General features: G+C 64.3%; 198 protein-coding genes and 1 pseudogene. 90 read left to right on the top strand and 109 right to left on the bottom strand.

Features of this window, described 5'->3' with window-relative positions:
• Positions 1-89 precede the first annotated feature (89 nt).
• From ACIPUD_RS16955 to ACIPUD_RS16885, 15 genes are all read left to right on the top strand, one after another.
• A complete protein-coding gene (locus tag ACIPUD_RS16955; protein WP_018456871.1) occupies positions 90-455 on the top strand; it encodes a hypothetical protein in 366 nt (121 codons plus the stop codon).
• Positions 456-481: 26 nt separating this feature from the next.
• The gene (locus ACIPUD_RS16950; RefSeq protein ID WP_018456872.1) at positions 482-889 is read left to right on the top strand and encodes a DUF4332 domain-containing protein; all 408 of its coding nucleotides are present in this window, start codon (positions 482-484) and stop codon (positions 887-889) included.
• Positions 890-1160: 271 nt separating this feature from the next.
• A complete protein-coding gene (gene folP, locus ACIPUD_RS16945; protein WP_026233258.1) occupies positions 1161-2021 on the top strand; it encodes a dihydropteroate synthase in 861 nt (286 codons plus the stop codon).
• The gene (folB, locus tag ACIPUD_RS16940; protein WP_018456874.1) at positions 2018-2386 is read left to right on the top strand and encodes a dihydroneopterin aldolase; all 369 of its coding nucleotides are present in this window, start codon (positions 2018-2020) and stop codon (positions 2384-2386) included. The genes folP and folB overlap by 4 nt, the downstream gene beginning before the upstream one ends.
• Position 2387: 1 nt before the next feature.
• Positions 2388-2879 (top strand): 2-amino-4-hydroxy-6-hydroxymethyldihydropteridine diphosphokinase, encoded by a 492-nt coding sequence (folK, locus tag ACIPUD_RS16935; protein WP_018456875.1) that lies wholly within the window; start codon positions 2388-2390, stop codon positions 2877-2879.
• A gap of 81 nt (positions 2880-2960) precedes the next feature.
• On the top strand, positions 2961-4832 hold the full coding sequence (locus ACIPUD_RS16930; protein WP_446481189.1) for a methylmalonyl-CoA mutase family protein: 1872 nt from the start codon (positions 2961-2963) through the stop codon (positions 4830-4832).
• Entirely contained in the window at positions 4829-5293 is a 465-nt protein-coding gene (locus tag ACIPUD_RS16925) for a GFA family protein (protein ID WP_446481188.1), read from the top strand. Before ACIPUD_RS16930 ends, ACIPUD_RS16925 begins: the two co-directional genes overlap by 4 nt.
• Before the next feature lie 9 nt (positions 5294-5302).
• Positions 5303-5488: a hypothetical protein gene (locus ACIPUD_RS16920; protein WP_018456878.1), complete on the top strand. Its 186-nt coding sequence runs from the start codon at positions 5303-5305 to the stop codon at positions 5486-5488.
• A complete protein-coding gene (scpA, locus tag ACIPUD_RS16915; RefSeq protein ID WP_446481187.1) occupies positions 5485-7641 on the top strand; it encodes a methylmalonyl-CoA mutase in 2157 nt (718 codons plus the stop codon). Before ACIPUD_RS16920 ends, scpA begins: the two co-directional genes overlap by 4 nt.
• A 366-nt stretch (positions 7642-8007) precedes the next feature.
• Entirely contained in the window at positions 8008-9000 is a 993-nt protein-coding gene (locus ACIPUD_RS16910) for a tripartite tricarboxylate transporter substrate binding protein (protein ID WP_018456881.1), read from the top strand.
• A gap of 174 nt (positions 9001-9174) precedes the next feature.
• Positions 9175-9669 carry a tripartite tricarboxylate transporter TctB family protein gene (locus tag ACIPUD_RS16905; RefSeq protein ID WP_446481186.1) on the top strand — a complete coding sequence of 165 codons (495 nt, stop codon included), beginning with the start codon at positions 9175-9177 and terminating at the stop codon, positions 9667-9669.
• Positions 9670-9673: 4 nt separating this feature from the next.
• The gene (locus ACIPUD_RS16900; protein ID WP_085352261.1) at positions 9674-11188 is read left to right on the top strand and encodes a tripartite tricarboxylate transporter permease; all 1515 of its coding nucleotides are present in this window, start codon (positions 9674-9676) and stop codon (positions 11186-11188) included.
• Between the two features lie 51 nt (positions 11189-11239).
• Positions 11240-12229, top strand: coding sequence for a methylmalonyl Co-A mutase-associated GTPase MeaB (gene meaB / locus ACIPUD_RS16895; RefSeq protein WP_446481185.1), 990 nt, complete (start codon positions 11240-11242; stop codon positions 12227-12229).
• Entirely contained in the window at positions 12226-12879 is a 654-nt protein-coding gene (locus ACIPUD_RS16890) for a pyroglutamyl-peptidase I (RefSeq protein WP_018456884.1), read from the top strand. Before meaB ends, ACIPUD_RS16890 begins: the two co-directional genes overlap by 4 nt.
• A gap of 103 nt (positions 12880-12982) precedes the next feature.
• Positions 12983-14353, top strand: coding sequence for a TIGR03808 family TAT-translocated repetitive protein (locus tag ACIPUD_RS16885; protein WP_446481184.1), 1371 nt, complete (start codon positions 12983-12985; stop codon positions 14351-14353).
• Between the two features lie 27 nt (positions 14354-14380).
• Here ACIPUD_RS16885 and ACIPUD_RS16880 read toward each other — a convergent pair whose 3' ends face one another.
• The 4 genes from ACIPUD_RS16880 to ACIPUD_RS16865 form a co-directional block, all read right to left on the bottom strand.
• Complete coding sequence (locus ACIPUD_RS16880; protein ID WP_018456886.1) at positions 14381-15022, bottom strand: TIGR03809 family protein; 642 nt, start codon at positions 15020-15022, stop codon at positions 14381-14383.
• A 506-nt stretch (positions 15023-15528) separates the two neighbouring features.
• Positions 15529-17235, bottom strand: a complete 1707-nt coding sequence (locus ACIPUD_RS16875) for a S8 family serine peptidase (protein ID WP_446481183.1) — start codon at positions 17233-17235, stop codon at positions 15529-15531.
• A gap of 15 nt (positions 17236-17250) precedes the next feature.
• On the bottom strand, positions 17251-17946 hold the full coding sequence (locus tag ACIPUD_RS16870) for a hypothetical protein (protein WP_026233260.1): 696 nt from the start codon (positions 17944-17946) through the stop codon (positions 17251-17253).
• Positions 17943-18512, bottom strand: coding sequence for a sigma-70 family RNA polymerase sigma factor (locus ACIPUD_RS16865; protein ID WP_007593582.1), 570 nt, complete (start codon positions 18510-18512; stop codon positions 17943-17945). The genes ACIPUD_RS16870 and ACIPUD_RS16865 overlap by 4 nt, the downstream gene beginning before the upstream one ends.
• Positions 18513-18945: 433 nt before the next feature.
• On the opposite strand from ACIPUD_RS16865, the gene ACIPUD_RS16860 reads away from it, so the two are divergent.
• Together ACIPUD_RS16860 and ACIPUD_RS16855 are read left to right on the top strand one after the other, a co-directional pair.
• Complete coding sequence (locus ACIPUD_RS16860; protein ID WP_018456889.1) at positions 18946-20103, top strand: GGDEF domain-containing protein; 1158 nt, start codon at positions 18946-18948, stop codon at positions 20101-20103.
• A 63-nt stretch (positions 20104-20166) separates the two neighbouring features.
• The gene (locus ACIPUD_RS16855) at positions 20167-21270 is read left to right on the top strand and encodes a DUF2336 domain-containing protein (protein ID WP_026233261.1); all 1104 of its coding nucleotides are present in this window, start codon (positions 20167-20169) and stop codon (positions 21268-21270) included.
• Between the two features lie 10 nt (positions 21271-21280).
• Here ACIPUD_RS16855 and ACIPUD_RS16850 read toward each other — a convergent pair whose 3' ends face one another.
• Both ACIPUD_RS16850 and ACIPUD_RS16845 read right to left on the bottom strand, forming a co-directional pair.
• Positions 21281-21919 carry an NrsF family protein gene (locus tag ACIPUD_RS16850; RefSeq protein WP_247371002.1) on the bottom strand — a complete coding sequence of 213 codons (639 nt, stop codon included), beginning with the start codon at positions 21917-21919 and terminating at the stop codon, positions 21281-21283.
• Positions 21920-21921: 2 nt separating this feature from the next.
• A complete protein-coding gene (locus ACIPUD_RS16845; protein ID WP_247523739.1) occupies positions 21922-22467 on the bottom strand; it encodes a sigma-70 family RNA polymerase sigma factor in 546 nt (181 codons plus the stop codon).
• Positions 22468-22760: 293 nt separating this feature from the next.
• On the opposite strand from ACIPUD_RS16845, the gene ACIPUD_RS16840 reads away from it, so the two are divergent.
• From ACIPUD_RS16840 to ACIPUD_RS16815, 6 genes are all read left to right on the top strand, one after another.
• Positions 22761-23426 (top strand): hypothetical protein, encoded by a 666-nt coding sequence (locus tag ACIPUD_RS16840; RefSeq protein WP_085362360.1) that lies wholly within the window; start codon positions 22761-22763, stop codon positions 23424-23426.
• A gap of 162 nt (positions 23427-23588) precedes the next feature.
• Positions 23589-24368, top strand: a complete 780-nt coding sequence (locus ACIPUD_RS16835; protein WP_085362359.1) for an enoyl-CoA hydratase — start codon at positions 23589-23591, stop codon at positions 24366-24368.
• Between the two features lie 222 nt (positions 24369-24590).
• Complete coding sequence (locus ACIPUD_RS16830; RefSeq protein WP_446481182.1) at positions 24591-25988, top strand: TolC family outer membrane protein; 1398 nt, start codon at positions 24591-24593, stop codon at positions 25986-25988.
• A 24-nt stretch (positions 25989-26012) separates the two neighbouring features.
• Positions 26013-26570, top strand: coding sequence for a hypothetical protein (locus ACIPUD_RS16825; RefSeq protein ID WP_018456896.1), 558 nt, complete (start codon positions 26013-26015; stop codon positions 26568-26570).
• 51 nt (positions 26571-26621) lie between these two features.
• Entirely contained in the window at positions 26622-27584 is a 963-nt protein-coding gene (locus ACIPUD_RS16820) for an amidohydrolase family protein (RefSeq protein ID WP_446481181.1), read from the top strand.
• 257 nt (positions 27585-27841) lie between these two features.
• On the top strand, positions 27842-28411 hold the full coding sequence (locus ACIPUD_RS16815) for a LysE family translocator (protein WP_247371022.1): 570 nt from the start codon (positions 27842-27844) through the stop codon (positions 28409-28411).
• Between the two features lie 9 nt (positions 28412-28420).
• Here ACIPUD_RS16815 and ACIPUD_RS16810 read toward each other — a convergent pair whose 3' ends face one another.
• The 3 genes from ACIPUD_RS16810 to ACIPUD_RS16800 all read right to left on the bottom strand — a co-directional run bounded on the left by ACIPUD_RS16810 (position 28421) and on the right by ACIPUD_RS16800 (position 34375).
• Entirely contained in the window at positions 28421-31537 is a 3117-nt protein-coding gene (locus ACIPUD_RS16810) for an efflux RND transporter permease subunit (protein WP_018456899.1), read from the bottom strand.
• Between the two features lie 35 nt (positions 31538-31572).
• Positions 31573-32817, bottom strand: a complete 1245-nt coding sequence (locus tag ACIPUD_RS16805) for an efflux RND transporter periplasmic adaptor subunit (protein ID WP_085352249.1) — start codon at positions 32815-32817, stop codon at positions 31573-31575.
• 145 nt (positions 32818-32962) lie between these two features.
• Positions 32963-34375, bottom strand: a complete 1413-nt coding sequence (locus tag ACIPUD_RS16800) for a CoA transferase (RefSeq protein ID WP_446481180.1) — start codon at positions 34373-34375, stop codon at positions 32963-32965.
• 54 nt (positions 34376-34429) lie between these two features.
• On the opposite strand from ACIPUD_RS16800, the gene ACIPUD_RS16795 reads away from it, so the two are divergent.
• Positions 34430-34717: a hypothetical protein gene (locus ACIPUD_RS16795; RefSeq protein ID WP_007593600.1), complete on the top strand. Its 288-nt coding sequence runs from the start codon at positions 34430-34432 to the stop codon at positions 34715-34717.
• A 176-nt stretch (positions 34718-34893) separates the two neighbouring features.
• A complete protein-coding gene (locus ACIPUD_RS16790) occupies positions 34894-35664 on the top strand; it encodes an SDR family NAD(P)-dependent oxidoreductase (protein WP_446481179.1) in 771 nt (256 codons plus the stop codon).
• Between the two features lie 115 nt (positions 35665-35779).
• Here the strand turns inward: ACIPUD_RS16790 and ACIPUD_RS16785 are convergent, their stop codons facing one another.
• Genes ACIPUD_RS16785 through ACIPUD_RS16775 form a run of 3 tightly spaced genes read right to left on the bottom strand, consistent with a single transcriptional unit; the run spans position 35780 to position 41422 of the window.
• On the bottom strand, positions 35780-39148 hold the full coding sequence (locus ACIPUD_RS16785) for an error-prone DNA polymerase (RefSeq protein ID WP_446481178.1): 3369 nt from the start codon (positions 39146-39148) through the stop codon (positions 35780-35782).
• The gene (locus ACIPUD_RS16780; RefSeq protein ID WP_446481177.1) at positions 39145-40737 is read right to left on the bottom strand and encodes a Y-family DNA polymerase; all 1593 of its coding nucleotides are present in this window, start codon (positions 40735-40737) and stop codon (positions 39145-39147) included. The genes ACIPUD_RS16785 and ACIPUD_RS16780 overlap by 4 nt, the downstream gene beginning before the upstream one ends.
• A complete protein-coding gene (locus tag ACIPUD_RS16775; RefSeq protein WP_446481176.1) occupies positions 40634-41422 on the bottom strand; it encodes an ImuA family protein in 789 nt (262 codons plus the stop codon). The genes ACIPUD_RS16780 and ACIPUD_RS16775 overlap by 104 nt, the downstream gene beginning before the upstream one ends.
• A gap of 162 nt (positions 41423-41584) precedes the next feature.
• Here ACIPUD_RS16775 and ACIPUD_RS16770 point away from each other — a divergent pair, with 162 nt between their 5' ends.
• From ACIPUD_RS16770 to ACIPUD_RS16760, 3 genes are all read left to right on the top strand, one after another.
• Entirely contained in the window at positions 41585-42817 is a 1233-nt protein-coding gene (locus tag ACIPUD_RS16770; RefSeq protein ID WP_247371039.1) for a putative DNA modification/repair radical SAM protein, read from the top strand.
• Positions 42817-44259, top strand: coding sequence for a UdgX family uracil-DNA binding protein (locus ACIPUD_RS16765; protein WP_446481175.1), 1443 nt, complete (start codon positions 42817-42819; stop codon positions 44257-44259). The genes ACIPUD_RS16770 and ACIPUD_RS16765 overlap by 1 nt, the downstream gene beginning before the upstream one ends.
• Before the next feature lie 98 nt (positions 44260-44357).
• Complete coding sequence (locus ACIPUD_RS16760) at positions 44358-45986, top strand: inorganic phosphate transporter (protein WP_446481174.1); 1629 nt, start codon at positions 44358-44360, stop codon at positions 45984-45986.
• A gap of 87 nt (positions 45987-46073) precedes the next feature.
• Here ACIPUD_RS16760 and ACIPUD_RS16755 read toward each other — a convergent pair whose 3' ends face one another.
• Positions 46074-47246, bottom strand: coding sequence for a M20 aminoacylase family protein (locus ACIPUD_RS16755; protein ID WP_446481173.1), 1173 nt, complete (start codon positions 47244-47246; stop codon positions 46074-46076).
• Between the two features lie 200 nt (positions 47247-47446).
• Here ACIPUD_RS16755 and ACIPUD_RS16750 point away from each other — a divergent pair, with 200 nt between their 5' ends.
• The 5 genes from ACIPUD_RS16750 (at position 47447) to ACIPUD_RS16730 (ending at position 52015) form a co-directional block, all read left to right on the top strand.
• A complete protein-coding gene (locus tag ACIPUD_RS16750) occupies positions 47447-49066 on the top strand; it encodes a GMC family oxidoreductase (protein WP_446481172.1) in 1620 nt (539 codons plus the stop codon).
• Positions 49067-49253: 187 nt separating this feature from the next.
• On the top strand, positions 49254-50198 hold the full coding sequence (locus tag ACIPUD_RS16745; protein ID WP_247371055.1) for a metallophosphoesterase family protein: 945 nt from the start codon (positions 49254-49256) through the stop codon (positions 50196-50198).
• 23 nt (positions 50199-50221) lie between these two features.
• Positions 50222-50557 (top strand): cupredoxin domain-containing protein, encoded by a 336-nt coding sequence (locus tag ACIPUD_RS16740; RefSeq protein ID WP_247394006.1) that lies wholly within the window; start codon positions 50222-50224, stop codon positions 50555-50557.
• Positions 50558-50714: 157 nt separating this feature from the next.
• A complete protein-coding gene (locus tag ACIPUD_RS16735) occupies positions 50715-51263 on the top strand; it encodes a sigma-70 family RNA polymerase sigma factor (protein WP_247394035.1) in 549 nt (182 codons plus the stop codon).
• Complete coding sequence (locus ACIPUD_RS16730; protein WP_085362348.1) at positions 51260-52015, top strand: anti-sigma factor family protein; 756 nt, start codon at positions 51260-51262, stop codon at positions 52013-52015. Before ACIPUD_RS16735 ends, ACIPUD_RS16730 begins: the two co-directional genes overlap by 4 nt.
• Before the next feature lie 15 nt (positions 52016-52030).
• Here the strand turns inward: ACIPUD_RS16730 and ACIPUD_RS16725 are convergent, their stop codons facing one another.
• Positions 52031-52435, bottom strand: a complete 405-nt coding sequence (locus ACIPUD_RS16725) for a GFA family protein (RefSeq protein ID WP_085362347.1) — start codon at positions 52433-52435, stop codon at positions 52031-52033.
• A 115-nt stretch (positions 52436-52550) separates the two neighbouring features.
• A complete protein-coding gene (gene hpnO, locus ACIPUD_RS16720; RefSeq protein ID WP_026233264.1) occupies positions 52551-53942 on the bottom strand; it encodes an aminobacteriohopanetriol synthase HpnO in 1392 nt (463 codons plus the stop codon).
• Between the two features lie 141 nt (positions 53943-54083).
• Between hpnO and ACIPUD_RS16715 the strand changes: the two genes are divergently transcribed.
• Positions 54084-54716 carry a DUF2147 domain-containing protein gene (locus ACIPUD_RS16715; protein WP_018456917.1) on the top strand — a complete coding sequence of 211 codons (633 nt, stop codon included), beginning with the start codon at positions 54084-54086 and terminating at the stop codon, positions 54714-54716.
• Here the strand turns inward: ACIPUD_RS16715 and hpnN are convergent.
• Entirely contained in the window at positions 54684-57272 is a 2589-nt protein-coding gene (gene hpnN, locus ACIPUD_RS16710; protein ID WP_018456918.1) for a hopanoid transporter HpnN, read from the bottom strand. The genes ACIPUD_RS16715 and hpnN overlap by 33 nt on opposite strands.
• Before the next feature lie 461 nt (positions 57273-57733).
• Between hpnN and ispH the strand changes: the two genes are divergently transcribed.
• Together ispH and hpnH are read left to right on the top strand one after the other, a co-directional pair.
• The gene (gene ispH, locus ACIPUD_RS16705; protein WP_035993095.1) at positions 57734-58660 is read left to right on the top strand and encodes a 4-hydroxy-3-methylbut-2-enyl diphosphate reductase; all 927 of its coding nucleotides are present in this window, start codon (positions 57734-57736) and stop codon (positions 58658-58660) included.
• Positions 58661-58695: 35 nt separating this feature from the next.
• Positions 58696-59856, top strand: coding sequence for an adenosyl-hopene transferase HpnH (gene hpnH / locus ACIPUD_RS16700; protein WP_007593619.1), 1161 nt, complete (start codon positions 58696-58698; stop codon positions 59854-59856).
• Between the two features lie 81 nt (positions 59857-59937).
• Here hpnH and ACIPUD_RS16695 read toward each other — a convergent pair whose 3' ends face one another.
• The 6 genes from ACIPUD_RS16695 to ACIPUD_RS16670 all read right to left on the bottom strand — a co-directional run bounded on the left by ACIPUD_RS16695 (position 59938) and on the right by ACIPUD_RS16670 (position 66121).
• Complete coding sequence (locus ACIPUD_RS16695) at positions 59938-60687, bottom strand: phosphorylase (protein WP_446481171.1); 750 nt, start codon at positions 60685-60687, stop codon at positions 59938-59940.
• On the bottom strand, positions 60684-62651 hold the full coding sequence (shc, locus tag ACIPUD_RS16690; RefSeq protein WP_085352236.1) for a squalene--hopene cyclase: 1968 nt from the start codon (positions 62649-62651) through the stop codon (positions 60684-60686). The genes ACIPUD_RS16695 and shc overlap by 4 nt, the downstream gene beginning before the upstream one ends.
• A 76-nt stretch (positions 62652-62727) precedes the next feature.
• On the bottom strand, positions 62728-63981 hold the full coding sequence (gene hpnE / locus ACIPUD_RS16685) for a hydroxysqualene dehydroxylase HpnE (RefSeq protein ID WP_085352235.1): 1254 nt from the start codon (positions 63979-63981) through the stop codon (positions 62728-62730).
• Positions 63981-64820 (bottom strand): presqualene diphosphate synthase HpnD, encoded by an 840-nt coding sequence (gene hpnD, locus ACIPUD_RS16680; protein ID WP_018456923.1) that lies wholly within the window; start codon positions 64818-64820, stop codon positions 63981-63983. The genes hpnE and hpnD overlap by 1 nt, the downstream gene beginning before the upstream one ends.
• The gene (gene hpnC, locus ACIPUD_RS16675) at positions 64810-65694 is read right to left on the bottom strand and encodes a squalene synthase HpnC (protein ID WP_018456924.1); all 885 of its coding nucleotides are present in this window, start codon (positions 65692-65694) and stop codon (positions 64810-64812) included. Before hpnC ends, hpnD begins: the two co-directional genes overlap by 11 nt.
• A 193-nt stretch (positions 65695-65887) precedes the next feature.
• A complete protein-coding gene (locus ACIPUD_RS16670; protein WP_007593627.1) occupies positions 65888-66121 on the bottom strand; it encodes a hypothetical protein in 234 nt (77 codons plus the stop codon).
• Between the two features lie 459 nt (positions 66122-66580).
• Between ACIPUD_RS16670 and ACIPUD_RS16665 the strand changes: the two genes are divergently transcribed.
• Positions 66581-67078, top strand: coding sequence for a hypothetical protein (locus ACIPUD_RS16665; protein WP_018456925.1), 498 nt, complete (start codon positions 66581-66583; stop codon positions 67076-67078).
• Positions 67079-67198: 120 nt separating this feature from the next.
• Here ACIPUD_RS16665 and ACIPUD_RS16660 read toward each other — a convergent pair whose 3' ends face one another.
• The 4 genes from ACIPUD_RS16660 to ACIPUD_RS16645 form a co-directional block, all read right to left on the bottom strand.
• A complete protein-coding gene (locus tag ACIPUD_RS16660; protein ID WP_018456926.1) occupies positions 67199-69565 on the bottom strand; it encodes an efflux RND transporter permease subunit in 2367 nt (788 codons plus the stop codon).
• A gap of 205 nt (positions 69566-69770) precedes the next feature.
• Entirely contained in the window at positions 69771-70556 is a 786-nt protein-coding gene (eutC, locus tag ACIPUD_RS16655; protein ID WP_018456927.1) for an ethanolamine ammonia-lyase subunit EutC, read from the bottom strand.
• Positions 70557-70562: 6 nt separating this feature from the next.
• On the bottom strand, positions 70563-72149 hold the full coding sequence (locus ACIPUD_RS16650) for a B12-binding domain-containing radical SAM protein (protein WP_446481170.1): 1587 nt from the start codon (positions 72147-72149) through the stop codon (positions 70563-70565).
• A gap of 151 nt (positions 72150-72300) precedes the next feature.
• Positions 72301-73683 carry an ethanolamine ammonia-lyase subunit EutB gene (locus ACIPUD_RS16645; RefSeq protein ID WP_446481169.1) on the bottom strand — a complete coding sequence of 461 codons (1383 nt, stop codon included), beginning with the start codon at positions 73681-73683 and terminating at the stop codon, positions 72301-72303.
• A 201-nt stretch (positions 73684-73884) separates the two neighbouring features.
• Here ACIPUD_RS16645 and ACIPUD_RS16640 point away from each other — a divergent pair, with 201 nt between their 5' ends.
• From ACIPUD_RS16640 to ACIPUD_RS16630, 3 genes are all read left to right on the top strand, one after another.
• Positions 73885-75624 carry a methyl-accepting chemotaxis protein gene (locus ACIPUD_RS16640; protein WP_231188717.1) on the top strand — a complete coding sequence of 580 codons (1740 nt, stop codon included), beginning with the start codon at positions 73885-73887 and terminating at the stop codon, positions 75622-75624.
• A gap of 418 nt (positions 75625-76042) precedes the next feature.
• Positions 76043-76357, top strand: coding sequence for a hypothetical protein (locus ACIPUD_RS16635; RefSeq protein ID WP_018456931.1), 315 nt, complete (start codon positions 76043-76045; stop codon positions 76355-76357).
• A gap of 103 nt (positions 76358-76460) precedes the next feature.
• Complete coding sequence (locus tag ACIPUD_RS16630) at positions 76461-78431, top strand: AI-2E family transporter (protein WP_446481168.1); 1971 nt, start codon at positions 76461-76463, stop codon at positions 78429-78431.
• 57 nt (positions 78432-78488) lie between these two features.
• Here the strand turns inward: ACIPUD_RS16630 and ACIPUD_RS16625 are convergent, their stop codons facing one another.
• Positions 78489-79247 carry a cupin domain-containing protein gene (locus tag ACIPUD_RS16625; RefSeq protein ID WP_446481167.1) on the bottom strand — a complete coding sequence of 253 codons (759 nt, stop codon included), beginning with the start codon at positions 79245-79247 and terminating at the stop codon, positions 78489-78491.
• Between the two features lie 362 nt (positions 79248-79609).
• Positions 79610-80101, bottom strand: a complete 492-nt coding sequence (locus tag ACIPUD_RS16620) for a septal ring lytic transglycosylase RlpA family protein (protein WP_085352210.1) — start codon at positions 80099-80101, stop codon at positions 79610-79612.
• Positions 80102-80735: 634 nt separating this feature from the next.
• Here ACIPUD_RS16620 and ACIPUD_RS16615 point away from each other — a divergent pair.
• Positions 80736-82073 carry an epoxide hydrolase family protein gene (locus tag ACIPUD_RS16615; protein ID WP_247363440.1) on the top strand — a complete coding sequence of 446 codons (1338 nt, stop codon included), beginning with the start codon at positions 80736-80738 and terminating at the stop codon, positions 82071-82073.
• A gap of 87 nt (positions 82074-82160) precedes the next feature.
• On the opposite strand, the gene ACIPUD_RS16610 is transcribed toward ACIPUD_RS16615, so the two are convergent.
• The 12 genes from ACIPUD_RS16610 to hpaR all read right to left on the bottom strand — a co-directional run bounded on the left by ACIPUD_RS16610 (position 82161) and on the right by hpaR (position 99293).
• Complete coding sequence (locus ACIPUD_RS16610; RefSeq protein WP_018456937.1) at positions 82161-83390, bottom strand: acyl-CoA dehydrogenase family protein; 1230 nt, start codon at positions 83388-83390, stop codon at positions 82161-82163.
• Positions 83391-83584: 194 nt separating this feature from the next.
• Positions 83585-84793, bottom strand: a complete 1209-nt coding sequence (locus ACIPUD_RS16605; RefSeq protein WP_018456938.1) for an ABC transporter substrate-binding protein — start codon at positions 84791-84793, stop codon at positions 83585-83587.
• Between the two features lie 179 nt (positions 84794-84972).
• Positions 84973-86496 (bottom strand): FAD-dependent oxidoreductase, encoded by a 1524-nt coding sequence (locus ACIPUD_RS16600; protein WP_446481166.1) that lies wholly within the window; start codon positions 86494-86496, stop codon positions 84973-84975.
• Positions 86497-86523: 27 nt separating this feature from the next.
• A complete protein-coding gene (folE, locus tag ACIPUD_RS16595) occupies positions 86524-87150 on the bottom strand; it encodes a GTP cyclohydrolase I FolE (RefSeq protein WP_018456940.1) in 627 nt (208 codons plus the stop codon).
• Between the two features lie 136 nt (positions 87151-87286).
• Complete coding sequence (locus ACIPUD_RS16590) at positions 87287-88177, bottom strand: alpha/beta fold hydrolase (protein WP_446481165.1); 891 nt, start codon at positions 88175-88177, stop codon at positions 87287-87289.
• Between the two features lie 12 nt (positions 88178-88189).
• Complete coding sequence (locus tag ACIPUD_RS16585; protein ID WP_026233269.1) at positions 88190-89017, bottom strand: metal-dependent phosphohydrolase; 828 nt, start codon at positions 89015-89017, stop codon at positions 88190-88192.
• Positions 89018-89227: 210 nt separating this feature from the next.
• Positions 89228-90106: a transglutaminase family protein gene (locus ACIPUD_RS16580; protein ID WP_018456943.1), complete on the bottom strand. Its 879-nt coding sequence runs from the start codon at positions 90104-90106 to the stop codon at positions 89228-89230.
• On the bottom strand, positions 90103-92640 hold the full coding sequence (locus ACIPUD_RS16575; protein WP_018456944.1) for a circularly permuted type 2 ATP-grasp protein: 2538 nt from the start codon (positions 92638-92640) through the stop codon (positions 90103-90105). Before ACIPUD_RS16575 ends, ACIPUD_RS16580 begins: the two co-directional genes overlap by 4 nt.
• A gap of 27 nt (positions 92641-92667) precedes the next feature.
• Positions 92668-95937, bottom strand: coding sequence for a transglutaminase family protein (locus ACIPUD_RS16570; RefSeq protein WP_247488103.1), 3270 nt, complete (start codon positions 95935-95937; stop codon positions 92668-92670).
• 204 nt (positions 95938-96141) lie between these two features.
• Positions 96142-97665: a UxaA family hydrolase gene (locus ACIPUD_RS16565; RefSeq protein WP_018456946.1), complete on the bottom strand. Its 1524-nt coding sequence runs from the start codon at positions 97663-97665 to the stop codon at positions 96142-96144.
• A gap of 93 nt (positions 97666-97758) precedes the next feature.
• Entirely contained in the window at positions 97759-98535 is a 777-nt protein-coding gene (locus ACIPUD_RS16560) for an HpcH/HpaI aldolase family protein (RefSeq protein WP_018456947.1), read from the bottom strand.
• A gap of 239 nt (positions 98536-98774) precedes the next feature.
• Positions 98775-99293 (bottom strand): homoprotocatechuate degradation operon regulator HpaR, encoded by a 519-nt coding sequence (gene hpaR / locus ACIPUD_RS16555; protein ID WP_018456948.1) that lies wholly within the window; start codon positions 99291-99293, stop codon positions 98775-98777.
• Between the two features lie 110 nt (positions 99294-99403).
• Here hpaR and hpaH point away from each other — a divergent pair, with 110 nt between their 5' ends.
• From hpaH to ACIPUD_RS16525, 6 genes are all read left to right on the top strand, one after another.
• Positions 99404-100210 carry a 2-oxo-hept-4-ene-1,7-dioate hydratase gene (hpaH, locus tag ACIPUD_RS16550; protein ID WP_018456949.1) on the top strand — a complete coding sequence of 269 codons (807 nt, stop codon included), beginning with the start codon at positions 99404-99406 and terminating at the stop codon, positions 100208-100210.
• A gap of 30 nt (positions 100211-100240) precedes the next feature.
• On the top strand, positions 100241-100639 hold the full coding sequence (locus ACIPUD_RS16545; protein WP_018456950.1) for a 5-carboxymethyl-2-hydroxymuconate Delta-isomerase: 399 nt from the start codon (positions 100241-100243) through the stop codon (positions 100637-100639).
• A complete protein-coding gene (gene hpaE, locus ACIPUD_RS16540; RefSeq protein WP_085352200.1) occupies positions 100632-102170 on the top strand; it encodes a 5-carboxymethyl-2-hydroxymuconate semialdehyde dehydrogenase in 1539 nt (512 codons plus the stop codon). Before ACIPUD_RS16545 ends, hpaE begins: the two co-directional genes overlap by 8 nt.
• Positions 102171-102236: 66 nt before the next feature.
• Positions 102237-103220: a 3,4-dihydroxyphenylacetate 2,3-dioxygenase gene (hpaD, locus tag ACIPUD_RS16535; RefSeq protein WP_018456952.1), complete on the top strand. Its 984-nt coding sequence runs from the start codon at positions 102237-102239 to the stop codon at positions 103218-103220.
• A gap of 3 nt (positions 103221-103223) precedes the next feature.
• Positions 103224-104093 (top strand): fumarylacetoacetate hydrolase family protein, encoded by an 870-nt coding sequence (locus tag ACIPUD_RS16530; RefSeq protein ID WP_377827666.1) that lies wholly within the window; start codon positions 103224-103226, stop codon positions 104091-104093.
• A 25-nt stretch (positions 104094-104118) separates the two neighbouring features.
• Positions 104119-105747 carry a thiamine pyrophosphate-dependent enzyme gene (locus tag ACIPUD_RS16525; protein ID WP_446481164.1) on the top strand — a complete coding sequence of 543 codons (1629 nt, stop codon included), beginning with the start codon at positions 104119-104121 and terminating at the stop codon, positions 105745-105747.
• A 168-nt stretch (positions 105748-105915) separates the two neighbouring features.
• Here ACIPUD_RS16525 and alkB read toward each other — a convergent pair whose 3' ends face one another.
• The 4 genes from alkB to ACIPUD_RS16505 form a co-directional block, all read right to left on the bottom strand.
• On the bottom strand, positions 105916-106569 hold the full coding sequence (alkB, locus tag ACIPUD_RS16520; RefSeq protein WP_377830613.1) for a DNA oxidative demethylase AlkB: 654 nt from the start codon (positions 106567-106569) through the stop codon (positions 105916-105918).
• A 9-nt stretch (positions 106570-106578) separates the two neighbouring features.
• Complete coding sequence (locus ACIPUD_RS16515; protein ID WP_085352195.1) at positions 106579-107325, bottom strand: 2OG-Fe(II) oxygenase; 747 nt, start codon at positions 107323-107325, stop codon at positions 106579-106581.
• A 184-nt stretch (positions 107326-107509) separates the two neighbouring features.
• The gene (locus tag ACIPUD_RS16510; RefSeq protein ID WP_446481163.1) at positions 107510-108196 is read right to left on the bottom strand and encodes a DUF2848 domain-containing protein; all 687 of its coding nucleotides are present in this window, start codon (positions 108194-108196) and stop codon (positions 107510-107512) included.
• Complete coding sequence (locus ACIPUD_RS16505) at positions 108189-109538, bottom strand: amidase (RefSeq protein ID WP_446481162.1); 1350 nt, start codon at positions 109536-109538, stop codon at positions 108189-108191. Before ACIPUD_RS16505 ends, ACIPUD_RS16510 begins: the two co-directional genes overlap by 8 nt.
• Before the next feature lie 173 nt (positions 109539-109711).
• Between ACIPUD_RS16505 and ACIPUD_RS16500 the strand changes: the two genes are divergently transcribed.
• The 4 genes from ACIPUD_RS16500 (at position 109712) to ACIPUD_RS16485 (ending at position 113431) form a co-directional block, all read left to right on the top strand.
• Positions 109712-110125, top strand: a complete 414-nt coding sequence (locus ACIPUD_RS16500; protein ID WP_446481161.1) for a Zn-ribbon domain-containing OB-fold protein — start codon at positions 109712-109714, stop codon at positions 110123-110125.
• A 4-nt stretch (positions 110126-110129) separates the two neighbouring features.
• Positions 110130-111269, top strand: coding sequence for a thiolase C-terminal domain-containing protein (locus ACIPUD_RS16495; protein ID WP_085362325.1), 1140 nt, complete (start codon positions 110130-110132; stop codon positions 111267-111269).
• A 5-nt stretch (positions 111270-111274) separates the two neighbouring features.
• Positions 111275-112189: an SDR family oxidoreductase gene (locus tag ACIPUD_RS16490; RefSeq protein ID WP_007593675.1), complete on the top strand. Its 915-nt coding sequence runs from the start codon at positions 111275-111277 to the stop codon at positions 112187-112189.
• 129 nt (positions 112190-112318) lie between these two features.
• On the top strand, positions 112319-113431 hold the full coding sequence (locus ACIPUD_RS16485) for an SMP-30/gluconolactonase/LRE family protein (protein ID WP_026233273.1): 1113 nt from the start codon (positions 112319-112321) through the stop codon (positions 113429-113431).
• A gap of 52 nt (positions 113432-113483) precedes the next feature.
• Here ACIPUD_RS16485 and ppc read toward each other — a convergent pair whose 3' ends face one another.
• The 4 genes from ppc to ACIPUD_RS16465 form a co-directional block, all read right to left on the bottom strand.
• Complete coding sequence (ppc, locus tag ACIPUD_RS16480; RefSeq protein WP_377827672.1) at positions 113484-116273, bottom strand: phosphoenolpyruvate carboxylase; 2790 nt, start codon at positions 116271-116273, stop codon at positions 113484-113486.
• Positions 116274-117650: 1377 nt separating this feature from the next.
• Positions 117651-118055, bottom strand: coding sequence for a YccF domain-containing protein (locus tag ACIPUD_RS16475; RefSeq protein WP_018456965.1), 405 nt, complete (start codon positions 118053-118055; stop codon positions 117651-117653).
• Between the two features lie 171 nt (positions 118056-118226).
• On the bottom strand, positions 118227-119771 hold the full coding sequence (locus tag ACIPUD_RS16470; RefSeq protein ID WP_018456966.1) for an acyl-CoA synthetase: 1545 nt from the start codon (positions 119769-119771) through the stop codon (positions 118227-118229).
• A gap of 128 nt (positions 119772-119899) precedes the next feature.
• Positions 119900-120709, bottom strand: coding sequence for a crotonase/enoyl-CoA hydratase family protein (locus ACIPUD_RS16465; RefSeq protein ID WP_446481160.1), 810 nt, complete (start codon positions 120707-120709; stop codon positions 119900-119902).
• A 116-nt stretch (positions 120710-120825) separates the two neighbouring features.
• Between ACIPUD_RS16465 and ACIPUD_RS16460 the strand changes: the two genes are divergently transcribed.
• Positions 120826-121698, top strand: a complete 873-nt coding sequence (locus ACIPUD_RS16460) for an SDR family oxidoreductase (RefSeq protein ID WP_018456968.1) — start codon at positions 120826-120828, stop codon at positions 121696-121698.
• Between the two features lie 228 nt (positions 121699-121926).
• Complete coding sequence (locus tag ACIPUD_RS16455) at positions 121927-123507, top strand: fatty acid--CoA ligase (protein WP_026233274.1); 1581 nt, start codon at positions 121927-121929, stop codon at positions 123505-123507.
• Between the two features lie 168 nt (positions 123508-123675).
• On the opposite strand, the gene ACIPUD_RS16450 is transcribed toward ACIPUD_RS16455, so the two are convergent.
• Positions 123676-124950 (bottom strand): acyl-CoA dehydrogenase family protein, encoded by a 1275-nt coding sequence (locus ACIPUD_RS16450; protein WP_018456970.1) that lies wholly within the window; start codon positions 124948-124950, stop codon positions 123676-123678.
• A gap of 210 nt (positions 124951-125160) precedes the next feature.
• Between ACIPUD_RS16450 and ACIPUD_RS16445 the strand changes: the two genes are divergently transcribed.
• Positions 125161-125940 carry an enoyl-CoA hydratase-related protein gene (locus ACIPUD_RS16445; RefSeq protein ID WP_085352188.1) on the top strand — a complete coding sequence of 260 codons (780 nt, stop codon included), beginning with the start codon at positions 125161-125163 and terminating at the stop codon, positions 125938-125940.
• A gap of 146 nt (positions 125941-126086) precedes the next feature.
• On the opposite strand, the gene ACIPUD_RS16440 is transcribed toward ACIPUD_RS16445, so the two are convergent.
• From ACIPUD_RS16440 to ACIPUD_RS16430, 3 genes are read right to left on the bottom strand one after another with little or no spacing between them, the layout of a single operon-like run.
• On the bottom strand, positions 126087-126464 hold the full coding sequence (locus ACIPUD_RS16440) for a DUF6285 domain-containing protein (RefSeq protein WP_446481159.1): 378 nt from the start codon (positions 126462-126464) through the stop codon (positions 126087-126089).
• 2 nt (positions 126465-126466) lie between these two features.
• Entirely contained in the window at positions 126467-127453 is a 987-nt protein-coding gene (locus ACIPUD_RS16435) for a phosphotransferase family protein (RefSeq protein WP_446481158.1), read from the bottom strand.
• Positions 127450-128238 (bottom strand): enoyl-CoA hydratase/isomerase, encoded by a 789-nt coding sequence (locus ACIPUD_RS16430; protein WP_026233276.1) that lies wholly within the window; start codon positions 128236-128238, stop codon positions 127450-127452. The genes ACIPUD_RS16435 and ACIPUD_RS16430 overlap by 4 nt, the downstream gene beginning before the upstream one ends.
• Positions 128239-128403: 165 nt before the next feature.
• Here ACIPUD_RS16430 and ACIPUD_RS16425 point away from each other — a divergent pair, with 165 nt between their 5' ends.
• The 3 genes from ACIPUD_RS16425 to ACIPUD_RS16415 all read left to right on the top strand — a co-directional run bounded on the left by ACIPUD_RS16425 (position 128404) and on the right by ACIPUD_RS16415 (position 131140).
• Positions 128404-129183, top strand: a complete 780-nt coding sequence (locus tag ACIPUD_RS16425) for an SDR family NAD(P)-dependent oxidoreductase (RefSeq protein ID WP_446481157.1) — start codon at positions 128404-128406, stop codon at positions 129181-129183.
• A 25-nt stretch (positions 129184-129208) separates the two neighbouring features.
• Entirely contained in the window at positions 129209-129589 is a 381-nt protein-coding gene (locus ACIPUD_RS16420) for a VOC family protein (RefSeq protein WP_007593712.1), read from the top strand.
• A gap of 273 nt (positions 129590-129862) precedes the next feature.
• On the top strand, positions 129863-131140 hold the full coding sequence (locus ACIPUD_RS16415) for an acyl-CoA dehydrogenase family protein (protein ID WP_018456976.1): 1278 nt from the start codon (positions 129863-129865) through the stop codon (positions 131138-131140).
• A gap of 50 nt (positions 131141-131190) precedes the next feature.
• Here the strand turns inward: ACIPUD_RS16415 and yghU are convergent, their stop codons facing one another.
• The gene (yghU, locus tag ACIPUD_RS16410; protein ID WP_085362319.1) at positions 131191-132072 is read right to left on the bottom strand and encodes a glutathione-dependent disulfide-bond oxidoreductase; all 882 of its coding nucleotides are present in this window, start codon (positions 132070-132072) and stop codon (positions 131191-131193) included.
• 303 nt (positions 132073-132375) lie between these two features.
• Between yghU and ACIPUD_RS16405 the strand changes: the two genes are divergently transcribed.
• Positions 132376-133509, top strand: coding sequence for a nitronate monooxygenase (locus ACIPUD_RS16405; RefSeq protein WP_446481156.1), 1134 nt, complete (start codon positions 132376-132378; stop codon positions 133507-133509).
• 115 nt (positions 133510-133624) lie between these two features.
• Positions 133625-135142, top strand: a complete 1518-nt coding sequence (locus ACIPUD_RS16400) for an acetyl-CoA acetyltransferase (RefSeq protein WP_446481155.1) — start codon at positions 133625-133627, stop codon at positions 135140-135142.
• Between the two features lie 108 nt (positions 135143-135250).
• Here the strand turns inward: ACIPUD_RS16400 and ACIPUD_RS16395 are convergent, their stop codons facing one another.
• The 6 genes from ACIPUD_RS16395 to ltnD form a co-directional block, all read right to left on the bottom strand.
• The gene (locus tag ACIPUD_RS16395; protein WP_446481154.1) at positions 135251-136453 is read right to left on the bottom strand and encodes an efflux RND transporter periplasmic adaptor subunit; all 1203 of its coding nucleotides are present in this window, start codon (positions 136451-136453) and stop codon (positions 135251-135253) included.
• Positions 136440-139619 carry an efflux RND transporter permease subunit gene (locus tag ACIPUD_RS16390; RefSeq protein WP_204510633.1) on the bottom strand — a complete coding sequence of 1060 codons (3180 nt, stop codon included), beginning with the start codon at positions 139617-139619 and terminating at the stop codon, positions 136440-136442. The genes ACIPUD_RS16395 and ACIPUD_RS16390 overlap by 14 nt, the downstream gene beginning before the upstream one ends.
• A 247-nt stretch (positions 139620-139866) precedes the next feature.
• Complete coding sequence (locus ACIPUD_RS16385) at positions 139867-141558, bottom strand: methyl-accepting chemotaxis protein (protein ID WP_085362315.1); 1692 nt, start codon at positions 141556-141558, stop codon at positions 139867-139869.
• 167 nt (positions 141559-141725) lie between these two features.
• On the bottom strand, positions 141726-143015 hold the full coding sequence (otnK, locus tag ACIPUD_RS16380; protein WP_446481153.1) for a 3-oxo-tetronate kinase: 1290 nt from the start codon (positions 143013-143015) through the stop codon (positions 141726-141728).
• On the bottom strand, positions 143012-143794 hold the full coding sequence (gene otnI / locus ACIPUD_RS16375) for a 2-oxo-tetronate isomerase (RefSeq protein WP_018456984.1): 783 nt from the start codon (positions 143792-143794) through the stop codon (positions 143012-143014). Before otnI ends, otnK begins: the two co-directional genes overlap by 4 nt.
• 17 nt (positions 143795-143811) lie before the next feature.
• Positions 143812-144729 (bottom strand): L-threonate dehydrogenase, encoded by a 918-nt coding sequence (ltnD, locus tag ACIPUD_RS16370; protein WP_446481152.1) that lies wholly within the window; start codon positions 144727-144729, stop codon positions 143812-143814.
• A gap of 103 nt (positions 144730-144832) precedes the next feature.
• Between ltnD and otnC the strand changes: the two genes are divergently transcribed.
• Positions 144833-145501 carry a 3-oxo-tetronate 4-phosphate decarboxylase gene (gene otnC, locus ACIPUD_RS16365; RefSeq protein WP_446481151.1) on the top strand — a complete coding sequence of 223 codons (669 nt, stop codon included), beginning with the start codon at positions 144833-144835 and terminating at the stop codon, positions 145499-145501.
• Between the two features lie 182 nt (positions 145502-145683).
• Here otnC and ACIPUD_RS16360 read toward each other — a convergent pair whose 3' ends face one another.
• From ACIPUD_RS16360 to ACIPUD_RS16335, 6 genes are all read right to left on the bottom strand, one after another.
• Positions 145684-146388 (bottom strand): ABC transporter ATP-binding protein, encoded by a 705-nt coding sequence (locus ACIPUD_RS16360; protein WP_446481150.1) that lies wholly within the window; start codon positions 146386-146388, stop codon positions 145684-145686.
• Positions 146372-147103, bottom strand: coding sequence for an ABC transporter ATP-binding protein (locus tag ACIPUD_RS16355; RefSeq protein WP_018456988.1), 732 nt, complete (start codon positions 147101-147103; stop codon positions 146372-146374). The genes ACIPUD_RS16360 and ACIPUD_RS16355 overlap by 17 nt, the downstream gene beginning before the upstream one ends.
• A complete protein-coding gene (locus ACIPUD_RS16350; protein ID WP_446481149.1) occupies positions 147100-148083 on the bottom strand; it encodes a branched-chain amino acid ABC transporter permease in 984 nt (327 codons plus the stop codon). The genes ACIPUD_RS16355 and ACIPUD_RS16350 overlap by 4 nt, the downstream gene beginning before the upstream one ends.
• Entirely contained in the window at positions 148083-148961 is an 879-nt protein-coding gene (locus tag ACIPUD_RS16345; RefSeq protein ID WP_026233279.1) for a branched-chain amino acid ABC transporter permease, read from the bottom strand. The genes ACIPUD_RS16350 and ACIPUD_RS16345 overlap by 1 nt, the downstream gene beginning before the upstream one ends.
• 154 nt (positions 148962-149115) lie before the next feature.
• Entirely contained in the window at positions 149116-150360 is a 1245-nt protein-coding gene (locus ACIPUD_RS16340) for an ABC transporter substrate-binding protein (protein ID WP_018456991.1), read from the bottom strand.
• 89 nt (positions 150361-150449) lie between these two features.
• Complete coding sequence (locus tag ACIPUD_RS16335; protein WP_085352173.1) at positions 150450-151265, bottom strand: putative hydro-lyase; 816 nt, start codon at positions 151263-151265, stop codon at positions 150450-150452.
• Positions 151266-151385: 120 nt separating this feature from the next.
• Between ACIPUD_RS16335 and ACIPUD_RS16330 the strand changes: the two genes are divergently transcribed.
• The 4 genes from ACIPUD_RS16330 to ACIPUD_RS16315 are packed head-to-tail and all read left to right on the top strand — an operon-like array spanning position 151386 to position 155595.
• Positions 151386-152303 (top strand): LysR family transcriptional regulator, encoded by a 918-nt coding sequence (locus tag ACIPUD_RS16330; protein WP_018456993.1) that lies wholly within the window; start codon positions 151386-151388, stop codon positions 152301-152303.
• Positions 152304-152335: 32 nt separating this feature from the next.
• Positions 152336-153586, top strand: coding sequence for a Zn-dependent hydrolase (locus tag ACIPUD_RS16325; RefSeq protein ID WP_018456994.1), 1251 nt, complete (start codon positions 152336-152338; stop codon positions 153584-153586).
• Positions 153587-153598: 12 nt separating this feature from the next.
• Positions 153599-154510 (top strand): NAD(P)-dependent oxidoreductase, encoded by a 912-nt coding sequence (locus tag ACIPUD_RS16320; protein WP_204510629.1) that lies wholly within the window; start codon positions 153599-153601, stop codon positions 154508-154510.
• Between the two features lie 11 nt (positions 154511-154521).
• Complete coding sequence (locus tag ACIPUD_RS16315) at positions 154522-155595, top strand: malate/lactate/ureidoglycolate dehydrogenase (RefSeq protein ID WP_018456996.1); 1074 nt, start codon at positions 154522-154524, stop codon at positions 155593-155595.
• Positions 155596-155788: 193 nt separating this feature from the next.
• On the opposite strand, the gene ACIPUD_RS16310 is transcribed toward ACIPUD_RS16315, so the two are convergent.
• A complete protein-coding gene (locus tag ACIPUD_RS16310; protein WP_085362309.1) occupies positions 155789-156862 on the bottom strand; it encodes a tartrate dehydrogenase in 1074 nt (357 codons plus the stop codon).
• 157 nt (positions 156863-157019) lie between these two features.
• Here ACIPUD_RS16310 and ACIPUD_RS16305 point away from each other — a divergent pair, with 157 nt between their 5' ends.
• Both ACIPUD_RS16305 and ACIPUD_RS16300 read left to right on the top strand, forming a co-directional pair.
• Positions 157020-157796, top strand: coding sequence for an SDR family oxidoreductase (locus tag ACIPUD_RS16305; protein ID WP_018456998.1), 777 nt, complete (start codon positions 157020-157022; stop codon positions 157794-157796).
• 157 nt (positions 157797-157953) lie between these two features.
• Positions 157954-159372, top strand: coding sequence for an amidase (locus ACIPUD_RS16300; RefSeq protein WP_085385873.1), 1419 nt, complete (start codon positions 157954-157956; stop codon positions 159370-159372).
• 155 nt (positions 159373-159527) lie between these two features.
• Here ACIPUD_RS16300 and ACIPUD_RS16295 read toward each other — a convergent pair whose 3' ends face one another.
• Together ACIPUD_RS16295 and ACIPUD_RS16290 are read right to left on the bottom strand one after the other, a co-directional pair.
• Entirely contained in the window at positions 159528-160634 is a 1107-nt protein-coding gene (locus tag ACIPUD_RS16295; protein ID WP_018457000.1) for an amino acid ABC transporter permease, read from the bottom strand.
• 2 nt (positions 160635-160636) lie between these two features.
• Positions 160637-161824, bottom strand: coding sequence for an amino acid ABC transporter permease (locus ACIPUD_RS16290; protein ID WP_018457001.1), 1188 nt, complete (start codon positions 161822-161824; stop codon positions 160637-160639).
• An 86-nt stretch (positions 161825-161910) separates the two neighbouring features.
• Between ACIPUD_RS16290 and ACIPUD_RS16285 the strand changes: the two genes are divergently transcribed.
• The 4 genes from ACIPUD_RS16285 (at position 161911) to ACIPUD_RS16270 (ending at position 165876) form a co-directional block, all read left to right on the top strand.
• Positions 161911-162783: a MurR/RpiR family transcriptional regulator gene (locus tag ACIPUD_RS16285; protein ID WP_204510624.1), complete on the top strand. Its 873-nt coding sequence runs from the start codon at positions 161911-161913 to the stop codon at positions 162781-162783.
• Between the two features lie 3 nt (positions 162784-162786).
• Positions 162787-164136 carry an aspartate aminotransferase family protein gene (locus ACIPUD_RS16280; protein ID WP_446481148.1) on the top strand — a complete coding sequence of 450 codons (1350 nt, stop codon included), beginning with the start codon at positions 162787-162789 and terminating at the stop codon, positions 164134-164136.
• A gap of 12 nt (positions 164137-164148) precedes the next feature.
• Positions 164149-165162, top strand: coding sequence for an amino acid ABC transporter substrate-binding protein (locus ACIPUD_RS16275; RefSeq protein ID WP_085352170.1), 1014 nt, complete (start codon positions 164149-164151; stop codon positions 165160-165162).
• A gap of 63 nt (positions 165163-165225) precedes the next feature.
• Positions 165226-165876 (top strand): aspartate/glutamate racemase family protein, encoded by a 651-nt coding sequence (locus ACIPUD_RS16270; protein WP_018457005.1) that lies wholly within the window; start codon positions 165226-165228, stop codon positions 165874-165876.
• On the opposite strand, the gene ACIPUD_RS16265 is transcribed toward ACIPUD_RS16270, so the two are convergent.
• Complete coding sequence (locus ACIPUD_RS16265) at positions 165873-166520, bottom strand: TetR/AcrR family transcriptional regulator (protein WP_018457006.1); 648 nt, start codon at positions 166518-166520, stop codon at positions 165873-165875. The two genes, ACIPUD_RS16270 and ACIPUD_RS16265, sit on opposite strands and share 4 nt — an antisense overlap.
• A gap of 135 nt (positions 166521-166655) precedes the next feature.
• On the opposite strand from ACIPUD_RS16265, the gene ACIPUD_RS16260 reads away from it, so the two are divergent.
• From ACIPUD_RS16260 to ACIPUD_RS16245, 4 genes are all read left to right on the top strand, one after another.
• The gene (locus tag ACIPUD_RS16260) at positions 166656-166865 is read left to right on the top strand and encodes a ferredoxin (RefSeq protein ID WP_007607931.1); all 210 of its coding nucleotides are present in this window, start codon (positions 166656-166658) and stop codon (positions 166863-166865) included.
• A 67-nt stretch (positions 166866-166932) separates the two neighbouring features.
• Entirely contained in the window at positions 166933-168156 is a 1224-nt protein-coding gene (locus ACIPUD_RS16255) for a cytochrome P450 (protein WP_446481147.1), read from the top strand.
• 54 nt (positions 168157-168210) lie between these two features.
• Complete coding sequence (locus ACIPUD_RS16250) at positions 168211-168873, top strand: sulfite oxidase-like oxidoreductase (protein WP_446481146.1); 663 nt, start codon at positions 168211-168213, stop codon at positions 168871-168873.
• Positions 168874-168898: 25 nt separating this feature from the next.
• Entirely contained in the window at positions 168899-170122 is a 1224-nt protein-coding gene (locus ACIPUD_RS16245; RefSeq protein WP_446481145.1) for a bifunctional alpha/beta hydrolase/OsmC family protein, read from the top strand.
• A 10-nt stretch (positions 170123-170132) separates the two neighbouring features.
• Here ACIPUD_RS16245 and pdxR read toward each other — a convergent pair whose 3' ends face one another.
• Positions 170133-171563, bottom strand: a complete 1431-nt coding sequence (pdxR, locus tag ACIPUD_RS16240; RefSeq protein ID WP_247368271.1) for a MocR-like pyridoxine biosynthesis transcription factor PdxR — start codon at positions 171561-171563, stop codon at positions 170133-170135.
• A 101-nt stretch (positions 171564-171664) separates the two neighbouring features.
• On the opposite strand from pdxR, the gene ACIPUD_RS16235 reads away from it, so the two are divergent.
• Positions 171665-172579, top strand: coding sequence for a DMT family transporter (locus tag ACIPUD_RS16235; protein ID WP_446481144.1), 915 nt, complete (start codon positions 171665-171667; stop codon positions 172577-172579).
• Here ACIPUD_RS16235 and ACIPUD_RS16230 read toward each other — a convergent pair.
• The 16 genes from ACIPUD_RS16230 to ACIPUD_RS16155 form a co-directional block, all read right to left on the bottom strand.
• Entirely contained in the window at positions 172558-173616 is a 1059-nt protein-coding gene (locus ACIPUD_RS16230) for a YeeE/YedE family protein (protein ID WP_446481143.1), read from the bottom strand. The two genes, ACIPUD_RS16235 and ACIPUD_RS16230, sit on opposite strands and share 22 nt — an antisense overlap.
• Positions 173617-173618: 2 nt before the next feature.
• Positions 173619-174623, bottom strand: coding sequence for a quinone oxidoreductase family protein (locus ACIPUD_RS16225; RefSeq protein ID WP_446481142.1), 1005 nt, complete (start codon positions 174621-174623; stop codon positions 173619-173621).
• 79 nt (positions 174624-174702) lie between these two features.
• A complete protein-coding gene (gene paaK, locus ACIPUD_RS16220) occupies positions 174703-176034 on the bottom strand; it encodes a phenylacetate--CoA ligase PaaK (RefSeq protein WP_085352164.1) in 1332 nt (443 codons plus the stop codon).
• 28 nt (positions 176035-176062) lie between these two features.
• On the bottom strand, positions 176063-176512 hold the full coding sequence (gene paaI / locus ACIPUD_RS16215) for a hydroxyphenylacetyl-CoA thioesterase PaaI (RefSeq protein ID WP_204510616.1): 450 nt from the start codon (positions 176510-176512) through the stop codon (positions 176063-176065).
• Positions 176513-176567: 55 nt separating this feature from the next.
• On the bottom strand, positions 176568-177650 hold the full coding sequence (gene paaE, locus ACIPUD_RS16210) for a 1,2-phenylacetyl-CoA epoxidase subunit PaaE (protein WP_085352162.1): 1083 nt from the start codon (positions 177648-177650) through the stop codon (positions 176568-176570).
• Positions 177651-177652: 2 nt separating this feature from the next.
• Positions 177653-178156 carry a 1,2-phenylacetyl-CoA epoxidase subunit PaaD gene (paaD, locus tag ACIPUD_RS16205; protein WP_018457018.1) on the bottom strand — a complete coding sequence of 168 codons (504 nt, stop codon included), beginning with the start codon at positions 178154-178156 and terminating at the stop codon, positions 177653-177655.
• Entirely contained in the window at positions 178150-178920 is a 771-nt protein-coding gene (paaC, locus tag ACIPUD_RS16200; RefSeq protein WP_085352161.1) for a 1,2-phenylacetyl-CoA epoxidase subunit PaaC, read from the bottom strand. The genes paaD and paaC overlap by 7 nt, the downstream gene beginning before the upstream one ends.
• The gene (gene paaB / locus ACIPUD_RS16195; protein WP_008136594.1) at positions 178920-179207 is read right to left on the bottom strand and encodes a 1,2-phenylacetyl-CoA epoxidase subunit PaaB; all 288 of its coding nucleotides are present in this window, start codon (positions 179205-179207) and stop codon (positions 178920-178922) included. The genes paaC and paaB overlap by 1 nt, the downstream gene beginning before the upstream one ends.
• 10 nt (positions 179208-179217) lie before the next feature.
• The gene (gene paaA / locus ACIPUD_RS16190; RefSeq protein ID WP_446481141.1) at positions 179218-180210 is read right to left on the bottom strand and encodes a 1,2-phenylacetyl-CoA epoxidase subunit PaaA; all 993 of its coding nucleotides are present in this window, start codon (positions 180208-180210) and stop codon (positions 179218-179220) included.
• Positions 180211-180286: 76 nt separating this feature from the next.
• Entirely contained in the window at positions 180287-181153 is an 867-nt protein-coding gene (gene paaX / locus ACIPUD_RS16185) for a phenylacetic acid degradation operon negative regulatory protein PaaX (protein ID WP_247363481.1), read from the bottom strand.
• A 92-nt stretch (positions 181154-181245) separates the two neighbouring features.
• The gene (locus tag ACIPUD_RS16180; protein WP_018457022.1) at positions 181246-182016 is read right to left on the bottom strand and encodes an esterase/lipase family protein; all 771 of its coding nucleotides are present in this window, start codon (positions 182014-182016) and stop codon (positions 181246-181248) included.
• A gap of 201 nt (positions 182017-182217) precedes the next feature.
• Positions 182218-183504, bottom strand: a complete 1287-nt coding sequence (locus tag ACIPUD_RS16175) for a DUF445 domain-containing protein (RefSeq protein ID WP_018457023.1) — start codon at positions 183502-183504, stop codon at positions 182218-182220.
• Positions 183505-183669: 165 nt separating this feature from the next.
• Positions 183670-184125 carry a phasin gene (locus ACIPUD_RS16170; RefSeq protein ID WP_204510614.1) on the bottom strand — a complete coding sequence of 152 codons (456 nt, stop codon included), beginning with the start codon at positions 184123-184125 and terminating at the stop codon, positions 183670-183672.
• A gap of 202 nt (positions 184126-184327) precedes the next feature.
• A complete protein-coding gene (locus ACIPUD_RS16165; protein ID WP_166517674.1) occupies positions 184328-184921 on the bottom strand; it encodes a GNAT family N-acetyltransferase in 594 nt (197 codons plus the stop codon).
• Entirely contained in the window at positions 184918-186000 is a 1083-nt protein-coding gene (locus tag ACIPUD_RS16160) for a PHA/PHB synthase family protein (protein ID WP_446481140.1), read from the bottom strand. The genes ACIPUD_RS16165 and ACIPUD_RS16160 overlap by 4 nt, the downstream gene beginning before the upstream one ends.
• Positions 185997-186380, bottom strand: coding sequence for a hypothetical protein (locus ACIPUD_RS16155; protein ID WP_018457027.1), 384 nt, complete (start codon positions 186378-186380; stop codon positions 185997-185999). Before ACIPUD_RS16155 ends, ACIPUD_RS16160 begins: the two co-directional genes overlap by 4 nt.
• Positions 186381-186550: 170 nt before the next feature.
• Here ACIPUD_RS16155 and ACIPUD_RS16150 point away from each other — a divergent pair, with 170 nt between their 5' ends.
• Positions 186551-187465, top strand: coding sequence for an alpha/beta fold hydrolase (locus tag ACIPUD_RS16150; protein WP_446481139.1), 915 nt, complete (start codon positions 186551-186553; stop codon positions 187463-187465).
• 149 nt (positions 187466-187614) lie between these two features.
• On the top strand, positions 187615-188079 hold the full coding sequence (locus ACIPUD_RS16145) for a nuclear transport factor 2 family protein (protein WP_446481138.1): 465 nt from the start codon (positions 187615-187617) through the stop codon (positions 188077-188079).
• Between the two features lie 28 nt (positions 188080-188107).
• Here the strand turns inward: ACIPUD_RS16145 and ACIPUD_RS16140 are convergent, their stop codons facing one another.
• Genes ACIPUD_RS16140 through ACIPUD_RS16115 form a run of 6 tightly spaced genes read right to left on the bottom strand, consistent with a single transcriptional unit; the run spans position 188108 to position 195752 of the window.
• On the bottom strand, positions 188108-188782 hold the full coding sequence (locus ACIPUD_RS16140; protein WP_247488743.1) for a spermine/spermidine synthase domain-containing protein: 675 nt from the start codon (positions 188780-188782) through the stop codon (positions 188108-188110).
• Between the two features lie 30 nt (positions 188783-188812).
• Positions 188813-192046 carry a bifunctional cytochrome P450/NADPH--P450 reductase gene (locus ACIPUD_RS16135; protein WP_446481137.1) on the bottom strand — a complete coding sequence of 1078 codons (3234 nt, stop codon included), beginning with the start codon at positions 192044-192046 and terminating at the stop codon, positions 188813-188815.
• A gap of 45 nt (positions 192047-192091) precedes the next feature.
• Complete coding sequence (locus ACIPUD_RS16130) at positions 192092-193087, bottom strand: alpha/beta fold hydrolase (RefSeq protein ID WP_085385882.1); 996 nt, start codon at positions 193085-193087, stop codon at positions 192092-192094.
• Positions 193088-193097: 10 nt separating this feature from the next.
• Positions 193098-194648 (bottom strand): WS/DGAT/MGAT family O-acyltransferase, encoded by a 1551-nt coding sequence (locus ACIPUD_RS16125; RefSeq protein WP_446481136.1) that lies wholly within the window; start codon positions 194646-194648, stop codon positions 193098-193100.
• Between the two features lie 46 nt (positions 194649-194694).
• Complete coding sequence (locus tag ACIPUD_RS16120; RefSeq protein ID WP_018457034.1) at positions 194695-195495, bottom strand: esterase/lipase family protein; 801 nt, start codon at positions 195493-195495, stop codon at positions 194695-194697.
• Complete coding sequence (locus ACIPUD_RS16115) at positions 195495-195752, bottom strand: DUF6489 family protein (RefSeq protein WP_007593837.1); 258 nt, start codon at positions 195750-195752, stop codon at positions 195495-195497. Before ACIPUD_RS16115 ends, ACIPUD_RS16120 begins: the two co-directional genes overlap by 1 nt.
• A 296-nt stretch (positions 195753-196048) precedes the next feature.
• On the opposite strand from ACIPUD_RS16115, the gene ACIPUD_RS16110 reads away from it, so the two are divergent.
• The 12 genes from ACIPUD_RS16110 to ACIPUD_RS16055 all read left to right on the top strand — a co-directional run bounded on the left by ACIPUD_RS16110 (position 196049) and on the right by ACIPUD_RS16055 (position 209864).
• Positions 196049-197644, top strand: coding sequence for an ABC transporter substrate-binding protein (locus ACIPUD_RS16110; RefSeq protein WP_085352150.1), 1596 nt, complete (start codon positions 196049-196051; stop codon positions 197642-197644).
• A 103-nt stretch (positions 197645-197747) separates the two neighbouring features.
• Positions 197748-198728, top strand: a complete 981-nt coding sequence (locus tag ACIPUD_RS16105; protein WP_007607877.1) for an ABC transporter permease — start codon at positions 197748-197750, stop codon at positions 198726-198728.
• A 10-nt stretch (positions 198729-198738) separates the two neighbouring features.
• Positions 198739-199710 (top strand): ABC transporter permease, encoded by a 972-nt coding sequence (locus ACIPUD_RS16100; RefSeq protein WP_018457036.1) that lies wholly within the window; start codon positions 198739-198741, stop codon positions 199708-199710.
• Between the two features lie 88 nt (positions 199711-199798).
• Positions 199799-200785, top strand: a complete 987-nt coding sequence (locus ACIPUD_RS16095; protein ID WP_085352225.1) for an ABC transporter ATP-binding protein — start codon at positions 199799-199801, stop codon at positions 200783-200785.
• Positions 200782-201771 (top strand): ABC transporter ATP-binding protein, encoded by a 990-nt coding sequence (locus ACIPUD_RS16090; RefSeq protein ID WP_446481135.1) that lies wholly within the window; start codon positions 200782-200784, stop codon positions 201769-201771. The genes ACIPUD_RS16095 and ACIPUD_RS16090 overlap by 4 nt, the downstream gene beginning before the upstream one ends.
• Before the next feature lie 81 nt (positions 201772-201852).
• Complete coding sequence (locus ACIPUD_RS16085) at positions 201853-203658, top strand: gamma-glutamyltransferase family protein (RefSeq protein WP_085352149.1); 1806 nt, start codon at positions 201853-201855, stop codon at positions 203656-203658.
• Positions 203659-203667: 9 nt separating this feature from the next.
• A complete protein-coding gene (locus ACIPUD_RS16080; RefSeq protein WP_085362288.1) occupies positions 203668-204378 on the top strand; it encodes a DUF1028 domain-containing protein in 711 nt (236 codons plus the stop codon).
• Complete coding sequence (locus tag ACIPUD_RS16075; protein ID WP_085362287.1) at positions 204375-205364, top strand: ABC transporter ATP-binding protein; 990 nt, start codon at positions 204375-204377, stop codon at positions 205362-205364. The genes ACIPUD_RS16080 and ACIPUD_RS16075 overlap by 4 nt, the downstream gene beginning before the upstream one ends.
• Positions 205364-206464 carry an ABC transporter ATP-binding protein gene (locus tag ACIPUD_RS16070; protein WP_446481134.1) on the top strand — a complete coding sequence of 367 codons (1101 nt, stop codon included), beginning with the start codon at positions 205364-205366 and terminating at the stop codon, positions 206462-206464. The genes ACIPUD_RS16075 and ACIPUD_RS16070 overlap by 1 nt, the downstream gene beginning before the upstream one ends.
• 23 nt (positions 206465-206487) lie before the next feature.
• Entirely contained in the window at positions 206488-207999 is a 1512-nt protein-coding gene (locus ACIPUD_RS16065; protein ID WP_026233287.1) for an ABC transporter substrate-binding protein, read from the top strand.
• A gap of 31 nt (positions 208000-208030) precedes the next feature.
• On the top strand, positions 208031-208972 hold the full coding sequence (locus tag ACIPUD_RS16060; protein WP_018457044.1) for an ABC transporter permease: 942 nt from the start codon (positions 208031-208033) through the stop codon (positions 208970-208972).
• A gap of 4 nt (positions 208973-208976) precedes the next feature.
• Positions 208977-209864 (top strand): ABC transporter permease, encoded by an 888-nt coding sequence (locus ACIPUD_RS16055; RefSeq protein ID WP_247363486.1) that lies wholly within the window; start codon positions 208977-208979, stop codon positions 209862-209864.
• Here the strand turns inward: ACIPUD_RS16055 and cnbZ are convergent.
• From cnbZ to ACIPUD_RS16010, 9 genes are all read right to left on the bottom strand, one after another.
• Entirely contained in the window at positions 209861-210607 is a 747-nt protein-coding gene (gene cnbZ / locus ACIPUD_RS16050; protein WP_247363487.1) for a 2-amino-5-chloromuconate deaminase CnbZ, read from the bottom strand. The genes ACIPUD_RS16055 and cnbZ overlap by 4 nt on opposite strands.
• Positions 210608-210616: 9 nt before the next feature.
• Positions 210617-211867, bottom strand: coding sequence for an adenylate/guanylate cyclase domain-containing protein (locus ACIPUD_RS16045; protein WP_446481133.1), 1251 nt, complete (start codon positions 211865-211867; stop codon positions 210617-210619).
• Entirely contained in the window at positions 211864-212253 is a 390-nt protein-coding gene (locus ACIPUD_RS16040) for a response regulator (RefSeq protein WP_018457048.1), read from the bottom strand. Before ACIPUD_RS16040 ends, ACIPUD_RS16045 begins: the two co-directional genes overlap by 4 nt.
• A complete protein-coding gene (locus tag ACIPUD_RS16035; RefSeq protein ID WP_317244774.1) occupies positions 212250-214847 on the bottom strand; it encodes an ATP-binding protein in 2598 nt (865 codons plus the stop codon). Before ACIPUD_RS16035 ends, ACIPUD_RS16040 begins: the two co-directional genes overlap by 4 nt.
• A 140-nt stretch (positions 214848-214987) precedes the next feature.
• Positions 214988-218083 (bottom strand): MexW/MexI family multidrug efflux RND transporter permease subunit, encoded by a 3096-nt coding sequence (locus tag ACIPUD_RS16030; RefSeq protein ID WP_026233289.1) that lies wholly within the window; start codon positions 218081-218083, stop codon positions 214988-214990.
• Positions 218084-218159: 76 nt separating this feature from the next.
• A complete protein-coding gene (locus ACIPUD_RS16025) occupies positions 218160-219353 on the bottom strand; it encodes an efflux RND transporter periplasmic adaptor subunit (RefSeq protein ID WP_018457051.1) in 1194 nt (397 codons plus the stop codon).
• 1 nt (position 219354) lies between these two features.
• Positions 219355-220056 (bottom strand): TetR/AcrR family transcriptional regulator, encoded by a 702-nt coding sequence (locus tag ACIPUD_RS16020; protein ID WP_083926457.1) that lies wholly within the window; start codon positions 220054-220056, stop codon positions 219355-219357.
• An 89-nt stretch (positions 220057-220145) separates the two neighbouring features.
• A complete protein-coding gene (locus ACIPUD_RS16015) occupies positions 220146-220736 on the bottom strand; it encodes a thiamine pyrophosphate-dependent enzyme (RefSeq protein WP_446481132.1) in 591 nt (196 codons plus the stop codon).
• A complete protein-coding gene (locus ACIPUD_RS16010) occupies positions 220733-221287 on the bottom strand; it encodes a phosphonopyruvate decarboxylase (RefSeq protein WP_446481131.1) in 555 nt (184 codons plus the stop codon). Before ACIPUD_RS16010 ends, ACIPUD_RS16015 begins: the two co-directional genes overlap by 4 nt.
• A gap of 107 nt (positions 221288-221394) precedes the next feature.
• On the opposite strand from ACIPUD_RS16010, the gene ACIPUD_RS16005 reads away from it, so the two are divergent.
• Positions 221395-222615 carry a cytochrome P450 gene (locus ACIPUD_RS16005; RefSeq protein WP_204510601.1) on the top strand — a complete coding sequence of 407 codons (1221 nt, stop codon included), beginning with the start codon at positions 221395-221397 and terminating at the stop codon, positions 222613-222615.
• 136 nt (positions 222616-222751) lie between these two features.
• Here the strand turns inward: ACIPUD_RS16005 and ACIPUD_RS16000 are convergent, their stop codons facing one another.
• The 8 genes and pseudogenes from ACIPUD_RS16000 to ACIPUD_RS15965 form a co-directional block, all read right to left on the bottom strand.
• Positions 222752-223615: a sugar phosphate isomerase/epimerase family protein gene (locus ACIPUD_RS16000; RefSeq protein WP_446481130.1), complete on the bottom strand. Its 864-nt coding sequence runs from the start codon at positions 223613-223615 to the stop codon at positions 222752-222754.
• On the bottom strand, positions 223615-224805 hold the full coding sequence (locus ACIPUD_RS15995; protein ID WP_446481129.1) for a dihydrodipicolinate synthase family protein: 1191 nt from the start codon (positions 224803-224805) through the stop codon (positions 223615-223617). The genes ACIPUD_RS16000 and ACIPUD_RS15995 overlap by 1 nt, the downstream gene beginning before the upstream one ends.
• Positions 224806-224940: 135 nt before the next feature.
• Positions 224941-226092: a Gfo/Idh/MocA family protein gene (locus ACIPUD_RS15990; RefSeq protein WP_446481128.1), complete on the bottom strand. Its 1152-nt coding sequence runs from the start codon at positions 226090-226092 to the stop codon at positions 224941-224943.
• Positions 226089-227486 (bottom strand): hypothetical protein, encoded by a 1398-nt coding sequence (locus ACIPUD_RS15985; protein WP_446481127.1) that lies wholly within the window; start codon positions 227484-227486, stop codon positions 226089-226091. Before ACIPUD_RS15985 ends, ACIPUD_RS15990 begins: the two co-directional genes overlap by 4 nt.
• Before the next feature lie 5 nt (positions 227487-227491).
• A complete protein-coding gene (locus ACIPUD_RS15980; protein ID WP_247360165.1) occupies positions 227492-228322 on the bottom strand; it encodes an ABC transporter ATP-binding protein in 831 nt (276 codons plus the stop codon).
• 14 nt (positions 228323-228336) lie between these two features.
• The gene (locus tag ACIPUD_RS15975; RefSeq protein WP_446481126.1) at positions 228337-229329 is read right to left on the bottom strand and encodes an ABC transporter substrate-binding protein; all 993 of its coding nucleotides are present in this window, start codon (positions 229327-229329) and stop codon (positions 228337-228339) included.
• Positions 229330-229392: 63 nt separating this feature from the next.
• Entirely contained in the window at positions 229393-230202 is an 810-nt protein-coding gene (locus tag ACIPUD_RS15970; RefSeq protein WP_007593901.1) for an ABC transporter permease, read from the bottom strand.
• Positions 230203-230394: 192 nt separating this feature from the next.
• Positions 230395-230686, bottom strand: a pseudogene (locus tag ACIPUD_RS15965) (IS30 family transposase); the annotation flags it as partial.

Raw genomic sequence — 230686 nt, 5'->3', positions numbered from 1 at the left:
CGTTCATCGCTTGTATTTCACACCACACCGGCTCAAGATCATTTTCGAAAGCAATACTCCGGCATGTGAACCGGCTGAGGGGCGGCCATATGGACGAGCTAATCGGGCGGCTGGCGACAAACGCCAGCATAGATAGTGCTGTCGCCGAAAAGACCGTCGGCATTATCTTGGGCTTCCTCCGCAACGAGGGTCCTTCCGACAGCGTCCAGGTCCTGATCGACCAGATTCCAGGTGCAGAAGCGGCAATCGAGGCATCCGGCACCGGCGGAGGACTGTCGCGGCTGATGGGCGGCGGCCTGATGGCGGTCGGCACGCGCCTGATGGGCCTGGGACTTGGCATGTCCGAGATTCAGAACATCGCCCGTGAACTTTTTCGCTTCGGCCGAGACAAAATCGGAGCGGATCAGATGGGCAAGATCATCGCGGGGACCCCGGGCCTCAGCCAGTTCGCCTGACGCCTGCGCATTTCACATCGAGTATCATGACATATCCGATCTCCGAGATTGAGGGCCTGTCGGCCTTTGCCGCCAACAAGTTGAAGGCGCAGGGTATCCGCACCACCGACGCGCTGCTCGAGGCGGCTTCGACCGTGAAGGGCCGCAAGGCGCTCTCCGTGAAGACCGGCATCAGCGAGCAGTTGCTGCTGGAATGGGCTAACGTCTCCGACTACATGCGCATCCCCGGCATGGGCAGGGCCAAGGTCGGTCTGGTCCGCGCCGCCGGCGTCACCACCGTGCGCGAGCTCGCCTACCGTAACCCGGCAAGGCTCGCCCAGAGCATGCGGGACGCCAACGAGAAGAAAAAGCTGCTCCGCATCCTGCCCTCGGAGAAGTCGGTCGGCGACATCATCGCCAAGGCGAAGAAGCTGCCGCCAAAGATTTCGTATTAGGACTGCTGCTCTCCGCATACGGGGTGGGCGCTACTCTCTCGGCATTGTTTTGCCCGATGAGCAACAATGCATCCCAACTCTGCCGTCATACCCCGCGAAAGCGGGGTATCCAGTACGCCGCGGCTCCTCCGTATCGCGGCACTGTCTCTGGATACTGGATTGCCCGCTTTCGCGGGCAATGACAGCGAGGGTGTGCGACGCCCTGTCCAAACGCTGGCAACCCACGCCTTCCCGTCTTGACTCCCCCTCCCCGACGGCTAAAGCGGGCCGCATGAATGCCTCGCCCTCCCCATCCGTCCCGGCGGCCGGTTCAGTCGGGCTTGACGTGCTGCGGACGTTGCTGGAGCGGCCGATCCCGGCGGTGATGGGCGTGCTCAACGTCACCCCGGATTCATTCTCCGACGGCGGCGAATTCATCGCGCCCGAGCAGGCACTCGCGCGGGCGCGGGCGATGATCGAGGTGGGGGTCGACATCATCGATATCGGTGCCGAGTCCACCCGGCCCTACAAGGGCGCCCGGCCGGTCACCGCGGCAGACGAACTGGCCCGGCTCAAGCCGGTGCTATCAGACATCGTGGCGCTCGGCGTGCCGGTCTCGATCGACAGCATGAAGGCCGAGGTGGTGGCCTTTGCGCTCGATCAGGGCGCTGCGATCGCCAACGACGTCTGGGGCCTGCAACGCGACGCCGGCATGGCGCCGCTGGTGGCCGCGAGGAGCGTCCCTGTCATCGTCATGCATAACCGCGACAGGGTCGATCCCGCCATCGACATCATTGCGGACATGAAGGCGTTCTTCCAGCGCTCGCTGGATATCGCGGCACAAGCCGGCATCGCCCGCGACAAGATCGTGCTCGATCCCGGCATCGGCTTCGGCAAGACGGCAGAACAGAGCATGATTGCACTGGCACGACTTCGCGAGCTCGACATGTTCGGCCTGCCGATCCTCGTTGGTGCCTCGCGAAAACGCTTCATCGCCTCGGTGTCGCCGTCGGAGCCGACCGAGCGGCTCGCCGGCTCGATCGCCGCACATCTGCTCGCCGCACAACGCGGCGCGAAAATCATCCGCACCCACGACGTCGCCGAGACCTTGCAGGCCCTGCGAGTGGCGCACGCAATCGAGAGCAAGCCATGACCGATACGATCTTCGTAACCGGCCTGTCGATCCATGCCCGCCACGGCGTGATGGAGCACGAGACCGAGGTCGGCCAACGCTTTGTCATCGACCTCGAGCTCTATACCGACCTGTCGGAGCCTTCCCGCAGCGACCGGCTCGCCGACACCGTGTCCTACGCCGACGTCGTGGCGACCACCACCGCGGCCTTCAAGAACACCAATTACAAGCTACTGGAGCGCGCGGCCGGCGCGGTGGCCGACGCCATCCTGTCGCACTTTCCGCGCATCCGTGCGGTCAAGATCACCGTGCACAAGCCGCATGCGCCGATCGCCGCGATCTTCGACGACGTCGGCGTCATGCTGACGCGCTCGCGGCACCCCTGACATGGCGAGCGTCCTGATTGCGCTCGGCGGCAATGTCGGCGATGTCCGCGCGACCTTCCAGAAGGCAATCGCCCATATCTGCGGCATGGCGCAGGCCGCTTTGATCGCGCGCTCGTCGGACTATGCGACGCCGCCCTGGGGCGACGAGGACCAGGCTCCCTTCATCAACGCCTGCATCGAGATCGAGACCAGCCTTGATCCGCATGCGCTCCTGTTCGTGATGCAGAAGGTCGAGCAGAAATTCGGCCGCACCCGCGATAAAGAGCGGCGCTGGGGCCCGCGCACGCTCGATCTCGACATGATCGCCTATGACGATGTGTCGATGCAGAAGCCTGACCTGACCCTGCCGCATCCGCGCCTATTCGAGCGCGCCTTTGTGCTGGTGCCGCTGGCCGAGATCGCGCCCGACCGCGTGATCGCAGGCATTCGTGTCCATGACGGTCTCGCCAGCGTCTCGACACAAGGCATTGAGCGGCTTCCGGATACCGGTTAACCAAAAACAACCGTTTGCAGGGACGGCCGGCCGTGGCAATTTCGCCTGCGAACAACAAGATTTTCGGGAGCCCTTCGCCGCATGACCTCCGCGACTGACGACCTGCCGCTGGCGGCGGATTTTCCCAAGGCGACCGTCGAGGACTGGCGCAAGCTGGTCGATGGCGTGCTGAAGGGCGCGCCGTTCGAGAAGCTGGTTGGCAAGACCTATGACGGGATCAAGATCGATCCGCTCTATCCGCGCGCCAAAGGCATTGCGCCCGTGGTGGGACGGCCGGCATCCGCGCCCTGGCAGATCATGCAGCGGATCGACCATCCCGATGCAAGTGCGGCGAATGCACAGGCACTGACCGATCTCGAAAATGGCGCGACGGGGCTGGCGCTGGTGTTCGCCGGCGGCAATGCCGCTCACGGTTTCGGGCTGGAAGCGACCGCGGACGCAGTCGCAAAGATCTTGAAGGACGTCCATCTCGATGCCGGCATCGGCCTCGAGCTCGAGATCGGTCCGCAATCGCGGATGGCGGCGATCCACGTCGCGGAATATGTGAAGAGCAAGGGCATCGATCCCGGGGCCTGCGACATCCGCTTCGGGCTCGATCCGCTCGCGGCCTGCGCGGTGTGGGGCCACAGCCCCTATACCTGGGATGAGATCGTTCCGGCCATCACCGGCGGCGTCAAGGGCCTCGCCGCGCTCGGCTTCAAGGGGCCGTTTGCATCGGCCGACGGACGCGTGATCCACGATGCCGGTGGCTCGGAGGTGCAGGAGCTCGCCTTCGCGCTCGCCTGCGGCGTCGCTTATTTCCGCGCGATCGAGGGCGCGGGCGTTCCGCTGGAGCAGGCGCAGGGCATGGTCTATGCGCGGCTTGCCGCGGATGCAGACCAGTTCCTCACCATGGCAAAATTCCGCGCATTGCGGCTGCTGTGGGCGCGTATCGAGACGGCGTGCGGGCTCACGCCAAAACCGCTGTACATCGCCGCCGATACCGCCTGGCGCATGCTGACGCAGCGCGATCCCTATGTGAACATGCTGCGCGCGACCATGGCGACGTTTGCGGCCGGACTTGCCGGTGCCAACGCGGTCACCGTGCTGCCGCATACGCTGGCGCTCGGCCTGCCCGATCCATTCGCGCGGCGCGTGGCGCGCAATACGCAGCTCGTGCTGCTGGAAGAGAGCAACCTCGCCAAGGTCAGCGATCCCGCGGCAGGCGCAGGCGGCATCGAGACACTGACCGGCCAGCTCTGCGACGCGGCCTGGGCGCTATTCCAGGAGAGCGAGAGAGCCGGCGGCGCCTTCGCTGCGCTTCAGCAGGGCCTGTTCCAGAGCAAGGTCGCGGCCGCGCGAAAAGCCCGCGACGCCAACATCGCAAGACGCCGCGACGTGCTGACCGGCGCCAGCGAGTTTCCGAACCTGCACGAGAACGAGACGACGGTGCTGAAGGCGACGCCGATCGCGCTGGCGCCCTATGGCGAGCAAAAATACAAATTCGACGCACTGCCGCCGATCCGGCTGGCAGAACCGTTCGAGGCGCTGCGGGACAAATCCGATGCGGCCTTGAAGGCACACGGCGCGCGGCCGAAAGTCTTCTTGGCCAATCTCGGCACGCCCGCTGATTTCACGGCGCGCGCGACCTTTGCCAAAAGCCTGTTCGAGACCGGTGGCATCCAGGCCGTCGACAGCCAGGGCTTCGCCGATCCGGCCCAGTTAGCTGCAGCCTTCAAGGCCTCCGGTGCCGGGCTCGCCTGCCTTTGTTCCAGCGACAAGGTCTATGCGGAACACGCCGAAGCCGCGGCGCAGGCCCTGCAAACCGCCGGCGCCCGACTTATCTATCTGGCAGGCCGCCCGACCGATGCCGAGGCGGCGCTGCGTGCAGCCGGCGTCACCGGCTTCGTCTTTGCCGGCGGCGATGCGCTTGCCACGCTGCAAGACACCTATCGACGGATGGAGCAGCCATGACAGACGCAGGCAAACCCGTTCTCACCGGCGGCTGCCAATGCGGGGCAGTGCGCTTTGGAGTCACGACGGCGCCGAACAGGGTTTCGATCTGCCACTGCCGGATGTGCCAGAAGGCCAGCGGCGCGCCGTTCGCCTCTTTTGCCGACATCAACAAGACGGACTTCGCCTGGACCAAGGGGGGTCCGTCGTTCTTCCGCTCCTCCTCCATCGCCGAGCGCGGCTTTTGCGCCGCCTGCGGCACGCCGCTGAGCTTTGGCCGCATCGACGGCGACCGGATCGAGATCATGACCGGCGCCTTCGACCGTCCTGACCACGTGGTGCCGACTCGGCAGTTCGGCACCGAGTCCCGTCTCGGCTGGGTGGTCGGGATCGCCAATCTGCCGAGCCAGACCACGCAGCAGAATTACGGGCCGGAAAAGATGGCGACCATCGTCAGCCATCAGCATCCGGACCATGATTGAGGCGCCGCCATGTTTCAGCTGCTCGGACAAACGTTGCTCGGTCTGGCAGAATGGAAGATTGGGAAGCTGTTCGCGCGGCTGCTCTGGGTTGGGACCGGCCAAATTACTCAGAGCCGCTTGGACGATCCCGTCTACAAGAAAAATGTGCAAAAGCTGATTGAGCGCAATCGCAGGTTTGAGGATCCCAAGGAATGACCCGCATTCCCAATTTCGCCGACGTCGCCTTCGAGCGCGCCGCCACCGACGCCCCGACCGGCAGCGCCGAGCCGTGGCTGACGCCCGAGGGCATTCTGGTGAAGCCCGCATATAGCGAGGCCGATCTGGCCGGGCTCGACTTCCTCGATACCTATCCGGGCATCGCGCCTTATCTGCGCGGCCCCTACCCAACCATGTATGTCAACCAGCCCTGGACCGTCAGGCAATATGCCGGCTTCTCCACGGCCGAGGATTCCAACGCGTTCTACCGCCGCAATCTCGCGGCCGGACAGAAGGGCCTCTCGGTCGCCTTCGATCTCGCCACCCACCGCGGCTATGACAGCGACCATCCGCGCGTCGGCGGCGACGTCGGCATGGCCGGCGTTGCCATCGATTCCATCTACGACATGCGCACGCTGTTTGCGGGCATTCCGCTCGACCAGATGAGCGTGTCCATGACCATGAACGGCGCGGTGCTGCCGATCCTCGCGCTCTACGTTGCGGCCGCCGAGGAACAGGGCGTGCCGCCGGAGAAGCTCTCAGGGACCATTCAGAACGACATTCTGAAAGAGTTCATGGTGCGCAACACCTACATCTATCCGCCCGCGCCTTCGATGCGGATCATCTCGGACATTTTTGCGTATACCTCGCAAAAAATGCCGAAATACAATTCGATCTCGATCTCCGGCTATCACATGCAAGAGGCCGGCGCGACGCAGGACCTCGAGCTCGCCTATACGCTGGCCGACGGCGTCGAATACCTTCGTGCCGGCCTTGCGGCGGGCCTCGATGTCGACCGCTTCGCGCCGCGGCTGTCGTTCTTCTGGGCGACCGGGATGAACTTCTTCATGGAAGTGGCCAAGATGCGCGCCGCGCGGCTGCTCTGGGCGAAGCTGCTGAAGCCTTTCAATCCGAAGGATCCGCGCTCGCTGTCACTGCGCACGCATTGCCAGACATCCGGCTGGTCGCTGACCGCGCAGGACGTCTTCAACAACGTGATGCGCACGACTGTGGAAGCGATGGCGGCGACGCAAGGCCACACCCAGTCGCTGCACACCAATGCGCTCGACGAGGCGCTCGCTTTGCCGACCGACTTTTCGGCGCGCATTGCCCGCAACACGCAGCTCTTCCTGCAGCAGGAGAGCGGCACCACCCGCATCATCGATCCCTGGGGCGGCTCGTATTATGTCGAGCGTCTCACCCGCGACCTCGCCGCCAAGGCCTGGGGCCACATCCAGGAGGTCGAGGAGCTCGGGGGCATGGCCAAGGCGATCGAGGCCGGCGTACCGAAGCTGCGCATCGAGGAAGCCTCGGCCAAGACCCAGGCCCGCATCGACGCCGGCAAGCAGGCGGTGATCGGCGTCAACAAATACAAGCCGACGGACGAAGCTCCGATCGATATCCTCAAGGTCGACAATACCAATGTCCGCCGGCTCCAGATCGACAAGCTGACGCGGCTGAAGTCCGAACGCAACCAAAAGGACGTCGAGGCCGCGCTCGCCGCGCTGACGCGCTCGGCGGGCGAAGGCAACGGCAATCTGTTGGCGCTGGCCATCGACGCTGCGCGCGCGAAGGCAACCGTCGGCGAGATCTCGGACGCGATGGAGAAGGTGTTCGGCCGGCACCGCGCCGAAATCAAATCCATCACCGGCGTCTACAAGCGGGAGGCGTCCAGCATGGGTAACCGGGTCGAGAAGGTTCAGGCGCTGATCGACGCCTTCGAGGAGGCGGAAGGCCGCCGTCCGCGCATCCTGGTCGCAAAAATCGGTCAGGACGGTCACGACCGCGGCCAGAAGGTTATCGCGTCGGCCTTCGCCGATATCGGCTTCGACGTCGACATTGGGCCGCTGTTCGCGACCGCCGACGAAGCCGCGCGCCAAGCGGTCGAGAACGACGTCCACATCCTCGGCGTCTCCTCGCTTGCCGCCGCCCACCTCACCGCAGTGCCGGAGCTCAAGGCCGCGCTGAAGAAGCAGGGCCGCGACGACATCATGATCATCGTCGGCGGCGTGGTGCCGCCACAGGATTACGATGCGCTCTACGCGGCCGGCGCGGAAGCCATCTTCCCGCCGGGCACGGTGATCGCGGACGCGGCCGAGGAGCTGATCCGCAAGCTGAACGCCCGGCTCGGGCATAGCGAGGCGGCAGAGTAATTCGGCCGCCGCTCGGCAATCCGCCCATTCTTCACCGAGACCGCCGACAACGACGCCGCCATGACCGCAATGGTGAAGGGGGTGACTGCATCGCTCATGGTCGCAAAGATGAAGCGCGATGCGAGCGCGACTGCGACGACTGGTTCGCGGAATTGAAGCGGAGCCTGCTCAGATGGGCGCGGTGACGTTTGCGTCCTCAACCGAGGCGGGCAAGACTCCCGGCCTCGCCTTCCACTATTCCACGCATGAGGGCCGCGTTGCCCGCAGAGCGCTGGTAGCGCTACCTTGCAGCCGCGCTGCAAAGCCGACTAGAATGTCGCCATAGACAAGAGCGCCCGACGTCGTGGGCGCCGCTGGGAGGCATTGATGTCCAAGATTACGCGCCGCAGCTTTGCGGCTTCATCTGCCGCAGTCGCGGCATCCGCCGCATTCGGTCTCACACCCGTACGCGCGCAAGCCTATCCAGCGCGGCCCGTCACCGTGATCGTTCCCTGGGGCGCGGGCGGCGGCACTGACGCGACCGCGCGCATTGTCGCAGCGCTTCTGGAGAAGGATCTCGGCCAGCCCTTCAACGTGGTCAATCGCACCGGCGGCTCCGGCGTCGTCGGCCATACCGCGATCGCGACCGCGCAACCTGATGGCTACACCATCGGCATGCTCACCGTCGAAATCTCGATGATGCACTGGCAAGGGCTGACGGAGCTGGCGCCGAAGAGCTACACCCCGCTGGCGCTGATGAACGAAGACCCCCCGGGCATCCAGGTCTCCTCCTCCTCGCCCTACAAGACGGTGAAGGAGCTCGCGGAAGCCATCAAGGCGGCCCCTCCCGGCAAGTTCAAGGCCTCCGGCACCGGCCAGGGCGGCATCTGGCATCTGGCGCTGGTCGGCTGGATGCAGGCGATGGGCCTGCCTGCCAACCAGGTCGCCTGGGTGCCGTCCAACGGCGCCGCACCCGCGATGCAGGACCTCGCCGCCGGCGGCCTCGACCTCACCACCTGCTCGGTGCCGGAAGCCCGCGCCATCATCGAGGCCGGCAAGGCCAGGAGCCTTGCTATCATGGCGCCGGCGCGCAATCCCATCTTCAAGGACGTGCCGACGCTGAAGGAGGCGATGGGCATCGACTACGCGACCGGCGCCTGGCGCGGCATCGCCGGGCCGAAGAACCTGCCGCCGGAGATCGCAACGAAGCTCACCGCGGCGCTGCAGAAGGTCTACGACTCCGCCGAGTTCAAGGACTTCATGAGCAATCGCGGCTTCGGCACCGTGTGGGGCGATGCCGGCCAGTTCGCAAGCTTCATGGACAAGGGCGACGCCCAGATGGGCGAAGCGATGAAGGCGGCGGGTCTGAGCAAGGCGTGATCTTGTCACCTCTCCCCGCTTGCGGGGAGAGGTCGAATTTGAGCGCAGCCCAAATTCGGGTGAGGGGGAGTCTCTCCAAGTCCAGCTTTCACCGCCAACGCGGACGCAGCCCCGGACTCCACCCTCTCTCCGTAAGAACGGGGTGAGGGATAAGAAATCTCATAGGATCCTCCCATGCGCCTTCCCGACTCCGTCACGGGATCGTTTCTCGTCGTGCTCGGCACCGCAGCCGCCTATGGCGGCTGGCTGCTGCCGCCGGTACCCGGGCAGCCGGTCGGCCCCAACGTATTTCCGCTCGTGATCGGCATTGGGCTTGCGCTGTGCGGGCTCGCGATCGTGTTCGGGATCGGCCACACCTTCGAGGAAGCGGAAGAGCTGATCCCGCTCGAGGATGGCCAGGTAGCGGCCGCCGCGCCGCCGCAGGGAAGATTCTATGGCCTGCGCGCGCTGCTGCCCCCGGCGCTGCTGCTGTTCTACGTGGTCGCGGCCGACCGGCTCGGCTTCATCATCACCGCGGCGATCATGGTCTACGTCACCTCGACCGCGTTGGGGGCAAAGTGGAAGCTGGCGCTGCCGCTCGCAGCGCTGGCGCCGTTCGCCATCCACCTCATCTTCGGCAAGCTGCTGCGCGTGCCGCTGCCCGCCGGTCTGTTGCCGACGCCCTGGTGATCCCATGCTGAAAACCCTGATTGAAGCATTCGCACTGATCTCCACCTGGGAGGTCATCATCGCGATGTTCGCAGCCTCCGTGTACGGGCTCGTGATCGGTTCGCTGCCGGGCCTGTCGGCGACGATGGCAACCGCCCTGCTCGTCCCCGTCACCTTCTATCTCTCGCCGATCGCGGCGATTGCGACCATCGTGGCGGCCTCCTCGATGGCGATCTTCTCCGGCGACATCCCCGGTGCGCTGCTGCGCATCCCCGGCACGCCCGCCTCCGCCGCCTATGCCGACGAGGCTTACGCCATGACCCGGAAGGGACAGGCCGAGTTGGCGCTCGGGGCCGGCGTGTGGTTCTCGGCCGTGGGCGGCATCGCCGGCGTGCTGTCGCTTATGATCCTGGCGCCGCCGCTAGCCGAGATCGCGCTGTCGTTCTCGACCTTCGAGTATTTTTGGCTGGCGCTGCTCGGCCTGATGTGCGCGACGCTGGTGGCGCGCTCCTCGCCGGTGAAGGCGATCGCCGGCATGTTCCTCGGTCTGCTGGTCTCCTGCGTCGGCATCGAAAATCCCGGCGGCGTGCCGCGCTTCACCTTCGGCCTCACCGATCTGTTCGGCGGCATCGAGCCGATCCCCGCGCTGGTCGGCGTGTTCGCGGTCGCCCAGGTGATGCGCGCGATGCTGACGCCCGAGCCGCCGCCGCTGCCGCGGCGCAAATTCGGAAGCATCATGGCCGGTCAGTGGAAGCTGACCAAGAAATACCATTGGCAGATGACGCGCGGAAACATCGTCGGCATCATCATCGGCGTACTGCCCGGCGCCGGCGCCGACATGGCCGCCTGGGTGTCCTATGCGATGTCGAAGCGCTTCTCCAAGGAACCGGAAAAGTTCGGCACCGGCCATGTCGAGGGCCTGGTCGAGGCCGGCGCCAGCAACAATGCCAGTATCGCCTCGGGCTGGGTGCCGTCGCTGCTGTTCGGCATCCCCGGCGACACCATCGCCGCGATCGCAATCGGCGTGCTCTACATGAAGGGGCTCAACCCCGGACCGACGCTGTTCACCGAGAAAGCGTCGAGCATGTACGCGATCTATCTGATGTTCATCATCGCGAACATTTTGATGATCCCGCTCGGCATCGCCATGATCCGGGTTGCCGCCTACATCCTGCTGGCACCGCGCTCCGCCATCATGCCCATCATCATGCTGTGCTGCGCAGTCGGCTCGTTCGCTATCGGCAACAACATGTTCGGCGTCGTCACCGTCGCCGCCTTCGGCGTGATCGGCTATGTCATGGAAGCCAACGGTTATCCCGTCGCCGCGATGGTGCTCGGCATCGTCATGGGCACCATGGTCGAGCAGGCCTTTGTCACTTCGCTGATCAAGTCGGACGGCAGCATTTTGCCGTTTTTCGAGCGCCCCGTGGCCGCGATCCTCGCCGCCATGGCGATCGGGGCGCTGCTGTGGCCGGTGATGGTCTGGGTGTGGCGAAAGCTGAAACCGGTGCGGACCGGAGTGGCGGCGACATCCCGGTGATATCGGGCGGGCGGCCCTCGCCTGCCCCACGCGGGCGTTGTAAAGCAGGGCATGGTTGAGAAAAAGCCTTCACTGGACATCAAATCCCTCGCCCATGACCTTCGCGCCGGCAGCCGCGCGGCGCTGGCGCGGGCCATCACGCTGGTCGAGAGCCGGCGCAGCGACCATCAGGCGCTGGCGCGCGAGCTGGTGCAGATGCTCTTGCCTGACACCGGCAGAGCGCTACGCGTCGGCATCACCGGCTCGCCCGGCGTCGGCAAATCCACCACCATCGACGCGCTCGGCATCCATCTGATCGAACAGGGTCACAAGATCGCGGTGCTCGCAGTCGATCCGTCCTCAGCCCGCAGCGGCGGCTCGATCCTCGGCGACAAGACGCGGATGGCCCGGCTGTCGGCTTCCGACGATGCCTTCATCCGACCCTCGCCGTCCTCGGGCACGCTCGGCGGCGTCGCGGCCAAGACACGCGAGGCGATGCTGCTGTGCGAGGCGGCCGGCTTCGACGTCGTGCTGGTCGAGACCGTCGGCATCGGCCAGTCCGAGACCGCAGTCTGCGACATGACCGATTTCTTCCTGGCCTTGATGCTGCCAGGCGGCGGCGACGAATTGCAGGGCATCAAGAAGGGCCTGGTCGAGCTCGCCGACATGATCGCGATCAACAAGGCCGACGGCGACAATCTCAAGCGCGCCAACATCACCGCCGCCGATTATCGCGGCGCGCTGCATATCCTGACGCCACGCTCCGAGCACTGGCATCCGCCGGTCGAGACCTATTCGGCGCTGACTGGCGACGGCATTGCGAAGATCTGGCAGAAACTCCTCGATCACCGCAAGGCGATGAATGCCTCCGGCGACTTCGCCGCACGGCGGCGCGAGCAGCAGGTGAAATGGATGTGGTCGATGCTGGAGCAACGCATGCTGGCGCGGTTGCGCAGCGAGGCGTCGGTGCGAACCAAGGTCCGGAAGATCGAGACCGAGGTGGCCGACGGCCATCTCACGCCGGCGCTCGCCGCCGAAAAGATCCTGGAGTTGCTGCAATGAGCGACAAGCTCCGCGTTCTCCTCACCGCCTTCGGCCCGTTCCCCGGCGCGCCCTACAATCCGACCCAGCCGCTGGTCGCCCGGCTGGTGCAATTGCGCCGTCCCGCACTCGACGATGCCGCGATCTCCAGCCACATCTTCCCAGTCACCTATGCCGCGGTGGACCGGCAATTGCCGGAGGTGCTCGCGAAAGAGAAGCCCGACGCGCTGCTGATGTTCGGCCTCGCCGCACGCACGCCCTATCTGCGCATCGAGAGCCGCGCGCGCAACGCCGTCACCATGCTCTGGCCCGATGCCGCCAACACCCGCTCGAGCAAGCGCGGCATCGCCGGTAATGCGGACGCGCTGATTTTCGGCCCGCACACCGCAAGGCTGCTGCGCGCCGCCCGCCTCACCGGCATCGACGCGCGGCCCTCGCGCGACGCCGGCGCCTATCTCTGCAATTACCTGAGCTGGCGCGCGATCGAAAACGTCAGGGGCGGCGGGCCAAAGCTCGCCGCATTTATCCATATTCCCCTGCTCGCGCGCAGTGGCGCCGTGCGCCGCAAGGGCGCGCCGCGGATCACGCTGGAGGAACTGGTGGACGCCGGGGAAGCGATGCTGATGGAGATGGTACAGTTGGCACGGAAGGCTCGGAACACGACTGTGTAAACATTTAACCCTACCGCGAACAATCCTCACGGCCCCAGCCGCGCGGTCCCGTTTTTGCGCTACCTAACCGCTGCGGACCCCCGCGTCCGCCGGAGGACGCGTCATGGACCTCAATCGCCGCCATGTCATTGGAGCATCGACCGCAGGCCTCGCCGGCGCGCTCGCGATACCAGCCGACGCCGCGCGTGCGGCGCCGCTGACGTCGCTGCTCGGCCGCGATGCCACGCAATATGGCGTGCGGCCCGGCAGCAGCGAGGATCAGACCCGCGCGCTCCAGCGGGCGATCGACGAGGCTGCGCGGGCGCAGATGCCGCTAGCGCTGCCACCCGGCATCTACCGCAGTGGGTTGCTACGCTTGCCAAATGGCGCGCAACTGATCGGCATGCGCGGCGCGACAAAATTCGTCTTCACCGGCGGGGCCTCGGCGATCCAGAGCGACGGCTCCGATGCAATCGGCCTTTCCGGCATCACCTTTGACGGCGGCGGCATTCCGCTGCCGACGCGGCGCGGGCTGATCCAGATCCTCGGCGGACGCGACGTCCGCATCACCGATTGCGCGATCACCGGCTCCGGCGGCAGCGGCATCTGGCTCGAGCAGGTCTCCGGCGACATCTCGGGCAACATCTTTACCAACATCGCGGTGACGGCAGTGGTGTCGTTCGACGCCAGGGGTCTCAGCGTCTCCCACAACACCATCACCGGCACCAACGACAACGGCATCGAGATCCTGCGCACGGCCATCGGCGATGACGGCACGCTGGTCACCGATAACCGCATCGAGGACATCAAGGCCGGCCCCGGCGGCTCCGGCCAGTACGGCAACGCCATCAACACGTTCCGCGCCGGCAACGTCATCGTGCGCGGCAATCGCATTAAGAACTGCGATTACTCCGCCGTGCGCGGCAACTCGGCCTCGAACATCCACATCACCGGCAACAGCGTCAGCGATGTGCGCGAGGTCGCGCTCTATTCGGAATTCGCTTTCGAGGCCGCGGTGATCGCCAACAACATTGTGGACGGCGCCGCGGTCGGCGTCTCCGTCTGCAATTTCAACGAAGGCGGCCGCATCGCCGTGGTCCAGGGCAACATCATCCGCAATCTGATCCCGAAGCGGCCGATCGGCACCGCGCCGGATGACGATGCCGGCATCGGCATCTACATCGAGGCGGATTCATCTGTCACCGGCAACGTGATCGAGAACGCGCCGTCCTACGGCATCGTCGCCGGCTGGGGCAAATATCTCCGCGACGTCGCGATCACGGGCAACGTGATCCGCAAGGCACTGGCCGGCGTCGGGGTGTCCGTCGTGCCCGGCGCCGGCACCGCGCTCGTCAACAACAACATGATCTCGGAAACCCCGCGCGGCGCCGTGGTCGGGCTCGATCATGCGCGCGCCGTGACGTCCGATCTGTCGGTGGACGGCGCCCAGCGGTTTGCGCAATTGGTGGTCGGCGGGAATGCGGTGCGGCGATAGCTGCCGCTGCTCGCCTCCTCCCGAACGCTAGAACGCGTTCCGCAGCAGTGGATACTTCGCTTCGAGCCCGTCGAGGCTGAAGGTGAACTCAACCAGGCGCTCGGGGGCTGCGACAATTTCGGCTGCCGGCGGAGAGAACTGCGGCAGAAGCGCCGCCATCGCAGCCAGCGCCTTGGGCGCTGCCGTCGCGGCCGGCACCTTGGGCCCCGTCATCGCGACGGGCGCGGTGGGCGGCGCCATGGCAGCCGGCACTTGGAGCGGTGCCATCGGGGCAGGCGCGGCGACCCGCGCGGCCGGGGCTTCGGAGATGTCGGCGAGAACGCCCGGCTTGGGATCGAGCCTGACCGGCACTGCGGTCTCCGGGACGATGTGCACGGCCTTCGGTTGCACTGTCTGCGCCTGCTGCTCGCGCGGAAACATGCGGGGCATGGTCGCCGGCGACCAGCCGAATGCGGGCGACACGCTCGCGGCCGCCGTGGCGACGTCAGCGCCGGTGGCAAGGGCGCGCCAGGTCTGGACGGCGAGCTTCGCTTCCTGGATGTTTTCGAGAAATGCGATCTCGGAGTGATAGCGGCGCCAGCGCCCGGTCTCGAACATCTCGGAGAGATGCACCAGCCGCTGCTCGGCGAGAGCGCACCAGCGTGCCGCAATGTCGCGGCCAATAGCCACGTCGCGAATAGCCTCTTGGCGATGTGTCATAAATCAGCCCGTCAGGAGAAAATACGGACGCGACGCAACGCACACGAATCAATTTAGACGCGACGTGAATATTTTGTGGAAAAGTTTTGACTTGTCCAGCAACGACGATGTTTTCGTCGCCAAACTCCGTAGTCGTGCGGAGATTCAAGCGGTTTTGGAGTCAAGCTTCGCACAAGCATAGCGCGCTTGCGGCGTGCCGGCGGAGCAGTGGCGATGAGTGAGCCACGATCTCTCAACCGGAAGCTGATCTCGCGCAGGCTTCGAGGGATTGGACGCCCAAAAAGAAGACCCGTCCGGGGGGACAACCGGACGGGTCGAGCCATATGGGCGCTTGGGGTGGATGGGCGCTCGCGCCTGATATGACTTATGGGGAGGGATAACCGCTCCCACATAATTTGGTCGTGGCAGCGGGCCGAACGTTCAATGCGGCGTTTGATTTTTCAACCTTCGCGCCGCGCGCAAAGTTGTCGGAGCCGCTATCGCGTCGCCGGCCTATCCGCCTGAGAAACCGTGGCTTTATCCTCGGTGCTCGACAACGAGGGTTGCTCTAATGCGCGGATGCCAGGCTCGTCGCGACGCTTCTCGATATCTTCACGTTTTGTTGTACCGGATGCGGCCGCGACCGGCGTCGCGCCGGCGGCGGGAACGGCCATGACCGCGGCAAACGCGTCGGCCTCGCCATCGCCGAACAGATCATCACGCCCGGGTGAACCGAGGTCACGCGCCGTCTTCGCCAGCGTCGTGCGCAGCGCTTCCGGCTTCAAGGCGGAGTTGCGCTCGAGCAGCAGCGCCGCGACGCCGGAGACATAGGCGGCCGAGAACGAGGTGCCCGACGTCATCTGGTATTTGCCGTCAGGCGCCGGCAGGAAGATATCGACGCCGGGGGCCGCGACCGCGATGTAGTTGCCACGGTTGGAGGCGGTGAACAGCCGGTCCTGCTGGTCGGTTGCGCTGACCGCGATCACGTTGGGATTGGCGGCCGGATAGAGCGGCGGCGACTTCGCGCCGGCATTGCCGGCGGCTGCGATCAGCACCAGGCCACGCGCGGCGGTCGCCGCGATGGCCCGCTCGATCACCGCGTCTTTGGGACCGGCAAAGCTCATGTTGACGATCTGCGCGCCGTGCTCGGCGGCATAGTTCAGAGAGCGCAGGATGATGTAGGACGAGCTCTCGGCCCCGCCGGTGGTGCCGCCGAAGGCGCGGATGGCGATGATGCGCGCCTCGGGCGCGCTGCCCATCAGCTTGGCATGCGCCACGATGGCGCCTGCAATGCCGGTGCCATGAATGTGCGGGCCTTCGGCGCTACCGAGCGCATCGAAATTGTCGGCAATGGAATTGGCAAGTTCCGGATGTCGGGCGTCGATGCCGGAGTCGATCACAGCAACCGTCACATTCGCGCCATGCGCGAGAGTATGTGCCTGCGGCAGGCGGAGCTTGGCCAGCGCATATTGCGCGGGATCTCCCTCGGTCGGCACCGACGATTTCTGGTCCTGGAGCAGGTAGCGGAAGTTCGGCTGGACCGAGCGCACGCTGCCGTCGGCCGCGAATTCACGCCGCACCGTCGCGGAGGGCCGGCCGTCGGTGATGCGGAACAGTCCGAACGTTGCCCCGATCAGCGGAAAATTCTCGGAAGTCACGCGAGTCAGGCCATGGCGACGCGCAAGCTCGTCGGCCTCGGTCGACGACAGCCCGCCATCGATCTCGGCGACGAATTCGTCGGCGAAGGTACGCAAATCCGCGGCGACGGGCGCGTTGTTGCCGCGCCGCTTTCCGGCGGTCTTCTTGCCCGATTTGCCCGAGCCATCGCCGCCTGCGTTCTGCTGCGCCAGGCATTCGCCGGCGGCGTCGCGATCGGGCGCGGTACAGGCGGGATAGAGGTTCGGGGAGTAGCGCGCATAAGGCAGCACCGGCGTCGGCCCCATCCGCGCCGAAATCCTCGTCGTCACGATCGGACCGGGACCGCGGCCGACGGCCACCGCTCTGGCTGCAACGCCCGGACTGACGCGTGCGGCGATGCCAGGAGAAATGGTCGGCATTCGGGAGGGGACGCTGATCGTCGGCGTGCGCATGATCGCCTGCGCCTGCGCAACCTCGACGCCGAAACAGGCGGCGAGCAAAAGCGCGGCTGCGACCGACGAAGCGCAGACCCCGGCTCTTACTCCACTTTCGGACTTGCGCGTCATCAGCTTGGAAGCGCCTTACGGCGCCGCGACGGCGAGGTTGACGAACTTCTCGCGCTGCATCTTGCCAAGCAGCGAGTTGAGTTCGTCACGGCTCATCGCCTTGTCGAACTGGAGGCGGAACATGCCGCCCTTGGCATCACCGATGATCGAAGCCTGGTAGCCGTCGAGCAATGCGGTGATGTCGGCGACGCGCGCCTCGGGCGTGAAGCGTACCAGCGCGCGCGCTGGCGGGACGGTCGTGCCGAGGTCGCGTGTGATCGGAGCGCTGGTCGAAAGCGAAGCAGTCTGGAAGGTCGCAGTCTGGGTCTGCGTCAACACCGCGCCGATGATTCCGGCTTGCAGCACGAGGGCCATGGCGCCAAGGCTCGCCGACCAGGCGAGAGTGCGCGGCGACAGGCTCGCAAAGAAGGTGGCGATGCGCGCCGACAGCGGCAGCGAACCGGCCGCCCGCGCGGGCTCGGCGTCGATCGCCGCGAACAGCTTCTGCATCGCGCGCGCCGACGGAGCACCCAGGCTCTCGTTCAGATGAATGGTCTCTTCATACTCGCCGCGGATCGCGGCATATTGCTTCGCGAGCTCGGGATCGCGCGCTAGCGCCTCGTCGACGCGGCGCGCATCGCGCGGGTTCAGCGTGCCGGCGGCGTGCCACGGCAGCAGCAGTTCAATTTCACCGGGCTCTTGCTCCAGCATCTTCTTGCTCAAAGCCATCATGGCCAGCCTCGCTCAATGCCGGCTGCCTTCAGCAGTTCGGCCAATTTCTTGCGCGCATAGAACAAGCGCGTCTTCACAGTGTTCTCCGGGATGCCAACGATTTCGGCCACCTCTTCCACGGATTTCTCGTGGTAGTAGACGAGATCGACGATTTCCCGATGATCCGGCGAGAGGCCCGTCAGACACTCCCGCAACGCTTCACTGGTATCCTTCTTCTGCACCGCCGTTTCCGGATTGTCGGACGTGTCCTCGATCGCGTTCGCGGCGTCGTCGTCCAACTCAAAATCCTTCCTGCGCCGAAGCGCAGACAGGGCCTTGAATCGGGTAATGGCCAGCAGCCAGGTGGAAACGGCGGATCGGCCCTCGAACTTGCCGGCTTGACGCCAGACGTCGAGAAATACCTCACTGATGAGGTCTTCCGCCGCCTGCTCGTCCCGCACGAGCCGAAGGCCGAACCGATACACCCTTACATGGTGCCGCCCGTACAGCACCTGCATGGCGAGCCGGTCGCCTTGAGCGATCCTGGCGATCAGGATCTCGTCCGAAGCCGCTTGTGTCACGCTCAAAGGCCGTCTCGCAAGATTGGTCGGGTCGATGCGGCAGACGGTTCGACGGGAGGGGTAAAATTGTTCAGCCTACCGCAGTCATACGGGAGGCTGTGTGATCTACCCCACATACGCGAAATTTCCTTTTGCCACCCGCGGCTGGGCGCCGCGCTCAAGAACGGTAACATAGTAATGAAGCACTTTCCTGAGCAATGCCGTCCAGCATAGAGAAGCCGACGTGCATGGAACCTTAGCAGCCTAGCACGACATATGTCTTCCGAAGCCCTGCTTTGGCTCGACCGCGTCGCACACGACGCCTCATGGCCGGCAAATTCCTCGGCCGCTCGACGTCCCCGCTCCTGCGCTGCACAGCGTGGATTCGGTTTCGAAGGATACCAAACCTAAAGGCTTGCCACGTAGATTTTTGGGCTGACATCCACCATTGGGCGGGACCATGAGCACGGCTGCGACGTCCTTTCCCGAGAGGAATGCCGCTGAGGCCGCGGATCTCGCCCTGACGACCGCGGCTGCGGCACCCGAGGTCCTGGCGCGCCGGATCCGGCAGCGGCGCCAGATGTATGTCGGCCAGGTGGCGAGCTACTCGCTCGGCGCCTCCGTCCTGCTGCTCTACGCCTATGACGGCGTCATCTCCATGGGCGTTCCGTCACTGTTCTGGCTCGGCGGCCTTCTGACCATCGGAACCTTCACCGTGCTGTCGGAAGCGGGCTTCGGCGACCGGTTCGAGGATCATTACCTCACCGTCTTCCAGATCTCGGCGCATATGTCGCTGCAGCTGCTGTTCCTGCTCGCGGTGCCGACAGTCGGAGTTGCGTTCCTTGCCGTGCTGTTTCTGATCTTCGCCTTCGGCACGCTTCGTATGACATCGAGCCAGGCGATGCTCACCTGGGGCCTCGCCACTTGCGGGCTCGCCTTGGTCTTCCTCGCCTCGGACTTGCCAATCGGACTGCCGGTTACGACCCAGCTGCAACGGGCCGCCTCGATGCTGTGCTTCGTGCTGGTGATTGGCCAGTGCGCCTTCCTCGGCCTGTTCGGCGCCACGCTGCGCAAGATCCTGTACCGGCGCAGCATCGAGCTGAAGGCCGCCTATCAGCGCATCGAGGAGCTGGCGGAGCTCGACGAACTCACCGGCTCCTACAACCGCCGCTGCATCATGCGGCTTCTCGACGCCGAGATCGAAAAATCGCGGCAGACATCGACCCCTTGCGCGATCGCACTCATCGATCTCGACTGGTTCAAGCGCATCAACGACGCCCATGGCCATCCCGTCGGCGACGAGGTGCTGCGCACCTTCGCAATCACCATTTTCGCCAACATCCGCCCGGCCGACTGCTTCGGCCGCTACGGCGGCGAGGAATTCTTGCTGCTGCTGCCGGGGACGGACGGCGATGCGGCATCGCGCACGCTCGATCGGCTGCGCGGCATCGTCGCCGATCTGGACTGGAGCGCATTCTCCCCGGGCATGCGCGTGACCATTTCCGCGGGCGTCGTGACGCTGCGCGACAACGATACCGCCGACACGTTTCTCGTGCGCGCCGATAGCGCGCTCTATTCCGCCAAGGCACAGGGGCGCAACCGCATTGCAACCAGCTGATCAATCCATTTTCTCCCGGCGCGACCGAAGCCGCTGCCGGGCCGAACGCGCCAGGACAGGGCAATGAGATCTAAATCCGCCAAATCATCCGAGAATCTGCTCGAGGAATTGCAAACCGCGCTCTCGCACGGCACCGTCGCGCACCGGGTCGAGACGCTGCGCCGCGTCACAGATCTCTTCGTGGGCAACGCCTCGGACTATTCCGACGACCACGTTCGTGTGTTCGATGACGTGTTCCAATGCCTGATCGAGCAGATCGAGACGTCCGCCAAGGCGCTGCTCGCCGACCGCCTCGCACCGATCGCGGCTGCGCCGCCGAAGATCATCCGCACGCTCGCGCTCGACGAGGTGATTGAGGTTTCCGGCCCGGTGCTGTCGAAATCCGAACGGCTGGACGAGGAGATCCTGATCGAGATCGCGCGCACCAGGGGTCAAGCCCATCTCAAGGCGATCTCGCTACGGCGGGTGCTGTCGGAAGCGCTGACCGACGTGCTGGTGACCCGCGGCGACGAGGACGTGGTGCAATCGACCGTCAGCAATCCGGGTGCGCAACTGTCGGAGGGAAGTCTCGCCGACCTCGTGACCCGCGCCGAGCGTGACGACGACCTCGCCAGTTGCATCGGCCTGCGGCCCGACTTGCCCCGCCATCATTATTTGAAGCTGGTCGCAAAGGCCTCCTTGGCCGTGCGCAGGAAGCTGGAGGCCGCGCACCCCGAGTTCGCGGACGACGTGTCCAGCGTGGTCCAGGAAGCGGCCCAGCGAATCCGCGCCGCCAGCATGACCAGGCAGACCGAGAGGGCGCGCGCGCTGGTGAAGTCGCTGCATGAGGACGGCCGCCTCACCGAGCTCCAGGTCGCCACCTTCGCGGAGCAGGGCAAGTTCGACGAGACCAATGCGGGGCTCGCGGCGCTTGCGGGCGTCGCAGTCGAGACCGCCGAGACCATGATGATCGAAAGCCGGATCGAGGGCGTGATGATCCTCGCCAAGGTCGCGGCCATGCAATGGTCGAGCGTCCGCGCCATCATTGCCCTGCGCGAGAAGCTCTCAGGCGGCTCGCAGACCGACATGCTGACGCTGCGCGACGCTTACGAGGCGCTGCGCAGCTCGACGGCGCAGCAGGTTCTGCGCTTCCACCGCATGCAGCAGGGCGCGACGCCGGCGGCGTGAAGCCGGCAAGCTAGTAGCGTAGGACCTTCGCCCCCGCCAGCGCCCCAATTGCCGCCACCAACGCGGTGGCGAGCGTGTACCAGGTCGCGACGAACAGCGGCGAGTCGTCGGTACAGTGCGAGGCGTACAGCGTCGCGGCAAGGCCCGCCGACACCAGGCCAGCGAGCGCACCGGCGAGTGCGGGATGGGACGGCGCACCGTGGCGAAGGCCGAACAGGGCCCCAGCAAGCAGCGGCAGCGACATCGCAGGGATTGCGAACAGGCATACCCTGGAATTCTTGCCCATCAATCGCATCGTCATCGGCATGGCCGGCGCCATCATCGCCTCGCTACCGATCGCCACCGCGAGCAGCCCGACCGGCAGCAGCAGTAGCCAGCCCCAGCCACGCAGCAAGGCTTCGGGACGCGACAGATGCAGGCTGACGATGATCGCGGGAATCGCGAGCGACAGTGTGACCGCGAATTTCATGTCGAAGAACGGGTTGTGCATCGCCGTCATCACATCGTGACGCACACCGAGAAAGGTGGCGAAGATCAGGATCGACAGCGGCGCAGCGACCAGCAGCGCCATGGTCAGCACCGCGCCGACGCGCGGCGGACGATGGGCGTTGTCGGCCGCGAGCGAGCGAATGAGTTGATCGGTGTCCATGACTACTGGTCCCGCAGTTTGGCAGTCAGCGCGGCAAGTCCGCGATGTAGCGCGACCCGCACCGCGCCCTCGCTCATCGAATATTTCACCGCCGTGTCCTTGATCGAGGTGCTGTCGACCGCGATCGACTGCAACACGTCGCGCTGGCGCTGCGGCAGCGTATTGAGCTGGCTGGCGACCTCGCTGGCCGAAGCGGTCTCCTGCGGCGCCTCGCCCGGCAGGGTCTCGGCGAAATCGTCGATGTTGACGAAGATCCGCCTGCCCCGTCGCCGCAGCATGTCGATCAGCTTGTTGCGGCCGATCGCAAACAGCCACGGGGCGAAGGGGGCTTCGCTGTCCCAAGTGTGCCGCTTCAGATGCACCGCCAACAAAATCTCCTGCACGATATCCTCGGCCTGGTCGGGAGGCTGCCCGGCCCGAGCCAGGCCGCGCCTCGCGGCAGCGCGCAGCACAGGCGTGACCGCCTTCAACAGGCGATGATACGCCGCGTCATCGCCTGCCATGGCCGACCGCATCAGGCCGGTCCACTCGTCCTCACGTCCGCGCACGCGCGCCCCTCACCATGCAATTCGGCCGCTCTTTCAGTTTGTTACGCTGGCATCAGCCAGATCACGAATTCGTGATCTTGCTTGGCCACGCGACCGATGCGGCCGTCAGGATCTGCGACGGCTCATAACACCGATCGGTCCAGTCCGCACCCCGCGGCCGGCTGCGAAGGCAGCGGTTTTGCCGCGCTTTTGCCGGGTGTGGCCCGAAGATTCCCATTTTCTGCCCCGCTGTGGTCACGCCCCAGGGTCTCTGTTCAGTCCCGGGACGGGCGGAATTTGGGGAGATCGTCAACATGATGAAAGCCAGCGGGCGCGCGGCCCTGATTGTCCTGGCCGGGCTTTTCTTGCTGTTCGGGGGCGTTGCACAGGCGGCGCCGAATTCAGCCGCAAGCAGCAAGTCGGACAGCGCGGGCAAACAGGCCGACACGGTCAAGCCGACCAAGCAGCGGCATCACACGTCGCGTCACCGCGACAACACCAAGACGGCAGAAAAATCCGACGACAAGGCCGACAAGAAGGACGCCGCGGCAACGGCCGATGAGACGAAGGCCGACAATCGTGACGCGCCGACCTCGAGCCAGATGCCGCCGGAAGTCGCCAACGCCAATGCGCAACTCGCCGCCGCCGATACGCCGACCGCGGCTGCCGCTTCCGCAATGACGGGCCGGGCCAACGACAACGTCCAGGCCGCGGCCGATAATACCGCCGCCCCGAACGCCGAGGGCCAGGTCGTCGCACCCGATCAGCTCAACGACATCGACCGCGCCTTGCAACAGGACAACACGCCGGCGCAGAGGGCGGTGATCGCCGCAACCGACGCGCAGCCGCGTCCGGCGCCGGTGATGGCAAGCAGCCAGCAGAGCTCGGCCTGGGACCAGAGCTCCCTGATCGGAAAAATCTTCATCGGCGTCGGCACGCTGCTGACGCTGGCCTCAGCCGCGCGCATGTTCATGGCGTGACTTTGGCTTGATTTTGGCCTGATCGCCGGCCCGCGGGACCTGGTCCGGAACGCGCATCTGGCCGCGTGTTCCGGCCGTCCTTGCGCCGATGGCTTTGCGGCCTCTTGAAGCCCACCGCGCCAGCGGGCACATTGCCCGCTCAACCAAAAGCGTGGGTGGAGCATGAGCACGTTCGAACACATCATCGTCGAAAGCAAAGGCGCGGTCGGCATCATCAAGCTGAACCGGCCGAAGCTGCTCAACGCACTCTCCTTCGGCGTCTTCCGCGAGATCGCCGCGGCCGTCGACGATCTCGAAGCCGATAACGCCATCGGCTGCATCGTCGTGACCGGCAGCGAGAAGGCGTTTGCTGCCGGCGCCGACATCAAGGAGATGCAGCCGAAAAGCTTCATCGACATGTTCTCGGAGGATTTTGCCGCGATCGGCGGCGATCGGGTCGCGCGCTGCCGCAAGCCGACGATCGCCGCGGTCGCAGGCTATGCGCTCGGCGGCGGCTGCGAGCTCGCGATGATGTGCGACTTCATCATCGCCGCCGACACCGCCAAATTTGGTCAACCCGAAATCACGCTCGGCACCATCCCCGGCATCGGCGGCACCCAGCGCCTGACCCGTGCGATCGGCAAGTCCAAGGCGATGGACCTTTGCCTCACCGGCCGCATGATGGATGCGGCCGAAGCCGAGCGCAGCGGCCTGGTCAGCCGCATCGTTCCCGCCGACAAGCTGATGGACGAGGTGATGGCCGCGGCCGAGAAGATCGCCGCGATGTCGCGACCCGCGGTCGCGATGGCCAAGGAAGCGGTCAACCGCGCCTTCGAGACCGCGCTCGCCGAGGGCATGAGCGTCGAGCGCAACCTGTTCCACTCGACCTTCGCACTGGAGGACCGCTCCGAGGGCATGGCGGCGTTCATCGAGAAGCGGAAGCCGGTGAACAAGAACAGGTAAAGGCAGGCGAGCGGTCAGGCTGGTGTAAGGCTCTGCCGCTTTCCCGCAGAATCCCTGTGACGTGCCTGCAACAAGCACGGAATACATGGGGGTTTCCCCCGCGGCAGTTTGCCTGCGGGACCTCGGCTGGTTAAACAGCTAAGAGAGCCGCCGTCGGCGGGGGCGGACAGCCGGGATTTGCGGGATTACATGATTGGGCATGCCGCCAGAGCTGGTCGCGTGATGACGCGGCATCGATCGGGCGTGGCTCCTGTGCTCGCGACATGGACCACGCTGGCGCTGTGTTGCGCCCTGCCCTCCGCCGCACGGGCGGAAGCGCTGCCGGAGGCGCTCGCCAAGGCCTACCAGACCAATCCGCAACTCAATGCCGAGCGTGCGCGGCAGCGCGCCACCGACGAGAACGTGCCGCAGGCGCTCGCCGGCTACCGGCCACAGATCGTGGCAAGCCTCAGCGCCGGGTTGCAATCGGTGCGCAACCTGCTGCCCGACAACACCATCCAGACCGCCAATCTGAAGCCATGGATCATCGGTGTCACCGTGTCGCAGACCCTGTTCAACGGTTTCCGCACCGCCAACAACGTGCGCGCCGCCGAACTCCAGGTACAGTCGGGCCGCGAGGCGCTGCGCAACGTCGGCCAGGGCGTGCTGCTCGACGCGGTCACCGCCTACACCAACGTGCTCGCCAACCAGTCACTGGTCGAGGCGCAGCGCTCCAACGTCGCCTTCCTGCGCGAAACGCTCTCGGTCACCCAGCGGCGCCTCAACGCTGGCGACGTCACGCCGACCGACAGCGCCCAGGCCGAGGCGCGGCTCAACCGCGGGCTTTCCGATCTGAACGCTGCGGAAGTCGCGCTGGCGGTGAGCCAGGCGATCTACGCGCAAGTGATCGGCAATGCGCCATCGCAGCTTCGGGCCGCCGAAGTCGTCGACCGCTATCTGCCGAAGAGCCGCGAGGGCGCGCTGACGATGGCGATCCGTCAGCACCCAGCGGTGATGGCCGCCGGCTTCGATGTCGATGTCGCCTCCACCAACATCCGCGTCGCCGAAGGCGCGCTGCTGCCGAGCGCCAGCGTCCAGGGCAGCGCCAGCAAGAGCCGCAACAACGACCCGACGCTCGGCACCTTCGCCGAAGATCAGGCCTCGATCGTCGCCAATGTCACCGTGCCGATCTACGACGGCGGCCAGGCCGCCGCACAGACCCGGCAGGCCAAGGAAATCACGGCGCAGAGCCGGCTCGTGCTCGATCAGGTGCGCAACCAGGCGCGCACGGCGGCGGTCAGCGCCTGGGTTGCCAATGAAGGCGCCAAGATCGCGGTCTCGGCCTCGGAGTCCGAAGTGAAGGCGGCGACCGTCGCGCTCCAGGGCGTGCAGCGCGAGGCCGCCGGCGGACAGCGCACGACGGTGGATGTGCTGAACTCGCAGGCCGATCTGATCCAGGCCAAGGCCCGCCTGATCGGCGCCAATCGCGACCGCGTGATCGCTTCCTACACGCTGCTCAGCGCCGTCGGCCATCTCGACGTCAAGACCTTGAGCCTGAACACGCCGGACTATCTGCCCGAGGTGCACTACCAGCAGGTCCGCGACGCCTGGCACGGCCTGCGCACGCCATCGGGGCAGTAGTTTCAATCGTCTGGCTTGGTGCCGATGAAAAGCCGCCGCATCCATCTGATGGGAGCCTCCGGCTCCGGCGTGACGACGATCGGCCGCGCGCTCGCGAGCCGGCTTGCGCTGCCGCATCACGACAGCGATGATTATTTCTGGCTGCCGACGGCGCCGCCCTACCAGACCACGCGCCCCGCTGCCGAGCGTCTGCGCCTGATGCGCGAGATGTTTCTGCCGCGGCTCGATTGGGTGCTGAGCGGAACGGTCACCGGCTGGGGCGACGAGTTCATCCCATTCTTCGATCTCGTCGTCTTTGTGACGACGCCGCGCGAGCTTCGCTTGCAGCGCCTGCGTGACCGCGAGGCTACGCATTTCGGAGCGGATGCCGTCGCACAGGGCGGCTGGCGTCATGAGGAGGCGGAGTCGTTCGTCGACTGGGCCTCGCACTACGAAGCCGGCGATCGCGAGGGTCGCAGTCTCGCAAGAGATGAGGCGTGGCTCGCGAAGCTGCCCTGCCCGGTCGTGCGCGTCGACGGCTCACGCCTGCTTGCGGACCTCGTCGAGCAGCTATGCAGCGAAGCGCAGCGGCTGCCGGGCTGATGTGATACTGTCACGATGCCACTGCCAAATAATAATACAGGGAGAGAAACCATGCTCAGCCGACGCAGCGTCCTGCTTGCCTCCCTTGCCGCCGGAGTTGCCATGTCGAACAAAGCCCACGCACGTGCCGCGCAGCCCGCCACTCCGGTCAATTTCGACGTCCCGGCCCATGCCTGCGACTGTCACACCCACATCCATGGCGATGTCGAAAAATTTCCGTTCTTCGCGGGCCGCGTCTACACGCCGGAACCGGCTTCGCCGGAGGAGATGGCCGCGCTGCACAAGGCGCTGCATATCGAGCGCGTGGTGATCGTGACGCCGAGCGTCTACGGCACCGACAACTCGTCGACGCTGTTCGGCATGAAAGCGCGTGGCGCGGCCGCGCGCGGGGTGGCCGTGATCGACGACAAAACGACCGAGGCCCAGCTTGACACGATGCAGGCAGACGGCTTTCGCGGTGTCCGCCTCAATCTCGCGACCGGCGGCGTCAACGACCCCAATGTCGGCCGGCCGCGCTTCACCGCCGCAGTCGAGCGCATGAAGGCGCGCGGTTGGCACGTGCAGCTCTACACGACGCTTCCCATGATCTCGGCGATCAAGGACCTCATCGAGACGGCGCCAGTACCCGTTGTATTCGACCATTTCGGCGGCCTTGAGGCCTCGCTTGGGCTGGAGCAGCCGGGATTTTCCGACCTGGTCGCGCTGGTGAAATCCGGCAAGGCCTATGTCAAGATTTCCGGCGCCTATCGCTCCTCGAAGCTCGCGCCCGACTATCAGGACATGGTGCCCTATGCCCGCGCACTGATCGCGGCGAATGCGGACCGCATCGTCTGGGGCACGGACTGGCCGCATCCGGATTCGAGCCGTGTCGAGGGACGCAAAGCCACCGACATCGCGCCGCTCTACCAGATCGACGACGGCCGCCTGCTCAACCAGCTTCCGGTGTGGGCGCCGGATGCAGATGTGCGCAAGAAGATCCTGGTCGACAACCCGGCGCAACTCTACGGGTTCTGAGTCGCGCCAAGCGCAATTCGGTTCAACGACCGCGACACGGTTCCACAATGAGGCGTGGAACTGTTGTCGCGAAGGCACAAACTTGTTGGACTCACACGAACGTGTTTGTGCTCTCGTCCGTTTCTCACCCTTCTGGTTGAGGCGGCGATTCTTTTTCGGGGCTACGCACACGCACAGATTTCATTTGTTCGTGCGGGTGCATGCCTTTATCGCATTATTTTGCCGCGCTTTTTTCCGGCATTGGAATTGGTTTCACCGTGGCCGCCCCCATCGGACCGATGGGCATGCTGTGCATACAGCGCACATTGGCATCCGGCATGGCCACGGGCCTCGCAACCGGCTTCGGCGCCGCGACCGTGCATCTCACCTACAGCGCTCTCGCGGTTTTAGGACTGGGCTCGCTGGCACAGCCCTGGGTCGAGGCCAATGCCGCCGGCTTCGGCACCGTCTCGGCGCTCACGCTGCTGTGGTTCGCGATCCGGACCCATCGCGGCTCGGTCGCGCTCCAGACGACCGACGTCGTCGACAACGTGCATCTGGCGCGGGCCTATCTCAGCGCCATCGCGCTTGGGTTCACCAATCCGCTGACCGTCATCCTGTTTCTGGCTGCGCTGCACGCCTTTTCAATGCAGACCGCGGCAGCCCCGCTGATCGCCGGTGTCTTCGTCGGTTCCGCGATCTGGTGGACCGTGCTCAGCACGATCGTGGCAATGGCGCGGTCACGGCTGACGCCGCGCATGCTGTCGATGAGCAGTCGGTTGGCCAGCTTGATGCTGCTGGGCCTCGGCACCATGATGCTGGTGCGGATCGCGCAGCGGATGCTGTGATTGGCGGCGTCAGCGTGCGCGGCGGGAGAAGAAGGAGATCAACACCGGCAGCGTCACCAGGATCACGATAGGGGCGAGCATCATGCCTGTCACCACGACGACCGCAAGCGGCTTCTGCACCTGCGAGCCGATGCCTTCCGACAGCGCGGCCGGCAACAGGCCGATGCCGGCGACGACGCAGGTCATCAGCACCGGCCGAAGCTGCAATTCGCCGGTGCGTATCACCGCGGTCATGCGGTCCATGCCCTCTTCGATGAGTTGGTTGAACTGCGACAGGATGATGATGCCGTCCATCACGGCGATGCCGAACAGCGCGATGAAGCCGATCGCCGCCGAGACACTGAAGGCGGTACCTGTGATCAAGAGACCGAGCACGCCGCCGAAGATGGCCATCGGAATCACGCTCATGGCGAGCAGCGTGTCGGTCATCGAGCCGAAATTGAACCAGAGCAGGACGCCGATCAGCGCCAGCGAGATCGGCACCACGATCGACAATCGCCGGATCGCGTCCTGGAGATTGCCGAATTCGCCGACCCAGTCCATGTGCGCGCCGGGCGGCAGTTGCACCTGAGCGGCGATCTTCTGCTGCGCCTCGCGGATGGCGCTACCGAGGTCGCGTTCACGTACCGAGAACTTGATCGGCAGATAGCGCTCCTGCTGCTCGCGATAAATGTAGGCCGCACCCGAGACGAGGCTGATGGTGGCGACCTCGCTCAGGGGGATCTGCGTGACGGTGCCGTTCGGTCCGGGCGCACCGATCCGCAAATTCTGGATCGCCTCGGCGCTCCTGCGGAATTCCGGCGCAAGACGAACGATGATCGGGAAGTGGCGGTCGCTTCCTGCCTCGTAGATGTCACCGGCGGTGTCGCCGCCGATCGCGACCTTGATGGTGGCGTTGATGTCGCCCGGCGCGAGGCCATAGCGCGCGGCCTTGGCACGGTTGATATCGATCTGGATGGTCGGCTGCCCCAGTGAGGTGAACACGGCAAGGTCGGTGACGCCCTGCACGGTTGATAGCACCGACTTGATCTTGTTGGCGGTGTCGGTCAGCGCCTGGAGATCGCTGCCGAACAGCTTGATCGAGTTCTCGCCCTTCACGCCGGAAACGGCTTCGGAGACATTGTCCTGGAGATATTGCGAGAAGTTGAACTCGACGCCGGGGAAGCGATCGTCAAGCTGCTTGAGCAGTTGCGCGGTCAGCTCTTCCTTGTCGCGGGTGCCGGGCCATTGGCTGGCGGGCTTGAGGGGCGCGAAGAACTCGGCGTTGAAGAAGCCGGCGGCGTCGGTGCCGTCATCGGGGCGGCCGTGCTGCGACACCACGGATTCCACTTCAGGCCGCGCGCGGATCACCTTGCGCATTTCGTTGACGTAGGAGTTGCCTTCCTGAAGCGAGATGGTCGGCGGCAGCGTGGCGCGGATCCAGAGATTGCCCTCCTCCAGCTTCGGCAGGAATTCGAGGCCAAGCAAGCGGCTGAGCGCAACCGTCATCAGTACGAGGCCGAACGCGCCACCGAGCATGATGCCGCGGTTGGCGACCGCCCAATGCAGCACCGGCATGTAGATCCGATGCAGGATCAGCATCACCCTGGTCTCGGTCTCATGAACATGCGCCGGCAGAATGATCGCCGACAGCGCAGGAGTGACGGTGAACGTCGCAAGCAGACCGCCGGCCAGCGCGTAGGCATAGGTCCGGGCCATCGGTCCGAAGATGTTGCCCTCGACGCCGGAGAGCGTGAACAGCGGCAGGAAGGCCGCGATGATGATGGCCGCGGCGAAGAAGATCGAACGAGAGACATCGGCCGCCGCGCTGAGGATGGCGTGGCTTTTCATGCCGAACAGCGTCTCGGACGACATCTGCTCGGATTCCGACATCGGCGTCGTCTGCGTCAGGCGCCGGAAGATCGCCTCCACCATGATGACGGTGGCATCGACGATCAGGCCGAAATCGATCGCGCCGACCGACAACAGGTTCGCCGATTCCCCCCGTAGCACCAGGATGATCACCGCGAAGAACAGCGCGAACGGAATGGTGGCGCCGACGATCAGCGCACTGCGGAGATCGCCGAGGAATATCCACTGCAGCAACACGATCAGCAGAATGCCGATCACCATGTTGTGGAGCACAGTGTGGGTCGTGAGGTCGATCAGGTCGCCGCGGTCATAGATGCGCTCGATGCGCACGCCGGGCGGCAGGATGCTGGAGTCGTTGATGGTTTGAACGAGTTGGTGGACGCGCTTGATGGTTGGCGAGCTCTGCTCGCCGCGGCGCATCAGGACGATGCCTTGCACGATGTCGTCGGACTCATCGAGGCCGGCGATGCCGAGACGGGGCTTCTGGCCGACGGTGACGGTGGCGACGTCCTTGACCAGCACCGGATTGCCGTTGGTCTGCGAGACCATGGTGTTGGCGAGGTCGTCGATCGAGCGGATCAGGCCGACGCCGCGCACCACGGCCGATTGCTGACCGATATTGACGGTGTTGCCGCCGACATTGACGTTGGAATTGCCGACCGCCTGGAGCAATTGCGGCAGCGTCAGGCCGTTGGCGACCAGCTTGTTGAAGTCGACCTGGAGCTCGTAGGTCTTGCTCTTGCCGCCCCATCCGGTGACGTCGATCACGCCGGGCACGGCACGGAAGCGCCGCTGGAGGATCCAGTCCTGGATGGTCTTGAGGTCGAGCACGCTGTAGTTCGGCGGGCCGACGAGACGGTAGCGGAAGATTTCGCCAATTGGACTGAGCGGCGAGATCTGCGGCTGCACATTGCCGGGCAGCGGCGCGAGCTGCGCCAGGCGGTTCAACACCTGCTGCAATGCCTCGTCATAGGTGTAAGCGAACGAGAACTGCAGTTTGACGTCGGAGAGGCCGTAGAGCGAGATGGTGCGAATGGTCGTCACGTTCTTCAGACCCGCGACCTGGGTCTCGATCGGAATGGTGATGTAGCGCTCGATCTCCTCCGCCGACAGGCCCGGGCTCTGCGTCACGATGTCGACCATCGGCGGAGTCGGATCGGGGTAAGCCTCGATGTTGAGCTGGTTGAACGCGATCAGGCCGCCGATGAGGACGGCGACGAACATCCCGACCATCAGGAAGCGCCGGTTGACGGCAAGGGCGACGAGGCGATCCATTCAGGTCTTCAGCTTGTCTTTTCCCGGCCCGTCGATCAGCTGCCGGACGCGGCGCGGTCGATGAACAGGCTGCCTTTGGTGACCACCTGCTCGCCGGGCTTGAGATTGCTGGTGACCTCGACGAGGTTGCCATTGATGAGACCGATCTTGATCTCGCGCAGCTCCACCGACTTGTCCTCGCGTGCGACCCAGAGGCGGACCTTGTCGGCTTCGTAGATCAAGGCCTGCTTCGGTACCGCCGGCGCGGCGCGGTCGCCGGACGAATAGATCGTGACGTTGGCGAACATCTCCGGCTTCAGCAGGCCATCCTTGTTGTCGATGGTGGCGCGGACCAGCAGGCGGCGGGTGTTCGGATCGATCGCGGCGGCGACGTAGTTGACCTTGGCGGTCAAGGGGCGGCCTGGCAGCGCCATCACGTTGACGCTGATGTCCTGCCCGACGCACACGGCAGCCGCATCGCTCTCGCGCACGAAGGCGGTGAGCCAGACGGTGGAGAGATCGCCGACCACGAAGACCGGATCGCTGGCGCCCGAATTGACGTACTGGCCGGGGCCAATTTTACGCTGCACGACCGTGCCTGCGATTGGCGAATAGATCGTGACTTCCGGATTGATGACGCCTTTGTCCTGGAACGCCTTGATGGTCTCGTCGGTGAAGCCGAGGATCCGCAGCTTGTTGCGCGCGGCTTCCAGCGCTGTCGCCGAGGAGCGCATGTCGTTCTGCGCTTGAACCTGGGTCGCTTCCGCCTGCTGATAGTCCTTCAGTGGGATGGCATGGCCCTCGTAGAGGTCCTTGGCGCGCTTGAACTGGATATCGGCAAGATCGATCGCCGACTTGGCCTTGTTCTGCGAGCTCATCGCTGCAATGAAATCGTTCTGGGCCTGCACGGTGTCGGCGGCCTCGATCGTGAACAGCGGTTGGCCTTGCTTCAGCACCTCGCCTGGCTTGGCGAGCAGCTTGGTCACCCGGCCTGCATAGGGTGAAAACACCGGCGTCGAACGGTCCTCGTCGACTGCGACCTTGCCCTCGGTGACATACTCGGCGCGGAAGGTCTTGGCCTTGACCGGCTCGATCGTCAGCGTCGCCCATTCCGACGGCGTCGGCGTGAAGTTCTGCGCATTTCTGCGCGATTGGCTGGAGATCTCGGAGTGGCTCTTCTCCTTGGCTCCCGCATAGAGGAAGCCGTAGGCCCCGGCACCGGCAAGAGCTAGTAAAACTACGGATGTAATTACCCGTTGTTTTGTAAGCACCTGCAATCGCTTGGTATTTTCAACTACCATGGGGCCCGGTCATGTCTGCGATGATACCGGCGGATGCCTGCGTCATCGGTCGCGCTAATAGTGCCGAATTGTAATTTCAAACAACCTAAAAAACGCCGGGCGCCTTTCGGTTTGCGTTAAAAATTTGCGACACGTCAGCTTCACGTCAGCTTATCGCAGGCCACTCTGCCGGATGACTGCCGAGCGGCATCGCCGGACGGCTCCATTGCGCCGGCGTCTTCGACAGCAGTGCCGAATGGCGCACCGCCTTCAACGTGCCGAAGCCAGATGGCATGCCCTCGATGAATGCAGCATGTACGGCCTCACCCGTAATATCCGGGGTATTCAGGCCCTTTTCGAGCCGTCCGAGATTCCACAGCCAGCGCCCGGTCTGCGCCAGCGACACGCGCACGTGCCAGCTGCCGCCTTCGCGGGCCTGGCGGGCCTTGGCCATCATCGCGCCGAACGCCATCAGATAGCCGGTGGCGTGGTCGAGCATCTGCGCCGGCAATTCCTTCGGTCCATCGATGCCGGCAGCCTGTCCTTCGGCATGGTTGAACCCGGTCGTGGTCTGCACCAGCGAATCGAAGCCGCGCCGTTCAGCCCAGGGACCGGCATGGCCATAGGCTGACAGCGTTACGTAGACGATGCCGGGGTTGATTGTCGCTGCGTCCTCCGGCGTGAAGCCGAGAGCGGCAAGCGCGCGCGGGCGATAGCCTTGCGAGAAGATATCGGCGTCTCTCAAGAGCTCGCGCAACTGCGCACGCCCGGCCTCGCTTTTCAGCTCGATGAAGGTGGTGAGCTTGCCGCGCCCGGTGTCGATGGTCAGCCACGGAATGGCCGGCAGTTCGGGGCCTGACACGAGCAGCACATCCGCGCCGTGCGCGGCGAGCGTGCGGCCGGCGACGGGCCCCGCGATGACGCGAGAGAGATCGAGCACGCGCAGGCCTGCGAGCGGGCGATCGCCTTTTGGCAATCGTTGCGGCCATGGCTTCGGCGGGGCCTCGCCGATCTTCTCGATCGAGACCAGCGGCAATTCGGCGAGCGCGCGGGCCTGCGGCAGCGCCGACCATTCGTCGTAGGAACGCATCAGGGCAACGACGCCGCCCGCGGCGTAGGCCGCAGTCTCGAAATCCTCGCCCTTCCATAGCATCAATGCGGCCTGCACCTTCTCGCGCTCGGGTTCGCAGCCGAGCACCTTGCAGACGGCGTCGCGATGATGCGGGAAATTGGTGTGGCAGCGGACGAAGCGGTTGTCGCCGGTTCTGTAGACGCCGGCGATGGCGTCCCAGGCGGGCGGCGGCGGCTTGTCGTCGACGCGCAAGTAGCGCTCGGAGCGGCATTCGGCGACGGCATGGCGCAGGTCGACGCTGACGTCCTGCGCCTCGCCGCTGCGCAATCTCCAGATTTCGGCGGCGGCAAGGCCGGCGGCGGCGATCGTCGTTTGGCCAGCAATTGCGACGCGAAACGAAGACGGGATCTGCGGCTCCTCGCCCGTCAGCCGTACGCGCGCGAGCGCGGCGGCGTCACCGCCGGCGGAGGTCCAGATGCCACTGAGAATTTCGGTGGGGCTTTGCATGACCCTTCTCTCCCTTTAGCTTGCAATCATCGCATTAGCACACAAGGACAGGCAATGGCCGCCATCGATCCCCTCACCGCAGGCGCCGTGTTCATCGCAACGGCGGCCACCGACGCGGTCTATGTCATGTTCACCTCGGCCGTGATCGCGCGCAAGCGCGTGCCCGCGGCGAACTGGAGCGCGGTCTGGTACATGCTCTCCTCCTACGCAGTGATCAGCTACACCGAAAACGCTTTCTATGTGGCTTTCGCGGCGATCGGCTCCTGGGCCGGCGCCTACGTCTCACTGACATTCCTGCACCGCCCGCCCGGCGGCCCGCCGGTGGGGGCGGCACCAGAGTGAGGGCCGCTGTTTCCACACGGTTATCGCGAGCGAAGCGAAGCAATCCAGAGTCTTTCCGCGGTGGCAGTCTGGATTGCTTCGTCGCAAGAGCTCCTCGCAATGACGATGTGGAGGCTTTTGGGCATCTCTCGAAACAGCTACACTAGCTGCGACCAACAAAAAAGGAAAACCAACCAATGGATCTCGGTCTCAAAGGCAAGAACGCCATCGTGCTTGGCGGGACGCGCGGCATCGGGCGGGCGATTGCGGCGACGTTGGCCGGCGAAGGCAGCAATGTCGCGGTGTGCGCGCGCAACGGTGATCAGGTTGCCGCTACCGTTTCGGAGTTGAAGGCCAGCGGGATCCGCGCGACCGGCGGTCCGGTGGATGTCACGGACGGCGCGGCACTGAAATCCTGGATCGAGAATGCTGCAAAGGAGCTTGGCGGCATCGACATGCTGTTCTCTAACGCGGGCGCAATGGCACAAGGCCATGATGCCGCGTCGTGGGAGCAGAATTTTCGACTCGACCTGCTCGGCGCCGTGCACGCGTTCGACGCCGCGCGGCCGTTCCTCGAGGCTAGTGGCGACAAGGGTGGCGACGCCGCCTTCGTGATCATCTCATCGATCTCCGCGGCGCAAGCGGACACGGCGAGTTCCTACGGCCCGATCAAGGCTGCGTTGATCCACATGGCCAAGGGGCTGGCACGGCAGTACGCGAAGAAGAAGATCCGCGTCAACGTGGTTTCGCCAGGCACGGTCTATTTCAAGGGCGGCGTCTGGAATACGATCGAGCATAACATGCCCGAGCGCTACAATGATGCGATGAAGCGTAACCCCACCGGCCGCATGGCGACGCCGCAGGAGATCGCGAGCGCAGCGGTGTTTCTGGCGAGCCCGGTGTCGGGGTTCACCACGGGCTCCAATCTGGTGGTGGACGGCGCGATCTCGAACCGGGTGAATTTTTAGAACAAACTCGTCATTGCGAGCGTAGCGAAGCAAATCCAGTATTTCTCCGCGGTGACAGTCTGGATTGCTTCGCTGCGCTCGCAATGACGGGGCGAGAGGGGCGCGGCCCCCACCCTCAATGAAAATCCCGCGACGGCGGCAGGATGCGGACATTGCGGGGATGACGGATTTTTTGCGCGGGCGCATCCGTGTGGGCGCGGGGGTCGTCGTTGAGCGGTTCGACCACGGTGGCGCCTGCCGGCACCGGATGCTTGCGGCCGAGGGCGTCGTTGGCAAGGCCGACCAGATCGTGCGAACGGTCGATCATCCGCTGGGCGATCAGATGCGTCACCTTTTCGGGACTGCTCTGGATGTAGCCCTCGACCAGGATGAGGCGTGCGCCCATCACCTCCTTCCGGTACTGCTCCATGATCTTCGGCCACACCACGACATTGGCGATGCCGGTTTCGTCCTCCAGTGTCATGAACACGACGCCGCTGGCGCTGCCCGGCCGCTGCCGTACCAGCACGACGCCGGCACAGCGGACACGGCGCCGCTCGTTGTCGTGATTGATGTCCTTGCAGGCGACGATGCGCTCGCGCGTAAACATCTCCCGCAAAAATTCAATCGGATGGCCTTTGAGCGAAAGGCGAATGGTCTGGTAGTCCGCGACCACCTGTTCGGCGCGCGGCATCACCGGCAACGGCCTGGCGTGCTCGTCCGGCTGCTCGCGTGCGGTGGCCACCTCGAACAGCGGCAGCGGCACATCGTCGGGCAGGCGCCGCACCTGCCACAGCGCCTCGCGGCGGTCGAGCCCGAGCGAGCGGAACGCGTCGGCATCGGCGAGCAGGATCAACGCGCGCTTGGGCAGGCCGGTGTCGCGGGCGAAGTCTTCCAGCGATGTGAAGGGCCGGCGGTTGCGGGCGGCGACGATGCGGTCGGCCCAGTCGGGCGCTCTCTCCACATGGTCATTCCGGGACGCGCCTCTTTTCAGCCTTTCCTCATCCTCGTCCAGCCAGTGGAAACCGTCGATCTGGCGGAAGCCGAGACGTACCGCGCAATATCCGCCGTTTCCCTGCTCCAGCGTGCTCTGCGCAAAACTGTAGGACACATCGATCTCGCGCACCTCGACCCCGTTCTTGCGGGCGTCGCTGACGATCTGCGCCGGGGCGTAAAAGCCCATCGGCTGCGAGTTCAGGAGGCCGCAGCAGAATGCATCAGGGTGATAATGCTTCAGCCATGAGGAGATATAGACAAGCTGCGCGAAGCTTGCGGCATGGCTCTCCGGAAAACCGTAACTGCCAAACCCCTTGATCTGTTCGAAACAGTTTCTGGCAAAATCAGGCGCATAACCGCGCGCGATCATGTTGCCGATCATCTTGTCTTCGAACTTGTCGATGGTACCGACATTGCGGAACGTTGCCATCGCACGGCGCAGGCCGTTGGCCTCCTCGGCCGTGAACTTCGCGGCTTCGATCGCGATCCGCATCGCCTGCTCCTGGAACAAGGGCACGCCGAGCGTCTTGTGCAGCACCCTGTAAAGCTCGTCCTTGTCGCCATGATCCGGCGACGGAGACGGATAGCTCACCTTTTCCAGGCCGTTCCGCCGCCGCAGATAAGGATGCACCATGTCGCCCTGGATCGGACCAGGCCGCACGATCGCGACCTCGATCACGAGATCGTAGAAGGTCCGCGGCCTCAGCCGCGGCAACATGTTCATCTGCGCGCGGCTCTCGACTTGGAACACGCCGAGCGATTCCCCGTCGCACAGCATGTCGTAAACCCTGGAATCATCCTGCGGGACGCTCGCCAGCATCCAGCGTTCGCCCTTGTGCTGCTCGATCAAATCAAAGCATTTGCGGATGCAGGTCAGCATGCCCAGCGCGAGCACGTCGACCTTCATCATGTTGAGCGCGTCGACGTCGTCCTTGTCCCATTCGATGAAGGTGCGATCGTCCATCGCGGCGTTGCCGATCGGCACATAGGTATCGAGCCGGTCCTGCGTGAGCACATAGCCGCCGACATGCTGGGACAGATGACGCGGGAATTCGATCAACTCGGTCGCGAGCTCGACTGCGAGGTTGATCATGGAATTTTGCGGATCGAGGCCGGCCTGCCTGACCTGCATGTCGTTGAGACCCTTGCCCCAGCTGCCCCAGACGGTGTCGGCGAGTGCGGCGGTGACGTCCTCAGTCAGGCCCAGCGCCTTGCCGACGTCGCGGATGGCGCTGCGCGGGCGATAATGGATGACGGTGGCGATGATCGCGGCGCGATGGCGGCCGTAACGCCGATAGACATACTGCATCACCTCCTCGCGCCGCGAATGCTCGAAATCGACGTCGATGTCGGGCGGCTCCAGCCGCTCCTTGGAGATGAAGCGCTCGAACAGCAGATCGACCTTGGTCGGGTCGACCGAGGTGATGCCGAGCACGTAGCAGACCGCCGAATTCGCCGCCGATCCCCGCCCCTGGCACAAAATGTTCTGGCTGCGGGCGTAATGCACGATGTCGTGCACGGTGAGGAAGTAATGCGCGTATTTCAGATCGGCGATCAGTGCGAGTTCTTTCTTCAGGGTGGCGCGCAGCTTGTCGTCGATCTTGCCGCCAAAATATTTGTCGACACCGGCCCAGGTCAGATCCTCCAGATGCCCCTGCGCGGTCTTCCCCGGTGGCACCGGCTCATCCGGATACTGGTATTTGAGCTGGTCGAGCGAGAAGGTGATTTTGTCCGCAAAGCGCATGGTCTCCGCGATAGCCTCAGGGAAATCGCGGAACAGCCGCGCCATCTCCCTGGGCGTCTTCAGAAATCGCTCGGCATTGGCTTCCAGCTTCCGGCCGACCGCCTCGATCGTGGTCTTTTCCCGGATGCAGGTCAGAACGTCCTGGAGGGGACGGCGCGCGGGGTGGTGATAGAGCACCTCGTTGGTCGCAAGCAGCGGCACTTTTGCTTTTGCGGCGAGATCATCGAGCTGCGCGAGGCGACGGCGATCGTCGCCGCGATAGACCAGACTCGCCGCCAGCCACACGCCCTCGGCGCGACTTGCCTTCAGCTTGGCGAGGATGTCCTGCGCTTGCGCCGCATCGAAGCGATGCGGCAGCGTCAGGATCAGGAGCTGGCCTTCGGAAAACGCAAGGAGATCGGCGAAGGTGAGATGGCATTCGCCCTTCGCGATCCGCGTGATGTCGTCGCCGCGCTTGCCCCGGGTGAGAAGCTGGCACAGCCGGCCATAGGCGGCGCGGTCACACGGATAGACCAGGATATCCGGCGTGCCGTCGATGAAGACGATGCGGGTGCCGATCAGAAGCTTCGGCTTGTGCAGCACCTTGTCATTGTCGAGCTCCTTGTAGGCACGCACCACACCGGCGAGCGTGTTGTGATCGGCAATGCCGATCGCGGGAATGCCCAAGATGCTGGCCTGGTGTACATAGTCGCGCGGATCCGAGCCGCCGCGCAGGAAGGAGAAATTCGTGGTGATGCCGATCTCGGCATAAGCGGGCGTGTTCATGCGAAGAGACCGTGCACATACCAACCGGGAGGAGCGGGCTTGCCGTCGTCGTCGAAGCACTCCCCCTCGTAAAGACCGTCGCGAAAGATCCAGAAGCGTAGGCCTTCGGCATCCTCGATACGAAAATAATCCCGTGTCAGTTGCTTGCCGTCCTGCCGCCACCATTCCATGGCGATGCGCTCGGGGCCCTCCACCCGCACCACCGCATGCTGCGCGCGGCGCCAGGTGAATTGATGCGGCGGCCCGTCGGGCACGGTCGCGAACGGCACATTGATCGGCTCAGGCTTGTCGAACAACCGCAACGGACGCAGCGGCGGCTCACCCTCGGTGCGCGCGGGCCATTCGGCCTGCATGGCCACGGCGAGATGATGCTGGGCAGGCGCCGCCAGCACCGCACATTCAGGGATATGGGTATCCTCAGGCAGGTGCACGACGACGCGCTTTCCGCCGATGCGCGCGGCGATGCGGTCGATCAGCGCGGCAAGCTCGTCATTGTCGTGGACATGGGCGTCGAGATCGCGCTGCTCCTGCACCACGATCTCGGTGCGGCTTGCCGACAGCCGCACCATGTCGAAGCCGAAGCCGGGATCGAGGGGATCGGCGAGTGCATCGAGACGCTCGCGGAACAGCCGGTCGACGACCGCGCTCCGCGTCACGGGACGTCCGGTTTCGACCATGATGGCGCGCACCGCGCCGTCGGTACGGAAGAATGTGGCTTCTAACCGTCGCGCGCCCTTGCCCTGCTTCTCCATCGACGCGATCAACGTATCCGCCAGGCGCGACAGCGTCATCGCGATCATGGTGTCGGTCGCGATCGGCTCGGCAAAGCGTTTCTCCACGATGTAATCAGGCGGCGGCTTTCGTGGATTGATCGGCGCATCGCCCTGCCCCAGCGCATGCGCGAGCAGCGTGGAGAACCGCGCACCGAACCGCGCCGTGATTTCGCTCGGCGTGCGCGAGGCGACATCGCCGATGGTCTTCAGGCCGGCGCGTCGCAGACCGGTGGTAATGGCCTCACCCGCGCCAAGTGCGGACACCGGAAACCGACTGATTGCCGCCGCCTCCTCGCCATCGGCAACGATGGTCCCTGAAGATTGCCGCGTCAGCGTGCGCGCGCAGACCGAGGTGCCGGCGATCGCCGCGCTGACGGCAAAGCCCTGGCGGTCGAGGGCGCGGACAAGGGTTTGCAACAGCGCAGCCTCGCCGCCGAACAGATGCGCGCAGCCGGTGATGTCGAGGAACAGCCCGTGCGGCGGATCGAGTGCCACCAGCGGCGTGAAACGATCGCACCAGTCGGCGATGTCGCCGATCGTCTTGGCATCGGCCACGGCATCGGCGTCGAACACCTTTAAATCAGGACACATCGCCCGGGCATTGGCCAAAGGCTGGCCGATATGCAGACCGAGGCGCTCGGCCGCCTCGTCCAGCGCATGGATCACCAGCGCGTTGCTGTCCTTGGCAACGACGATGCTGGGCGCATTATTTTCATGCAGTCCGACGTTGCCGAAGAACCGCTGGATCCGATCGATGGGCAGGCGCGGCAGCCACAGGCTGAGGATACGCCGGCGATTCAGAGAACTGGCACTCATCACATTTCCATTCCATGATCCACCGGCCGCACGGGCCATGACGATTGCGCAGGAGCTCGGCATCGAAGCGCGGCGCCCCCCAGGCACTCCACATCGCGCCCGGCGGCGAATGCGCCGCGCGCAGCATCCATCTGGTCTCGGCGGTTGAGGGTAAAGGTTGCGCGGCCATCCGCAGCAGCAAGCCGGTGACACCAGAAGACTGCGCAGCCAGCGTCAGCTTGCGGCTCGCAACCAGATCGAACTGCCTCGTCTCGCCCCAGAGCTCGAGCACGATCGCACCCAGCGCGTCGCAGGCGAGCGCATCGGCCGCCGTGCGCAACGCACTCTCCACGTCGGCGGCGCGCACCATCACCATGCGGCGCGGATCGAGACCGATCTCGGTGAGCCCGCTCATCGACAGCGCACCGGTTTCAATTTCTGAAAAATCCTGCCGCACCCACAGCAGCGGTTTGCGTGCCGTCACGCGCCCCGCAAGTCCGGTGACAAAGCCCGTCGCGGCCGCGCCCTGACGTCCTTCGCAAAATACCTCGTGGATTGCCGCGCGTGCGAGCCCGCCCTTCAGCGCGCTGTCGGCCTCGCGATGGCCGAGCGCGACACGGTCGCGATGATGCACGACCTCCGCCGTCTCGATGCGCTCGATCTGGCCGCGCAAGGCTGCAAGCGCGCTTGTTCGTGCGCCGCTCATATACGCCGCTCCTTAAGGGTGATTGCCGATGGCTCTCAAAAAGAGAACCAGCGGCTAGCTCATTTGTTCATGATATGTTCTAATATAAAGCTAACGACGCCCCGGGAGTCAATCGAATTGGCGGGCCTTGGGATTCATGAGCTGAATCAAAGGGATTCCAATATGGACGTGCAACGCAAGCTGGAAATCCTGGCGGACGCCGCCAAGTACGACGCGTCCTGCGCCTCCAGCGGCACCGAGAGGCGGGATTCCAGCGACGGCAAGGGCATGGGATCGACCGCGCCCGGCATGGGCATTTGCCATTCTTACGCGCCGGACGGCCGCTGCATCTCGCTGCTCAAGGTGCTGCTGACCAACGCCTGCAACTACGACTGCCTCTATTGCGTCAACCGGGCCTCCTCCAACGTGCCGCGTGCCCGCTTCACCATCGACGAAGTCGTCAAGCTGACGCTCGACTTCTACCGGCGCAATTACATCGAAGGACTGTTTCTCTCCTCCGGCATCATCCGCAACCCCGACTACACCATGGAGCAGGTGGTGAGCGTCGCGCGCAAACTGCGCGAGGAGCATCACTTCCGCGGTTACATCCATCTCAAGACGATCCCCGAGGCCGACGACGCATTGATCTCCGAGGCCGGCAAATATGCCGACCGTCTCTCCATCAACATCGAGATGCCGCAGGAGACGAGCCTGCAGCAATTCGCGCCCGAGAAAGACGTGCGCGCGATCCGCCGCACCATGGGCCGGCTGCGGCTGAAGCTGGACGAGGCCGAGGAAAGCCGCAGCGCGAACACAAAAGCCAAGCCGCAGCGCTTCGCACCGGCCGGCCAAAGCACGCAGATGATCGTCGGCGCCGACGCGGCCTCCGACCACACCATCCTCCACACCAGCGCCAATCTCTACGGTTCATACAGGCTGAGGCGCGTCTATTATTCCGCGTTCAGCCCGATCCCCGATGCCAGCCGCGCGCTGCCTCTGCGCGCGCCGCCCTTGCTGCGCGAGCACCGTCTCTATCAGGCCGATTGGCTGATGCGGTTCTACGGCTTCGACGTCGGCGAGATCGTCGACGATAGCGCGATGCTGCCGCTCGACATCGATCCAAAACTCGCCTGGGCGCTGCGTCACCGCGACCGCTTCCCGCTCGACGTCAACCGCGCCAGCCGCGAGGAGTTGTTGCGCGTGCCGGGCTTCGGCACCAAGGCGGTCGAGCGCATCATCGCGGCGCGCCGCACGACCACGATCCGCGTCGCCGACCTCGCGCGGCTGCATGTGCCCCGCAACAAGGCGCTGCCGTTCATCGTCCTCAGCGATCACAAGCCCCCGCCGCATCGCCTCGACGAGGCACTGTTGATCGAACGGTTCAAGCCGGCAACGCAACTGGGATTTGGATTCTGATGCAGTACATCACCCTCGAGAACGAAACCGATTTCGACGGCTGGCGTAAAGCCGCACGTAGCCTCGTGCTTCACCAAACGAAACCGGCCGATGTCACCTGGGCCGTGCAGGGCGGCGAAGCGGAGCTGTTCGCGACGCCCTCGCCGTCTGCGCTGCCGGCGGCTGGCGACGGTACCTTCAACGTGCCGGCAAAATTCGTCGAGCTCGCCAAGGCCGCGATCCTGCATCGCGATCCCGAGCGTTTCGCGATCCTCTATCGCCTGCTGTTTCGGCTGAAGGACAATCACGACCTCATCGAGGTCGCGACCGATCACGATGTCGCGCAAGTCGCGGCCATGGCAAAGGCGGTCTACCGCGACGAGCACAAGATGCATGCCTTCGTGCGCTTCCGTGAGATCGGCAGGGAACGCGAAGCACACTACGTCGCCTGGTTCGAGCCGGAGCATCACATCGTCGAGCTCGCCGCGCCGTTCTTCGCCAAGCGCTTTGCCGACATGCCCTGGTCGATCCTGACGCCGGATTTGTGCGCGCATTGGGATGGCCACGCGCTCTCGTTCACATCAGGCGTCAGCAAGAGCGAGGCACCGAGCGAAGACCGGCTGGAGGAAACCTGGCGGCGCTACTACGCCAGCATCTTCAATCCGGCCCGCCTGAAGGTGAAGGCAATGCAGACCGAGATGCCGAAGAAATATTGGAGGAACCTGCCCGAGGCTTCGATCATTAAGCCCCTGATTGAGGACGCCGAGCGCATGACCGGCGCCATGATCGTCAATGCCCCAACCGATCCGCACAAGCCTCAAAAGCGGCCGGAGGCTCCGATGAAACGCAAGACCGCTGCCGACGATCTCGAAGCGCTCCGCGAGGAGGCCGCCCACTGCCGCGCCTGCCATCTCTACAAGGACGCCACCCAGACCGTGTTCGGCGAGGGTCCGAAGTCCGCCAATATCATGCTGGTCGGCGAACAACCTGGCGACAAGGAAGACCTCGCCGGCCATCCCTTCGTCGGTCCAGCCGGCCAGATGCTCGACAAGGCGCTGCAGGAGGCCGGCGTCGACCGCAAGAAGGTCTATGTCACCAACGCGGTGAAACACTTCAAATTCGTACCGCGCGGCAAGATTCGCCTGCATCAGAAGCCGAATACGCCGGAGATAAAGGCCTGCCGGCAGTGGTATGAGCGGGAGGTCTCCGTCATCCAGCCCGATCTCATCGTCGCGATGGGCGCGACCGCCGCGCAGAGCGTGTTCGGCAAGATCACCCCGATCGGAAAGAACCGCGGCCGGCTCATCGACCTGCCCGACGGTCACAAGGCGCTGGTGACGGTGCACCCGTCCTATCTGCTGCGGCTGCCCGATCCGGAAGCCAAGGTGCTGGAATATCGGCGCTTTGTCGAAGATTTGAAGATCGTCGCCGGGTTGCAGAAGAAAGCCGCGCGCGCCGCCTGAATACGGGCGGGAAAACCCCTTTCAGGCCTCGCCTGTCATCCAGCCTTCAAATCCATCGCGGACAATAGCCCCTACAGAAAGTTAAGGGGCCTCCAGACATGACCGATGTTGCATTCGACCGCGCGGTAGCCGATCCCGCGCCGATCCAGCCGGCCTCGCGGCCAAATCTCGACAAGGGCTTCAATCCGCTGACGATGATCCTGTTCTTCGGCATCCTCGCCGCGGGCCTGCTCTATGTGGCCTACAGCATCTATTCGGATGTCGATGCGACCGGCACGCGGGTCACGAGCTATCTGCCCTACATCCTCTTGTTTGTCGCGCTGCTGATCGCGCTCGGCTTCGAATTCGTCAACGGCTTCCACGACACCGCCAACGCGGTAGCGACCGTGATCTACACCCATTCGCTGCCGGCCGAAGTCGCGGTGATGTGGTCGGGTTTCTTCAACTTTCTCGGCGTGCTGCTCTCGTCCGGCGCGGTCGCCTTCGGCATCGTCTCGCTGCTACCGGTCGAGCTGATCCTGCAGGTCGGCTCCAGCGCCGGTTTCGCGATGGTGTTCGCGCTGCTGATCGCCGCGATCCTTTGGAACCTCGGCACCTGGTATTTCGGCCTGCCGGCCTCCTCCTCGCACACGCTGATCGGCTCGATCATCGGAGTCGGCGTTGCGAACGCGCTGATGCGCGGCCGCGACGGCACCTCGGGCGTGGACTGGGGCAAGGCTACGGAGATCGGCTATGCGCTTCTGTTGTCGCCACTGGTCGGCTTCGTCTGCGCCGCCGGCCTGCTTCTGCTGCTCAAGCTGATCATCAAGAACCCGGCGCTCTATGCCGCCCCTGAGGGTCACAAAGCCCCGCCGATGTGGATTCGCGGCCTGCTGATCCTGACCTGCACCGGCGTCAGCTTCGCCCATGGTTCGAACGACGGCCAGAAGGGCATGGGCCTGATCATGTTGATCCTGATCGGCACCGTGCCCACAGCCTATGCGCTCAACCGCGCATTGCCGGAGTCGCAGGTCGCCCAGTTCGCGAAGGTCTCGGATGCCGCCTCCAAGGTGGTTGCGGCCAAGGGCGCCGGCCATGCGATCATCGGCGATCCCCGTCCTGCGGTGACGCAGTACGTCACCTCGCATCACATCAGCGAAGGCACCTACCCTTCGCTGTCAGTGCTGGTGAAGGATGTCGGCGAGCAGGTCGCGAAATACGGTTCGCTGAACAAGGTGCCGGCGGAAGTCGTCGGCAACACCCGCAACGACATGTACCTGACTTCGGAAGCGATCCGATTCCTGATGAAGGACAAGGAAAACGACCTCAGCAAGGAAGAGGTCGCGACCTTGAACGCCTACAAGGGCGGGCTAGACAGCGCGACCAAGTTCATCCCGACCTGGGTGAAGGTCGCGGTCGCGATCGCGCTCGGCCTCGGCACCATGATCGGCTGGAAGCGCATCGTCGTCACCGTCGGCGAGAAGATCGGCAAGACCCATCTCACCTACGCGCAGGGTGCCTCCGCCGAGCTCGTCGCCGCCGCCACGATCGGCGCCGCCGACGTGTTCGGGCTGCCGGTCTCGACCACCCACGTGCTGTCGTCCGGCGTCGCCGGCACCATGGCCGCGAACGGTTCGGGTCTCCAGGTCGCCACCATCAGGAACATGGTGATGGCCTGGGTGCTGACCTTGCCCGTCGCGATCCTGTTGTCGGGCACGCTGTACGTGATCTTCTCGCGGATCTTCTGAAGCCGATCACTTCACTCGAAGACAAAGGGCCCGTGCGATGCGCGGGCCCTTTTCGTTTGTGCTTTCGGCTTGATCTTGCGCTTGGCCTTACGATGCCGCGAGCGATTGCTCGACCAGCTTGACCCAGTACGACGTGCCGTAAACGATGGCCTCGTCGTCGAAATTGTAGGCGGGGTGATGCAGGCCGGCGCTGTCGCCGTTGCCGCAGAAGATGAAGGCGCCGGGGCGCGCCTCCAGCATATAGGCGAAATCCTCGCCACCCATCAGCGGCGACATCTCGAGCACATTGGCCTCGCCCGCAACTTGCCCGGCGATGCGACGCGCGATCTCGGTCTCCGCGGCGTGATTGTTCACCACGGGATAATTCCGCTTGTAGTGCAGATCGATCTTGGCGCCTGTGATCTGCGCCACGCCCGCCACAACCTCGTGGACGCGCTTCTCCACCAGCTTGCGCACCTCCGGCGACAGCGTGCGGATGGTGCCCCTCAGTGTCGCGGTTTGTGGAATCACGTTACGGGCATTGCCTGCGTGGAACTCGCAGATCGAAATCACGGCCGATTCCAGCGGATCGACGCTGCGCGCAACGATCGACTGCAGCGCCGTGATCACCTGTGCACCGACCAGAACGGAATCCACACATTTGTGCGGCCGCGCGGCATGGCCGCCGAGGCCCTCGATCATGATATCGACCTCATCGGTCGCCGCCATGATCGGACCCGGCCGGATCGCGAACGAGCCCACCGGAATGCCCGGACCGTTGTGCATGCCGTAGACCTGCTCGATGCCGAAGCGCTCCATCATTCCGTCCTTGACCATGGCCAAGCCGCCGGCGCCACCCTCCTCGGCCGGCTGGAAGATCACCACGGCATCGCCGGCGAAGTTGCGGGTCTCAGCGAGATAACGCGCAGCACCGAGCAGCATCGCGGTGTGGCCGTCATGGCCGCAGGCGTGCATCTTGCCCGGGGTCTTCGAAGCGTAAGGCACGTTGGTCTGTTCCTCGACCGGCAGCGCATCCATGTCGGCACGCAGGCCGATGGCCTTGAGGCCCTCGCCGGCCGGCTTGCTGCCCTTGATCACGCCGACCACGCCGGTCTGGCCGATCCCCGTCACGACCTGATCGCAACCGAATTCGCGCAGGCGGTCTGCGACGAATGCTGCGGTGCGGTGGACGTCATAGAGCAGCTCCGGATGCTGGTGGATGTCCCGGCGCCAGGCCTGAATATCGGGTTGAAGGTCGGCGACGCGGTTCACGATGGGCATGGAGGGTCTCAAGCTTTGTTGAAAATGCAGGCCTGTCTACCATGCAAGCACCAGTCCACCCAACTGGCGGGGATCGGGGTGTAGCCCCGACTCACAGGCATGGCCGGACTTGTCCCAGCCATCCACGTCTGACTATTAGAACGGAAAGCGCGTGGATGCCCCGGACAGCCCGGGCATGACGCCTGTTGGGTGGAAGCAGAATGCCAAGGCGGCTCGAAGGTGAGTTTGACTACATTGTCGTTGGGGCCGGCACGGCGGGCTGCATCCTCGCCAACCGGCTGTCGGCCGATTCCAGCAATCGCGTCCTCGTCCTCGAAGCCGGCGGCGACGACAACTGGATCTGGTTCCACATTCCCGTCGGCTATCTCTTCGCCATCGGCAATCCGCGCTCGGACTGGATGTTCAGGACCGAGGCCGAGCCCGGCCTGAACGGCCGCTCGCTTGCCTATCCCCGTGGCAAGGTGATCGGCGGTTCTTCGGCGATCAACGCCATGATCTCGATGCGTGGACAGGCCGCCGATTACGATCACTGGCGCCAGCTCGGCATGACCGGCTGGGGTTATGACGACGTGCTGCCGCTGTTCAAACGGCTCGAGGATCACTTCCTCGGCGCGAGCGAGCATCACGGCGCCGGCGGCGGCTGGCGCATCGAGGCGCCGCGGCTGTCCTGGGACATACTGGATGCCGTGGGCGATGCGGCTGAGGAGATGGGCATCAAGCGCATCCCGGATTTCAATACCGGCGACAACGAAGGCACCAGCTATTTCCACGTCAATCAGAAGCGCGGCCGGCGCTGGTCGTCGGCGCGCGGCTTTCTCAAGCCGGTATTGAACCGCCCGAACCTGCGGCTCGAAAAGCATGTGCTGGTCGATCGTCTGATCATCGAACAGGGCCGCGCCGTCGGCGTTCGCTTCATCCAGAACGGCGAGATCATCGAGGTGCGTGCGAAACGCGAGGTGGTCCTCTCGGCAGGCGCGATTGGTTCGGTACAGGTGCTGCATCGCTCCGGCATCGGACCTGCCGACTGGCTGTCGCCGCTCGGCATCGACATCGTGATGGACAAGCCCGGCGTCGGCCGCAATCTGCAGGATCATCTGCAGCAGCGCGCGATCTACAAGGTCGAAGGCGTGCGCACACTGAACGAGACCTACTACAACCTGGTTCGACGCGGCCTGATGGGCCTTGACTACGCCTTCCGCCGCCGCGGGCCGTTGACCATGGCGCCGTCGCAGCTCGGCATCTTCACCCGCTCCGATGCGACGCGCGCACGCGCCAACATCCAGTTCCACGTGCAACCGCTGTCGCTCGACAAGTTCAGCGATCCCCTGCACCGCTTTCCCGCGATCACGGTGAGCGCCTGCAATCTCCAGCCGACATCGCGTGGCACCGTACGTCTGCGTTCGGCGGCGCCGGACGAGAAGCCCATCATCGCGCCGAATTATCTTTCAACGGACGACGATCGTCAGGTCGGCGCCGATGCCATCCGCACCACCCGCCGCCTGATGCAGCAGAAGGCCTTGGCAAAATACCGCCCAAGCGAATATCTGCCCGGCCCCGCCGTCGGCGACGACGATGCCTCTCTGGCCAAGGCCGCCGGCGACATCGGCACCACCATCTTCCATCCCGTCGGTACCGCGAAGATGGGCGCAGCAAATGATCCGATGGCGGTGGTCGACGAACGCCTGCGCTTCTACGGTCTCGGCAGCCTTCGCATTGTCGATGCCTCGATCATGCCGACCATCACGTCTGGCAACACCAACACGCCGACCGCGATGATCGCCGAGAAAGGCGCGACGATGATTTTGGAGGATGCAAAGTGAATGCGTAGCTTTGATCGGGCGTAGCGAAATCCAGGGAGTATTGTAAGTCTGGTCCCGTGTTCCGCTACGCTCCATACGGGCTACGCGTCCAACCACCTCACGAAAACGTCATCGCGTCCGGGAATAAGTCCCCTCCTCTGCCAATCACATCTCCGAAGCCCAATTCCGGGCGGAGTGGAGCTGCGCGATGAGCGGACACGATCACGGTGAGGACGGCTTAAGCCGCCGCAAGGTGTTGGAATGTATGACCTGGGCGGGCACCGGGGTGCTCTGGACCGTCACCGGTGGCGTCCCGCGCTCGCTCGGCATCATCGATTCCGCGCAGGCTGCGACCGCGGCGGCGCCCGGAATGACCTTCCTCCAGATCAGCGACAGCCATGTCGGCTTCGACAAGCCGGCCAATCCCAACGCGCTCGGCACGCTGGAGGAAGCCGTCAACAAGATCAACGCGATGCCGGTCAAGCCGTCCTTCATGATCCACACTGGCGACATCACGCATCTCTCCAAGGCCGCCGAGTTCGACAATGCCGATCGCATCATCTCGCAGAGCAAGCTCGACGTGCACTACGTGCCCGGCGAGCATGATTTCCTCGACGAGGACGTGAAGTTTTATCGCGAGCGCTACGGCCGCGGTACCAAGGGCGCAGGCTGGTATTCGTTCGACGCCGGCGGCGTGCACTTCATCGGCCTCGTCAATGTCGTCGACCTCAAGGCCGGCGGCCTCGGCAATCTCGGTGCCGAGCAGCTCGCCTGGCTCGAGGACGATCTGCGCGGCAAGTCGAAATCGACGCCGATCGTGCTGTTCGCCCACATTCCGCTCTGGACCGTCTACCCCGAATGGGGCTGGGGCACCGAGGACGGTGCTCGCGCGCTGGACCAGGTGAAAGGCTTTGGTTCGGTCACCGTGCTGAACGGCCACATTCACCAGGTGATGCAGAAGGTCGAGGGTAACGTCACGTTCCATACCGCACGTTCGACCGCCTTCCCGCAGCCCGCGCCCGGGGCGGCTCCTTCGCCCGGACCGATGAAGGTCGAGGACGCAAAGCTCCGCGCGATGCTTGGCGTTGCCAGCATCAACTTCAAGCAGAACGAGCAGCGGCTCGCGATCATCGACACGCCGCTCCAGGGTTGATGCAAGGCTAACGGAAGCTGACAATGAAGATTCTCAATCGCCGCGACCTCGGTGTCGCCTTCGGTCTCGCTCTGGCCGCGGCCATGCTATTACCCGTCACAACCGCCCGTGCCGAGGACATGGAGGTGCATATCGACAACTTCGTCTTCCAGCCGGCCGAGCTCAGGATCAAGGTCGGCACCACCGTGACCTGGACCAACCGGGACGACATCCCCCACACCGTGGTGTCGGCCGGCAAATTCAGGTCCAAGACCCTGGACACTGACGACAAGTTCTCGTTCACCTTCACCAATGCGGGCGACTACAAATATTTTTGTTCTCTGCACCCGCACATGACGGGGATGATCAAGGTTGAGTAACACCTCGAACCAAGGCATCAACGTCTTGCCCGGCCGGTGGTCCCACACCGGCCGGGCCCGTGTGCCTTCGGTCACACTCAGGGACGAAACGAATAGGGACGAGACGATCAGCGACGAAACCAAGCAACGAGCAGAACAAGAGGCAAAGCGAGGAGCGATGCCCGCCAACGACGATTTGCAGAAGGCGCAACGCTTCCGCGAGGCGGCGCTGCCCCATCTCGACGACGTCTACACGCTCGCGCGCTATCTCTTGCGTGACCCCTCCGATGCCGAGGACGCGGTGCAGGAGTGCTATCTGCGCGCGCTGAAGCATTTCGACAGCTATCGTGGGCCGGCGATAAAGCCTTGGCTATTCGCGATCCTGCGTAACGTCTGCAATGCCGAATATGCACGGCGCGCACACAGGCACACCGCGATCGAGGATACGCCCGGCGCTGCCGAGCAGACGCCGATCTGGCAGGAGACCGAGGCCAGCCCCGAAACCGAAGTGCTGCGCAGCCGCGATGCGAGCGCGATCCGCAAGCTGATCGACGCGCTCGCCGAGCCGTTCAAGGAAACGTTCGTGCTGCGGGAGATCAACAACCTGTCCTATCGTGAAATCGCCGAGGCCGCTGGCGTGCCCGTCGGCACTGTGATGTCCCGCCTCGCCCGCGCCCGCGCCATGCTGCGCGCGGGCTGGACGGCGGATGAGGAGCAAGCAAGATGACCTGCGACGAAGCAAGAATCCTGCTTCACGCGCTGCTCGACAACGAGCTCGATGCCGGCCACGCGCGCGAGGTCGAAGCCCATATCGCCGGCTGCCCGGCCTGCGCTGCGGAGTTCGCCGCGCAGCGCGAGATGCAGCGCGTGCTCGCAGACGCCGATTTGCGCTACACCGCACCGGCGAGCCTGCGTGCGCGTATCGAGGCCTCGCTGCCGCAGCCGCAGCATCAACAGCCGAGCCGCCGCTCCGTGCTGCGCGGCTTTGCGATGGGCTCGGCAGTCTCCGCGCTCGCCGCCTCCGGCGTCGTCGCATTGGTGCTGCGCCAGGACGACCAGCAGCGCATCCTGTCGGAGGTCGTCTCCGCGCATCTGCGCTCGCTCCAGGCCGGCCACCTCATCGACGTGGTCTCGACCGACCAGCACACGGTGAAGCCGTGGTTCAACGGCAAGCTCGACGTCGCCCCGCCCGTGATCGACCTCACCGCACAAGGCTTTACGCTGGTCGGCGGCAGGCTCGATTATATCGACGCCCGCGCCATCGGTGCGGTCGTCTATAAGCGCCGGCAGCACGTGGTGAATTTGTTCGTATCGCAGACATCGAACGCGGAATACCGCGCACCCAGGACCGAAGCCATGCAGGGCTTCAACTGCCGGCGCTGGGGCAATCGCGGCCTGAACTTCTGGGCCGTCAGCGATCTCGGCGCAGACGAGCTTGCCGAATTCGTCGACAAGTTCGAGGCGGCGATGAACGGTTAGCTTCTGCGCATGCCGTCATTCGAGCGGAGGAAATCGTTCGAAGACGGGCAGTTCGTGAGCCCGCACCATCCAGCCAATCCGCTCGGCGACCTGAATGTGCATCGTCGCCGGAACGGCATCAGGGTCATCATAGGTGCCGCTCTGGATATCGATGATATCGGGCATCAGGTTTTCGTTGATGTAGAACAGCCCCGTGCCGCAATCGGCACAGAAGTGACGTCGTCCATGTTCGGATGATTGATAGATCTTCGGCTGACCGCGCACGACTTTGACCGCCTTGAGCGAATACATCACCCAGCCAACCATCGGTGCCCCGGAGTGACGGCGGCAATCCGCGCAATGGCAGAGCGCATGCACCATCATGTCGCCGTTCACTTCATAGCGGATGGCGCCGCAATGACAGCCGCCAGTCAAAGGCATCGCCCACTCCTCTCCCGGTCAGGTCAATGCCGGGAAATAAGCGTCGATTTGGAATTTCGGGAGACGGACTGCTTCAGCAGGTCGCACGTCGCGACATCAGGCCGCAGCAGAGGCCTTACGCAGACCTTCGCACCGCATTGTCCACCAGCGTCTTGCCGAGCGACCAAATCGCGCCGGGGACCTTGTGGCTGCCGGCGATGACGTCGTCGAAGGCGCGCTCGATCCAGCCGCAATCTTCCTCGGTGATGGTGAGCGGCGGCAGAAGCTTGATGGTGTGGCTGCCATGGCCGGCGACTTGCGTGAGGATCTTGTGGTCCTTGAACAGCGGCACGGTGATGAGCTGGCAGAACAGACCCTTGTTGGCTGCCTCCAGCACGTTCCAGGACGCCCGCAGCCGCAGCGATTTCGGCGGACCGAACTCGACGCCGATCATCAGGCCCTTGCCGCGGACCTCCTTCAACAGCTCGTAGCCGGGCACCATGCGCGTGAGCGCGAGGCGCAGCTCGGCACCGCGCTTGGCGGCGGACTCGATCAGCTTCTCGGACTCCATGATGTCAAGCGTGGCGATGCCCGCAGCCATCGCCAGGTCGTTCTTGGAGAAGGTCGAGCCGTGCACGACGGCGCGGTCCATCTGGTTGAATATCTTGTCGAAGATGCTTTTGCGCGTCAGCACCGCGCCGACCGGCACATGGCCGCCGGACAGCGACTTCGACAGCAGCACCATGTCGGGCTCGACGTTCCAGTGCTCGACCGCGAGGAAGCGGCCGGTGCGGCCCATGCCGGTCTGGATCTCGTCGGCGACGAACAGCGTGCCGTATTTCTTGCAGAGCGCAGCTGCACCCGGCAGGAACTCGTCGGTGGGCATGTTGACGCCCTTGCCCTGGATTGGCTCGACGACGAAGGCCGCCACCTCGCGCGAGGCCAGCGCCTTTTCGAGCGCGGCGAGATCGTTGAACGGGATCGAAGTGCATCCCGGCAGCAGCGGCTCGAAGCCGGTGCGGAAGTTCGAATCACCGGTCAGCGACAGCGCGCCATAGGTCAGGCCGTGATAGCCGTGGGCACAATAGACGATCCCCGGACGACCGGTGGCGCCGCGGGCGAACTTGATCGCCGCTTCGACGCATTCGGCGCCGGAATTGGCGAAGAACGCCTTATCAAGATAGGGGACGTATTTCAGGAGCCGCTCGGCGAGCACGCCGGCGAGCACCGAGACGTCGAACTGGACGAGGTTGGGCAGGTCGGCATCGAGCACGCTCTTGAGCGCCTCGCGCATGACAGGATGATTGCGCCCGATCGCAAACACGCCAAAACCGGACAAGAGGTCGAGATAGCGCGCCCCGTCGCGGTCGTAGAGATACTGTCCCTGCCCCTTCTGGAAGCCGACATCGTAGCCGATGGTCTTCAGAACCCGAACGAACTGCTCGTTCAGATGCCGATTATGCAGGGCGCTGCGCTGGGCCTGGCGGTCCGCGAACAGCTGAGACATGTCTGGATTTGGGCTGTGCATCCGCTACATACTTCGGTTGAGGGCCGTCTCGTCAACTGAAAACGGAACGTCGCTGAAAACGGTCTGTGCGGCCTTTTGCCCTTTTTCGGACCATCTTCGCAAGCAGAGCTTTAGACCATGTTGCACTGCCAAGGAACTATCATGCGTTTAGCCCTTTACACCGGACTAATACTGGCTGGCGGTTACACCTGCCTGAACCCGGCGCTCGCGGCCGATCCGACCGGCGACTGGCGGGTTGCCGACGGCGTCGCCAACATTCGTGTCGCCCAATGCAATGGCAGCATGTGGGGCGCGGTTTCCTGGGAAAAACAGCCCGGGGGCCGCGACGAGAACAATCCGGACGCGTCGAAAAAGACCCGGCCCACGCTGGGCATGGCGACCCTGATCGACATGAAGAAAAAGCCCGGCGCCGATCAATGGGAAGGTCAGGTCTACAATGCCAAGGACGGCCAGCTCTACAGCGCAACCATCACGCCGGTTGGCACCGACCAGCTCGAGATCAAGGGCTGCGTGATGGGGTTCCTGTGCGGTGGCGAGACCTGGACCCGGGTCAGCCCCCCGATTCCCTTGAGCTCCGCCAACGCCATGGCCAAGGGCGCGCCGAAGCCCACCGGCGCGGCGTCGAAAGCCCCGGGAACGACCGGCGCTACGGTGGCGCAGCCTGCGCCCGCAGCCCCGAAGGCCGCCGGCACCGCCAAACCCGGTCAGAAGGGCGCCGCCGACCAGGTCGGCGACATCTGCCTACTCCCTGAGATTGCGGGGTTTGCCCATTAGGGCAGGCTGAAACAGCAGCACGGCGGCGAGCGTCGTCACCAGCGACAACGCCAGCAGCTTGCCCATGCTGGACGTGCCGGGATGGCTCGACAGCCAAAGGCTGCCGAACGCGGTGGCCGTTGTCAGCGCGCTGAAAAAGATCGCGCGCGTCAGGCTGGTCTGGAGCAGGTTTGTCCTGCCCGAGCGCCAGGCCACGACATAGTAGATCTTGAAGGCCACGCCGACGCCGAGCAGCAGCGGGAACGCGACGATATTGGCGAAGTTGAGCGGCAAGCCGATCAGCACGCAGATCTCGAGCGTGACCGCGCCTGCCACCAACAGCGGCACCAGCGTCATCAACACGTCGACGAACCGGCGCAGCGTGATCCACAGTAATAGGCCGATCACCAGCAGCGCATAGATTCCGGCATGGATGAACGCCTTCACCACGGTGTCGCCGGATTTCAGGATCGAGACCGGACCGCCGATCGCGGTCGGCTCGGCAACGAGCACCGCCGCCGCAAATTTGCGTAGCGTGTCGTTGTCGTTGGGATCACCCTTCGGCAGCGCCTCGACGCGGATGATACCGTCCTTGCTCTTCCAGGCGCTGACGAGATCTGCCGGCAATGACTTCAGGGTGACCGGCTCGGCCTGCAACGCGTTCCGGAGCTGGTCGAACACGATCTTCATCGGCGCGACGAACACGTCCTGCGCCTTGTTCCGTGTGGCTTCATCGGCATTGGCGAGCTTTTCCAGCGCATCCGCGAGCCGACGCGAGGCAACCGCACCCGGGCCCTTCGCATCGCCTGCGGTCCGGCGCAGATTGTCGACCGACGATTTCAGCGCATCGACGTTTTCCTTGTCCGACGGCGCGGCGTCGATCTGGTCGGGATTGAGCGCGGGGTTCAGCACCTTGGCGCCCTGCGCGAGCAGCTTCAGCTTCGGCGGCTGGTCTTCAGGAACGAAGCTGTTGAGCGACATCACCCGCAACACCTCCGGCACCTTCTCCAGCTTCGCCTCCACCTGCCTTGCCTGCTCTTCCGACGTGGTCATCACGTTGATGGCATTGGCGCCCGTGTTGGGATCCTTGCGCAAGTCGAGGAAGGTCGCGATCGACTCTGCCTTCGGGTTGCGCAGATTCATCGGGTTGAAGTCGAACTTCATGAAATAGAGCAGCGGCAGGCCGGCGACCGCCAGAAACATGGTGCCACCGACGACCAGCACGCGGTGCTTCTCCAGGAAGTGATCGAGCGGCGCCAGGAAGGCATAGCCGACCGGCTCTTTCTCACCGGGCGGGTTCAACAGCTTCAGCATCGCCGGGAGCACGGTGATGCTAGTGAGGAACGCGACCAGCATGCCGACGCCGGCGATCTGGCCGAGTTCGGCGATACCCTTGTAGTCCGTGGGGATGAAGCAGAGGAAGCCAGCCGCGGTCGCCATTGCCGCCAGCGACAACGGAATTGCCGAGCGCTTGGCGGCCAGGATCAGCGCACCGGAGAGATCGTTGTGCTTGTAGCGCTCGGAGCGATAGCGGACGCTGTACTGGATGCCGAAATCGACGCCGAGGCCGACGAACAGCACGGCGAATGCGATCGACAGCAAATTGAGCGAGCCCACCATCATCAGGCCGGCGGCGGTGGTCAGCGCAAGACCGACGAAGAGATTGACGAACACCGCGAAGATGATCTTCGCCGAATGCAGCGCCAGCCACAGGATGAGCAGCACGACGAGGACCGTGCCGATGCCATTGACGACGGCGCCTTCCTGGACGGTTGCATATTCCTCGTTGGCGATCGGGACCGGCCCGGTCAGCCGGACTCGCGCCTGATATTTGGTGGCAAAATCCAGATCGGCTGCGGCCTTGCGGATCGCGTCGGTTGCGCCCTTGCCGGGCTCAAGCGCGTTGTAGTCGAGGATCGGCTTGAACTCGATGAAGGCGCGCTTGTCCGAATCCGTCAGCGGCTCGTCACTGACGAGCTGGCGCCAGGAGAACGTCGCATTGCCCTTGTTGAGCACGGTCTCGACCGTTTGCGCGATCTGGTTGAAGGGCCGTTCGGTGTTGTCGAGCTTGACCTGCCCGCGCTTGACGCCGGCAAGTCCCGTCTCGAGCGCGCCGGTCAGGCCGCGGATCGAGGGATCGCCCGCCATGATCTCGATCAGGGGTGCTGCGGATTCGAACTGGCCGGTGACCTTGGCAACTTCCTCTGTCGGCAGGAACAACAGACCATTCTTCTCGAAGAACTCGCCGGTGCCGAGCTGCTGCATCGACTGGAATTCGGTCTTGTTGTCCTTCAGCTTGGCATAGAGCGCGTCCGACGCCGCGGTCGCCATCTCCGGCGTCTTGGCTTCGACCACCGCCGTAATCGTCGCATCGCGGTCGAAGGCGCGATCGAACTGCTGGTCGCGTTGGCGCCAGTCCAGATTTTGGGCAATCAGCGAGTTGATGTCGGTGTTGATGGCGAAATGCTGGGACGTGTAATAGCCCGCCCCCACCGCCAGCAGGAGCCCGAGAACGACGACGAGGGAGGCAAACCGGGTGCAGGCCCTGACGATGGCAACGACGACGCTTTGCAGCACTACTTTTCTTTCTGCGGTTAACAGCTTGCCGGAAACGCCCGCTGTTTAACGGAGTTCCCGGCCGAAACCTATTGCTGTTTTGAGTGGTTATCGCCGTCAGAAGCTTCGAGGTAAACGGCGGAAGACCATGGCATTATCATGCGGGCCATCGGTATAGCCGAGGAGTTGAGGCGGGAAAGTGACGAAGCGTGCGCACAAATGTCGCCACGTTGCTGCCACGGGCACCCTCTACTATAATACCGCCAAACTGATCCGGCAGGGAACCAAAGTTCATTCCACCTTTCCTTACTGCCGATTTTTTGACACAAAGTACTGCACCTCCATGCACCGGGGCCCCGGCAGGGGTGGGCGGCTACCGCGTGCGCCGAACCGATGGTGCGGATATTGCAACTCATTGGTTCGTATCGGGGTGTCCCCTGAACTTGAGAGCGGATTGGTGCAACTTGCGTGATGGCCGTCCAATGGAAGTTTATCTGGCGCAACCGCGCGGCTTTTGCGCGGGGGTAGTGCGTGCGATCGAGATCGTGGAACGGGCGCTGGAGAAGTACGGCCCGCCCGTCTACGTGCGCCATGAGATCGTGCACAACAAGTACGTCGTCGAGAGCCTGAAGAACAAGGGCGCGATCTTCGTCGAGGAACTGTCGGAGGTGCCGCCGAAGGCGGTGACGGTCTTCAGCGCTCATGGCGTCGCCCGCAGCGTCGAGGAAGAAGCGGCCGCGCGCGACCTTCCGGTGCTCAATGCCACCTGCCCCTTGGTCACGAAAGTTCACAATCAGGGGAAGCGCTACATCGCCAGGGGCCGCACCCTGATCCTGATCGGCCATGCCGGCCACCCCGAGGTCGAGGGTACGATGGGCCAGGTTCCCGCCCCCGTACTGCTGGTCCAAAGCGTTGAAGAGGTTAAGGCCCTTGAGCTGCCGGCGGATACGCCAGTGGCCTATATCACCCAGACCACCCTGTCGGTGGATGACACAAAGGACATCATTTCGGCCCTGCAGGCCCGCTTTACAGATATTCAAGGCCCGGATATCCGGGATATCTGCTATGCGACACAGAACCGCCAATCTGCGGTAAGGGACTTGAGCAAGCTGGTCGACGTGATCTTGGTGGTGGGCGCTGCCAATAGCTCGAATTCGAACCGGCTCCGCGAAATCGGCACTGAGGCCGGTGTCGCGAGTTATCTGATTGCCGACGGCAGCGCGCTCAATCCGGAGTGGTTGAAAGATGCCAGAACCGTCGGTGTCACGGCTGGCGCTTCGGCGCCCGAGGTACTCGTGGATGACGTGATCGAAGCAATGCGGCGGATCGGACCGGTCAAGGTCTCGGTGCTCCCGGGCCGCGAGGAAAACATCGAATTCCGGCTTCCGGCCGAACTGGCTGCGAGCTGACCCACCCGAATTTCAAGCCCAGAAAGAAACTTGTAATGGCTATCCCCTTCTTCAAGGAAATGCGTATCGGCGGCTATTTGATCAAGCAGAAGCTGCTTGGCCGCAAGCGCTATCCGCTCGTGCTGATGCTGGAACCGCTGTTTCGCTGCAACCTCGCCTGCGTCGGCTGCGGCAAGATCGATTATCCGGATGCGATCCTCAACCGCCGCATGACGGCGCAGGAGTGCTGGGACGCGGCCGACGAGTGCGGTGCGCCTATGGTCGCCATTCCCGGCGGCGAGCCGCTGATCCACAAGGAGATCGGCGAGATCGTGCGCGGCCTCGTCGCGCGCAAGAAGTTCGTCTCGCTCTGCACCAACGCGCTGTTGCTCGAGAAGAAGCTCGATCTGTTCGAGCCCTCGCCCTACCTGTTCTTCTCCGTGCATCTCGACGGCCTGAAGGAGCACCACGACAAGGCCGTGTCGCAGAAGGGCGTGTTCGACCGCGCCGTCTCCGCGATCAAGGCGGCCAAGGCCCGCGGCTTCACCGTCAACGTCAACGCCACCATCTTCGACGGCCACCCGGCCGAAGAGATCGCCAAATTCCTCGACCTGACCGTCGAGCTCGGCGTCGGCGTCTCGATGTCGCCGGGCTACGCCTATGAGCGCGCGCCGGACCAGGAGCACTTCCTCAACCGCACCAAGACCAAGAAGCTGTTCCGCGACGTCTTTGCGATGGGCAAGGGCAAGAAGTGGAATTTCATGCATTCCGGCCTGTTCCTGGACTTCCTCGCCGGCAACCAGGAATACGAGTGCACGCCCTGGGGCATGCCCGCGCGCAACATCTTCGGCTGGCAGAAGCCCTGCTATTTGCTCGGTGAAGGCTATGCAAAAACCTTCAAGGAGCTGATGGACACCACCGACTGGGAGACCTACGGCACCGGCAAGTACGAGAAGTGCGCCGACTGTATGGCCCATTGCGGCTACGAGCCGACGGCGGCGACCGCCGCCATCAACAACCCGCTGAAGGCGATGTGGGTGTCGCTGCGCGGCATCAGGACCACGGGTCCGATGGCGCCGGAGATCGACATGTCCAAGCAGCGTCCTGCGCAGTACATCTTCTCCGCGGAAGTGCAGAAGCGCCTGTCGGAGATCCGCAAGGACGAGGCCGCCGCCGCACAGGAGAAGGCCGCACGGAAGGCGTCGACCGCCGCGTAAGCGCGCTAGTCCCACCAACAAGAAAAGGCCCGATCGCGAATGGCGACCGGGCCTTTTGTTTTTAGTGATCGCAGAACCCGCTCAGGCCGCCTCGGAGACCAGCGCCTCGCTGTCGACCAGTTCGGTGCCGATCAGGAAGTCGCGGCAGCCGCGCAGGCTGCGTAGCGCGCGGTTGAAGTCGAGGCCGGTCGAGACCAGTCCGTGCAGCGCAGTCGGGTTGCGCGCGATGCCGCGCAGCACGGCCAGCACGTCGATCTGGCCATTCGGCTTGATGGCGGCGCGGGCGAGCGCCGGCAGCGCGCGATGGGCGGGATCGCTGATGACGCGGACCGCGGCGAACGGCAAGCCGGCCTCGGCGGCGTAGGCCGCCGCGATGTGGCTTTCCATGTCGACGGCGGCCGCTCCCGTCTCCGAATGCAGCGCCGCCTTGCAGGAGCGCCCCGTGACCACTTCCTCGGCACCCGCGAGGCTGCCGCGCACAACGCGGCGGCGCCCCGACGTCAGGCGGTCGATGAGGTCGTCGCCGAGCGAGAGGCCAGCGGCCCAGCGGGTATCGCCCGCGAGCACCTCGGTCGCCAGCACGACGTCGCCGGAGCGCAGCGTCGGGTCGAGCCCGCCGGCCACGCCGAAGGAGATCACACCGCGAATCGTCTCGGGATCCAGCACCGTCAACAGCGCCCGCAACTGGGTGGGGCTGCTCGACGAACAGATGACCGCCATGCCAGGCCCGGCCGCGATGCGGGCCTCCTGAACCAGTCCAGTCACGATCAATATCGGCCGCGGATCAACGGTTTGACCCGCGGTAAGATGGTCCCCCGTCCCCAAAGTCACATTCCGACCCCTACCACCCTGCTGTTGGTGTTCCGCAAGTTCCGATACCGCGCCAACGCCCACAGCGGGAAGAACTTCGGATAACCATGGTACCGTAGATAGAATACACGGGGAAAGCCCGTGGCGGTGTACCGCTGTTCGTCCCACAGTCCTTTTTCGTTCTGTGTTGCAATCAGGTACTCCACCCCGCGGGCGACGGCCGGGTGATCAACCTCGCCAGCAGCCATCAAGGCAAGCAAGGCCCATGCCGTTTGCGAGGCGGTCGAGGGGGCGGCCTCCCAGCCCCGGTAGTCCAACCGGTAGCTGACGGCATCCTCGCCCCAGCCGCCGTCCTGGTTCTGGATCGAGGCCAGCCAGCCGGCGGCTTTCCGGATCATGGGATCGTCATGGCGGACGCCGGCCATGTTGAGGGCGCACAGCACCGACCAGGTTCCGTAGATGAAGTTCATGCCCCAGCGGCCGTACCAGGACCCTTCGGAGTGCTGGGTCTTGCGCAGGTAGGCGATCCCGTCCGCGACATGCTTGCTGGTCTCCGCGGTCTCGCCGAGCTGGGCCAGCATCGAGACGCAGCGGGCGGTGACGTCCTCGGTCGGTGGATCGAGCAGTGCGCCATGGTCCGAGAACGGGATGTTGTTCAGGTAATATTCGAGATTGTTGACGTCGAAGGCGGCCCAGCCGCCGTCGTTGCTCTGCATGCCCTCGATCCACTCCCGGGCACGGTCGATCGCGGCGTCATAGCCGGCCGCACCGTGCTCCCGGCGCATCCGGTCCATCGACATCACGACCACCGCGGTGTCGTCGAGATCGGGATAATGGGCATTGTTGTACTGGAAGGCCCAGCCGCCCGGGCGTACGTCGGGCCGCTTCACCGCCCAGTCGCCCTTCACCTCGAGCTCCTGCTTCGGGATCAGCCAGTCGAGACCCTGCTTGGCGGCCGGCACCGCCTTGTCGCCGCCGGCTTCGAGCAGCGCGTGGGCGGTCAGCGTCGTGTCCCACACCGGCGAGACGCAGGGCTGGCAATAGGCTTCGTCGTCCTTGATCACGAGCAGCTTGTCGATGCCCCGGCGCGTGATCGCGCGCGGCGGGAAGTTCTCGTCCTTGCCGAGCGCGTCGTACATCATGACGATGTTGGCCATCGGCGGATAGATCGCGCCCATGCCGTCCTCGCCGTTCAGCCGCTCCTCGGTGAAGGCGAGCGCCGCGTCGATGGCGCGTTTGCGCAGGCTCTTGGGAAACATCGGCTCGACCACGCGCAAAATGCCGTCGAGCGCGCGGAACAGCACGAACCAGGCCATGCTCTGGTGCGGCGCCTTGGCGGTCATGCCGATCGAGCGCGGATCCTGCAGGAACAGCTCGTCGATGCCGACGCCCTTGGGATTCTTCGCCCGTGGCTTCAGCGCGGCGATGACCATCAGCGGCACCATGGTGGTGCGCGCCCAGTAGGAGATCTTGTTGATGTGGAACGGCGACCAGAACGGCAGCAGCACGATCTCGATCGGCAGCACCGGTACCGCGCGCCAGGTCACGACGCCAAACATCGCAAGCATGAAGCGCGTGAAGACATTGCTGTGAATGGCGCCGCCGCGGGAATGGATCGCCTCGCGCGCACGCACCATGTGCGGCGCGTCGATGGAATCCCCGATCATCTTCAGCGCGAAATACGCCTTGACGCTGGCGCTCATGTCGAACTCGCCGTCATGCACCAGCGGCCAGCCGCCATGGGCGCCCTGCACGCGGCGAAGATAATTGGCGATCTTGGCTTCGAGCACGGCATCGACCGGCTCGGCGAGATAATGGCGCAGCAGGACGTATTCGGCCGGAATCGTGCAATCTGCCTCGAGCTCGAACACCCAATGGCCGTCGGGTTGCTGGAAGCCGAGGACGCCTTCGGTGGCCGACGCAATGCTCGATTCCAAGTTCCTGAATTCTTGGGCTTCGCGGCTGGTCGCGTTCACGGAATCCATCTCGCTCGATTGCTCCGATAGTCGATTGAATGGGCCGAAATTGACCGGGACAAATGCCCGTCAGGGCCGCCTGTCACTATCCCTTGGCGGCCAGAACCAGATCGGCGGCGCGATCACCGGATCGGACCGATCCCTCGATGGTTGCAGGCAATCCCGTAGCAGTCCAATCGCCTGCAAGAAACAGGTTTTTCAGCGCAGTGACCGGCCCTGGACGCAGGGCATTCTGCGCCGGCGTCGCCGCAAATGTGGCACGGCGCTCGCGCACGATCTGCCAGGGGGGCAGCTCGCCGGAAACACCGCCCGCCTTGCAGACGTCGTTCCAGATCGCCTGCGCGAGTTCCTCGCGCGGCATGTCGACCAGACGGTCGCCGTTGCTGATGGTGACGGACAGCCGGTTCGGGAACGAAAACAGCCATTCCACGACGCCGCCGATCACGCCGAGGATCGGTGCCGATCCCGCCGGCGGCTCGACGCGGAAATGCGCATTCACGATGGCGCGGAATTCGGTCGGCGTCTTCAGGCCCGGCAGCAGGTTGGAGGCAGCGCGCGGCGGCACCGCCATCACGACGACGTCGCCTTCGCTGATCTGGATCACATCCTCGCCGCCGAAATTCAGCGCGCCGACTTTGCCGTCATGGGTCGCAAACGAGCGCAGCTCATGGCCGAGCTGAACGCTGTGCCCGCGCCCCTGCAGGAACGTCACGGCGGGCTCGATCAGTACCGCGCTGAGCCCGTCGCGCGCGATCAGGGGACGGCAGGCCTGCCCGCCGGCGAGCAGCGTCTCGCGCACGATCGCGCCGGCAAGCCCCGCCGAGCCTTCGGGTGGATCGACGTTGAGGGCCGCGAGCAGCAGAGGCTGCACCAGGCGCTGATAGAGAACGCCTTCGCACGGAATTGACTTGCCGACCAGCGTCTCTTCCGATGCCCAGATCAGCGGCGCCAGCTTCAGATAATCGGTCAGCCCAGTGTCGGGGACGCGGCGGCTCTCGTCGAGCACCCAGGTCGGGAGCCGGCCGTCGCCGAGGTCGATCTGCCAGCGCTGCCCGGTCTTGAGATCGACGAAGGGAAACTGCGCGCGCTCCGGACCGACGAGGCCCGCCTCGGTCCCGATCGAACGCGCATAGGCGCGCGCATGGCTATTGCCGGACAGCAGCAGATGGTTGCCGTTGTCGATGGTGAGATTGGTGGCGCCGTCGAAATAGGAACGGCAACGGCCGCCGGCCTGCTGCGTCGCTTCGTGCACGGCGACCTTGAAGCCGGCATTGGCAAGTCGCACGGCGACGGAGAGGCCGGAGATTCCAGCGCCAATGATGTGAGCTGTTTTTTGCATCAGATAAGAGCGTATCGGAGCAGGATGGCGATACGTGTGATCTTCGACACACGCACCGGCTCGCGCGGCGCGTTGAACCCGCGCGCGATCAGGAGATCCAGAATGGCATGATAGTATTTCGACATCATCCGCGGCGCGCGCACCGCGCGGCGCCGGTTGCGGTTCATGATCTCGTCCGACTTCTCGAAATACACTTTTGCGCGCTGCGCCAGTGGCAGGCAGACCTTCGGCAGCGCGCGCTCGACGATCACGCGGTCCGGATCGTTGGAGGTGATGCCGGCATGCAGCAGCGCTTCGCGCGGCAGATAGAGCCGGCCGAGGCCCGCGTCCTCGTCGATGTCGCGCAGGATGTTGGTGAGCTGGAGCGCGCGGCCGAGATGATGGGCGAGCTCGATGCCGTCTTCTTCTGGCAAGCCGAAGACCCGGACCGACAGCCGCCCTACGGCGCTCGCGACGCGATCGCAGTAGAGATCCAGCGTCGCCATGTCGGGCGCGCGGATGTCCTGCGGCACGTCCATCTCCATGCCGTCGACGATGGCGAGGAAATCCTCGCGCTTGAGGCCGAAGGTCTTCACCGAGGTGACGTAGTCCTTCAGCCGCGGCGGCGGATTGCCCTGGTAGAGCGCATCGATGTCGTTGCGCCACGCCTGAAGGGCGGCGAGCCGTTCGTCGCGCGGGCCATCGGAATCGGCGATGTCGTCGACCTGGCGGCAGAAGCTGTAGATCTGGAACATCGCTTCACGCTGGTCGTGCGGCAGGATGCGCATCGCGGCGTAGAACGAACTGCCGGATGCGGTCGAGCCATAATTGGCGCCGGGCGAGGTCGCCTCAAGCGTCATGTGCAGTCCCCGGTCTGGAAATGGCCTTGCGTCCGACCGTGCGGCGGCCGACTTCGCCGATCATGCCGGCGAGGCTGAAGGTGAGGAGCTCGAGCTTGTTCAGGTGCACGCGCTCGCGCAGGGGATCGCGCACCTTCAACAGGCGCACGATGCGGTCGGCATAGGCCTGGATCACCGAGACCTCGACGCCGAGGCGGAAATCCCGGATCTCCGCAGCTAGCGACCTGCCCTCGGCGAGCAGCGCTTCGTTGCGGACGGCGAGAGCCTGAAGGCAGGCCAGCATCGCCGGTGGCGACTGCGCCAGTCCGAGCTGCTCGACCGAGGCGCCACTCGCGGCCAGCGCATCGCGCGGCAGATAGACGCGGTTGAGCTCGCGGAAATCCTTGCCGCAATCCTGGAGGTGGTTGTTGATCTGCAGCGCTGCGCAGAGCGCATCTGACGCGGCCCAGGTCGAGGTGCTCTCACCATGGACGTCGAGCATGAAGCGGCCGACCGGCATCGCCGAGTAGCGGCAATAATGGATGACCTCGTCCCAATTCTCGTAGCGCAACTTGGTCACGTCCATACGGAACGCGATGAGCACGTCGAGCGCGTGGCGCGACGCCATGCCGCGTTCGGCCAGTGCGTGCCGCAGGCTGACGGCCTCGGCCTGGGTGTCGCCTTTGCCGAGCAATTCCGCCTCGAGCAGGTCGAGATAAGCGAGCTTCTCGTCCGGGGGCAGCGTGGCGTGGTCGGCGATGTCGTCGGCGGTGCGGACGAAATTGTAATACGCCAGGATCAGCGCGCGATGACGCGGATGAATGATCCAGGACGCGACGGGAAAATTCTCGTCGCGCTCACCCTTGCCGGATCGCAATTCGCTCGCAGAGGTCATCGAGGGCTGGTCTACAATCGTTTGGACAGGAAGGGCTTTTTCGCTCGCGCGAGCCCGTGCGGGCGATGCCGCCGCGGCCCCCATATAGGGGAATACGGCCGCAAAACCAATCCTGTCTCTCGATGGCTGCCCTTTGCGGATCAGGTCCGAAAAGGCGGCCCCGGGGCCGCCTTTTGTGGGCCAGTGGCCGAGCTTACTGGTTGTGGTTCTTCAGGACCTGGTCGCAGGCCTGAGAGATCTTGGCCCGGTTCTCCTTGAGGCAGGCCAGGATGGTGAAATCACCCTGGTCGATGACCGGACGGCAGAGCTTCTGCACATCGCGCGAGCAGGCCTTCTGCTCGGCGTCCGTGCCGCGCCCTTGCTGGGCGAACGCTGCGGTCGAGAGGGAGGCCGACAGCAAGGTGAGAGCGACGAGAAGCTTACGCATTGTATTCCTTCATTCTGACGGCAGAATCGCACCAATCCCGGACAGCACAGGGCGACGACCGGAGCGGATTGTTCTGATGGCAAGTCGCCGCGGGAGGAGCGGCCTCGGAGAAGGCACAAGCACTGGCAAATGCGGCCAAATTGGCGCCACGTCCACCAAATCAGGGCTTCCCTGCGTCTTCTCTGGCAAATGTAAGAGACTGATACTACGTCATAATTCAGGTGCGCCGCGTTTTGCTGCGCACCTGTTGCAGAGCTGCATCTCTCGATACCGCCTCGGGACCAAGAAACATGCCGAAATACGACAAATCGAGAGGTGGAAGCATGGCGCAAGGCGTCGTGAACTGCCATCTCTGGCAGTCGGGCATTGAACCTGTCACTGGCTCGGAACACTAAACTTTCGATGTGGCGAGACGTTCTTCGTGAGAAGCGGACGTCGTTCTAAACGGGATATTTTGAGATGAAATTCTTTGGACGGACTGAACTGGCAATCAAGGCGGCCGGCATCGGCGCTGCGCTGCTCTTCTCGGTTTCGACAAGTCAGGCTCAGTCGTCCGGACCGTTTGCAGGTTTCGAGGGCGCATGGACCGGGACGGGTACGGTGTCGCTGTCCGACGGCTCGACCGAGCGCATCCGCTGCAAGGCGGACTACAAGGTTGCCGGCACCGGTCTCAGTCTCAAGCAGGCGTTGCACTGCGCCTCCGACAGCTACAAGTTCGACCTCACCAGCGATGTGACCAGCCAAGGCGAGCGCATCTCCGGCAATTGGAGCGAGACCAACCGCAACATCTTCGGCAATCTCCAAGGCACCGCCGGTGGCGGCCAGATCGAGGTGTTCGTCGAGGCCAACGGATTTGCCGCCAATTTGTCGCTGCGCACCAACGGCACCAAGCAGACGGTGCAGATCTCATCCAAGGGCGAGATTCGCGGCGTCAACATCACGATGACGAAGGGCTGACAGCTCTTACCGCTTCGAAGCGACAAGCCCCGGTTCTCGCGAACCGGGGCTTGTTGTTTTTCGGAGGCGCGGCGCAATCGTCCGGACCGCGCCGATTCCGTGTCCGATGGATGCAGCCGCTCAGATCGCCGGCTTGTCGGTGCCCTGAAGCTTGGCGTGCAGATTGATCAACCACATCGCCGTCGGCCGCAGGATGAAGAGGTCGGCGACGAGCGCCATCACCATCGAGAAGGCGCTGAGCCAGCCGAACAGCCGTAGCGACGGCAGATCGGAGAACACCGTGACGACGAGACCGCAGGCCAGCACCAACGTGGTCAGGATCAACGCCGGGCCGACCAGCACGGTCGCGCGCTCCACTGCGAGCGCCGAGCCGACGCCCGGCTTGCTCTCGAGCCTGAGGCGGTTGAGGAAGTGGATGGTGGCGCTTAAGCCCAGGCCGAACGAAACGGTCAGAGCTACGACACTGGCAAATTGCAGTCCCTCGTCCATCGCCCACAGCACTGTTCCCGACATCACGACGGGGAAGATGCCCGGCAGGATGCAGGCGAACATCACGACCCAGGAACGGAAGGCAAGGCCGATGAAAATCGCGACCAGCGCGAATTCGACGGTGAGCCCGCGGTTGAGCTTCTCGATCATGCCGGCCGAATTGCGCGCGGCAATCGCGGCAAGACCCGTGACCGCCACTTCATAGCCGGGATGCTTCTTGCGGACGGCGTCGAGCTCGGTATCGAGCTTGTCGACGATCGGCAGGAGCTGGCTGGAATCCTTGTCCGGCACGCGACCTGCGACCACGACCGCGTCCTGCTCGGCATCGATGAACCGGCGCACCAGATGCTCCGGAATGACGCTGACATATTCCTTCAGGGTCGCGACGTCGGCGCTGCCGGCCTTGTCCGCGAGCCAGCGGCGCAGGGTCTCGACCGACCAGACATTGCCGACACCGGCGGCCTTCTCCACCGTCGCGTGCACGTCCGCGATGGTCTGCAGCGTCTCCGGCGAATAGAGCGATTCACCCTTGGGGAACTGGATCAGAACGTTGACCGGGTTGGCGCCGGTGAGCTTGGCGTCGAGCCGGTCGCTGGCCGCGACCGCTTGGCGCTTGTCCGGCACCTGGTCGGCGAGCCGGTAGCGCGGCTCCAGATTTGCGTAGATGACGCCGAGGCCCGCCACGAACACCACCGCGATCAGGCTGAACAGGCCGGGACGGCCCACCATGCGCACCGCGATCCAGTAGCAGAAATTACGCAGCGCTTGTACGCCGGCATCCGCGCTCTGGAACTTGGTCGCAAAGACCTTCTCGTTGCGCACGAGCAGCACGCCGAACACCGGCACGAGCGACAACACCGCAACCAGCGCGATGATGGTGGCGGCGAGACCCGCCTCGCCGAACTTGCGGATCAGATCGGAGTCGGAGAACTGGAGCGCGATGAAGGAAATGCCTGCGGTGCCGTGCGTCAGCACGCAGGCCGGTCCCACCACCAGCACCGCGTTCTTGAATGCGGTGAACTTGTCCTGGCCCGCGATCAGCCGGTCGCGCGCGGCGAAGGTGAGCTGCATCGAGTCCGAGAAGCTGATGACCATGATGAGCGGCGTCATCACGTTCAGGAACATGTTGAGATTGAAATTGGCCCAGCCGAGCGCGCCGAGCGCCAGCAGGATCGCGATCATCGGCGGGAACGCCGCCGCCACCATGAACGAGATTTTGCGGAAGAAGATGATGGCGATGACACAGCCGGCGAGAATGCCGAGGATGTTGTAGGTGAGCCCGTCGCGCTCGACCGCGTTGCGGATCTCGAGCTGCATCACCGGCACGCCGGAAAGCTGCACGTTGAGCCCGGTGTCACTGAGGTCTTCCTTTATCAGCGCGCGGATGTCGGCGACGGTCTTGGTCAGCTTGTTGGAGGCGACCACCTCCGGATCGAGCGACAGTACGATCAGCGCCAGCGTGCCGTCCTCGGACAACAGCTTGCCGCGGATGATCTCGTTGGCTTTGACGCCCTCGATGAACTTGTCATAGGCCTCGCCCTCGGGCAGCTCGGGCGGGAACAGTGCGGCGGGAAGCTTGCCCGGAGCGGGCGCCTGACGCGCGGAGAACAGCGAGACCAGTCCGCGCGTACCCTCGACCAGCTGCATGTCGGTGACGAAGTCGCGCAGCTTCTCGAGGTTGTTCCGGGCCAGCAGGGTCTTGCCCTCGACTACGACGAGGACGTCGAATTCCTCGGCCGGGAACTTCTTGGTCACCGCTTCGTACTGGCGGAATTCCGGCGTGTTGGACCGGAACAGCTGCGAGAGCGAATCGTCGATCTTGATCCGGTGGATGCCGAACACGGCGCCGACGATCAGCACGAGCAGGACGACGCAGGAGACGATGGGCGCCCGGACTGCGATCAGCCCGATGCGCTCCAGCCCGAAGGCGATCGAGGACGCAGGTCCCTGCTCGACCTTGTCGACATGAACCTCACTCTCGCTGTGCTTTTCGAGCATGCCTTGTCCAGTTCCTAAATCGGCTCGGGTCTGTGAGCTTGTCGCGCCCCGCGAACGGCTTGAAAATGCCATACCAATGGGAGGCTTGCCCTTTGAAAATGCGCAGAAAATCGCTGCGAGGGTTTAGCAGGTCAATCGCCCTTCTCGCAAGCAGGCGGAGTGTGGCCGAATCGATCAAGATGTGGCGATTTTGCCTTAATGCCCTTCATTCGGGCAAAGCCGTGCCAATTCGACGCGGCGCGCGGTCTGCGCTCTCGTCCTTCAGCGCCACACCGGTCACTTCCCGCGCGAGCCCCTCGCGGACCAGCCAGGCGATCTTGAAGGCAGCCTCGTCATAGCTCAACCCGGCCTTGTGGATGTTCGACACGCAATTGCGCTCGGCATCAGTGCGACCCGGCTTGGGGGCGAAAGTTAGATAGGCGCCGAGACTGTCGGGCGCCGACAGGCCCGGCCGCTCGCCGATCAGCATCGCGACCATGCGCGCGCCGAGAATGGCGCCGATCTCGTCGCCGAGCGCGACGCGCGCGCCTGAGGCGACGACGACATGGCCGATCGCGACACCATCGTCGGCCGCGAGCAACGGCAGCAGGCGCATCACCAGCGCGGCCGCATGGGCGTGGACCGCCGCCGCCGACAGGCCGTCGCCAATCACGAGTGCGAGTTGGCACGGCTCCGAGGCGCTCCGCGCCAAGGACTCGGCTGATCCGGCATCGAGCCGTCTGCCCAGATCGGGCCGCCGCAGATAGTCCCCGCGGTCGACCGCCCGGCTGTTCGCCTCGGTGACGACGAGGCCAAGCGCGCAGAGATCCGCGACCAGCCGCGGCGCATCGAACACGGCGTGTACGGCATCGCGGGCGCGGGCGTGGTCCAGTGTGAAATCGAGCAATGCCCGCGTCGGCAGGCTCGCGCCGCTGCGCCCGAGCGCGACGCGCGCGGGCGTAAGCGACCGCAGATCGAGGGTCGGACGACGCGGGATGGCCGGATCAGACATGTTGTGTCATTCGGCGGGAACGGAGGCCTCGCGTAGCCGGATCGAATAGTTCGAGGCGTTCTGCTGGCCGGTCGAGGCCGCCCGCGCAAAGGTGATGAGATGGTGCGCGATCAGGGTGCAGCCGATCAGGCCTTCGAGATCGCCGCGCTTGATGCGGCCCAGCGCGAACTTCCAGAACACGCGCTTGTAGTCGCCGAGCACGCCGACCTTCCAGAAGATGTTTCGCAGCATGACGAGGCCGCGCCTGATGTTGGTCCAGGTCTTCATCTCGTCCGGCGTTGGCATCTTGAGGCGGTGCACGTAAACGTGGTCGCATTGATACTGGAAGCGCCCGTAGACCTTCTCGGGCTCGTAGGCGACGGCCATGGCGTGCTTCCAGGACGCAACGACGTCGTCGTAGGGCAACAGGAAGTCAACATTGGAATCGCGCCCGTCGTCCTCGACCAGGCGCCCCTCGCGCTCCAGACGGTCCCACAGCGGCGTCTTCGGCAACGCCTGAAGCAGGTTGATCGTGAGCAGCGGAATTCGGGACTCCTCGACAAAGGCGAGCAGCGCCTCCGAAGTGTTCGGCTTGTCGGTGTCGAGCCCCATGATGATGCCGGACACGACCTCCATGCCGTAGGAGTTGATGGTTTGCACGCCCTCGAGGATCGGGACCATCATGTTGTGGTCCTTGTGCATCGCCTTCAGCGCATCGGGGTCGGGCGTCTCGATGCCGCAGAAGATGGTGACGAAATAGGCCTCGCGCATCTTCTCGAGGATTTCCGGCCGCTTGGCGATGTTGAGCGTCGCCTCGCAGGCGAGCCGCACCATGTAGCCGGTCCTCTTCTGCCATTCGATCAGATGCGGCAGGAGGTCGAGCGCCGCCTTGCGGTTGCCGATGAAATTGTCGTCGACGAAATAGACCGTGTCGGTCATGCCGCATTCCCGCAGGCGGTCGAGTTCGGCGATGATCTGCTCCGGCGACTTGAGGCGCGGGTTGCGGCCATAGAGGCCGGGGATGTCGCAGAACTCGCACTGATACGGACAGCCGCTGGAATACTGGATGCTGCCGAGGAAGTATTTCTTCACGTCGGCGAGCTCGTAGGCCGGGATCGGAAACTCCGTCATCGGCACGCGGTCCTTGGTGGTCAGAACCACCTGGGTCTCGGGACGCGAGATGTCGCGCGACAGTATCTCGAGCAGCTGATTGGTGGCGTCGCCGAGCTCGCCGACATGGAGATAGTCGAAGGATGGATAGTAGTTCGGGCAGGCGCTGACGGAGGGGCCGCCGAGCGCGACCGGCAGATCGAACTCGTGGGCGCGGCGGCAGATATCGTTCATCTGCTGGCGCTGGATGTGCATGCCGCTGACGAAGACCGCCTCGGCCCATTCGAACTCTTCTCTGGTCGCACGGCGAAGGTTCTCGTCGACGAATTTGACCTGCCATTCCTCGGGCAGATAGGCCGCGAGCAGCAAAAGTCCCTGCGGCGGCATGAAGGCGCGGACGCCATCGGTTAGTGGGTAGGAATGCTCGAACGTCCCGAACGACGATGTGTATCGCGGAAACACGCAGAGAATCCGCCGGGACGTCCCGTTACTTTCAGCTCGCATCAAAGCTCCCCCGCCACGCTCGACTTAGCTGCGGAAATTGCCAGACAGCTACATAGCGTAATGCTGCCGCCGGAATTTCTCAATATTGTGGCAGAGCTTAATTCCCTTGGGCACCAATGGTTTCCTCGGGCCACCGGGTGCTTCCGCCACGTCACGCGATCAACCGTGAGGCAAAATCGGGCAGCAGGCCTGCATCGCCGGCAAGACGGAAATCGGGGCCCGCAATGCCCGACCGCACCAGCCAGTCGTCGAATTCCGGCGCACGACGCAATCCGAAGACGTCGCGGACATAGAGCGCGTCGTGAAAAGACGTGGACTGATAGTTCAGCATGACGTCATCGGCGCCGGGGACACCCATGATGAAGGTGACGCCGGCGGCCGCAAGCAGCGTCAGCAGATTGTCCATGTCGTCCTGGTCCGCCTCGGCGTGGTTGGTGTAGCAGATGTCGATCCCAAGCGGCAGGCCGAGCAGCTTGCCGCAAAAGTGATCCTCCAGCCCGGCCCGGATGATTTCCTTGCCGTCGTAGAGATATTCCGGGCCGATGAAGCCAACCACGCTGTTGACCAGGAGGGGCGCAAAGGCGCGGGCCACCGCATAGGCGCGGGCCTCGCAGGTCTGCTGGTCGACGCCGTGATGGGCATTGGCCGATAGCGCCGAGCCCTGCCCGGTCTCGAAATACATCACGTTCTGCCCGACCGTGCCGCGCTTCTGCGACAGCCCGGCCTCTTGGGCCTCCTTGAGGAGCGCGAGGTCGACGCCGAAACTGCGGTTGGCGGCCTCGGTGCCGGCGACCGACTGGAACACGAGGTCGACCGGCGCCCCCTGCCCGATCAGCGACAGCGTCGTGGTGACATGGGTCAGCACGCAGGCCTGGGTCGGGATCTTCAGCCGCGCGATGACCTCGTCGAGCAGCCGCAGCAATTGGCCGATCACGGCCGGGTCGTCGCTCGCCGGGTTGATGCCGATGCAGGCATCGCCGGCGCCGAGCAGGATGCCGTCGAGGATGGAGGCGGTGATCCCTCTGGCGTCGTCGAAGGGATGGTTGGGCTGGAGCCGGGTGCTCATCCGGCCCTTCAGACCGATGGTGTTGCGGAAAGCGGTGGTGACCTCGCATTTCCGCGCCGCCAGGATGAAATCCTGGTTGCGCATCAGCTTCGACACCGCCGCCGCCATCTCCGGGGTGATGCCGCCGGCCAGCTTGCGTAGGATTTCGGGCGTCGCGGCGTCCGATAGCAGCCAGTCGCGAAAGGCGCCGACCGTCAGCGAAGCCACCGGCGCGAACGCCTTGGCGTCGTGGCTGTCGATAACGAGGCGGGTGACCTCGTCGGTCTCATAGGGGATGACGGCTTCCTGTAAGAACTGCCCGAGCGGGACGTCGGCCAGCACCATCCGCGCCGCGATCATCTGTTCGGCACTGGCGGCGGCGATCCCGGCCAGCCGGTCGCCGGAGCGCGGCGGCGTCGCCTTGGCGAGCAGGTCGCGCAAATCCGGGAACGTGTACGTCGTGGCGTCGATGGTGTGGCGGTAGACCAAGGGTCTCTCCGGGGTTCGTCGGGCAAAGGCCGACTCCAGGCAATCCCAAGACTATACCTTCGGATCAAGACGCTGAAATATCGACCCAAGGAGGCCAAACCCGGCGTTAACGCCGCGTCCATCTTCATTCTGCATAGTTTTGCATCGATTTGTTACGACCGCGCTCTCCGGCCGCTCCCGGCCATTCGGGCCCCTGAAACCATGAAAACCGACCAATCTGGGAATGCCGCCGGCCTCGCCGGCCGCTTCACGCTTGCCAACAAGCTCTACGCGATCTTCGCGCTGTTCGCGCTGCTCACGGCCGCGATCGCGATGCTGTCCGACTACAACAGCCGCCGCGGTGCCGAGCTGACCACCGCGATCGAGACCGCGAACGCCGCCGCGCTGAACGTTGAGCGGGTCAACTCGCTGGTCTATGCGGTCGTGATGGAATCACGCGGCGTCTACATGTCGACCGAACCGGCCGTGGTGAAGAAATACGGCGAGGGCCTGCTCAAGTTCAACGCCCAGATCCTCGACGTCGTGAAGCGCTGGGAGACCATCGTCAAGGCTGACGATGCCGAACAGTTCGCCACCTTCAAGAAGCGCATCGAGCAGTTCGTCGAGTTTCGCAAGGAGCTGGTGCGCCGCGGCGTCGAGATCAATGCGGCCGCGGGCCGCGAATGGGGCGACAACGACGCCAACCGCGCCGTGCGCTCGGCGCTGAACAAGGATCTCGAGGCGCTGTCCAAAGTCTATTCCGAGCGCGCGAGGCAAATCGCGCACGAGACCGAGACCAATCGCATCCTGTCCTTCGTCCTGACCTGCCTCGCCGGCGTGGCGCTCGCCCTCGTCGTGATCGGCATCGTCATCATCGCCCGCTCGATCGCACGCCCGCTCTCCGCCATCACCGCGACCATCAAGCAGGTCGCTGACGGCGCCGAGAACGTCGTGGTGCCCCACTCTGACCGCGCCGACGAGATCGGCGCACTGGCGCGCGCGATCCAGATCTTCCAGGACGCGATGGGGCGCAACCGCAACCTTGCCTCGCAGGTCTCGCAGGACTCCGCCGCGCGCGAGGAGCGCGCCCGCCACATCGAGCAATCCGTCGACGCGTTTCGCGAGGCGATCGGCGCGATCATGCGCGGCCTCAGCGACAACGCCTCCGTCATGCGCGAGACGGCGCAGACCATCACCCGCGTCACCGCGGACGCGAGCAGTCGCGCCGGCACGGCGGCGAACGCCACCGAACAGGCATCGCACAACGTCACGGCGGTGGCAGGCGCGGCCGAGGAGCTGTCTGCGTCGGTGGTGGAGATCGGCCGGCAGGTGCGGCAATCCGCCAGCGCGGTCGAGCAGACCGGGCAGCGCACCGAGAAATCGATTGCCGAGATCGAGAGCCTGGCGGCCGCCACGCAACGCATCGACGGCGTGCTCAGCCTGATCCAGGCGATCGCCGAGCAGACCAATCTGCTCGCGCTCAATGCCACCATCGAAGCGGCGCGCGCGGGCGATGCTGGCCGCGGCTTTGCCGTCGTCGCACACGAAGTGAAGGCGCTCGCGGGGCAGACCGCGAAAGCGACCGCCGACATCAGCGAAAACGTCTCGATGATCCAGTCCTCCACCCGCAACGCGGTCGACGCCGTCCGCGAGATCGGCGGCGCGGTGCGCGAGATCAACGACGTCACCTCGGCGATCGCCGGCGCCATCGGCCAGCAGGACGCCGCCACGCGCGAGATCTCGTCCAACGCGCAATCGGCTGCCCAAGGCAACGAGACCCTCGTCGCCAACATCAGCTCGCTCCGCGACGCCATCGGCGAGACCGATACTGCGGCCTCCTCGGTGCTGAGGGCTGCGAGCAGCGTGACCGAGACGGCGGAGACGCTGTCGCGCGAGGTGGAGAAGTTCTTCCAGAACCTGCGCGCAGGCGCGGCGGACGGCCGCATCGCCAAGGCCGGGTAGCCGCACGTCCATCGCCAACAGAGCCGGCGGTGGGGTCGCTCCATCAAAAACGCGAAAACAACCCCATGCACAGTAGCCGGGGACAGCGATTTCAATGGCTTGGCTACCGCCCCGTCTTCTGCGGATTTGACGAATCTACTTGCTCCGTCGGGCAAAACAGGAGCATGATGTCAATGTTGGAGCTTTCCGCGCTGGGCCGGCAGGATCTCGAAGCCGATCTTCACAGAGACCGCGCGATGCCTCTCTCCGCAATCCCATCTTCCAGGTCATGATCGCCAATCATGGCGAGTTCACCTGTCTTTCGGGCAGGGAATGCCTGCGAACAGAATGGCGGCAGCTGACGATATCTGTTCAGCCATGGAACCATTGGGTTCCCAGTCTATTGCCTCACTGACACATCACATTTGGGAGAAACACGATGAAATTTTTCACAGCCGCTCTGGCGGCCGCAGCAAGTACCCTTCTCGTGACCGCCGCTGCTGCAGCCCCGCTGTCTCCCACCCTGTCTGTCGCTCCGGACAGCAACATTCAGAACGTGCGCATGGTCTGCAACGAAGACGGTCGTTGCTGGCGTGAGCGCGGCGAACGCCGTGTCATCATCCGCGAAGGGCGCGATTCCTACGGATATGCGCCTCGCGAGCGCTACATCGAGCGGCGCGGCTATGAAGAGCGCAGCGGCATCGGCTTCCGCGCTCCCGGCGTGAGCGTCGGGATCGGCACCGACCGCTACTGAGATACGAATCCTGTGAATGCAAAAGCCGCGGAGCAATCCGCGGCTTTTTTGAACTCACTGGACGTCAACAAACTCGCCGCTTTTCCCGGCCTAGCGAGGAGCTGTGATCAGGCAGCCATTCAAAGCACGAACACCGGAAGAATTGATTTCGCTATTGAGCGCCGTGGCGATGGCCATTCTCGCCGCGATCATTGTCATGGTGCTGTATTATGGTCGCGAGATCATCATCCCCATAGCGCTGGCCGTCTTGCTCAGCTTCGTGCTGGCGCCCCTGGTTCGACTGGTTCAGCGTCTGCGCATTCCACGCAGTTTGGCTGTGGTGAGCGTGGTCGTGATCGCCTTCGCATTCATATTTGCGATGGGCAGTCTCCTTGCTACCCAACTCACGCAGCTGGCTGGCGATTTGCCGCGATATCAGTCCACAATAAGCGAGAAGATCCAATCCTTCCGTGAGACCACCGCTGGTCGAGGCACGCTCGAGCGGGCTTCGAGCATGTTGAAGGACCTCAGCAAAGAACTCGACAAGCCCAAGGAGGCCGCGAATTCGTTGGGGACCATAGCAGCTCCGAAAGCGGCCGCGCCGAGGCCCGTTCCTGTGGAAGTGCTTCAGCCCGATCCCGGCGCGCTGGAGAGCTTGCAAACGCTGATTTCACCCTTGCTTCATCCGCTCGCAACGACCGGGATCATCGTCATATTCGTGATCTTCATTTTGCTTCAACGCGAGGATCTTCGTAATCGTCTGATCAGGCTGGCCGGTTCGGATGACCTGCAGCGCACCACGGCTGCCCTTGATGACGCGGCGAGCCGCCTCAGCCGGCTTTTCCTTATCCAGCTTCTCGTGAACGGCAGCTTCGGCATCGTCATCGGAATGGGTCTCTGGCTGATCGGCGTTCCAAGCGCGATCCTGTGGGGTATTCTGGCAGCAGTGCTGCGCTTCGTGCCCTACATCGGGGCGGTCATCGCCGCCGCCTTTCCTCTCGCTCTCGCGGTCGCGGTCGATCCAACCTGGACGATGCTGCTTTGGACGATCGCGCTGTTCGTGGTGGTGGAGCCCGTCGTCGGCCATGTGCTGGAGCCGATGGTCTATGGACACAGCACGGGACTGTCGCCGGCGGCCGTTGTGGCTTCTGCGACGTTCTGGACGGCGCTCTGGGGTCCGATCGGCCTCGTTCTGGCGACACCACTCACGGTGTGTCTCGTCGTACTGGGCCGCCATGTCGAGCGGCTGGAGTTCCTGGACGTCATGTTTGGAGACCGACCAGCACTCTCTCCGCCTGAGATATTCTATCAGCGGATGCTCGCCGGCGACCCGACAGAAGCATCTGCAAAAGCCGAGGAGTTCTTGAAGGAGCGATCTCTCAGCTCCTATTACGACGAAGTCGCCCTGCGAGGACTGCAACTGGCTCAAGCGGATGCCGAGCGCGGCGCTCTGGATCCCGACCGGCTGACCAAAATCAGGGATGCGGTCCAGGAATTTGCCAATAACATTTCGGAGCAGGATGAGCGTCCGCCGCCGAAGGTCGGCCCGACCACAGATGTCGAAGCTACATCTGCCATAGAGGGCGTGGCTGAGGACGCGCCTTATGAGAGTCTGCGGGTTCTGCGCAAGGAGGACTTGCCCACTGGATGGCAAGGCGAACATCCCGTCCTCTGTGTGGCCGGGCGAAATCCGATCGACGAAGCCGCTGCGATCATGCTGGCTCAACTGACCGGTGCGCATGGCTTGTCGGCACGAGTTGAAGCAGCGGAAGCGCTATCGACGGCGAATATCTTCCGGCTGGAGACCACCGGGGTCGCCATTGTCTGCCTCGTCTATATGGATGCAAGCAGCCCCGCCCACATGCGTTACTCGGTGCGACGCCTTCGCCGTAAATTGCCGAAGGCCACAATCATTCTGGGTTGCTGGATGAAGGACATCGACCCAGCGGCGCTGGAAAGCCTGCGGGAAGGTGCCAAGGCGGATCTGGCTGCTGCAACTCTGGGCGGGGCGCTTAAACTCTGCATAGAGGCGACGGGTGTGGACTCCCTTGGCACTGGAGCCGAAGGCCCGGCTTCGAAGATCACGGCCGCTTAGCAGTTTGTACGCTAGACATGGCTGATTTCAGCCAACGAGGCGCCAGGTCTCCACGCGTCAGGCGCGCTTCCCGCCGATCGAAACAAACGCCATGAGGCAGGGTTCGGGCAATGGGTTGCGCCAGCGATGGCGCGTTCCGTTTTGCACGATGCAATCACCCTGACGCAAATGGACCTTCTGGCCGTCGTCCAATTCCAGCGTCATCTCGCCGCGAACCACGACTCCGTAGTCTATTGTATCCGATGTGTGCATCCCTGGAGCGCCGCGCTCAAAATGATCTCCCATGCCGGGGATCTTGTCCGACATTTCTCTAAGCCCACTCTCGAACGTGACGCCAGGCGGCGGCTTCCAACCTTCAGGACGCTTCGGCGGATACGAGATCAATCGAAAGATGGTCCCCGCAGGCCCCGGAAACGCCTTCGTTCCTGCCGACATCGGATCCGGCTCCAGGCCAGTCAGTCCTGGCACTCCCTCAGTCATATACAGTTCATAGAAAGTCAGTCCTGGATTGGCATCGATTTCCACCAGCTTTGGAGTCACCTCAAAAGACTTCAACACCGACTTGCCGGCTTCATCGCGGCCGGTCAGTGCACGTCTTGGAGGTGGCAAATCACTGGAGTCTTTTGCTTCGGCGGGGTTTGACATCTCCCCCAACGCGCTGCCGGCGGCGAAGACGGACAGCGCCTGCAGCAGGTGTCGCCGACCCCCGCCTTCGAACTGTTCGGACGAAGGCTCCACCTTGTCCGAAGGAGGCTCCGCACGATCCAGCGATTTGTTCTTGTGCTTTTGCCACAAGGGCGAAGGGAAGCTGCTCATCTGCGTTCTCCGCGGTTGCGTGCAATCGCACACCGCTCCAGTGGCACTGCCTCGCAATGACATCGATACTGGCGAACATGCGTGGGCGTAGAACGCTGATAAAAACCGTCGGAAAAAAGCAAGTTGATGAGACCGCCGGAGCAACGGCTGCCCGCCCCACTTGCCTTTCCATTCTTTCAATCTAGACGCGCAGATTTCACTCCGCTATTCGGCTTTGGTCGAGCATGGAGATATGTCGGTTTTCCCAAACATCCGACCACCGTCGCGCCGGTGGGCAACGCCTCGCCGACCGCATGGAGAGCCATCGAAGCGTTTCGCCTATTGTGGAAGGGCCGTGCTGCGCGACCTCCTGGTGCGACGGTTCAGCCAACTGGTCCGGGGGTCCAATCGCCACCAGCAAGCGGCCGAACTTTGACATCGGGAATGACCCCGCGCTCCAGGCTCGGATCGAAATGGCGCATCGTCCGCTCATTGAAGTCGATGATGCGGCCGGGCCGTAGCGGTCCCACGTCATTTATCCTGACGATGACCTTCTTGCCGACGGCCTCGACGAGGGCGTATTTCGGCTTCGCGCCAAATTGGACCCCACCGAATTTCTTGCGCAAGCTCGTCTTGATGGCGGCCGACCAGACCGAGGGGTCATAGCGCTCGCCGGAAGCCGTCTTCGGGCCGCCCTCCTCTTTGCCTGGCTTGAACGGATTGTACATGGATGCCGCGCCAACGATCGTTTCCCCGGAAGCGGCGTTGTCGACAGCGCTTGAATGAACCCCACCAGCTTCACATCGCGCAATAGAAACGGAAACGGCAAGTGCAATCACGGCGCCGCAGATTGCGGCGCTCGATCGGAACCCCATTATATCTCCTGTGATTTTCGATTGTTCGGTTCCGATGCCGCAAATCGTTTTGCGGATCGAGCCAACCCCTGGCTCCGGAACCGTTTGTAGGAACCCCAACAGTTCCAGCACGTGTTTTACTTGTCGCCGTCTAAGACAGACATTGCGTCAACAGCATGACGACGAGGGCGACAGTGAAATCGCGCGACGGCATGACTCTACGGCGCCACCAATCAGGCCAATCGATGCGCTCGCCTGCCTGACCGTGTTTTCATCCTTATCGGCGTTGGTTTTGGCAGAAGCGATCATTGCTGCGGCGGAGGCAGCCACCTAGCGTGAGAAGGCTTGCTTGCGCGATGTCGCAGAGAGAGAGTTTGCGATGTCCTTGCGCAGCGAGGCCCGCTGCTGAACGCGTTCCCGGACAACGAGCCGGCGCACAGAGTCCCGTCAGCTTGTTCACTCCGTCCGTGTCAGCGGACATGGGACAGAAATGCTGAGCTTGTCTTCCTTCACCCTGCCCGGCATCACGCAACTGCTCACAGCATCTAACAAGCCTTAACGAGCTATTGACCAGCTTCCGAGCCATGTTGCAGAGCCAGACGAAGGACTGCCCTGCTCCGCAGGCTCCGATCGCCTGAAGCCAGGAAGGTGTCCTATGCCGATGCCATACAATTCCGAGAACACCATCGACAGAAGCCGGCGCGCGCTTTTGAGCACGGCAGCGGTTGGAATTGCAGCGGTGATTTCCACGAGCGTGTTTCCGCTGCGTGGAGCGGCGGCCGCGGGCGAAAGCACAATTCGCCCCTTCCACATTGCCGTGCCGGAGGAGGACTTGGTCGAGCTTCGGCGGCGCGTGTTGGCGACGCGATGGCCCGATCGCGAGACTGTTTCCGATCACTCCCAAGGTATCCCGCTGGCGAAGCTCCAGTCCCTCCTCAACTATTGGGGGACGGCCTACGACTGGCGAAAGATCGAAGCGAAGATGAATCGACTTCCGCAGTTCATGACCAACATCGACGGCATCGACATCCACTTCATTCATGTCCGCTCCAAACATCCCAATGCCCTGCCTGTCGTCATAACCCATGGCTGGCCGGGATCGGTATTCGAGCAGCTCAAGCTGATCGATCCACTCACCGATCCAACGGCCCATGCGGGCCGGCCCGAGGACGCGTTCGACGTCGTGATCCCCTCGATGCCCGGCTATGGCTTCTCCGGCAAGCCGGTCGATACCGGTTGGGGTCCCGACCACACAGCGCGCATCTGGGCGGAACTGATGAAGCGCCTGGGCTACACCCACTATGTCGCGCAGGGCGGCGACTGGGGCTCGCCGGTCTCGAGTGCGATGGCACGGCTGGCGCCGGCAGGCTTGCTCGGCATCCATATCAACTTGCCGGCGATCGTCCCGCCCGATATCGCCGCGATCCTCGCGGCCGGCGGGCCTGCTCCGGCAGACCTCTCCGCCAAGGAACGCGCGGCGTTCGATGCATTCAGTGCGGCCGGCAAGATGGGCAACCGGTCCTACGCGCTGATGATGGGAACGAGGCCGCAAACGATCGGCTACGGCTTGACGGATTCTCCCGCGGGCCTGGCAGCCTGGATGCTCGGACATCCCGGCTTCTCGCATTGGAAGTTCGACGACACCGACTCCGAAAAATCCCGCGACGAGGTGCTGGACGACATCACGCTGTACTGGTTGACGAACAGCGCCACCTCCTCGGCGCGACTTTACTGGGAATATAGCGGGCGCAGTCCCGCCCTTGCAGGTCCGGAGAAGACTGCGGAGATCTCACTGCCGGTGGCCATCACGGTCTTCCCGGGCGAGAGCTATCAAGCCCCGGAGACGTGGGCCCGGCGCGCCTATCGCAACCTGACCTACTTCCACGAGGTCGACAAAGGCGGTCATTTTGCTGCCTGGGAGCAGCCGGCGCTTTTCTCCGCCGAGCTGCGCGCCGCATTCAGGCCCCTTCGGCCCGCACATCTGGTCCAGTGACGGTGGTCAAGGCGCCGCCGGCAAGGTGTTCATGCCGCCTTGCTTTGCGCGGGAAAGAAGAAATGGGGCCGTCAGTGATGGCGTTTGCTAGCCCATCACCCCGCCACGCTTGATCAGCTCCTTCCCCACCGCGGCCAGATGCACCTGATCCGGTCCGTCGCCGATGCGGATGAAGCGGGCGTAGACGTAAGCACGCGCCAGGAACGTGTCCTGCGAGACGCCGGCAGCGCCGTGGATCTGGATGGCGCGGTCGATAACGCGGGCGGCCATGCTGGGCACCACGATCTTGGCGGCCGCAATCAGGTCGCGCGCGATCTTGTTGCCCTCGCGGTCCATCCTGTCGGCGGCTTGCAGCGTCAAGAGCCGCGCCTGCGCGATCTCGCAGAATGAGTGCGCGATGTCCTCACGCACCGAGCCCTGTTCTGCGAGCGGCTTGCCGAAGGCCGTGCGGGAGACCGCGCGCTGACACATCAATTCGAGCGCGCGCTGGGCGCAGCCGATCAGCCGCATACAATGGTGGATACGGCCGGGGCCGAGCCTGCCTTGCGCGATCTCGAAGCCGCGGCCCTCGCCGAGCAGGATGTTCTCCGCGGGCACGCGAACGTTCTCGTAGACGATCTCGGGATGGCCGACCGGCGCGTCGTCATAGCCGTAGGTCAGCATGTCGCGGACGATGCGCACGCCAGGCGTCGCTCTCGGCACCAGGATCATGGATTGCTGGCGGTGGCGATCGGGATCGTCGGGCGCGGTCTTGCCCATCACGATCAGGATCTCGCAATCCTCGTTCATCGCGCCCGAGGTGAACCATTTGCGGCCGTTGATGACGTAGTCGCCGCCGTCGCGCCTGATCTCGCACTGGATGTTGGTGGCATCGCTGGAGGCAACCTGCGGCTCCGTCATCGAGAAGCCGGAGCGGATGCGCCCTTCCAGCAGTGGCTTCAGCCAGCGCTCCTGCTGCGCCGGCGTACCGTAATTGGCCAGCACCTCCATGTTGCCGACGTCGGGCGCCGAGCAATTGAACACCTCCGGCGCCCAGAGGATGCGGCCCATGATCTCCTTCACCGGCGCGTATTCGAGATTGGTCAAGCCAGTGTTGTTGGGATCCTGGCCGTGCTCGCCGGAGAGGAACAGGTTCCAAAGCCCCTGCTCGCGCGCCAGCCGCTTCAGGTCCTGAAGGATCTGCGGCGTCCTGTAGCGTGTCGCTTCCGGCTTCACCTGCTCGTAGTAGAGCTCCTCGACCGGCTCGACATGCGTCCGCATGAACCGGCGGACCCGCTCCTGCAGCTCCAGCGAACGTTCGGAGTGTTGAAAATCCATGGGGTCCTCCTGTTCCCTTCTCCCCTTGTGGCAGAAGGTGGCGCGAAGCGCCGGATGAGGGGTTGTATCCGCGAGTTCAAATGTAGAGACGACTCGCGGAGAGATACCCCTCACCCGGCTCGCCGCTTCGCGGCGATCCACCCTCTCCCGCAAGGGGAGAGGGTGCACTGTCTATGCTGCCGCTCGCGTGCCCCTCACGTGCCGCGCAGCAGCTCGCTGGCGACGATCCAGTCGTTGCCATTGAACTGGAGCATATAGCCGTCCTTGATCGGGCGGAAATCCTGCGGCGTGGTGTTGAGGGTGATGCCGGGCATCAGTAGCGATAGCGGCACGTTCTTCAAATTGGCCGCCTGCGCCATGATGTTCTCGCGCGTCAGATTGTCCTTGCACTGCTTCAGCAAGACCACCAATGCCTCGGCGACGGTGTAGCCGTAGAGACCCGCGACGTTGTTGACGTCGGCATTGGGCAGGCGCTTCTTCATGAAATCGATATACGCCGTCATCGCCGGATCGTCCTTCGGCGCCTCGACGAACGGCTTGAGCGAGCCGAGCGAGAGCACGCCCTTGCCGGCATCGAGGCCGGCCGGGACCATCACGGTCGCCTTGTTGGCACAGCCCGAGGCGAGGAAGCGCGTCGCCTGCCAGCCGACCTCATGCGCTTTCCGAATCGCCTGGGCGCAGGCGCGCGGCGTCACCGAATAGATCATGAACACGTCGGCCTTGGTGTTGGCGAGCGTCAGCACCTGGGAATCGACGGTGGGGTCGGCGACCTCGAAGCTCGACGCCATCGCGATCGCCTTGTCGGCGTCGGCACCAAGCGCTTCCTTGACGCCGCGCAGATATTCCTTGCCGGCGTCGTCGTTCTGATAGAGCACCGCGAAGCGCGCATTCGGGTTCTTGGCGCGGGCATAGGCGACGTCGATCGCGGCCTCGCTGGTGTAGTTCGGTGCCCATGGCAGCGCCATCGACCAGGGCATGTTGGCGGGATCGTTCCACTTCGAGGCCGAGCTGATCAGAAACAGCTGCGGCACCTTGTTGCTGTTGAGATATTTCGCGATCGCCGAGCTTGGCGCCGTGCCCATGGTCGCGAAGATGAAGGCGACGCCGTCACCCTCGACCAGCCGCCGCGCCGCTTCCATGGTCTTCGGCGGCGAGAAGGCGTCGTCGAGCGACAGGAGATTGAGCTTGCGGCCGTTGATCCCGCCCTTCTCATTGACCTCGTCGAAATAGGCCGAGATCACCCTGCCGGTGATACCGAGGGGCGAAGCGGGGCCGCTATAGGGCATGGTGTTGCCGATCTTGATCTCGGTGTCGCTGATGCCGGGACCGTAGGATTTCTGCGCGGAGACAGGCGTGGACAGGCAGGCAGCCAAGGCTGCAGCCAGGACCAAAGCGGCTTTCATGGTTTCTCCCCGGTGATGATCGCCGCGCGACTCGGAAGGCGCGCGGCGTGCTGCTTCTTGCCAGCACGTCAGATCAGCGGAGTTCCGCAAGGCGGTCTTGCGTCGAGTTGCTGATCAGCCGGTGCACAGCCGCCCTCGCGGGCAGCACCATTGACGCAAATCGAGACCGGATGCGCGCCTCAGCCGCGTGTCCGCTCCATCTCCAGCTCGGCCTTGAGATTGTCGAGATCCCTATAAATTGAAGCAACCGCAAGAACGCGGTCGCCCTTGCTATACTTCAGCAGGCAGTCCTTGCCGGAAATGCTACCGTCGATCGCGATGTCGTCGAAGCTCTCGGCGTGGCCGACATAGTTGATCGGCACGTCATAGTGCTGCGACCAGAAGAACGGCACGGCCTCGAAGCGCTCGCGCTTGCCGAGCATGTTGCGCGCCGCGGTCTGGCCCTGCCGCTCCGCCACCACCCAATGCTCGACGCGGATGGTTTGCCGCGAATGCGGATCGGGCCAGCGCGCGATGTCGCCGGCCGCGAAAATGCCGGATACGCTGGTCTCCAGATATTCGCTCACGCTGACGCCCCGATCGGCCGCAAGCCCCGCCTGCTCGGCAAGCGCAAGGCGCGGCTTGACGCCGATGCCGACCACGACCAGGTCGGCCTCGATCACGCCGCCGCTCTTCAACGTGGCGCGCGTGCCGTCCAGCTTTTCCACGGTGTCCTCGAGATGGAAGTTGACGCCGTTCTCCTCATGCAGCGCGCGCACGAAGTCGCCCATCTCGGGACCGAGCACCTTCTGCATCGGCCGTTCGTCCGGCGCGACCACGTGCACCTCGATCTTGCGTGCCCGCAAGGAGGCCGCGACTTCGAGGCCGATGAAGCTGGCGCCAATCACCAGCGCCCGCTTGGCGCTGCCCGCCGCCTTGATGATGGCGCGGCTGTCGGCGACCGAGCGCAGGGTGTAGACATGGGGCTGGTCGGCACCCGGAATCTGCAATCGGACCGGCTCGGCGCCGGTCGCGAGTAGCAGCCGGTCGAACGGCAGCCTGTCGCCGTTGCCCAGCGTCACGCTGCGCGTCTTCGCCTCGATCGCGGCAACATTCGTGTTGAGCCTGAGATCGATGCCGGCGTCCTGATAATAGTCCTCGCCTCGCAGCGGCAGCCAATCCTCCGGCGCGTTGCCCGCGAGGTAATCCTTGGAAAGATTGGGCCGGTCGACCGGCATCGCGCTGTCATTGCTGAGCATGGTGATGGCGCCGGCAAAGCCCTCGCGACGGAGCGTCTCCGCCGCCGCGAAACCCGCCGCGCCGCCACCGATGATGACGAATTTTTCCGGCGTTGGCGCCGTCCGGTGACACGCCGGAGGCTTCGGCATCTCGCGCTTGCGCTGGACGACGATCTTGTCCTGATCGCGCGAGACCTCCCACAACGCCAGCGCATTCAGCGCCGGCGGACGGGTCGCCTCGCCTGACCGCAAGGAGAAGCAGGCATGATGCCAGGGGCAGCGGATGGTGTCGCCCACTACCAGTCCTTCCGCGAGCGGACCGTGATAGTGGCTGCAGGTCGGCTCGATCGCGAAGATCTCGCTGCCGGCCTGCACCAGCAGGACGTCTTCCTCGCCGACATGGCCGAGCAATTTGCCGTCCTTGAACGCGGCGAGCGTCACGCCTCGGCTCAGGTCGCGCCCGCTTGGCTTCTTGTCTTCGGTCATGGCGTTGCCTCCTTGAGCCGTCGCGGATCAATCGTCCGAATTGGCCAGCCCCAGCAGTTCCTGGCGTGTCAACGCATTGTCGCGGAACACGCCGAGCATGCGGCTGGTGACGAGATCTGTCCCGGGCTTATGTGCGCCACGCGTGGTCATGCAGTGATGCGTCGCCTTGATGATGACCCCGACGCCTTCGGGCCTCAGCACGTCGTTGATCGTGTTGGCGATCTGCGCGGTCATCTTCTCCTGGATCTGAAGCCGCTTGGCGTAGATGTCGACGAGACGCGCGAGCTTGGAGATGCCGACGACGCGCCCTTGCGGGATATAAGCGACCCAGGCGCGGCCGACGATCGGTGCCATGTGGTGCTCGCAATGGCTTTCGAAGCGAACGCCGCGCAGGACGATCATCTCGTCATAGCCTTCGATCTCCTCAAAGGTCTTTTGCAGGATTTCGGTCGGATCCTGCGCATAGCCGGAGAAATACTCCTCGAAGGCGCGCGCGACCCGGTCCGGCGTATCGCGCAGACCGTCGCGCGCGGGATCGTCGCCGGCCCAGCGGATCATGGTCCGGATCGCCTGCTCGACCTCCGCCCTCTCAGGCCGCTCGCTCGGCGCCTGCGCGACCGCGACACGTTCCAGCCTGCGCGTTTGCGTCTTCATCGAAAACTCCCCTGCAACGAACCGCATACAGAACGCGGCCCCACAGCTTGGACGGCTGCGATTGGAAAAGGTTCCCGGAATCAGGAAAAATTGGAAGCTATGAGAGCGGCAAGACAGCGGGACGAGAAATCCGGCGCTATGAGGCCGCTTTCCGTACATCGAGCACGGCCTGGGCCCATTCGGCCGGCCGCTCCTGCGGTAAATTGTGGCCGGCCCCTGTAAAGACGCGCCGCTCGAAAAAGCCCACGAATTTGCCTGCGTGGTGAGCGGTGCCGGAATTGACGCCGTCGCTGTCACCGTCGATCGCGATGGTCGGTACCCGAACCGGGGGCTGGGCGGCGAGCTTCGCCTCGATCGCGGCATAGGCGGGATCGCCCGCGACCAGCGCGTAACGATGTCGATAGGAGTGGATCACGACATCGACGAAATCGGGATTGTCGAACGAGATGGCGCTGGTCTCGAACGTCGCGTCGTCGAAGGCCCATCTCGGCGACCACATCGACCAGAGCTGGCGCGCAAAACCGCGCCGGTTGCGCTCCAGCGCACGGCGGCCGCGTTCGTTGTGGAAGAGATATTGATACCAGAGTGCCGCCTCCTCCGGTGGCGAAGCCGGCTCCATCGAGCGCGCGATGTTCTGGATGTTGTAGGAATTGCCCGAGACGAGCGCGATCACGCGCTCCGGATGCAGCACCGAGACCACGCAGGCTGCGCGCCCGCCCCAGTCGTAACCGCCGACGACCGCGCGCGCAATTCCAAGCGCATCCATGAAGGCCAGCAGATCGGCGCCCAGCGCCGCCTGCTCGCCGGAGCGCAACGTCGCAGCGGAGCGGAATCGCGTCGGCCCGTAGCCGCGCAGCCAGGGCATCAGCACCCGCGCGCCTGCTTGCGCCATGATCGGCGCAGTCTCGGCATAGGCGTTCACGTCGTAGGGAAAGCCATGACCCATGATGCAGGGCCAGCCGTCCGGCGCGCCGTATTCGCGATAGGCGATGTCGAGGATATCGGTGGTGACCGTTTTTTGTTGCATTAGAAAGCGGAGCTATTTTTGCGGCCCGGATAACGTGATGTCACGTTCGGCGCGGAACACGTTGCTGTAGAGGTTGGCGATCCACTGCCGACCGATCTCGGTCTTGTTGAGGTAACCGATCTCGGTCTGGATGTGCGGCGCGACGCTATTCCAATAGAACTGCGGATAGCGGTTCACGATGTCGGCCGGCGAATCGTAGCCGAGCTGGCGGTTGATGCCGACTTCCTCGAACTCGTAGTAGAGCGCATTGGCCTTGCGCAGATAATTGGGGTCGCCGAGCTGGCCGATGAAGTCGGCCGCGCGCAGGATCGAGGCCTCGTCGTCATAGTCCTGGCCTTCCCGGGCCGGAAACCGGGTGCCCTCGATGGCGCGGGCGATGCGCTCCGGATCGAGCCCCGGAATGTGTCGCAGCCGCCGCGAGACATAAAGCTTGGAACGGTCGACATGATACATCATCAGGCTTGCATCCGAGGCGCCGCGCGGCAGTGACACTTTGGTGCCGGCTGCATCGATGACGAAGCCATCGGTGTCATCCTCCTCGAACAGGCCGCGCACATAGCCGATGTCATGGGCCAGGCAGGCGATCAGGACATGGACATAGTCTTCCGCCGACAGATGGGCGTGAAGATATCGGCCGCTGAGGATGGAGTGACCCGCCAGCGTCACCAGCATCGTATGCTCGATATTGTGATAAAGCGCGTCGCTATTGCCGATGCATTCCATCGCCGTGCGGGTTGCGCTCTCGACGATGCGCGCAGAGGGCTCGTCGAACCGACGACGCATGAACGAGCCCAGCAATTTTTCAAGGGAGTCCGCCGCCAGTTTCGGTAACGTCATCATGGATGCAGCCCCGTCTGTCGGTGGTTTTCCACGCCAATTCCCGACATCTCATTCTCGTCCTCGACGCAGGCGCCAGCATAGCCCATCTTGGCCGACTGGCCAAACCCGGGGGCGCAAACTCGGAAATATGTTGCGGTTTGTGCCCCGCGATATCGCGGTTGCGTGCGGACCCGCCACACCCGGGATGGGTGTCGCGGGCAGGACCCGCAATCATTCCACCAACAGCACGTCGACGGCGACGTCGAGCTTCTGCTTCGGCGAGCCGACGATGATGCCGTCGACCGGCGAAACGTCGGAGAAGTCGCGGCCGACTGCGAGCACGATATGGTCGCCAGCAACCATAAGATCGTTGGTCGGGTCGAAATCGACCCAGCCAAGCTCGTCCCCGCACCACAGCGACACCCAGGCATGGGTGGCGTCGGCGCCCTGCAGGCGCGGCTGGCCCGCCGGCGGAATGGTGCGCAAATATCCGCTGACATAGGCCGCGGGCAGGCCCAGCCCGCGCAAGCCCGCGATCATCACATGGGCAAAATCCTGACAGACGCCATGGCGCTTGACGAAGACCTCGTTGAGCGGCGTCGAGATCACCGTCGCCTTGGGGTCGTAGCGAAATTCGGTGCGGATGCGACGCATCAGATCGACCGCCCCGGCAAGGATGCCCGCGCCGGGCGCAAAGCTTTCCGCCGCATAGGCGCTGACCGGTCCCAGCACCGGCACTAGCGGGCTCGCAAAGACATAGCCGACCGGCGAGGACGGCCCGAGGCTCGTCGCCTCGAAGGCGATGTCGCGAATGTTCTCCCAGGCCGGGCTGACAGCGGCGCGCGCCGGCGGCTGGCGCGACACCTTCACGCGAGAGCGGGAATCGATGCGCAGGGTGCGATGCGCGGCCTCGATCACGACACTCTCGGTCAGGGTGCCGAAGAAATCGCGCCGGACGCTACGCTCTGCGGGGCGCGGACGGATCTCGACCTTATGCGAAATCAGCTCCTGGCCATGGCCGCTCCTCGGCTCCAGCCGCAGCGTGCAGCGCGCGAAGCTGACCGGGCTCTCGTATTCGTAGGTGGTGACGTGACGGATATCGTAGATCACGCCAGCCCCGTCAGCTTTTCCGGCCGGCTCGCATTGGGACCGTGCGGGAAGTAGTGCTGCCCGACCGCCTCGGCGAGGCTGAGCAGATCCTGCTCCAGGGCGAACAGCGTCTTGACCTCGAGCTTCTCGGCCTGCGCGGTCGCGAGCATCGCCTGCAGCGCGACCGCAAGCCGCTGCGGCTTCTCGATCAGGCCGTGCTCCTTCAGGCTCGGCAGTGCGGCGATGTGTTCGTTCAGCGTCGTCACCTGGAACGCCACGGAACGCGGATTGTAATTGTCGAGCACGGCGAGGTCTCGCACCGGCGCCAGGATCGGCGCCAGCAGATAGCGCGAGCGGTAGGTGATTTGGCAATCCACCAGCGTCAGCAGGATATCGAGATCCTCGTCGCCGGCCTCGTCATAGGCAAACTGCCGGGCAAAGCGCGTGGTGTTGATGGCGCGCTCGGTGCGCCGACCGATATCGAGGAAGCGCCAGCCGGCGGCGCGGTTCATGTTCTCATGCGCAAGGCCGGCAAAGCTCGCGAGCTCCTGCAAGGTCAACTCGGCCGCGCTCAGCACGCTGTCGTCGTCCTCGACCTCGACGGCCAGCCGCTCGACCATCTCGGTGATGACTTGCCAGGCATCGGGCGACAGCCGCTCGCGCAAGGAGGTCGCCGTGCGCTGGGCCGCGCGGACCAGCGACAGTGCCGAGCCGAAACGCTCCGGGCTCTGCAGCGCTTCGGCAACGATGCGGCCGGGCGCCGCGCGCGAGGTCTGCGAGATCGCGCCCCAGGTCACCAGCAGGCGCTGGATACGCTCCGCCGATTGCAGCGAGGCCGCGGTGCCCTTGTTGGGCCCGCTCGGCGAGCCCAGCGCCCGCACCAGCCGCAGCGTCGCCTCGGCGCGTTCGAGATAGCGGCCGAGCCAGAACAGATTGTCGGCGGCGCGACTCGGCAGCACGCCGGCGATCCGGCGGATGCGCACCTTGTCGACCGCAGGCAGCAGCGTCGCGGTCGAGACCTGCTTGTCCGAGACCACCCAGACGTCGGCGGAGCGCGCGCCGTCGCCCATCGACACCGCGCGCGCATCCGGCTGCTCGGCGATCCGGCAGAAGCCGCCGGGCATGATGGCCCAGCCGTCCGGCGTCGCGGCTGCGAACACGCGCAGCACGAAGGGACGCGGCGTGATTTGCCCCTGTTCCCACACCGGCATGGTCGAGAGCCGCACCACCTCCTGGCCGACATAGTCCATGCCGCGCGCAGCGATGGCGTCGCTCAGGCGCCGGCGCCCGGCGGCGTCGAGTTCGCTCGCGAGCACCGGACCGTTGCTGTCGAAACCGGGAACGCCGCGCCGATACGCGCCTTCGATCGCGACCTCGTCGAGCCGCGACAACACTTCGTCGCGCGCCGAGCGCTGGCCGCACCACCAGGTCGCGATGTGCGGCATCTTCAGCTCTTCGCCGAGCAGCCGGCGGCTGAGCGCCGGCAGGAAGCCGAGCATCGCGCGCGCCTCGAGGACACCCGAGCCCGGCATGTTGGCGACGACGACGCCGTCCTTGCGCAGCACGTCGATCAGGCCGGGGACGCCCAGCCGTGACGAGGCATCGAGCTCGAGCGGATCGAGCGAATTGGAATCGACACGGCGCAGCAGCACGTCGAGGCGCTTGAGGCCTGCAACCGTGCGGATGTGGATATGATTGTCGCTGACGGCGAGATCGTCGCCCTCGACCAGCAGGAAGCCGAGATAGCGCGCCAACGTCGCGTGCTCGAAATAGGTCTCGCTGAAGCTGCCCGGCGTGAGCACGCCAATCCGCGGCTCGTCGCGGTCGGCGCGCGCCCGAAGACTGTCGCGAAACGCCTCGAAGAACGGCGCGACGCGCGGCACGTTCATCGACTTGTAGAGGTCCGAGAAGGCGCGCGAGAGCACCAGGCGGTTCTCCAGCGCATAGCCCGCACCCGACGGCGCCTGCGTGCGATCGCCGAGCACCCACCAGCGTCCGTCGGGCCCGCGGCCGACATCGGCGGCATAGAGCGAGAGATAGCGCCCGCCCGGCGGCGGCACGCCGCAGGCGGGACGGAGATATTCGGGGCTCCCCGCGATCGCGGCCGCCGGCAGCGCGCCTTCGGCGACGAGGCGGCCCTCGCCATAGATGTCACGCAGCACGAGCTCGAGCAACTCGGCGCGCTGGGTGATGCCGTCGGACAGCTGCTTCCAGTCGGCCTCGTCAATCAGCAGCGGCAGATGGCTGATCGACCAGGGCCGGTCGGCGCTCTCGCCGGGCGCGCGATAGGTGACGCCGGCCTCGCGGAGATGACGGTCGGCCATGCCAAACCGCCGCTCAACCTCATCGGGCGCGAGCGCACCGAAGGCATCGAAGAAGCGGCTCCAGACCGCGCGGGGCTTGCCGTCCGGGCCGAGAAACTCGTCGGGGATGTCGGGCAGGCGCCTGTAGTCGCGGACCCATTGCGCGAAGCGGCGCTGGCCTTCGCGCTGGCCATCACGTTGACCTTGCGCCTGACCCGCCTTGTCGTCCTCTTCGGCTGCGCCCTCGGCCATGCGCCACTCCCTGCCCCGGCATCATACTCATTGCAGGAGCGGGGTCCGCAAGTCGAGGGTCAGCGGAAACTCATTTGTGCGTTCCTCGGGCGGCGGCTGCATCGGACCCGGCGTATGGCCATGGTCCTGGAAGCGCGCCAGCCGCCGCGCCTCGGCCTCGTAGGTGTTGACGGGCTTGGTGTCGTAGCTGCGGCCGCCCGGATGGGCGACATGATAGACGCAGCCGCCGAGCGAGCGGCCGTTCCAGGTGTCGATGAGGTCAAAGGTCAGGGGCGCATGAACGGGAATGGTCGGGTGCAGGCCTGAGGCCGGCTGCCAGGCCTTGAAGCGGACGCCGGCCACGGCTTCACCAGAGCGGCCGGTGGCGGTCATCGGCAGGCGGCGGCCGTTGCAGGCGACGATATGGCGGCCCGCGACGAAGCCTTCCGCCTTGACCTGAAGCCGCTCGACCGACGAGTCGACATAGCGCACGGTGCCGCCGGCCGAGCCCTCCTCGCCGAGGACGTGCCAAGGCTCCAGCGCCTGCCGCAGCTCCAGCGTCACGCCGCCATGATGGATGCGGCCGAACGCGGGGAAGCGGAATTCGAGCTGGGCCAGATACCATTCAGGCTCGAACGGATACCCGGACTGCTTCAACTCGGTGAGCACTTCGAGGAAATCCTCCCAGATGAAGTGCGGCAGCATGAAGCGGTCGTGCAGCGCGGTGCCCCATCGCACGAACTTGCCTTGTTGCGGCTCGCGCCAGAATTTTGCGATCAGCGCGCGGATCAGCAGCTGCTGCGCCAGCGACATGCGTGGATCCGGCGGCATTTCGAGCGCGCGGAATTCAACGAGACCGAGGCGGCCGGTCGTGCCGTCCGGTGAATAGAGCTTGTCGATGCAGATCTCGGCGCGATGGGTGTTGCCGGTGATGTCGACGAGGAGATGCCGGAACAAGCGATCTACCAGCCACAGCGGCGCCTGAGTGCCCGGCGGCGGCACGTGCGTGAGCGCGACCTCGAGCTCGTAAATGCTGTCGTGGCGGGCTTCGTCGATGCGCGGCGCCTGGCTGGTCGGGCCGATGAACAGGCCGGAGAAGAAATAGGACAGCGACGGATGCCGCTGCCAGTGCAGCACCAGGCTCTTCAACAGATCAGGCCGGCGCAGGAACGGCGAGTCCTGCGGGCTCGAGCCGCCGACCACGACGTGATTGCCGCCGCCGGTGCCGGTGTGGCGACCATCGACCAGGAAGCGATTGGCACCGAGGCGTGTCTTGCCGGCATCCTCATAGAGCCCGACGGTGATGTCGACCGCCTCGCGCCAGTTCTTTGCCGGCTGGACGTTGACCTCGATCACGCCGGGATCGGGCGTCACCTTGATGACGTCGACACGCGGATCGAATGGCGGCGGATAACCCTCGACATGGACCTGGAGCTGCATCTCCTCGGCAGTCGCTTCGAGCGCCGCGATCATCTCGAGATAATCCTCGATCTGCTCGACCGGCGGCATGAAGGCGCAGAGCACGCCGTCGCGGACCTCGACCGACATCGCGGTGCGGACGGGGACCGAGGTGTTGAGCTGTTCGGGCTCGAGCCGCTCCGGCGCGTCCGGACGCGCCGGAAGGCTGAACACCGGCAGCTTGCCGCGGGCCTCCATCGGATCCCGCTCGACGATGTAGGGATACTGATCGGGCGGGACATAGCCGAGCGAGTCCAGCGGCAAGCGCAGGCCGAGCGGCGAATCGCCCGGCATCAGGAACAGATGACTGCGCCGGAGCTGCCAGCGCTCGCTGCGCCAGCGTGGCGCCGCATTCCAGCGCTGCACCGGCAGCACGAAGCCGCGAGGGTTGTTGAGCCCCTGTTCGAACACCCGCGCCATCCGCGCGCGGGCCTCCGGATCGGACAATTTGGAATCGGAAGGATCGACGTTGACGGGAAGCTCGGATTCCTTCTGCAGCCAGTACGCGGTGTCCTCATAGGCTGGCATGATGTAGCCGGGATCGAGCCCGAGCCGCAGCGCCGTGCCCTCCACGAACGCCTGGACGTCCTTGGCCTGCGCCGACCGCGGATTTTCGATGCTGGCGATGAGGTCGGCATTCTTCCAGATCGGCACGCCGTCCTTGCGCCAGTACAGGCCAAACGCCCAACGCGGCAGGCTTTCGCCGGGATACCATTTGCCTTGCCCGAAGTGCAGCAGGCCGCCGGGTCCGAAACGCGCGCGCAGGCGACGGATCAGATCGTCGGCGAGCCCGCGCTTGGTCGGGCCGACGGCGTCCGTGTTCCACTCGGCGCCTTCGAGATCATCGACGGAGACGAAGGTCGGCTCGCCGCCCATGGTCAGACGCACGTCCTGCGCCGCAAGATCGCCGTCGACCTGCTCGCCGAGATCGTTGAGCCGTATCCAGGATTCGTCCGAGAACGGTTTTGTGATGCGCGGCGCCTCGCGAATGCGCTTGACGCTCATGTCGAAGGCGAATTCGACCTCGGCAAAGCCCGCGCCGCCGGAGATCGGCGCGGCCGAGCGGTAGTGCGGTGTCGCGGCGACCGGGATGTGGCCCTCGCCCGCGAGCATGCCCGAGGTCGCGTCGAAGCCGATCCAGCCCGCGCCCGGCAGGTAGACCTCGGCCCAGGCGTGCAAATCGGTGAAATCGTTCTCGACCTCCGGCGGCCCCTCGATCGGATCGATGTCGGGACGGACCTGGATCAGATAGCCGGAGACGAAACGGGCGGCGAGACCGAGGTGCCGGAAGGTCTGGATCAGGAGCCAGGCGGAGTCGCGGCACGAGCCGGCCGCGGAGGAGAGCGTCTCCTCCGGCGTCTGCACGCCCGCTTCCATGCGGATGACGTAGCCGATCCTTTTCTGCAGCTCCCTGTTGAGATCGACCAGGAAGTTGACGGTGTTCGGGGCTTCGTGCGGGATCGTGTCGAGATATTTCGCGAACAGCCGATCGGGCTTGACGGTCTCGAGATAAGGCGCGAGTTCGGTCTTGAGATCTTGCGTATATTCGAACGGAAAGCTGTCGGCATAGGGCTCGACGAAGAAGTCGAACGGATTGACCGTGGTCATCTGCGCCGTGAAATCGACCTCGATCTTGAGCTCGGTCGTCTTCTCCGGGAAGACGTAACGCGCGATCCAATTGCCCAGCGGATCCTGCTGCCAGTTCACGAAATGATTGGCCGGAGTGACCTTGAGCGAATAACTCAGGATCGGCGTGCGGGTATGCGGCGCCGGCCGCAGACGGATGGTCTGCGGGCCGAGATCGATCGGACGGTCGTATTTGTAGTGCGTGACGTGGTGTAGTGCGACGTAGATCGACACGGGGTGCGGTACTCCAGCAGCTTTTTTGAGCAGAACACCGCTGGTGACCTCGATCAAGCATTAACAACGGGCAGAGGGTGCCTAGGAAGTATCCGCCATAGCCCACCCGTAGCCTGGATGGAGCGAAGCGTAATCCGGGGTTCTTCACCCGCAGACTGACTTGTCCCGGATTGCGCTTCGCTCCATCCGGGCTACGAAGTCCCCTTACATCGTCGCGCCCAGCACCCAGGGCGCGAACTCGGCGCCGCCGAAATCAAAACTCTCGCTCTTGGTGGGCTGGCCCGACGCGGTCTTGAGGATGAGATCGAAAATGCGCTGGCCGCATTGCTGGACGCTCTCCTCGCCTTCGAGGATGGTGCCGCAATTGACGTCCATGTCCTCTTCCATGCGCTTGTACATGGGCGTGTTGGTGGCGAGCTTGATCGAGGGCGCCGGCTTGCAGCCGAACACGCTGCCACGGCCCGTGGTGAAGCAGACCAGATTGGCGCCGCCGGCGACCTGCCCGGTCGCGGCGACCGGATCGTAGCCGGGGGTGTCCATGAACACGAAACCCTTCTTGGTGATGGGTTCGGCGTAGCGCAGCACCTCGACGAGGTTGGTTGTGCCGGCCTTCGCCATCGCGCCGAGCGACTTCTCCAGAATGGTGGTGAGGCCGCCGGCCTTGTTGCCCGGGCTGGGATTGGCGTTCATCTCGGCGCCTTCGCGCGTCGTGTATTCGTCCCACCAGCGCATGAGATCGACCAGCTTCTCGCCGACCTCGCGGCTGACGGCGCGGCGCGTGAGCAAATGTTCGGCGCCATAGGTCTCCGGCGTCTCCGACAGGATCACGGTGCCGCCGTGACGTACGATGAGATCGCTGGCCGCACCCAGCGCCGGATTGGCGGAAACACCGGAATAGCCGTCCGAACCGCCGCATTGCAGCGCCACGGTCAATTCGCTCACCGGAACGGACTCGCGCTTGACCTTGTTGGACTCCGCGAGTGCCTCGCGCACGAAGGCAATTCCGGCTTCCACCGTCTTGCGGGTGCCGCCGACCTCCTGGATGTCCATCGCACGCAGACGTCCCGCGAGCTTCTGCTCCTCCATCAGGCCGCCGATCTGGTTCACCTCGCAGCCGAGGCCGAGCACGATCACATGAGAGAAGTTCACGTGCCGTGCATAACCACCGAGCGTGCGGCGGAGCAGCGCTAAGGGCTCGTTCTGCGTCATGCCGCAGCCGGTCTTGTGGGTCAGCGCGACCACGCCGTCGACATTGGGGAAGTCGGCCAGCGGATTGTCGCCGGTGAACGGATTCTTCTTGAAGACGTCGGCGACGAGGCTTGCGACATGCGCGCTGCAATTCACCGAGGTGAGGATGCCGATGTAGTTGCGCGTGGCGACGCGGCCGTCCGGACGGCGGATGCCTTCGAAACTCGCCGGCAGATCGAAATTCGGCGTCGGCTTGACGTCGACGCAATAGGCATAGTCCTTGGCGAAATCGCCCATGCCGCAGTTCTGCACGTGCACGTGCTGGCCCGGCGCGATCGGCACCGTCGCAAAGCCGATGATCTGGCCGTAGCGTATCACCGGCTCGCCCAATGCGATCGGCTTGATCGCGACCTTGTGGCCGGAAGGAATGCGCTCGACCGTCGTCACGCCGTCGGCCACCAATGTTCCCGGCGGCAAGCTCGCGCGCGCGATCAGCACGCCATCATCGGGATGCAGGCGAATGACGGGGCTGATGGTCATGGGAGGTCTCCTTCAGACGAATAGTGAGTAGCGAGTGGCGAATGGAAAAGGGGAGCAGCTCATTCGCTACTCCCCATCGCCATTCGCGAGTTCTCAGGCCTTGCCACCGGAATCCTTCCGGGTGGCGTTGACCTGCATCTTGGCGTAGGTCGTCATCAGGCCGACCTCGTTCGAGAGCGTCACCAGCTTGAAGCCCATGTTGATGGCGCGCGCGGCACCTTCGGCGCCGCTGCAATGGATGCCCGGATTGAGGCCGCGCTTGCCGCACTCCTTGATGATCTTCTCGTAGATCGCAAGGATCTCGGGCTCGGTGCGATCGAGCTTCGGTTCGAGGCCGTAGGAGAAGCCGAGGTCGGACGGGCCGATATAGACGCCGTCGATGCCTTCGACGTCGAAGATCGCTTCCATGTTCTCGACCGCGGTTTTGGTCTCCATCATCGGCAGCAGCACGATGTCGTCGTTGGCCGTCTTCTGGTAGGAGCCCGCGGTGCCGTACATGCCGGCGCGGATCGGGCCGTTGGAGCGGACGCCCTTCGGCGGGTACTTGGCATAGGAGACGAGGTTCCTGGCTTCCTGCGGCGTGTTGACCATCGGGCAGATCACGCCATAGGCGCCGCCATCGAGCACCTTGCCGATGATGCCGGGCTCGTTCCAGGGCACGCGGACCATCGGCGTGATCGGATGCTTGTCCATCGCCTGGAAGCACTGCACCATCGACAGATAATCCTGCACGCCGTGCTGCATGTCGACGGTGACGCTGTCGAAGCCGCATTGCGCGATCATCTCGGCCGAGAAGCCGGAGGGAATCGCGAGCCACGCGTTGACCACGGCCTTGCCCGACTTCCAGATTTCCTTGACCTTGTTCGCCACGTTGCCTTCCTTCTTTGTTTTGGACCTTCGTCACCATGACGAGCGCCGCGACAGCACGATGCCGTTATTAGCGCGAACCCGACCGCCGCGCTACGCTCGCGATGACGCAAGCTGTCACTGGCAAAGGCGGCGCAATCCGTCCCGGCGCGCCGATTTTTGCGCATCGGCTGCGGGGCACTTTGAGCGAAAAAATGCGGCGATGTCCATGATTGTTGCCGCGCGCTCGCGCATATCTGCTTTCACTCCTCGGCACTTGCCTCCTCGCCCGCGCCGAGCCCTGCGAGACTTTGTTCGAGCTCGCTGAGCATCTCCTGCAATTCGACGAGCTTGCGTGCGCCAAAGCGGCGCGTGATCTCGGCATAAATCGCTTCGGAGGACGGCGCGACGGAAGCCATCAGCTTCACGCCCTTTTCCGAGATCGAGACCATGCTGCGGCGCTGGTCCGCCTTGGCGGTCTTGCGCTCGATCAGATTGCGCGCCTCGAGATCACGCAGGATGCGCGACAGGCTCGGGCCGAGCAGGAACGCGGTGCGCGCGAGTTCCGTGACCTCGACCGTGTCGATCGCCGCGAGCGCGCGCAGGATGCGCCATTGCTGCTCGGTCAGGCCATGCGTGCGCAGCGAGGGACGGAATTGCCGCATCACCGCCTCGCGTGCCCGCAGCAACGACATCGGCAGCGAACGCGAGAAGTCGCGCATCGGCACCTGCCGCACGGCGGGCTCACTTCCGTTCGCAGGATCAGCCGGTCTCTTCGTCATGACGCCCTTTCAAGCCGCGAAACGTTTGCAGTGCAGCAAGCCAATTTGCGATTGACGCATTCACTTAACATGTTAAGTATCTTCCGGCACGACGATTTGTAAGATTACACATGGCGCTTTCAAACGACGATATCCGAGCTTGCGCGAACCGTCTGCACCACGCGGAAAAGACCCGTACGCAGATCCGGCAGCTCTCGCAGGACTTTCCCGACATCAGCATCGCTGACGCCTACGCGATTCAGAAGGCCTGGGTCGACGTCAAGGTCGCCGAGGGGCGCATAGTCCGGGGACACAAGATCGGCCTGACCTCGAAGGCGATGCAGAGCGCGCTTGGCATCAACGAGCCGGATTCCGGCGTATTGCTCGACGACATGTTCTTCGCCGATGGTGGCCTCGTCCCGACGGAGCGCTTCATCGCGACGCGCGTGGAAGCCGAGCTCGCCTTCGTCATGAGCAAGCGCCTCGCGGGCCCCGACTGCACACTGTTCGACGTGCTCAACGCCACCGACTTCGTGGTGCCGGCGCTGGAGATTCTGGACACGCGGATCGAGCGCGTCGATCCCCAGACCAAGGCGACCCGAAAGATCTTCGACACCATTGCCGACAACGCGGCCAATGCCGGCATCGTGCTCGGCGGACGGCCGATCCGCCCGCTGGACGCGGACCTGCGCTGGATCGGCGCGCTCTGTTTCAAGAACGGCCAGCTGGAAGAGACCGGCCTTGCCGCCGGCGTGCTCAATCATCCCGCGACTGCAGTCGCCTGGCTCGCCAACAAGATCGCACCGCTCGGCCTTGCGCTTGAGCCCGGGCAAATCGTGCTCGCCGGCTCTTTCATCCGTCCGATCGAGACCCGCAAGGGCGACACAATTCAAGCCGATTATGGCGCCTACGGCTCGGTGAGCTGCTACTTCGCTTAGACGACCAAAAAGACAGGGAGTGAAACCGCGATGCCGCATTTCACGATCGAATATTCGGCCAATCTCGACGACCGCCTCGACATCGGCGCGGCGTGCGAGGTGGTGCGCAAGGCTGCGGTCGAGACCGGCATCTTCCCGCTCGGCGGCATCCGCGTCCGCGCTGTCAAATGCGAGCATTATGCGATTGCGGACGCGCGGCAGGACTACGGCTTTCTCGACATGGTGCTGCGCATCGGCGAAGGCCGCGATCTGCCAACCCGCAAGAAAGCCGGCGAACAAATCTTCCATGCGCTCTCCCGCCATCTTGATCCCGTCTTCGCAAGCTCGAAATTCGCGCTCTCGTTCGACATGCAGATCAACGACAAGGATACGAGCTGGAAGCGCAACAACATCCACGACGCCCTGAAAGCGGAGGCCGCCCATGGATAAGCCCACGCCGAAAACCGACGTATTCCAGGCCAATCGCGACCGCATCGCACCGCTGCTGAAGACGCTGCGTGCCGACGGTATCGGCCACATGATCGACGGCAAGATCGTGCCGTCGATCTCCGGCGAGACGTTCGAGACGAAATCGCCGGTCGACGGCGCGACGCTGGCGAGCGTCGCCCGCGGCAATGCCGAGGATGTCGATCGCGCCGCCACCGCTGCCGCGCTGGCCTTCAAGTCCTGGCGCGACATGGGACCGGCGATGCGGAAGAAGCTGCTGCATCGGGTCGCCGACGCCATCGAGGACAATGCCGAGGACATCGCGGTGCTCGAATGCATCGACACCGGCCAGGCCTATCGCTTCATGGCCAAGGCCGCGATCCGCGCCGCCGAGAATTTCCGCTTCTTTGCCGATCGATGCGGCGAGGCGCGCGACGGCCAGAACACACCGAGCGACGAGCATTGGAACGTCTCGACGCGCGTGCCGATCGGCCCGGTCGGCGTGATCACGCCGTGGAATACGCCGTTCATGCTCTCGACCTGGAAGATCGCCCCTGCCCTCGCGGCCGGCTGCACCGTCGTGCACAAGCCGGCGGAGTGGTCGCCGGTCACGGCGGCCATTCTTGCGAAGCTCGTCAAGGAAGCCGGCGTGCCCGACGGCGTGCTCAATACCGTACATGGCTTTGGCGAAGAGGCCGGCAAGGCATTGACCGAGCATCCCGCCATCAAGGCGATCGGCTTCGTCGGCGAAAGTTCGACGGGCTCGGCGATCATGGTTCAGGGCGCGCCGACCTTGAAGCGCGTGCATTTCGAACTCGGCGGCAAGAACCCGGTGATCGTGTTCGACGACGCCGATCTCGACCGCGCGCTCGATGCGGTCGTGTTCATGATCTACTCGCTCAACGGCGAGCGCTGCACGTCGTCGAGCCGCTTGCTGATCCAGGCCGGCATCGCCGAAAAATTCGTCGAAAAGCTGACCGCACGGGTGAAAGCGCTGAAGGTCGGCCATCCCCTCGATCCCGCCACCGAGATCGGGCCGCTGATCCACGAACGTCATCTCGCGAAGGTCTGCTCCTATTTCGACGTCGCACGCCAGGACGGCGCGACGATTGCCGTCGGCGGCAAGGCCTATGATGGCCCGGGCGGCGGATATTATGTCGAGCCGACCCTGGTGACCGGCGCACACGGCAAGATGCGCGTGGCGCAGGAAGAGGTGTTCGGCCCCTTCCTCACCGTGCTGCCCTTCAAGGACGAAGCAGACGCGATCGAGATCGCCAACGACATCCGCTACGGCCTGACCGGCTATGTCTGGACCAACGATGTCGGCCGCGCGTTGCGTGTCGCGGATGCGCTGGAAGCCGGCATGATCTGGCTGAACTCGGAAAACGTCCGCCATCTGCCGACGCCGTTCGGCGGCATGAAGGCCTCCGGCATCGGCCGCGACGGCGGCGATTACTCGTTCGATTTCTACATGGAAACCAAGCACGTCTCGCTGGCGCGGGGCACGCATAAGATTCAGAAGCTGGGAATCTAACGCCCGCGGTTCCTCGGCGCGCGGAGCGCCAACGAGGAATGGCTGGGTCTAGAGAGGGGAAACGCAATGCCCGTACCGCAACATATCTTCGAGCCGCCGTTCAACATCATCCGCTCCAGCCACGCCGTGCTGGACGTCACCGACCTGAAGCTCAGCCGCGAGTTCTATGAAAGCGTTGTCGGCCTGCATGTCGAGGACGCCGACGACAAGGTCGTCTACTTGCGCGCCGCCGAGGAGCATCAGCATCACTCGCTGGTGTTGCGCAAGGCGGCCGCGCCTGCCTGCAACCGCCTCGGCTTCAAGGTCGGCAACGACGGGGATCTGGACAAGGCTGCGAAGTTCCTGTCCGAGAACGGCCTTGGCTACGCCTTCGTCGATCAGCCGTTCCAGGGCCGCACGCTGCAGTTCACCGATCCGTTCGGCTTCCAGATCGAGCTATATGCGTCGATGGACCGGCGGCCGCATCTGCTGCGCCGCTACGATCTCTACAGGGGCTGCCATCCGCAGCGGCTCGACCATTTCAACGTGTTCGCCGCCGAGGTGCAGGACACCGTCGAATTCTATGCCCGGCTCGGCTTTCGCCTCACCGAATACGCCGAGGAGGACGGGCCGAACGGGCGCATAGCCGCGGCCTGGATGCATCGCAAGGGCAATGTCCACGACTTTGCCATCACCAACGGCAAGGGCCCGCGGCTGCACCACTTCGCGTACTGGACGCCGACGGCGATGAACATCATCCATCTCTGCGATGTCATGGCCTCGCAGGGCTTCGTGAAGAACATCGAGCGGGGCCCCGGCCGCCACGGCATCTCGAATGCGTTCTTCCTTTATGTTCGCGACCCCGATGGCCACCGGCTGGAGCTCTACACCAGCGACTATTTCACCGGCGATCACGACCACGAGCCGCTGCGCTGGTCGCTGCGCGATCCGCGCCGCCAGACATTGTGGGGCGCGCCGGCCCCGCGCTCGTGGTTCGAGCAGGGCTCGCCGTTCGCCGGGCAAGCCGTGCGCGAGCCGAAGTTCGTGGCCGACGTGCTGGTGGCGGATTAAGCAATGAATCTCCCTCGCCTCGCCACCTATTCCGTCAACGGCGCCGTCAGCTACGGCGCCGTCGTCGACGGCGGCATTGTCGATCTCTCCGCGCGCCACGCCAAGGATTATCCGACGCTGCGCGAGGTGATCGCCGCAGGAAAGCTCGCGAGCCTCGCCGAAGAGGCCGCCGGCCGCACGCCCGATCACGCGCTCGGTGACATCATCTGGCTGCCACCGGTGCCCGCGCCGGAAAAGATCATCTGCATCGGCGTCAATTATCCCGACCGCAATGCCGAGTACAAGGACGGCCAGGACGCGCCGAAATATCCGAGCATGTTCATGCGCTCGCCGCGCTCCTTCGTCGGCCACGACACGCCGCTGGTGCGCCCGCGCGCCTCCGCGCAGCTCGACTATGAGGGCGAGATCGTGCTGGTGATTGGCAAGCAAGGCCGGCACATTCCGGAAAGTTCGGCGCTCGATCACGTCGCCGCGCTGACGCTCTGCAATGAAGGCTCGGTGCGCGACTGGCTGCGCCATGCCAAGTTCAACGTCACGCAGGGCAAGAACTTCGATTCCAGCGGCAGCCTCGGCCCGTGGCTGGTGCCCTACACGCAGGAATCGCAGGTCGCCGACATCCGCCTCACCACGCACGTCAATGGCGAGCTGCGGCAGGACGACCGCACCAGCCGATTGATGTTTCCGTTCCGCTATCTCATCAGCTATATCTCGACCTTCGCGACGCTCGTTCCCGGCGATATCATCGTCACGGGCACGCCGACCGGCGCCGGGGCACGGTTCGATCCGCCGCGCTATTTGAAGCCTGGCGATGTCGTCGAGGTCGAAGCCGAGGGCATCGGAACCTTACGCAACGGCGTCGTCGACGAAGCCTGAACACCGATTGAAATGGAATAGTGCCATGACCACCCTCACCGGCGGCGAAGCAATCGTAAGCGGCCTCGTCGCCCACGGCGTCGACACCGTGTTCGGCCTGCCTGGCGCGCAGGTCTACGGCCTGTTCGACGCCTTCCACCAGGCGCAGCTCAAGGTGATCGGCGCGCGGCACGAGCAGGCCTGCGGCTACATGGCGTTCGGCTATGCGCGCTCCAGCGGCAGGCCCGGCGTGTTCAGCGTGGTGCCCGGCCCCGGCGTGCTCAACGCTAGCGCCGCGCTGCTCACCGCGTTCGGCTGCAACGAGCCGGTGCTATGCGTCACCGGCCAGGTGCCGATGCAGTTTCTGGGCAAGGGCCGCGGCCATCTGCATGAGATGCCGGACCAGCTCGCGACCTTGCGCACCTATGTGAAATGGGCGGATCGGATCGAATATCCCGGCAACGCGCCGACCACCGTCGCGCGCGCCTTCCAGGAGATGACGTCCGGACGGCGTGGCCCCGCTTCGGTCGAGATGCCCTGGGACGTCTTCACCCAGCGCGCCGACACCGCGGCTGCGCAAGTGCTGGAGCCGCTGCCCGCGCCGCAGCCCGACCCTGACATGATCAAGCAAGCGGCCGCGCTGATCAGGAACAGCAAGGCGCCGATGATCTTCGTCGGCAGCGGCGCGATCGAGGCGCGCGAGGAGCTTCTCGAACTCGCCGAGATGATCGACGCCCCTGTTGTCGCCTTCCGCAGCGGCCGCGGCATCGTCTCCAACGCGCATGAGCTCGGCCTGACCATGGCGGCAGCTTACAAGCTGTGGCCGACAACCGATTTGATGATCGCAATCGGCACGCGCGCCGAGCTGCCGGCATCGGGCTTCCGCTGGCCGTATCAGCCGAAGGGGCTGAAATCCATTCGTGTCGATATCGATCCGGCCGAGATGCGCCGGCTCGCCTCCGATGTCGCTATCGTCGCCGACGCCAAGGCGGGCGCAGCCGATCTCGTCACAGCCGTGAAGAAGGCCGGCTATGGCAGGACCAGCGGCCGGCGGGGAGACATCCGCGAGGCGGCCGCAACGGCGCAAGCCGAGATCCAGCGCATCCAGCCGCAGATGGCGTATCTCAACATCCTGCGCGAGGTGCTGCCGGCGAACACGATCGTGACCGATGAATTGTCGCAGTTCGGCTTCGCCTCCTGGTACGGCTTCCCGATATACGAGCCGCGCACCTTCATCACATCCGGCTATCAGGGCACGCTCGGCTCGGGCTTCCCGACCGCGCTCGGCGCCAAGGTCGCCAATCCCGACAAGCCGGTGGTGGCGATCACCGGCGACGGCGGCTTCATGTTCGGCGTGCAGGAGCTCGCCACCGCCGTGCAGTTCAACATCGGCGTGGTGACGCTGGTGTTCAACAACAACGCCTATGGCAATGTCCGCCGCGACCAGCGCGAGCGCTTCGACGGCCGCGTTGTGGCGTCCGATCTGGTCAATCCGGATTTCGTCAAGCTGGCGGAGTCCTTTGGCGTCGCATCCGCGCGCGTCACCGCGCCTGACCAGTTCAAGGCGGCGATGGAGAAGGCGCTGGCCCATGGCGGGCCTTATCTGATCTCGGTGGAAGTGACGCGGGATTCGGAAGTCAGCCCGTGGGCGTTCATTCACCCGCCGAAGCCGTAAACGAAGCATCGTCGTTCCGGAACTCTTTCCTTCTCCCCTTGCGGGAGAAGGTGGATCGCTGACGCGCAGCGGCGGCGAGACGGATGAGGGGCTGTCTCCGCGGATGGAGACCCCTCATCCGCCTTCCCTTTCGGGAAGGCACCTTCTCCCACAAGGGGAGAAGGAAGATCAGCGCGTCCTGCGGAACGTCAGATTGACCCGCTTGCGGCCGAGCAACGCATGCTCGCCGTCGGCGAGCGGCGCGACGCCGTGATAGGCCAGCCTGCTAGGGCCGCCCCAGGCCACGACGTCGCCATGCACCAAGCGGTAGCGGCGCGGCTTGTCGCTGCGTGCCATGCCGCCGAACAAGAAAGTCGCAGGCAGGCCGAGCGAGACCGAGACGATCGGCGCCGAATAATCCAGCTCGTCCTTGTCCTGATGCAATGACAGCCGCGTGCCGGGCTCGTAGCGATTGACCAGGCAAGCATCGGGCGCAAAGCCAGTAAAGCCGCCCTGCTCCGCCGCGCGGCGCGCGAGATCGCGGAGCACCGGCGGCATCGCCGGCCATGGTGCCCCGGTTCGCGGATCAACGGGATCATAGCGATAGCCGGTATGATCGGTGATCCAGCCGCGCTCACCGCAATTGGTCATGGCCACCGACATTAGATGCCCGCCGGGCGTGGTCATGCGCCGGAACGGCGACTGCGCCACGATGGCGCGCACCGCATCGATCAACTCGCTTTCGATCGGCTTGACGAAGCCGCGCAGCAGCACGGCGCCGTCGGCGATCTTCTCGCGCGACGGCTGAGCTTCGGCGACATTATCGAACAAATCCGCCATCAGCGGCAGCGTTTATTTCGCATCGTGAAAGATCACACCCAGCGTGTAGCGCTGGCCAGAGCGAATCCGGCTGACGCCATGGCGGAGATTAACGCGGTAGGTGCCGCGTGTCCCCTGCACTGGACGATGATGCACAGCGAAGGCAACGGCGTCGCCCTGCGCGAGCGGAACCACTTCGGCGCGGGACTGCATGCGCGGGCGTTGCTCGGTCAGCACGAACTCGCCGCCGGTGAAATCGCGTCCCGGCTCGGACAAGAGGATCGCGACCTGGAGCGGGAACACGTGCTCGCCATAGAGATCCTGATGCAGGCAGTTGAAATCGCCGGCCTCATATTGCAACAGCAGCGGCGTCGGCCGCGTTTGGCCTGCCTCGTGGCATCGTTTCAGGAACGCGGCGTGAGTGGCGGGATAGCGAATGTCGATCCCCATCGCCTCGTTCCAGCGATTGGCGACGCCCTGGAGATGCGCGTAGAGCGCCGGGCGCAACTGCGCGATCAGATCGGGCAGCGGATAGGAGAAATATTTGTATTCGCCGCGGCCAAAGCCGTGGCGGCCCATGACGATACGGCTGCGGAAGTTGGTGTCGTCGGGATAGAGCGCGGCGACGGCGCGGCACTGCTCCGGCGTGAGCAGGCCCTTCAGGACGGCGGAGCCGTGGGTGTCGAGCTCGCCGGTGATTTGCGGCCAGTCGAGGGCATCGACATGGGCGGCAGTATCCGCTGACGGGGATTGAGGCGATTTGCGTGCTGTTGCTGTCATGGCTCTGACCTTCGCAAGACCGCCCCGTCCTCTACCACCCGATTTCCGTCTCTCTCCTCGTCATTGCGAGCGGAGCGAAGCAATCCAGAATCCCTCCGCGGAACCAGTCTGGATTGCTTCGTCGCAAGGGCTCCTCGCAATGACGGCGGAGAGAGTTCCGCTCGCAATGACGGCAGGAGAGATCTTAGCCCCTCACGGGCAGCGTCACCACGTCATAGCCGTGCTTGATCGTGCGCTTCAGCACCGGGTCTTCCAGCTCGAAATCGAAACGGGCGGCCGGGCGGATACCGCCTTTCGCCGCAAACGTACCGCCGAACATGGCGCAGCCGTCGGGAAATTCTCCACCCTCGAAACCGCGCGCGATCAAGTCGGCGACCGGCAGCATCGCGTCGAGCGTGCCCTCCTGGTAGAGCACGCGCTCGCCCTTGATGGTGGCCCAGGAGCGCAGGATCATCCTGTCCCAATGGCCGATGACGTCCTCGAGCTCCCACAGCGTGGAGGTGATCGGCTTGTCGCACATCTGCTTGGACACCGTGACGTTGTAGGCCTCGACCTTGCGGTCGGTGTGGTCGGAGCCACAGCCGACGAAAATGCGGCCCTGCCAGCCGATCAGCACGAACTCGACCTCGCCGCTGGAATCGCCGCCGGTGCATTCGATGCTGTCCTCCTGCGTCAGCCGCCGCGCCGAGGCACGGTAGTAGATCGGCGTCGAAGCCGGCGGGGCGATACCCATCTCCTGCAGCTCGGCAATGTGCTTGTCGCGCGCGACCGGATCGCGGCCGGTCCAGCCGGCGATGACCATCTGGTCGATCGCCAGCGTCAGCGGCGTGGTGGTGTCCTGGGCGTCAACGGTGAAGGTCAGGTCAAACACGAATTACGGCCTCCATGCCGGCAGCAAGCTCGAAGATACGGCGGTCCGATCCGCCCGCGCCCGCCAGCATCAGGCCGACGGGAATTTCGCCCTCGCGATGCGCCGGCAGCGAGATGGCGCAACCGTCGATCATGTTGATCAGGGTGCAATTGCGGAGCGCCCGCAGGTTTTCCCTGGTGAACTCCTTGTCGTCGGCGAGATCGGCGATTTTCGGCGGCGTGTTGGCGGTGGTCGGCAGCACCAGCGCGTCATAGGGCGCGATCCGCGCATTGACGCGGGCGATCAGCGAGCGGCGCTCGTTGAGAAGATCGATGTAGTCCGCCGCGCTCTGCGCCTCGCCGCGCATGATGCGCACGGAGACTCGGGGATCGTAGACGTCACCCTTGGATGTGAGGAGGTAGCGGTGCCAGGCGTAGCTTTCGGAAGCCGCAAAGCCGCCCTTGGCGTTCATCGGTCCGATGTCGTGGAATTCGGCCATCTCCATGCGCTCGATGATCGCGCCGTGATGGGCAAGGCTCTTGAGCGCACGCTCGAATGTCCCGGCCACAGCCGCGTCGAGGTCATCGAGCGCGATCGTGGTCGGCACCGCCAGCCGCATGCCCTTGACAGGTCGCGGATTCAGCGGGCCGATCAGCTCGTTGGCGAGCACGGCATCGAGAATGGCACAGCAACTGACCGATCGTGCCAGCGGCCCGATGCTGTCGAGCGAGAACGACAGCGGCACAGCCCCGTCGAGCGGCACGCGCCGCTGCGTCGGCTTGTAGCCGACGATGCCGTTATAGGCCGCCGGAATCCGGCAGGAGCCGCCGGTGTCGGTGCCGAGCGCGCCATGCGCCATGCCGTCGAGCACGGAGACCGCGGCACCCGAGGACGAACCGCCGGGCACGTGGCCCTCGGCCCGGTTCCAGGCGCCCTTTGGCGTGCCGTAATGCGGATTGATGCCGATGCCGGAATAGGCGAACTCGGTCATGTTGGTGCGCCCGATCACGACGAAGCCGGCCTTGCGCAGCCGCGCTACCGTGGGGGCATCCTGCTCGGCCGGCGAGGAATCATCGAGCGCGCGGGAGCCGGCGCGCGTCACCTGGCCCTTGATGTCGAAGAGATCCTTGATCGAGACCGGGATACCGGCGTAGCGCGACGGCGCCGCCTTCACCTTGCGCAAACCGTCCATCGCATCCGCCGCCACAAGCGCGGCGTCCCTGTCCACATGGATGAAGGTACGCTGCCCCTCGCCGGCCGGATCGGCGATTTTGGCGATGCAAGCCTCGACCAGCTTGCGGGAGCTGGTGCGGCCGCTTTCGAGGTCTTCGGCGAGCTTCTTCAGTGTCGAAAAATCGGGCATGTCTGTCTCACGGAATATTTGCGCGCAATGTATAGCGCTGCCTCACTTCGACACAAGCATTGTGCGCATGATGGCATGCATGCGCATTGCTGGACCGTTGACGCGCCATGGTCGATTGTCGCATCAAGATCGCAACAGCCGGGCTTCGCTTGGCCTTGGGAGGACCTGCCGAGATGGCCGAACCGCATCGCGCGCGACCGAAACCGACGCCGGAGACCCAGCATTTCTGGGACGGCACCAAGGCGGGCGAGTTGCGCCTGCAGCGCTGCGACGCCTGTGCGCATGTCTATTTCCCGCCGCGCCCGTTCTGCCCGTCCTGCGCCTCGCGCAAGGTCAGCATCTTCAAGGCGAGCGGCAAGGGCATTCTCTACAGCTACGTGATCAACCACCGTCCCGCCGCGCCCGGCTTCACGCCGCCTTACGCGATTGCGGTAGTCGAGCTCGAAGAGGGACCGCGGATGATGAGCAACATCATCGACTGCCCGCAGACACCGGAGGCGCTCGAACTCGACATGAAGCTCGAGGTGGCCTTCGAGGCGCTCGACGACAAGATCACCCTTCCCGTATTCCGTCCGGCGAAGGGGTAAGCCCATGCGCAGCAATCAGGTTGCCGTCGTCGGCGCGGCCGAGACCACCGAGCTCGGTGTCATCCCCAACGCCTCGCAGCTCCAGCTTCACGCGGATGCGGCGCTCAATGCCATTGCCGATGCCGGGCTGAAGCTGTCCGACATCGATGGTTTCGCCACCGCCGTCGAAACGCCGCAGCAGGTCTGCCACTATCTCGGCATCAAGCCGACCTGGGTGGACGGCACCTCGGTCGGCGGCTGCTCCTTCATGCTGCACGTCCGCCATGCCGCCGCAGCGATCGAGGCCGGCCTGTGCAAGACGGTGCTGATCACCCATGCCGAGAGCGGCAAGTCGATGATCGGCAAGGCGCCGCGCTCGATTCCTGCCGACAGCCTGCAAGGCCAGTTCGAGGCGCCGTTCGGTGTCTACGGCCCGCCCAGCATGTTCCCGATCCCCGTGCTTCGCTTCATGAAGACCTATGGCATCACGCACGAGCAGCTCGCCTCGGTCGCAGTGGTGCAGCGGGAGTGGGCGGCGAAGAATCCGCGCGCGATGATGAAGGATCCCATCACGGTCGCGGACGTCCTCAACTCGCGCATGATCGCCTATCCGTTCCGCCTGCTGCAATGCTGCCTCGTCACCGACGGCGGCGGTGCGCTGATCCTGACCTCGGCGGACCGTGCCAGGGATTTTCCGCGCAAGCCCGTCTACATCATGGGCACCGGCGAGAGCGTGGAGACGCCGATGGTCAGCCAGATGGAGACGTTCAACTCCTCGCGCGCGTTCAAGACCGCGGGGCCCCTCGCCTTCAAGGAGGCCGGCATCGCGCATAAGGACGTCGACCATCTCATGATCTACGACGCCTTTGCGCATCTGCCGCTGTTCGGCCTCGGCGACCTCGGCTTCATGCCGCACGAGGAGACCGGAAAGTTCATCGCCGACGGCAACACGCGGCCCGGCGGCAAGCTGCCGCTCAACACCAATGGCGGCGGCCTGAGCTACATGCATTCGGGCATGTACGGCATGTACGCGCTCCAGGAGAGCGTGCGGCAGATGCGCGGTATCGCGCCGGCGCAGGTCGCCAACGCGAAGATTTCGGTGTGTCACGGCGTCGGCGGCATGTTCGCCGCGTCGGGCACGATCGTGTTTACGAACGAGAGGTAATCCACATGACGAAATCACTGCAAGACAAGGTCATCATCGTCACCGGCGCAGGCCGCGGCATCGGGCGCGAAATCGCGCTGCTCTGCGCCGGCGAGGGCGCCAAGGTCGTCGTCAACGATCCCGGCGTCGCCGCGGACGGCGCTGGCACCAGCGCCGCGCCCGCCGAGGAAGTGGTCGAGGAGATCAAGAAGCGCGGCGGCACCGCCGTCGCCAATTTCGAGTCGGTGGCCGAAGCCATCCCCGCCAGCAAGATCGTGAAGACCGCGACCGATCATTTCGGCCGGCTCGACGGCGTGGTCAACAATGCCGGCATCCTGCGCGACATGATCTTCCACAAGATGAGCGTGGAAGCCTTCGAGGCCGTCATCAAGGTGCATTTGATGGGCTCGTTCTACGTCAGCCACGCCGCGGCGCGGATCTTCCGCGAGCAGGAGTCCGGCTCGTTCGTGCACTTCACCTCGACCTCCGGCCTGATCGGCAACTTTGGACAAGCCAATTACGCCGCCGCCAAGCTCGGCATCGTCGGCCTGTCGAAGTCTATTGCGCTCGACATGGGCCGCTTCAACGTTCGCTCCAACTGCGTCTCGCCGTTCGCCTGGACCCGCATGATCGGGACCATCCCGACCGAGACCGAAGCCGAGAAGGCGCGCGTCGAGAAGATCAAGCAGATGGGCCCGGAGAAGATCGCGCCGGTCTGCGCCTATCTGCTCTCCGATGCCGCCAAGGACGTGTCCGGGCAGATCTTCGGCGCGCGCATGAACGAGCTGTTCCTGTTCAGCCAGAACCGTCCACTGCGCTCGGTGCACCGGAGCGAGGGCTGGACGCCGCAATCGATCGCGGAACACGGCATGCCGGCGCTGAAGGGATCATTCTACAAGCTCGACCGCTCCGCCGACATCTTCCCGTGGGATCCCGTGTAAGGATCCCGTCGAGCCGCACTTCCGGCATTCCTGCTCTGCGATCTCCGGCTGCCTTGTCCGGAGATCGCTCCGCTTTACGCCCGATTGCTGGCGGATCATTTCCTCCCAACACAACTTTGGGAGGAAACCATGACAAGAATGCTGACCGACTCCGACGACACGACTGCAGGCAGCGGCCTCGCCCGCCGCACGCTCCTCAAGGGCGCCGCGACCGTTGCCGCATCCGCCCTGCTCGCCTCACGCGCGGACGCCCGCGACTTCGGCGCCAATGCCGAGCCGCAGCGCTATCCCGATCCTGACATCATTGCCATCGATCCCAAGCGCTTCAAAGCGAAGGTCGGCAACACCGCAATCAAGCGGCTCTATACCGGCTGCCTGTGGGCGGAAGGGCCAGCGTGGAATGCGCAAGGGCAATATCTGGTCTGGAGTGACATCCCCGCCAACCGGCAGCTGCGCTACCTCGATGACGACGGCCACATCTCCGAGCAGTTCCACAAGCCGTCGAACGAGGCCAACGGCAACTCGTTCGACACCGAGGGGCGCCAGCTCAGTGCCGAGCGCACCCGGCTCGTCCGCTACGAGCACGACGGTTCGGTGACGACCCTGGCCGAGCAGGCCGGCGGCAAGCCGCTCAACGGCCCCAACGACATGGTGGTGCATCCCAACGACAAGGCGATCTGGTTCACCGATCCCGGCTACGGCGCGATCAGTATCTACGAGGGCAAGCTTGCCAATACCGGCTCGCTGCAGCCCCATCAGAAGGAAGCGGTTTATCGCATTGATCCGCAGAGCGGCCAGGTCGCGAAGGTGGCCGACGAGCCGTTCAAGCCGAACGGCATCGCTTTTAGTCAGGACTACAAGAAGCTCTATGTCTGCGACACCGGCATCACGCATTATCCTGAAGCCAAGAACGTGGTGTGGTCGTACGACATCGATGGGGCGAAGCTTTCGAACCCGAAGAAGCTGATCGACATGACGCTCGACGGCAAATCAGGCTTCCCCGACGGCCTGCGCGTCGACACCGAAGGCAACATCTGGGTCGGCGCCGGCTGGGTCGGCCCCGGCTATGACGGCGTGCAGGTGTTCGCGCCAAACGACGGCGCGCGCATCGGGCAGATCCTGTTGCCCGAGACCTGCGCCAACGTCTGCTTCGGCGGCAAGAAGCGCAACCGCCTGTTCATGACCGCGAGCCAGTCGCTCTATGCGGTGTATGTGGAGACGCAGGGCGCGCATTTCTGTTGAGTGCAGCGAATGGTGAGTGGCGAATGGATTCCACTCGCCACTCACCATGTCTCTACCCCGTATTCCTCAATCCCGCCGAGATCCCGTTGATCGTCAGCTGGATCCCGCGCAGCACCTGCTCGTCCGGGTTCTGCGCGCGGTGCTCTTTCAAGAGTTCGACCTGCACGTGGTTGAGCGGGTCGAGATAGGGGAAGCGGTGGCGCACCGAGCGCTCCAGCAGCGGGTTGCCTTGCAGCAGACGGTCCTGGCCCATGATGTCCAGCAGCGTCTCGATGCAGGAATGCCATTCGCGGCGGATGCGGCCGAAGATTTTTTCGCGGAGCGCCTCGTCGGGCACGAGCTCGGCATAGCGCGAGGCGATCGCGATCGAACTCTTGGCCAGCACCATGTCCATGTTCGACAACAGCATGCGGAAGAACGGCCATTCCTTGTAGAGCTCTTTGAGGAACGGCATGCCCTTGTCGGGATGCTCCGCGATCCACTGCTCGACCGCGCTACCAAAGCCGTACCAGCCGGGCAGCATCAGGCGGCATTGCGCCCAGGAGAACACCCAGGGGATCGCCCGCAAATCCTCGATCGCGCGGGTCTTCTTGCGGGAGGCCGGGCGGCTGCCGATGTTGAGCGTCGCGATCTCGTTGATGACCGTCGAGGCCCAGAAATAATCGACGAAGCCGTCGGTCTCGTAGACGAGGCCCCGATAGGCCTTGAAGGCGAGGCTTGAAAGCTCGTCCATCGCGGTCAGATATTCGCGGCGCGGCGCGCTCTGGCGCGGATGCAACAGGCTCGCCTCCAGCGTTGCGGCTGCCAGGATCTCCAGATTGTTGCGGCCGACTTCGGCGTTGGAGTATTTCGACGAGATGATCTCGCCCTGCTCGGTGATGCGGATCTGGCCGTTCACCGCGCCGCCGGGCTGGGCGATGATGGCATCATAGCTCGGTCCGCCGCCGCGGCCGACCGAACCGCCGCGGCCATGGAACAGGCGTAGGCGCACGCCGTGGCGCTCGAACACGTCGACGAGGCCGATCTCGGCCTTGTAGAGTTCCCAGCCCGAGGTGACGAAGCCGCCATCCTTGTTCGAGTCGGAATAGCCCAGCATGACCTCCTGCACGCTGCCGCGGCTGTCGACCAGGCGGCGATAATCATGCAGCGAGAGCATGCGGTCCATGATGGCGCTGGAAGCCTGCAAATCCTCGATGGTCTCGAACAGCGGCACGATGTTGATGGCGCTGCGCCCGGAGGGATGGACGAGACCGACCTCCTTCAGGAGCACCGCGACCTCGAGCATATCCGACATGCCCTTGCACATCGAGATGATGCATTGGGGGATGGCGTCCGAGCCGAACTTCGCGTGCGCCTCGGCGGCGGCATGGAACACGTTGAGCTCGCCCATCGTCTCGTCGCTGTACTTGACGAACGGCGACACCAGCGAGCGCGTTGAGCGCAACTCGTTGGTGAGCAGCGAGATGCGGGCGTCCTCGCCGAGCGCGAGATAGGACATGCCGGGATTGGCGGCATCCATCAGCTCGGCAATGGTCCGCTCGTGCACCGCCGAGTTCTGCCGGATATCGAGCCGGGCCAGATGGAATCCAAAGCAGTCCACCGCACGCCGCAGCAGCCGCAGCCGGCCGCGGGCGATGACGCCGGCGTTGTTGGAGATCAGCGAGCGGTGCAGCACGTCGAGATCGGCCTTTAGCTCCCCGACGCTGTCATAGGGCGCGCCCTTGCCGACCGGTCGGCGCGTAATCTCGACCTGAAGCATTTCGGCCGTGGCGGTGAGGCGCGCATAGATGCCGGAGACCGCGAGGCGATAGGGCTCGCCGCTCCGGTGCGGCGAGGTATCGGGCGAGCGCTCCGCCAGCGTGCGCAGCTCCTCGGAGACGTCGGCGAGGTGCGCCGCGATCGACAATTCCGAGCCGAGCACGTGCAGCTCGTTCAGATAGAACTGCATCACCCGGCTCGACTGCAGTCGCAGCGTGCCGCGCATCACGTCGGCGGTGACGAAGGGATTGCCGTCGCGGTCGCCGCCGATCCAGCTACCCATGCGCAGGAACGAGGCGAGCTCGCCGGCCGCCTGCTCGCCGCCCTCCTCCAGCCGGTCCTCCAGCGCGTTGACCAGCCGCGGCACCTCGCGGAGAAACGTGTAATCGTAGAACGACAAGCCGTTGGCGACCTCGTCGAGCACGGTGAGCTTGGTCCGGCGCAGCAGGTTGGTCTGCCACAGCGTCAGCACCTCGCGGCGGAGCTGCTCGTCGCTGGCGGCAGCCTCTTCCGCCGTCAGCGCGACGCGCTCGCGACGATCGAGCAGGGCTGCGACCTCCATCTCACGGTCCATGGTGCTCTTGCGGCGGACCTCGGTCGGATGCGCCGTCAAAACCGGGCTGACCAGCGCGCTCTTGAAGAAGTTGCGCAGGGCATCGGCACCGATGCCCGCAGCCCTCGCATGGGCGAGCGTCTCGGCCAGCACGCCGGAGCCGCCGCCCTTGTTGGCGCGCATCTGGCGGATGTTGTTCTGGTCCTCGGCGATGTTGGCGAGGTGGGAGAAATAGCTGAAGGCGCGGACGATCCGCACCGTCTCGGAGGTCGACATGCTGTCGAGGATCTGCTCGAGCTCGCGGCGGGCGAGCCGGTCCTCGTCGCGGTGGAATCGGATCGAGGTCTGGCGGATGCGTTCCACCAGATCGAACAATTCAGGCCCCTCCTGGTCGCGCACCGTGTCGCCGAGAATGCGCCCGAGCAGGCGGATGTCGTCCCGCAGCCGCACGTCCGCTTCCAGCGCCTGGACGTCCTCAGGGCGGTTGGGGCGCTGCTCGGCGGTGTCGGATGATATGGTCTGGAGGGACATGGCTCGCTCCGTTGTTCGAGCTCGCTTGGCTGCCCGGCTCAGCCGAGTGTGCAAGTTTTTTGCCGCAGCGCAAGATGAAGTTGGGGGCGGCGCGGCAACATCACCTATCATGGGAGAAATGCGCCTTGCCGACGGACGCGCGCACACGTCCGCGGTCTCGCGGCGCGGGGCCCGAGTTTTGCTGTCGTTTCGCCCTCATCGATAAAAAAGGGCGCAGGGAAGGCCGGGCGCCGGCTGGCACCCAGGGTCCGCACGCGAAAAACGCACGCGGGGGTAACCACAGGTGATGCCGGAACATCCCGGCCTTCCTGCGCAATGGTTTTACGGCTTATGGCGCGCTCTCCCCGGGCAGCGATGCACTATTGCCCCCGTCGCCTCGCAGATGATCGATGCGCCCACCCGGTCGGGCCGCACATCACCGCAAGCCTTCACGCACAGACCCCGGGCGTCAGGACCACACGCTTTTGCCGTCCGCGGACGTCCCTCCCCGGACATCCGGAAGCTCGCGCGTGCTCGCCACCGAAGCCGAAAAGAACCGCTGTGACCGCGCCGGGTCGTTCGCGCGGATCGCGATGACTCACAGGCGTAGCCCGCCCTGCCATCTCGTCACGCGCCGGCGCTGCCGCGTCCATCGCATCTCGGCTCACGTATCGTGACGATCGCGAAACGCCCTTTTTAGCGGGCCGGAATAGTTTGCGGTTTACCCGAAGGAGCGAATTCGGTCAATCAGAATATTGGAGAACCGATCGATTGACCTGCATGTGGCGGGTTTTGCCCGTCGGGCAACGCGAGGGATTGTGGGTCGGAAGCATTGAGCGGCCACCCGACTCCAATCTCGGGACAATAGTGACGCTTACCAGTGGTGATGGTGCCGCCAGCCATAGTGATGGCCTCGGCCTCTGCCCCAGCCGTAATGATGACCACGGCCGCCGCGATGACCCCACCCGTGGCCACCGCCATGTCCGTGGCCGCCCTTGACCTCGATGGTGTCAGTCTGAGACGCGCCCAGTGTGTCCGGCTTGGCAACGGGCATCGCCGAAGCAGAAGGTGTGGGTGTCAAAGCAACGGCCCCCGCCACAAAGCCCACCAAGCAAAGCCACTTCATGCAATCGCCTCCCGATAAGAATGAACCAAGGGCCAGCCGCGGCACATTGCGCCCGCGTTCGCTCCCGCTCGTCAACAATGAAGTCGGAAAAAAGTTGCAATGAAATGTGACGCATTGCGGAGGGGCAGGATACTTATGCCGCGTTGAAAGCAGTCGTGGTCCACTTCGAATCAGCGCAGGATCGGTTGAGCGCTTGCGAAACCCATCATGCTTCGTCATCAGCGGACGGTTTGATGGGTTTCGCTGGCGCTCTACCATCCTACGAGTTTGCCTTAAGCCGGCACGATCACCTTGCCGATCGGCCAGAGCGCGATGCCGGCGAGCTTGAGGTGGGCCCAGGCGAAGGGAATGCCGATGATGGTGATCGCGAGGGCCACGGCGGTGAAGAGGTGGCCGAGCGCCAACCACCAGCCGGCGAGCACGAACCAGATGATGTTGCCGATCACCCCGAGCGGGCCGGTGCCGACATCCTCGACACCGGTGACCTCATAGCGGCTGACCGCCCGCGAGCCGAACGGCATCAGCGTGTAGACGGCGATATTGAACGCCGCCCGCGCCCAGGGCAGGCCGATGATGGTGACCGCCATGATGACCGCAGCGACCAGCCAGCCGAGCGCCATCCAGGCGCCGCCAATGAGAATCCAGAGCAGGTTTAGCAGGATGGAAACGGGAGCCATGGGATGATCCGAAGGTCAATGATCCCGTGAGTATAGCACGATGCGCGAGGTTGCGATCGATAAAGCCGCTCACGTATTCGCGTGCTCGTGTAGCCCGGATGAGCGAAGCGACATCCGGGTCTTACTGGTTGTTATCCCGGGTATCGCTTCGCTCACCAGGGCTACGCACCGCTAGATCTTCCGCCCCGCCTGCTCCCAATAGGGATCGCGCAGGCGCCGCTTGAAGATCTTGCCGGAGTCTTCGCGCGGCAGCCCGGTGCGGATCTCGATGTGCTTTGGGACCTTGTAGTCGGCAAGCGAGGCCTTCAGGCGGGTGCGGATTTCGGCGGCATCCAGCGTAACGCCGGCTTGCGGCTCGACCACCGCCATCAGCGCTTCGCCGAACTCGGCATCGGGGATGCCGAACACCGCGCAATCATGCACGCCGGGCACCGCGTGCAGCACGGACTCGATCTCGGCCGGATAGATGTTGACGCCGCCCGAGATCACCATGTCGCGCTTGCGGTCGCAGATGAAGACGTAGCCCTCTTCGTCGATATAGCCGACGTCGCCGGAGGTGATGAAGCCGTCGCGATCGATTTCGGCGCGCTTCTCCGGCTTGTTGTGGTAGGTGAAATCGGCCATCCCGGCCATGCGCGAGTAGATCTCGCCGATCTCGCCTACACCCAGCACGCGTCCGTCCTCACCGATGAAGCGCAGCTCGGCGCCGGGCGAAATCCTGCCGACGGTGCCGGGCTTCCTCAGCGCGTCCTCGGAGGTCGCGAAGGTGACGGCGCTGGATTCGGTCGAGCCGTAGAATTCATAGATCACCGGCCCCCACCATTCGATCATGGCGCGCTTGACGTCCGCCGGACAGGGTGCTGCGGCGTGAATGATGTGGCGGAGCGAGGAGACGTCGTATTGCTTGCGCACCTCCTCCGGCAGCTTCATCAGGCGGATGAACATGGTCGGCACCATGAAGATGGTGTCGATCTTGTAGCGCTCGATCAGCTCGAGAAATTCCTCGGGCTCGAAGCGGGGAATCAGCACCAGTGCGCCGCCGAGTTTTCCCGCGCGAATGCCGAACGAGTTCGGCGCGGAGTGATAGAGCGGGCCCGGCAGGATCGTGCGGGCGCCGGGCTTGAGCCCGTAGATCATCGCGCGCATGCGCTCGCCGGCAGCCGCCTGCTCCGGCGTCGGCGCGTTGCGCCGTACGCCCTTGGGGTGGCCTGTCGTGCCCGAGGTGTAGATCATGTTCATGGGCTGCGGCCCGACCGGGCCGTCATAGGGCTGGTGCTCTGCGAGCCAGGATTCGAAATCGATCGCGAAGTCCGGCGTCTTCAGATGATCGGGATCGATCTTGTAGCTGGACAGGATCTCCGGGGGCGTCGGCACGCTGAGCACGGTGACGCCTTGGGGAATCGCATCGCGCAAGGCATGCAGCATGTCGGCATGGCCGATCAGCACGGAGGTGCCGGTGTCGTTCAGGATGTAGTTGATCTCCTCCGGCTTGAAGTGCCAGTTGATCGGCACGCCGTAGGCGCCCAGCCGCATGGCGGCATAGGCGGCTTCGATGAAGGCGATGTCGTTGCGCATCAGCATGCAGACGCAATCGCCCTGCCTGACGCCGATCTGGCTGAGACCGCTCGCGATGCGGTCGGCACGATCAGCGACCTCGGCATGGGAGCGGCTGCGCCCGCCGGAGACGATGCCGAGGAAATTTGAGGTTTCGCTCATTGTTGTTTTTCTTTGTTGTTGAAGTTGCCCCTCATGGTGAGGAGGCGCAAGGCGCCGTCTCGAACCATGAGAGCCCGTGGCCCATCCCTCGAGACGCCGCTTCGCGGCTCCTCGGGATGAGGTCTGCGCTAATCCGCAAACTTCGGCGCGCGCTTCTCCAGATTGGCACGCACCGCCTCGGTCTGGTTCGCGCTGCCGATCAACTTCTGCTGCTCGACGGACTCGGCGAGTAGCGCGGGGCCCGGATCGACCGAGAGATTGTTGAGCATGCGTTTCGCGGCGCGGATCGCATCGGGGCTTTTTCCCGCGATCTCGCGCGCGACGTCGAGCGCGGCAGCGCGCGGGTCGTCGCAGATGCGCGTGGCGAGACCGTAAGCCATCGCCTCCTGCGCGGAGAAGATGCGGCCGGTGTAGGTGAGATCGCGCAAGATGTCGTCGCGCACGAGCGAAGCCAGGATCGGCGTGCCCGCCATGTCGGGTACCAGACCCCATTTGATTTCCATCACCGACATTCGCGCATCGGGCGTGAGGAAGCGCATGTCGGCGCCGAGTGCGAGCTGGAAGCCGCCGCCGAAGGCGACGCCCTGGATCGCCGCGATCACGGGGACCGGAAGCTGGCGCCAGCCCCACACGGCCTGTTGCGCAAAATTCGCCTGGCCGTGCGTGCGTTTGGTGAGGTCGCGATTTTCGCCACCCGGAATTCCACTGCCCCCCTTTTCCTTCATGGCGGCAAAACGCCCCATGTCGAGACCGGCACAGAAGGCGCGGCCCTCGCCGGACAGCACCACGACGCGCACGCCTTTTTCCTTCGAAAGCCGATCCGTTGCGGCCACAAGGGCCTCGAACATGGCCTGATCCAGCGCATTCATCTTGTCCGCGCGCACCAGCCGCACGTCGGCGACGCCTTCCGAGATCGAGATCGAGACGCGCTCTTCCATGGATGAATTCTCCCCTGGTTCCCGGCTGTTCTTGTTCGGTGCCGCTTTACAGGAAGCCGGCGGCCGGATTTAGTCAATCGATCAATTAACCGACAATCGCGACGGGGGAAACAGCCATGTTCAAGGAAAATCTTCTGGCGGGGCGGCGCATCCTCGTGACCGGCGGCGGCACCGGGCTCGGCAAGTCGATGGCGGCGCGCTTTCTCCAGCTCGGCGCGGAAGTCCACATCTGCGGCCGGCGCAAGATCGTCTGCGACGAGACCGCGACCGAGCTGATGGCCGAGCATGGCGGCCGCGTCACCAGCCACGGCGTCGACATCCGCAACGCGCTCGCGGTCGAGGAGATGATCGAGACCATCTTTCGCGACGGCCCCCTCACCGACCTCATCAACAACGCCGCCGGCAATTTCATCTCGCGCAGCGAGGAGCTGTCGCCGCGCGGCTTTGACGCCGTCGCCAACATCGTCATGCACGGCACGTTCTACGTGACGCAGGCGGTCGGCAAGCGCTGGATCGCGTTGAAGCAGCCCGGCAACGTCGTCTCGATCACCACGACCTGGGTACGCAACGGATCGCCTTACGTGGTGCCGTCGGCGATGAGCAAGTCGGCGATCCATGCCATGACGATGTCGCTCGCCACCGAATGGGGCCGCTACGGCATCCGGCTGAACACGATCGCGCCGGGTGAGATCCCGACCGAGGGCATGAGCAAGCGCATCAAGCCCGGTGACGAAGCCGGCGCGCGCACCAAGGCGATGAACCCGATGGGCCGCGTCGGCACCATGGAGGAATTGCAGAACGTCGCCGTGTTCCTGATCTCCGGCGGTTGCGACTGGATCAGCGGCGAGACCATCGCCATGGACGGCGCGCAGGCGCTCGCGATGGGCGGCAATTTCTACCAGCTCCGCGACTGGAGCGACGACGACTGGAAAACCGCACGCGAGAGCATCATGGCGCAGAATGAAAAGGACCGTGCGAAGCGGGGCTGAGGCTCTCTCCGTAGTCGTCCTGGCGAAAGCCAGGACCCATTATCACCGAATGTTCTTTGGCGAAGATTGGCCATGGCCAGTCTTCGCCGAATTGCGTTTTGTGGCTATGGGTCCTGGCTTTCGCCAAGACGACGACGCTGAAGCCATGGCGTACCCTCTCCCATCTTGTCTTCGCCCGCGGATGACGCCACACTCCGCGGCATAAGAACAAGACGTCACGGGAGAGACATGTCCACCACACAGCCATTGGCTGACCTCGCCGACATGGTGCGCGAGCGCGCCAAGAGCCGCGGCAATGCCATCGCCTTCGAGTTCGAAGGTCGTGTCACCAGCTTCGCCGAGTTCGACATCAAGACGAATCGCGTCGCCAATGCGCTGATCGCGATGGGTGTGAACAAGGGCGAGCGCATCGCCTATCTCGGCAAGAACAGCGACAACTATTTCGAGCTGCTGATGGGTGCCATGAAGGCCGGCGTGGTGATGGCGCCGGTGAACTGGCGGCTCGCGGGCCCCGAGGTCGCCTTCATCGTGAGCGACTGCAAAGCGCCGGTGCTGTTCGTGGGACCTGAGTTCATCACCCAGGTCCGCCAGATCAAGGACCAGTTGCCGGGCGTGCGCAGCGTCATCACCACCGAAGGCGGCGCGCCGGAATGGCAGGATTTTACAGCTTGGCGCGATGCACAGAGTGGCGACGATCCCAAGGTGCCGATCGACACTAAGGACATCGCGATCCAGCTCTATACCTCGGGTACGACAGGCAAGCCGAAGGGCGCGATGCTGTCGCATGCGAACTTCCTCAACCTGGTGCAAACAGGCAATGCCGAGGACAAGCCGGAGTGGAACCGATGGTCGACCGACGACGTGTCGCTGGTCGCGATGCCGATCTTCCATATCGGCGGCTCCGGCTGGGGCGTGATGGGGCTCTACCACGGCGCCCGCGGCGTGATCGCGCGCGAGTTCGATCCGACCAAGGTGCTGGATTTCTTCGAGCAGTCCGGCATCACAAAGCTGTTCATGGTGCCGGCGGCGATGCAGTTCGTGGTGCGGCAGCCGCGCGCGAAGACAATCGATTTCTCCCGGTTGAAATACATGCTGTACGGCGCCTCGCCGATACCGGCGGCGCTGCTGAAAGAATGCATCGAGATCTTCAAATGCGGGTTCGTGCAAATGTACGGCATGACCGAGACCACCGGCACCATCGTCGCGCTGCCGCCGGAGGATCATATCGAGGGCTTGGAGCGGATGCGCTCGGCCGGCAAGGCGCTGCCGGGCGTCGAGATCGCGATCCTAGACGTTGACGGCAAGCCGCTGCCGCCGCGCGAGGTCGGCGAGATCGCGACGCGCTCGGGCTCCAACATGGCCGGCTACTGGAACCTGCCGGAAGCGACCGCCGCGACGCTGCGCGGCGACGGCTGGCTGCGCACGGGTGATGCCGGCTACATGGACGAAGACGGTTATCTCTACATCCACGACCGCATCAAGGACATGATCATCTCCGGGGGCGAAAACATCTACCCGGCCGAGGTCGAGAGCGCGCTGTGCGATCATCCCGACGTCGCGGAAGCTGCCGTGATCGGCATACCCGACGACAAATGGGGCGAGGCGGTGAAGGCCGTTGTGGTGATGAAGCCCGGCAAGCAGGCGACCGCCACCGACATCATCAACTTCACGCGCGAGCGCATCGCCGGCTTCAAGACGCCGAAGAGCGTGGAGTTTTTGCCGGCGCTGCCGCGCAATCCCTCAGGCAAGATTTTGCGACGGCAGTTGCGGGAGCCGTATTGGGCGGGGAAGGATAGAAGGGTGAATTAGCACCACTCCAGCCACATCGTCGTCCGGGCGAAGGCCGGGACCCATAGCCACAGGATTGGGTTTTGCGAAAACTCGGAGTTGCCGTCTCGCGCAACGACTTCTCCGTGGGGTAATGGGTCCCGGCCTTCGCCGGGACGACTCCGGGGAGAGACTGCGCGCAACAATCCCTCAATGCTTCCCCGGCCCCATATAGCCGAACAAAAATCCCGCTACCTTGCGGATCTGGATCTCCTCGCTGCCCTCGGTGATGCGATAGCGGCGGTGATGGCGGTAAATGTGCTCGAACGGCTTGTGGCGTGAATAGCCCATGCCGCCGTGAACCTGCATGGCGCGGTCGGCAGACTCGCAACACAGGCGGTTTGCCCAGTAGTTGCACATCGAGACGCGGTCGGAGAGCGTGCGCTCGATCTGCTCCTCGGTGAGCTTGTCCATTTCCCAGGCGGTCTTGCGGATCAACAGGCGCAGCATCTCGGCCTGCGTCGCAAGCTCGACCAGCGGGAATTGGATCGCCTGGTTCTCGGCCAGCGCCTTGCCGAACGGTTTTCGCTCGCGCGCATACTTCACGCTCTCGTTGATGCAGTAGACCGCTGCCCCCAACGAACTCGCTGCCTGCCGGATGCGGTTTTGATGGACAAAACATTGCGCCAGCGACAGGCCGCGACCGTCCTCGCCGAACAGCGCATCCTCCGGCACGAACACGTCCGTAAAGCTGACGCGGGGATGATCGGTCGGCATGTTGAAGGTCCACATATACTCTTCGATCTTCACGCCATGGCTCGTGGCCGGCACCAGGAAGCAGGTGATGCCGCGGGCATCGCCGTCATTGCCTGACGTGCGCGCGAACAGCGCGCAATGCGTGGCGACGTGCATGCCGGTCGTCCACATCTTCTCGCCGTTGATGATCCAGCCCTTGACGTTGTCACGGGTCGCGGGCACCGCGCGCGCTTCCATATGGGTGGCGTCGGAGCCGTGATTTGGCTCGGTCAGGCCGAAGGTGATGCGGTACTTGCCCTTGATCGAGCCGTCGATCATCGCCTTCTGGTCGTCGCGTCCGTAGCGATCGAGCATGGTGGCGACGGGGAAGTTGCCGACGATGGAATGCTCGTTCTGGAGGTCGTTGTGCAGGCCGAGCCCCTTGGCGGCAAAGTGCTCGCGGATGACCGCCATCCAGAGGTTGGAGCCATTCTTGCCGCCATATTGCTTCGGCACCGCAAAACGCAAATGACCGGCGGCGTCTGCGAGATCCTTGGCCTTGCGCAGCAGCGCCTCCCATTCGTGGCGCGGCAGGCCGCCATTCTCGAAATCGGTGCGCGCCCATTCGCGGCGGTGATCGAAGAAGCGGATGTTATCGTCGACCGCCTCCAGCGGCTTGATCTCGCGTTCGATGAAAAGGTCGAGCTCTGTGAGATAGGCGACGAGATCGGCAGGCAGCGAGAAATCCACGGCTCTCTCCCGGATGATTTTTTCGTTTTGCGTTAAGGCGCTGGGCGCAGCTTTGCTTCGCACGATTAAGGTGAGAAGAGCGCCGCCAAGTCAAGCAATGGGAGACGTGTGAGATGCGCAAGGCGCATTGCGCAATTCGATGGTGCTCCAGCGCGGAGGCGCGGTAGTATTCCGGCAATATTCCTTCACGAGAAACTGCGGGAGCGCACGATGGAGCTGAAATTTTCCAAGGTGGAACGCAAGGGGCCGATCACGATCGTCACGCTGTCGCGGCCCGAGGTCTACAACGCGCTGCACACCGACGCGCATTTCGAGCTCAACAAGGTGTTTGACGATTTCTCCGCCGATCCCGAGCAGTGGATCGCGATCGTCACCGGTAGCGGCGACAAGGCGTTCTGCGCCGGCAACGATCTGAAATGGCAGGCCGCCGGCGGCAAGCGGGGCTGGGACAAGGGCGGCTTCGCCGGCCTCACCGCGCGCTTCGACTGCGACAAGCCGATCATCGCCGCGGTCAATGGCGTGGCGATGGGCGGCGGTTTCGAGATTGCGCTGGCCTGCGACCTGATCATCGCCTCGGAGAACGCGACCTTCGCCTTGCCCGAGCCGCGCGTCGGGCTGGCCGCACTCGCCGGAGGCCTGCACCGGCTGCCGCGCCAGATCGGGCTGAAGCGCGCCATGGGCATGATCCTCACCGCGCGTCATGTCAGCGCCAAGGAGGGTCTCGAACTCGGATTCGTCAACGAGGTGGTGCCGCAGGGCGAAGCGCTCACGGCCGCGCTGCGCTGGGCCGAGATGATCACCAAGAATTCGCCGATGTCGATCCGCGCGTCAAAGCAGGCGATCCAGAAGGGCCTCGGCGTGTCGCTGGAGCAGGCGATCGAGGAGCAGCGGGAATATCCGGCCGTGAAGGCGATGGTTGCGTCCCAGGACTACATCGAGGGTCCGAAGGCGTTTGCGGAGAAGCGGCCGCCGAAATGGGTGGGGAAGTGAAGGGTCGCTCGGCTCATCACCGCCGTCATGCCCCGGCTGGACCGGGGCATCCAGTACGCCGCGGCTTCTCGGCTCAATCAATGCCGCCTCTGGAATACTGGATTGCCCGCCTTCGCGGGCGATGACAGCAGAGAGTGTAGTACCGCCTACCCGCTTCGCGAGAGTTCGCGTTTGTACGACGCGTAATTCGGCTGGTCCACCGCAAGCTTGTCCATGGTCGTTTGCCACAGATGCTCGGCAAGGCCGGGCGTCGCTAGATCGACCTCGCCCTTGGCGATGCGCTCGGCCAGCGTGCGGTTGAGATCGGTCACCGAGCCGTCCATGCCGAGCAGAGCACGCAGCCGCTCCACCTCCGCGGCGTCGCTCCCCTCCTCCCGCGTCAACTGCCTTGTCACGAGATCGAGGATGTTGATGGCCACGCGCAGCTTGAAGGCCTGGTGGCCGGAGACCAGCGGCGCGATGTCGTTGCGGAGGAAATCGGCGACCGACTTCGTCAGCTCGATCGGGGTCGGCTCGTCCTGCATGGTCAACTCCCCCGCGGCGCCAGCAGCCGCAACAGATCGATCTCGGTCTCGGAAGCGCGACGGCCGATCATGGCGCGTTCCATCGAATGGTCCGGACTTTCGCGAAAGCGCTGCATCATGCCGCCGCACATGATGCCCCAGCGCAGCGTGCCCATCACTTCCCAGAATTTGACACGCGATGGATCGACCTTCCGCCCAGCCGCCTCATAGCCGGCGAACAGCTCCTCACGCGAGCCAAAGCCGCCGACCGGCTTGTCGATCTCGCCAAAGCGCCAGGAGTTGACGCAAACCCAGCCGAGATCCTCCATGGGATCGCCGAGATGGGCGAGCTCCCAGTCCAGCACCGCGCGCACGCCGTCGGCGCCAATGATGAGATTGCCGTTGCGGAAATCGCCATGCACCAGCGTCGTCTCGGCCGAAGGGCCCGGATCGTGGTCGCGGAGCCAGCGCAGCGCCAGCTCGAAGACGGGTTTGGGCCAGTCCAGGCTGCGATAATCGCGTTCGAACTCAGAGATCTCCTCCGTCGCGGACCGGCTGCGCAGCTCGGGCAATTTGTCCCGCGGTAGCCCGTGCAGCTTCGCGAGCACGCCGCCGATCTGCCGTGCGAGACGCGGCCGCGCCGCCGCAAACTCGTCGTCGCGCAGAATCTTGCGCGCGATGGTTTCGCCCTCGACCCGCTGCATGATGAAGCCGGTGCCGAGATCGTCGTCCGGCGGGAGCACATGCATCACGCGCGGCGACGGCACGCCGGCCTCATAGGCAAGCTGCATCAGCTGCGCTTCCGCGCCGAGACCTGCCGCGCGCGTCGGCGCCGCGCCATACCCCTTCGGCGAGCGGCGCAGGATCGCACCGATCGGCCCGTCGGGATGCACGATGTCGAAGCGCCAGGTCTCCTGGCTGGCGCCGCCGGACAGCTTGGCCGCGCCGGTCACGCCGGTCGCCCCCTCGCACCAGCGCGCAACGCTGCGGGAAAGCTCAGCCTCGATCATTTGCCCTTGAACTGCGCCGGACGCTTCTCCAGGAAGGCGCCAACACCTTCGCGGAAATCATCCGTGTCGCCGGCATGGAGCTGGCACTGAAATTCGAGATTGAGCTGATCCTCGAAGGAATTCTCCGGGCTGTCCCAGTACAGCTTGCGGATCAGCGACAGCGCGACCGTCGGGCCGCTGGCGAGGTCGCGCGCAAGCTTCATCGCCTCCTCCATCAGCACGCCGTCATCATAGACGCGATTCACAAGGCCCCATTCCAGCGCCTTATCGGCCGGGAGCCGCTCGCCCATCAACGACAATTCGATCGAGCGTGCCTTGCCGATCAGCCGCGGCAAGAGCCAGGTCGAGCCGCAATCCGGCACCAGACCGATGCGGCGGAACGCTTGCAGGAAATAGGACGAGCGCGCGCACAGGATCATGTCGCCGAGCAGCGCGAAGCTCATGCCGGCGCCGGCCGCCGGGCCGTTGACCGCGGTCACGATCGGGCAATGCAGATTGCGGATGCGGCGCAGGAAGGGATGGAAGCCGGTCTCGAGCGTCAGGCCGGCCTTGGTCTTCTTCGACTGGTTGTTGCGGCCCTGGAGATTCGCCCCGGTGCAGAACGCCCGCCCTGCGCCCGTCAGCACCACGCAGCGCACCTCGTCCTTCTTCTCCTCGATCGTGTCGAGCGCTTCTGAGAGACCGCCCAGCATGTCCACGGAGACCGCGTTCATCACCTCCTGATGGTCGAGCTTGAGGATCGCGACCGAACCATCGAGATCGAGCGTGACGTGTTTGAACTGCATGGTTTCCTCGTGAGTTGCGGCCTGCACCAGTTTCGCAGACCGGAATTGCTTTTGCCGGGGCGCATATTTGATTTTTGGCGCGGTCTTGTCCATGGTGATCGGAGCATAGCAAGCAATCTTGCGCGCAGCGGCTGATGCGCACGAAGCAAAAACAGGAAACGCGCCATGAACCTTTTCGACCTTTCGGAACGCGTCGCCGTGATCACCGGCGGCAATGGCGGCATCGGGCTGGGCATCGCGCAGGCGCTCGCCGGCCAGGGCTGCAACGTCTCGATCTGGGGCCGGAATGCTGACAAGAACAAGGCCGCTGCCGCGAGCCTGGCCGGGCTATCAGGCAAGGTCGACACGCGGGTCTGCGACGTCACCGACCCGGCCTCGGTCAATGCCGCGATGAAGGCCACGCTCGACACATTCGGCCGGGTCGACGGCTGCTTCGCCAATGCCGGCATCGGCGGCGGCGGCCGGCGCTCCTTTATCGAACGCACCCAGGAAGAATGGCGCACGATGTTTGCGACCAATCTCGACGGCGTGTTCCACGCGTTCCAGGCTGCCGCAAAACACATGACCGCGCGCGCCGAGGCCGGCGATCGCTTCGGCCGGCTGGTGGCGACTTCGAGCCTCGCCTCGATCTTCGGCACCGCGCGCAACGAGCACTATGCCGCGACCAAGGCCGCGATCAACGCGCTGGTGCGTGCGCTCGGCGTCGAGCTGGCGCGTCACGGCGTCACCGCGAACGCGATCCTGCCGGGCTGGATCAAGAGCGACATGACCTCGGGCCTGATGGCCAACGAGAAATTCGTCGCCAACGTGATGCCGCGAATTCCGGTGCGGCGCTTCGGCGAGGCCAGCGACTTCGGCGGCATCGCGGTGTATCTGATGAGCAAGGCCTCGTCGTACCACACGGCGGATACGTTCGTGATCGACGGCGGTTATACGGCGTTTTGATTTTCATAATGAGGGGAACGGGCACATGTTTTCACACGTCATGATCGGCACCAACGACCTCGACAAGGCCAAGGCCTTCTACGACAATTTGCTGTCCACGCTCGAGGTGCGGCCGGCGCGGGTCGACGGCCATCGCATCTTCTACATTACCAAGACCGGCGTGTTCTCGGTCACAAAGCCGATCAACGGCGAAGCGGCGACGCCTGCGAATGGCGGCACCATCGGCTTTGCCGCCAACTCGCCGGAACAGGTCAATGCATGGCATACGGCCGGCATCGCCGCCGGCGGCGTTCCTTGCGAAGATCCTCCTGGTATCCGTCAAGGCCCGGGCGTCAACCTCTATATTGCCTATTTGCGTGACCTCGACGGCAACAAGATCTGCGCGATGCACCGGATGGCAAGCTAGGCCGGCCGCAACCACCGCTGTCATGCCCCGGCTTGACCGGGGCATCCAGTACGCCGCAGCTTCTCGATAGATCACATACGCCTCGGAGTACTGGATCGCCCGATCAAGTCGGGCGATGACAGCGAGAATGCCGCCCATTCAAACAACATTTCAAACGTCCGCGATATTCCATCGCATGGCATGGCTCGCGTTGGAAAAAATGCGCGCTCGCACTTTGGCGACGCTGCGACTATTCTCCGGCGCAACGCGATCTCAGCGACCCCGGGAGGAACAATGACAAAACACACCTATATTCCCCGCACCACCAACTACACCCTCAATCCCGGCGACGAGCTCAACGACCTCAGGATGTCGGACCAGGTCCGGCCGCTCTACGATCACGTCAGGAAGTTCATCCGCGACACCGTCGAGCCGATGTCGACCGAATTCGCCAAGGCCGGCGAAGGCAAAGAGGATCGCTGGAGCTTCACGCCGAAGCAGCTCGAGGTGCTGGAGAAGGCCAAGAACAAGGCCAAGCAGGAAGGCCTCTGGAACTTCTTCCTGCCCGACGACGAGACCGGCCAGGGCCTGAAGAATCTCGACTACGCCTATATCGCATCCGAGCTCGGCAAAAGTCCGCTGGCCTCCGAGAGCATGAACTGCTCGGCGCCTGATACCGGCAACATGGAGGTGCTGGAGCGCGTCGGCACCAAGGAGCAGAAGGAGAAGTGGCTGAAGCCGCTGATGAACGGCGAGATCCGCTCGGCCTATGTCATGACCGAGCCGAACGTCGCCTCCTCCGATGCCAAGAACATCTCGACGAGCGCAAAGCTCGTCGGCGACGAATGGGTCATCAACGGCGAGAAGTACTACATCTCCGGCGTCGGCGATCCCCGCTGCAAGATCCTCATCGTGATGGTGAAGACCAACCCGGATGCGGCGCCGAGCAAGCAGCAGTCGCAGATCCTGGTGCCGCGCGACACGCCGGGCGTCGAGGTGCTCGGCCCCATGTACGTGTTCGGCCAGGATCACGCGCCGCGCGGCCATATGCACATGCGCTTCAACAACGTGCGCGTGCCCAAGGAGAACATTCTGCTCGGCGAAGGCCGCGGCTTCGAGATCTCGCAGCTTCGGCTAGGCCCGGGCCGCATCCATCACTGCATGCGCACCATCGGCAAGGCCGAGAAGGCGCTCGATTTGATGGTGCAGCGTGGCCTCACCCGCGAGGCCTTCGGCAAGAAGATCGCCCATCTCGGCGGCAACATGCAGATCATCGCGCAGGCGCGCTGCGAGATCGAGGCGATGCGGCTGATGGTGCTGAAGGCCGCCAAGGCCATGGACGTGCTCGGCAACAAGGAGGCCCGCGTCTGGGTCTCCATGGTCAAAGCCATGGTGCCGGAGCGCGCCTGCAAGATCATCGACCAGTCGATCCAGATGCACGGCGCCACCGGCATCTCGCACTGGACCCCTCTCGCCGAAATGTACCAGGACGTGCGCCATCTGCGCTTCGCGGACGGTCCGGACGAGGTGCACTGGATGGTAGTGGGACGCCACGAGCTGAGCATGGCGTGAGGTCCTTCTCCCCTTCTCCCCGCTTGCGGGGAGAAGGTTGGCATGAGGGACTACGACGCGGCCACCTCGCCGATCTTGTCCTGCGTCTTGGTCTCGAAATCGCTAGCGTCGTGCCGCTCGTGAAGCTGGCTGGCGGGATCTCCGGAGACACGGTTGACCATGCGGCCGCGCTTGACGGCCGGGCGCTTGGCGATCTGGTCGGTCCAGCGCTGCACGTGCTTGTAGTCCTGCACGGACAGGAATTCGCCGGCGCCGTAGACCAGCCCCTTGGCGAGCGCGCCGTACCAGGGCCACACCGCCATGTCGGCGATGGTGTATTCGCTGCCGGCGAGATATTCGTTGTCGGCGAGCCGGCGGTCGAGCACGTCGAGCTGGCGCTTGGTTTCCATCGCGAAACGGTCGATGGCATATTCGATCTTGGTCGGCGCGTAAGCGTAGAAATGGCCGAAGCCGCCGCCGAGATAGGGCGCGCTGCCCATCTGCCAGAACAGCCACGACATCGCTTCAGTGCGGCTCTTGATGTCCTTCGGCAGGAAGGCGCCGAACTTTTCGGCGAGGTAGAACAGGATAGAGCCGGACTCGAACACCCGGATCGGCTCCGGGCCGGAGCGGTCCATCAGCGCCGGGATCTTGGAATTCGGATTGATGTCGACAAAGCCGCTGCCGAACTGGTCGCCGTTACCGATTCTGATCAGCCAAGCGTCGTATTCCGCGCCCTTGTGGCCGAGCGCCAGAAGCTCCTCCAGCATCACGGTGACCTTGACGCCGTTCGGCGTCGCCAGCGAATAGAGCTGGAAGGGATGCTTGCCGACCGGCAGCTCCTTGTCATGGGTGGGACCGGCGATCGGGCGGTTGATGCTGGCGAACTGTCCGCCGTTCTCCTTGTTCCAGGTCCAGACCTTGGGCGGCACGTAGGCGGGGGTGTCGGTCATGCGAGGGCTCCGGCAAAAAGATGCGTCTGCATTAATTAGCCCGCGGACGGCGGATGGCAAGCCCTGCCGGCCCTGCGTCCGGCGCGGGCCTCGCGACCGCGTCATGCGTCCGACGTTGCCGAGGACGGCCATCACGAGAAGCCGCATCTGTCGAGCCGGGCGTACGGCTTCGCGCAACACGGCGTGTGCACGCAAGATGCGCCGCCAAATCCGGATTGGCATAGCGCAAGACGATGGTCTAGCGTCGATGAGCCTTCGCTCAAGATTGCGACAACAGCAACGCGAGGCCGCCGGGAGAGAACGATGAAATCGCCGATCTGCGACATGCTGGGCATCGATTTCCCGCTGCTCGCCTTCAGCCATTGCCGCGATGTCGTCGCGGCTGTCAGCCGCGCCGGTGGGTTTGGCGTGTTAGGTGCGACCGTGCACACGCCGGATACGCTCGAACGCGAGCTGAGATGGATCGACAAGCACGTTGACGGCAAGCCTTACGGCGTCGACGTGCTGATCCCCGAAAACATCTCGACTGCGGGCGAGAAGGACGTCACCTGGAAGAGCCTTGAGGCGCGCGTGCCACAGGAGCACCGCAACTACACGCGCAATCTCCTGAAGAAATACGACATCGAACTCACGACCACCGAGGTCGCCGACAACCAGCCGCAGCCGTTCGATGGCAGGACGGCGCTGGAGCTGCTGGAGGTCTCGTTCAACCACCCGATCCGCCTGATCGCCAATGCGCTCGGCGTGCCGCCGAAGGCCATGATCGAGATGGGCAGGAAGCACGGCGTGCCGGTCGCGGCCCTGGTCGGCGCCAAGGAGCACGCGCTGCGCCAGGTCGCGGCCGGCGTCGATATCCTCGTGGTCCAGGGCACCGAAGCTGGCGGCCATTGCGGCGAGGTCTCGACCATGGTGCTGGTGCCCGAGGTGATCAAGGCGATCAAGAATATCCGCGACGTGCCGGTGCTGGCGGCCGGCGGCATCATGACGGGACGACAGATGGCGGCCTGCATGGCGATGGGTGCCGCGGGCGCCTGGACCGGCTCGGTGTGGCTTGCGACCGTCGAGTCCGAGACCACGGAGATCTTTCGCGAGAAGATGATCGCGGCATCGTCGCGCGATGCGGTGCGCTCTAAGGGCCGCACTGGAAAGCCGGCACGGCAACTTCGTTCGGTCTGGACCGACGCCTGGGACCGCGCAGCCGAGAGCCCCGGCGCATTGCCGATGCCGCTGCAAAGTATCGTCAGCCGCGACGCCTTCAACTCGATCGACCGCGCCGCGGCGGGCGGCGACGCCAAGGCGCGCGATCTCGTGAGTTACTTCGTCGGCCAGGGCGTCGGGCTGATCGACAGCGTGAAGTCGGCCGGTGCGGTGGTGCAGGAGTTCAAGGAAGAGTTTGCCGAAGCCGTCGAGCACATGAATGCGCTGGTGGCGGAGTGATTGCCACACACCGTCATTGCGAGCGCAGCGAAGCAATCCAGACTACCATCGCGGAAAGACCCTGATTGCTTCGCTACGCGCGCAATGACAAAAAACTGACATCGTGAATTGAAGCATGACAGATAAGAAGCATACCCCCGAAGACCGCATCCCCGTCATCGTCGGCGTCGGCGAGATCGTCGACCGTCCCAAGGAGGTCACCGATGGCCTCGAGCCGCTCGACCTGCTCGAACAGGCGCTGCGGCGCGCGGAAGCAGATGCCGGCGCAAAGCTGCTCGACGAGGTGCAATCGCTCGATATCGTCAACTTCCTGAGCTGGCGCTATCGCGATCCGGAGAAGCTGCTGGCGCAACGGCTCGGCATCACGCCTTCGCATTGCTATTACGGCCCGGTCGGCGGCGAGAGCCCGATCCGCTACATCCACGAGGCAGCAAAGCGCATTGCGCGCGGCGAATGCAGCGTCGCCGCGGTTTGCGGCGCGGAGGCACAGTCGACGGCGACCAAGGCGGAGCGCGCCGGGGCAAAGCTGCCATGGACCCCGTTCGCCCACGACGTCGAGGAGCCGAAGCGCGGCGCGGCGTTCCAGAAGCCGCTGGCCGTGAAGCTCGGCGTGTTCCGCCCCGTCACCGTCTATCCGTTCTACGAAGCGGCATCGTCCGCCCATTGGGGACAGACGCCGCGCGAGGCTATGGCAGAGTCAGGCGTGCTGTGGTCGCGCTATTCGGAAGCTGCCGCGCAAAACCCAAATGCCTGGCTGAAGCGGCGCTATGCGCCGGAGGAGATCACGACACCGACGGCGGACAACCGCCTGATCGCCTGGCCCTACAACAAGCTCATGGTTGCCAACCCGAGCGTCAACATGGGCGGTGCGCTGCTGCTGACCAGCCTCGCCAAAGCGCGTGCGGCCGGCATCGCCGATGACAGACTGGTCTATCCGCTCGGCGGCGCCTCGGCCGAGGAGCCGCGCGACTATCTCTTGCGCGACCAGTTTTACGAGAGCCATCCGCAGAACGCCGTTTTGAAGGCCGTGATGGATCTCGCCGGCGGCGACGGCAGGAAGTTCGACGCGATCGAGCTCTATAGCTGTTTCCCGTGCGTGCCCAAGATGGCGCGGCGGACGCTGGGCCTAGGCGCGGACGTGCAGCCGACCGTGACTGGCGGCCTCACCTTCTTCGGCGCGCCGCTCAACACCTACATGACGCACGCGGCCTGCGCGATGGTGCGGCGCGTGCGCGACGGCGCAAAGCTCGGCCTGCTCTACGGCCAGGGCGGTTTCGTCACCAAGCATCATGCGCTGGTGGTGTCGAAGGTGCCGCCGCGCGAAGCATTGGCACAGGAGACCAGCGTGCAGGCGGCGGCGGACGGCAACAAGCGCGCGGTGCCGGAGTTCGTCACGGATGTCTCGGGCGACGGCAAGGTCGAGAGCTTTACGGTGCTCTACGGCCGGGCCGGCGAGGTCGAGCATGGCGTGGTGATGCTGCGGACGGAAAACGATAGGCGCACGCTGGCGCGGATTCCCGCGAGCGATGCGGCAACGCTGGCGCATCTGCTCGACATGGATCGCACGCCGGTGGGTTCGCTCGGCGAGATCACGATGACGGTAGATGGCGTGCCGGAATGGAGGGTGGCGTAGCTCTCGTAGGGTGGGCAAAGGCGCTCTTGCGCCGTGCCCACCAATCTTTTTTAGGATCGCAGAGAGATGGTGGGCACGCTTCGCTTTGCCCACCCTACGAAACCGAGGCTACCCCTTCGGCGCCTGCTTCTCCGACGCCGTCGCGGGCTTGCCCTTGGCGCCGGCGCCGGTCACGCGGACCTGGTCGCCGTCGGAGAGGCCGTCCGGTGGTGCCGTGATGACGCGGTCATCCGCTGCAATTCCCGAGGCGAGCTCGATCTCCTTGCCAAGATCGCGGGCGATGGTCACGGGCTTGAACAGGACCTTGTCGTCCGGACCGACGGTTGCGACGCGCAGGCCGCTGCCGTTGAAGATCAGCGCACTGGCGGGAATGCTGAGCGGCGCGGCGTCGCGCTGCAGGCTGAGCTTCACGCTAGCATAGCCGCCGGGCATCAGCTCGCCTGAGGAATTGTCGAGACCGAGCTGCATGCGCGTCGTGCCGGAGGCGACGTCAACCGCCTGCGAGGAGGCCTCCACCGTCGCCTGGAAGGTCCGGTTCGGATACTCCGGCAGCACGATGGCGGCCTTGGCGCCGATCTTGATCGCGGGCACGTAGTTCTGGGGCACGTTGATGTAGACGCGCAGCTTGGTGACGTCGGAGACCACGAACATTGCCGGGCCCGAGCCGCCGCCTGAATTGATCAGCGCACCGACGTCGGTGTCGCGCGCCGTGACCACACCGTCAAACGGAGCGGTGATCTTCTTGTAACCGGCCAGCGCTTCGAGGCGCTCGACGTTGGCCTGGCCCGAGCGAACCGCCGCGTTCTTGTTGGAGAGATCGGCGGTACGCTCGTCGATCTCCTGCGCGGAGACGAAGTTGGAGGCGACCAGCGTCTTGCGGCGGTTGAGGGTGGCTTCCGACAGCCTGGCGCTGGACTGCTGGCTGGCGAGGTCGGCGCGGGCCTGAAGCAGTTGCTGGTCGAGGTCGGGCGCCTCGATCTCGGCGATCACCTGACCGGCCTTCACCCGCGCACCGATGTCAGCGCTCCAGCTTTTGAGATAGCCGGGAACACGGGCAAAGATCGGCGCGCGATAATAGGCTTCGAGACGGCCCGGCAAGTCGATGGTCGCATTGAGAGCCTTGGCATTAGGCAGCGTCACCGCGACGCTGGGAACAGCCTGATCATCGGTCCATGCCTTCAATTTGGAGCCCTGCTCCTCGCGGGCGCGGATGCCGGTGCCCACGACCAAGCCGGCCGCGATTAGCGCCACCACGCCGAAAATGCCCAGTTTCCGGTGCGACACCGGGGAGCGGGGTTCAGTGGGCGACATGCGGGGGCTCCAGGGAGGCGGCGCCTTTGGCGCCTTGCTTCTTGTGTACCATACTGAACACCACGGGAACGAACATCAGCGTGGCGAAGGTTGCAAAGATCAGGCCGCCGATCACGGCACGGCCGAGCGGCGCATTCTGCTCGCCGCCCTCGCCGAGCCCCAGCGCCATGGGCGCCATGCCGATGATCATGGCGAGCGCGGTCATCAGCACCGGGCGGAACCGGACGAAGCCGGCTTCGAGCGCCGCGGCGATGGGATCGCCGAGCTCTTCGTAGCGCTCGCGGGCGAACGAGATCACGAGCACGCTGTTGGCGGTGGCAACGCCCATGCACATGATCGCGCCGGTCAGCGCCGGCACCGACAGCGTCGTCTCGGTGGCGAACAGCATCCAGACGATGCCGGCGAGTGCTGCGGGCAACGCCGTGATGATCACGAAGGGATCGGACCAGGACTGGAAGTTCACGACGATCAGGAAATAGATCAGGACGACCGCGCCGAGCAGGCCGAACAACAAGCCGGTGAAGGCGCTGTTCATGGTCTGCACCTGGCCGAGCAGCACCACGGAAGAGCCTTTCGGCACCTCCTTGGCGGTGTCGGCGATCACCTGGCGGATGTCGGTCGCGACCGCACCGAGATCGCGGCCCGAGGTCGTGGCGAAGATCTGCACCATCGACTGGATGTCGTATTGCGAGACCACCGCGCTCGAAGTCGATCGCTTGATATCGGCGATGCCGCCGAGGATCGGCGACTGCGAATTGCCGGCCGCCGTGATCGGCAACGTCTGAAGCGCGCTGAGCGAATCCATCTGGTATTGCGGCGTCTGCATCACGATCGAATAGGATACGCCGTTGTCCGGATTAAGGTAGTAGGTCGGCGCCACCTGCGAGGAGCCGGCAAGGTTGACCACGAGACTGTTGGTGACGTCACGCTCGGTCAGCCCGACATACTGCGCGCGGGTGCGGTCGACATCGATATTGAAGGTCGGATTGTTCGGTGACTGCTGGATGCGCGCATCGGCGACGCCGGGAATCCTGCGAACCTTGGCCAGCAGATTGTTGGCATAAACGAAGTTGGCGCTGATATTGGCGCCGCGGATCTGCAGGTCGATCGGCGCCGGCGCGCCGAAGTTCAGGATCTGGCTGACGATGTCGGCCGGCAGGAAGGCAAAGCTGACGCCGGGGAACAGCCGCGGCAATTGCTCACGCAGCACGCGCACATGCTCTTCGGTCGGCTTGTGGCCTTCCTTCAGCTTGATCTGGATGTCGCCATCCTGCGGGCCGATCACGCCGGTGTTGTTGTAGGTCATGTTGATGCCGGAGATCGGCATGCCGATGTTGTCGGTCAGCGTTTCGATCTCACCCGGGATCAGCTTGCGGATCGCCTTCTGCACGTCGGCGAGCTGGTTCGCTGTCTCCTCGACGCGGGTGCCGACCTGGGTGCGGACGTGCATCAGGATGTTGCCGGCATCGACCGCGGGGAAGAAGTTGCGTCCGAGGAACGGGACCAGCGCGAAGGACGCGCCGACCACGCAGAGGAAGCCGATCACGAACACCGGACGGTGCGCGAGCGCGAGCCCGAGGAAATTGTGGTAGCCGCCGCGAATGCGCTCGAAGCGAGCCTCGAAACCGCGCTGGAACCAGACCAGTGGATTGCGCGACTTCGGCGGACCGTTCTCGTGATGGACATGCGCCTGCAATAAATAGTTCGCCATGGTCGGCACCAGCGTGCGCGACAGCAGGAACGACCAGATCATCGCGAACATCACCGCTTCCGCCATCGGCACGAACAGGAAGCGCGCCACGCCGGTGAGGAAGAACATCGGCACGAACACGATGCAGATGCAGAGCAGCGAGACGAAGGCCGGCGTCACGATCTGGTTGGCGCCGTCGAGGATCGACTGCTCGACCGGCTTGCCCTGCTCCAGATGGTAGTTGATGTTCTCGATGGTGACCGTGGCATCGTCGACGAGGATGCCGACCGCGAGCGCCAGGCCGCCGAGCGTCATGATGTTCAGCGTCTCCCCGATCGCCGACAGCATGATGATGGCGCCGAGCACCGAGAGCGGGATCGAGACCGCAATGATCACAGTCGAGCGCCAGCTGCCGAGGAACAGCAGGATCATGACGCTGGTGAGCAGCGCCGCGATCACGCCCTCGAACGCGACGCCTTCGATGGCGCCGCGGACGAACACCGACTGATCGCCGATGAAGCCGATCTTGAGCGCGTCCGGCAGCTGGTCCTTGACGTCGATCACCTTCTGCTTGATGCCCGCGATGATGTCGAGCGTCGAGGTCGCGCCCGCCTTCAGCACCATCATCAGCACCGAGCGGTTGCCGTCGACATGGACGATGTTGGTCTGCGGCGGGTTGCCGTCCCTGACGGTCGCGACGTCGCGCACATAGACCATCGCGCCGTTGACGGTCTTGATCGGCAGATTGCCGAGCTCCTCGATCTTCAGCGGCGAGTTGTTGAGCTGGATGATGTATTCGAACTGCCCGATCTTCTGGGTGCCGACCGGCGTGATCAGGTTCTGGGCCGCGAGCGCGTTGGCGACGTCCTGGCCGGACAGGCCGCGGGCCTGGAGCGCGGTCGGGTCGAGATCGATCTGGACCTGGCGCTGCTTGCCGCCGAATGGGTACGGGATCGCGGCGCCAGGCACGGTGACCAGCGGCGTACGGAGCTGGTTGATGCCGATATCGGCGAGGTTCTGCTCGGTCAGCCCGTCACCCGACAGCGCCACCTGGACGATCGGCACGGTGGAGGCGGAGTAGTTCAGGATCAGAGGCGGCGTCGCGCCCGGCGGCATCTGCTTGATCAGCGTCTGCGAGATCGCGGTGACCTGCGCGTTGGCGGTGCGGATGTCGACGTTCGGCTGGAAGAAGATCTTGATGATGCCAAAGCCATTATAGGAATTGGCGGTGATGTGCTCGATGTCGTTGACCGTTGTCGTCAGCGCGCGCTGGAACGGCGTGGTGATGCGGCCCGACATCTGATCGGGCGGCAGGCCGGTGTATTGCCAGACCACGCCGATCACAGGGATGCGGATGTCCGGGAAGATGTCGGTCGGCGTCCGCAGCGCCGCCAGCGGTCCGATGATCAGGAGCAGGAGCGCGAGCACGACAAATGTGTAGGGCCGGCTCAGGGCAATACGGACCAGAGCAATCATTCGTTGGGCAATTCCAGATCAGGGACAGGAAACACCGCCCCCGCGGGTTTCTCGGTTGATTTACCTGAAGACCGCCCAAATGGCCAACGGCCCTGCGTCACGAGCGGTCAATTCCCTGCTATCGCACTGCGAAATAGCATTCCAGATATGCACCTCGCGCCCCGAAAGATGACAGATGCCGCGGTCCATCCATAAAAAAAAGCGGCGCCCGAGGACGCCGCTTTCAGCAACTCCGTGCCTGCCCGGCCTAAGCCGCGCGAACGTTGGTCAGGAACTTGCTGACCTCGGTCTTGAGCCGGCCGGAGTCGTTGGAGAGCATCTGTGCCGCCGACAGCACCTGCGAGGAGGCCGTGCCGGTCTCGGTTGCGCCGCGCTGCACGTCGGTGATGTTGGAGGAGACCTGCTGGGTGCCCTGCGCCGCCTGCTGGACATTGCGGGCGATCTCCTGGGTTGCCGCGCCCTGCTCTTCCACGGCCGCGGCGATCGCCGACGAGATCTCCGACAGACGCTCGATGGTCGAGGAGATCTCCTTGATGGCGCCGACCGAGTCGTTGGTCGCCGCCTGGATGCCGGAGATCTGCTGGCCGATCTCACCGGTCGCCTTCGCGGTCTGCTCGGCGAGCGCCTTCACCTCGGAGGCGACGACCGCAAAGCCGCGGCCGGCTTCGCCGGCACGTGCGGCTTCGATGGTCGCGTTCAGCGCCAGAAGGTTGGTCTGGCCGGCGATGGTGTTGATGAGCTCGACGACGTCGCCGATGCGTGAGGCTGCCTTCGAGAGCTCGCTGACGCGTTCGGTGGTGGCGCGGGCCTGGCCGACGGCATCGCCCGCCATCCGCGCAGATTCCTGCACCTGACGGCTGATCTCGCCGACGGACGAGGCCATCTCCTCGGTCGCCGAGGCCACCGACTGCACGTTGGTCGAGGCTTCCTCCGACGCTCCGGCAACGGTGGTCGCCAGCCGCTGCGAGCGGTCGGCGGTCGAGGTCAGCGTCGAGGCCGAGGCCTCCAACTGGGTCGAGGCCGACGACACGGTCTGGACGATCTCGCCAATCATCGTCTCGAATTCGCGAGTGATGTTGTCGACGCGGCGGCCGCGCTCGATCTTGGCTTCTGCATCGGCAGCGGCAGCCTCGTCCGCAGCCTTCTTGGCGATCAGCGCTTCCTTGAAGATCTGGAGCACGTCGGCCATGGCGCCGATCTCCGTCTTCTCACCGCGATGAGGGACTTCGGCGGAAAGGTCGCCCTTGCCCAGCGCCTGCATCGGCTCGGTAATCGAGTTGATGCCGTTCGAGACGTCCTGGACCAGGTAGAAGCCAACGCCGGAGCCGACAAGGACGGCGGCGCCGAGAATGATCGCGACCAGCATGAAGGCATAATAGTAGCTGTTGGCGGCATCCTGCGCGGCCTGGTCGCCACCTTTGGTGTTGAGCTCGATGTCCTTGCGCAGGACCTCGTCGGCCTGAAGCCCGATCTTGTTGACCGTCTTGGTGTTCAGCTCATGCGCCTCGTGCGGGACCTTGCCGGCCTCCTTGCGCGACAGCGCCATGACCTCCTGGGTGCCCTTCTTGTACTCCTCCCAGAGCTTCGACCATTCACCGTAGAGTGCCCGTTCTTCAGGCGAGGTGATCATGTCCTCGTAAGTTTTGCGGAATTTGGCATTGGCCTCGATCACGGTCGCGAGCGTCTTTTCCATCGCGAGCTTCTCGTCCAGCGTTTCCGACAGCATGTGCTCTCGAATGACGTTGCGGTAAGTGATCACGCCGGCACGCAGGTCGCCGAGCACGCGCACGCTGGGCATCCAGCTCGTGGTGATGTCGACGGTGTTGGCATTCATCGACCGCATCTTCATGACGGCGAGCAGGCCCATGCCGGCCATCGCGACCAGCAGGAACGCCACGACACTGATGATCTTGGCACGAATGGAAATGGTGGCGAGCATAATCGGTCTCTTTGCGTTGGCGCGGCGGCGTCCGGAACTTTTACGAATCAACCTAAGGCAGCAGAACCGACATCCAACACGAGAGCACCTGAGCAGATGTTAACGACGACTCCATACGAGTACGGAAGCCTGAAAGAAATGAACAGGCAGCTAAAAATGCCCTGCGCTCAGCGCATGAGCCCAAGCGCGTCGGAGAAAAACTCCGCGCCGCCGAAATTTCCGGACTTCAAGGCGAGCAACATGTCGCCTTTTTCAGCACCGACCGCGCGCAGCACCGGAACGCCCGCGGCGATCTCTGCTCCCACGAGAAATCCGGGAATCTTCAACCGGTCGACCACGGCGCCGGATGTCTCCCCGCCGGCGACGACCAGGCGCTTCACGCCGGCCCGCACCAGACCCTCGGCGATGTCGGCCATCGCCTGCTCGATGGCGTGACCGGCCGCGTCGCGGCCGTGGCGCGCCTGGAGGGCGGCGACCTGATCGGGCGTCGAGCTCGATGCGATCAGGACCGGACCGTCCGCCAGCCGCGGCTTTGCCCAGGCCAGCGCGCGCTGCGCCTCGTCCTCGCCCGTAGTAATACGGTGCGGGTCGAGATGCAGCACCGGCATGACGCGCTCGGCATTGGCGATCTGCTGAAGCGTCGCCTGCGAGCAGCTTCCGGCCAGGCACGCCGCCGGTCCGCCGACCGCTGCCCCCGCCTCGCTGCTCGCCGCGGTCGATGTGACCTTGCCTGTGGACACCAGCGCCCGCGCCAGCCCAAGACCCATGCCGGAAGCGCCGACCGACAGCCGATGCTGGGCAGCGACGAGGCCGATGGTCTCGAGGTCGCGGTCGAACACGGCGTCGATGATCGCCGAGCCGATGCCCTTGCCCGCGAGCTCGGCCAGCCGCGCCCGCACGGCATCCGCGCCGCGCGTGACGGTGGCGAGGTCGACGAGGCCGATTTGCGTCTTGCTCTGGCGCGCCAGCACGCGCACCAAGTTGGAATCGTGCATCGGGTTGAGCGGATGGTCCTTCAGCGGGCTCTCGTTCAGCGGCACGGCGCCGACGAACAGATTGCCCTGGTAGACGGTGCGGCCGGTCTCCGGAAAGGCCGGCGTCACCAGCACGGCCGCCTCGCCGCAATCGGCGCGCAGCGCATCCATCACCGGGCCTATATTGCCCGCATCGGTGGAATCGAAGGTGGAGCAGATCTTGAACAGCACGTGGCTTGCGCCGCGGCCGCGCAGCCATGTCTCGGCCGCGCGCGAGCGCGACACGGCAAGGTTGGCCTCGATCGAACGGCTCTTCAAGGACACCACGACGGCGTCGACCTCGGGCAGCGCGAGATCGTCCGCGGGCACGCCGATAGTCTGCACCGTGCGCAGGCCGGCGCGCGTCAGCGTGTTGGCGAGGTCGGAGGCGCCGGTGTAGTCGTCGGCAATGCAGCCAAGGGATATTTTCGCTGCAACTGTCACGGCTTCACTCCCGCATAAGGCTTGAACCAGGCAAGGCCGTCGGTGGTCTTGCCGCGCGGATTATATTCGCAGCCGACGAAACCGGCATAACCGAGCCGGTCGAGTTCGTCGAACAGGAACGGATAGTTCAGCTCCTCGCCATCAGGCTCGTTGCGCGAGGGGATGCTGGCGATCTGGATGTGGCCGATCACCGGCATCATCTCACGCAGCCGCATCGTAACGTCGCCATGGATGATCTGGCAGTGATAGATGTCGAACTGGAGTTTCAGGTTCGGAAGCCGCAGCTCCTGGATCAGGTCGCGCGCGAAGCCGAAATCGTTGAGGAAATAGCCGGGCACGTTGCGTGCATTGATCGGCTCGAGCACGATGTCGATGCCGTGCGGCGCAAAGAACTCGGCGGCCCACGCCACCGATTTGTAGAACGCCTCGATAGCAACCCGCTCGCCGCGGTTGGCGATGCCCGCCATCAAATGCAGCCGCTTGACGCCGGTCGCCTTGGCGTAGGGCAGCGCGGTCTCTAGGCTCGCCTTGAGCTCGGGGAATCGCGACGGGAGTGCCGCAAAGCCCTTCTCGCCGGCATTCCAGTCGCCCGGCGGCAGGTTGAACAGCGCCTGAGTCAAGCCGTTGCGCTTGAGCCGCTCGCCGACCGCCTCGGCCGAATGCTCATAGGGAAAGAGAAACTCGACTGCGGTGAAGCCGGCTGCGGCAGCGGCGTCGAAGCGGTCGAGGAACGGCACTTCGGTGAACATCATCGAGAGATTGGCGGCAAAACGGGGCATCGGAATCCTCTTATCCTTTACTTGTCGCCGGGCAGTTTCACGCCGGTGACCCGCGCATACATCCGCGCCACCGACGCATCATCGTCGCGGCCCATGCCGGAGGCTGCCGTCATCAAGAACATCTGAAGTGCTGCGGCGGAGACCGGAACCGGAAATCTGGCATTGCGTGCCATGTCCTGGATGATGCCGAGGTCCTTGACGAAGATCTCGACCGCGCTGCGCGGGGTGTAATCGCCGTCGAGCACGTGCGGCATGCGGTTCTCGAACATCCAGGAGTTTCCGGCGGACGCCGTGATCACCTCATAAACCTTGCGGATGTCGAGACCCTGCTTGGCCGCGAATGCGATCGCCTCGCTGGCGGCGGCGATATGCACGCCGGCGAGCAACTGGTTGATCATCTTGAAGGCGGCGCCCTGGCCTGCGGCATCGCCAAGTTCGTAGAGCTTTGCGGCCATGGCATCGAGCGCGGGCCTTGCTTTCTCGAACGCAGCTGGGCTGCCGGAAGCGAGAATCGTCAGCTCGCCCTGCGCTGCGCGCTGCGCCCCGCCGGAGATCGGTGCATCCAGATAGTGCCGGCCGGTCGCCTCCAACTGCTTGGCGAGACGCCGCGCCACGTCGGGATCCATGGTCGCCGACGACAGAAAGACGCTGTCCTTGGCCATGGTATCCGCGACGCCATCCTTGCCGAACAGGATGGTCTCGGTCTGCGCCGCATTGACGACGACGCTGACGACGATGTCGGCGCCCTTGGCAGCTTCGGCCGGCGTCTTGGCGCCCGCGCCGCCCTCCGTCACGAAACGCGCCACCGCATCAGCCGAGACGTCGCAGCCGGTGACGACATGACCGGCGCGCTTCAGCGAGGTCGCCATGCCAAACCCCATCGAGCCGAGCCCGATGACGGCGATGCGCTGATTCTGTGACGTGGAGGCAGACATGCAACTGATCCTTGCGACGTTTCCCGGAGGGCCACCCTTTGCGGCAGCTTGGCAACCGAATAACACGGCTTGGCCGCGCTGCCAAAGCGTGAGACAAACGGACATGACGGGCATGAGCAAGGAGACATTGCTGCGCGAAGACATTTGCCGCTTCGGACGGTCCCTGTTCGAGCGTGGGCTGACGCCCGGCTCCTCCGGCAATATCAGCGTCAGGCTGGACGGCGGCGGCTGGCTGGTGACGCCCACCAATGCCTCGCTCGGCTTCCTCGATCCCGCAAAACTGTCGCGGCTGGACGATCAGGGCCGACTGGTTTCGGGCGATGCGCCGACCAAGGAAGTTCCGCTGCACAATGCACTCTACGCCACGCGCGGGAGCGCAAGGGCGATCGTGCACCTGCATTCCACCCATTCGGTCGCGCTGTCGATGCTCCCGGAGATCGACCCGCGCGCCGCGCTGCCGCCGATGACGGCCTATTATCTGATGAAATGCGGCGCCACCGCGCTCGTCCCCTATTATCGCCCCGGCGATCCCGCGGTCGCCGATGCGATCAAAGGGCTGGCGGGAAAATACTCATCCGTGCTGCTCGCCAATCACGGCCCGGTCGTCGCTGGCGACACGCTGGAAGCAGCGGTGTTCGCGACCGAGGAGTTGGAGGAGACGGCGAGGCTGTACCTGCTGCTGCGCGGGATGAACCCGCGCTACCTGTCGCCGGCGCAGGTGAATGATCTGGTGAAGGTGTTTGGGGTATCGCTGCCGGAGCATGGGCATTGAGCCTCGTGCAGCCGTGGGCGAACTAACACCGCCCTACTCACCGCTGTCATTCCCCGCGAAGGCGGGGAATCCAGACGCCGCGGCTTCTCGGCTCAATCACAGCGGCTTCTGGAATACTGGATCGCCCGCCTTCGCGGGCGATGACGCCGAGTGTGTTGCGCGACGTGCCCAACGCTTCGCGGCTACAGCCCCAGATACGCCTTGCGCACGTCGGGATTGCCCTTGATCTCGCTTGCCGCACCCTGCATCAGCACGCGGCCGGTTTGCAGGATGTAGGCGCAGTCGGCGATCTCCAGGCACTCCGCCATGCGTTGCTCCACGATCAGCACGGTCATGCCGGCGTCGCGGATGCGCTTGACGGCCTGGAAAATCTCGTCGACCAGCTTCGGCATGATGCCCTGCGAGGGCTCGTCCAGCATCAACAGCCGCGGGCGCGTCATCAGCGCGCGGCCGATCGCGAGCATCTGCTGCTCGCCGCCGCTTAGCGTCTCGGCGCGCTGTTCGAGCCGTTCGGAGAGGCGGGGAAACAGCTGGAACACGAGATCGAGTGGGCTCTCGCGGTCGGCCTCGCCGCGGTAGAGATAGCTGCCGAGGCGCAGATTGTCGCGCACGGAGAGGCGCGGAAACAAGCGGCGGTTCTCCGGCACATAGGCGATGCCGGTCGCAGTGATGTGGTGCTGCGCCATGCCGTCGAGGCGTTTGCCGTCGAACGTCACCGTGCCCGAGCGCGGGCGCTCGGCGCCGGCGATGGATTTCAGCAGCGTCGACTTGCCCGCGCCGTTGGCGCCGGCGACGCAGACGATCTCGCCCTTGGCGACTTCGATGCTGACCCCGGAGATCGCGACCAGGCCCTGATAGGCGGTCGTGACTTCATGCACCGACAGCATGACGATCTCCCAGATATGCGCTGATCACCTTGGGATCGCGGACGATTTCAGTGGGCTTGCCCTCGACCAGCACCTTGCCGAGGTCGAGCACGATGGCACGATCGACCAGCGGCATCACGATCTCCATGACGTGCTCGACCATCAGCACGGTGATGCCGGCGTCACGCACCTTGCGCACCAGCGCGACACCGGTCTGCGCCTCGGTCGGCGTAAGACCAGTGAGGACTTCGTCGAGCAGCAGCAGCTTTGGTTCAGTCGCAAGCGCGCGCGCGACTTCGAGGCGGCGCTTTTCGGCCGGCACGAGGTCGCTCGCGAGCACGTTGGCGCGCGCAGCAAGGCCGGTGAATTCGAGCACCTCATGCGCCTTGCGGCGTGCCTCGCGCATCACGGTGTTGCGCACCAGCGCACCGACGATGACGTTGTCGATCACCGTCATGGTCTCGAAGCTCTTGACGACCTGGAAGGTGCGCCCGATGCCGCGCTGGCAGCGCTCGGCGGCCGGCATGCTGGTGACATCCTCGCCGTCGAACCAGATCGAGCCTTGCGTCGGCGGCAGCACGCCGGCGATGAGATTGAACAGCGTCGACTTGCCGGCACCATTCGGGCCGATCAGGCCGACGATCTCGCCGCGACCCACAGAGATCGAGACGTCGCTGTTGGCGACGAGGCCGCCGAAACGCTGCCAGACGCCGCGGGTTTCAAGCAGCGGGGTCATCGCGTGGCTCCCTTCCGCTTCGCACGAGAGAACAGGCTCACCAGACCCTGCGGCAGGGCGAGCGAAATCAGCACGATCAGCGTGCCGTAGACGATGAGATCGACGCCGCGGCCGGAGCCGCCGATATAGGAGCGCGTCAGCTCCGTCATCGGGATCAGGATGGCCGCCCCTAACACGGGTCCCCAGAGGGTGCCGATGCCGCCGAGCACGGCCGGCAACGCCATCAGCAGCGAGAACTGGAAGCCCATGACGCTTTCGGGATCGATATAGGCGAGAAACTGCGCATAGAAGGCGCCACCGATGGCAACGAGGAAAGCGGAAACGGCAGCCGCGCCCATCTTGGAGTTGAACACGACGACGCCGAGGCTCTCGGCCGCTTCCGGATTGTCCTTCACCGCGCGCCACCAGAAGCCCCATTTCGAGTCCTCCAGCCACCAGGTGACGAACCAGGCGAGGCTGCACAGCGCCAGTGCGAAATAGAAGTAGGGCAGCTTGCTGCGCATGAACTGGAATTTCAGCCAGCTGTCGCCGCGCACCGGAATGGTGATTCCCATCGCGGCCCCCGCCCATTCCCAGTTCTGGAACAGCAGCAGCCCGATCTCGGCGATCACGATGGTCGCGATCACGAAGTAATGGCCGCGCAGGCGGAAGAAGGGATAGCCGAGCCCCATCGCGATCGCGGCCGCGACTGTGCCGCCGGCGAGCATGCCGAACCAGGGCAGCACGCCGAACTTGGTGAACAGCAGCTCGGTGGTGTAGGCGCCGATGCCGAAATAGAGCGCGTGTCCCAGCGAGATCTGTCCGCAATAGCCGGAGAGAATGTTCCAGCTCTGCGACAGCGCCGCATACATCAAGGTCAGGATCAGGATGTTCTGGACGTAGACGTCCTTGATGAGCAGGGGAGCGACCGCCGCCAGGGCGGTCAGCACCGCGGCGATGATGAGGTCGCGGCGGCGCCGCGCGGCAAAATCCTTGTCCATCACATCGATCCGAACAGGCCGCGCGGCCGGATGAAGACGACCAGCAGGTAGACGGCGTAAATGCCGACCGATTTCAGGGACGGCGGCAGCACCAGCGCGGTGGTGGCCTCGACGAGACCGACGATGATCCCGCCGGCGAAAGCGCCGAACACGCTGCCGAAGCCGCCGAGCGCGACCGTGACGTAGGCGATCAGCGCAAAGGACGCGCCGACGTCGGGATAGATATAGAAGAAGCTCGCCATGATCGCTCCGGCGAGACCGACCAGCGCGGCACCAAGCCCCCAGCCGAGCGCGAACACGCGATTCTTGTCGATGCCGACGAGCGCCACCGCGCCGGGATCTTCACGGGTGGCCTCCAGCGCGCGACCGAAATCGGTGCGATGGATGAAGAAGTAGAGGCCGGCAAAGGCCAGGATCGAAACCAGCGCACCCATGAGCTGCGGCTCGGGCAGGAAGACCCCGGCGATGGAGATCGTCTTGCCACCGAGCCAGGACTGCGGAACGCTGCGATAATCCGGCGTGAAGAAGAACTGCGCGAGGCCACGCATCACGATGGCGAGGCCGAAGGTGGAGAAGATCTGCACCATGCCCGCATTGGCCTTGGCCCGCATGGCGAAGCGTACGATCAACAAATAGACGACCGCTCCGAATACGAACAGCGCGGCGGCCACCAGCGGCGCCGACAGCAAGGGGTCGATGGCGAAGAACGTGAACAGGAAGAAGCTCACATACATCGCGATCATCAGGAACTCGCCATGGGCGAAGTTCACGACGTCCATCAAGCCGAAGATCAGCGCGAGACCGACGGCGATCAGTCCGTAGAGCAGGCCCATGAGAAGGCCGCTCGCGAGACTTTGGATAATGGTTTGGGCTGTCAAAAGTCTGTCCCCCGAACTACGTCCTCATCCTGAGGAGCGCGCACCGCGCGCGTCTCGAAGGATGGCCCAGCCCTCGTCCTTCGAGACGCGGGCTGCGCGCCCGCTCCTCAGGATGAGGGCGGGAGCTACGATCTGTGCTCCCGCTCGCCGTGTCTTACTTCATCGGCCAGATCGCCTCGGCGATCGCGGCCTGCGGCGGGAAGATGGTAACGAACTTGCCGCCGACATATTGCAGCAGCACCGGGTCGGCGTCGTTGTTCTGGCCCATCTCGTCGAACTTGACGCGCTTCCAGGGCATGATGGTCTGCTCGCCCGGGATGTCGGTGGCGGCCAGCGCGTCGCGGATCTTCTCGCCGTCAGTCGACTTGGCGCGGCTGATGGCGTCGGCGAGGATGATCAGGCCCATGAACTGACGCGAGGTGAGGTCGTTGAAATCCTTGCCCGACCGCGTCTTGAACATCTCGTTGATCTTGCCAACCATCGGACGCTTCTGCGCGAGGTCGAGCGAGAAGGTGCCGCGCGAGATCACGCCTTCCAGCTTGTCGCCGACAGCGTCGTAGAGCGCCTTCTCGGAGAAACCGGCGTCCTGCGCCACGATCGCGTTCGGCTTGTAACCAAGCTCGCCCATGGTCTTCACCAGCAAGATGCCATCAGTGGTGTAGCTCGAGGGCATCAGCACGTCGGCGTTGGCGCTCTTGAGCTGCTGCACCTCGGCCGAGAGCGAGGGCGAGTTGGCGCGATACTTGATGTCGGAGACGATCTTGTAGCCGCGCTCGCCGGCGATCTTGGCCTGGGCGTTGCCGGAATCGGTGCCGAAGATGGTGTCCTCATGGAACAGCGATAGCGTCTCGATCTTGGTGCCCTTCTTCTTCAAGGCATCGAAGAAGTCGAACATGGCGGCCGAGTACATCTCGTCATGCGGCGCGGCGCGGAAGTAATATTTCAGGCCACGGCGATGCAGGCTGGGCGAGGAGTTGTCGGCCGAGACGAACGGGATCTGGTAGCGCTCGCAGATCTGGCTGACGGTGACGGCGACCGCGCTCTGATAGGTGCCGATGATGGCGGAGACCTTCTCCTGCGTGATCAGGCGCTCGGCCTCGGCGCGGCCCTTCTGCGGATCGGCCTGGTGGTCGGCGAAAACGAGGCGGACCTTTGCGCCGCCGAGACCCGGCAGGCCCTCACCCTTCGCCAGTGGCAGGTCGAAATCGGTGTCCTTGTTGATGACCTCGAGCGCGGTTTCATAGGCCTTCTGCGCGTCGACGCCCTGCTGTGCGCTGCCGCCGGAGAACGGATAGATCACGCCGATCACGACTTCCGAAGTCTGTGCGCGCGCTGCCAGCGGCACTAGCGCGGCCGTAGCGGTGGCTCCCAACAATACGTCGCGGCGAGTGATCGTCATGGCAAAGTCCCCTGTTACTGAATTTCAGCCGATCGAATGAAGCGATTGATGGATGCGGTAAAGCTCGAAGAAGCAGCAAACGCTGCCCACTAAATCACGGCCATGGTCCTGTTCTTGAGATCCGTCACCAGCATCAGGCCGGGCGAATGCGTGATCGCAAACGGCAGCTTGGCAGCGTTGATGACCGATTGCGGTGTCACGCCGCAGGCCCAGAACACCGGGATCTCGTCGTCGGCGACCGGCACCGGATCGCCGTAATCGGGCTTGGCGATGTCCTTGATGCCGATCAGGTGCGGATGGCCGAGATGCACGGGCGCGCCGTGCACGGCCGGATAGCGCGAGGTGATCTGCACCGCACGGATCGCATCCGCCGGCTTGAACGGACGCATCGACACCACCATGGGACCGGCGAAGGGACCGGACTCGCCGCAAGCGATGTTGGTGCGATACATCGGCACGCGCACATTGTGCTCGATGTGGCGGATCGGCATGCCCTCGTCGAGCAGCGCCTCTTCGAACGAGAACGAGCAGCCGAGCACGAAGGTCACGAGATCGTCGCGCCAGTATTTGGTGACATCGGTCGGCTCGTCCACGACTTCGCCGTCGCGCCAGACGCGATAGCGCGGCACGTCGGTGCGAATGTCGAGATCGGCGCCCAGCGCCGGGATGTGCGGACTGCCCACATCGGACATGCCGATGATCGGGCACGGCTTGGGATTGAGCTGGCAGAAGCGATGGAACGCCCCGGCATATTCCGCCGGCAAGATTGCCAGATTGCCCTGGACGAAGCCGGGGGCAACGCCGGCGGTGGAGGCGACCAGCCCCTCGCGGTAGGCAAGCCGCGCCTTGCGGCTCGGGAGCGTGTCGGGCGTTTCAGTTTGCTGCACTGCCACCAAAACAGTCATGGGATCGACCTGCCTATAAACTCGACAAAGACAAGCCAACACCACGCGTGCTATAAAGTCTAATCTTCCTTTCTAATCAATATCGATAAATTTCATTTATCGGACGGGAAAATCCTTCCAATGCTGGACTTCAGATCGATCGAGACGTTCCTTTGGGTTGTGAAGCTCGGCAGCTTTCGCGGCGCCGCAGCACGCCTCAACACGACTCAGCCGGCGATCTCCCAGCGCATCGCCCAGCTCGAGCGCGAGATGGGAGTGAAGCTCCTAAATCGCGACCACCGCGTGGCCTCGCCGACACCGAGCGGCCGACAGATGATGGTCTATGCGGAGAAGCTGATCGGCCTGCGCGCCGCGATGATCGCCGAGATCGGCGACCGCTCGGCGATGCGCGGCGTGATGCGACTCGGCGTCGCCGAAACCATCGTGCACACTTGGCTGCCGCGGCTGGTGAAGAGCATGAACGAGGTCTACCCAAACCTGTCGCTGGAGATCGAGGTCGACATCACGCCGAACCTGACCGCGCGCCTGCTTGCGCAGGAGATCGAGCTTGCCTTCGTCGTCGGTCCGCTCTCGGCCTCCGGGGTGCACAATCGCGTCCTCGCCGACTATCCGATCGGTTTTCTCGCCAGCCCCTCGCTCGGCCTCGGCGATGGACCGGTGACGCGGGCTGAGCTCGCGCGGTTTCCGATCATTACCTTCCCGCGGAAGACGCGTCCCTACGAGGTCGTGCGCGAAGTGTTCGACCGGCCGGAGCTGCCTCCGATCCGGCTGCACGCCTCCGCCTCGCTTGCGACCGTCATCCACATGGCGGTCGAGGGCCTCGGCATCGCCGTGATCCCCGACGCCATCGTCGAGAACGAGCTCGCAGACGGGCGGTTGCAACTGCTCGACACCGATCTCAAAATCGCGCCGCTGACATTCACCGCGAGCTGGCTCGCCTCGCCCGATGTCGTGGCGGTGGAGCGGGTCGCAGAGCTTGCATGTCAGATTGCGCAGAGCAGCCTCGCAGTTGACGCGCCCGCGCCGGCGCGTCATTGAAACAGGCGCCGGACAATTGAGAGACTGACCGCATGAGCCGAGCCGCCACCAATTTGCAAATCGATTCCGCCCGCCTCTGGGGCTCCATCCACGAGACCGCGCAGTTCGGCGCGACGGCCAAGGGCGGCGTGCGGCGGCTGACGCTGAGCGCGGAGGACAAGCTGGTACGCGACTGGTTCCGCAAGGCCTGCGAGGACGCCGGCTTGGAGGTGCACACCGATGCGCTCGGCTCGCAGTTCGGGCTGCGCAAGGGACGCGACATGTCGAAGCCGCCCGTCGGCATCGGCTCGCATCTCGACACGCAACCGACCGGCGGCAAGTATGACGGCATTCTGGGAACGCTCGGTGCGCTCGAAGTGATCCGCACGCTGAACGACGCCGGGATCGAAACCGAGGCGCCGATCTGCGTCGTCAACTGGACCAACGAAGAGGGTTCGCGCTTCGCTCCCGCGATGATGGCCTCCGCTGCCTATGTCGGCGACTTCACCACCGATGACATCTTGTCGCGCAAGGACGCTGATGGCACCACCGTCGGCCAGGCGCTCGATGGCATCGGTTATCGCGGCGACAAGCCGGTCGGGTTCCAGAAGCTCGGTTCCTTCGTCGAATTGCACATCGAGCAGGGCCCGATCCTGGAGGCCGAAGGCAAGACCATCGGCGTGGTCGATTCCGGCCAGGGCGTGCTTTGGTACGACGGCAAGATTTCCGGCTTCGAGAGCCATGCCGGATCGACGCCGATGCCGCTGCGGCGCGACGCGTTGGCGACGCTGTCCGAGATCGTGCTGGCGATGGAGGCCATTGCGAGGAAGTACGGGCCGAAGGCCGTCGGCACCATCGGCGAGGCCGTGATCGCAAACCCCTCGCGCAACGTCATTCCCGGCGAGATCGCCTTCACGATGGATTGCCGCAGTGCGGATGGCGCGATCATGGATGCGCTCGATCGCGATCTGCGCAGCGCGATTGCCGAGATCGCCGCACGCCGCAAGGTCGAGGTGAAGATCGACCTGGTCTGGCGCAAGCCGCCGACGCATTTCGATCCCAAATTGATTGCCGCAGTCGAGAACGCGGCGAAGACGCTCGGCTACTCCTCTCGCCGCATCACCTCCGGCGCCGGCCACGACGCCTGCAATCTCAACACAATCATGCCGGCCGCAATGGTGTTCGTGCCCTGCAAGGACGGCATCAGCCACAACGAGCTGGAAGACGCCACGCAGCCCGATTGCGCCGCGGGCACCAACGTCCTCATGCACACGGTGCTGGCGATCGCCGGCGTCGCATCCTGACCGGAGAGAACCATGCGCGGAGTTTTCGTCGACGCCAATGAAGCTCTCGCCGTGATCATGGAGCGGCTGGAGCAGCCCGGCGATCCCAAGGTGCGGATCCACAGGGATCCCGACATCAAACCCGAACAATATCCTGAAATCCTCGACGGCGCCGAGATCGCGATCGTCGACCACACCGCGCTGCCTACCGACGTCGCAAAGAAGTGCACAGGGTTGAAGCATGTCGTGTTCCTCGGCACCGGCGCGCGCAGCTACATGAACCCGGAGGAGCTCGCTGAGCTCGGCATCTCCGTGCACCTGATCAAGGGCTATGGCGACACGGCGGTCGCGGAATGCGCGATCACGCTGATGTGGGCTTCGGCCCGCGTCATCGCGATGATGGACCGCGAGATGCGCGGCGGAAACTGGCTCCGCGAAGACGGCATGCAGCTCACTGGCAAGACGCTCGGCCTGATCGGCTTCGGCGGTATTGCCGCGGAGGTCGCGCGCATTGCCTTGGGCAGCGGCATGAAGGTGATCGCCTGGAACCGCTCGCCGAAGAGCTATCCGGGCGTGGAATTCGCCGATCTCGACACGGTGTTGGCGAGAGCAGACGTCGTATCGCTGCATCTGCTGCTCAACGACGAGACGCGCGGCATGATCACCCGCGAGATGATCGCGAAGATGAAGCCGGGCGTCATCCTCATCAACACCGCCCGCGCCGCCGTCGTCGACGAGGCCGCCATGATCGATGCCCTGAAGTCGGGCCACATCCGCCATGCCGGCCTCGACGTGTTCAATATCGAGCCATTGCCCGGCGATCATCCGCTGACAAAACTGCCGAACGTGACGTTGTCGGCGCATTCGGCGTTCCGGACCCCGGAGGCGAGCGAGAACCTGATTGGCGCGGCATGGGAGCACTGCCGCCGGATCGTGAAGGAATAAGAGCAACAACAATGGCCGATTACCGCACCATCAAGGCACAGCCGCTCATCGAAGCTATCAGCGCCATCGTCAAGGCCGGCGGGTCTACGGACCGCGAGGCCGAGCTCGTGTCCACCAATCTGGTCGAGGCCAACCTCAAGGGACACGATTCGCACGGCGTCGGCATGATCCCGCGCTATGTCCAGAGCGTCACCACGGGCGGCCTCGCCGTGAACCAGCACGTCAAGGTCGTGCTCGACACCGGTCCGCTTCTCACCCTCGACGGGCTCACCGGCTACGGCCAAGTGATCGGCCATGAAGCGATGGAGCTGGCAGCCGAGCGCGCCAAGCGCAACGGCGTGTGTCTCGTCGGCCTCTCAAACTCGCACCATATCGGCCGCATCGGCCACTGGGCCGAGCAGTGCATCGACCATGGGCTGGTCTCGATCCACTTCGTCAACGTGATCTCGCGTCCCATCGTGGCGCCCTGGGGCGGCAGCGATGCGCGCCACGGCACCAACCCGTTCTGCGTCGGCATCCCGCGCGCGGGCAAGGACCCCATCGTGCTCGACTTCGCCACCAGCAGGATCGCGCAGGGCAAGACCCGCGTCGCCCACAACAAGGGCGTCGAGCTGGAGCCCGGCACGATCATCGACAATGAGGGCAAGCCGACCACCAACCCGCGCTACACCGTGATCCCGCCATACGGCGCCATCCTGCCGTTCGGCGAGCACAAGGGTTCAGGGCTCGCGCTGGTTTGCGAAATCCTCGGCGGCGCGCTCTCCGGCGGGCAGGTGGTCAAGGGTCCGTCCGATGGCAAGCACAACGTCCTCAACGGCATGCTCTCGATCATCATCGACCCCGGCAAGCTCGGCACCGCGGAGAATCTCGCGCGCGAAGTCGAGAGCTTCGTCGCCTGGCACACCGGCTCACCTCCGGCCCCAGGCGTCGACAAGGTGAAGATCGCGGGTGAGCCCGAGCGCGCGACGAAGAAGAAGCGGCTCGCGGAAGGCATCCCTGTCGATCCGACCACCTGGCAGGAGATTCTGGAGGCCGGAAAGAAGTTCGGGCTGGATCAGGCGGCGATCGAGAAGATCGCGGGGTAGTGAGGCGGAGCACGGTGCTCCTCCCTTCTCCCCTTGTGGGAGAAGGTGGCGCGAAGCGCCGGATGAGGGGTTCTGTCCGCGAAGGGAAATGCACAATTGAGAGGTCTGTCTCCGCGGAGACAACCCCTCACCCGTCTTCGATGCTTCGCATCGAAGCCACCCTCCCCCACAAGGGGGGAGGGAAAGCAGCGCTCTAATCCACCATATCCGCGACCGCCTTGCCGCAAGCCGTAGTGTCGGCATTGCCGCCGAGATCCTTGGTGCGGAGCGTGCGCTCTGCCAGCGTGCGCTCGATCGCATCGACGATCGACTTGCCGGCTTTCTTCTCGCCGAGATGCTCGAGCATCATCGCGCCGGACCAGATTGCGCCGATCGGATTGGCGATGCCCTGCCCCGCGATGTCGGGCGCCGAGCCGTGCACCGGCTCGAACACCGACGGGAAATTGCCGTCGGGGTTGATGTTGCCGGACGGCGCGATGCCGATGGTGCCGGTGCAGGCCGGGCCGAGATCCGACAGGATGTCACCGAACAAATTGGAGCCGACCACGACGTCGAACCAATCCGGATGCAGCACGAAGTTCGCGGTCAGGATGTCGATGTGATACTTGTCCCACTTCACGCTTGGATACTTCTTCGCCATCGCCTCCACGCGCTCGTCCCAATAGGGCATGGTGATGGAGATGCCGTTCGACTTGGTCGCCGAGGTCAGGTGCTTCTTCGGCCGCGACTGCGCGAGCTCGAATGCGAACTTCAGGATGCGATCGACGCCGATGCGGGTCATCACCGTCTGCTGCGTCACGAATTCACGGTCGGTGTCCGGGAACATGCGGCCGCCGACGGAGGAATATTCGCCTTCGGTGTTCTCGCGCACGACCCAGAAATCAATGTCGCCGGGCTTGCGGTTGGCCAGCGGCGACGGCACGCCCGGCATCAGCCGCACCGGGCGCAAATTCACATATTGGTCGAACTCGCGGCGGAATTTGATCAGTGAACCCCAGAGCGAGACGTGATCCGGAATCTTGGCCGGCCAGCCGACCGCGCCGAAATAGATCGCATCGTGCTTGCCGATCTGATCCTTCCAATCGTCCGGCATCATCTGGCCGTGCTTCTCGTAATAGTCCCACGACGAGAAGTCGAAATGATCGAAATGAAGGGACACGCCGTGCTTCTTCGCCGCGGTCTCCAGAACGCGCAGGCCCTCGGGCATCACTTCCTTGCCGATGCCGTCGCCGGGAATGACCGCGATCCGGTATTGTTTCTTGCTCATCGAGAACGTCCTTGATTGGTCCGGCAGCCGCCGTCTTTTTGACCGCACTGCAATGGACCAAACGCGACGGCAGTGCAACGCTGCACTGCAATGTTGACCATGGCGCGGCCGACCGCCTACTGATTTTATTCCCGTTCCTCTCCTGCGAGTAACTCCCATGGATCTGCACCTGCGTGGCAAGCGCGTCCTGATCACGGGCGCGTCCAAGGGTATCGGCGCAGCCGCCGCCGAGGCCTTTGCCGAGGAAGGCTGTCATCTCCTCCTCGCCGCCCGCAATGGCGATCAGCTCAAGGCTTTGGCCGAGCGCTTGCGCTCGGCGCACCAGATCGATGCCGCCACGAGCATTGTGGATTTGCGCAGGAGCGAGGATTTGACGCGGCTCGCCAAGGAAGCCGCCGACATCGACGTGCTCGTCAACAATGCCGGCGACATTCCCGCCGGCTCCATTGACAAGATCGACGAGGCCACCTGGCGGCACGCCTGGGAATTGAAAGTGTTCGGCTACATCAACCTCACGCGTATGATCTATGCGCAGATGAAGGCGAAGGGCGGCGGCGTGATCGTCAACGACATCGGCGCCGCCGGCGAGAAATTCGACGCCAACTACATCTGCGGCAGCGCCGGCAATGCCGCGCTGATGGCCTTCACCCGCGCGCTCGGGGGCAAGAGCCTCGCCGACAACATCCGTGTGGTCGGCATCAATCCCGGCCCGGTTGGCACTGACCGTCACGTCACCCTGCTGAAGATGCGGGCAAACCACCAGTTCGGCGACGAGAGCCGCTACAAGGAATTCCAGAAGAGCCTGCCGCTCGGCAGGCCTGCGCATGCGCGCGAGATCGGCGATCTCATGGCGTTCCTGGCGTCGGATCGCGCGGGCTATACGTCGGGGGTCATCTATACGGTGGATGGCGGAATCAGCGCAGGATGGGGTTAACTTTATCCTCGTCATTGCGAGCGCAGCGACTTGTCCGCCGAAGCTTTAGCGAAGGCGGAAGCGATCCAGGAATGTATCTGCGGCAAAAGTCTGGATTGTTTCGTCGCTTCGCTCCTCGGCAATGACGGAGCCTAAAACAAGCACAGGAGTAGAATAGTTGTCTCAGGACCTGATCCGCGAATCCGCTTGCGCCGTCGTCGACAAGCTGCGCTCCGGCGACGTCTCGCCGCTGGAGCTCTTGGATGTGCTGCAGAAGCGCATCACCGAAGTCGATGGCAAGGTCAACGCGCTGCCGACGCTGTGCTTCGATCGCGCGCGGGATAGCGCAAAGGCGCTGATGCGGAAGCCGGCCGGTGCGCGCGGATTGCTCGCAGGCCTGCCGGTGCCGATCAAGGATCTGACCGATGTTGCAGGTGTGCTGAACACTCAGGGCTCGCCGATCTTCAAGGACAACATCCCTGCGACGTCCGACATCCTGGTCGAAAATCTCGAGGCCAACGGCGCGGTCGTCTATGCCAAGTCGAACACGCCGGAATTCGGTGCGGGCGCCAACACCTTCAACGAGGTCTTCGGCGCAACCCTCAATCCCTGGGATACATCCAAATCGGCAGCCGGCTCGTCAGGCGGAGCGGCGGTGGCGCTCGCGACCGGCATGGCCTGGCTCGCGCAAGGCTCCGACATGGGCGGCAGTCTGCGCAGTCCGGCAGCTTTCTGCGGCGTCGTGGGCATGCGGCCGAGCATCGGCCGCGTCGCGCACACGCCGAAAGCGGCCATCGATCGCAACCTCGGCGTCGTCGGTCCGATGGCACGCAACGTCGAGGATCTCGCGCTGCTGCTCGACGCCATGAGCGGCGACTATGCCGCCGACCCGCTGTCGCTGCCGACGCCCTTGACGTCGTTTCTCTCGGCGGCGCAGTCAGGCAGCAAACCGAAGCGCATCGCCTATTCGGCGGATCTCGGCATCACACCGGTCGATCCCGAAGTCAAAGCGCTCACGCGGAAAGCGGCGGAACGCTTTGCCGAAGCCGGCGCCATCGTCGAGGAGGCGCATCCGGATTGGCGCGATGCGCATGAGTGCTTCCACGTGCTGCGCGCGTTCGACTTCGCGATCAGCAAGGCGCAGCTGCTGCGCACCAAGCGCGACCTGCTCAAGCCCGAGGTGATCTGGAACATCGAGGAAGGCCTCAAGCTCACGATCGAGCAGCTCGAACGCGCCGAGGCGCAGCGCGTCGGCATGACCGCGCGTGCGATCGAGTTCTTCAAGAGCTACGATCTGCTGCTGGTACCGACCACGATCGTGCCGCCCTTCCCGATCGAGCACCGTTATGTCGCCGAATGCGCCGGCAAGAAGTTCGACAATTACGTCGAGTGGCTCGGCATCGTCTATGCCATCACGCTCGCCTGCTGTCCCGCGCTGTCGTTGCCGTGCGGCTTCACCGCATCGGGACTTCCGGTCGGCCTGCAGGTCGTCGGGGCTCCGCGCGCGGATGCGCAGGTGATCGCCGGCGCGAAGACGCTGGAGGATATTTTGGGCGTGCGTGGCACGACGCCGATTGATCCGCGGGTGAAGAACTAGGTTCCCGCTCTCGTGCCCCGCACGCGGCGCAGCGCCTCTTCGGCGGTGCGCTGCAGAGCCGGGGCCCAAGTCTCCAGGACTTCCCGTGTATCCCTGGGTCCCGGCTCTGCGGTGCAGCGCTTTGCGCCGCACCTTGTCCGGAACACGCGCGGCCTTCACCTTCCGCTCGTCGCCTCCAGGCTCCGGCTATACCGCGACATCGCGAAGCAGAAGACAAAATAGATCACGGCGACGAAGATGTAGACTTCGACGGAGAATTGCTGCCACGCCGGATCGATGATCGCGGTCTTGGCCGTGGTGAGCAGGTCGAAGATACCGATGATCAGAACGAGGCTGGTGTCCTTGAAGAAGGCGATGAAGGTGTTGACCAGCGGCGGGATGACGTGACGGATCGCCTGCGGCAGGACGATCAGCCGGTTCTTGCGCCAGTAGGACAGGCCGAGCGCCTCGGCGGCCTCGTATTGCCCGCGGGGCACGGCCTGGAGGCCGCCGCGGATGACTTCGGCAAGATAGGCACCCGCGAACAGGATGATCGCGACCTGCGCGCGCAAGAGCTTGTCGATGTTGAATCCGTTCGGCATGAACAGCGGAAACATCACGCTCGCCATGAACAGCAGACTGACCAGCGGCACGCCGCGGATCAGCTCGACATAGAGCACGCTGAGCGAGCGGATCGCCGGCAGTTTTGAGCGCCGGCCTAGTGCGACGAGGATGCCGAGCGGGAAGCCGAAGGCCAGACCAAAGGTCGCCAGGATCAGCGTCACCGGCAAACCACCCCAACGGTCCTGCGAGACGAACGACAGACCGAGTATGCCACCCCACATCAGCATACTGATCAGCGCGAGCGCTCCGATCCAGAGATAGGCCAGTTCGCGCCGCCATAAGGCGCGGCGGCTGGAGAGATAGAACAGGGCGATGAACAGCAGCACCGCCAGTGCCGGCCGCCACTGCTCGTCGAACGGATAGGTGCCAAACAGGATGAATCGGTATTTTTCGGGGATGATTGCCCAGCATGCACCGAGTCCGCGTACCGCGCGGCAGGCGCTGGAATCGTTCGCCGGGGTGACCCAGACCGCATTGGCGATACCCCATTGCACGAAGCTGAAAAGGCCCTTTGCGAGCACCGCCAGCAACACAACCGAGAGGATGCCGTTCGGGATCGACGAGAACAGATTGGTGCGCAGCCAGCGCAGCACCGGGTTACCAATCTGCGGGCGGCGGGCGGCGCGCGGTGCTTCCGGAATGTCGGCGATCGCCGTCATGGTCAGCGCTCCACCAGCGCGATGCGCGAATTGTACCAGTTCATGAAAAAGCTGATGCCGAGGCTGATGGTGAGAAACACCGCCATGATCAAGGCAATGGCCTCGATCGCCTGCCCGGTCTGGTTCAATGTCGTGTTGGCGATCGAGACCACGTCCTGATAGCCGATCGCCACCGCGAGCGAAGAGTTCTTGGTCAGGTTGAGGTACTGGCTCGTCATTGGCGGCACGATGACGCGTAGCGCCTGTGGCAGGATGATCTGCCGCAGCATGAAGCTGCGGCGCAGTCCCAGCGCGTTGGCGGCATCCCACTGGCCGCGCGGCACCGACTGGATGCCGCTGCGCACAATCTCGGCGATGAAGGCCGAGGTGTAGGTGACGAGCGCGATCAGCAGCGCGAAATATTCCGGCGCGAGCGTCAGTCCGCCGACGAAGTTGAAGCCGCGCAACTCAGGCCATTCGATCGTCCAGGCCACGCCCAGCAGCACGGACACCGCCGCAGGCAGCACAACGAGCAAGCCGAGTGCAAAAGGCCAGGCCGGCCGCGGCTTGCCGTCGCGCATTTGCTGCGCGATGAGCCGCCGCCGGATCACATAGAACACGACAAGTCCGAGCACTGCGGTGCCGAGCACCCAAAGCTGCGGCGTCCCGATGGGAATCGCCGGCAGGATCAACCCGCGATTGGACAGGAACACGCCCTCAATCGGCCGCCATGCCGCGCGCGCGGCCGGGAGCGCCTGCATCAGCACGTACCAGAACAGGAGCTGGAGCAGCAGCGGGATGTCGCGGAGCGTCTCGACATACACCGCGGCGAGCCGCGACAGCAGCCAATTGGCCGACAGCCGCGAGATGCCGATCACCGTGCCCAGGATCGTTGCAAGCACGATTCCGATCACGGCGACGCGCAGGGTATTGGCGATGCCAACGACAAAGGCCCAGAGATATGAGTCCCTCGGATTGTAGGCGAGCAGGCTGTCGGCGATGGGCATGCCGGCCTCACGGCCGAGGAAGGCAAAACCGGTCGTGATGCGGCGCACGGAGAGATTGGTGACCGTGTTGGACCAGAGGAACACGATGACCGCGACTACGATCCCCACCACCAGAACCTGCCAGAACAGGCCTTTCAGCTCGCGCTGCCCGAAGGCGCCGAAGAAGCGACGGCGCGGCGGCGGTCTCGGACCGTCTGACGTCACAGCACAAAAATCCTTCTCAAGACGGCGATTTCCGGCAGCGCACGTCAACTGTTGCACCAAACTCAGCTTCGTGCAACAAATGTTTCATGGCCGAGCCCGCGAAATCCTCGCCACTGAGCGAACTGCGCATTGCATTGCCATCGCTTCCGATGCGGTTGCAGGAGGTCGGGCGTTTCGTTGCAGCCAACGATTACGACGCCACCACGCGTTCGATGCGCGATCTCGCAGCGGTTGCCGGCGCCGATCCCGCCGCGTTCACGCGGCTTGCCAAGGCGATCGGCTATTCGGGTTGGGATGAATTGCGCGCGGCGTTGACGGAGGCGCGGCGGCCCTCGCAGCTAGCGCCTTTCTCCGGCCGCGCCAAGGGCCGCCGCCACGGCCCGAACGCCGATGTCGCGCTCATCACCGACAAGCTGGAGGCCGAGGCCGCCGGCCTTCCGCGCATCCCGGCCCGGCCGATCGCGGAGGCGGCGCGCGCACTCCACCACGCCAAGCGGATCTGGATCACCGGCTACCGAAGCTGCCGCAGCGTCGCGGAATTGCTGAACTACGAGCTCCGGCTGTTTCGTCCCGAACAGGTGCAGCTCGTCGGCGCGTCCGGCCCCGACGATCTCGATATGGGCGCGTTCCGGCCCGGCGAGGCCGTCATCGTCATCGGCTTCATGCCCTACACCCACGCGAGCGTCCGGGTCGCGCAGGCCGCCTATCGTGCCGGCGCGGCCCTGATCGCGATCGCCGATAGCCCATCGGCGCCGATGGCTGAAGGTGCCGACCACGTGCTGCTGTTCGAGGCGGCCTCCTCTCCCGGCTTTTTCCCGAGCCTCACCGGCGCCATCGCGATCGCGCAATCGCTCGCCGCCGTGACGTTTTCGCTCGGCGGCACGGCCGCGAAAAAGCGCCTGGAGAATACCGAGGCCCGGCTGGCCGCGGCTTCAACTTACGTATCAGAGAAAGGTTGACCCATGGCCGCCCGCACCAGCCGCGTGCTGCATCGCTCGCTGCGCGAAACGCCGCCCAAGGCAATCGGCGGCGAAGGCGTCTATCTCTTTGCCGAGGACGGACGCCGCGTGATCGACGCCTCCGGCGGCGCGGCGGTCTCTTGCCTCGGCCACCAGCATCCACGCGTCATCGCGGCGCTGACGAAGCAGGCCTCGACCCTCGCTTATGCCCACACAGCCTTCTTCTCGTCGGAGCCGGCGGAGGCGCTTGCCGAGACGCTGGTCGGCCACGAGCCCGGTGGCCTCGCCTACGCCTATTTCGTCAGCGGCGGATCGGAAGCGGTTGAAGCCAGCATCAAGCTCGCGCGGCAATATTTCATCGAGCGCGGCGAGCCGCAGCGGCAGCACTTCATTGCGCGGCGGCAGAGCTACCACGGCAATACGCTCGGCGCGCTCGCGGCGGGCGGCAATGCCTGGCGCCGCGCGCCCTACGCGCCGCTGCTCTCCAACGCCTTCAGCCATGTGACCCCGGCCTTCGCCTATCACGAGAAGCACGATGGTGAATCGGACGCGCAGTTCGTGGCGCGGCTCGCCGCCGAACTCGAAGCCGAGTTTCAGCGGCTTGGCCCCGACACCGTCGCCGCGTTCCTCGCAGAGCCCGTCGTCGGCGCCACCGCAGGTGCCGTCACGGCGCCGGACGGCTACTTCAGGGCGGTGCGCGAGATCTGCGACCGACACGGCGCGCTGCTCATTCTCGACGAGGTCATGAGCGGCATGGGCCGCACCGGCACCACGCACGCCTGGGAGCAGGAAGGCGTGGCACCCGACATCCAGGCGATCGCCAAGGGTCTCGGCGGCGGCTACCAGCCGATCGGTGCAATGCTCGCGAGCGGCAAGATCATCGACACAATCCGCTCAGGTTCGGGCGCCTTCCTGCACGGCCACACGTATCTGGCGCACCCTCTCGCTTGCGCCGCCGCGCTCGCGGTGCAGGACGTGATCCGCGAGGACGGCCTGCTCGACCGGGTCAAGGAGCGCGGCAAGCGGCTCGAGCAGCGGCTCACCGAGCGCTTCGGCAATCACCGCCATATCGGCGACATCAGGGGCCGCGGCCTGTTCTGGGCGATCGAGCTCGTCGCCGATCGCGCCAGCCGAACCTCGTTTGATCCCGCGCTGAAGCTGAATCAGAAGATCAAGGCGGAGGCCTTCGCCAACGGCCTCGGCTGCTATCCCGGCGGCGGCACCGCAGACGGCATCCGTGGCGACCACGTGCTGCTGGCGCCGCCCTATATCACCTCCGCGGAGGAGATCGATCTGATCGTCGACAAGCTCGGCACGGCCGTCGACAGCGTATTGCGTCGTGTCAATCACTGAGGGGAGAAAAGCATGATGAGGAAAGTGGTTATCATAGCCGGCGTGCTCGCGGCGTCGACGGTGGTGGCGTCGGCGGCAACGCTCGACACGGTGAAGAGCCGCGGCACGCTGATATGCGGCGTCAGCGCCGGTTTCGCCGGCTTCTCCGCACCGGATTCGCAAGGCAACTACAAGGGTCTCGACGTCGATTATTGCCGCGCGCTCGCCGCCGGCGTGCTCGGCGATGCCAGCAAGGTGCGTTACGTCTCGCTGACCGCGCAGAACCGCTTCACCGCGCTCCAGTCCGGCGAGATCGACGTGCTCTACCGCAACTCGACGCAGACCTATCTGCGCGGTGTCACGCTGGGCCTGCGGCAAGGTCCAATCAACTTCTACGACGGTCAGGGCTTTGTCGTGAAGAAAGACCTCGGCGTGAAGGAGATCAAGGACCTCAAGGGCGCCACCGTCTGCGTCGCGCAGGGTACCACGCATGAGGTCACGCTCGGCGATTACGGCCGCGCCAACGGCATCGATTGGAAGCCGTTGGTGTTCGACCGCGTCGACACCATGTACCAGACCTTCTTCGGCGGCCGCTGCGATGCCATGACCCAGGACGCTTCCGCGCTTGCTGGCGCCGTGACGACCGCGGCGCCGAACGCGGCCGACTACGTCGTGCTGCCGCAGACCATCAGCAAGGAGCCGCTCGGCCCCTTCACCCGCAATGGCGACGAGGTCTGGAGCGACATCATCACCTGGCTGCACTACGGCTTGATCGAGGCCGAAGAGCTCGGCGTCACACAAGGCAATGTCGATGAGATGGCGAAGTCGCAGACGCCCGCGATCCAACGCCTGCTCGGTGCCTCCGGCGATCTCGGCTCGCGGCTCGGGCTCGACAACAAATGGCTGGTCACGGCCATCAAGGCCACCGGCAATTACGGCGAGATCTACGAGCGCAATGTCGGCAAGGCGAGCCCGCTCAAGCTCGAGCGCGGCCTCAACGGTCTCTGGAGCAAGGGCGGCTTGATGTACGCGGTGCCGTTTAAGTAAACGTTTTGCGTGTCCCGGACGCGTTGCGTCCGGGACACGCAACCTTCCATCAGGTAACGTTCAATGACGAAGTCTCCTCGCATCGCGCTGATCCACGCCCTCAAGCATTCCATCGCCCCGATCGAAGCTGCGTTCGCGAAGGTGTGGCCGGAAGCGCGGCTGATGAACCTGCTCGACGACAGCCTGTCGTCGGATCTGGCGCGTGACGGCAAGCTCAACGATGCCATGACCGAACGCTTTCTTGCGCTCGGCCACTACGCCGCGGCGACAGGCGCGGACGCGATCCTGTTCACCTGCTCGGCCTTCGGTTCCTGCATCGAGGCGGTTGCGCGCGCACATGCGCCGATGCCGGTGCTCAAGCCGAACGAAGCCATGATCGAGCGCGCGATGACGATGGGCCGGCGGATCGGCCTGCTCTCGACCTTCCCGCCGACGCTGGCTTCGATGCCGCCGGAATTTCCGGCCTCCGTCCAGATCGTGCCGAAACTCGCCGAAGGCGCGCTGGCCGCGCTCGACCGTGGCGACCGCGCTACGCATGACCGGCTGATCGTGGAAGCCGCACGCGATTTGCGCGATTGCGACGTCGTCGCGCTCGCGCAGTTCAGCATCGCGGCAACCGCGCCTCTCGTGGCAGAAGCCACCGGCCGCCCTGTCGTGACCACGCCCGACAGCGCCGTCGAGAAGCTGATGAAGCTGTTGGCGGCGAGGGCTTAAGCGCCAGCCTGTTTCCGGCGCCGCGCGCCTTTGATCGCCGCCGCAAGCGCGGCCTTGGTTTCACTGACAAAATCCTCGACCAGGTCTTCGCGCGTGGCATGGGCCGCCTCGCCGGTGAACAGTCCCTGCTCAGCCAGCATCACCACGCCGTGCACCGCCGCCCAGATCTTGAGCGCCTGCCGCTCGCGCAGATAATCAACGGCCGGGGCTTCCAATGCGTCGACCACGAGCGCAAAGGTTTCGCGGGTCGCTTCGTGCAGCTCGCTGCCTTTCGCCGCACACGACACCGTGCGCGAGGCGAACATCAAGCGGTAGATGCCATTGCGGCGTAAGCCGAAATCCAGCGTCGCCTGCGCCAGCAGCGACAGCTTCGACCGCTTCGACGGCTTTGCCATCGCCGCCCGCAATATCCCGTTGAGCTGCCGGAACGCCTCCGCCGTCACCGCCGCAAGCAGCGCCTCGCGATCGGCGAAATGCCGGTAGGGCGCCGGCTGCGAAACACCCAGCTGCTTTGCCAGCGCCTTGATGCTGATCGCCTCCGTCCCGCCCTGCTCGGCTTCGCGCAGCGCGGCCTTGATCAAGGCGTCGCGGAGATCGCCGTGGTGGTAGGTATTCTCGGGCTTGCGGGCAAGTTGTGAACGCATGTTGCGCAGAGCCTATAAGTTTGCGCTTGACAGGGGAAGCCTGCCGCGAATGTAATAGCCTATAACTTGAACAAAAACTCAAGTGGGAGCGCGCGCCGCCTTCGGGCCGGAGTGCACACGATCGAGGAAGCCGCCATGACAGAGCGACTGAGGGTTCACGTTGATCCCGACAAATGCCAGGGGCACGCGCGCTGCAAGGCGCTGGCGCCGGAGCTGTTCGAGCTGGACGAATACGGCAACGCCCACGAAGCCGGCGACGGCACGGTCCCGCCCGGCCTCGAAGACAAGGCCTGGCTCGCCAAGTCCAATTGCCCGGAAATCGCGATCGACGTGATCGAGGAGTAGCGCGCCCGCTTCTGCCCGCGTGCCTTCCGCGACCACGAGCCCCCAAGGGATTTCAAGGGATTTCGAGATGTCCGACATCAGCCAGCCCACCGCCCATCCGCCCGTGACCGACTGGGTCCATGATTTCGACCACACCGATCCGCAATGGACGGAAGATCCCTTCCCGATTTGGGACGAGCTGCGCGCCGCAAGCCCGGTCGTGCATACCGAACGCTTCCTCGGCTGTTACATGCCGACGACCTATGAGGCAGTGCGCGAGATCGCCAACGACAGCGAGCATTTCTCCTCGCGCCGCATCATCGTCCGCGACGTTCGGCCGGAGATCACCAGCAGAAACTCCGCCCCGCCGATCACGTCCGATCCGCCGGTGCACAAGCCAGCCAAGCAATTGCTGCTGCCGCCGTTCACGCCGGACGCGATGAAGAAGCTGGAGCCGCGGGTGCGCGCGATCTGCAACGAGTTGATCGACGGCTTCATCACTGAAGGCCGACTTGACGCGGCAGAGCGCTACACCAAGCACATTCCGGTTCGCGCGATCGCACACATGCTCGGCATCCCCGAGACGGACAGCGATCTCTTCATCCGATGGATCCACATGATCCTGGAACTTGGCATCAAGGACGAAAACACGTTGCTCCAGGCGGTGCACGAGATGAGCGCCTATTTCAGCGCCCATATCGAAGCGCGCAAGAACAAGCCAACCGACGATCTTATTTCCTACCTGATGAATGCCAGGGACAAGGACGGCAATCCGCTCGAGGATTCGCATGTGCTGGGCTCGCTGCGCCTGCTCCTGATTGCCGGCATCGACACCACCTGGAGCGCGATCGGCTCCTCGCTCTGGCACCTCGCCCGGACGCCCGTCGACCGCGAGCGGCTAGTCGCCGAGCCTGGGCTGATCCCGACCGCGGTGGAGGAGCTGCTGCGCGCCTATTCGCCGGTGACGATGGCGCGCGAAGTGGTCAAGGAGACCACGGTGTCAGGCTGCCCGGTCAAGGCAGGCAACATGGTGCTGCTGTCCTTCCCGGCCGCCAACCGGGATCCGAAAATGTTTCCGGATGCTGACAAGGTCGTGATTGACCGCCGCGAGAACCGCCACGCCGCCTTCGGCCTCGGCATCCACCGCTGCGTCGGCTCGAACCTTGCGCGCATGGAGATGCAGGTTGCGCTCGAGGAATGGCTGAAGCGCATTCCGGACTTCGCCCTCGATCCGGCAGGCACGGTGACCTGGTCCAAAGGAACCGTCAGAGGCCCCCGCCAGTTGCCATTTTTGCTTGGAAAGGCGATGTAGACCTCTCCAATCAGCGATACGGAGAGGCCGGACTTGCACCGCCACGAGTAGCCGATGGCCGAAGATAACGAGCCGCCCGACAGCAAGCTGACGCGCACCAAGGAAAAATGGGCTCGCGAGGGCCGCTTTTTGACGGGCAAGATCACGCGCCCGGAAGATCAGCGCCTGCCGCCCGGTCAGCATCTGACAAAGGACTGGCCGGTACTCGATCTCGGCGTCGTGCCACCGGTTTCGCGCGAGCGCTGGCGGCTCGACGTCTACGGCGCAATCGAGACCCCCGTGTTCTGGACCTTTGCCGAGTTCGCCGCCCAGAAGCAGGCGCGGTTCACCTCCGACATCCACTGCGTCACGACCTGGTCGCGCTACGACAATGAGTGGGAGGGGCTCGCCACGCGCGAGCTGCTCGCGGCCTGCCAGCCGCGCGAGGACGCGCGCTTCGTCGTGCTACATTCCCACGACGGCTACACCACCAACCTCGCGCTGGACGACTTTGCCGCCGAGGACGCATTGCTTGCCCATAGCTGGTCCGGTGAGCCATTGTCGGCCGAACATGGCGGCCCGGTACGGCTGGTCGTGCCGCATCTGTATTTCTGGAAGAGCGCCAAATGGGTTCAGTCGATCGAATTCCTGACCGAGGACGCGCCGGGCTTCTGGGAAGTCCGTGGCTACCATAACCGCGGCGATCCCTGGGCAGAGCAACGCTATTCGGGCGACTAGGTTCAGCAAGGAACGGGGGAAACCCATGCCGACAGAGCGCTTTCAATTCACCGGCGAAGGCGGCCATCAGCTTTCCGCCGCGCTGGAGCTACCTGACGGCGAGCCCGCGGCCTTCGCGCTGTTCGCGCATTGCTTCACCTGCGGCAAGGACACGCTGGCCGCCAAACGCATCTCGGTCGCGCTGGCCGCCAAGGGCATCGCGGTGCTGCGCTTCGACTTCACCGGGCTCGGCTCCAGCGAGGGGGATTTTGCCAATTCGACGTTTTCCTCCAACGTTGCCGATCTCGTGCGCGCCGCCGATCATCTGCGTAGCGTCCGCAAGGCGCCGTCGATTCTGATCGGTCACAGCCTCGGCGGCGCCGCGATCCTTGCGGCAGCAGGACGAATCCCGGAAGCCAAGGCGGTTGTGACCATTGCGGCACCATCCGATCCCGCCCACGTCACCGGCCTTTTCAAAGAGCATCTCGGCGACATTCGCACGCAAGGTGAGGTCGAAGTCTCGCTTGCGGGACGCCCGTTCCGGATCAAGCGCGAATTCCTCGACGACGTCGCCGAGCACGAGCTGATGAAAGACGTCGCCGGCCTGCACAAGGCGCTGTTGGTGATGCATTCTCCGGTCGACGATACCGTCGGTATCGACAATGCGACGAAGCTCTTCGTCTCCGCCAGGCATCCCAAGAGCTTCGTCTCGCTCGACCATGCCGATCATCTCCTGACCAAGCCGGCCGACGCGCTCTATGCAGCCGACGTGATCGCGGCCTGGGCGAGCCGGTACATCGACGCGGCCAAACCTGCGAAGGCGATGGATCTCCCCGAGGCGCCGCGCCGGGTCGTGGTGCAGGAGACCCGCAAGAGCAAGTTCAACCAGACCATCTCCGTCGGTCCGCATCAGCTCGTCGCGGACGAGCCGGTCGCCGCCGGCGGCGAGGATGCCGGCCCTGGTCCTTACGATCTCCTGCTCGCTGGCCTCGGGGCCTGTACCTCGATGACCATGCGCCTCTATGCCAACCGCAAGTCGTTGCCGCTCGATCGTGTCACCGTCTCACTGAAGCATTCCAAGATCTATGCAAAAGACTGCGCGGAATGCGAGACGCGCGATGGCATGCTCGACCAGATCGAGCGCGACATCGCGATGGACGGCGCGCTCGATTCCGAGCAGCGCAAGAAATTGATGGAGATCGCCGACAAGTGCCCGGTGCACCGGACGCTGACGTCGGAAATCCGCATCGTGACCAAGGCCGTGGATTAGCGCGACTGCGCTAGAAGCACGACGCCATTGTTCGCACCGCCGCGGTGATCTCGCTCTCGCGCCAGGCCGCGAAGCCGAGCAGCAGGCCGTGGTCGCGCGGCCTGCCCAGTGCCAAGCCGGACAGGGCACGCGTTTCAACGCCCGCTTCGACCAGCCGCTTGACCGCCACCTGATCAGCGCGACCGCGCTTGAGACGCGCGACGAGCTGAATGCCACCGGGGGGCACTTCGGCAGAGAGCACATCGCCCAAATGGCGCTCCAATCCCTCCACGAGGTGATCGCGGCGGGCGTGATAGATCCGGCGCACCCGGCGCAGATGCGCCAGGAAATGCCCGTCGGCAATGAACTCGGCCAGCGCCTCCTGGATGTGGCTCGCGGCGATCAGTCCGATGTGCCGCTGTACGATCTCGAGAGTACCGACCATGGCCGGCGGTACGACGAGGTAGCCAAGCCGGATATCCGAGGTCATGACCTTGGAGAACGTGCCGACATAGAACACGCGGCCGTGGGCATCGAGTCCCTGCAAGGCCGGCACCGGCCGGCTATCATAGTGGAATTCGCCGTCGTAATCGTCCTCCACGATCCAGGTCTTGCCGGGCCTGCTCAGGCCAAGAAACTCCCTGCGGCGCGAGAGCGACATCAGGCGGCCGGTCGGGTGCTGATGCGACGGCGTCATGAAGATCAAGGTCGGGGCCGCCAAGCCACGAATCCGCTGCATGCCCTGCTCGTCCAAACTCATCCCGATCACGCGCGCACCGGATGCGCGGAAGGCGGCCGCGGCGCCGGGATAGCCGGGATCCTCGACCCAGACATCGTCGCCGGGGGTGATGACGGCGGCCGCGATCAAAGTCAGCGCAGCCTGCGCGCTCGGCAGAATCAGGATCTGATCCGCCGTCGCGCGCACGCCCCTGCTGGTCGCAAGATAATGCGCCAGTGCCTCGCGCAGGCGCGGCCGATTGACCGGTCCGAGCTCGCGCCTCGCCGCGCGCACAGCGCTGCGGCGCAGGCAGCGCGCCCAGACCTCGTTGGGAAACTCCCTGAAATCGCCATGTCCGGGACGCAAGGGTCTCAGTCGCGCCTGATAAGACATCGGCCAGTCGGTCTGCGTGAGGCTCGACGCCCAGGGCGAAAGCCGCGGCTTGCCAGGGCGTATGCGAGATGCGACGGCGCCAGCCTCTGTGACGCGCTCGCCGCCGTCGACCGCAACCATCGGACGGCGGCCGTGCGAGGCTTCGAGATATCCCTCGGCGGCGAGTTGCTCGAACGCATAGCTGACGGTGTTGCGCGAGACGCCGAGATCGCTCGCAAGCCCACGGCTCGACGGCAGCGTGCGGCCTTTGACGAGACGCCCGGTCGCGATCAAGCTTCGGAGCTGGCTCGTCAGTTGAGCCACCAGCCCCTCGTCGTCGGCCCGGTTCAGGTCGATCAGGGCGGAGATCATGCTGTCCGGAACTGGCACCCTATTCCTTTCCGATCTGGCACTGTTTCAGGTGCCAGACGAGATGCTATCCGCTGGACTGGACTGCTTCAAGGACCTCCGAAATGAACTCCCTATCCCCCCGCGCAGCCGTTGGCCTGTTTCTCATCGTCGTGCTGGCTTGGGGCATAAACTGGTCGGTGACGAAGCAACTCGTCCAATTCCTTCCACCACTGTGGGCTTCAGCGATCCGGAGTTGGATCGCGCTGGCTGGATTGTTCGTGATTCTCGGGCTCAGCAACAATCTGATGATTCCGGAGCGTCGCGACATCCCGGTGGTCCTGAGCGTTGCACTGCTGCACATGACCGTGTTCTCGGTCCTGGTTGCGGCCGGTGTGCGCTTCCTACCCGCGAGCAAGGCCGTTGTGCTCGGCTACACCACGCCACTCTGGGTCGCGATCGCCGCGCCGCTGCTCGGGAAGGACACTTTGACGGCGCCGAAGCTCGCCGGCGCGCTGCTGGGCCTGATCGGCCTGATCGTCATCCTGAACCCGGCCTCGATCGACTGGACCAACACCAATGTCGTGCTCGGCGCCGGCATGGTGATCCTGGCCGCGATCTCATGGGCCGCGAACATTATCTATATCCGCGCCCATCGCTGGATTGCCTCGCCGCTCCAGCTTCTGATCTGGCAAGTGCTCGTGGCAACCATCGTGCTATCGGTGAGCGCGACCATCGCGGATGGCCTGCCGCATGTGGAGTGGTCGTGGAGACTCGTTTTGCTGTTCCTGTATTCCGGGCTGATCGGGACGGTGCTCGCCTATTGGGCGATGTCGATGGTGAATAAGAGCATCTCGGCCCTGACGACCTCGCTCGGCACCACCGCAACGCCGCTCGTCGGCATCGCCAGCGCCGCGATCCTGCTGGGCGAGCCGATCGACATGAGCCTGGTGATAGCGGCCGCGCTGATCATCACCGGCATCGGTCTCGCAACGCTCGGCGATCGCCTGGTGCGTGGTCAGGCTACCGCGAAGGTCTGAACGCGCAGTATCCCGCGCAAGCCCGCCGTCGTGCCGAGCAGGATGCCGGTGACAGCGACGAATGAGCCGAGCGCGAGCGTCGACACGCCGGTGAGCCCTTGGCCGATCGAACAGCCGAACGCCATCACGCCGCCGATGCCCATCAGCGCGGCGCCAGCCGCCGATCGCAGCATATGGCGTGGCGAGGAATAGCCTTCGAGATGGAAACGGCCCGTCGCAAGCGCGGTGACCAGACTGCCGGCGAAGACACCGGCAACCGTCGCGATGCCGAAATTCAGCGTCAGGCCCGTCGAGAGCATGGCATATTGCAGGCTGTCCGCGATCGGCGCGACGAAGGTAAGCGAGGTCACGGGGACGGGGTTGAAATCATCCGCGCCGAGATAGCCGGTGACGAACCAGCCGCCGGCGACGAGGAGACCCACGACGACACCGGCTGCAATCTGGCCGGGCGAACGCCGGAACGCTGGGTGCGCGAAAGCAAAAAGGATCAGCGTGACGACAACGACAGCAGCAGCCATTGCGCGCGAAAGCGCTTCAGCCGGACCGAACATGGCGAACAATGACGGCAGCGAATTCACGTTGACCGTGGTTTGCGAGGCCTGGACCACGGCGATGCGCGCCGGCGCGATCAGGCCCTTGAGCGTCATCTGCGCGGCGATGGCGAGCACGACCACCACGACGAAGGAGCGGAGATTGCCACGACCGAGCAGCACCAGCGCGCGCGAACCGCAGCCGTTGGACAGTACCATGCCGTATCCGAACAGAAGTCCGCCGAGAAACAGCACCGGCATCGAGAAGGACTGTTGCAGGTAAATCGACTTGCCGAGATTGACCATGCCGGTGCCGGCGAGGAACTGGCTCGCTGTGGTCGCAACCGCGATCGCCAGCGCATAGGTTCGGACCAACCGCCCATCCCCCTCCGACAACCAGCCGCGCATGCTGCTCATCAGGCAGAAGCCGCTGAGCAGGCCGACAGCGCCGTAGACCAGGCCGACGACGAGGCCGGCGAGGATGATGAGTTGGGGAGACGAATCCATGATCAAGGTTTCAGGATCACGCGATCCCGCGAGGAGCCTGCAACGGCGACATAGGCCTCCTTCGCGCGTTCGAGCGGATAGACGGCGTTCGCCTTGATCGGAAACGGTTTCAGGTGCCCGCTCGCGAAGCCCGGGCCGAGGTCACGCAGCACAGCGCCTGTCGCGATCGACGACAGGCCGAGCGTGTCGATGCCGACATAGGTGTGTTGCCCGCGGTAGAATTCGAGAATGTTGAACTGCACGATGCGGTCGACGGCGGCGATCAGGATCTGGCGGCCGCGAAGCGCGAGCGACTTGTGCGCCGCCTGGAAATAGGGATCGCCGACCGTGTTGAAGACGATGTCGGCGCCTTTGCCATCGGTCACCTCGCGCACGCGTGTGGCGACGTCGGTCGCGGAAGCGTCGATCACCTCGATGGATGCATTGGTGTGGCCCTCATAAGGTTCCGCCTTGCGCACCACGCCGATGACACGCGCGCCCTGCCAGGTCGCGATCTGCACCGCCGCTTGACCAACCTTGCCGTTGGCGCCGAACACCAGCACCGTTTCCCCGGGCTTTGGAATGCCGGCGCGGCGAAAACCCTCCATGGCGGTGACAAAGGGCACGCCGATGCCGGCGGCCTCCTCCCAAGACACGGTCTTCGGCTTCTCCACCACCGCGTCGGATTCAACGACGAGATGGCTGGCGTGAGTGCCGTCGCGGCGGATGCCGAGATCGCCGGAGGAGCCGAACACCTCGCGGCCCATCGTACCGGCGGGCCCGTCGATCACCACGCCGGCGTAATCGCGCCCCGGCGTGCGCGGGAAGATGGCATAGGCCATTAGCCCAGTCGCGGCCTTGACGTCGGACGGATTGACGGCGGCGGCCTTGACCTCGATCAGGAGATCGTTCGGACCGCGCGCGAGCGTATGAGGCTCGACGCGAGGTGCAATCCCAGCGGCGTTCTCGGCCTTGGCATTGAGGCGGACGCAGCGCGCCTCGACGGCTTTGGGATCGGCTGACGACATGGAAAAGATCCGCGATTTCTCGCGGGCCTTGTCGCCTTTGGGGGCGGTCAAGTCAATCCGTCAAGTCAATCCCATCAACTCAATCCTTCGGCCGCTTGTCGTAGAGCCGCTTCGCCTTGCCGAGCGAGCGTTCCAGCGTCGCAGGCGCAACCACCCGCACGTTGGAGCTGATCCCGATCGTGTTCTTGATATGGGTTGAGATCCGATCGGCATGGTCGAGGAGACCCCGGCCATCCCAACTCTCCGGCCGCGCCTCGGCAATGATGGTCAACTCGTCCATGCGTCCTTCCCGAGTCAATTCCAGAATGAAATGCCCGCCGCACCAGTCGGTGGCGAGCAGAACCTCCTCGATCTGGGTCGGGAACAGGTTGACGCCGCGCAGGATGATCATGTCGTCCGAGCGCCCCGTGACCTTCTCCATCCGCCGCATGCCGGGCCGCGCCGTGCCCGGCAGAAGCCGCGTCAGGTCGCGGGTGCGATAGCGGATCACCGGAAAGGCTTCCTTGGTGAGCGATGTAAACACCAGTTCGCCCTTCTCCCCGTCGGGCAGCACCGCACCGGTGTCGGGATCGATCACTTCGGGATAGAAATGATCCTCCCAGATATGCAGGCCGTCCTTGGTCTCGATGCATTCCTGCGCAACGCCGGGCCCGATCACCTCGGAGAGGCCGTAGATGTCGGTGGCATCCATGTCGAAGGCATCTTCGATCTCGCCGCGCATGGCATTGGTCCAGGGCTCCGCGCCGAAGATGCCGACCTTGAGCGAGCACTGGCGCGGATCGAGCTTCTGACGCTTGAACTCGTCGAGGATCGCCAGCATGTAGCTCGGCGTCACCGTGATGATATCGGGCCGGAAATCGTTGATGAGCTGCACCTGCCGCTCGGTCATGCCCCCGGAGATCGGCACCACAGTGCAGCCGAGTTTTTCGGCGCCGTAGTGCACGCCAAGCCCGCCCGTGAAAAGACCGTAGCCATAAGCATTGTGGATGATCATGCCGGTGCGGCCGCCCGCGGCGCGGATCGAGCGTGCCATCACGTCCGACCAGGTGTCGATGTCGCGTTGCGTATAGCCCACCACGATCGGCTTGCCCGTCGTGCCGGAGGACGCATGCACGCGCACCAGTTTCTCACGGGGCACGGCAAACATGTTGAAGGGATAGTTGTCGCGCAGGTCCGTTTTTACGGTGAACGGAAATTTCGCAAGATCCGAGAGTTCGCGAAAGTCGGACGGGCGCACGCCGGCCGCGTCGAAAGCCTTGCGATAGTGCGCCACGTTGTCGTAGGCGTGCTTCAGCGACCAGGCCAGCCGCTGCACCTGCAGCGCCATGATCTCGTCGCGCGATGCACGCTCGTGCGCATCCAGCTCGGCCTTATACGTGTTGCCACCTTCCTTGAGCCTCGTCAGAGCCATCCTCGTTTCCCCGTATCATTGCTTTTCTTTATTGATCCTGCGCCGGCAGCCAATTTCCGGGAATCGCCCGCGAATGCCCGCGAAATTCGGCGATGACTGTATCGCCGGCGGTGACGCGCACGTCATAGATGCCGGAGCGGCCGCCACGCGTGACCTCGCGGGCCTTTGCGACGAGGCGATCGCCGAGCTTGCCTGGCTTGATGAAGGTGATCTGGCCCTGCGCCGCCACGACGCGGTCGTTGTGCGAGTTGCACGCGAAAGCGAAGGCGGAATCGGCCAGCGTGAAGATGAAGCCGCCATGGGTGATGCGCTGGCCGTTGACCATATCCGGCCGCACATTCATCGCCAGCGTCGCGAACCCCGGGCCGATCTCGACGATCTCCATGCCGAGTCCTTTGGAGGCATCGTCCTCCGCCCACATCGCATCGGCGCAGGCGCGGGCAATATCCTCGGGCGACAAGGCGGCTTTGACGTTCACGCGCTTCTCCCGTCCGATTGTTTGGACACGATGTTCTGCTGCCTGGCTAAAACTGTCAAACGTGGTCGTAGTCGACCACGACCCGCTCCGACGATGGCTTGGCCTGACAGGTCAGGACAAAGCCGGCCTTCAGCTCCCAGGGTTCCAGCGAGTAGTTGATGTCCATTGGCGCCTCGCCCTCCACCAGTTTGGCACGGCAGGTCGAGCACATGCCGCCCTTACAGGCGAAGGGCAGATCGACACCGGCGCGTAGCGCGGCATCGAGGATCGCCTCGTCCTCTGCCACCGGCACGTCGCGGCGCTTGCCGTCGATGATCAGCGACGCGATCGCTTTCGGCGGCGCGTCCGGCGCAACGATCTTCTTCGGCCGCGGCTTGCCACCGAACTCCGAGACAAACCGCTCGACATGGATACGCTCCTCCGCGATGCCGAGATCGCGACAGGTCGCCTCGATGTCCTCGCTCATGCCGGACGGACCGCAGATGAAGACGTGATCGACGCTTTCCGCCGGTACCAGCGAGCGCAGCAGCACCCTCACCTTGTCGCCGTCGAGCCGGCCGTGCAGGATCGGAATGTCCTGTTCCTCGCCCGAGATGACGTGGAAGATCGAGAGGCGGTCGATGAAGCGATCCTTGAGCTCTTCGAGCGCCTCGAGGAACATGATGTTGTCGGTCGTGCGATTGCCGTAGAACAGGAAGAAGCGGCTGTCGGCTTCGCGCGCGAGGACGCCCTTGACGATCGACAGGATCGGCGTGATGCCGGACCCAGCGGCAAAGCCGACATGGATGCGGCCGCCGCCGGCCGGCGGGATCACGCCGAAGCGTCCCGTGGGCGTCATCACGTCCAGCGCGTCGCCACACTTCAAATCGTCCGCTGCCCAGCTCGAAAAGGCGCCTCCATCAACCTTCTTGACGGCGATCCGTATCTCGCCGTCGTCGGGGCCGGAGCAGATCGAATAGGAGCGGCGCACTTCCTCGCCATCCAGCATGGTGCGGAGTGTGAGGTATTGGCCGGGCGTGAAAGCGTAGTCGGTCGCAAGCTCCGTCGGGATGGCGAATGTCAGCGATATGGCGTCCGACGCCTCGCGGCGGAGGTCGTTGACGGCCAGGCGATGAAAGCGTGGTGCGACTGCTGACATGGTCAATGACACTTGAAATAATCGAAGGGTTCGCGGCACGCCCTGCAGCGCCAGAGTGCCTTGCAGGAGGTGGAGCCGAATTCGGACAGCAGCTCGGTATTCGCCGAGCCGCATTGCGGGCACACAACGGCTTGCTCGCCGAACAGCGCGCGGCGTGAATTCGAGGCCTGCGGCGGTGCGATGCCGTAGGCATGAAGCTTCCGGCGGCCCTCTTCGCTCATCCAGTCGGTGGTCCAGGCCGGCGACAGCACGGTGCGGACCTTTGGACTGCGGAAACCGGCGCGCTCCAGCGCGACCTCGATTTCCAGCGCGATCATGTTCATGGCCGGACAGCCCGAATAGGTCGGGGTGATCGCGACCTCGACCTGATCGCCGTCGAGGACGACATCACGAAGCACGCCGAGATCGGCGATGGTCAAAACCGGGATTTCGGGATCGACCACGCTCGCCGCGGCATCCCAGGCCCGTCGGCGCAGGTCGCTATGGGGCTCCAGCACCGTCACCATGTCTGCCCCGGGAAGGTACGCTGTATCGATTGCAGCTCTGAGAGGAGATGGCCGAGATGCTCGCTGTGCCGGCCCACGCGGCCGCCCTGCTGCATCCAGTCGTTCTGCGGCAGCTTGAGCGTTGCTTCGCCGATCACATCCGAAAGTGTCGTCAGCCAACGACCCCGCAAGGTGCCTGGGTCTACGGCGATACCGGCATGGATCAAGGCGTGCTCGCCGTCGTCGACGGCAAACATCTCGCCGGTGAAAGCCCAGAGATGATCGATCGCAGCCTGCGCGCGGGCATGGCTCTCGTCGGTGCCGTCGCCGAGCCGGATCATCCACTCCGAGGAATGCCGCAAATGATAGGCACTCTCCTTCTCCGACTTCGCGGCAATCGCAGCGAGCGTCGTATCGCGCGAGGTCATCATGGCGCGCCAGTAGAGATCGGCGAAGGCGGAATAGAAGAACTGCCGCACCAGCGTCTGGGCAAAGTCGCCGTTCGGCTGCTCGAGGAGCAGCAGATTGCGATACTGCCTGACATCGCGAAGGTAGGCGAGCTTGTCTTCGTCGTTGTCCTTGCCTTCGGCTTTGGCTGCGTAGGTGTAGAGCTCGCGGGCCTGGCCGATGAGGTCGAGCGCGATGTTGGAGAGCGCCATGTCCTCTTCCATCATCGGCGCATGCCCGCACCATTCCGACAGGCGGTGGCCGAGGATCAGCGCGTCGTCGGCGCGGCGTAATGCGTAGAGCACCAGCGGTGTTTCGGAGACCTCGATGTTCGCCATCACATGTGTCCTACTTCCTCAGGCACCTCGTAAAACGTCGGGTGGCGGTAGATCTTTGATTCCGCCGGCTCGAACATCATGCCCTTCTCGGCGGGATCGCTTGCGGTGATCGCCGTCGACGGCACCACCCAGATCGAAAGGCCCTCACCGCGACGCGTGTAGATATCGCGGGCGGCTTGCAAGGCCATCGTGGCGTCGCTCGCATGCAGCGAGCCGACATGCTTGTGCGCGAGCCCGTTGCGGCTGCGAATGAAGACTTCCCACAGCGGCGTGTTCGGCGTGGCCATCGCGATCTCCCTACTCTGCCGCTTGTGCAGTTCGACGCTGCGCGCGCTTTGCGGCATAGCTAGCTGCCGCCTCGCGCACCCAGGCGCCCTCATCGTGCGCCTTGCGGCGTGCCGCGATGCGATCCCGGTTGCATGGGCCGTTGCCGGCGAGCACCTGCTTGAACTCGGTCCAGTCGATCTCGCTGTAGCGCCAGTGCCCGTCGGCGTCCTGAATCATGCCGGGATCGGGAATGGTCAGGCCGAGATATTGCGCCTGCGGCACGGTGGCGTCGACGAACTTCTGCCGCAGCTCATCATTGGAGAAGCGCTTGATCTTCCACTTCGTCGAGGTGTCGCTGTGCTGGCTGGTGGCATCGGGCGGGCCGAACATCATCAGCACCGGCCACCACCACCTATTCAAGGCATCCTGCGCCATCGCCTTCTGCTCGTCCGAGCCACGGCACAGCGTCAGCATGATCTCGTAGCCCTGGCGCTGGTGGAACGACTCCTCCTTGCAGACGCGGATCATCGCGCGGGCATAGGGACCGTAGGAGCAGCGGCACAGCGGGATCTGGTTCATGATCGCGGCGCCGTCGACCAGCCAGCCGATGGTGCCGATGTCGGCCCAGGTCAGCGTCGGATAATTGAAGATCGAGGAATATTTTGCCTTGCCCGCGAGCATGGCGTCGACCAGCTCTTCGCGCGAAGTGCCGAGCGTCTCGGCCGCGGCATAGAGGTAAAGCCCGTGGCCGCACTCGTCCTGCACCTTGGCGAGCAGCGCGGCCTTGCGGCGCAAGGACGGCGCGCGCGTGATCCAGTTGCCTTCGGGCAGCATGCCGACGATTTCGGAATGAGCGTGCTGGGAGATCTGGCGGGTCAGCGTCTTGCGATAAGCCGCCGGCATCCAGTCGTTCGGCTCGATGCGCTCCTCGGCATCGATGCGCGTCTGGAACTGCGCAGCCTTGGCCGCATCCTCGAGGCCGCGATCATCGGTCTCGGCCGTGTTCAGCGCCTGGGTATACATGCGCATCCTCCCATTTTATTGAGAGGCAATATATAACAAGAATAAGATCACGCAAGATATTTCTGTAACATAACAATCAAGTCTCGAATCTCCTCTCCAGGAGTTTCCGCGCCAGCGGCAATGGCCCCTTTTCATTGGTCCCATGACCATCAAGCCATTGTTCCGATGGGACAAGCAGCGCGCGATAGATGTCGCCGCACAACGCACGGGCGGCCTTGCCTGGCCAGTTCGCCGGAAGCAGGCTTTCGGGCAGCAGCGGATCGCGCAGCACGACTCGGCGATAATGGTGGATCAGGAGGATGCGCGCCGTGAAGGCGTCGGCCTCGGACAAGTCGCTGCCGCGCGCGATCGCGGCGCGCAGCGGCTCGAACGTCTTCATGAACTTGAGATAGGCGTCCGCGGTGCGATCCAGCGGCCAGCTCGCACTGAGCAGCCGGCGACCACTGTCATCCTCGGCCGAGACCTCCAGACGGATGGCGCCCGCGGCCTCGCCGGGCACTGGCACGCCTGACGGGGCGACCCACACGCCCGGCAGCGGGCTGCCGAAGCCGGCATTGCGGAGCGCCTCGCGCGAGGCATCGCGATCCTCGCCATTGCCGATCAGAAGCAGCTCGAAGCGCCCGGTCCAGTCGGATGGCGGCGGATCGTAGATATGCCGCGTCGCGGCCTCGAATATCTGGCGGCCCTTGTCGGCCAAGCGGTAAAAACTATTGCGGCCGACCTTTTCGCGCGTCAGCCAGCCATCGGCAGCAAGCCGCGACATCGCGGTACGCACCACGCCGCTGTCGATGTCCAGGGTCTCGAAGAATTCCAGCAGCGTGCCGAGCCATACCGAACCGCCACGCGGCACGATGGCATCACCGAATACCGTGATGACGATAGAGCCGGTGCGCGACGGCTCGCGCTTGAGCTGATCGATGATGCGGGACAACGGATGCGCCATGCGCGAGGCATAGCGCGTTTGGTGCGGGCACGACAATGGACGGGTGCGACGCTCTTCTCCCTTGCCCCGTTCTTACGGAGAGAGGCAAAGAATTACCGATGCGGATCGGGATAGACCACGCTGCGCCAGCCGCTGCGGTCGAAGGGCCGCCAGCTGCCTTCCTTCTGCGCAAGGCGATCAGCCACCGCGAAGACGGCGGCGGGATGATGGCCCATGCCGCAATGGCTGCTCTCGATCTCGATGCTCTCGGTCTGCGCGCCCGTCTTCTCCATGCAGCCCTGCCAGGCGCAGACGCCGTCGGTGCGGCTGAAGATCGCCGTGGTCGGCACCGGCGGCGGAACGGCGAGATCGCCGCCGAACTGCGGGTCGACCTCGTTGGACTTCCGCCCGCTCGCCCATTCATAGACTCGCCAGGCATTGGTCGAATGCGGATCGCCGGCAAAGGGGCTGCCGAGCGTGATCACCTGGCGTACGCGGTCGGGCATCATCTTGGCGAGCTGGCGCGCATAGAGACCGCCGAGGCTCCAGCCGACCAGGCTGATCTTGCGGCCGTGCCTGTCGCTGAGCTCCTGAACCAGATCCACCATCGCGTGCTGCACGCCCTCGCGCAGGCCATAGTTGCGGCCCTGGCGCCAGCCGCTCACCGCATAGCCCTTGCCGGACAGAAAGGTGCGCAGTGCACGCGTGGACCCGTCGGAGGCCACGAGGCCCGGCAGAACCAGCACCGGATGCCCATCGCCGCGCGGCGCGAGGCTGAGCAGCGGCAGCGCGCCGAGGAAGGCGCCGAACTCGTGGATCGCTCGCCCTTCCAGGAACATCAGGGTGCGAGACGGCGGGCTCAGCGTCTGGGCAGTAGCGGTCATCCATGGTCCCCTTGGGAAAATTGCTGAAAAGGCCACCGGTTGTTTGCCGGCAAATGGGTATGGGATTCCAACACGCCGGCTTCTTGATCGTTCCGCAACGCAACATGAATCAGCTAGGCAGCGGGTTCCCGACATTCAAGCGGGAGACACCCCGGGCCACAATAGGCCCGCGCGTTAATGCCAGCGTCCGTGACGCAAAAGTCACAACAATCGAAGCAGGAATTCTACGGAGTAAAGCGCAAGACCCGCCAGCCCGCCGATCAGCGAGCCGTTGAAGCGGATGTATTGCAGGTCGCGGCCAATGTTGATTTCGATCAGCGAAATCAGCTGCGCCATATCCCACGATTTGACCTGATCGGAGATGAAGGTCGAGACGCCGCTCTTCTGGTCCGCGACGAAACTGCGCAGCACCGCGACCAGCCCTTTGTTGATCTCGCCGCGCAGCTCGGCATCGCCCGCAAGCGCTTCGCCCGCCGCGACACACATGCCCGCGAGATGATGCTGCAGCACCTGCGTCTCGCCGCTTGCACTACGTTCGATGAAGGACCGCGTATTGGCCCAGACGGTGCGGGCGAGATCGGCAAGCTCGGGACGCGCGAGCAGATCGCGCTTCAAGCCGTCGATGCGGTCGATATAGGCCTGGTCGGTGCCGAGCCGGTCGACGAAGCTCAGCACCATGCGATCGAACTCGCCGCGAAAAGGATGTTTGGGATCGCTGCGCACTTCATTGAAGAACGCGGTGGCGGAGGCCACGATCTTGTTCACCAGAAACTTGTCGGCGCGATAGAGCCTGAGCAAGGTCGGCAATTCCGCGCGCACCTTCTCGCGGATGATCGCCATCGTCTCGGTCTGGTTCAGCGTCTCGTGCATCACGCGCAGAAGATCGTCGAACAGGATCTGGTGCCGCCCTTCCGCGACGAAGCCGCGCAACGTGCCGGCCGCGAGCGGCGCCAGATCGACGGCCTGGAGCTGCGAGGACATGCGGCGGATGATGAAGGTCATCAGACCGGAGCTCTCGGTCGCGGAGACAGCCTCCGGCAGCAGGCGCAGCGCAAAGCGCGCGAGGTCATCGCTGCGCTTGCGATCGCGCAGCCAGTCGGCGACGAAGGAGCCGAAATCGATCTCCTTCAGCTTGGCCTCGACGGGAGCGGCCTCGAGGAAATGCACCTGGATGAACTCGCCGAGCTTGTCGGCGATACGGGCCTGGTTGCTCTGGATGATCGCGGTGTGTGGGATCGGCAGGCCGAGTGGACGCTTGAACAGCGCGACCACCGCATACCAGTCGGCGAGCCCGCCGATGGTCGCGGCTTCGGCGAAGGCCGCGATGAATCCGAACACGGGATGTACGGGCAGCAGCCATTTCGCAACGACGAACAGGACAAGCGTCGAGCCCAGCACCAGCGTCGCCAGCGCTTTCACGCGGCGCAATTCGGCTGCGCGTTCGGCGTCGCCGGGAGTGTCGAAAGAGAAGGCGCCTGATGGAGTCATCACAGCATCACCCTATCCGTCATTGCGAACGAAGCGAAGCAATCCAGAGTCTTTCCAAGGAGGCAGACTGGATTGCTTCGCTTCGCTCGCAATGACAGCTACGGCGGAATAACAAAAGGCCCGCCGAAGCGGGCCTCAAATTCAGTTTTTACTCAGGGGGCCGTATCAGGCGGTCTTGTTGTAGACCTTGGCAAAATTGTCCTGAGCGGACTTCGCACCGTTAGCGGCGAGCTTGCCGAAATAGTCGGTGGTCGCCTTGGCGCGCGAGACGAACGCTTCGCCGCGGGCGCGGAGCAGGCCGGACTGGATCTCGACAGCTTCGCTGAACGACTTGGCGGACGCGAGCTTGTCGATGCCCGCGAAGAATGCCTCGGCGTCCTCGTAGATCGCCTGCTGGATGTTGCGGCTGATCTTGCCGGCTTCGGTGACGGTCTCGGTCACCGCGTTTTCGACGGCGGCGGTCACGCGCTCGGAGCCAGCGAACACCTCGGCAGCACGGTCCTTGGCAGTGTTGGCGGACTTCTTGACGAACTCGCGGGCGGCCTCGGGAACTTCCAGGTTCTGGATGTTCTTGAACGCGTCCTTGAAGCCTTCGAAAGCGGTGTTGGTTTCGGTGGTCATTGGGGGTCTCTCCATCCTCATTGGTTGAGCTATGGGCTCACCCCGTCCGGTTTTGGCCCGGGGCACGGCTTATATGCCATAGTTAATTGTGCGATGCAATATCCATATTGCAGTGCGATATCACGAAACCGTGAATAGCCATGTTGAGAGGCATCTGGCGCCTCCCTGACCATCCGGGTTCCCGAACACCGTCCAGCGGTTCTCAATGCTGGACGGCGCCAAGCAGCCCATAGGCCTCCATCTGGGCCTGGACCTGCGCGATGTTGTGCCCGAGCACGACGATATCGTGGGTCTTGCCGTCGACGTCGCGAACATGGTCGCGCAGCAGTGCCTCGGCCTTGAAGCCAAGGCTCTCGAACAGCGTGATCGCCGCCTGCTGATCGACCGTCATTTGGACCGAGAGCTTCTCGAGGCCGGCCCCGAGCGCGAGGGCGAAGGTCTCCTGCGACAGCGTCCTTCCCACCCCCTTCCCGCGCACGTCGAGCGAAACCACCATCCGGATCTCGCCGACATGAGGCGACCAGGAGTGCGGATCGCGCACCAGCGTGCCGCAGCCGACGACCGTGCCGTCCCTGACCGCGAGCAGGCTCGTGATCGCGCCGCGCGCGATCTCCTTGACCCAGGCGGAGAGCACCTTCGGCTCACTGATGTTGCGCGGCAGGAACAACAGGTCGTGGGTCGGCAGGCCCTTGCCGAAGGCGAGCACCGCGGCTTCGTCCGCCGGGGACATCAGCCGGATCTCGATATCGCCCGCGTCCGTCTTCACATGGCGCGGATAGGAACGCTGCTCACTCATGTCGATCTCTTCCCCAGCCAGGAATCCAGTTTCGGCCACAGCCGCTTCAACGCATTGGCGCCGGCGACCAGCGAGACGTGACCGCCCTTCAGCATCACCTCCTCCTTGTCCTCCGATCCGATCTTGGCGATCAGGTGCTTTGCCGCCTCATACGGCACGATGTGGTCATGCTCGGCGACCGCATGCAGGAACGGCACCTTGATGTCCTCGAGCTTCGCCGCACGGCCGCCGACCGACATGGTGTCGTTGAACAGCTTGTTGTCCCACATCAGGTCCTTGGTGATGGTGCGGAAATATTCGCCGGCCAGCGGCAGCGTGTCGGTCGCCCAGCGGTCGAACATCCGGTAGGATTTGACGAACTCGTCGTTCCAGATGTTTTCCCAGAGCTGGATCTGGCTGACGGTGCGGGAGGCCGGGCGCAGCATCTCGAACGACGACAGGATCATCTCGGGCGGCACGTTGCCGACGCTGTCGACGAGGCGATCGACGTCGAAATAGCGACGGTCGGAGAAGTTCGAGAACAGCTTCATCTCGCGAAAGTCGATCGGCGTGGTGAAGCAGATCAAATTCTTCATCGGCCCATCCTTGTGGATCGAGCCGTAGAGCAGCGACAGCACGCCGCCGAAGCAATAGCCGATGACGGAGACGTCCTGTTCGCCGGAATCCTGCTGCACGCGGCGGATGCAGTCCGGGATGAAGTCGAGGACATAATCCTCCATGCGGAGGTTCTTCTCCTCCGGCCGTGGCGCGCTCCAGTCGAGCATGTAGACGTCGTAGCCGCGCTTCAACAGGAACTCGATGAAACTCTGGCCGGGCACGAGGTCGAGAATGTAACCGCGATTGGTGGTCGCCATCACGATCAAAATCGGAATTCGATAGATCTCGTCGGACATCGGTCGATAGTGGTAGAGGCTCATCGTGCCGCGTGAATGCAGCACGTCCTTCGGCGTCGACCCGAGCGTGGGGCCGGACGTCGAGAAATATTCGACGCCCTTGATGCTTCTCTGGATGGCGCGTTGCACCTCGGACTGGATGCGCTCCGGGATCCCTGCGAAGTCTAATCCGGCGGGTGCATTCATGTCTTCTCTCCGCCTTCAGACGGCGGGCGCTTGGTGCGCGGCGGGCGCAATGCAGTATCGGAGCCCTGAGAAATTCCGGAACTTGCCGCCATCTGGCTCAGCATCGACTTGATCTCACCGATCTGTCCTTCGATGGACTGTAGCCGTTCCGCAAGGCCGGTGACCTGGTCCCGGCTCGGCAGATTCATGGAGACCAGATATTTCTCCATGAGGTCGCCGAGCTGCTTCTGAGCACCTGCAGCAACGCCGCCGGCCCGGTTCACGGCTTGCGAAAACTCGGGCGACGACATGGCCTGATTGGCGAAGGAGTTGAACCCCTTCTCCATCTCGCCAACCATCTTCTGCCACATGGCAATGGGGTCGTTGCTTTTGTCGGTCATCGGCGTCCTCCTGAAAGCGAGAGCTTCGATGCCCTTCCTTTTTCGCCATACCACACCGTTGCGCGGTGCCGGTCAACCGGCAAGCAGCGGGTCCGGTGTCGCGGACGCGGCTTCATTGCGAGGGGAAACCGTGCGATACAGCATTAATCAAAAGCCGAGGGAACGCACCCGTGAACGCCTATCATCCGCCGCAAACCGTCCACGCCAACGGCATCGACATCTGTTACGAGACTTTCGGCAACGACAGTGCCGAGCCGCTGCTTCTGATCATGGGGTTAGGCGCCCAGATGATCCACTGGGACGATGCGTTCTGTGAGCAGCTCGCCGCGCACGGCTTTCGCGTCATCCGGTTCGACAATCGCGACATCGGCAAGTCGAGCCATCTCACAGGCGGCAAGCGTCTGACGCCGCTCGAGCTGTTGAAGCTCCGGTTCCTCAGGATTCCCGTGGCCGCAACCTACAAGCTGATCGACATGGCAAAAGACACTGTCGGGCTGATGGATGCGCTCGGCATCAAGTCGGCGCACCTGGTCGGGGCGTCCATGGGCGGCATGATTGCGCAGGAAGTGACGTTGTCGTTTCCCGAGCGGGTGCGCTCGCTCACCTCGATCATGTCGACGACCGGCAATCCGCGCCTGCCGCCCCCGACACGCGAGGCCGCCGCGATGCTGATGGCGCCGCCGCCGCGCAGCAAGGAGGAGTTCATCGTCCGCTACGGCCAGACCTGGAACGTGTTGCGGGCCGGGTCCTTCCCGGAGGAAGAGGCGCTCGATCCCGGTCGTGCCGAGCGCGTGTTCGCGCGCGGGCTCAATCCGGCCGGTGTCGGCCGGCAGCTCCGCGCGGTGCTCGCCTCGGGTAGCCGCAAGGAGCGGCTGCATGGCGTCAAGACGCCGACACTCGTCATCCACGGCACCGTCGATCCGCTGGTCCGCCCCGAGGGCGGCAGGGACACGGCAGAGTCAATTCCGGGGGCCAAGCTGCTGATGATCGACGGCATGGGCCACGCGCTGCCGATGCGGTTCTGGCCGGACATCATCGACGCCATCGCCAAGCACGCCCATGGCGCGGAGGTGCAGGCGGCGTAGATTGACCGACGCAGACAGTCTCCTCACGGTGACCATGTGAGCTGCCGGTTACTCTCTTAACGCGTGCCGGTGCGAAAGCTATACAGGCCTCCTTCAATCGCTGAGAACCTCAATCGCCAACAAAGAGGCCGCGGCCTCTCGGAGTTCACATGCATCTCATCGTCCGGTCGGCCGCAATCGTCGCTGCTTCAGTCCTCACGCTGTCCCTCGCCAGCGGCGCCGCGATGGCGGGTGGCGCGCAAGAAGAAGCCAATCGCAAAACTGTCCTTGCGTTCTACGAGAAGGGGCTCAACCAAAAGGACGCCGATGCAGCCCTCGCCCATGTCGGCGACCGCTACGTCCAGCACAATCCAAACGCGGCCGATGGTCCGGACGGATTCCGAAAGTTCATCGGCTTCCTCCGGGATAAATTCCCGAACTCGCACAGCGAGATCAAGCGCAGCTTCGTGGATGGCGACTACGTCATCCTGCACGTTCACGCGGTACGCGAGCCCGGCAGCAGGGGCAATGCGATCGTCGACATCTTCAAGCTGGAGAACGGCAAGGTTGTCGAACACTGGGACGTCGTGCAACCGATCCCGGAAAATCCGGCGAACAACAACACGATGTTCTGACGATCGAACCGGTTGCTGGGCAAGCGGCCTAGCTCTTCCTCGCCATCCAGATCACGTGACGTGCGCCACCGCCTCTTCCGGTGGCGCGGATATTGACTTCGTTGACGTCGAATCCGGCGCTCCCGAGCCGCTTGGTGAAGGCCGGGTTGGGCCCCGAGGACCAGACCGCGAGCACGCCGCCCGTCCGCAGCGCCGTCTTCGCCGCCTTCAACCCGCTCGCATTGTAGAGCGCATCATTGCCCTTCCGGGTCAGCCCTTCCGGCCCGTTATCGACGTCGAGGAGGATGGCATCGAATGCCGACCGCTGCGCCCGGATGATTTCGCCAACGTCGGTTTCCCGGATGCTCACCCTGGAGTCATCGAGACTGTCGCCGAACACCTGCGCCATCGGACCCCGCGCCCAGGCGACCACCGCCGGCACGAGCTCGGAGACAACGATCTTCGCCTTGCTTCCGAGCACGGTCAGCGCCGCACGCAGCGTAAAACCCATGCCCAGGCCCCCGATGAGGACGACAGGTTTTGCGACCGTCTCGATCTGCTTCGCCGCGAGCGTGGCGAGCGCGGCCTCCGAGCCCGACAGGCGGTTGTTCATCAGCTCGTTGGTGCCGAGCTTGATGGAGAACTCCTTGCCTCGCCGCATCAGGCGAAGCTCTTCATCGGAGCCGGGGATTTTGGCGGTGTCGATCTTTTCCCAGGGAATCATGCGAGAGCTTTAGCACGTCCGGCTGCCGGGTTATCCACCCGCCCATACGTCCAGCACATACCGGTTCTTCGCACCCATCTCCTCGATCCAGCGGGCAGCCGTGGCGGCATCGCTGCCGCTCTTCTCGCGATGGATCGCGACCAGCCCCGCCTTCACGTCGGGCTCCATCTTGCTGCCGTCGCCACAGACATAGACGATCGCGCCCTGCTCGATCAGCGGCCAGACCTTGTCCTTCTGGGCGGCGAGGACGTGCTGCACATAGGTCTTTGGCCCCTCCGCGCGCGAGAACGCCGTGAACAGCTCGGTGATGCCGCTCGCCGCCAGCGCCTTCAGCTCGTCCGCGTAGAGAAAATCCTGATCGGGATGACGGCAGCCGAAAAACAGCATGGCCGGACCGAGCGCGGCGCCCTTGACCTTGCGCGCGGCGCGCTCCTGGAGGAAGCCGCGGAACGGCGCCAGTCCCGTGCCCGGGCCGATCATGACGATCGGCACGGATGGATCGTCCGGGAGCCGGAAGCCGGCCTTGGTCTCACGCACGGTTGCATGGATCACGTCGCCCGCGCGTCGATTGGCGAGATAGTTCGAGCAGATACCCTTGTAGGTGCCGCGGCCGGAGGCGGCCGGTCCTTCAACCACGCCGACCGTGACGCTGCAACGAACCGGGTCGACCGACGGCGAAGACGAGATCGAGTAATAGCGCGGCGCCAGCAGCGAGAGCATTTCCAGATAGACGTGGAACGGCAATTCGCAGGCCGGATATTCGAGCAGCAGATCGAACACCGATTTTCGCCTGGCCAGAATCTCGCTGCGATAACGCTCGAGTGTTTCAGCCTCCTCGCCAACGAAGGCCAGCAGTTTTGGTTTCGTGACCGGACAACGCGTATGCTCGGTCATGATCTGAATCTGCTTTCGTGTCGCCACTTGCTGGAGCTCGACGAACTCGCTGAGCAGGCGGCCCACTGACACGGCATCGCCGACCGGCAATTGCGCGCGGCGGCCTTCGGCGACCTGAAGCCTGATCTGGTCGGCCGGCAGGAAGCCGAAGCGACGGGCAACCGAATCCACCAGCGTCGGATCGTTGCCCGGGACCACACTCAGATGATCGCCGACGCGATACGTGATGTTGGACGGCAGCTGCACCTCGATGTGGCGCGTCGAGCGCTCCGACGGATTGGAACCGGCCTTGTTCTGAAGCTCGTCATTGACCAGCACCTTCATGGCCACCGCGCCGCCCTGGGCGACGATGGTGTTGACGGCGGTCACCGCGACCGGCTCGATCGCGTAGAGCGGATCATCCTCCGCGGTACGGGTGAAATTCCAGTCGATGCCGAATTCCTTGGTCGCGACCTGGGCGGCCGCCGGGAACCATTTCTGAAACTGGCCGTCGAGATCGCTGCGCGCATCGCCTTCGCCACGCGGATAGACCGCGCGCGCACCATGCGCCGATAATTGTTCATCGATGAAGCGCGGTACCGATTGATAGGTCGCGGCCCAGTCGCTGTTGCCGCAGCCGAACACGGCGTAGCGCACATCGGCAAACGCATCCTTCGGCAGCTCGTCGCCGAGCCATTTGACAAATTGTGTCGCATTGTCCGGCGGCGCGCCGTTATAGGAGGCGCAGATGATCAGGACGCCGCCCTCCCGCGGCAGCTTGCCGACGTAATCGTCGAGCGGCCCCAAATGCACGGCAAAGCCGTTGATCTCGGCAAGGTCGGCCATCCGCGTCGCCAGCTCTTCGGCGGTGCCGAGATTGGAGCCGTAAAGTACGAGCATCGGCGTGTTGTGGCCGGGGCGCGCGGTGGGCTGGCGCGGTGCCTTCGGCGCCGACGACACCGCTACAGGTCCACCATAAGCGCCGCGCTCGCGATCGGCGCGCGGACGGACCTTGATCTTGAAGCCTTCCGGCTTCATCGTGAGCGTTTCCTTCAGATGCATCTGGTAGCGCTGGTGCTCGACCAGCTTGAAGCGCTGGAGGATCATGCCGAGCGCGAGCGCGGCCTCGTGCATGGCGAAGCCGCGGCCGATGCAGGCGCGCTGGCCGTTGCCGAACGGCTTCCAGGCATTGATCGGCCGTTTGGCTTCCGCCTCCCGGCTGAAATTCTCCGGATCGAACGCATCCGGGTTGGGACCCCAGACAGAGGGATCGCGATGCAGCGCGGTCACCAGGATGGTGGTGAACGTGCCCTTCCTGAGCTTGTACTTGCCGCCGCCGATAGCCTCGTCGTTCAGTGGGGAGATGCCATAGGCCGGCGCCGGCGGCCATAGCCGCAGCGCCTCCTTGAGGATCTGCGTGATGTAAGTGAGCTGCGTGACCTGTTGATAGGTCGGACGCACGTCGACATTGGGACCGAGGACGCGGTCGACCTCGTCATAGGCTTTTTTGAGAATGTCGGGGTGCTTGAGCAACGCATAGAGCGCGCAGGACAACAGGCCGCTGGTGGTCTCGTGGCCTGCGATCAGGAACGTGTTGATCTGGTAGCGGATGTTGACGTCGTCGAGCTGCTCGCCGGTCGAGCGATCGACGCCCGTCATCATCGCCGCAAGCATATCCTTCTTGTCGTCGGTCGCCTCGCCTCCCTTGCGGCGCTCCGCAATGATCTCGTCGACCATCCTGTTCATGAAGTCGACATCTTCAGCCATGGTCTTGCGCCGCTTCTGCATCCAGAGCTGCTCGAACGGCAGGCCGCGCGTCATCATGATGGTTTCGAGCGAGCGCACCAGCGACTCGACGAAGGGGTGGTAATCGCGCCGGTAGAACGAATTGAAGCGGTAGTCGAAGCCGCACAGGCCGATCGTATCCAGCGTCAGCGCCGTCATGTCGTGGACGACGTCGATCTCGTCGTCGGCGTTGAGCCGTTCCCATTTGCCCACGAGCTGCTCCGCGATGTCGACCATGCTCGGGTGATAGGACTGCATGGCGCGGTTGCCGAAAGGCTGGAGCAGGATGTTGTGCGCCTTGCTCCAGTTCGGCTCCCTGGTGTCGGCCGTGAACAAGCCGTCGCCGCCGACCGCGCGCACCCGCCGCAGGGCACCGCGCACCGTCTTGTCGAAACGCTTCTCGTCGGAGAGCTCGTCGACGAGATCGTGGCCGGAGACGACCACGATCGGCGAGCCCATCATGTCGAGCCAGAAGATCGGCCCCAGCTCCTTGGCAAGCCGGGTCAGATGCTGCACCGGTGCGGCCGAATCCAGCGACAGCATGTTGCCGACCACCGGCTTGGTCGGCGGCTGCGGGATCGGGTCCAGACGGTTCTTCGATGACATTAAAAGTGCTTCCCCTGCCTCGGTATTCAACGCCGTCGTTGCGAGCTAGCCAAACCGCCTTCTACGCCATTCGATCAGCTTGGCGCTGACTTCCTCCGGCTTCTCCTGCTGCGTCCAATGGCCGCTGTCGCGGACCAGATATTTTTCCAGATCGGGGATCAGCTTGTCCATGCCATCGGCGGAAGACGGCGGCAACACCGCGTCGTTCTCGGCCATGATCATCAGCGACGGCACGCGCACCGTATGATCGAGCCCTTCGGCGCGCATCCAGTTGCGGGACATATTGCGGTACCAGTTGATGCCGCCGGTGAAGCCCGTCCTGGTGAAATTGTCCACGAACACCTTTTTCTCTTCCGGCGACAGGATCGGCGTGCGAGGATCGTGCTTCGCATCGTAGCCCGCGATCATCTGCGGAAATGCCAGGTTCAGTCGCGGGGAGGCACCGACACCCGCGACGACTTCCTCCGCCGGAGCATCTGCCGGGCGCGCTACGGGCTTGCGCATGAAGGCATCGAAGGTCTGCTCGACGCGACTGCCAAAGATCTTGTCGGGCTCACGCGCGGGATCCTGGAACTGCACGATATACATCTTTTCGCCGAAGCGCGCGCGCAGGAGCTCGATCGGATCGGCCCAGGCGCGGTTGGTATGAGGCGTATTGATGCCGACCACGCCGGCGACCCGGTCGATGTGCCGGAGTGGCATCTGCCAGACGATAAAACCGCCCCAGTCATGGCCGACGAAGATCGCCTTGTCGATCTGAAGATGGTCGAGCAGGCCGATCAGATCGCCGGTCAGGTGCTCGATGTCGTAGTCCTCGACCGGCTCTGGCCGGTCGGTCGCGCCGTAGCCGCGCTGGTCCGGCGCGATCACGCGGATGCCGGCCTCGCTCAGCGCCTTGATCTGGTGGCGCCAGGAAAATGCGAGTTCGGGCCAGCCATGGCACAGCACCATCGGCGGCTTGTCTGTAACCGGGCCCGCCTCGTAATAGCCCATGCGGATTCCGTTCGTCTGTACGAACTTGAGCGGTGGCATTTCAATCATCGGAACATTCCTACTCAGCGGCGCCCTTGATGTCCGCCGCGGGCGAAGCATAGGCAGCCTCGAGCGCGGCGAATTCTTCCGGCAGCATGTCGCACATCACCTGCACGTGCGGAATGATGTTGGCGCCGACGATGAAGCCGAAATCGAGCTGGTCGCGATAGCTCTGCACGGTGATGTTGAGCGCCTGTCCGTGCGTCGAGATCGATACCGGGAAGATGTGCAACAGCTCCGCGCCCGCGGCGTAGAGCGTCTGCCGCGGCCCCGGCACGTTGGACACCGTAATGTTCGCAGCCGGCGGCAACACATTCGACAAGTCGGAGCGGCTGTAGAGCAGCGCCATGATCTGCACGACAATCGGCGCGCCCAGCATCGAGATATTGGAGATCTGCGGCATCAGAGCCCGCAGCGGATGCGACATCTGCTTGGACTTGGTCGATTGCGCGATAATGGCTTCCAGGCGTGCCTTGGGATCGTCGATGTTGGTTGCGATCGAGCAGATCATGCCGAACACCTGGTTGTTGGCGTCGGTGTTGCCCTCCTCGCGCAGCGAGATCGGTACGGCAGCGGTCAAGGACTTCGCCGGCAGCGTTCCATGTTGCTGCAGGTAGCGCCGGACCACCCCGGAAGCGAGCGCCAGCACGACGTCGTTGAGTTTGCCGCCGGCCTGCTTGGCCAGCGCCTTGGATCGCGACAGCGAAATCGAGACACCGGCGAAGCTGCGCTCGGACGAGATCGATTTGTTGAGCATGGTCGGCGGCGAGACCATGCTGGCGAGGCTCTCGCGCGACTTTGGATCGGATATCTTGCCGAGCACGTCCGAGACGCTCTTGACCATGGTTGGGATGTTGCCGGCAAAGCGCACCGCACTCTCGATCTGGTACATCGCATTGTCGAACAGGATCGAACCGATATCGCTCTTGCCGGTGCGTGGCAGCTGCAGATTCTTCGCGGCCGCCGATGCATCGAGCGGCTGGGTGAAAAGCTGCTGGTAGGAATCGACCAGGTTCGCTGCGATGTCGCGCGGCTCCTGCCCGGGCTTCGCTCCCGCGGTCGGCGGATCGACCTTCCGCGGGATCGGCGAGATGTCGTAGATCATGTTGGTCAGCGCCGCACCGGCGCCGCCGTCGATGGCGGCATGATGCATCTTGGAATAGAGCCCGACCTCGTTGTCCTTCATGCCCTCGAACACGTAGAACTCCCAGAGCGGGCGGGCACGGTTCAAGAGCTTGGCGTGCATCCAGCCCACGATGCGTTCGAGCGTAGCGCGGTCGCGCGGCTGCGGCAGGCTGGCGCGGAAGATGTGACGGTCAATGTCGAACTGATCGTCCTCGATCCAGGAGGGATGATCGATATCGAGCGGCGCCTTCTCCAGCCGCGCTTTGAGGATCGGCGCGATGTGCAGGCGCGAGACGATCATCGCCTTGAAATCTTCGAAGAAGTCGCCCTTGTAGTCGTCCGGCAGACGAAAGATCGCCATGCTCCCGACATGCATCGGCATTTCCGGCGTTTCCAGATAGAGAAACGACGCGTCCAGCGACGACAGCTTCTTACCGTCAGCCATAGTTCCCTCCCGAGTATTTGACGGGCGCCTTAGGCGGCGCTTCTCGTCAGGCCGATACTGCCTGTTCCGGCGGGGCATATGCAATGGCAAACGGCCCTGCCCTGTCAAATGGCCAGAACTCTCCCTCCGGTTGCGCAAGGCGGTCCGCCACGGCCCACAGCGCCGCGGGATTCACCCCAAGCCCGATATGGCTCGCCAGGTGCACCTCGATGTTCTCGGCACGGTCGGAGGGACGCAGCAGGCAGGTCCGCCAGTTCACAATCCCGTCGGCGCGCGAATAGATCGACGTCGCCGGCACCGGAAGATCGCCGGCGATCGCCACGCGCAGCTCGGCGAAATCCTCGACACGCTCGCCGGACATCATCTCGTAGAGCCGCGTCGCATTGGTCGCCCGTATGTCATTGGCAAAAGGGCTGCCGAGCGTGATGGCATTGCGGACCATGTCGGGCGCCTGGAGCGCGAGATCGCGCGCATAGACGCCGCCGAGACTCCATCCGACCAGGCTGACCTTGCGGCCGCTCGCAGCATGGATTTCGGCGAGACGGGCGCGCAACGAATCCCGCATCCGTCCGAACCCGCCGAAATTTCGGCCCATCCGCCAGGCATGTGCCTCATAGCCAAGCTCGCTGAGATAGCGCCGCATCGGCGCCATCGAGAGATCGCTGGCGAGGAAGCCAGGCAGCGCCAGCACCGGATGGCCGTCGCCTTTGGGCGCCCGCATCAGGACCGGCGACAGCAGCAGGCTGGCGTTGAGTTCGAGCAACCCACGGGCTTCGGCGAGCAGCAAAGCAAGGCCCGGCGGACGAAGCCGGCCTGAGGTCTGCGGCCCGTCCGGACCGGGCGGCATTATTTCTTCTTATCGCCGCTGCGCGTGCCGCCGAGGCCGGCCATGGTGACGAACATGTCCTGAAATCGCTCGGCAAGCTTTGGATCGAAGGTGAACCAGCTCTGGATCAGCGATTCCGGCGAGACCTTGTCGATGTTGCTCAGAACCTGCTGCTGCAGCTTGTCCATGACCGCCGTCTGCATTGGTGCCAGGTCGGGCAATCCGATGAACTGACGGGCTTCGAGGGGGGTACAGTCGATTTCGATGTTAACTTTCATGTCCCCTCCAGATGAGATTCGAGCGGCCTACTGCAGTATCGCCGCGAGGCGGTGTACAACGCAAGCGACCTGAAGCCGGTGGCGGCGCTCCGGCTTCCCCGATCGGCGGATATGGTCAATCAAAATCGGCCGCGGCCGCGCCCGTCATGCCGGTCAGCATTGCTGCACAGCGGTGCAACTTGGCGCGTTCCTTGCTGGAATGACGCTTGCACGGGTCGAGAACTCTGGGCAACATGGTTAGATCAGCCCCGCCGAACAATCAAAAATGACGGTGCGGGCGAGTGGAGAGGTCAAGAATGTCAGTCGGACGAAGTCTGTTTGCGGCGACGCTCGCCAGTATGCTTGCGTTGGCGGTCTCGCCGGCGTCGAGCCAGACGCTGCGCTACGCCAACCAGGGCGATCTCAAGTCGCTTGATCCGTATTCGCTGAACGAGTCCACCACGCACGCTCATCTCGGTCACGTCTATCAAGGCCTCACCGCGCGCGACAAGGACCTGAAGATCATCCCGGCGCTGGCTGAGAGCTGGGAGACACCGGAGCCGACCCGCTGGCGCTTCCATTTGCGCAAGGGCGTCAAATTTCATAACGGCGACCCCTTCACCGCCGACGACGTGCTGTTCTCCGCCGATCGCGTCCGCAACAAGAACTCGAACATGCAGACCCGGCTGGCGCCCAACGTCAAGGTCGTCAAGGTCGACGACTACACCGTCGATTTCGTCCTGCCCTCGCCCAATCCCATTCTGCATTCGTCGTGGGATGTCTGGTACATCATGGACAAGAAATGGGCTGAGGAGAACAAAGCGGTCGAGCCGACGCCGGTGTCCGCGACCTCTCCGAGCTATGCCTCGCTTCACGAGAACGGCACCGGTCCCTTCATCATCGAAAGCCATCAGCCCGGTGTGAAGACCGTGTTCAAGGCCAATCCCAACTACTGGGGCAAGATGGAAGGTAATCTGAAGGAGATTATCTTCACCCCGATCTCGTCCGATGCCACCCGCGTCGCCGCGCTGCTCTCGGGTGAAGTGGACGTGATCGAGCCGGTGCCGATCCAGGACATCTCCCGCGTCGATGCGAGCCCGAATGCCCAGGTGCTGAAGGCCCCTGAGTTGCGCACCATCTTCATCGGATTCGATCAGACGCGTGACGAGCTGCTCTACTCCAACATCAAGGGCAAGAACCCGTTCAAGGACGTCAAGGTCCGCGAAGCCTTCTACAAAGCGATCGACATCGAGCTGATCAAGACGCGGGTGATGCGCGGGCTGTCGACGCCCTCGGCGCTGATGATCGCTCCGGAATTGTTCGTGCTGTCTAAGGAGTTCACCCGGCCGAAGTTCGATCCAGATGGTGCCAAGAAGCTCCTGGCCGAGGCCGGGTACCCCGAAGGCTTCGAGGTCACCATGGATTGCCCGAACGATCGGTACGTCAACGACGCGGCGATCTGCCAGGCCGTCGTGGGCATGCTTGCCCGCATCGGCGTCAAGATCAATCTGCTGGCGCAGCCCAAGGCGCAATACTTCGCCAAGGTGTTGAAGCAGGGCGGCTATCAGACCTCGTTCTACATGCTGGGCTGGACGCCGAGCACGATGGACTCCCATAACGTGCTCTACGACATCATGGGCTGTCGCGACGATGCGAAATCATCGCGCGGCGAGGCCAATCTCGGCGGCTATTGCAACAAGGAATTCGACGCCATCACCGACAAGGTGCTGGTCGAAACCGACACCACAAAGCGCAACCAGCTGATCAAGCAAGCGTATGAGATCAGCATCAAGGACTGGGCTTATATTCCGCTGCACCAGCAGGCGCTGGCCTGGGGCGTATCGAAAAAGGTCAACCTGCCGCAGCGCGCCGACAATCTGGTCATGTTCCACTGGGCGACCAAGAAGGAATAGCGTCAGTTGAACACAAGGTCCCGGCAGCGTCAGGCTACCGGGACCTTTCCTTTTCGGCTGACAAAGACGTCGGCCAGACGCACACTCAAGGAAAGTGGAAGGCATGCTCGCTTTCACTCTTCGCCGGGCCGTTCAGGCCATCGGCGTCATGTTCGCCGTCGGCATCATCGCGTTCTCGATGTTCCGCTTCGCCGGCGACCCCATCAACCAGATCGTCTCGCTTGATACGCCGGCGGCCGAACGCGCCGCCGTGCGCAAGTCGCTGGGCCTCGATGATCCCGTGCCGGTGCAGTTCGTGCGCTATTTCGCCGATGCGGCGCAATTCAAGTTCGGCGTCTCCTATCAGTTCCGCCAGCCGGTCTCGACGCTGTTGATGGAGCGTATGCCGGCAACGCTGGAACTTGCGATCTGCGCGACCGTATTTGCAATGGTCTCCGGCATCCTGATGGGCGTCTATTCGGCGCTCAGGCGCGACACCCTGCTCGCCAAATTATTCCAGGCGGTTTCGCTGATTGGCATCTCGCTGCCGACTTTCCTGATCGGCATCCTTCTGATCTACCTGTTCGCAGTGACGTTGGGCTGGTTGCCCTCGTTCGGCCGGGGCGAAGTCGTCAAGCTGGGTTGGTGGACCACGGGCCTGCTCACATTGTCGGGCCTGAAGGCGCTGATCATGCCCTCGATCACGCTCGGCCTGTTCCAGATGACCCTGATCATGCGGCTGGTGCGCGCGGAGATGCTGGAAGTGCTTCGGACCGATTATATCCGCTTTGCCCGCGCCCGCGGGCTGACAACCCGTGCCATTCATTTCGGCCACGCGCTGAAGAACACGCTGATTCCCGTGATCACGGTAGCCGGCCTGCAGTTTGGCTCGGTTATTGCATTTTCGATCATCACCGAAACCGTGTTCCAATGGCCCGGCATGGGACTTCTGTTCGTACAGGCCGTGCAAAACGTCGATATCCCGATTATGGCCGCCTACTTGCTGATGGTCTCACTGATTTTCGTCACCATCAATCTGGTGGTCGACATCCTCTACACCGTCGTCGATCCGCGCCTGCGCGCGACCGTCGGCCGCGCCACATAAGGCAGCCTGTATGTCCGAAGTGGTCGCCTCTCATCCCGACAAGCCGAGCACGCTGCCGACGCATGCCGCCCGCAGCTGGTTCAGTCGCGCACTCAACAGCGACATCTTCTATTCGTTTCGCCGATCCAAGCTGACCATGGTGGCGGCAGTCATTACCGTGCTGTTCTTCCTGCTCGCGATCTTTGCCTCCGCGCTCGCGGTGCAGGACCCGTTCGATCCGGCACAGCTCCAATTGATGAATTCCCGGATCTCACCGCTCTGGACCGCCGAGGGGCAGAGCCCGTTCCTGCTCGGCACCGACGAGCAGGGCCGCGACGTGTTCTCCGCCATTCTCTACGGGCTGCGCATCTCGCTCGCCGTCGGCGTGGCCGGCGTGATCTTCGCCGGCGCGCTCGGCATCGCGCTTGGCCTGGTCGCCGGCTATTTCGGGGGCGCGGTGGACGGCGTGATCATGCGGATCGCCGACGTGCAACTCACTTTTCCCGCCATCCTGATCGCGCTGCTGGTCAACGGCATCGCCAAATCGATCCTCGGCAACCGGCTGGATGCAACCAGCATGCTGGTGGTGCTGGTGATCTCGATTGGCCTGAGTTTCTGGGTCGGGTATGCCCGCACGGTGCGCGGTTCCGTGATGGTCGAGAAGAACAAGGATTACGTGGCGGCCGCGCAATTGATCGGCCTTCCCGCACCAAAGATCATGTTCCGCCATGTGCTGCCAAACACGATGGGTCCGATCCTGGTCATCGCCACGATTAACCTTGCGCTCGCCATCATCACCGAGGCAACGCTGTCCTTCCTTGGCGTCGGCCTGCCCGACACAATGCCCTCGCTCGGCACGTTGATCCGCATCGGCAACAACTACCTGTTCGCGGGCGAATGGTGGATTGTGGCCTTCCCTGGTATCGCGCTCGCTGCCCTGATCCTGTCGATCAACCTGCTCGGCGACTGGCTGCGCGACGCGCTCAACCCGAAGCTCCGATGAACGACATTTCGATGAGCAAGACTCGGATGAGCGAGACTTGGATGAGCATGATTCGGATGAGCAAAACCTGGATGAGAGCGTCTCGCTCATGACCGACCCCATCCTCTCCGTGCGTAATCTTCAGGTCGAGTTCGCCTCCCGCCGCGGCACGCTACGCGCCATCGATGGCGTCTCCTTCGACATCGCCAAGGGCGAGGTACTCGGCGTGGTCGGCGAATCCGGCGCCGGCAAGTCCGTCACGGGCTTGGCTGTGATCGGCCTGATCGATCCGCCGGGCCGCATCGCCGGCGGCGAGATTCGCCTTGCGGGCCTGCGCATCGACAATTTGCCGGCAGAGGAGCTGCGCCGTATCCGGGGAAAACGGATCGGCATGATCTTCCAGGACCCCCTCACCTCGCTCAATCCGCTCTACCGCGTCGGCGACCAGCTTATCGAGACGATCAGAACGCATCTGAACCTGTCCGAGACCGCCGCCCGCCGCCGAGCCATCGACCTGCTCGCCGAAGTTGGAATCCCGGCTCCGGAAAAGCGCATCGACGGCTATCCGCACGAATTCTCCGGTGGCATGCGCCAGCGCGTGGTGATTGCGCTCGCGATCTGCGCCGAACCGGAGCTGATCATCGCCGACGAGCCGACCACCGCGCTCGACGTTTCCGTGCAGGCGCAGATCATCTCGCTGATCAAGCGTCTCGGCCGCGATCACGGCACTGCGGTGATGCTGGTGACCCACGACATGGGCGTGATCGCCGAGACCTCCGACCGGGTCGCGGTGATGTATGCCGGCCGCGTCGCCGAGATCGGTCCGGTGCAGGACGTGGTCAGGAACCCGCTGCACCCCTACGCCAAGGGCCTGATGGGAGCGATCCCGACGCTTGCCGGCGACGACAAGCGTCTGGTGCAGATCCCCGGCTCCATGCCGCGCCTGTCGGCGATCCCGCGCGGCTGTTCGTTCAATCCGCGCTGCGCATTCGCATTCGACCGATGCCGCGTGGAGAGGCCGGAGCCGCTGCCGCGCGGCACGCAAGCCGTCGCCTGCCATCTCTATGACGGCGTGCCGGCGGAGAGCGCGGCATGAGCGCTCCCTTCATCCAGGCCATGAATCTGCGCCGCGTCTTCGACGTCTCGAAACCCTGGCTCAACCGCATGCTCGAAGGCGGGCAGCTCGAATATCTCAAGGCCGTCGATGGCGTCACCTTCGACATCAGGAAGGGCGAGACCTTTGCACTGGTCGGCGAATCCGGCTCGGGCAAGACCACGGTGGCGCGGATGGTCGTCGGCTTGCTGCCGCCAAGCTCCGGCAACGTCTTGATCGACGGCATCTCAATGACCGATCCGCGGCAGGCCCAGGCGCGGCGGAAACTGCGCCGCCGCATCCAGATGATCTTTCAGGATCCCTATGCGAGCCTGAACCCACGCTTCCGAGTCGACGCCATCATCTCCGAGCCAATCCGCGCGTTCGACCTGATCGAGGGCGAGCGCGACATCCAGGCGCGGGTCGGAGAGCTTCTCACCCTCGTCGGCCTGCATCCCGACGACAGGTTGAAATTTCCGCACGAATTCTCGGGCGGCCAGCGTCAGCGCATCGCGATCGCGCGCGCGCTCGCCTCCGACGCGGAGTTTATCGTCTGCGACGAGCCGACCTCCGCGCTTGACGTCTCCGTGCAGGCGCAGATCCTGAACCTGATGCGCGACCTCCAGGACAAGTTCGGCTTGACCTACATGTTCATCAGCCACAACCTCGCCGTCGTCCGCCACATGGCGAGCCGCGTCGGTGTGATGTATCTCGGCCGCATCGTCGAGATCGCGGAAGCGCGCGAGCTGTTTGCCCATCCGCGCATGCCCTATACCAAGATGCTGCTTGGCGCCGTGCCTGATCTTGCCATGAGCGGCCGCCAGCGCATCCCCGTGAAGGGCGAGATCCCGAACCCGATCAACCCGCCGTCCGGGTGCGCCTTTAATCCGCGCTGCCCGCTGGCGTTCGATCTCTGCCGTAGGGAAGCACCTGAATTGATCGACGGCGTCGCCTGCCACGCGGTCAACACCGCGCCGGTACCGGCGTGACGCGCGCGTGCCATGCAGCCTGCGCATTTGGCGGCGGCCTGGCCCTGTGATCAATTGCGCGCGCCGCAAATGAGGTAGTCCATGGCCAGCATCGTCAATCCCGATCCCTTCACGACACGCCCCGAGATCGAAGGCACCTTCGGGGTCGTTGCGACCACGCACTGGATCGCGACCGCTATCGGGATGGCCATTCTGGAAAAGGGCGGCAATGCCTTTGACGCCGGCGTCGCCACCGCTTTCACGCTCCAGGTGGTCGAGCCGCATCTGAACGGCCCCGGCGGCGACGTTCCGATCATCGTGCACGACGTGAAGCGCGGCCGCACCGAGGTGATCTGCGGCCAGGGCCCGGCACCGGCCCGCGCCACCATCGCGCATTACAAGAGCGAAGGCCTCGACATGGTGCCCGGCACCGGCCTGCTCGCGGCCTGCGTCCCCGGCACCTTCGAATCCTGGATGATGCTGCTCCGTGACTACGGCACGATGCGCGTGCGCGATGTGCTGGAGCCCGCGATCTCCTATGCGCGCGACGGCTATCCGCTGGTCGAGCGCGCCTGCGCCACGATCCAGACCGTCGAGCAATTATTCCGCACGCACTGGCCGACATCGGCCGCCGTCTATCTCCCGAACGGCGAAGTGCCAAAGCCCGGCACGCTCTTCACCAACAAGACACTTGCGGCGACCTATGCGCGAATCCTGAGCGAGGCCGAAAGCGGCGGCGGCGGCCGCGATGCCGAGATCGAGCGCGCACGCAAGGCTTGGTCGCAGGGCTTCGTCGCGGAAGCCATCGACAAATTCTGCCGGACGCAGGACGTGATGGACGTCAGCGGCTCGCCGCATCGCGGTGTGCTGTCGGCCGACGACATGGCGCGCTGGCAGCCGACGGTCGAGGCTCCGCTCACCTACGATTATGGCCGCTACACGGTCTGCAAGGCCGGGGTCTGGAGCCAGGGTCCCGTGACGCTGCAGCAACTCGCGCTGCTGAAGGGCTTTGCCCTCGATGGGCTCGATCCGACCGGACCGGAGTTCATCCATCTCCAGATCGAATGCGCAAAACTCGCCTTTGCCGATCGCGAAAAATTCTACGGCGACCCCAAGTTCAGCGAAATCCCGATCGCAACGCTGCTGTCAGATGCCTATAACGACGAACGTCGTAAGTTGGTTACCGAGAAAGCTTCGCTCGATCTCCGGCCCGGCACGGTCGAGGGCCTTGGCGGCGTGGTCAAGCTGCGCCGAGCTGAGGGCCAGCGCGAGGCCGTCGGCGCGCTCGGCGCCGGCGAGCCAACCGTGGGGCGCTTCGGCGAGGTGCGCGGCGACACCGTGCATTTCGACATCATTGACAAGGTCGGCAACATGGTGTCCTCGACGCCGTCGGGAGGCTGGCTGCAATCCTCGCCTGTCATTCCCGAGCTGGGTTTCTGCCTCGGCAGCCGCGCACAAATGTTCGATTTGGAGGAGAACCAACCGAGCTCGCTCGCGCCGGGCAAACGGCCCCGCACCACGCTGTCGCCGACCATGGCACTGCGCGACGGCGAGCCTTATCTCGCCTGGGGCTCGCCCGGCGGCGACCAGCAGGACCAGTGGATCACGCAGTTTTTCCTCCGACACGTCCACTGCAATCTCAATCTCCAGGAGTCGATCGACGCGCCGGCCTGGCATTCCGAGCATTTCCCGATCTCGTTCTGGCCCCGCACCGCGCGCCCCGGCGTGCTCGTGATCGAGAACCGCGTGCCGAAGGCGACGATCGAGAACCTGCGTGAGCGCGGACATATCGTCGAGGTCGGTCCGGACTGGTCCGAAGGCCGCCTCACCGCGGCCTCGCGCGTCGGTCCGCGCCGCCGCGCCGCCGCCAATCCGCGCGGCATGCAGGGCTACGCCGCAGGACGCTAAAGGCAGCACATGACCTGGTCGATCATCGCGCGCGATTCTGCTACCGGCCAGTTTGGCATCGCCGTTGCCACGCGCTTCTTCGCCGTCGGCGCGCGTGTCCCCTACATCGCGGCGGGCCTTGGCGCCATCGCGACGCAGGCTTTCGTCAATCCTTATTACGGTATCGACGGCGTCAAGCTGCTGCGTGAGGGCCTCAACGCGCACGACGTGCTGGCCGCCCTGCTCGCGACCGACGACGGCCGCGAGAGCCGCCAGATTCACATCATGGACGCCAGCGGCGCGATTGCCGCGCATACCGGGCGCGACTGCGTGGATTGGTGCGGGCACATTGCGGGCAGCGGCTTCTCGATCGCCGGCAATATGCTCGCGGGCGCCGACGTGCTCGACGAGACCGCAAAAACCTATATCGCCAATGACAGCCTGCCCTTCCCGCGCCGCCTGCTTGCCGCGCTGCGCGCGGGCGAGGCCGCTGGCGGCGACAAGCGCGGCAAGCAGTCCGCCGCGCTCCTGATCCACGGCGAGGAGGAATGGCCGGCGCTGGACCTGCGCGCCGACGATCATCCCGATCCGCTCGGCGAGCTCGAGCGGCTCGAGCGCGTCAGCCACGAACTCTGGGTCCACTTCCGCGTTTCCATGCCAACCCGGCAGAACCCTGCCGGCAACACCGATCGCAGCGTCATCGACGCCAGCATCGCCGCAGCGCGCGCAATACGCTCATGAACCCGAGCCCCCTCATCGAGATCAGCGATCTGCGCATTCGTTTTCACGGCGACGACGGCCGCGTCACCCATGCGGTCGACAGCGTCGATCTCAGCGTCGCCAATGGCGCGACGCTCGGCCTCGTCGGCGAATCCGGCTGCGGCAAGAGCGTGACGTCGCTGGCGATCATGGGCCTGCTGCCGAAGCAGAGCGCGGAGATCTCCGGCGCGATCCGCTTCGACGGTTTCGACCTGCTTAAGACGTCGGACCAGACGCTGCGGGACCTCCGCGGCAACCGGCTCGCGATGATCTTTCAGGAGCCGATGACCTCGCTCAATCCGAGCTTCACCATCGGCGACCAGATCATCGAGACGATTTTGCGCCACCGCGGCGGTTCGCGCAGGAGTGCGCGCGAGCGGGCGATCGATCTGCTGCGTCGCGTCCACATCCCCTCGCCCGAGCGGCGGATCGACGAATATCCGCACAAGCTCTCCGGCGGCATGCGCCAGCGCGTCATGATCGCGATGGCGCTCGCCTGCGACCCGCGGCTGCTGATCGCGGACGAGCCGACCACCGCGCTCGATGTCACGCTGCAGGCGCAGATCCTGGAGCTGATGCGCGAATTGAAGGCGGCGAGCGGCGCTGCCATCATCCTGATCACCCACGATCTCGGCGTCGTCGCCGAAGTCTGCGACGAGGTCGCGGTGATGTATGCCGGCGAGATCGTCGAGCGCGCGCCGGTGGACGAGCTGTTCTCAGCGCCGCAGCATCCCTACACCGTCGGCCTGCTCGGCTCGATCCCGCGGCTTGACCATCGCGCCGACCAGCTCGCCACGATCGAGGGCATGGTCCCGAACATGATGCAGCCGCCCGCGGGATGCCGCTTCGCCGCACGCTGCCCCTTCGTGCTGGACGCCTGCACCAAGGCGCCGCCCCCGCTGCTCGAAGTCAGCCCCGGCCACCTCTCGCGCTGCCTGCGCGCCCCGCTCGAACGTCTGGTGTCGTGATGGCTCTGCTCGAGGTTCAGGGTCTGCTCAAGCATTTCGTCGCCGAGCGTTCGCTGTTCGGCCGGGCGCTGGCGCATGTCAAAGCCGTCGATGGCGTTTCCTTCTCGCTCGATGCCGGCAAGACGCTAGCGCTGGTCGGTGAATCCGGCTGCGGCAAATCCACCGTTAGCCGCCTGGTGCTGCGGCTGATTGAGCCGGATGCAGGCACGATCCGTTTCGAAGGCCGCGATCTGCTCTCGCTCGACGCCGGCGCACTGCGCGCCTTTCGCCGCGAGGCGCAGATCATCTTCCAGGACCCCTACGCCTCGCTCAATCCGCGCATGACCGTCGGCCAGATCCTGACCGAGCCGCTGGCGCTGCACAATCTGGTGCCGCCCGCCCGGCGGCGCGAACGCGTCGAGGAGATCCTGCGGCTGGTCGGGCTGGAGCCGCGGCTGGCGCGTCGTTACCCGCACGAGTTTTCCGGCGGCCAGCGCCAGCGTATCGCCATCGCCCGCGCGCTCGCGGTCGAGCCGAAACTGATCATCTGCGATGAGCCGGTCTCGGCGCTCGACGTCTCGATCCGCTCGCAGATCCTCAATCTGCTGCGCGAGCTGCAGGACCGGCTCGGGCTGGCCTACATTTTCGTCTCGCACGACCTCGCGGTGGTCAAGCACATCGCCGACCACGTGGCGGTGATGAATCTCGGCCAGATCGTCGAGACGGCGGCGGCGGACGCGCTGTTTGCCGCACCGCGTCATCCCTACAGCCGGGCTCTATTGTCCGCGATTCCCGTGCCTAAACCGCGGGCAAAGCGCAGCCGCATTGTGCTGCAGGGCGAAATCCCCAGCGCGCTCAATCCGCCGCCGGGATGCCGCTTCCACACCCGCTGCCCCTACGTGGTCGACCGTTGCCGCAACGAAATGCCTCAGCTCGTGAAGGATGGCATCGGACATGCAACGGCATGCCACCGAACGTCGGAACTGCCGTCGTCCGAGGCGATCGTCCCAACGGACGGCGGCTTCTCCCCGGTTCTCGAAAAATTGGTCGCTGCCTTCAGCGGCGGCCCGGAAGCAGTCCGCGGCAGCGGGGTTAGTTCATTGGGGACGAACCCGGCATAGCCGTAAAACAGAGGTTGAGAGCGATGAGTCCTATGCGTTTGGCACTCCTGGCGTCGGCATTGCTGACGTCGCTCGTAGGCGCGGCCCAAGCCCAGACCACACTTCGCATCGGCATCGCCGAGGATCCTGACATCCTCGATCCCAGCATCGGCCGCACCTATGTCGGCCGCATCGTGTTCTCCGCCTTCTGCGACAAGCTGTTCGACATCGACGAGAAGCTCAACATCGTGCCGCAGCTCGCGCTGTCGCATGAGACCTCGCCCGACGGCAAGGAGATGACTATCAAGCTCCGGCCCAACGTGAAATTCCACGACGGCGAGCCGCTCGACGCGGAAGCCGCAAAGTTCTCGATCGAGCGTCACATGACGCTGCCGACCTCGTTCCGCAAGTCCGAGCTCGCCAGCGTCGACCATGTCGAAATCGTAGACCCTCTGACCATCAAGCTGGTGCTTAAGACACCTTACTCCCCGCTGATCGCCCAGCTGACCGACCGCTCCGGCATGATGGTGTCGCCGAAGGCTGCCAAGGAGGCCGGCGACAAGTTCGGCCTGCATCCGGTCTGCGCCGGTCCCTACAAGTTCGTCGAGCGCGTGCAGCAGGACCGCATGGTCTTCGAAAAATTCGCCGACTATTGGAACAAGGACAACATCCATATCGACCGGGTGGTCTTCCTGCCGATCGTTGACGCCACGGTGCGCCTTGCCAACCTGAAGTCCGGCGGACTCGATCTGATCGAGCGCGTGCTCGCCACCGACATCAAGGACGTGCGTGCGGATTCGCGGCTCGTGCTGTCGACGGCACCGGAGCTCGGCTATTACGGCCTGACCGTCAATATCGGCAACGACAAAGCAAAGGGGCCGCTCAGCCAGTCGGCGAAAGTACGCCAAGCGCTCGATCTGTCGATCGATCGCGAAGCTCTCAACCAAGTTGTCTTTAACGGCGAGTTCACCCCAGGCAATCAATGGGTCAGCCCGACACATCCCTATTACCAGAAGGCGTTCCCGGTCCACGGCCGCGACGTCGCGAAGGCCAAGGCGCTGCTGAAGGAAGCGGGCATCACCTCGCCGGTGACCGTCGACTACATGATCCCCAAGGGCGCGGAGAACGAAGCGGTTGCCCAGGTGATCCAGTCGATGGCGGCGGAAGCGGGCTTCGACATCAAGATCCGCGCGGTCGAATTCGCGACCACCTTCAAGCAGGCCCAGGCCGGCGAGTTCCAGATCTTCCAGATCAACTGGAGCGGCCGCATCGATCCCGACGGCAACTCCTACATCTTCATGCGCAGCAAGGCACCGCAGAACGATGGCGTCTATTCGAACCCGGAAGCCGACAAGCTGATGGAAGACGGCCGGCTGACCGCCAAATTCGATGAGCGCAAGGCGATCTACGAAAAGCTGACCGGGATCGTGCTCAACGATTTGCCGATCATCTACATCTACCACCGCACGCTTCTGATTGCGCATACGACTAAACTCCAGGGCTATAAGCAGATGCCAGATGGCCTCGTGCGCGTGGTCGGGCTGAAGTTCAAGTGAGCGTGGCCTCGCCTGACACGCGGCCGGCGCCATGCTGAACTTCCTCGCCCGCCGCATCGCGCAGATCGTGCCGACACTGTTCTTCGTGTCGGTGCTGATCTTCTCGCTCCAGCAATTGTTGCCAGGTGATCCAGCGCTGGTGATGGCCGGTGAGGAGCGCGATCCCGCCGTGATCGAGCAGATCCGCCAGCAATACCGGCTCGATCAGCCGATCCCCGTGCAGTACGTTTATTGGCTCAAGGGCGTTCTATCAGGCAATTTCGGTGAATCGCTGCGCAACAAGATGCCGGTGCGCGAGCTGATCGCGCAGAAGCTGCCGGTGACGCTCCAGCTCGGCTCGATGGCAATGTTGATCGCGCTCTTGATCGGCATTCCCGCCGGCATCGTCTCCGCCGTGAAAAGGGGCACCGTCTGGGATTATGGTGCCAATTTGTTCGCGCTGTGGGGCATCTCGACGCCGAATTTCTGGCTCGGCATCATGCTGATCTTCCTGTTCTCGATCGAACTCGGCTGGCTGCCGGCGTCCGGCTACGTGCCGTTGACTGAGAACTGGCGCGCGAGCCTCGCCGCCACCATCATGCCGGCCTTCGTGCTCGGCAACGCAATTTCCGCGGTCCTAATGCGGCACACCCGGAGCGCCATGCTGCAGGTGCTGGAAAGCGACTATGTCCGCACCGCGCGCGCCAAGGGATTGTCCGAACGCTCGGTCATCCTCAAGCACGCCATGCGCAACGCACTCACGCCAATCATTACGCTCGGCGCGCTCGAGCTCGGCACGCTCTTGTCGGGCGCGGTTCTGACTGAGCAGATCTTCTCCATTCCGGGCTTCGGCAAACTGATCGTGGACGCCGTGTTCAACCGCGACTACGCGGTGGTACAGGGCGTCGTGCTGGTGACGGCGACGGTCTACATCACACTGAACCTGGTTGCCGATGTCGCCTACATCCTCGTCAATCCGCGGCTACGGGGCTAGACTCATGACTGATGCCGCCCTGCCCGCTGCTCCCATCGCGCAAGCTGACGAGCTGGACAGCCCGGCGCGTCGCGCCCGGCGGCGCCTGTTCAAACGCAAGGCCGCAGTGTTCGGACTTGTCATGATCAGTTTGTTCGTCGGCTTCGCGGCTCTCGCGCCGCTCGTCGTTCCCTACGATCCCATCGCGACGAGCTGGAGCCTGGTTCGCAAGCCGCCCACGGCGGCGCACTGGTTCGGCACCGACGAGCTCGGTCGCGACATCCTGAGCCGCGTCGTCTACGGCGCCCGCGCCTCGCTGCTCGCCGGCCTCACCTCGGTGGCGATCGCTCTGGGCGTCGGCGTTCCGCTCGGCCTGCTTGCCGGCTATCGCGGCGGCTTCGTCGATGCACTGATCAGCCGGATGACTGACGCGATGCTGGCCTGCCCATTCCTGATCCTGGCGATCGCACTCGCCGCATTCCTCGGTCCGAGCCTTGGCAACGCCATGATCGCGATCGGCATCTCGGCAACCCCGATTTTCATCCGCCTGACCCGCGGCCAGGTGCTGGTTGTCAAGGCTGAGGACTTTGTCGAGGCGGCGCGCGCGCTCGGCAATCCGCCGTGGCGGATCGCGTTCTCGCACATCCTGCCGAACATCCTGCCGGCACTGCTAGTGCAGGCGACGCTGTCGATTGCGGCCGCCATTATCGCCGAAGCCGCGCTGTCCTTCCTTGGCCTCGGCCAGCAGCCGCCGGCGCCATCCTGGGGCAGCATGCTCAACGCAGCGCAGCGCTTCCTGACCCAGGCGCCGTGGATGGCGATCTGGCCGGGGCTTGCGATCTTCCTCGTGGTGCTGTCGCTGAACCTGCTCGGCGACGGCCTGCGCGACGCGCTCGATCCACGCCAGCGCTAGATCACGACCTCGCGCATCACGCGGCGGCAATCCATCTCGTATTCGAGATCGACCACCGGCGGCCGGGCATAGTGCCAGGTCAGGCCGGACCGCAACGCCCCGCGGCGGACGAGTTCGTCGACCAGCGCGTGGTGGAAGTTGTGCACGGAATAGGCCTGCACGCCGGTCGTGTCCTTCCAGCCGAAGCCGAAGGCCGTCATCCTGTTCTCCATCTGGGACGTCGTCGTGAAGCGCACCTTCTCGCGAAGGCCTTCCGGGCTGAGGTCGCGGTAGCGCACGGTGCGCTCGACATAGGTCCCGCCGCCCTCGCGCGCCTCGGCGCCGCCGGAAATCACGAAGCTCGGCGTCTTCGAGCTTGTCGGCCGCGTGAAGGAGAACGCGTAGAACGACGGCTCGGCCGGTGGATCGATCTCTGGACAGACATTGCTGCGCGCCACCGGATTTGTGGTGCCGTCGAAGATGCCCCATTCGGACAACGTCTTCACATAGTGCAGGTTGAACGCGCGAAAACCTTCTTCGCTGAAGGCCGCGGGCGAGCGCAGTTCGCAAGCGCAGAAGGCCGTCAGCGGCCGCCCCGCCTCCTGGATATGCTTCGCGGCAAGCGCAAAGCCTTCTGCGAGCGGCACCAGCCGGTCGAAGCGGACGCGCTCGATCTCATAGCCATCGTCTGCGGCCGCACCGGCCGAATACTGGAATACGGACGGAATGAAACGGTAGTTGCCGGCGGAGAATTCACCAACCATGTCGGACTCCTATTCCAGTTGCATGCGAATGCCCTTGTCGCCGTTAAGCAGGCGCTTCAGGTGAAAGCCGGCCAGGGAATCGCCGGCATGCATGCCGACCAGCGCCGCGAAGGCAGGCATGGCGGCGGCATCACCGGCTTCCATCTTGGCAAAAGCTTCGGAATACAGCGCCGTTTCCGGCGCAGCGAATTGGGCCGGCGTCAGCGGCTCGAACGCGCGCAACGCTTCGCTGCGTCCGCGCAGCATCAGCTCCCCGACGGGACGACCTCGAAAATTCTCAGCCGCCTCGGCGATGCCGGCACTGACGCAAATCCGCGTGCCCAGATGCTTGTTCGCGGCTTCCAGTCGCGCCGCGATGTTGATGGAGTCGCCATACGCGGTGTAGTCGAAAAACCGGCTGCCGCCGAAATTTCCGACCAGTGCCGGCCCGGCGTGAATGCCGATGCGGGTGGTGCCGAAATTCACCCCTCTCGGCTTCCAGCGCGCGGAAAAATCCTCCGCCCAGGCGTCGAGCTCGTGCGCGCAGGCAACCGCACGCGTCGCATAATCGGGCTGATCTCCGGGCGCATTGAAGAGCACCTGGATTGCATCGCCGATGATCTTGGCAACCGTCCCCTCATGCGTGAAGACGATTTCGGTCATGCCGCCGACATATTCGTTGAGAAGCGCGCCCAGCGTCTCCGGCGGCGCACTCTCGACCAGCGAGGTGAAGCCCGTTATATCCGTGAAGATGGTCGCGATATCGCGCCACTGCACTTCGATTCCCTCGCTCTCACCGCCGGCCGCCAGACGCTTGGCGAGCTCGGGCGAGAAATGACGCGAGAGCGCGGCGTGAGCGCGCTCGGCTTCCGTCTGGCGGCGCCGCACCTCCCGCAGCATCTCGATATGGCGGATGGTCTTCTCGATCGTCATCTCCAGGTCGGCGAAATCGATCGGTTTGGTCAGAAAGTCGAACGCGCCGCGGTTCATCGCAGTGCGAATGTTGCTCATATCGCCATAGGCCGACAAGATGATGGTGGACTTCTTGTCGTCCGCTTCCTGGAGCTTCGCCAGCAGCGACAACCCATCCATCCTTGGCATGTTGATGTCGGAGACCACCATGTCGACATGCGGATTCTGCTCGAGCGATTGCAACGCCTCGACGCCGTCTCGCGCGAACATGATGGTCACCGACCCATCGCGAATCTGCTTGCGGAATTTTTGCAGGACCAACGCCTCGAGATCCGGCTCGTCGTCGACGAAGAGGATGGTCGCGGTCATGCGGCTTTCTCGAGCCTTGTGTCGATTTCCTGCCGCAGCAGCGCGAAATCGATCGGCTTGGTGAGGAGTGCGACCGCGCCGCGCTCGATCGCCTTCCGGCGCGTCTCGGCGTCGCCATAGGCGGTGATCATGATGACGGGAACGTCCGGATGCGCAAGACGCACCTTCGGCAGCATGTCGAGCCCGCTCATGCCGGGCATGTTGATGTCGGACAAAATCAGGATCAACGAGGGATCGCGCACCTCGGCGGCGAGCTTCAGCGCATCGGGTGCCGACGACGCGAATTCCATCTGGAAGCGGCCGGCGCGCAAATCGCGCCGAAACTGCTGCCGGAACAGCGCCTCGACGTCGGGCTCGTCATCGACGACCAGGATGTAAACGTTCAAGTCTTGCCTCCGGAAGTGCCGTCCGCCGCCATTACGCGCGGCAGGGTGATGATGAATTCGGTGAATACGCCTGGTGCGGTGTTCACGTCGATCGTGCCGCCGTGCTGTTTCACCACGATGTCATGGCTCATGGAAAGGCCGAGCCCGGTGCCCTCGCCAGCCGGCTTGGTGGTGAAGAAGGGATTGAACATCTTCTCCTTCACCTCGGACGGGATCCCGGTGCCGTTGTCGCGAATGCGGATTTCGACCCTGTCGCCGAGCGTTCTGGTTGCTGCGCGCAGGGTGGGCTCGAAGGCGTCTGCGGCGCTCTCCTTGCGCTGGGCAGTGGCGTAGAAGCCATTCGAGATCAGATTGAGGACGACTCGCGTAATTTCCTGCGGATAGATATCGACCATGCCTGCGGCGGGGTCGAAGCCGCGCTCTATCGTGACGTTGAAGCCAGGCTTCTCGGCTCGCGCGCCGTGATAGGCGAGGTTGAGGCTTTCCTCGACGATGGCATTGATGTCCGCCGGACGGCGCTCTCCGGAGCCCTCGCGCGAATGCAGGAGCATGTTCCTGACGATGGAATCGGCGCGCTTGCCGTGCTGCACCACCTTTTCGAGGTTGCTCCTGAGCATGCCAGTCAGCTCGTCGACCTCCGCCTTCGTCTTGCCGTCGAGCGAGGCCGCCTGCAGCGCCTCGTTGAGCTCGTCGATCAACTCGGTCGACACCGCCGAGAAATTGTTGACGAAATTGAGTGGGTTCTTGATCTCGTGCGCGATTCCCGCCGTGAGCTGGCCGAGCGACGCGAGCTTCTCGGTCTGGACCAGGCGGTCCTGCGCGGTGCGAAGATCGTCGAGGGATTGCGACAGCTCCGTCGTGCGCTTGCGCAATTCGTTCAGCAGTCGCGTATTCTCGATGGCGATGACGGCTTGCTTCGTGAAGTTCTCAACCAACGCGATTTGCTTGTCGGTGAACGGCCGGACCTCCTTGCGATAAACCGCGACGGTTCCGATCAGCTCGCTTTCCCTCATCATGGGCACGATTACGATCGTACGGGCGCCGGCGACGTCTGAGATTCCACGAATGGTCGGACCTCCGGCAAGATAGGCCGGAGTTTGTTGCACATCGTGAACGTGGACGACTTGACGTGTTCTGACGACCACGGCAAGCGCGCTCTCCGGATGGGGACGGATCGCCATATCTTTCCGCGAAGCCGCGAACGCAGGCGGCACATTGTAGTCCGCAGCAATTGTGAAATTCTCTCCATCCCACAAATTCATGACGCCGAAACTCGCGCCACAGACTCGTGTGGCATTCTCGAGCATCTTGTGGAACACCGGTGCGAGTTCGCCCGGAGACGAACTGATGACCTGCAACACTTCCGACGTCGCCGTCTGCTGCTCGAGCGACTCGGTCAACTCGGCGGTTCTCACCTCGACCTTCTTCTCCAGGTCCGCATAGGATTCCTGCAGGCGCTCGCCCATGTCATTGAACTGGTCCGCGAGCCCCTCCAGTTCGTCTCCGGTTCGGATCGAGATGCGCTGGGAGAAATCGCCACTGCCGATGCGCTCGGCACCGCTGCGCAGCGCCTGGATCGGCCCGACCATGCGGCGCGCGAGGAATATCCCGGCAAGCACCGCGAAGATCGACGCCGCGAGCAGCACGAATGCAAGCCGTTCCAACGCGGCATAGAGCGTCGCATAGGCCTCCTCGACCGGGAGCTCGACGAACATGGTCCAGTGCAGCGGCGCGATCGGGGCCGACGCGGTCAGCACCGTCTGTCCCTGGAGATTGCGCGCTTCGGAAAGCGGGTCGAACGCGGCGCTGCCTCCGGCAAGCGCGGCGCGCACCTGGGTGAGACCAGACATGTCGGTGTTGCGCAGGACCAGGCTGATATCGGGGTGCGCGATCAGGCGTCCCTCCGGACCCACCACGTAGGCGTGTCCGTGCTCGCCGACCTTGATCTGGGAGACGACGTCCCAGATCAGCTTGAGATTGACCTCCGCGATACTGACGCCGGCATCCTTGCGCGACCCAGCCTGCGCCAGAGTCATATACGGCTCGGACTCCCTGCGGAAATAGACCGGACCGTAATAGACCTTGTGCGCGACCGCCTCGGTAAACTTCGGATCCTCCGACAGGTCGATCCCGCTGTCGGTCGCGTCCATGGCAAGCCGCGAGACCCGGAGCCGCTCCTTGCCGGTCGCATCGACCTGCGCGAGCTCGGTGACCGCAGGGACTTGGCGCAGCAGCCGCAGCGCATCGAAGCGGCGCTGCTCGAGCGAGCCCGCCGACCAGGGCAGCTGCGTGGTCCAGCCGAGCTGGCTCTCGATCTCCTTGACGAACTGACCGATCTTGGCAGCGGCCGCCTCGGCTTGTTCATGCTGAACCCGGATCAGCGCGGCCTTGTGCTCGCGATAATAGAAGAGGACCTCGAACAGGCCGTTGGCCAGCAGCGCGATCGCGACGACGGCCACGAACAACGCGACATATTTGGTGAACAGCCGCGTCCTGATCCCCTGCCCCGGCATCGTACCGGACGCGACGCCATCCCGCGCGGCGCTCGGCAGCGTCCGTGCTTGCGGGGTGTCGGGATGGAGGGGAAGGCTCATCCCGCTGAACCTAGCAAGAAGACCGGACCTTGTCTCTCGCGAGCGCGGGAAAGCCTGATGGCAGCCGGGCCCCGAGGCAAATAGAAAAGGGCGGCAGCGGATTGGCCGCTGCCGCCCTCGGGTTCGCTTTATCGGTGGCCTCAGGTCGGCCGCAGCGCCTTGGCGTTGAGGTCGAGGTCGTTGACCTGCTTGTTCCGCTCGGAATCGGCCGCCGCGCGATGGTCGGTCGCCAGCACCACGTAGACCGCCGGCAACACGAACAGCGTGAACAACGTGCCGATCGACATGCCGGCCACGACCACCAGACCGATCGAGAAGCGGCTGGCGGCCCCTGCGCCGGTCGCGGTCAGGAGCGGGATCAGGCCCGTCACCATCGCGGCCGTGGTCATGAGGATCGGCCGCAGACGAATACGGGCCGACATTTCGATGGCGGAGCGGCGATCGAGCCGCTCGTTGATCTGGAGCTCGTTGGCGAACTCCACCATCAGGATGCCGTGCTTGGTGATCAGGCCCACCAAGGTCAGCAGGCCGACCTGGGTGTAGATGTTCATGGTCGCCACGCCGAAGAACAGCGGGATCAGTGCGCCAACGATCGCCATTGGCACCGAGATCATGATGACCAGCGGATCGCGCAAGCTCTCGAACTGCGCCGCCAGCACCAGGAAGATGATGATCAGCGCGAAGCCGAAGGTGATCGCGAGCTGGTTGCCTTCCTGCACATACTGTCTGCTGTCAGCCAGATAAGCATGGCTGAAGCCTTGCGGCAGGTTTTTGGCCTCGCTCTCGAGGAAGTCGACCGCCGCACCGACGGTCACGCCGGGCATCGGCACGGCCGAGAAGGTCGCTGAATTGAGCTGATTGTAATGTGTCAGCGAATTCGGCTCGGTCTTGGTCTCGATCGACACAACCGTCGAGAGCGGAAGCTGCTGGCCGGTATTGGTGGTCACGTAGTAGCCGGCGAGCGATTCCGGCGAGAGCCGCTGGCCGCGCGGCACCTGCGGGATAACTTGATAGGAACGGCCCTCGAGGTTGAAGCGGTTGATGTAGTTGCCGCCGAGCAGCACCGCGAGCGTGCTGCCGAGGTTCTGCATGTTGACGCCGAGATCCTGCGCCTTGGTGCGGTTGATCGTCACCTTCACGTTCGGCTGGTTGTAGGCAAGATCACTGTCGGAGACGATGAACATTCCGCTCTTGCGGGCGGCGGCCTTCAGCTTCTCCATCTGTTCGTAGACAGTCTGGAAGCTGGCGGTGGAGTTGATCACCATCTGCACCGGGAGACCGCCCGGACCGCCCGGCAGCGGCGGCAGGTTGAAAGCGAACGCCTGCACGCCCTCGATCTTGGAAAGCTCGGCCTGCACCAGCGACTTCAGCTGGATCGACGAGCGCTTGCGCTCCTCCCAGGGCTTGAGCAGCATGCCGGCGATACCGCCCTGCGGGCCGTTGATGCCGTTCAGCACGAAGCGCAGATCGGTCTCGGGGAATTTCTGGAATTCCTTGTCGAGCTTCTCGCCGTAAAAATCGACATAGTCGATATTGGCGTATTTCGGCGCCTTGGTCACCGCGAATACGATACCCTGGTCTTCCTCAGGCGCCAGCTCCTTCGACGTGTGCATGTAAAGGAAGCCGACGAGCCCGAGGATGGTCACCGCAAACAGGCCGGTGATGGCCTTGTAGTCGAGCGAGCGGTCGAGCCTGCGCCCGTACCACCGCGTCAGCGCGCCAAACACCTTGTTGACGAACTTGGCGAAGCGCCCCTCTTCCGTGTTCTTCAGCAGCACCGAGCACATCATCGGCGAGAGCGTCAGCGCGATCACGCCGGACACGATCACCGAGCCCGCAAGTGTGAAGGCGAATTCGCGGAACAGCGAGCCGGTCAGACCGCCGAGGAAACCGATCGGAGCGTACACGGCTGCGAGCGTGATGGTCATCGAGACGACGGGACCCACGATTTCGCGCGCGCCTTCCAGCGACGCCTGGACCGGCGTTTTCCCTTCCTCCAGATGACGATGGATGTTTTCCACCACGACGATGGCGTCGTCGACCACGAGGCCGATCGCCAGCACCATCGCGAGCAGGGTCAACAGGTTGAAGCTGAAGCCCAGCGCCAGCATCAGCGTGCAGACGCCGATCATCGACAACGGGATGGTGACAACGGGAATGATGACCGAACGGAACGACGCCAGGAACAGGAAGATCACCACGATCACGATGATCACGGCTTCACCCAGTGTCTTCTCGACCTCGTCGATCGAGGATTGGATGAACTTGGTCGAATCGTAGGCGACCTTCATCTTCATCGACGGTGGCAGATTGCGCTCCAGCTCGGGGAATAGCGCCCGCACGCCCTTGACCAGCGTCAGCGGGTTGCCCTGCGGCGTTGCCTGCACACCGATGAAGATGGCGTGCTCGCCGTTGAAGGCGACGCTCGCGTCCGTGCTTTGGGCCGCAAGTTCGACGGTGGCGATGTCCTCCATCCGCACGAAGCCGCCGTCCTTGGCCTTGACGATCATCTTCTTGAACTGGTTGACGTCGGTCAGGCCCGTATTCGTCGATACGTTCGAGACGATGAGATAACCCTTGGTCTGCCCCGCCGCTGACTGGAAGTTGTTGGCGGTGATCGCGGTCGCGACATCCGCAGGCGACACGTTGCGGCCGGCCATCTTGAGAGGATCAAGCCACAGCCGCATCGCAAAGGTCTGGCCGCCGAGAATGTCGGCGGAGGCGACGCCGTCGACGGTCGACAGCACCGGTTGCACAACGCGCGTCAGGTAGTCGGAGATCGCCGAGCCCGACAGCTCTTCGGACGAGAATCCGAGATACATCACGGCCGTGGTCTGGCCCGTGGTCTTGGTGACGATGGGATCGTTGGATTCCTTCGGAATCAGGTATTTGACCGAGTTCGTCTTGGCCAGAACTTCGGTCAGCGCCTGGTTCGGATCGAAGTTCAGCTTGATGTAGACCTGGATCGTCGAGGTGCCGAGCACCGAGGACGAGGTGATGTAATCGACACCTTCGGCGGAGGCGACCGCCTGCTCGATCGGCGTGGTGATGAAGCCCTGGATCAGGTCCGCGGACGCGCCCGGATAGACGGTCGTGATGTTGATGACCGTGTTCGACAGCTTCGGATATTGCCGGATCGGCAGCGTCGTCGCCGCGCGCAGGCCGATCAGCAGGATCAGCAGGCTGACGACGACCGACAGGACCGGGCGTTTGATGAAAATATCAGTAAAGCGCATCGCGGCGATCTCGATTTCTTTGACTTGCAAAGCGCGTGACCCGGCCGTGCCGGATCATGCTGCAACGTGTACGATGTCAGTAGCGCGGCGGCTGCGCCGGGATCTGCGGAGCCGGGTCGGTCGAAATCGACACCGCCGCGCCCGATTGCAGCTTGAGCTGGCCGACGGCGACGACCTTGTCGCCCGGCTTCACGCCCTTGACGATTTCGACGCGGCCTTCGACCCGGTTGCCGGTCTGCACGAAAGTGCGCACCGCGCTCAGGCTGGTCTTGCCGTCGGCTTCCTTCTTCTCGGTGATCACGAACACCGAGTCGCCGTACAGCGTGTAGTCGACCGCCGTCTCCGGCACGGTGACTACGGCCGGCTTGTCCGGCAGCACCACCGTGGTGGTCACGAACATGCCGGGCTTCAGGATCTTCTCCGGATTAGCGATGGTCGCCTGCACGCGGATGTTACGGGTGTCGGTCGAGATCTGCGGCTCGATCGTGGTGATTTTGGCGTCGAAGGTGCGGCCGGGATAGGCGTCGACCTTCAGCCGGACCGGTTGACCGACCTTGAGGCTGCCCGAGTCCTTTTCCGTCACCGTGAAGTTGGCCCACAGCTCCGACAGATCCGTCAGCGAAACGATGGCCGTGCCGGCGGTCAGATACTGGCCGACCTCGACCTTGCGGACGCCGAGATCGCCGGAGAACGGCGCGCGGACCAGCTTCTGCGAGATCAACGCTTCGGTCTTGGCGATACCCGCCTGCGCCTGATCGTACGCGGCCTGCGCGGTGTCGACGGTTGCCTGCGGCCCGAACTGGCGCGACGCCAGTTGCTTGGCGCGATCGAGCGACAGCTGTGCGACGGTGGCCTGCGCCTTGTAATTGGCGAGGTCGCCCTGCTCCGGCGCGTCGAACATCTGCACGAGCGGTGTGCCGGCCTCGACATGCGTGCCCGGCTCGAACTTGATCTCGGTGACACGGCCGTTGACGTCGGCGCTGACGTCGACCTGGTGCACGGCGGCGAGACCACCGACGGCGGTCAACAGGTTCGGCACCACCTCGGACTTCGCCTCGGCGGCGCTGACCGCGACCGGCGGCGGCTTGTTGTTGGCGAAGAACTGCTTGATCATCTGGCCGCGGAAATAATTGAACCAGACGAGGCCACCGACGAGCACGGCCAGAAGCGTGCCGACGACGATGAACCAGAGCACCGGCCGGACCGGACGCTTGGGAGCCTTGTTGTCGATCGGTTCGCCCGAAATCTTGTGTTCGGTCACGATGTTCATGTCATGCACTTTCTGCAATCGCCGTCTTGCCCGCACAACCGGCCTGATCGCGGCCCAAATGCGAAACAATTGCGGCGTCGTTAAGTCCGATACCCCTCAGGAGAAACTCACAGAGCTGCCGCTCGAGGTCGTTCGCCTTGCCGTAAGCGAGACACGGCGTGGCCGGCAGCCTGGTCAGCGCAGCCGTCATCACGGTGTGATGCGCAAACCAGAACAGGTTGAGCGGTTCGCCGTTGTATGGCCGCGCGTCCCCCGCGGCAACCGCACGCTCGAGCGAGGCGACGAAGGCCGCCCCGATCAGCGCCTCGATCTTGGCATATAGCAACCGGGCAAATTCGCCATCCTCCAAATGACTCGTGGTCATCAGTCGCAGGCGCTGGGCCTCTTCCTGGTCGGGGCCATCGGCGATGTGCATGAAATGCCCGACCATGCCGCGGATCACTTCGACCAACGTAGCGGTCGACGGCTCACGTTCGAGCAGCTCCATGAGCGCCGGGTCCGCCTCGCATTCATCGCTGAGAATTTCGGCGTAAAGCGCGGCCTTGGACGGGAAATGCTTGAACAGCAGCGCTTCGGAAATGGCAGCGGCGGCCGCCACGCTCTTGGTCGTGGTGCCGGTATAGCCGTGTCGGGCAAAGCAACGCTTTGCGGCGCCGAGGATCAATTGACGCCTCAGGTCGCTCGTCATACGCAATGAGCTCATGCTAGTGAGTAAGCACTCACCCACGCAAAAGTCAAGCCGAATGGTGCGATGCAACCTACAAGAATCGTCTCTTAGAGGTATCCCAAGTTCTAAATCGGGCGGAAGCCGAGGTCGCCGCGGATCCGGTTGAGAATGTAAGTCCCATCCCGGCTGGGCAAAATGCGCTCCAGATTGGCGCTGTCGATCTTCACATTGGCAAAGCGCGGCCCGGCCGTGACGTCGTGGACGGATTTGGCGAAGGCCTCGACCTCGGCCATGGTCGTCACAGACCGGCTGTCTCCGATGCCGCAGGCTCTGGCGATGCCGACGAGGTCGGCGGCCACGGAAGTGTGGCTGGTCTGACCGCCGGTCTCACCATAGGCCTCGTTGTCGAGCACCGCGATCGAGAGATTGGACGGCTTTTGCAGACCGATAGTGGCAAGGCTGCCCATGCCCATCAGCATCTCGCCGTCGCCGGTGATGACCAGCACCGGCAATTTTGGCTGCGCCAGAGCGAGGCCCAACCCGATCATCGCCGCCCCGCCCATGCCGCCCCAGAGGTAGAAATTGCGCGCATGATCGCCGGCCGCGCACATGTCGTTGGTGGAGGCGCCGAGGCCGCCGATCGCAACCAAATCCCTGCGGTTCGCGAGAAGCGTGGACACCACCTGACGGCGGTCGAGGAGATTGGCCTTGTTCATTTGGTGAAAACCTTGGCGCCGATCAGGCGCTGCGACAGCAGGACGGCGGTGGGCGTGAGCGCGTTATAGGCCTGCGCGGCCGCCGCCTCTAACACGGCCGGCACCTCGGCTGCGTTAGACGCCCGCAGCACCTTGACACCCGAGAGCTCGAACACGCCCTGCGTGGTCGATCCCATCGGCACCTGCCATGGATTGAACTCGCCCCACTCGCCACGCATCGTCACCAGCGTGAGGAAGGGAAAGCGCAGGATCGGGATCAGCGAGAGCATGTTAATGCAATTGCCGACCCCGCTCGACTGCATCAACAGCACGCCGCGCTGGCCCCCCGTCCAGGCGCCGGCGAGAAGCGCCACGCCCTCCTCCTCCGTCGTGAGCGGAATGGCGCGCATCGTGGACGATGCCAGCACGCGCTGGATCAGCTTTGAATGGCCGGCGTCGGGCACGTAGGGCACCTGCCGAACGTCGAAGCGTTGCAAGGTCGCGAAAATATCGTCGGGCCAATGAGTGCTGGACTCGGCGGCCGTGTCGGCAGCGTCAGCGCGGGCGTGCATTTTCCTGTCCGGTCGGCTTGCAAATCGCGGCTCGACTGTAGACGGTGAACCGAGCCGCTCAAAAGAGCGAATACAGCATATCGGACTCAACCGGCGAGTATGGCGGCATGAACGCAAGTGCGAATGAACTGGCGGCCAGTTTCGATCTGGAACAGCTGACGGCGGAATTCTACGACAATCCCTACCCGACCTATCGTGCACTGCGGGAGAACGAGCCGGTCAAGCGCCTGCGCAACGGCACCGTGTTCCTGACCCGCTATGACGACCTCGTTACGACCTACAAGAACACAAAATCGTTCAGCTCGGACAAGAAGCGCGAGTTCGCGCCGAAATACGGCGACACCCCGCTCTACGAGCACCACACCACGAGCCTCGTCTTCAACGATCCGCCGGCGCATACCCGCGTGCGGCGTCTGATCATGGGCGCGCTGTCGCCGCGCGCGATCGCGGGGATGGAGCCTGACATCATCAAGCTGGTCGACGGCTTGCTTGACGCCATTGCCGCCAAAGGTGATTGCGAGCTGATCGAGGACTTCGCCGCCTCGATCCCGATCGAGGTGATCGGCAATCTGCTTGACGTGCCCCATGACGAGCGCGCGCCGCTGCGCGACTGGTCGCTGGCGATCCTGGGCGCCCTCGAACCGGTGGTGTCGCCTGAAGTGGCTGCCCGCGGCAACAAGGCGGTGACGGACTTCCTCGCCTACCTCCGAACGCTGGTCGCGCGCCGGCGCGAAAGGCCCGGCAACCCCGAGCGCGACGTGCTGACGCGCCTGATACAGGGTGAAGACAACGGCGAGCGGCTGACCGAGAAGGAGCTGCTGCACAACTGCATCTTCCTGCTCAATGCCGGCCACGAGACCACCACCAACCTGATCGGCAACGGCCTCGTGGCGCTCGACCGGAATCCGGATCAGAAGCGGCGGCTGATCGACAATCCTGAGCTGATCAAGACTGCGGTCGAAGAGATGCTGCGCTACGAGAGCTCGAACCAGCTCGGCAACCGCATGACCACGGAGCGGGTCGAACTCGGCGGCGTCATGCTCGAAGCCGGCACATCCATCACGCTCTGTATCGGCGCTGCCAACCGTGACCCCGCACAGTTTCCGGACCCGGAGAGATTCGACATCGCGCGCACGCCGAACCGGCATCTCGCCTTCGCCACCGGCGCGCATCAATGCGCCGGCATGGCGCTGGCACGATTGGAAGGCGCCATCGCGGTCTCACGCTTCTTGGCGCGCTTCCCGAACTATGCCGTGAGCGGACGGCCGGTCAGGGGTGGACGGGTGCGGTTCCGCGGCTTTTTGAGCGTGCCCTGCGCGATCGGCTGAGGCCTCAAACGAAAAAACGCGAAAACAACCCCATGCACAGTAGAAGGTTACCGGCGCGGGATGGGCCAGCGATTCCGCGCAACCATTTGACATCTCAGGCCATCAGCGCCGCCGCGCGCAACAATTGCCGGAAGGCCTAAACCACCGTCTTGTGCCGCGCGATGCAGGTTTGCAGCACCTCGTCCAACGGTTTACCCCACCAGTCGTTGGAGAAGATTTCGATCTCCGAATAGCCGGCAAAGCCCTGCGCTTCGACCGCTTCGCGCACCGATTTGATGTCGATCACGCCGTCGCCCATCATGCCGCGGTCGTTGAGAATGTCCCTGGTCGGCACCAGCCAGTCGCAGACATGGAAGGCGAGCAGGCGATCTTGGCCGGCGCGGGCGATCTGCCCCATCAGCTCCGGATCCCACCAGATGTGATAGACGTCGAGCGCGACGCCGAGCATGCCGCTGCGATCAGGGTCGAGCCGGTCGCAGATGTCGAGCGCCTGCTTCGTCGTGTTGACGCAGGCGCGGTCGGCCGCATAAGCCGGATGCAGCGGCTCGATCGCCAGCGGCAGCTGCGCCTGTCTGGCGTAATCGAGCATATCGGCGAGCGCTTCCTCGACCTGCGTCCGCGCGCCGGCGATGTCCTTCGACGCCTCGCTGCCCGGCCGCGAATATTGCGGCAGGCCGCCGACGACGAGAACGATGCAGGGGGCTCCCAGCGCCTTGGCTTCGTCGACGCAGCGCCGGTTGTCGTCGCGCACCTCGCTCCGGCGCGACGCGTCGGAGGTGAACATGCCGCCACGGCAATAGCCCGACAGGTCGAGACCGGCATCGCGCACCGCACGCGCGGCACGCTCGAGGCCGACGGCTGCGACCTGGTCGCGCCAGGGATCGATGGCGCGGATGCCGTGCCTGGCACAGGCGTCGACGATTTCGACGAGGTCACCCTGCTTGCGGATTGTCGCCGTGTTGAGCGACAGCCAGCGATGGTCGGACGAGAAATCGCGCATCAGGATTCGATTCCGCGCGTTGAGAGCACGGCCTTCATCCGCCGCGTCGCCAACTCCGGATCGGCGAGCAGCCCGGCCTTGTCGGCCAGCCGGAACAGCTCCGCCAGATGCAGCGTCGAGCGCGTGCTCTCCTGCCCGCCGACCATGGTGAAGTGATCCTGGTGGCCGTTGAGATAGGCCATGAACACCACGCCGGTCTTGTAGAACCGCGTCGGCGCCTTGAAGATGTGCCGCGACAGCGGCACGGTCGGTCCCAGCACGTCGTGGAAGCCCGCTTCGTCACCAGCAGCCAACCGCGACAACGCGTAGGACGCCGCCGGCGCGATCGCGTCAAAAATGCCGAGCAGCGCGTGCGAAAAGCCCTGTTGGTCGCCGGCGATCAGCTCCGCATAATTAAAATCGTCGCCGGTGTACATCTTGATGCGCTTGTCGAGACGACGGCGCATGTCGATCTCGCGCTGCTTGTCGAGCAGCGAAACCTTGACACCGTCCACCTTGGCGGCGTTGCCGTTGATGATCGCGACCGCAATATCCATCGCCTTGTCGAGATCGTTGGTGCCCCAATATCCCGTCAGCGCCGGATCGAACATGTCGCCCAGCCAGTGGATGATCACGGGCTCGCGAACCTGCGAGAGCACGCGGTCATAGACCTTTGCATAATCGTCGGCGTTACGGCCAAGCTTCGCCAGCGCGCGCGACGCCATCAAGATGATGCGGCCGCCGACCTTCTCGACCGCCGATATCTGCTCCTCATAGGCGCGGATCACGTCGTCGAGATTCTTGGCGTCCTCGACCGGGAGATGGTCCGTGCCCGCTCCGGAAAACACCAGGGCGTTGCGTCGCTTCGCGGCAGATACCGAGCGCGTGATCAGCTCCAGCGAGGTCGGCCAGTCCAGCCCCATGCCGCGCTGCGCGGTGTCCATGGCTTCCGCCACGCCGAGACCGAGATCCCAGACGTGCTCGCGAAAGGCGATGGTCTTGTCCCAGTCGACGGCAGCGGAGAGCCACGGGTCGTTGTCAGCGAATGGATCGGTCACGGTATGGACGGCCGAGAACGCGATGCGGTTCAGCGGTCCCTCGAGCTTTGCGGGAAACGTTCGCGACGCCGCGAGCCGGTAGGTCTCGATCGAGCCATCGGCTTTCGGCAGCTTGAGCGATAGGGACGACATCGACAGGACGGGCTTGTTCATGATTTCAGACCTCTCCCCGTCATTGCGAGGTGCGAAGCGACGAAGCAATCCAGACTCTTGCCGCGGAGGCACTCTGGATTGCTTCGCTTCGCTCGCAATGACGGCTCAATAACATCGACACTTGTCCAATAAAGCTCAGACCTTGATCGGCGCGACATCGATCCAGCGCCGCTCCTTCCAGCTCTTCAGCGCGCATTCGGCGAGCTGCACGCCCTTGACGCCTTCGAGCAGCGTGAACTTGTAGGGCGCATCCTCGTAGACGTGGCGGATGAACATCTCCCACTGCTCCTTGAAGCCGTTGTCGTAGGTGACGTTGTCAGGCAGTTTCTGCCAATCGCCGTAGAAATCGTGCAGCCGCTTCTCGTCGGGATTCCACACCGGCCGGGGCGTCGCCTGCCGCGCCTGGATCATGCAGTCGGAAAGGCCGGCGACGGCCGAGCCGAGTGTGCCGTCAACCTGGAAGGTGACGAGATCGTCGCGATAGACGCGCGTCACCCAGGACATATTGATGTGGGCGATGGCGCCGCCCTTGAGCTGGAACGTGGCATAGGCGGAATCGTCCGCGGTCGCCTTGTACTTCTTGCCCTGCTCGTCGAAACGCTCCGGGATGTCGGTGTTGCCGATGCAGCTCACGCTCTCGACCTCGCCGAAGAGATTGTCGAGCACGTAGCGCCAGTGGCAGACCATGTCGAGGATGATGCCGCCGCCGTCCTCGTCGCGATAATTCCATGACGGCCGCTGCGCCTCCTGCCAGCCACCTTCGAACACCCAATAGCCGAACTCGCCGCGCACCGAGAGGATGCGGCCGAAGAAGCCGGAGTCGCGCAGGAAGGCGATCTTCTTCAGGCCGGGCAGGAACAGCTTGTCCTGCACCGTGCCGTGCTTGACGCCCTTGGAATTGGCGAGCTTGACGACCTCGAGCGCCGCCTCGAAATTGGTCGCGATCGGCTTCTCGCAATAGACGTGCTTGCCGGCATTGATGGCCTGGGTCAGCAGCCCGGGGCGCGCCTGGGTGGTCGCGGCATCGAAGAACATGGTGTCGTTCTTGTCGGCGAGGGCGGCGTCGAGATCCGTGGTCCAGCGCGTGATGTTGTAGCGCTTGGCGAGCCCCTCGACCTTCTCGGCGCTGCGGCCGACCAGGATCGGATCGGGCATCACGCGGTCGCCGTTCTTCAAGCGGACGCCGCCCTCCTCACGGATCGCGACGATCGAGCGGATCAGATGCTGGTTGAGGCCCATGCGGCCGGTGACGCCGTTCATGATGAGGCCAAGGCGTTGGGTGGTCATACCGATTGCTCCCAGAGTGATTGTGGCTGTTCGAGCGGACGAAGCGCCGACCAGTCCGGATGGACCGACGTCGCAAAGCCCGCAGCATGAAGCGATCCCGTCAGGAGATCGCCGTTGTGAATGGAGAGGCGGATGCCCTGCCCGGCATCGGCGTAGAGATCCGGGTGCGCGGCGGCGAAGGCCCGGGCTTCCGCGGCGGGCGTATCGCCAAAGCCATCGACATAGTGATGGCCGTTACGTTCGGCATGGGCGATGCCGATGAAGGCACCGAGCGCAAGGTCCTGCTGCACGGCGAGGCCCGCCTGGCAGGTCAGGTCCTCGCCGGTGACGAAGAATCTTTCGCCGGCCAGGCTCCATTTCGCCGCGCGCGTCGCGTTGACGATGGATTTGTAAAGCCCTTTGCACGATTTCGACGAGATGCCGTGATAGCCAAGCGCCCGGGCCGCGGGAAACGCGTCGTAGGAATCGTCGGCTTCGTCGATGATGAAGCCACGCGCAGCGAGCGAGCCGAGCGGCGACTGCCTCGTAACATCGCGCGGCATTGGCTGCTCGATATAGAGCAGCCTGGATGAAATCGATCGCAGCGCAGTGTCATGGTCGATCCGGCCGATGAGTTCATGCAAGGCTGCGAGATCGGCATATTGCTCGTTGGCATCGAGCGTCACTTTGTAGTCACGGTCCAGCGCATCGAGCTCCTTGCCCATGCGCGCCAGCCGCGCTGCATCGCCGACGGGGTCCCCCGACAGCTTCAGCTTGAAGTATCTTGCACCGGAGTTCTCGTGGGGATCTGCAACTCCGCCCTCGCCTTCAACGGTGTCGTCGAGACCGACGGTATGCCTGATGGCAACGCGCGCCAGCGGCTTCCGGCCGGACAGAAACGTCTTGAGATCCGTTTCGTTCAGGTCGGGCGAAAGCCGCGCATCGATGCCGGCGATGTTGCCGGCCATGCCGTCGAAAAAATTGGTCTCGGCGGCGCGGAGCAGCGCATCGAGGATCGCTTTGTCGATTTCCGCGGGGCCATAGGCTGCGGCCAGCGTCGGAATGTTCTTTTTCGCACAGGTCGCGACCTGAGCACCGATGCATGAGGCATGCAGATCGAATGCCGTCAGAAATCCGGTTCGCGCAAGATAAAGCCCACGCGCGATCTCCAGCGAACGGCGCAAGCCATCCACCGTCTGCGTCGGCGACAGCTCCGGCCGCTTGTCGAACCATTTCGGCACCAGCAGTTCGGCACTGGCGCCAACCGCCGATCCCCTACCCTCGACCTCGATCCCGACCCGCACGAACAGCTGCGGCGTCGCGTTGATGGTAACAGCGCCGAAGCGGAACGGCCGGGCGAAATGCACGGGTCGCTCGAAGAAGGTGATGTCTCGCAGCTTCAGGCGCGGTGCCATGGTCGTCAGTCCAGTGAACCTTGCGAGAAAAAGTGCTTGCGGATGCGCTGCACGAGTTCGGTGAACACAGGATCGGCCATCACGTCGAGCGAACGGGGCCGCGGCAGCGGGACGTCGTAGATCGCGGCGACCGCGCCGGGCCGCTCGGTCATGACCAGCACGCGATCGGCGAGGAACACGGCCTCGGGGATCGAATGCGTGATCAGCAGGACCGTCTTCCTGGTCTCGCGCTGGATCCGCATCAGCTCGACATTCATGCGCTCGCGCGTCAACGCGTCGAGAGCGCCGAACGGCTCGTCCATCAGCATGATCCGGGGATCATGCACCAGGGCGCGGCAAATCGAGGCGCGCTGCTGCATACCGCCGGAGAGCTGCCACGGCAGCTTCTTCTCGAAACCTTCGAGCCCAACCAGCTTCAACAGTGCCTTGGCGCGGTCGAGATATGTCTGCCGCGGCAGCCGCTTCATGTCGATCGGCAGCATTACGTTGGACAGGATGTTGCGCCATGGCAGCAGCAGCGCGTTCTGGAACACGATGCCGACATTGCCGTGCGGCGCCGTCACCTTCTCGCCCTCGACCAGGATCTCGCCCGTGGTCGGCGGCAGCAGTCCCGAGATCAGCTTGAGTAGCGTGGACTTGCCGCAGCCGGATGGGCCGACCACGACGAAGAACTCGCCGTCATTGATGTGGAAGTCCAGCGGCCGCAACGACGGCACATCGCCGTCGCGCGTCCGGTAGGTCTTCGACACGCCTGACAGCTTGATGCCCGACGCATCGCCGGCAGCCCGGTCGCTCACCAGTCTCAGATGCGCGGCCGGTTGCAGGGTTTCGCTCATGGTTATCGCAGGTTTCACGAGCCGCTCTTCGGCAGATAGTCGTTGGTATAGAACGCCTTCGGGTTCTCCTTGGCCTTGGCATCGAGCCCGCCATATTCGACCATCAGGTTGACCGAGTCCGTCATGTTCTGATCGGTGACCTGGAACGGCCGCTTGGCCTTGGTCTCCGCGGTGCGATAGAGCGGAATGGTCAGCTCAAATCCTTGCGTCAGCGTGTCGATCTTGCCGCCCTTGGGGTTGGCATCGAGGATCGACTGCGCCGCGGCCTTCGGCTCCTTCTCGGCGGCTTCGACCGCCTTGGTCGTGGCCGACATGAAGCGGCGGACGAGATCGGCATTGGCCTTCACGTAATCGGTGTTGGCGATGATGCCGGAAGAGACCATGTTGATGCCGTAGTCGGCGAACTTGATCGGGTAGACGTCCTTGCCGGTGGCGTCCTTGATCTTCATCGACTGGTCCATGACGTAGCCGAGCAAGAGGTCAGCCTGGCCGTTGATGACCGCGTTGAGCTTGGTCTGGCCATCGCCCGCGACCGTCTGGAAGTCGCTTTCCTTCAGGCCGGTCTTCTTCAGGAAGAGCGGCCAGATCTGGGTCATGGAATCGGCCGGCGTGATCGCCACCGTCTTACCCTTGATGTCCTCGGGCTTCCTGATGTTCTTGTCGACGAAACCCATGGCAGACATCGGGCTGGTCTGGAGCAGCACGCCAGTCGCAACCACTGGCGCACCCTTGATCGCGGCGCGCATCATGGTGGGCACGTCGACATAGCCGAAATCGGCTGTCTTGGCGGCCACCGCCTGCGTGGTCGCGGCCGAGCCGCGGCCTTCCTGGATCTCGAGGTCGATGCCTTCGGCTGCGTAAATGCCCTTGGCCTTGCCGTAATAGAACGGCGCGTGCTCGCCATAGACATACCAATTGAGCATCAGCACGACCTTGTCGGCTGCTTGCGCCGGCATGGCCGCAAACACCATCAGCGCCGCCGAGACAGCTCCTATCCACCGCTTCATCGTCACTCTCCCTTGTCGTTGTTGCGTCGGCCGTTTGGCGGCCGTTCGTTGCTTTGGTTGTTGTTAAGAGGCGAAAATCACGTCCTCGCGCTGGCTGACATGCCAGGGAATGACCAGCTTCTCGATCCGGTCCACGATCCAGAACAGGATGACGCCGAGCAACGCGAGGATTACGAGGGCCGCGAACATCGTCGGCAAGTCGAAGGTGCCGATCGAGCGCTGCATCACATAGCCGATGCCGGAATTGGAGCCGACGAACTCGCCGACGACGGCGCCGACCACGGCCAGCGTCACCGATACTTTGAGGCCGGAGAAGATCGCCGGCAGCGCATGCGGCAGGTTCACCGCGCAAAACACCTGGAAGCGGCTGCCCTGCATGGCGCGGGCGAGATCGACCATATCCGGATCGACCGATTTGAAGCCTTGCACGGCGGAGACCACCACCGGGAAAAACCCAAGCAGGAACGCCGAGATTACTTTCGGAATGATGCCGAAGCCGAACCACACCACGAACAGCGGCGCGATCGCGATCTTCGGCACGGACTGCGAGAACACCAGCAGCGGATAGACGTAGCTCTCCACTGTCTTGGAGCCCGCGATCAGCATTGCGATGGGGATCCCAAACAGCGCCGAGAGCGCGAAGCCGCAGACGGTTGCATAAGTCGTCGGCCAGGACTGGCGCAGCAGTTCCGGCCAATCGGTGCGCAGCACCGCAATGACATCGCCCGGCGACGGGATCTGGTAGGCGGGAATCTTGAACAGCCGGATGGCGAGATCCCAGGCCACGACGATGAACACCAGGAACAAAAACGGCCGGATCCAGGCCGCGTTCAGCATCTTGGACACCGCACTCTGCGGCTTCAGCTCAGCCACGTCTCACTCCCGGTCGTCTTGTTCGTTAGGCGAGAAATTAACCCGTTGGGTAAATACTGTCCAGCGGTTTTCCTGCGACGTTTTGGGCGGGGTTCCGGAAGGTTTGGGATCATCCTGGGATTGAAAGACCGGGCCAAATCCCCGGTGTCGTCCTGGCGAAGGCCAGGAGGTGGATTCACACTCGAAGTGCAACAGTTGAGAGGAGAAGGCCTCTGCCGGGGTTCTGAAGTCAAGGCATTTGCGCGGGGTGTTGTTGTAGGCGGCAATGGACTGACGGAAGCGCCTGGTTGGGAGCTTTTCGAGGTCGGTCTTTCGGGGGATGAAGCGGCGCAAGCGGCCGATGGCGTTCTCGATGCTGCCCTTTTGCCACGGCGCGTGCGGGTCGCAGAAGAAGGTCTTCATCAAGAGGCTCTGCAAGGAAAGGTGGGCGGCGAACTCGGTGCCGTTGTCGAAGGTGACGGTACGGCGCAGTGCCTCCGGTACG

Source organism: Bradyrhizobium sp. CAR08 (genome assembly GCF_052871955.1).
Note: the sequence above shows the minus strand (reverse complement) of the source record. Positions and strands in the feature narration are given on the sequence as shown.

Coding starts and splice junctions, on each gene's coding strand:
- ACIPUD_RS16955 (WP_018456871.1), top strand. CDS start 90: ATGGACGAGCTAATCGGGCGGCTGGCGACAAACGCCAGCATAGATAGT.
- ACIPUD_RS16950 (WP_018456872.1), top strand. CDS start 482: ATGACATATCCGATCTCCGAGATTGAGGGCCTGTCGGCCTTTGCCGCC.
- folP (WP_026233258.1), top strand. CDS start 1,161: ATGAATGCCTCGCCCTCCCCATCCGTCCCGGCGGCCGGTTCAGTCGGG.
- folB (WP_018456874.1), top strand. CDS start 2,018: ATGACCGATACGATCTTCGTAACCGGCCTGTCGATCCATGCCCGCCAC.
- folK (WP_018456875.1), top strand. CDS start 2,388: ATGGCGAGCGTCCTGATTGCGCTCGGCGGCAATGTCGGCGATGTCCGC.
- ACIPUD_RS16930 (WP_446481189.1), top strand. CDS start 2,961: ATGACCTCCGCGACTGACGACCTGCCGCTGGCGGCGGATTTTCCCAAG.
- ACIPUD_RS16925 (WP_446481188.1), top strand. CDS start 4,829: ATGACAGACGCAGGCAAACCCGTTCTCACCGGCGGCTGCCAATGCGGG.
- ACIPUD_RS16920 (WP_018456878.1), top strand. CDS start 5,303: ATGTTTCAGCTGCTCGGACAAACGTTGCTCGGTCTGGCAGAATGGAAG.
- scpA (WP_446481187.1), top strand. CDS start 5,485: ATGACCCGCATTCCCAATTTCGCCGACGTCGCCTTCGAGCGCGCCGCC.
- ACIPUD_RS16910 (WP_018456881.1), top strand. CDS start 8,008: ATGTCCAAGATTACGCGCCGCAGCTTTGCGGCTTCATCTGCCGCAGTC.
- ACIPUD_RS16905 (WP_446481186.1), top strand. CDS start 9,175: ATGCGCCTTCCCGACTCCGTCACGGGATCGTTTCTCGTCGTGCTCGGC.
- ACIPUD_RS16900 (WP_085352261.1), top strand. CDS start 9,674: ATGCTGAAAACCCTGATTGAAGCATTCGCACTGATCTCCACCTGGGAG.
- meaB (WP_446481185.1), top strand. CDS start 11,240: ATGGTTGAGAAAAAGCCTTCACTGGACATCAAATCCCTCGCCCATGAC.
- ACIPUD_RS16890 (WP_018456884.1), top strand. CDS start 12,226: ATGAGCGACAAGCTCCGCGTTCTCCTCACCGCCTTCGGCCCGTTCCCC.
- ACIPUD_RS16885 (WP_446481184.1), top strand. CDS start 12,983: ATGGACCTCAATCGCCGCCATGTCATTGGAGCATCGACCGCAGGCCTC.
- ACIPUD_RS16875 (WP_446481183.1), bottom strand. CDS start 17,235: ATGACGCGCAAGTCCGAAAGTGGAGTAAGAGCCGGGGTCTGCGCTTCG.
- ACIPUD_RS16870 (WP_026233260.1), bottom strand. CDS start 17,946: ATGATGGCTTTGAGCAAGAAGATGCTGGAGCAAGAGCCCGGTGAAATT.
- ACIPUD_RS16860 (WP_018456889.1), top strand. CDS start 18,946: ATGAGCACGGCTGCGACGTCCTTTCCCGAGAGGAATGCCGCTGAGGCC.
- ACIPUD_RS16855 (WP_026233261.1), top strand. CDS start 20,167: ATGAGATCTAAATCCGCCAAATCATCCGAGAATCTGCTCGAGGAATTG.
- ACIPUD_RS16850 (WP_247371002.1), bottom strand. CDS start 21,919: ATGGACACCGATCAACTCATTCGCTCGCTCGCGGCCGACAACGCCCAT.
- ACIPUD_RS16840 (WP_085362360.1), top strand. CDS start 22,761: ATGATGAAAGCCAGCGGGCGCGCGGCCCTGATTGTCCTGGCCGGGCTT.
- ACIPUD_RS16835 (WP_085362359.1), top strand. CDS start 23,589: ATGAGCACGTTCGAACACATCATCGTCGAAAGCAAAGGCGCGGTCGGC.
- ACIPUD_RS16830 (WP_446481182.1), top strand. CDS start 24,591: ATGACGCGGCATCGATCGGGCGTGGCTCCTGTGCTCGCGACATGGACC.
- ACIPUD_RS16825 (WP_018456896.1), top strand. CDS start 26,013: ATGAAAAGCCGCCGCATCCATCTGATGGGAGCCTCCGGCTCCGGCGTG.
- ACIPUD_RS16820 (WP_446481181.1), top strand. CDS start 26,622: ATGCTCAGCCGACGCAGCGTCCTGCTTGCCTCCCTTGCCGCCGGAGTT.
- ACIPUD_RS16810 (WP_018456899.1), bottom strand. CDS start 31,537: ATGGATCGCCTCGTCGCCCTTGCCGTCAACCGGCGCTTCCTGATGGTC.
- ACIPUD_RS16805 (WP_085352249.1), bottom strand. CDS start 32,817: ATGGTAGTTGAAAATACCAAGCGATTGCAGGTGCTTACAAAACAACGG.
- ACIPUD_RS16800 (WP_446481180.1), bottom strand. CDS start 34,375: ATGCAAAGCCCCACCGAAATTCTCAGTGGCATCTGGACCTCCGCCGGC.
- ACIPUD_RS16795 (WP_007593600.1), top strand. CDS start 34,430: ATGGCCGCCATCGATCCCCTCACCGCAGGCGCCGTGTTCATCGCAACG.
- ACIPUD_RS16790 (WP_446481179.1), top strand. CDS start 34,894: ATGGATCTCGGTCTCAAAGGCAAGAACGCCATCGTGCTTGGCGGGACG.
- ACIPUD_RS16785 (WP_446481178.1), bottom strand. CDS start 39,148: ATGAACACGCCCGCTTATGCCGAGATCGGCATCACCACGAATTTCTCC.
- ACIPUD_RS16780 (WP_446481177.1), bottom strand. CDS start 40,737: ATGAGTGCCAGTTCTCTGAATCGCCGGCGTATCCTCAGCCTGTGGCTG.
- ACIPUD_RS16775 (WP_446481176.1), bottom strand. CDS start 41,422: ATGAGCGGCGCACGAACAAGCGCGCTTGCAGCCTTGCGCGGCCAGATC.
- ACIPUD_RS16770 (WP_247371039.1), top strand. CDS start 41,585: ATGGACGTGCAACGCAAGCTGGAAATCCTGGCGGACGCCGCCAAGTAC.
- ACIPUD_RS16765 (WP_446481175.1), top strand. CDS start 42,817: ATGCAGTACATCACCCTCGAGAACGAAACCGATTTCGACGGCTGGCGT.
- ACIPUD_RS16760 (WP_446481174.1), top strand. CDS start 44,358: ATGACCGATGTTGCATTCGACCGCGCGGTAGCCGATCCCGCGCCGATC.
- ACIPUD_RS16755 (WP_446481173.1), bottom strand. CDS start 47,246: ATGCCCATCGTGAACCGCGTCGCCGACCTTCAACCCGATATTCAGGCC.
- ACIPUD_RS16750 (WP_446481172.1), top strand. CDS start 47,447: ATGCCAAGGCGGCTCGAAGGTGAGTTTGACTACATTGTCGTTGGGGCC.
- ACIPUD_RS16745 (WP_247371055.1), top strand. CDS start 49,254: ATGAGCGGACACGATCACGGTGAGGACGGCTTAAGCCGCCGCAAGGTG.
- ACIPUD_RS16740 (WP_247394006.1), top strand. CDS start 50,222: ATGAAGATTCTCAATCGCCGCGACCTCGGTGTCGCCTTCGGTCTCGCT.
- ACIPUD_RS16735 (WP_247394035.1), top strand. CDS start 50,715: ATGCCCGCCAACGACGATTTGCAGAAGGCGCAACGCTTCCGCGAGGCG.
- ACIPUD_RS16730 (WP_085362348.1), top strand. CDS start 51,260: ATGACCTGCGACGAAGCAAGAATCCTGCTTCACGCGCTGCTCGACAAC.
- ACIPUD_RS16725 (WP_085362347.1), bottom strand. CDS start 52,435: ATGCCTTTGACTGGCGGCTGTCATTGCGGCGCCATCCGCTATGAAGTG.
- hpnO (WP_026233264.1), bottom strand. CDS start 53,942: ATGCACAGCCCAAATCCAGACATGTCTCAGCTGTTCGCGGACCGCCAG.
- ACIPUD_RS16715 (WP_018456917.1), top strand. CDS start 54,084: ATGCGTTTAGCCCTTTACACCGGACTAATACTGGCTGGCGGTTACACC.
- ispH (WP_035993095.1), top strand. CDS start 57,734: ATGGAAGTTTATCTGGCGCAACCGCGCGGCTTTTGCGCGGGGGTAGTG.
- hpnH (WP_007593619.1), top strand. CDS start 58,696: ATGGCTATCCCCTTCTTCAAGGAAATGCGTATCGGCGGCTATTTGATC.
- shc (WP_085352236.1), bottom strand. CDS start 62,651: ATGGATTCCGTGAACGCGACCAGCCGCGAAGCCCAAGAATTCAGGAAC.
- hpnE (WP_085352235.1), bottom strand. CDS start 63,981: ATGCAAAAAACAGCTCACATCATTGGCGCTGGAATCTCCGGCCTCTCC.
- hpnD (WP_018456923.1), bottom strand. CDS start 64,820: ATGACGCTTGAGGCGACCTCGCCCGGCGCCAATTATGGCTCGACCGCA.
- hpnC (WP_018456924.1), bottom strand. CDS start 65,694: ATGACCTCTGCGAGCGAATTGCGATCCGGCAAGGGTGAGCGCGACGAG.
- ACIPUD_RS16670 (WP_007593627.1), bottom strand. CDS start 66,121: ATGCGTAAGCTTCTCGTCGCTCTCACCTTGCTGTCGGCCTCCCTCTCG.
- ACIPUD_RS16665 (WP_018456925.1), top strand. CDS start 66,581: ATGAAATTCTTTGGACGGACTGAACTGGCAATCAAGGCGGCCGGCATC.
- ACIPUD_RS16660 (WP_018456926.1), bottom strand. CDS start 69,565: ATGCTCGAAAAGCACAGCGAGAGTGAGGTTCATGTCGACAAGGTCGAG.
- eutC (WP_018456927.1), bottom strand. CDS start 70,556: ATGTCTGATCCGGCCATCCCGCGTCGTCCGACCCTCGATCTGCGGTCG.
- ACIPUD_RS16650 (WP_446481170.1), bottom strand. CDS start 72,149: ATGCGAGCTGAAAGTAACGGGACGTCCCGGCGGATTCTCTGCGTGTTT.
- ACIPUD_RS16640 (WP_231188717.1), top strand. CDS start 73,885: ATGAAAACCGACCAATCTGGGAATGCCGCCGGCCTCGCCGGCCGCTTC.
- ACIPUD_RS16635 (WP_018456931.1), top strand. CDS start 76,043: ATGAAATTTTTCACAGCCGCTCTGGCGGCCGCAGCAAGTACCCTTCTC.
- ACIPUD_RS16625 (WP_446481167.1), bottom strand. CDS start 79,247: ATGAGCAGCTTCCCTTCGCCCTTGTGGCAAAAGCACAAGAACAAATCG.
- ACIPUD_RS16620 (WP_085352210.1), bottom strand. CDS start 80,101: ATGGGGTTCCGATCGAGCGCCGCAATCTGCGGCGCCGTGATTGCACTT.
- ACIPUD_RS16615 (WP_247363440.1), top strand. CDS start 80,736: ATGCCGATGCCATACAATTCCGAGAACACCATCGACAGAAGCCGGCGC.
- ACIPUD_RS16610 (WP_018456937.1), bottom strand. CDS start 83,390: ATGGATTTTCAACACTCCGAACGTTCGCTGGAGCTGCAGGAGCGGGTC.
- ACIPUD_RS16605 (WP_018456938.1), bottom strand. CDS start 84,793: ATGAAAGCCGCTTTGGTCCTGGCTGCAGCCTTGGCTGCCTGCCTGTCC.
- ACIPUD_RS16600 (WP_446481166.1), bottom strand. CDS start 86,496: ATGACCGAAGACAAGAAGCCAAGCGGGCGCGACCTGAGCCGAGGCGTG.
- folE (WP_018456940.1), bottom strand. CDS start 87,150: ATGAAGACGCAAACGCGCAGGCTGGAACGTGTCGCGGTCGCGCAGGCG.
- ACIPUD_RS16590 (WP_446481165.1), bottom strand. CDS start 88,177: ATGCAACAAAAAACGGTCACCACCGATATCCTCGACATCGCCTATCGC.
- ACIPUD_RS16585 (WP_026233269.1), bottom strand. CDS start 89,017: ATGATGACGTTACCGAAACTGGCGGCGGACTCCCTTGAAAAATTGCTG.
- ACIPUD_RS16575 (WP_018456944.1), bottom strand. CDS start 92,640: ATGGCCGAGGGCGCAGCCGAAGAGGACGACAAGGCGGGTCAGGCGCAA.
- ACIPUD_RS16565 (WP_018456946.1), bottom strand. CDS start 97,665: ATGACCATCAGCCCCGTCATTCGCCTGCATCCCGATGATGGCGTGCTG.
- hpaR (WP_018456948.1), bottom strand. CDS start 99,293: ATGACGAAGAGACCGGCTGATCCTGCGAACGGAAGTGAGCCCGCCGTG.
- hpaH (WP_018456949.1), top strand. CDS start 99,404: ATGGCGCTTTCAAACGACGATATCCGAGCTTGCGCGAACCGTCTGCAC.
- ACIPUD_RS16545 (WP_018456950.1), top strand. CDS start 100,241: ATGCCGCATTTCACGATCGAATATTCGGCCAATCTCGACGACCGCCTC.
- hpaE (WP_085352200.1), top strand. CDS start 100,632: ATGGATAAGCCCACGCCGAAAACCGACGTATTCCAGGCCAATCGCGAC.
- hpaD (WP_018456952.1), top strand. CDS start 102,237: ATGCCCGTACCGCAACATATCTTCGAGCCGCCGTTCAACATCATCCGC.
- ACIPUD_RS16530 (WP_377827666.1), top strand. CDS start 103,224: ATGAATCTCCCTCGCCTCGCCACCTATTCCGTCAACGGCGCCGTCAGC.
- ACIPUD_RS16525 (WP_446481164.1), top strand. CDS start 104,119: ATGACCACCCTCACCGGCGGCGAAGCAATCGTAAGCGGCCTCGTCGCC.
- ACIPUD_RS16515 (WP_085352195.1), bottom strand. CDS start 107,325: ATGACAGCAACAGCACGCAAATCGCCTCAATCCCCGTCAGCGGATACT.
- ACIPUD_RS16505 (WP_446481162.1), bottom strand. CDS start 109,538: ATGCCCGATTTTTCGACACTGAAGAAGCTCGCCGAAGACCTCGAAAGC.
- ACIPUD_RS16500 (WP_446481161.1), top strand. CDS start 109,712: ATGGCCGAACCGCATCGCGCGCGACCGAAACCGACGCCGGAGACCCAG.
- ACIPUD_RS16495 (WP_085362325.1), top strand. CDS start 110,130: ATGCGCAGCAATCAGGTTGCCGTCGTCGGCGCGGCCGAGACCACCGAG.
- ACIPUD_RS16490 (WP_007593675.1), top strand. CDS start 111,275: ATGACGAAATCACTGCAAGACAAGGTCATCATCGTCACCGGCGCAGGC.
- ACIPUD_RS16485 (WP_026233273.1), top strand. CDS start 112,319: ATGACAAGAATGCTGACCGACTCCGACGACACGACTGCAGGCAGCGGC.
- ppc (WP_377827672.1), bottom strand. CDS start 116,273: ATGTCCCTCCAGACCATATCATCCGACACCGCCGAGCAGCGCCCCAAC.
- ACIPUD_RS16475 (WP_018456965.1), bottom strand. CDS start 118,055: ATGGCTCCCGTTTCCATCCTGCTAAACCTGCTCTGGATTCTCATTGGC.
- ACIPUD_RS16470 (WP_018456966.1), bottom strand. CDS start 119,771: ATGAGCGAAACCTCAAATTTCCTCGGCATCGTCTCCGGCGGGCGCAGC.
- ACIPUD_RS16465 (WP_446481160.1), bottom strand. CDS start 120,709: ATGGAAGAGCGCGTCTCGATCTCGATCTCGGAAGGCGTCGCCGACGTG.
- ACIPUD_RS16460 (WP_018456968.1), top strand. CDS start 120,826: ATGTTCAAGGAAAATCTTCTGGCGGGGCGGCGCATCCTCGTGACCGGC.
- ACIPUD_RS16455 (WP_026233274.1), top strand. CDS start 121,927: ATGTCCACCACACAGCCATTGGCTGACCTCGCCGACATGGTGCGCGAG.
- ACIPUD_RS16445 (WP_085352188.1), top strand. CDS start 125,161: ATGGAGCTGAAATTTTCCAAGGTGGAACGCAAGGGGCCGATCACGATC.
- ACIPUD_RS16440 (WP_446481159.1), bottom strand. CDS start 126,464: ATGCAGGACGAGCCGACCCCGATCGAGCTGACGAAGTCGGTCGCCGAT.
- ACIPUD_RS16435 (WP_446481158.1), bottom strand. CDS start 127,453: ATGATCGAGGCTGAGCTTTCCCGCAGCGTTGCGCGCTGGTGCGAGGGG.
- ACIPUD_RS16430 (WP_026233276.1), bottom strand. CDS start 128,238: ATGCAGTTCAAACACGTCACGCTCGATCTCGATGGTTCGGTCGCGATC.
- ACIPUD_RS16425 (WP_446481157.1), top strand. CDS start 128,404: ATGAACCTTTTCGACCTTTCGGAACGCGTCGCCGTGATCACCGGCGGC.
- ACIPUD_RS16420 (WP_007593712.1), top strand. CDS start 129,209: ATGTTTTCACACGTCATGATCGGCACCAACGACCTCGACAAGGCCAAG.
- ACIPUD_RS16415 (WP_018456976.1), top strand. CDS start 129,863: ATGACAAAACACACCTATATTCCCCGCACCACCAACTACACCCTCAAT.
- yghU (WP_085362319.1), bottom strand. CDS start 132,072: ATGACCGACACCCCCGCCTACGTGCCGCCCAAGGTCTGGACCTGGAAC.
- ACIPUD_RS16405 (WP_446481156.1), top strand. CDS start 132,376: ATGAAATCGCCGATCTGCGACATGCTGGGCATCGATTTCCCGCTGCTC.
- ACIPUD_RS16400 (WP_446481155.1), top strand. CDS start 133,625: ATGACAGATAAGAAGCATACCCCCGAAGACCGCATCCCCGTCATCGTC.
- ACIPUD_RS16395 (WP_446481154.1), bottom strand. CDS start 136,453: ATGTCGCCCACTGAACCCCGCTCCCCGGTGTCGCACCGGAAACTGGGC.
- ACIPUD_RS16390 (WP_204510633.1), bottom strand. CDS start 139,619: ATGATTGCTCTGGTCCGTATTGCCCTGAGCCGGCCCTACACATTTGTC.
- ACIPUD_RS16385 (WP_085362315.1), bottom strand. CDS start 141,558: ATGCTCGCCACCATTTCCATTCGTGCCAAGATCATCAGTGTCGTGGCG.
- otnI (WP_018456984.1), bottom strand. CDS start 143,794: ATGCCCCGTTTTGCCGCCAATCTCTCGATGATGTTCACCGAAGTGCCG.
- ltnD (WP_446481152.1), bottom strand. CDS start 144,729: ATGTCTGCCTCCACGTCACAGAATCAGCGCATCGCCGTCATCGGGCTC.
- otnC (WP_446481151.1), top strand. CDS start 144,833: ATGACGGGCATGAGCAAGGAGACATTGCTGCGCGAAGACATTTGCCGC.
- ACIPUD_RS16360 (WP_446481150.1), bottom strand. CDS start 146,388: ATGCTGTCGGTGCATGAAGTCACGACCGCCTATCAGGGCCTGGTCGCG.
- ACIPUD_RS16355 (WP_018456988.1), bottom strand. CDS start 147,103: ATGACCCCGCTGCTTGAAACCCGCGGCGTCTGGCAGCGTTTCGGCGGC.
- ACIPUD_RS16350 (WP_446481149.1), bottom strand. CDS start 148,083: ATGGACAAGGATTTTGCCGCGCGGCGCCGCCGCGACCTCATCATCGCC.
- ACIPUD_RS16340 (WP_018456991.1), bottom strand. CDS start 150,360: ATGACGATCACTCGCCGCGACGTATTGTTGGGAGCCACCGCTACGGCC.
- ACIPUD_RS16335 (WP_085352173.1), bottom strand. CDS start 151,265: ATGACTGTTTTGGTGGCAGTGCAGCAAACTGAAACGCCCGACACGCTC.
- ACIPUD_RS16330 (WP_018456993.1), top strand. CDS start 151,386: ATGCTGGACTTCAGATCGATCGAGACGTTCCTTTGGGTTGTGAAGCTC.
- ACIPUD_RS16325 (WP_018456994.1), top strand. CDS start 152,336: ATGAGCCGAGCCGCCACCAATTTGCAAATCGATTCCGCCCGCCTCTGG.
- ACIPUD_RS16320 (WP_204510629.1), top strand. CDS start 153,599: ATGCGCGGAGTTTTCGTCGACGCCAATGAAGCTCTCGCCGTGATCATG.
- ACIPUD_RS16315 (WP_018456996.1), top strand. CDS start 154,522: ATGGCCGATTACCGCACCATCAAGGCACAGCCGCTCATCGAAGCTATC.
- ACIPUD_RS16310 (WP_085362309.1), bottom strand. CDS start 156,862: ATGAGCAAGAAACAATACCGGATCGCGGTCATTCCCGGCGACGGCATC.
- ACIPUD_RS16305 (WP_018456998.1), top strand. CDS start 157,020: ATGGATCTGCACCTGCGTGGCAAGCGCGTCCTGATCACGGGCGCGTCC.
- ACIPUD_RS16295 (WP_018457000.1), bottom strand. CDS start 160,634: ATGACGGCGATCGCCGACATTCCGGAAGCACCGCGCGCCGCCCGCCGC.
- ACIPUD_RS16285 (WP_204510624.1), top strand. CDS start 161,911: ATGGCCGAGCCCGCGAAATCCTCGCCACTGAGCGAACTGCGCATTGCA.
- ACIPUD_RS16280 (WP_446481148.1), top strand. CDS start 162,787: ATGGCCGCCCGCACCAGCCGCGTGCTGCATCGCTCGCTGCGCGAAACG.
- ACIPUD_RS16275 (WP_085352170.1), top strand. CDS start 164,149: ATGATGAGGAAAGTGGTTATCATAGCCGGCGTGCTCGCGGCGTCGACG.
- ACIPUD_RS16270 (WP_018457005.1), top strand. CDS start 165,226: ATGACGAAGTCTCCTCGCATCGCGCTGATCCACGCCCTCAAGCATTCC.
- ACIPUD_RS16265 (WP_018457006.1), bottom strand. CDS start 166,520: ATGCGTTCACAACTTGCCCGCAAGCCCGAGAATACCTACCACCACGGC.
- ACIPUD_RS16260 (WP_007607931.1), top strand. CDS start 166,656: ATGACAGAGCGACTGAGGGTTCACGTTGATCCCGACAAATGCCAGGGG.
- ACIPUD_RS16255 (WP_446481147.1), top strand. CDS start 166,933: ATGTCCGACATCAGCCAGCCCACCGCCCATCCGCCCGTGACCGACTGG.
- ACIPUD_RS16250 (WP_446481146.1), top strand. CDS start 168,211: ATGGCCGAAGATAACGAGCCGCCCGACAGCAAGCTGACGCGCACCAAG.
- ACIPUD_RS16245 (WP_446481145.1), top strand. CDS start 168,899: ATGCCGACAGAGCGCTTTCAATTCACCGGCGAAGGCGGCCATCAGCTT.
- pdxR (WP_247368271.1), bottom strand. CDS start 171,563: ATGATCTCCGCCCTGATCGACCTGAACCGGGCCGACGACGAGGGGCTG.
- ACIPUD_RS16235 (WP_446481144.1), top strand. CDS start 171,665: ATGAACTCCCTATCCCCCCGCGCAGCCGTTGGCCTGTTTCTCATCGTC.
- ACIPUD_RS16230 (WP_446481143.1), bottom strand. CDS start 173,616: ATGGATTCGTCTCCCCAACTCATCATCCTCGCCGGCCTCGTCGTCGGC.
- ACIPUD_RS16225 (WP_446481142.1), bottom strand. CDS start 174,623: ATGTCGTCAGCCGATCCCAAAGCCGTCGAGGCGCGCTGCGTCCGCCTC.
- paaK (WP_085352164.1), bottom strand. CDS start 176,034: ATGGCTCTGACGAGGCTCAAGGAAGGTGGCAACACGTATAAGGCCGAG.
- paaE (WP_085352162.1), bottom strand. CDS start 177,650: ATGTCAGCAGTCGCACCACGCTTTCATCGCCTGGCCGTCAACGACCTC.
- paaD (WP_018457018.1), bottom strand. CDS start 178,156: ATGGTGACGGTGCTGGAGCCCCATAGCGACCTGCGCCGACGGGCCTGG.
- paaC (WP_085352161.1), bottom strand. CDS start 178,920: ATGGCGAACATCGAGGTCTCCGAAACACCGCTGGTGCTCTACGCATTA.
- paaB (WP_008136594.1), bottom strand. CDS start 179,207: ATGGCCACGCCGAACACGCCGCTGTGGGAAGTCTTCATTCGCAGCCGC.
- paaA (WP_446481141.1), bottom strand. CDS start 180,210: ATGTATACCCAGGCGCTGAACACGGCCGAGACCGATGATCGCGGCCTC.
- paaX (WP_247363481.1), bottom strand. CDS start 181,153: ATGGCGCATCCGTTGTCCCGCATCATCGATCAGCTCAAGCGCGAGCCG.
- ACIPUD_RS16180 (WP_018457022.1), bottom strand. CDS start 182,016: ATGACCGCTACTGCCCAGACGCTGAGCCCGCCGTCTCGCACCCTGATG.
- ACIPUD_RS16175 (WP_018457023.1), bottom strand. CDS start 183,504: ATGACTCCATCAGGCGCCTTCTCTTTCGACACTCCCGGCGACGCCGAA.
- ACIPUD_RS16170 (WP_204510614.1), bottom strand. CDS start 184,125: ATGACCACCGAAACCAACACCGCTTTCGAAGGCTTCAAGGACGCGTTC.
- ACIPUD_RS16165 (WP_166517674.1), bottom strand. CDS start 184,921: ATGAGTGAGCAGCGTTCCTATCCGCGCCATGTGAAGACGGACGCGGGC.
- ACIPUD_RS16160 (WP_446481140.1), bottom strand. CDS start 186,000: ATGAATGCACCCGCCGGATTAGACTTCGCAGGGATCCCGGAGCGCATC.
- ACIPUD_RS16155 (WP_018457027.1), bottom strand. CDS start 186,380: ATGACCGACAAAAGCAACGACCCCATTGCCATGTGGCAGAAGATGGTT.
- ACIPUD_RS16145 (WP_446481138.1), top strand. CDS start 187,615: ATGCATCTCATCGTCCGGTCGGCCGCAATCGTCGCTGCTTCAGTCCTC.
- ACIPUD_RS16140 (WP_247488743.1), bottom strand. CDS start 188,782: ATGATTCCCTGGGAAAAGATCGACACCGCCAAAATCCCCGGCTCCGAT.
- ACIPUD_RS16135 (WP_446481137.1), bottom strand. CDS start 192,046: ATGTCATCGAAGAACCGTCTGGACCCGATCCCGCAGCCGCCGACCAAG.
- ACIPUD_RS16130 (WP_085385882.1), bottom strand. CDS start 193,087: ATGATTGAAATGCCACCGCTCAAGTTCGTACAGACGAACGGAATCCGC.
- ACIPUD_RS16125 (WP_446481136.1), bottom strand. CDS start 194,648: ATGGCTGACGGTAAGAAGCTGTCGTCGCTGGACGCGTCGTTTCTCTAT.
- ACIPUD_RS16120 (WP_018457034.1), bottom strand. CDS start 195,495: ATGCCGCCCGGTCCGGACGGGCCGCAGACCTCAGGCCGGCTTCGTCCG.
- ACIPUD_RS16115 (WP_007593837.1), bottom strand. CDS start 195,752: ATGAAAGTTAACATCGAAATCGACTGTACCCCCCTCGAAGCCCGTCAG.
- ACIPUD_RS16110 (WP_085352150.1), top strand. CDS start 196,049: ATGTCAGTCGGACGAAGTCTGTTTGCGGCGACGCTCGCCAGTATGCTT.
- ACIPUD_RS16105 (WP_007607877.1), top strand. CDS start 197,748: ATGCTCGCTTTCACTCTTCGCCGGGCCGTTCAGGCCATCGGCGTCATG.
- ACIPUD_RS16100 (WP_018457036.1), top strand. CDS start 198,739: ATGTCCGAAGTGGTCGCCTCTCATCCCGACAAGCCGAGCACGCTGCCG.
- ACIPUD_RS16095 (WP_085352225.1), top strand. CDS start 199,799: ATGACCGACCCCATCCTCTCCGTGCGTAATCTTCAGGTCGAGTTCGCC.
- ACIPUD_RS16090 (WP_446481135.1), top strand. CDS start 200,782: ATGAGCGCTCCCTTCATCCAGGCCATGAATCTGCGCCGCGTCTTCGAC.
- ACIPUD_RS16085 (WP_085352149.1), top strand. CDS start 201,853: ATGGCCAGCATCGTCAATCCCGATCCCTTCACGACACGCCCCGAGATC.
- ACIPUD_RS16080 (WP_085362288.1), top strand. CDS start 203,668: ATGACCTGGTCGATCATCGCGCGCGATTCTGCTACCGGCCAGTTTGGC.
- ACIPUD_RS16075 (WP_085362287.1), top strand. CDS start 204,375: ATGAACCCGAGCCCCCTCATCGAGATCAGCGATCTGCGCATTCGTTTT.
- ACIPUD_RS16070 (WP_446481134.1), top strand. CDS start 205,364: ATGGCTCTGCTCGAGGTTCAGGGTCTGCTCAAGCATTTCGTCGCCGAG.
- ACIPUD_RS16065 (WP_026233287.1), top strand. CDS start 206,488: ATGAGTCCTATGCGTTTGGCACTCCTGGCGTCGGCATTGCTGACGTCG.
- ACIPUD_RS16060 (WP_018457044.1), top strand. CDS start 208,031: ATGCTGAACTTCCTCGCCCGCCGCATCGCGCAGATCGTGCCGACACTG.
- ACIPUD_RS16055 (WP_247363486.1), top strand. CDS start 208,977: ATGACTGATGCCGCCCTGCCCGCTGCTCCCATCGCGCAAGCTGACGAG.
- cnbZ (WP_247363487.1), bottom strand. CDS start 210,607: ATGGTTGGTGAATTCTCCGCCGGCAACTACCGTTTCATTCCGTCCGTA.
- ACIPUD_RS16045 (WP_446481133.1), bottom strand. CDS start 211,867: ATGACCGCGACCATCCTCTTCGTCGACGACGAGCCGGATCTCGAGGCG.
- ACIPUD_RS16035 (WP_317244774.1), bottom strand. CDS start 214,847: ATGAGCCTTCCCCTCCATCCCGACACCCCGCAAGCACGGACGCTGCCG.
- ACIPUD_RS16030 (WP_026233289.1), bottom strand. CDS start 218,083: ATGCGCTTTACTGATATTTTCATCAAACGCCCGGTCCTGTCGGTCGTC.
- ACIPUD_RS16025 (WP_018457051.1), bottom strand. CDS start 219,353: ATGAACATCGTGACCGAACACAAGATTTCGGGCGAACCGATCGACAAC.
- ACIPUD_RS16020 (WP_083926457.1), bottom strand. CDS start 220,056: ATGAGCTCATTGCGTATGACGAGCGACCTGAGGCGTCAATTGATCCTC.
- ACIPUD_RS16015 (WP_446481132.1), bottom strand. CDS start 220,736: ATGAACAAGGCCAATCTCCTCGACCGCCGTCAGGTGGTGTCCACGCTT.
- ACIPUD_RS16010 (WP_446481131.1), bottom strand. CDS start 221,287: ATGCACGCCCGCGCTGACGCTGCCGACACGGCCGCCGAGTCCAGCACT.
- ACIPUD_RS16005 (WP_204510601.1), top strand. CDS start 221,395: ATGAACGCAAGTGCGAATGAACTGGCGGCCAGTTTCGATCTGGAACAG.
- ACIPUD_RS16000 (WP_446481130.1), bottom strand. CDS start 223,615: ATGCGCGATTTCTCGTCCGACCATCGCTGGCTGTCGCTCAACACGGCG.
- ACIPUD_RS15995 (WP_446481129.1), bottom strand. CDS start 224,805: ATGAACAAGCCCGTCCTGTCGATGTCGTCCCTATCGCTCAAGCTGCCG.
- ACIPUD_RS15990 (WP_446481128.1), bottom strand. CDS start 226,092: ATGACCACCCAACGCCTTGGCCTCATCATGAACGGCGTCACCGGCCGC.
- ACIPUD_RS15985 (WP_446481127.1), bottom strand. CDS start 227,486: ATGGCACCGCGCCTGAAGCTGCGAGACATCACCTTCTTCGAGCGACCC.
- ACIPUD_RS15980 (WP_247360165.1), bottom strand. CDS start 228,322: ATGAGCGAAACCCTGCAACCGGCCGCGCATCTGAGACTGGTGAGCGAC.
- ACIPUD_RS15975 (WP_446481126.1), bottom strand. CDS start 229,329: ATGAAGCGGTGGATAGGAGCTGTCTCGGCGGCGCTGATGGTGTTTGCG.